This is a genomic window from Haloplanus sp. GDY1 (assembly GCF_023703775.1).
GTDB lineage: Archaea > Halobacteriota > Halobacteria > Halobacteriales > Haloferacaceae > Haloplanus > Haloplanus halophilus.
Genome location: NZ_CP098514.1, coordinates 1867227 through 2083367, shown reverse-complemented (window position 1 = coordinate 2083367; position 216141 = coordinate 1867227). Strand labels below are relative to the sequence as shown.

The 216141-nt window shown below is 70.9% G+C and carries 248 protein-coding genes, 2 tRNA genes, 1 other RNA gene, 4 pseudogenes and 1 CRISPR repeat array (2 of these 256 running past the window's edge); of the genes and pseudogenes, 145 read left to right on the top strand and 110 right to left on the bottom strand.

What is annotated here, in order from left to right; translation table 11 throughout:
* The 4 genes from NBT67_RS11240 to NBT67_RS11225 form a co-directional block, all read left to right on the top strand.
* Positions 1-1103 carry the 3' portion of a heme-binding protein gene (locus NBT67_RS11240; RefSeq protein ID WP_251341808.1) on the top strand. The gene continues 397 nt to the left of window position 1, outside the view, so 1103 of the gene's 1500 nt are visible here — the last part of the coding sequence; its start codon lies off the left edge, out of view; it ends in the stop codon at positions 1101-1103.
* A gap of 107 nt (positions 1104-1210) precedes the next feature.
* Entirely contained in the window at positions 1211-2110 is a 900-nt protein-coding gene (locus NBT67_RS11235) for an acyltransferase (protein WP_251341807.1), read from the top strand.
* Positions 2111-2138: 28 nt separating this feature from the next.
* On the top strand, positions 2139-3278 hold the full coding sequence (locus NBT67_RS11230) for a PQQ-dependent sugar dehydrogenase (RefSeq protein WP_251341806.1): 1140 nt from the start codon (positions 2139-2141) through the stop codon (positions 3276-3278).
* Positions 3279-3986 (top strand): Nmad3 family putative nucleotide modification protein, encoded by a 708-nt coding sequence (locus NBT67_RS11225; protein ID WP_251341805.1) that lies wholly within the window; start codon positions 3279-3281, stop codon positions 3984-3986.
* Here the strand turns inward: NBT67_RS11225 and NBT67_RS11220 are convergent, their stop codons facing one another.
* Positions 3987-5090 (bottom strand): M48 family metalloprotease, encoded by a 1104-nt coding sequence (locus NBT67_RS11220; RefSeq protein ID WP_251341804.1) that lies wholly within the window; start codon positions 5088-5090, stop codon positions 3987-3989.
* A 131-nt stretch (positions 5091-5221) separates the two neighbouring features.
* Positions 5222-5292: transfer RNA gene (locus NBT67_RS11215), tRNA-Gly, on the bottom strand.
* 143 nt (positions 5293-5435) lie between these two features.
* On the opposite strand from NBT67_RS11215, the gene NBT67_RS11210 reads away from it, so the two are divergent.
* From NBT67_RS11210 to NBT67_RS11175, 8 genes and pseudogenes are all read left to right on the top strand, one after another.
* Positions 5436-5717 (top strand): hypothetical protein, encoded by a 282-nt coding sequence (locus NBT67_RS11210; protein ID WP_251341803.1) that lies wholly within the window; start codon positions 5436-5438, stop codon positions 5715-5717.
* 99 nt (positions 5718-5816) lie between these two features.
* Positions 5817-6674, top strand: a complete 858-nt coding sequence (locus NBT67_RS11205) for an NAD+ synthase (RefSeq protein WP_251341802.1) — start codon at positions 5817-5819, stop codon at positions 6672-6674.
* A gap of 127 nt (positions 6675-6801) precedes the next feature.
* Positions 6802-7455 carry a DUF7114 family protein gene (locus NBT67_RS11200; RefSeq protein ID WP_251341801.1) on the top strand — a complete coding sequence of 218 codons (654 nt, stop codon included), beginning with the start codon at positions 6802-6804 and terminating at the stop codon, positions 7453-7455.
* A gap of 43 nt (positions 7456-7498) precedes the next feature.
* A tRNA-Thr gene (locus tag NBT67_RS11195) sits at positions 7499-7570 on the top strand.
* Between the two features lie 355 nt (positions 7571-7925).
* Positions 7926-8204 carry a ribbon-helix-helix domain-containing protein gene (locus tag NBT67_RS11190; protein ID WP_251341800.1) on the top strand — a complete coding sequence of 93 codons (279 nt, stop codon included), beginning with the start codon at positions 7926-7928 and terminating at the stop codon, positions 8202-8204.
* A pseudogene (locus NBT67_RS11185) lies at positions 8197-8480 on the top strand (type II toxin-antitoxin system RelE family toxin). The gene NBT67_RS11190 and the pseudogene NBT67_RS11185 overlap by 8 nt, the downstream one beginning before the upstream one ends.
* 82 nt (positions 8481-8562) lie before the next feature.
* Complete coding sequence (locus NBT67_RS11180) at positions 8563-8811, top strand: hypothetical protein (RefSeq protein WP_251341799.1); 249 nt, start codon at positions 8563-8565, stop codon at positions 8809-8811.
* 68 nt (positions 8812-8879) lie between these two features.
* Positions 8880-9809, top strand: coding sequence for an SWIM zinc finger family protein (locus NBT67_RS11175; RefSeq protein ID WP_251341798.1), 930 nt, complete (start codon positions 8880-8882; stop codon positions 9807-9809).
* A gap of 7 nt (positions 9810-9816) precedes the next feature.
* On the opposite strand, the gene NBT67_RS11170 is transcribed toward NBT67_RS11175, so the two are convergent.
* Positions 9817-10329, bottom strand: coding sequence for a PIN domain-containing protein (locus NBT67_RS11170; RefSeq protein WP_484494550.1), 513 nt, complete (start codon positions 10327-10329; stop codon positions 9817-9819).
* Positions 10330-10554: a UPF0175 family protein gene (locus NBT67_RS11165; RefSeq protein ID WP_251341796.1), complete on the bottom strand. Its 225-nt coding sequence runs from the start codon at positions 10552-10554 to the stop codon at positions 10330-10332. It lies immediately after the preceding gene.
* A gap of 495 nt (positions 10555-11049) precedes the next feature.
* On the opposite strand from NBT67_RS11165, the gene NBT67_RS18260 reads away from it, so the two are divergent.
* On the top strand, positions 11050-11346 hold the full coding sequence (locus NBT67_RS18260) for a DUF8011 family protein (protein WP_484494549.1): 297 nt from the start codon (positions 11050-11052) through the stop codon (positions 11344-11346).
* A 167-nt stretch (positions 11347-11513) separates the two neighbouring features.
* On the opposite strand, the pseudogene NBT67_RS11160 reads toward NBT67_RS18260, so the two are convergent.
* The 3 genes and pseudogenes from NBT67_RS11160 to NBT67_RS11150 form a co-directional block, all read right to left on the bottom strand.
* A pseudogene (locus NBT67_RS11160) lies at positions 11514-11618 on the bottom strand (IS5/IS1182 family transposase); the annotation flags it as partial.
* A 109-nt stretch (positions 11619-11727) separates the two neighbouring features.
* Entirely contained in the window at positions 11728-12903 is a 1176-nt protein-coding gene (locus NBT67_RS11155) for a hypothetical protein (protein ID WP_251341795.1), read from the bottom strand.
* Between the two features lie 44 nt (positions 12904-12947).
* Entirely contained in the window at positions 12948-14309 is a 1362-nt protein-coding gene (locus tag NBT67_RS11150) for an ABC transporter substrate-binding protein (RefSeq protein ID WP_251341794.1), read from the bottom strand.
* Positions 14310-14597: 288 nt separating this feature from the next.
* Between NBT67_RS11150 and NBT67_RS11145 the strand changes: the two genes are divergently transcribed.
* The 6 genes from NBT67_RS11145 (at position 14598) to NBT67_RS11120 (ending at position 23598) form a co-directional block, all read left to right on the top strand.
* The gene (locus tag NBT67_RS11145) at positions 14598-16040 is read left to right on the top strand and encodes a branched-chain amino acid ABC transporter permease (protein WP_425498840.1); all 1443 of its coding nucleotides are present in this window, start codon (positions 14598-14600) and stop codon (positions 16038-16040) included.
* Between the two features lies 1 nt (position 16041).
* Entirely contained in the window at positions 16042-17727 is a 1686-nt protein-coding gene (locus NBT67_RS11140) for a branched-chain amino acid ABC transporter permease (protein WP_251341793.1), read from the top strand.
* Positions 17724-18698, top strand: coding sequence for an ABC transporter ATP-binding protein (locus NBT67_RS11135; protein ID WP_251341792.1), 975 nt, complete (start codon positions 17724-17726; stop codon positions 18696-18698). Before NBT67_RS11140 ends, NBT67_RS11135 begins: the two co-directional genes overlap by 4 nt.
* Before the next feature lie 3 nt (positions 18699-18701).
* The gene (locus tag NBT67_RS11130) at positions 18702-19409 is read left to right on the top strand and encodes an ABC transporter ATP-binding protein (RefSeq protein ID WP_251341791.1); all 708 of its coding nucleotides are present in this window, start codon (positions 18702-18704) and stop codon (positions 19407-19409) included.
* 180 nt (positions 19410-19589) lie between these two features.
* Positions 19590-21263 carry a methyl-accepting chemotaxis protein gene (locus NBT67_RS11125; RefSeq protein ID WP_251341790.1) on the top strand — a complete coding sequence of 558 codons (1674 nt, stop codon included), beginning with the start codon at positions 19590-19592 and terminating at the stop codon, positions 21261-21263.
* Between the two features lie 106 nt (positions 21264-21369).
* Positions 21370-23598: a type II/IV secretion system ATPase subunit gene (locus NBT67_RS11120; RefSeq protein WP_251341789.1), complete on the top strand. Its 2229-nt coding sequence runs from the start codon at positions 21370-21372 to the stop codon at positions 23596-23598.
* 12 nt (positions 23599-23610) lie between these two features.
* Here NBT67_RS11120 and NBT67_RS11115 read toward each other — a convergent pair whose 3' ends face one another.
* Together NBT67_RS11115 and NBT67_RS11110 are read right to left on the bottom strand one after the other, a co-directional pair.
* The gene (locus NBT67_RS11115; RefSeq protein ID WP_251341788.1) at positions 23611-24117 is read right to left on the bottom strand and encodes a DUF4188 domain-containing protein; all 507 of its coding nucleotides are present in this window, start codon (positions 24115-24117) and stop codon (positions 23611-23613) included.
* A 53-nt stretch (positions 24118-24170) separates the two neighbouring features.
* The gene (locus NBT67_RS11110; protein WP_251341787.1) at positions 24171-25835 is read right to left on the bottom strand and encodes a DUF3604 domain-containing protein; all 1665 of its coding nucleotides are present in this window, start codon (positions 25833-25835) and stop codon (positions 24171-24173) included.
* Positions 25836-25935: 100 nt separating this feature from the next.
* Here NBT67_RS11110 and NBT67_RS11105 point away from each other — a divergent pair, with 100 nt between their 5' ends.
* The 3 genes from NBT67_RS11105 to NBT67_RS11095 all read left to right on the top strand — a co-directional run bounded on the left by NBT67_RS11105 (position 25936) and on the right by NBT67_RS11095 (position 27604).
* Positions 25936-27075, top strand: coding sequence for a site-2 protease family protein (locus NBT67_RS11105; protein WP_251341786.1), 1140 nt, complete (start codon positions 25936-25938; stop codon positions 27073-27075).
* A gap of 167 nt (positions 27076-27242) precedes the next feature.
* The gene (locus NBT67_RS11100) at positions 27243-27389 is read left to right on the top strand and encodes a hypothetical protein (protein WP_251341785.1); all 147 of its coding nucleotides are present in this window, start codon (positions 27243-27245) and stop codon (positions 27387-27389) included.
* Between the two features lie 2 nt (positions 27390-27391).
* Entirely contained in the window at positions 27392-27604 is a 213-nt protein-coding gene (locus tag NBT67_RS11095; protein WP_251341784.1) for a hypothetical protein, read from the top strand.
* Here NBT67_RS11095 and NBT67_RS11090 read toward each other — a convergent pair.
* On the bottom strand, positions 27601-28386 hold the full coding sequence (locus tag NBT67_RS11090; RefSeq protein ID WP_251341783.1) for an iron-sulfur cluster assembly protein: 786 nt from the start codon (positions 28384-28386) through the stop codon (positions 27601-27603). The genes NBT67_RS11095 and NBT67_RS11090 overlap by 4 nt on opposite strands.
* The gene (locus NBT67_RS11085) at positions 28386-29453 is read right to left on the bottom strand and encodes an amidohydrolase family protein (RefSeq protein WP_251341782.1); all 1068 of its coding nucleotides are present in this window, start codon (positions 29451-29453) and stop codon (positions 28386-28388) included. Before NBT67_RS11085 ends, NBT67_RS11090 begins: the two co-directional genes overlap by 1 nt.
* A 100-nt stretch (positions 29454-29553) precedes the next feature.
* Here NBT67_RS11085 and NBT67_RS11080 point away from each other — a divergent pair, with 100 nt between their 5' ends.
* Complete coding sequence (locus tag NBT67_RS11080) at positions 29554-30597, top strand: NAD(P)-dependent alcohol dehydrogenase (protein WP_251341781.1); 1044 nt, start codon at positions 29554-29556, stop codon at positions 30595-30597.
* 12 nt (positions 30598-30609) lie between these two features.
* Here NBT67_RS11080 and NBT67_RS11075 read toward each other — a convergent pair whose 3' ends face one another.
* Positions 30610-32397: a receiver/sensor box histidine kinase gene (locus NBT67_RS11075; RefSeq protein ID WP_251341780.1), complete on the bottom strand. Its 1788-nt coding sequence runs from the start codon at positions 32395-32397 to the stop codon at positions 30610-30612.
* A gap of 195 nt (positions 32398-32592) precedes the next feature.
* Here NBT67_RS11075 and NBT67_RS11070 point away from each other — a divergent pair, with 195 nt between their 5' ends.
* Entirely contained in the window at positions 32593-33312 is a 720-nt protein-coding gene (locus tag NBT67_RS11070) for a hypothetical protein (protein WP_251341779.1), read from the top strand.
* Positions 33313-33318: 6 nt separating this feature from the next.
* Here the strand turns inward: NBT67_RS11070 and NBT67_RS11065 are convergent, their stop codons facing one another.
* The 3 genes from NBT67_RS11065 to NBT67_RS11055 form a co-directional block, all read right to left on the bottom strand.
* A complete protein-coding gene (locus NBT67_RS11065; protein ID WP_251341778.1) occupies positions 33319-35262 on the bottom strand; it encodes a PAS domain S-box protein in 1944 nt (647 codons plus the stop codon).
* Positions 35263-35383: 121 nt separating this feature from the next.
* Entirely contained in the window at positions 35384-35707 is a 324-nt protein-coding gene (locus NBT67_RS11060) for a hypothetical protein (RefSeq protein ID WP_251341777.1), read from the bottom strand.
* Between the two features lie 66 nt (positions 35708-35773).
* Complete coding sequence (locus NBT67_RS11055; RefSeq protein ID WP_251341776.1) at positions 35774-36223, bottom strand: universal stress protein; 450 nt, start codon at positions 36221-36223, stop codon at positions 35774-35776.
* A gap of 146 nt (positions 36224-36369) precedes the next feature.
* Here NBT67_RS11055 and NBT67_RS11050 point away from each other — a divergent pair, with 146 nt between their 5' ends.
* Positions 36370-37095 carry a bacterio-opsin activator domain-containing protein gene (locus tag NBT67_RS11050; RefSeq protein ID WP_251341775.1) on the top strand — a complete coding sequence of 242 codons (726 nt, stop codon included), beginning with the start codon at positions 36370-36372 and terminating at the stop codon, positions 37093-37095.
* 90 nt (positions 37096-37185) lie between these two features.
* Here NBT67_RS11050 and NBT67_RS11045 read toward each other — a convergent pair whose 3' ends face one another.
* Positions 37186-37710 carry an OsmC family protein gene (locus NBT67_RS11045; RefSeq protein WP_251341774.1) on the bottom strand — a complete coding sequence of 175 codons (525 nt, stop codon included), beginning with the start codon at positions 37708-37710 and terminating at the stop codon, positions 37186-37188.
* Between the two features lie 259 nt (positions 37711-37969).
* Between NBT67_RS11045 and NBT67_RS11040 the strand changes: the two genes are divergently transcribed.
* Entirely contained in the window at positions 37970-38776 is an 807-nt protein-coding gene (locus NBT67_RS11040; protein ID WP_251341773.1) for a DUF7839 domain-containing protein, read from the top strand.
* Between the two features lie 57 nt (positions 38777-38833).
* Positions 38834-40111, top strand: coding sequence for an MBL fold metallo-hydrolase (locus tag NBT67_RS11035; RefSeq protein ID WP_251341772.1), 1278 nt, complete (start codon positions 38834-38836; stop codon positions 40109-40111).
* A 51-nt stretch (positions 40112-40162) separates the two neighbouring features.
* Here the strand turns inward: NBT67_RS11035 and NBT67_RS11030 are convergent, their stop codons facing one another.
* Entirely contained in the window at positions 40163-40783 is a 621-nt protein-coding gene (locus tag NBT67_RS11030; protein WP_251341771.1) for a hypothetical protein, read from the bottom strand.
* 80 nt (positions 40784-40863) lie between these two features.
* On the opposite strand from NBT67_RS11030, the gene NBT67_RS11025 reads away from it, so the two are divergent.
* On the top strand, positions 40864-41649 hold the full coding sequence (locus NBT67_RS11025; RefSeq protein WP_251341770.1) for a methionyl-tRNA formyltransferase: 786 nt from the start codon (positions 40864-40866) through the stop codon (positions 41647-41649).
* 6 nt (positions 41650-41655) lie between these two features.
* On the opposite strand, the gene NBT67_RS11020 is transcribed toward NBT67_RS11025, so the two are convergent.
* The 3 genes and pseudogenes from NBT67_RS11020 to NBT67_RS11010 all read right to left on the bottom strand — a co-directional run bounded on the left by NBT67_RS11020 (position 41656) and on the right by NBT67_RS11010 (position 43926).
* Positions 41656-42525 carry a class I SAM-dependent methyltransferase gene (locus tag NBT67_RS11020; RefSeq protein WP_251341769.1) on the bottom strand — a complete coding sequence of 290 codons (870 nt, stop codon included), beginning with the start codon at positions 42523-42525 and terminating at the stop codon, positions 41656-41658.
* Positions 42526-42882 (bottom strand): annotated as a pseudogene (locus tag NBT67_RS11015) (hypothetical protein); the annotation flags it as partial.
* 321 nt (positions 42883-43203) lie between these two features.
* Positions 43204-43926 (bottom strand): alanyl-tRNA editing protein, encoded by a 723-nt coding sequence (locus NBT67_RS11010; RefSeq protein WP_251341768.1) that lies wholly within the window; start codon positions 43924-43926, stop codon positions 43204-43206.
* 138 nt (positions 43927-44064) lie between these two features.
* Here NBT67_RS11010 and NBT67_RS11005 point away from each other — a divergent pair, with 138 nt between their 5' ends.
* Positions 44065-44913 (top strand): halocyanin domain-containing protein, encoded by an 849-nt coding sequence (locus NBT67_RS11005; RefSeq protein ID WP_251341767.1) that lies wholly within the window; start codon positions 44065-44067, stop codon positions 44911-44913.
* On the opposite strand, the gene NBT67_RS11000 is transcribed toward NBT67_RS11005, so the two are convergent.
* Together NBT67_RS11000 and NBT67_RS10995 are read right to left on the bottom strand one after the other, a co-directional pair.
* The gene (locus NBT67_RS11000; protein ID WP_251341766.1) at positions 44914-45087 is read right to left on the bottom strand and encodes a hypothetical protein; all 174 of its coding nucleotides are present in this window, start codon (positions 45085-45087) and stop codon (positions 44914-44916) included.
* A gap of 46 nt (positions 45088-45133) precedes the next feature.
* Positions 45134-45712, bottom strand: a complete 579-nt coding sequence (locus NBT67_RS10995; protein ID WP_251341765.1) for a cysteine hydrolase family protein — start codon at positions 45710-45712, stop codon at positions 45134-45136.
* Between the two features lie 90 nt (positions 45713-45802).
* Here NBT67_RS10995 and NBT67_RS10990 point away from each other — a divergent pair, with 90 nt between their 5' ends.
* On the top strand, positions 45803-46798 hold the full coding sequence (locus NBT67_RS10990; RefSeq protein ID WP_251341764.1) for a radical SAM protein: 996 nt from the start codon (positions 45803-45805) through the stop codon (positions 46796-46798).
* A 56-nt stretch (positions 46799-46854) separates the two neighbouring features.
* Here NBT67_RS10990 and NBT67_RS10985 read toward each other — a convergent pair whose 3' ends face one another.
* A complete protein-coding gene (locus NBT67_RS10985; protein ID WP_251341763.1) occupies positions 46855-47106 on the bottom strand; it encodes a DUF8151 family protein in 252 nt (83 codons plus the stop codon).
* An 85-nt stretch (positions 47107-47191) separates the two neighbouring features.
* On the opposite strand from NBT67_RS10985, the gene NBT67_RS10980 reads away from it, so the two are divergent.
* The 15 genes from NBT67_RS10980 (at position 47192) to NBT67_RS10910 (ending at position 61472) form a co-directional block, all read left to right on the top strand.
* Positions 47192-47422, top strand: a complete 231-nt coding sequence (locus NBT67_RS10980; protein ID WP_251341762.1) for a DUF7860 family protein — start codon at positions 47192-47194, stop codon at positions 47420-47422.
* 108 nt (positions 47423-47530) lie between these two features.
* Positions 47531-47863, top strand: a complete 333-nt coding sequence (gene ahaH / locus NBT67_RS10975) for an ATP synthase archaeal subunit H (protein WP_251341761.1) — start codon at positions 47531-47533, stop codon at positions 47861-47863.
* A complete protein-coding gene (locus tag NBT67_RS10970; protein WP_251341760.1) occupies positions 47850-50006 on the top strand; it encodes a V-type ATP synthase subunit I in 2157 nt (718 codons plus the stop codon). Before ahaH ends, NBT67_RS10970 begins: the two co-directional genes overlap by 14 nt.
* A gap of 216 nt (positions 50007-50222) precedes the next feature.
* Positions 50223-50546, top strand: coding sequence for a F0F1 ATP synthase subunit C (locus NBT67_RS10965; protein WP_425498839.1), 324 nt, complete (start codon positions 50223-50225; stop codon positions 50544-50546).
* Between the two features lie 21 nt (positions 50547-50567).
* A complete protein-coding gene (locus NBT67_RS10960; protein WP_251341759.1) occupies positions 50568-51149 on the top strand; it encodes a V-type ATP synthase subunit E in 582 nt (193 codons plus the stop codon).
* Positions 51146-52195 carry a V-type ATP synthase subunit C gene (locus tag NBT67_RS10955; RefSeq protein WP_251341758.1) on the top strand — a complete coding sequence of 350 codons (1050 nt, stop codon included), beginning with the start codon at positions 51146-51148 and terminating at the stop codon, positions 52193-52195. Before NBT67_RS10960 ends, NBT67_RS10955 begins: the two co-directional genes overlap by 4 nt.
* On the top strand, positions 52192-52515 hold the full coding sequence (locus NBT67_RS10950) for a V-type ATP synthase subunit F (RefSeq protein WP_157689771.1): 324 nt from the start codon (positions 52192-52194) through the stop codon (positions 52513-52515). Before NBT67_RS10955 ends, NBT67_RS10950 begins: the two co-directional genes overlap by 4 nt.
* A 1-nt stretch (position 52516) precedes the next feature.
* Complete coding sequence (locus NBT67_RS10945; protein WP_251341757.1) at positions 52517-54286, top strand: ATP synthase subunit A; 1770 nt, start codon at positions 52517-52519, stop codon at positions 54284-54286.
* A gap of 1 nt (position 54287) precedes the next feature.
* Entirely contained in the window at positions 54288-55703 is a 1416-nt protein-coding gene (locus NBT67_RS10940; RefSeq protein ID WP_251341756.1) for an ATP synthase subunit B, read from the top strand.
* Between the two features lie 109 nt (positions 55704-55812).
* Positions 55813-57468, top strand: a complete 1656-nt coding sequence (locus NBT67_RS10935) for a bacterio-opsin activator domain-containing protein (protein WP_251341755.1) — start codon at positions 55813-55815, stop codon at positions 57466-57468.
* A 46-nt stretch (positions 57469-57514) separates the two neighbouring features.
* Complete coding sequence (locus NBT67_RS10930) at positions 57515-58261, top strand: bacteriorhodopsin (RefSeq protein ID WP_251341754.1); 747 nt, start codon at positions 57515-57517, stop codon at positions 58259-58261.
* Between the two features lie 101 nt (positions 58262-58362).
* Positions 58363-59151, top strand: a complete 789-nt coding sequence (locus NBT67_RS10925; protein WP_251341753.1) for a lycopene cyclase domain-containing protein — start codon at positions 58363-58365, stop codon at positions 59149-59151.
* A 4-nt stretch (positions 59152-59155) separates the two neighbouring features.
* Complete coding sequence (locus NBT67_RS10920; protein WP_251341752.1) at positions 59156-60217, top strand: Brp/Blh family beta-carotene 15,15'-dioxygenase; 1062 nt, start codon at positions 59156-59158, stop codon at positions 60215-60217.
* Positions 60218-60251: 34 nt separating this feature from the next.
* The gene (locus NBT67_RS10915) at positions 60252-60941 is read left to right on the top strand and encodes a V-type ATP synthase subunit D (protein ID WP_251341751.1); all 690 of its coding nucleotides are present in this window, start codon (positions 60252-60254) and stop codon (positions 60939-60941) included.
* 105 nt (positions 60942-61046) lie between these two features.
* Positions 61047-61472: a DUF6276 family protein gene (locus NBT67_RS10910; RefSeq protein ID WP_251341750.1), complete on the top strand. Its 426-nt coding sequence runs from the start codon at positions 61047-61049 to the stop codon at positions 61470-61472.
* On the opposite strand, the gene NBT67_RS10905 is transcribed toward NBT67_RS10910, so the two are convergent.
* Together NBT67_RS10905 and prf1 are read right to left on the bottom strand one after the other, a co-directional pair.
* The gene (locus tag NBT67_RS10905; protein ID WP_251341749.1) at positions 61469-62695 is read right to left on the bottom strand and encodes a glycosyltransferase family 87 protein; all 1227 of its coding nucleotides are present in this window, start codon (positions 62693-62695) and stop codon (positions 61469-61471) included. The two genes, NBT67_RS10910 and NBT67_RS10905, sit on opposite strands and share 4 nt — an antisense overlap.
* Positions 62696-62736: 41 nt before the next feature.
* A complete protein-coding gene (gene prf1, locus NBT67_RS10900; protein WP_251341748.1) occupies positions 62737-63981 on the bottom strand; it encodes a peptide chain release factor aRF-1 in 1245 nt (414 codons plus the stop codon).
* Between the two features lie 128 nt (positions 63982-64109).
* On the opposite strand from prf1, the gene NBT67_RS10895 reads away from it, so the two are divergent.
* The 10 genes from NBT67_RS10895 (at position 64110) to NBT67_RS10855 (ending at position 70632) form a co-directional block, all read left to right on the top strand.
* Positions 64110-64352 (top strand): hypothetical protein, encoded by a 243-nt coding sequence (locus tag NBT67_RS10895; RefSeq protein ID WP_251341747.1) that lies wholly within the window; start codon positions 64110-64112, stop codon positions 64350-64352.
* Between the two features lie 56 nt (positions 64353-64408).
* Complete coding sequence (locus NBT67_RS10890; RefSeq protein WP_251341746.1) at positions 64409-65404, top strand: P-loop NTPase; 996 nt, start codon at positions 64409-64411, stop codon at positions 65402-65404.
* Between the two features lie 39 nt (positions 65405-65443).
* Positions 65444-65572 (top strand): hypothetical protein, encoded by a 129-nt coding sequence (locus tag NBT67_RS18000; protein ID WP_256474636.1) that lies wholly within the window; start codon positions 65444-65446, stop codon positions 65570-65572.
* 126 nt (positions 65573-65698) lie between these two features.
* Positions 65699-66409 (top strand): DUF120 domain-containing protein, encoded by a 711-nt coding sequence (locus tag NBT67_RS10885; RefSeq protein ID WP_251341745.1) that lies wholly within the window; start codon positions 65699-65701, stop codon positions 66407-66409.
* Positions 66410-66411: 2 nt separating this feature from the next.
* Positions 66412-67083, top strand: coding sequence for a 3,4-dihydroxy-2-butanone-4-phosphate synthase (ribB, locus tag NBT67_RS10880; protein WP_251341744.1), 672 nt, complete (start codon positions 66412-66414; stop codon positions 67081-67083).
* 328 nt (positions 67084-67411) lie between these two features.
* Complete coding sequence (locus NBT67_RS10875) at positions 67412-67651, top strand: antitoxin VapB family protein (RefSeq protein ID WP_425498838.1); 240 nt, start codon at positions 67412-67414, stop codon at positions 67649-67651.
* Positions 67648-68043, top strand: coding sequence for a PIN domain-containing protein (locus NBT67_RS10870; protein WP_251341742.1), 396 nt, complete (start codon positions 67648-67650; stop codon positions 68041-68043). The genes NBT67_RS10875 and NBT67_RS10870 overlap by 4 nt, the downstream gene beginning before the upstream one ends.
* 112 nt (positions 68044-68155) lie before the next feature.
* A complete protein-coding gene (locus NBT67_RS10865) occupies positions 68156-68371 on the top strand; it encodes an antitoxin VapB family protein (RefSeq protein ID WP_251341741.1) in 216 nt (71 codons plus the stop codon).
* Positions 68372-68773, top strand: a complete 402-nt coding sequence (locus NBT67_RS10860; RefSeq protein ID WP_251341740.1) for a type II toxin-antitoxin system VapC family toxin — start codon at positions 68372-68374, stop codon at positions 68771-68773.
* A 39-nt stretch (positions 68774-68812) separates the two neighbouring features.
* Positions 68813-69442: direct repeats of the CRISPR family, unit length 30 nt; unit sequence GCTTCAACCCCACAAGGGTCCATCTGAAAC.
* A 242-nt stretch (positions 69443-69684) separates the two neighbouring features.
* The gene (locus tag NBT67_RS10855; protein WP_251341739.1) at positions 69685-70632 is read left to right on the top strand and encodes a branched-chain amino acid transaminase; all 948 of its coding nucleotides are present in this window, start codon (positions 69685-69687) and stop codon (positions 70630-70632) included.
* On the opposite strand, the gene NBT67_RS10850 is transcribed toward NBT67_RS10855, so the two are convergent.
* A complete protein-coding gene (locus tag NBT67_RS10850; RefSeq protein ID WP_251341738.1) occupies positions 70629-71327 on the bottom strand; it encodes a DUF502 domain-containing protein in 699 nt (232 codons plus the stop codon). The two genes, NBT67_RS10855 and NBT67_RS10850, sit on opposite strands and share 4 nt — an antisense overlap.
* A 94-nt stretch (positions 71328-71421) precedes the next feature.
* On the opposite strand from NBT67_RS10850, the gene NBT67_RS10845 reads away from it, so the two are divergent.
* The 4 genes from NBT67_RS10845 to NBT67_RS10830 all read left to right on the top strand — a co-directional run bounded on the left by NBT67_RS10845 (position 71422) and on the right by NBT67_RS10830 (position 74428).
* Positions 71422-71964, top strand: a complete 543-nt coding sequence (locus NBT67_RS10845) for a CDP-2,3-bis-(O-geranylgeranyl)-sn-glycerol synthase (RefSeq protein WP_251341737.1) — start codon at positions 71422-71424, stop codon at positions 71962-71964.
* A 136-nt stretch (positions 71965-72100) separates the two neighbouring features.
* Positions 72101-72622, top strand: coding sequence for an orotate phosphoribosyltransferase (pyrE, locus tag NBT67_RS10840; protein ID WP_251341736.1), 522 nt, complete (start codon positions 72101-72103; stop codon positions 72620-72622).
* Positions 72623-72709: 87 nt separating this feature from the next.
* Positions 72710-74110, top strand: a complete 1401-nt coding sequence (locus NBT67_RS10835) for an NCS2 family permease (protein WP_251341735.1) — start codon at positions 72710-72712, stop codon at positions 74108-74110.
* A gap of 69 nt (positions 74111-74179) precedes the next feature.
* On the top strand, positions 74180-74428 hold the full coding sequence (locus NBT67_RS10830; RefSeq protein WP_251341734.1) for a glutathione S-transferase N-terminal domain-containing protein: 249 nt from the start codon (positions 74180-74182) through the stop codon (positions 74426-74428).
* Here NBT67_RS10830 and NBT67_RS10825 read toward each other — a convergent pair.
* The 3 genes from NBT67_RS10825 to NBT67_RS10815 all read right to left on the bottom strand — a co-directional run bounded on the left by NBT67_RS10825 (position 74425) and on the right by NBT67_RS10815 (position 76333).
* The gene (locus NBT67_RS10825) at positions 74425-74811 is read right to left on the bottom strand and encodes a cupin domain-containing protein (RefSeq protein WP_251341733.1); all 387 of its coding nucleotides are present in this window, start codon (positions 74809-74811) and stop codon (positions 74425-74427) included. The two genes, NBT67_RS10830 and NBT67_RS10825, sit on opposite strands and share 4 nt — an antisense overlap.
* Before the next feature lie 41 nt (positions 74812-74852).
* The gene (locus tag NBT67_RS10820) at positions 74853-75281 is read right to left on the bottom strand and encodes an ester cyclase (RefSeq protein WP_251341732.1); all 429 of its coding nucleotides are present in this window, start codon (positions 75279-75281) and stop codon (positions 74853-74855) included.
* A gap of 80 nt (positions 75282-75361) precedes the next feature.
* A complete protein-coding gene (locus tag NBT67_RS10815; RefSeq protein WP_251341731.1) occupies positions 75362-76333 on the bottom strand; it encodes a transcriptional regulator in 972 nt (323 codons plus the stop codon).
* Positions 76334-76481: 148 nt separating this feature from the next.
* On the opposite strand from NBT67_RS10815, the gene NBT67_RS10810 reads away from it, so the two are divergent.
* Positions 76482-77750 (top strand): tRNA(Ile)(2)-agmatinylcytidine synthase, encoded by a 1269-nt coding sequence (locus NBT67_RS10810; RefSeq protein ID WP_251341730.1) that lies wholly within the window; start codon positions 76482-76484, stop codon positions 77748-77750.
* 124 nt (positions 77751-77874) lie between these two features.
* Positions 77875-78090, top strand: coding sequence for a DUF7511 domain-containing protein (locus NBT67_RS10805; protein WP_251341729.1), 216 nt, complete (start codon positions 77875-77877; stop codon positions 78088-78090).
* Between the two features lies 1 nt (position 78091).
* Here NBT67_RS10805 and NBT67_RS10800 read toward each other — a convergent pair whose 3' ends face one another.
* Together NBT67_RS10800 and NBT67_RS10795 are read right to left on the bottom strand one after the other, a co-directional pair.
* A complete protein-coding gene (locus NBT67_RS10800; RefSeq protein ID WP_251341728.1) occupies positions 78092-79198 on the bottom strand; it encodes a threonine synthase in 1107 nt (368 codons plus the stop codon).
* Positions 79198-80154 (bottom strand): succinylglutamate desuccinylase/aspartoacylase family protein, encoded by a 957-nt coding sequence (locus tag NBT67_RS10795; RefSeq protein WP_251341727.1) that lies wholly within the window; start codon positions 80152-80154, stop codon positions 79198-79200. Before NBT67_RS10795 ends, NBT67_RS10800 begins: the two co-directional genes overlap by 1 nt.
* 137 nt (positions 80155-80291) lie before the next feature.
* Between NBT67_RS10795 and NBT67_RS10790 the strand changes: the two genes are divergently transcribed.
* Positions 80292-80582 (top strand): DUF7536 family protein, encoded by a 291-nt coding sequence (locus NBT67_RS10790; protein WP_251341726.1) that lies wholly within the window; start codon positions 80292-80294, stop codon positions 80580-80582.
* On the opposite strand, the gene NBT67_RS10785 is transcribed toward NBT67_RS10790, so the two are convergent.
* Positions 80579-81769 carry a potassium channel family protein gene (locus NBT67_RS10785; protein WP_251341725.1) on the bottom strand — a complete coding sequence of 397 codons (1191 nt, stop codon included), beginning with the start codon at positions 81767-81769 and terminating at the stop codon, positions 80579-80581. The genes NBT67_RS10790 and NBT67_RS10785 overlap by 4 nt on opposite strands.
* A 92-nt stretch (positions 81770-81861) precedes the next feature.
* Here NBT67_RS10785 and NBT67_RS10780 point away from each other — a divergent pair, with 92 nt between their 5' ends.
* Positions 81862-83034 carry an MFS transporter gene (locus NBT67_RS10780; protein ID WP_251341724.1) on the top strand — a complete coding sequence of 391 codons (1173 nt, stop codon included), beginning with the start codon at positions 81862-81864 and terminating at the stop codon, positions 83032-83034.
* A gap of 49 nt (positions 83035-83083) precedes the next feature.
* Here the strand turns inward: NBT67_RS10780 and NBT67_RS10775 are convergent, their stop codons facing one another.
* Entirely contained in the window at positions 83084-83812 is a 729-nt protein-coding gene (locus NBT67_RS10775) for a DUF3592 domain-containing protein (RefSeq protein WP_251341723.1), read from the bottom strand.
* 133 nt (positions 83813-83945) lie between these two features.
* On the opposite strand from NBT67_RS10775, the gene NBT67_RS10770 reads away from it, so the two are divergent.
* From NBT67_RS10770 to truD, 5 genes are all read left to right on the top strand, one after another.
* Entirely contained in the window at positions 83946-84464 is a 519-nt protein-coding gene (locus NBT67_RS10770; RefSeq protein ID WP_251341722.1) for a FlaD/FlaE family flagellar protein, read from the top strand.
* Between the two features lie 45 nt (positions 84465-84509).
* Entirely contained in the window at positions 84510-85586 is a 1077-nt protein-coding gene (locus tag NBT67_RS10765) for an actin-like salactin (protein ID WP_251341721.1), read from the top strand.
* 81 nt (positions 85587-85667) lie between these two features.
* Positions 85668-86006: a peptidyl-tRNA hydrolase Pth2 gene (pth2, locus tag NBT67_RS10760; RefSeq protein WP_251341720.1), complete on the top strand. Its 339-nt coding sequence runs from the start codon at positions 85668-85670 to the stop codon at positions 86004-86006.
* A 41-nt stretch (positions 86007-86047) separates the two neighbouring features.
* A complete protein-coding gene (locus NBT67_RS10755) occupies positions 86048-86725 on the top strand; it encodes a high-affinity nickel-transporter protein (protein WP_251341719.1) in 678 nt (225 codons plus the stop codon).
* 61 nt (positions 86726-86786) lie between these two features.
* Entirely contained in the window at positions 86787-88121 is a 1335-nt protein-coding gene (truD, locus tag NBT67_RS10750) for a tRNA pseudouridine(13) synthase TruD (RefSeq protein WP_251341718.1), read from the top strand.
* Here truD and NBT67_RS10745 read toward each other — a convergent pair.
* Positions 88118-89482, bottom strand: coding sequence for a hypothetical protein (locus NBT67_RS10745; protein ID WP_251341717.1), 1365 nt, complete (start codon positions 89480-89482; stop codon positions 88118-88120). The two genes, truD and NBT67_RS10745, sit on opposite strands and share 4 nt — an antisense overlap.
* A 91-nt stretch (positions 89483-89573) precedes the next feature.
* Between NBT67_RS10745 and NBT67_RS10740 the strand changes: the two genes are divergently transcribed.
* The 10 genes from NBT67_RS10740 (at position 89574) to NBT67_RS10695 (ending at position 97163) form a co-directional block, all read left to right on the top strand.
* Positions 89574-90293, top strand: a complete 720-nt coding sequence (locus NBT67_RS10740) for a DUF2103 domain-containing protein (protein ID WP_251341716.1) — start codon at positions 89574-89576, stop codon at positions 90291-90293.
* A 48-nt stretch (positions 90294-90341) separates the two neighbouring features.
* Positions 90342-90614 (top strand): eL43 family ribosomal protein, encoded by a 273-nt coding sequence (locus NBT67_RS10735; protein ID WP_251341715.1) that lies wholly within the window; start codon positions 90342-90344, stop codon positions 90612-90614.
* Positions 90611-90745 (top strand): DNA-directed RNA polymerase subunit P, encoded by a 135-nt coding sequence (locus tag NBT67_RS10730; RefSeq protein ID WP_114448489.1) that lies wholly within the window; start codon positions 90611-90613, stop codon positions 90743-90745. The genes NBT67_RS10735 and NBT67_RS10730 overlap by 4 nt, the downstream gene beginning before the upstream one ends.
* Positions 90746-90749: 4 nt before the next feature.
* The gene (locus tag NBT67_RS10725) at positions 90750-91037 is read left to right on the top strand and encodes a KEOPS complex subunit Pcc1 (protein ID WP_251341714.1); all 288 of its coding nucleotides are present in this window, start codon (positions 90750-90752) and stop codon (positions 91035-91037) included.
* 73 nt (positions 91038-91110) lie between these two features.
* Positions 91111-91506: a prefoldin subunit beta gene (locus NBT67_RS10720; RefSeq protein WP_251341713.1), complete on the top strand. Its 396-nt coding sequence runs from the start codon at positions 91111-91113 to the stop codon at positions 91504-91506.
* Positions 91507-91510: 4 nt separating this feature from the next.
* Complete coding sequence (locus tag NBT67_RS10715) at positions 91511-91789, top strand: DUF3194 domain-containing protein (RefSeq protein WP_251341712.1); 279 nt, start codon at positions 91511-91513, stop codon at positions 91787-91789.
* A 99-nt stretch (positions 91790-91888) separates the two neighbouring features.
* Positions 91889-92833 (top strand): WD40/YVTN/BNR-like repeat-containing protein, encoded by a 945-nt coding sequence (locus NBT67_RS10710; protein ID WP_251341711.1) that lies wholly within the window; start codon positions 91889-91891, stop codon positions 92831-92833.
* A 49-nt stretch (positions 92834-92882) separates the two neighbouring features.
* A complete protein-coding gene (locus NBT67_RS10705) occupies positions 92883-94490 on the top strand; it encodes an Hvo_1808 family surface protein (RefSeq protein ID WP_251341710.1) in 1608 nt (535 codons plus the stop codon).
* A 47-nt stretch (positions 94491-94537) separates the two neighbouring features.
* A complete protein-coding gene (locus tag NBT67_RS10700; protein ID WP_251341709.1) occupies positions 94538-95947 on the top strand; it encodes an Hvo_1808 family surface protein in 1410 nt (469 codons plus the stop codon).
* A gap of 70 nt (positions 95948-96017) precedes the next feature.
* Entirely contained in the window at positions 96018-97163 is a 1146-nt protein-coding gene (locus tag NBT67_RS10695) for a nicotinate phosphoribosyltransferase (RefSeq protein ID WP_251341708.1), read from the top strand.
* Here NBT67_RS10695 and NBT67_RS10690 read toward each other — a convergent pair.
* The gene (locus tag NBT67_RS10690; protein WP_251341707.1) at positions 97160-97762 is read right to left on the bottom strand and encodes a TIGR00296 family protein; all 603 of its coding nucleotides are present in this window, start codon (positions 97760-97762) and stop codon (positions 97160-97162) included. The two genes, NBT67_RS10695 and NBT67_RS10690, sit on opposite strands and share 4 nt — an antisense overlap.
* Positions 97763-97881: 119 nt before the next feature.
* On the opposite strand from NBT67_RS10690, the gene rnpB reads away from it, so the two are divergent.
* Positions 97882-98358: RNase P RNA component (rnpB, locus tag NBT67_RS10685), an RNA gene on the top strand.
* Here the strand turns inward: rnpB and NBT67_RS10680 are convergent.
* Together NBT67_RS10680 and NBT67_RS10675 are read right to left on the bottom strand one after the other, a co-directional pair.
* Entirely contained in the window at positions 98353-99123 is a 771-nt protein-coding gene (locus tag NBT67_RS10680; protein ID WP_251341706.1) for a glycerophosphodiester phosphodiesterase, read from the bottom strand. The two genes, rnpB and NBT67_RS10680, sit on opposite strands and share 6 nt — an antisense overlap.
* Positions 99120-100214, bottom strand: a complete 1095-nt coding sequence (locus NBT67_RS10675; protein ID WP_251341705.1) for an aminopeptidase — start codon at positions 100212-100214, stop codon at positions 99120-99122. The genes NBT67_RS10680 and NBT67_RS10675 overlap by 4 nt, the downstream gene beginning before the upstream one ends.
* Positions 100215-100301: 87 nt before the next feature.
* Between NBT67_RS10675 and gnd the strand changes: the two genes are divergently transcribed.
* Together gnd and NBT67_RS17995 are read left to right on the top strand one after the other, a co-directional pair.
* Positions 100302-101195 (top strand): phosphogluconate dehydrogenase (NAD(+)-dependent, decarboxylating), encoded by an 894-nt coding sequence (gene gnd, locus NBT67_RS10670; protein ID WP_251341704.1) that lies wholly within the window; start codon positions 100302-100304, stop codon positions 101193-101195.
* A 60-nt stretch (positions 101196-101255) separates the two neighbouring features.
* A complete protein-coding gene (locus NBT67_RS17995; protein ID WP_305881845.1) occupies positions 101256-101855 on the top strand; it encodes a 2Fe-2S iron-sulfur cluster-binding protein in 600 nt (199 codons plus the stop codon).
* On the opposite strand, the gene NBT67_RS10660 is transcribed toward NBT67_RS17995, so the two are convergent.
* The 4 genes from NBT67_RS10660 to NBT67_RS10645 all read right to left on the bottom strand — a co-directional run bounded on the left by NBT67_RS10660 (position 101852) and on the right by NBT67_RS10645 (position 107992).
* The gene (locus NBT67_RS10660) at positions 101852-103723 is read right to left on the bottom strand and encodes a receiver/sensor box histidine kinase (protein WP_251341703.1); all 1872 of its coding nucleotides are present in this window, start codon (positions 103721-103723) and stop codon (positions 101852-101854) included. The two genes, NBT67_RS17995 and NBT67_RS10660, sit on opposite strands and share 4 nt — an antisense overlap.
* Before the next feature lie 40 nt (positions 103724-103763).
* Positions 103764-104498, bottom strand: coding sequence for a bacteriorhodopsin (locus tag NBT67_RS10655; RefSeq protein WP_251341702.1), 735 nt, complete (start codon positions 104496-104498; stop codon positions 103764-103766).
* Positions 104495-106813 (bottom strand): methyl-accepting chemotaxis protein, encoded by a 2319-nt coding sequence (locus tag NBT67_RS10650; RefSeq protein WP_251341701.1) that lies wholly within the window; start codon positions 106811-106813, stop codon positions 104495-104497. Before NBT67_RS10650 ends, NBT67_RS10655 begins: the two co-directional genes overlap by 4 nt.
* Before the next feature lie 81 nt (positions 106814-106894).
* A complete protein-coding gene (locus NBT67_RS10645) occupies positions 106895-107992 on the bottom strand; it encodes a DoxX family protein (RefSeq protein ID WP_251341700.1) in 1098 nt (365 codons plus the stop codon).
* A 146-nt stretch (positions 107993-108138) separates the two neighbouring features.
* On the opposite strand from NBT67_RS10645, the gene coxB reads away from it, so the two are divergent.
* From coxB to NBT67_RS10615, 6 genes are read left to right on the top strand one after another with little or no spacing between them, the layout of a single operon-like run.
* Positions 108139-108972 (top strand): cytochrome c oxidase subunit II, encoded by an 834-nt coding sequence (gene coxB / locus NBT67_RS10640; protein WP_251341699.1) that lies wholly within the window; start codon positions 108139-108141, stop codon positions 108970-108972.
* Between the two features lie 4 nt (positions 108973-108976).
* Positions 108977-111511, top strand: a complete 2535-nt coding sequence (locus tag NBT67_RS10635) for a cbb3-type cytochrome c oxidase subunit I (protein WP_251341698.1) — start codon at positions 108977-108979, stop codon at positions 111509-111511.
* Positions 111508-111768, top strand: a complete 261-nt coding sequence (locus NBT67_RS10630; RefSeq protein ID WP_251341697.1) for a cytochrome C oxidase subunit IV family protein — start codon at positions 111508-111510, stop codon at positions 111766-111768. Before NBT67_RS10635 ends, NBT67_RS10630 begins: the two co-directional genes overlap by 4 nt.
* Positions 111765-112037 (top strand): zinc ribbon domain-containing protein, encoded by a 273-nt coding sequence (locus tag NBT67_RS10625; RefSeq protein ID WP_251341696.1) that lies wholly within the window; start codon positions 111765-111767, stop codon positions 112035-112037. The genes NBT67_RS10630 and NBT67_RS10625 overlap by 4 nt, the downstream gene beginning before the upstream one ends.
* On the top strand, positions 112034-112240 hold the full coding sequence (locus NBT67_RS10620) for a hypothetical protein (RefSeq protein ID WP_251341695.1): 207 nt from the start codon (positions 112034-112036) through the stop codon (positions 112238-112240). Before NBT67_RS10625 ends, NBT67_RS10620 begins: the two co-directional genes overlap by 4 nt.
* A gap of 46 nt (positions 112241-112286) precedes the next feature.
* A complete protein-coding gene (locus NBT67_RS10615) occupies positions 112287-112484 on the top strand; it encodes a hypothetical protein (protein ID WP_251341694.1) in 198 nt (65 codons plus the stop codon).
* 3 nt (positions 112485-112487) lie between these two features.
* On the opposite strand, the gene NBT67_RS10610 is transcribed toward NBT67_RS10615, so the two are convergent.
* From NBT67_RS10610 to NBT67_RS10590, 5 genes are all read right to left on the bottom strand, one after another.
* The gene (locus NBT67_RS10610) at positions 112488-112799 is read right to left on the bottom strand and encodes a DUF7410 domain-containing protein (RefSeq protein ID WP_251341693.1); all 312 of its coding nucleotides are present in this window, start codon (positions 112797-112799) and stop codon (positions 112488-112490) included.
* Between the two features lie 21 nt (positions 112800-112820).
* Entirely contained in the window at positions 112821-114215 is a 1395-nt protein-coding gene (locus tag NBT67_RS10605) for a hypothetical protein (protein ID WP_251341692.1), read from the bottom strand.
* A gap of 12 nt (positions 114216-114227) precedes the next feature.
* The gene (locus NBT67_RS10600) at positions 114228-114635 is read right to left on the bottom strand and encodes a hypothetical protein (RefSeq protein WP_251341691.1); all 408 of its coding nucleotides are present in this window, start codon (positions 114633-114635) and stop codon (positions 114228-114230) included.
* A gap of 47 nt (positions 114636-114682) precedes the next feature.
* Complete coding sequence (locus NBT67_RS10595) at positions 114683-115186, bottom strand: DUF6789 family protein (RefSeq protein ID WP_251341690.1); 504 nt, start codon at positions 115184-115186, stop codon at positions 114683-114685.
* 143 nt (positions 115187-115329) lie between these two features.
* Entirely contained in the window at positions 115330-115746 is a 417-nt protein-coding gene (locus NBT67_RS10590) for a DoxX family protein (RefSeq protein WP_251341689.1), read from the bottom strand.
* Positions 115747-115963: 217 nt separating this feature from the next.
* On the opposite strand from NBT67_RS10590, the gene NBT67_RS10585 reads away from it, so the two are divergent.
* Positions 115964-116320, top strand: coding sequence for a winged helix-turn-helix transcriptional regulator (locus NBT67_RS10585; RefSeq protein WP_251341688.1), 357 nt, complete (start codon positions 115964-115966; stop codon positions 116318-116320).
* Between the two features lie 53 nt (positions 116321-116373).
* On the opposite strand, the gene NBT67_RS10580 is transcribed toward NBT67_RS10585, so the two are convergent.
* On the bottom strand, positions 116374-116733 hold the full coding sequence (locus NBT67_RS10580; protein ID WP_251341687.1) for a hypothetical protein: 360 nt from the start codon (positions 116731-116733) through the stop codon (positions 116374-116376).
* 83 nt (positions 116734-116816) lie between these two features.
* On the opposite strand from NBT67_RS10580, the gene hemE reads away from it, so the two are divergent.
* Complete coding sequence (gene hemE, locus NBT67_RS10575; protein ID WP_251341686.1) at positions 116817-117836, top strand: uroporphyrinogen decarboxylase; 1020 nt, start codon at positions 116817-116819, stop codon at positions 117834-117836.
* Between the two features lie 54 nt (positions 117837-117890).
* On the opposite strand, the gene hemG is transcribed toward hemE, so the two are convergent.
* Positions 117891-119189, bottom strand: coding sequence for a protoporphyrinogen oxidase (gene hemG, locus NBT67_RS10570; protein ID WP_251341685.1), 1299 nt, complete (start codon positions 119187-119189; stop codon positions 117891-117893).
* Positions 119186-120232, bottom strand: coding sequence for a ferrochelatase (hemH, locus tag NBT67_RS10565; protein ID WP_251341684.1), 1047 nt, complete (start codon positions 120230-120232; stop codon positions 119186-119188). Before hemH ends, hemG begins: the two co-directional genes overlap by 4 nt.
* Before the next feature lie 109 nt (positions 120233-120341).
* On the opposite strand from hemH, the gene NBT67_RS10560 reads away from it, so the two are divergent.
* Positions 120342-120692 carry a hypothetical protein gene (locus NBT67_RS10560; RefSeq protein WP_251341683.1) on the top strand — a complete coding sequence of 117 codons (351 nt, stop codon included), beginning with the start codon at positions 120342-120344 and terminating at the stop codon, positions 120690-120692.
* On the opposite strand, the gene NBT67_RS10555 is transcribed toward NBT67_RS10560, so the two are convergent.
* The gene (locus NBT67_RS10555) at positions 120689-122026 is read right to left on the bottom strand and encodes a PQQ-dependent sugar dehydrogenase (protein WP_251341682.1); all 1338 of its coding nucleotides are present in this window, start codon (positions 122024-122026) and stop codon (positions 120689-120691) included. The genes NBT67_RS10560 and NBT67_RS10555 overlap by 4 nt on opposite strands.
* Positions 122027-122294: 268 nt before the next feature.
* Between NBT67_RS10555 and NBT67_RS10550 the strand changes: the two genes are divergently transcribed.
* Positions 122295-122474: a hypothetical protein gene (locus tag NBT67_RS10550; protein WP_251341681.1), complete on the top strand. Its 180-nt coding sequence runs from the start codon at positions 122295-122297 to the stop codon at positions 122472-122474.
* Between the two features lie 52 nt (positions 122475-122526).
* Positions 122527-123387 carry a hypothetical protein gene (locus tag NBT67_RS10545; protein WP_251341680.1) on the top strand — a complete coding sequence of 287 codons (861 nt, stop codon included), beginning with the start codon at positions 122527-122529 and terminating at the stop codon, positions 123385-123387.
* Here NBT67_RS10545 and NBT67_RS10540 read toward each other — a convergent pair.
* Positions 123366-123692 (bottom strand): hypothetical protein, encoded by a 327-nt coding sequence (locus NBT67_RS10540; RefSeq protein ID WP_251344403.1) that lies wholly within the window; start codon positions 123690-123692, stop codon positions 123366-123368. The two genes, NBT67_RS10545 and NBT67_RS10540, sit on opposite strands and share 22 nt — an antisense overlap.
* On the opposite strand from NBT67_RS10540, the pseudogene NBT67_RS10535 reads away from it, so the two are divergent.
* Both NBT67_RS10535 and NBT67_RS10530 read left to right on the top strand, forming a co-directional pair.
* Positions 123588-123926 (top strand): annotated as a pseudogene (locus tag NBT67_RS10535) (transposase); the annotation flags it as partial. The gene NBT67_RS10540 and the pseudogene NBT67_RS10535 sit on opposite strands and share 105 nt — an antisense overlap.
* A gap of 101 nt (positions 123927-124027) precedes the next feature.
* The gene (locus NBT67_RS10530) at positions 124028-124168 is read left to right on the top strand and encodes a hypothetical protein (protein WP_251344402.1); all 141 of its coding nucleotides are present in this window, start codon (positions 124028-124030) and stop codon (positions 124166-124168) included.
* On the opposite strand, the gene NBT67_RS10525 is transcribed toward NBT67_RS10530, so the two are convergent.
* Genes NBT67_RS10525 through NBT67_RS10510 form a run of 4 tightly spaced genes read right to left on the bottom strand, consistent with a single transcriptional unit; the run spans position 124169 to position 127914 of the window.
* Positions 124169-124798, bottom strand: coding sequence for a hypothetical protein (locus tag NBT67_RS10525; protein ID WP_251341679.1), 630 nt, complete (start codon positions 124796-124798; stop codon positions 124169-124171).
* Positions 124799-124820: 22 nt separating this feature from the next.
* The gene (locus tag NBT67_RS10520) at positions 124821-126500 is read right to left on the bottom strand and encodes a b(o/a)3-type cytochrome-c oxidase subunit 1 (protein WP_251341678.1); all 1680 of its coding nucleotides are present in this window, start codon (positions 126498-126500) and stop codon (positions 124821-124823) included.
* 1 nt (position 126501) lies between these two features.
* Positions 126502-127008, bottom strand: coding sequence for a cytochrome c oxidase subunit II (locus NBT67_RS10515; RefSeq protein ID WP_251341677.1), 507 nt, complete (start codon positions 127006-127008; stop codon positions 126502-126504).
* A gap of 15 nt (positions 127009-127023) precedes the next feature.
* Positions 127024-127914, bottom strand: coding sequence for a halocyanin domain-containing protein (locus NBT67_RS10510; RefSeq protein ID WP_251341676.1), 891 nt, complete (start codon positions 127912-127914; stop codon positions 127024-127026).
* Positions 127915-128207: 293 nt separating this feature from the next.
* Between NBT67_RS10510 and NBT67_RS10505 the strand changes: the two genes are divergently transcribed.
* From NBT67_RS10505 to NBT67_RS10480, 6 genes are all read left to right on the top strand, one after another.
* Positions 128208-128387, top strand: a complete 180-nt coding sequence (locus NBT67_RS10505; protein ID WP_251341675.1) for a DUF8131 family protein — start codon at positions 128208-128210, stop codon at positions 128385-128387.
* Positions 128388-128390: 3 nt separating this feature from the next.
* Positions 128391-129185: a sulfite exporter TauE/SafE family protein gene (locus tag NBT67_RS10500; RefSeq protein ID WP_251341674.1), complete on the top strand. Its 795-nt coding sequence runs from the start codon at positions 128391-128393 to the stop codon at positions 129183-129185.
* A complete protein-coding gene (locus NBT67_RS10495) occupies positions 129182-131623 on the top strand; it encodes a heavy metal translocating P-type ATPase (RefSeq protein ID WP_251341673.1) in 2442 nt (813 codons plus the stop codon). The genes NBT67_RS10500 and NBT67_RS10495 overlap by 4 nt, the downstream gene beginning before the upstream one ends.
* Positions 131624-131690: 67 nt before the next feature.
* Positions 131691-131906, top strand: a complete 216-nt coding sequence (locus NBT67_RS10490) for a DUF8028 family protein (protein WP_251341672.1) — start codon at positions 131691-131693, stop codon at positions 131904-131906.
* 39 nt (positions 131907-131945) lie between these two features.
* A complete protein-coding gene (locus NBT67_RS10485; RefSeq protein WP_251341671.1) occupies positions 131946-132770 on the top strand; it encodes an MBL fold metallo-hydrolase in 825 nt (274 codons plus the stop codon).
* Positions 132771-132795: 25 nt separating this feature from the next.
* On the top strand, positions 132796-132972 hold the full coding sequence (locus NBT67_RS10480; RefSeq protein ID WP_251341670.1) for a hypothetical protein: 177 nt from the start codon (positions 132796-132798) through the stop codon (positions 132970-132972).
* 25 nt (positions 132973-132997) lie between these two features.
* Here NBT67_RS10480 and NBT67_RS10475 read toward each other — a convergent pair whose 3' ends face one another.
* Positions 132998-133954 carry a DUF5787 family protein gene (locus NBT67_RS10475; RefSeq protein WP_251341669.1) on the bottom strand — a complete coding sequence of 319 codons (957 nt, stop codon included), beginning with the start codon at positions 133952-133954 and terminating at the stop codon, positions 132998-133000.
* Between the two features lie 3 nt (positions 133955-133957).
* Positions 133958-134233, bottom strand: a complete 276-nt coding sequence (locus NBT67_RS10470; RefSeq protein WP_251341668.1) for a DUF5808 domain-containing protein — start codon at positions 134231-134233, stop codon at positions 133958-133960.
* Positions 134234-134333: 100 nt separating this feature from the next.
* Here NBT67_RS10470 and NBT67_RS10465 point away from each other — a divergent pair, with 100 nt between their 5' ends.
* The 4 genes from NBT67_RS10465 to NBT67_RS10450 are packed head-to-tail and all read left to right on the top strand — an operon-like array spanning position 134334 to position 140531.
* Positions 134334-137063 (top strand): transglutaminase domain-containing protein, encoded by a 2730-nt coding sequence (locus NBT67_RS10465; RefSeq protein ID WP_251341667.1) that lies wholly within the window; start codon positions 134334-134336, stop codon positions 137061-137063.
* Positions 137060-137734, top strand: a complete 675-nt coding sequence (locus NBT67_RS10460) for a DUF7269 family protein (protein ID WP_251341666.1) — start codon at positions 137060-137062, stop codon at positions 137732-137734. Before NBT67_RS10465 ends, NBT67_RS10460 begins: the two co-directional genes overlap by 4 nt.
* Positions 137731-139026, top strand: a complete 1296-nt coding sequence (locus NBT67_RS10455) for a DUF58 domain-containing protein (RefSeq protein ID WP_251341665.1) — start codon at positions 137731-137733, stop codon at positions 139024-139026. Before NBT67_RS10460 ends, NBT67_RS10455 begins: the two co-directional genes overlap by 4 nt.
* On the top strand, positions 139026-140531 hold the full coding sequence (locus NBT67_RS10450; protein WP_251341664.1) for a hypothetical protein: 1506 nt from the start codon (positions 139026-139028) through the stop codon (positions 140529-140531). Before NBT67_RS10455 ends, NBT67_RS10450 begins: the two co-directional genes overlap by 1 nt.
* Here the strand turns inward: NBT67_RS10450 and NBT67_RS10445 are convergent.
* Entirely contained in the window at positions 140528-141484 is a 957-nt protein-coding gene (locus NBT67_RS10445; protein ID WP_251344371.1) for an AAA family ATPase, read from the bottom strand. The genes NBT67_RS10450 and NBT67_RS10445 overlap by 4 nt on opposite strands.
* A 135-nt stretch (positions 141485-141619) precedes the next feature.
* Here NBT67_RS10445 and NBT67_RS10440 point away from each other — a divergent pair, with 135 nt between their 5' ends.
* On the top strand, positions 141620-141913 hold the full coding sequence (locus NBT67_RS10440) for a DUF8106 domain-containing protein (RefSeq protein ID WP_251341663.1): 294 nt from the start codon (positions 141620-141622) through the stop codon (positions 141911-141913).
* Positions 141914-141920: 7 nt separating this feature from the next.
* Here NBT67_RS10440 and NBT67_RS10435 read toward each other — a convergent pair whose 3' ends face one another.
* From NBT67_RS10435 to NBT67_RS10405, 7 genes are read right to left on the bottom strand one after another with little or no spacing between them, the layout of a single operon-like run.
* Positions 141921-143516 (bottom strand): bifunctional N(6)-L-threonylcarbamoyladenine synthase/serine/threonine protein kinase, encoded by a 1596-nt coding sequence (locus tag NBT67_RS10435; RefSeq protein WP_251341662.1) that lies wholly within the window; start codon positions 143514-143516, stop codon positions 141921-141923.
* A gap of 9 nt (positions 143517-143525) precedes the next feature.
* A complete protein-coding gene (locus NBT67_RS10430; protein WP_251341661.1) occupies positions 143526-143846 on the bottom strand; it encodes a 30S ribosomal protein S24e in 321 nt (106 codons plus the stop codon).
* 41 nt (positions 143847-143887) lie between these two features.
* Positions 143888-144433, bottom strand: a complete 546-nt coding sequence (locus NBT67_RS10425; RefSeq protein WP_251341660.1) for a GTP-dependent dephospho-CoA kinase family protein — start codon at positions 144431-144433, stop codon at positions 143888-143890.
* A gap of 2 nt (positions 144434-144435) precedes the next feature.
* Positions 144436-144633 (bottom strand): transcription elongation factor subunit Spt4, encoded by a 198-nt coding sequence (spt4, locus tag NBT67_RS10420; RefSeq protein ID WP_251341659.1) that lies wholly within the window; start codon positions 144631-144633, stop codon positions 144436-144438.
* The gene (locus NBT67_RS10415) at positions 144633-145205 is read right to left on the bottom strand and encodes a DNA-directed RNA polymerase (RefSeq protein WP_251341658.1); all 573 of its coding nucleotides are present in this window, start codon (positions 145203-145205) and stop codon (positions 144633-144635) included. The genes spt4 and NBT67_RS10415 overlap by 1 nt, the downstream gene beginning before the upstream one ends.
* Before the next feature lies 1 nt (position 145206).
* Positions 145207-145572 carry a PIN domain-containing protein gene (locus NBT67_RS10410; RefSeq protein ID WP_251341657.1) on the bottom strand — a complete coding sequence of 122 codons (366 nt, stop codon included), beginning with the start codon at positions 145570-145572 and terminating at the stop codon, positions 145207-145209.
* Between the two features lie 17 nt (positions 145573-145589).
* Positions 145590-146822: a translation initiation factor IF-2 subunit gamma gene (locus NBT67_RS10405; protein ID WP_251341656.1), complete on the bottom strand. Its 1233-nt coding sequence runs from the start codon at positions 146820-146822 to the stop codon at positions 145590-145592.
* A gap of 186 nt (positions 146823-147008) precedes the next feature.
* Here NBT67_RS10405 and NBT67_RS10400 point away from each other — a divergent pair, with 186 nt between their 5' ends.
* Positions 147009-147635: a non-canonical purine NTP pyrophosphatase gene (locus NBT67_RS10400; protein WP_251341655.1), complete on the top strand. Its 627-nt coding sequence runs from the start codon at positions 147009-147011 to the stop codon at positions 147633-147635.
* A 26-nt stretch (positions 147636-147661) separates the two neighbouring features.
* Here NBT67_RS10400 and NBT67_RS10395 read toward each other — a convergent pair whose 3' ends face one another.
* Positions 147662-148132: a DUF7384 family protein gene (locus NBT67_RS10395; protein WP_251341654.1), complete on the bottom strand. Its 471-nt coding sequence runs from the start codon at positions 148130-148132 to the stop codon at positions 147662-147664.
* A gap of 410 nt (positions 148133-148542) precedes the next feature.
* Positions 148543-148914, bottom strand: coding sequence for an Hsp20/alpha crystallin family protein (locus NBT67_RS10390; protein WP_251341653.1), 372 nt, complete (start codon positions 148912-148914; stop codon positions 148543-148545).
* Between the two features lie 350 nt (positions 148915-149264).
* Between NBT67_RS10390 and NBT67_RS10385 the strand changes: the two genes are divergently transcribed.
* A complete protein-coding gene (locus NBT67_RS10385; protein ID WP_251341652.1) occupies positions 149265-149615 on the top strand; it encodes a rhodanese-like domain-containing protein in 351 nt (116 codons plus the stop codon).
* A gap of 103 nt (positions 149616-149718) precedes the next feature.
* Here NBT67_RS10385 and yciH read toward each other — a convergent pair whose 3' ends face one another.
* The 5 genes from yciH to NBT67_RS10360 all read right to left on the bottom strand — a co-directional run bounded on the left by yciH (position 149719) and on the right by NBT67_RS10360 (position 155646).
* Complete coding sequence (gene yciH, locus NBT67_RS10380) at positions 149719-150012, bottom strand: stress response translation initiation inhibitor YciH (RefSeq protein WP_049935096.1); 294 nt, start codon at positions 150010-150012, stop codon at positions 149719-149721.
* A gap of 73 nt (positions 150013-150085) precedes the next feature.
* A complete protein-coding gene (locus tag NBT67_RS10375) occupies positions 150086-152269 on the bottom strand; it encodes a transglutaminase TgpA family protein (protein WP_251341651.1) in 2184 nt (727 codons plus the stop codon).
* The gene (locus NBT67_RS10370) at positions 152266-153309 is read right to left on the bottom strand and encodes a DUF58 domain-containing protein (RefSeq protein ID WP_251341650.1); all 1044 of its coding nucleotides are present in this window, start codon (positions 153307-153309) and stop codon (positions 152266-152268) included. Before NBT67_RS10370 ends, NBT67_RS10375 begins: the two co-directional genes overlap by 4 nt.
* Before the next feature lies 1 nt (position 153310).
* Positions 153311-154273 (bottom strand): AAA family ATPase, encoded by a 963-nt coding sequence (locus tag NBT67_RS10365; protein WP_251341649.1) that lies wholly within the window; start codon positions 154271-154273, stop codon positions 153311-153313.
* Between the two features lie 167 nt (positions 154274-154440).
* The gene (locus tag NBT67_RS10360; RefSeq protein WP_251341648.1) at positions 154441-155646 is read right to left on the bottom strand and encodes a PGF-CTERM sorting domain-containing protein; all 1206 of its coding nucleotides are present in this window, start codon (positions 155644-155646) and stop codon (positions 154441-154443) included.
* 159 nt (positions 155647-155805) lie between these two features.
* On the opposite strand from NBT67_RS10360, the gene NBT67_RS10355 reads away from it, so the two are divergent.
* Genes NBT67_RS10355 through NBT67_RS10335 form a run of 5 tightly spaced genes read left to right on the top strand, consistent with a single transcriptional unit; the run spans position 155806 to position 159962 of the window.
* Entirely contained in the window at positions 155806-156306 is a 501-nt protein-coding gene (locus NBT67_RS10355) for a phosphate-starvation-inducible PsiE family protein (protein ID WP_251341647.1), read from the top strand.
* 36 nt (positions 156307-156342) lie between these two features.
* A complete protein-coding gene (locus NBT67_RS10350; protein WP_251341646.1) occupies positions 156343-157230 on the top strand; it encodes an alpha/beta fold hydrolase in 888 nt (295 codons plus the stop codon).
* Positions 157231-157269: 39 nt separating this feature from the next.
* Positions 157270-158493 carry an MFS transporter gene (locus NBT67_RS10345; protein ID WP_251341645.1) on the top strand — a complete coding sequence of 408 codons (1224 nt, stop codon included), beginning with the start codon at positions 157270-157272 and terminating at the stop codon, positions 158491-158493.
* A gap of 50 nt (positions 158494-158543) precedes the next feature.
* A complete protein-coding gene (locus NBT67_RS10340) occupies positions 158544-158912 on the top strand; it encodes a DUF7522 family protein (RefSeq protein WP_251341644.1) in 369 nt (122 codons plus the stop codon).
* Positions 158913-158948: 36 nt separating this feature from the next.
* Positions 158949-159962, top strand: coding sequence for an AIR synthase family protein (locus NBT67_RS10335; RefSeq protein WP_251341643.1), 1014 nt, complete (start codon positions 158949-158951; stop codon positions 159960-159962).
* On the opposite strand, the gene NBT67_RS10330 is transcribed toward NBT67_RS10335, so the two are convergent.
* Positions 159941-160375 carry a desampylase gene (locus NBT67_RS10330; protein ID WP_251341642.1) on the bottom strand — a complete coding sequence of 145 codons (435 nt, stop codon included), beginning with the start codon at positions 160373-160375 and terminating at the stop codon, positions 159941-159943. The genes NBT67_RS10335 and NBT67_RS10330 overlap by 22 nt on opposite strands.
* A complete protein-coding gene (locus NBT67_RS10325) occupies positions 160362-160937 on the bottom strand; it encodes an NUDIX hydrolase (protein WP_251341641.1) in 576 nt (191 codons plus the stop codon). The genes NBT67_RS10330 and NBT67_RS10325 overlap by 14 nt, the downstream gene beginning before the upstream one ends.
* A 108-nt stretch (positions 160938-161045) precedes the next feature.
* Between NBT67_RS10325 and NBT67_RS10320 the strand changes: the two genes are divergently transcribed.
* Positions 161046-162020: a hypothetical protein gene (locus NBT67_RS10320; protein ID WP_251341640.1), complete on the top strand. Its 975-nt coding sequence runs from the start codon at positions 161046-161048 to the stop codon at positions 162018-162020.
* On the opposite strand, the gene NBT67_RS10315 is transcribed toward NBT67_RS10320, so the two are convergent.
* Both NBT67_RS10315 and NBT67_RS10310 read right to left on the bottom strand, forming a co-directional pair.
* Positions 162017-162955 (bottom strand): CPBP family intramembrane glutamic endopeptidase, encoded by a 939-nt coding sequence (locus tag NBT67_RS10315; protein ID WP_251341639.1) that lies wholly within the window; start codon positions 162953-162955, stop codon positions 162017-162019. The two genes, NBT67_RS10320 and NBT67_RS10315, sit on opposite strands and share 4 nt — an antisense overlap.
* Before the next feature lie 29 nt (positions 162956-162984).
* The gene (locus NBT67_RS10310) at positions 162985-164271 is read right to left on the bottom strand and encodes a glucose-6-phosphate isomerase (protein WP_251341638.1); all 1287 of its coding nucleotides are present in this window, start codon (positions 164269-164271) and stop codon (positions 162985-162987) included.
* A gap of 108 nt (positions 164272-164379) precedes the next feature.
* Between NBT67_RS10310 and NBT67_RS10305 the strand changes: the two genes are divergently transcribed.
* Positions 164380-164844, top strand: coding sequence for a DUF3592 domain-containing protein (locus tag NBT67_RS10305; protein WP_251341637.1), 465 nt, complete (start codon positions 164380-164382; stop codon positions 164842-164844).
* On the opposite strand, the gene NBT67_RS10300 is transcribed toward NBT67_RS10305, so the two are convergent.
* Complete coding sequence (locus NBT67_RS10300; RefSeq protein WP_425498921.1) at positions 164841-165557, bottom strand: hypothetical protein; 717 nt, start codon at positions 165555-165557, stop codon at positions 164841-164843. The genes NBT67_RS10305 and NBT67_RS10300 overlap by 4 nt on opposite strands.
* Before the next feature lie 73 nt (positions 165558-165630).
* Positions 165631-166587, bottom strand: a complete 957-nt coding sequence (locus tag NBT67_RS10295; protein WP_251341635.1) for an AEC family transporter — start codon at positions 166585-166587, stop codon at positions 165631-165633.
* Between the two features lie 103 nt (positions 166588-166690).
* Here NBT67_RS10295 and hisS point away from each other — a divergent pair, with 103 nt between their 5' ends.
* The 7 genes from hisS (at position 166691) to mobA (ending at position 174501) form a co-directional block, all read left to right on the top strand.
* Complete coding sequence (gene hisS / locus NBT67_RS10290; RefSeq protein WP_251341634.1) at positions 166691-167989, top strand: histidine--tRNA ligase; 1299 nt, start codon at positions 166691-166693, stop codon at positions 167987-167989.
* A gap of 123 nt (positions 167990-168112) precedes the next feature.
* The gene (locus NBT67_RS10285) at positions 168113-168646 is read left to right on the top strand and encodes a type 1 glutamine amidotransferase domain-containing protein (RefSeq protein ID WP_251341633.1); all 534 of its coding nucleotides are present in this window, start codon (positions 168113-168115) and stop codon (positions 168644-168646) included.
* 161 nt (positions 168647-168807) lie between these two features.
* Positions 168808-169332 (top strand): transcriptional regulator NrdR, encoded by a 525-nt coding sequence (gene nrdR / locus NBT67_RS10280; protein WP_251341632.1) that lies wholly within the window; start codon positions 168808-168810, stop codon positions 169330-169332.
* Entirely contained in the window at positions 169301-171757 is a 2457-nt protein-coding gene (locus tag NBT67_RS10275; RefSeq protein WP_251341631.1) for a ribonucleoside-diphosphate reductase subunit alpha, read from the top strand. Before nrdR ends, NBT67_RS10275 begins: the two co-directional genes overlap by 32 nt.
* Before the next feature lie 31 nt (positions 171758-171788).
* Positions 171789-172781 (top strand): ribonucleotide-diphosphate reductase subunit beta, encoded by a 993-nt coding sequence (locus tag NBT67_RS10270; protein ID WP_251341630.1) that lies wholly within the window; start codon positions 171789-171791, stop codon positions 172779-172781.
* 90 nt (positions 172782-172871) lie between these two features.
* Positions 172872-173675 (top strand): tRNA pseudouridine(38-40) synthase TruA, encoded by an 804-nt coding sequence (gene truA / locus NBT67_RS10265; RefSeq protein ID WP_251341629.1) that lies wholly within the window; start codon positions 172872-172874, stop codon positions 173673-173675.
* A 208-nt stretch (positions 173676-173883) separates the two neighbouring features.
* Positions 173884-174501, top strand: a complete 618-nt coding sequence (gene mobA, locus NBT67_RS10260; RefSeq protein ID WP_251341628.1) for a molybdenum cofactor guanylyltransferase — start codon at positions 173884-173886, stop codon at positions 174499-174501.
* On the opposite strand, the gene yqeC is transcribed toward mobA, so the two are convergent.
* The 5 genes from yqeC to NBT67_RS10235 are packed head-to-tail and all read right to left on the bottom strand — an operon-like array spanning position 174498 to position 177823.
* Positions 174498-175223 carry a selenium cofactor biosynthesis protein YqeC gene (yqeC, locus tag NBT67_RS10255; protein ID WP_251341627.1) on the bottom strand — a complete coding sequence of 242 codons (726 nt, stop codon included), beginning with the start codon at positions 175221-175223 and terminating at the stop codon, positions 174498-174500. The two genes, mobA and yqeC, sit on opposite strands and share 4 nt — an antisense overlap.
* Positions 175224-175283: 60 nt before the next feature.
* Positions 175284-175874 (bottom strand): DUF7411 family protein, encoded by a 591-nt coding sequence (locus NBT67_RS10250; protein ID WP_251341626.1) that lies wholly within the window; start codon positions 175872-175874, stop codon positions 175284-175286.
* Positions 175874-176236: a DNA-binding protein gene (locus NBT67_RS10245; protein WP_251341625.1), complete on the bottom strand. Its 363-nt coding sequence runs from the start codon at positions 176234-176236 to the stop codon at positions 175874-175876. The genes NBT67_RS10250 and NBT67_RS10245 overlap by 1 nt, the downstream gene beginning before the upstream one ends.
* 47 nt (positions 176237-176283) lie before the next feature.
* Positions 176284-176739, bottom strand: a complete 456-nt coding sequence (locus NBT67_RS10240) for a 30S ribosomal protein S19e (protein ID WP_251341624.1) — start codon at positions 176737-176739, stop codon at positions 176284-176286.
* A 55-nt stretch (positions 176740-176794) separates the two neighbouring features.
* Positions 176795-177823, bottom strand: a complete 1029-nt coding sequence (locus NBT67_RS10235) for a lysylphosphatidylglycerol synthase transmembrane domain-containing protein (RefSeq protein ID WP_251341623.1) — start codon at positions 177821-177823, stop codon at positions 176795-176797.
* An 86-nt stretch (positions 177824-177909) separates the two neighbouring features.
* Between NBT67_RS10235 and thiL the strand changes: the two genes are divergently transcribed.
* Positions 177910-178779 (top strand): thiamine-phosphate kinase, encoded by an 870-nt coding sequence (thiL, locus tag NBT67_RS10230; RefSeq protein ID WP_251341622.1) that lies wholly within the window; start codon positions 177910-177912, stop codon positions 178777-178779.
* Here the strand turns inward: thiL and NBT67_RS10225 are convergent.
* The 3 genes from NBT67_RS10225 to NBT67_RS10215 all read right to left on the bottom strand — a co-directional run bounded on the left by NBT67_RS10225 (position 178776) and on the right by NBT67_RS10215 (position 181250).
* Positions 178776-179903: a site-2 protease family protein gene (locus NBT67_RS10225; protein WP_251341621.1), complete on the bottom strand. Its 1128-nt coding sequence runs from the start codon at positions 179901-179903 to the stop codon at positions 178776-178778. The two genes, thiL and NBT67_RS10225, sit on opposite strands and share 4 nt — an antisense overlap.
* A gap of 95 nt (positions 179904-179998) precedes the next feature.
* The gene (locus tag NBT67_RS10220; protein ID WP_157689642.1) at positions 179999-180253 is read right to left on the bottom strand and encodes a DUF7123 family protein; all 255 of its coding nucleotides are present in this window, start codon (positions 180251-180253) and stop codon (positions 179999-180001) included.
* A gap of 214 nt (positions 180254-180467) precedes the next feature.
* Positions 180468-181250: a molybdopterin synthase gene (locus tag NBT67_RS10215; protein ID WP_251341620.1), complete on the bottom strand. Its 783-nt coding sequence runs from the start codon at positions 181248-181250 to the stop codon at positions 180468-180470.
* A gap of 114 nt (positions 181251-181364) precedes the next feature.
* Here NBT67_RS10215 and pyrH point away from each other — a divergent pair, with 114 nt between their 5' ends.
* Both pyrH and lysS read left to right on the top strand, forming a co-directional pair.
* Positions 181365-182081 (top strand): UMP kinase, encoded by a 717-nt coding sequence (pyrH, locus tag NBT67_RS10210; protein WP_251341619.1) that lies wholly within the window; start codon positions 181365-181367, stop codon positions 182079-182081.
* Entirely contained in the window at positions 182078-183679 is a 1602-nt protein-coding gene (gene lysS / locus NBT67_RS10205) for a lysine--tRNA ligase (RefSeq protein WP_251341618.1), read from the top strand. The genes pyrH and lysS overlap by 4 nt, the downstream gene beginning before the upstream one ends.
* 40 nt (positions 183680-183719) lie before the next feature.
* Here lysS and NBT67_RS10200 read toward each other — a convergent pair whose 3' ends face one another.
* The 3 genes from NBT67_RS10200 to NBT67_RS10190 are packed head-to-tail and all read right to left on the bottom strand — an operon-like array spanning position 183720 to position 185177.
* Positions 183720-184058, bottom strand: coding sequence for a cupin domain-containing protein (locus NBT67_RS10200; protein WP_251341617.1), 339 nt, complete (start codon positions 184056-184058; stop codon positions 183720-183722).
* Between the two features lie 25 nt (positions 184059-184083).
* Positions 184084-184434: a DUF192 domain-containing protein gene (locus NBT67_RS10195; protein WP_251341616.1), complete on the bottom strand. Its 351-nt coding sequence runs from the start codon at positions 184432-184434 to the stop codon at positions 184084-184086.
* Complete coding sequence (locus tag NBT67_RS10190; protein ID WP_251341615.1) at positions 184434-185177, bottom strand: hypothetical protein; 744 nt, start codon at positions 185175-185177, stop codon at positions 184434-184436. Before NBT67_RS10190 ends, NBT67_RS10195 begins: the two co-directional genes overlap by 1 nt.
* 169 nt (positions 185178-185346) lie before the next feature.
* On the opposite strand from NBT67_RS10190, the gene NBT67_RS10185 reads away from it, so the two are divergent.
* The 6 genes from NBT67_RS10185 to NBT67_RS10160 all read left to right on the top strand — a co-directional run bounded on the left by NBT67_RS10185 (position 185347) and on the right by NBT67_RS10160 (position 190000).
* Complete coding sequence (locus tag NBT67_RS10185) at positions 185347-186303, top strand: hypothetical protein (protein ID WP_251341614.1); 957 nt, start codon at positions 185347-185349, stop codon at positions 186301-186303.
* Between the two features lie 111 nt (positions 186304-186414).
* Positions 186415-186624 carry a zinc ribbon domain-containing protein gene (locus NBT67_RS10180; RefSeq protein WP_251341613.1) on the top strand — a complete coding sequence of 70 codons (210 nt, stop codon included), beginning with the start codon at positions 186415-186417 and terminating at the stop codon, positions 186622-186624.
* On the top strand, positions 186625-186798 hold the full coding sequence (locus NBT67_RS10175; protein WP_251341612.1) for a DUF8143 family protein: 174 nt from the start codon (positions 186625-186627) through the stop codon (positions 186796-186798).
* A gap of 41 nt (positions 186799-186839) precedes the next feature.
* On the top strand, positions 186840-187355 hold the full coding sequence (locus NBT67_RS10170; protein ID WP_251341611.1) for a DUF7097 family protein: 516 nt from the start codon (positions 186840-186842) through the stop codon (positions 187353-187355).
* Between the two features lie 88 nt (positions 187356-187443).
* Complete coding sequence (locus tag NBT67_RS10165; protein ID WP_251341610.1) at positions 187444-187992, top strand: GMP synthase subunit A; 549 nt, start codon at positions 187444-187446, stop codon at positions 187990-187992.
* 97 nt (positions 187993-188089) lie between these two features.
* Entirely contained in the window at positions 188090-190000 is a 1911-nt protein-coding gene (locus tag NBT67_RS10160) for a DUF2070 family protein (RefSeq protein WP_251341609.1), read from the top strand.
* Here NBT67_RS10160 and NBT67_RS10155 read toward each other — a convergent pair.
* Entirely contained in the window at positions 189990-190190 is a 201-nt protein-coding gene (locus NBT67_RS10155; RefSeq protein WP_251341608.1) for an HVO_0649 family zinc finger protein, read from the bottom strand. The genes NBT67_RS10160 and NBT67_RS10155 overlap by 11 nt on opposite strands.
* 85 nt (positions 190191-190275) lie before the next feature.
* Here NBT67_RS10155 and NBT67_RS10150 point away from each other — a divergent pair, with 85 nt between their 5' ends.
* Positions 190276-191391, top strand: a complete 1116-nt coding sequence (locus NBT67_RS10150; protein ID WP_251341607.1) for a DUF373 family protein — start codon at positions 190276-190278, stop codon at positions 191389-191391.
* Here NBT67_RS10150 and NBT67_RS10145 read toward each other — a convergent pair.
* From NBT67_RS10145 to NBT67_RS10135, 3 genes are read right to left on the bottom strand one after another with little or no spacing between them, the layout of a single operon-like run.
* Entirely contained in the window at positions 191388-192230 is an 843-nt protein-coding gene (locus NBT67_RS10145) for a polyprenyl synthetase family protein (protein WP_251341606.1), read from the bottom strand. The two genes, NBT67_RS10150 and NBT67_RS10145, sit on opposite strands and share 4 nt — an antisense overlap.
* A gap of 38 nt (positions 192231-192268) precedes the next feature.
* Positions 192269-193222: an electron transfer flavoprotein subunit alpha/FixB family protein gene (locus NBT67_RS10140; protein WP_251341605.1), complete on the bottom strand. Its 954-nt coding sequence runs from the start codon at positions 193220-193222 to the stop codon at positions 192269-192271.
* Positions 193219-194010, bottom strand: a complete 792-nt coding sequence (locus tag NBT67_RS10135; protein WP_251341604.1) for an electron transfer flavoprotein subunit beta/FixA family protein — start codon at positions 194008-194010, stop codon at positions 193219-193221. The genes NBT67_RS10140 and NBT67_RS10135 overlap by 4 nt, the downstream gene beginning before the upstream one ends.
* A 114-nt stretch (positions 194011-194124) precedes the next feature.
* On the opposite strand from NBT67_RS10135, the gene NBT67_RS10130 reads away from it, so the two are divergent.
* Positions 194125-195471 (top strand): NAD(P)/FAD-dependent oxidoreductase, encoded by a 1347-nt coding sequence (locus NBT67_RS10130; RefSeq protein ID WP_251341603.1) that lies wholly within the window; start codon positions 194125-194127, stop codon positions 195469-195471.
* Positions 195472-195474: 3 nt separating this feature from the next.
* Here the strand turns inward: NBT67_RS10130 and NBT67_RS10125 are convergent, their stop codons facing one another.
* Positions 195475-196686 (bottom strand): helix-turn-helix transcriptional regulator, encoded by a 1212-nt coding sequence (locus NBT67_RS10125; protein ID WP_251341602.1) that lies wholly within the window; start codon positions 196684-196686, stop codon positions 195475-195477.
* Between the two features lie 129 nt (positions 196687-196815).
* Between NBT67_RS10125 and NBT67_RS10120 the strand changes: the two genes are divergently transcribed.
* Both NBT67_RS10120 and NBT67_RS10115 read left to right on the top strand, forming a co-directional pair.
* Entirely contained in the window at positions 196816-198177 is a 1362-nt protein-coding gene (locus tag NBT67_RS10120; RefSeq protein WP_251341601.1) for a DUF7096 domain-containing protein, read from the top strand.
* A 16-nt stretch (positions 198178-198193) separates the two neighbouring features.
* A complete protein-coding gene (locus tag NBT67_RS10115) occupies positions 198194-198625 on the top strand; it encodes a type IV pilin (protein ID WP_251341600.1) in 432 nt (143 codons plus the stop codon).
* Here the strand turns inward: NBT67_RS10115 and NBT67_RS10110 are convergent.
* From NBT67_RS10110 to NBT67_RS10095, 4 genes are all read right to left on the bottom strand, one after another.
* A complete protein-coding gene (locus NBT67_RS10110) occupies positions 198622-199239 on the bottom strand; it encodes a methyltransferase domain-containing protein (RefSeq protein ID WP_251341599.1) in 618 nt (205 codons plus the stop codon). The two genes, NBT67_RS10115 and NBT67_RS10110, sit on opposite strands and share 4 nt — an antisense overlap.
* A gap of 55 nt (positions 199240-199294) precedes the next feature.
* Positions 199295-199483: a hypothetical protein gene (locus NBT67_RS10105; RefSeq protein WP_251341598.1), complete on the bottom strand. Its 189-nt coding sequence runs from the start codon at positions 199481-199483 to the stop codon at positions 199295-199297.
* 1 nt (position 199484) lies between these two features.
* Positions 199485-199628 carry a hypothetical protein gene (locus tag NBT67_RS10100; RefSeq protein ID WP_251341597.1) on the bottom strand — a complete coding sequence of 48 codons (144 nt, stop codon included), beginning with the start codon at positions 199626-199628 and terminating at the stop codon, positions 199485-199487.
* Between the two features lie 167 nt (positions 199629-199795).
* Positions 199796-200062, bottom strand: a complete 267-nt coding sequence (locus NBT67_RS10095) for a thioredoxin family protein (protein WP_251341596.1) — start codon at positions 200060-200062, stop codon at positions 199796-199798.
* Positions 200063-200167: 105 nt separating this feature from the next.
* On the opposite strand from NBT67_RS10095, the gene NBT67_RS10090 reads away from it, so the two are divergent.
* The 3 genes from NBT67_RS10090 to hisE are packed head-to-tail and all read left to right on the top strand — an operon-like array spanning position 200168 to position 201280.
* Complete coding sequence (locus NBT67_RS10090) at positions 200168-200332, top strand: preprotein translocase subunit Sec61beta (protein WP_251341595.1); 165 nt, start codon at positions 200168-200170, stop codon at positions 200330-200332.
* The gene (gene pdxT, locus NBT67_RS10085) at positions 200329-200940 is read left to right on the top strand and encodes a pyridoxal 5'-phosphate synthase glutaminase subunit PdxT (RefSeq protein WP_251341594.1); all 612 of its coding nucleotides are present in this window, start codon (positions 200329-200331) and stop codon (positions 200938-200940) included. Before NBT67_RS10090 ends, pdxT begins: the two co-directional genes overlap by 4 nt.
* Before the next feature lie 37 nt (positions 200941-200977).
* Positions 200978-201280 (top strand): phosphoribosyl-ATP diphosphatase, encoded by a 303-nt coding sequence (gene hisE / locus NBT67_RS10080; protein ID WP_251341593.1) that lies wholly within the window; start codon positions 200978-200980, stop codon positions 201278-201280.
* Here hisE and npdG read toward each other — a convergent pair.
* Genes npdG through NBT67_RS10050 form a run of 6 tightly spaced genes read right to left on the bottom strand, consistent with a single transcriptional unit; the run spans position 201277 to position 204557 of the window.
* Positions 201277-201945 carry an NADPH-dependent F420 reductase gene (gene npdG, locus NBT67_RS10075; RefSeq protein WP_251341592.1) on the bottom strand — a complete coding sequence of 223 codons (669 nt, stop codon included), beginning with the start codon at positions 201943-201945 and terminating at the stop codon, positions 201277-201279. The two genes, hisE and npdG, sit on opposite strands and share 4 nt — an antisense overlap.
* A gap of 45 nt (positions 201946-201990) precedes the next feature.
* Positions 201991-202164 (bottom strand): hypothetical protein, encoded by a 174-nt coding sequence (locus NBT67_RS10070; RefSeq protein ID WP_251341591.1) that lies wholly within the window; start codon positions 202162-202164, stop codon positions 201991-201993.
* Positions 202161-203024 (bottom strand): TIGR01548 family HAD-type hydrolase, encoded by an 864-nt coding sequence (locus NBT67_RS10065; RefSeq protein ID WP_251341590.1) that lies wholly within the window; start codon positions 203022-203024, stop codon positions 202161-202163. The genes NBT67_RS10070 and NBT67_RS10065 overlap by 4 nt, the downstream gene beginning before the upstream one ends.
* Before the next feature lie 34 nt (positions 203025-203058).
* Positions 203059-203421: a VOC family protein gene (locus NBT67_RS10060; RefSeq protein ID WP_251341589.1), complete on the bottom strand. Its 363-nt coding sequence runs from the start codon at positions 203419-203421 to the stop codon at positions 203059-203061.
* Between the two features lie 41 nt (positions 203422-203462).
* Positions 203463-204077 carry a beta-class carbonic anhydrase gene (locus NBT67_RS10055; protein ID WP_251341588.1) on the bottom strand — a complete coding sequence of 205 codons (615 nt, stop codon included), beginning with the start codon at positions 204075-204077 and terminating at the stop codon, positions 203463-203465.
* 60 nt (positions 204078-204137) lie between these two features.
* Entirely contained in the window at positions 204138-204557 is a 420-nt protein-coding gene (locus tag NBT67_RS10050; protein ID WP_251341587.1) for a UPF0146 family protein, read from the bottom strand.
* 39 nt (positions 204558-204596) lie between these two features.
* Between NBT67_RS10050 and NBT67_RS10045 the strand changes: the two genes are divergently transcribed.
* Both NBT67_RS10045 and NBT67_RS10040 read left to right on the top strand, forming a co-directional pair.
* On the top strand, positions 204597-205118 hold the full coding sequence (locus tag NBT67_RS10045; RefSeq protein ID WP_251341586.1) for an archaemetzincin family Zn-dependent metalloprotease: 522 nt from the start codon (positions 204597-204599) through the stop codon (positions 205116-205118).
* A gap of 94 nt (positions 205119-205212) precedes the next feature.
* Positions 205213-205722, top strand: coding sequence for a hypothetical protein (locus NBT67_RS10040; RefSeq protein ID WP_251341585.1), 510 nt, complete (start codon positions 205213-205215; stop codon positions 205720-205722).
* A 4-nt stretch (positions 205723-205726) separates the two neighbouring features.
* On the opposite strand, the gene NBT67_RS10035 is transcribed toward NBT67_RS10040, so the two are convergent.
* On the bottom strand, positions 205727-206179 hold the full coding sequence (locus tag NBT67_RS10035; protein WP_251341584.1) for a YbhB/YbcL family Raf kinase inhibitor-like protein: 453 nt from the start codon (positions 206177-206179) through the stop codon (positions 205727-205729).
* 92 nt (positions 206180-206271) lie between these two features.
* Between NBT67_RS10035 and hmgA the strand changes: the two genes are divergently transcribed.
* Positions 206272-207498 carry a hydroxymethylglutaryl-CoA reductase (NADPH) gene (hmgA, locus tag NBT67_RS10030; RefSeq protein WP_251341583.1) on the top strand — a complete coding sequence of 409 codons (1227 nt, stop codon included), beginning with the start codon at positions 206272-206274 and terminating at the stop codon, positions 207496-207498.
* A 212-nt stretch (positions 207499-207710) separates the two neighbouring features.
* Here hmgA and NBT67_RS10025 read toward each other — a convergent pair whose 3' ends face one another.
* Both NBT67_RS10025 and NBT67_RS10020 read right to left on the bottom strand, forming a co-directional pair.
* A complete protein-coding gene (locus NBT67_RS10025; RefSeq protein ID WP_251341582.1) occupies positions 207711-208241 on the bottom strand; it encodes a DUF5817 family protein in 531 nt (176 codons plus the stop codon).
* Between the two features lie 42 nt (positions 208242-208283).
* Positions 208284-209057, bottom strand: a complete 774-nt coding sequence (locus tag NBT67_RS10020; RefSeq protein WP_251341581.1) for a helix-turn-helix transcriptional regulator — start codon at positions 209055-209057, stop codon at positions 208284-208286.
* 142 nt (positions 209058-209199) lie between these two features.
* On the opposite strand from NBT67_RS10020, the gene NBT67_RS10015 reads away from it, so the two are divergent.
* Complete coding sequence (locus tag NBT67_RS10015) at positions 209200-210093, top strand: winged helix-turn-helix domain-containing protein (RefSeq protein ID WP_251341580.1); 894 nt, start codon at positions 209200-209202, stop codon at positions 210091-210093.
* Between the two features lie 32 nt (positions 210094-210125).
* Complete coding sequence (locus NBT67_RS10010; protein ID WP_251341579.1) at positions 210126-210440, top strand: thiamine-binding protein; 315 nt, start codon at positions 210126-210128, stop codon at positions 210438-210440.
* On the opposite strand, the gene NBT67_RS10005 is transcribed toward NBT67_RS10010, so the two are convergent.
* Genes NBT67_RS10005 through nasA form a run of 3 tightly spaced genes read right to left on the bottom strand, consistent with a single transcriptional unit; the run spans position 210441 to position 214068 of the window.
* The gene (locus NBT67_RS10005; protein ID WP_251341578.1) at positions 210441-210581 is read right to left on the bottom strand and encodes a hypothetical protein; all 141 of its coding nucleotides are present in this window, start codon (positions 210579-210581) and stop codon (positions 210441-210443) included.
* A complete protein-coding gene (locus NBT67_RS10000) occupies positions 210581-211930 on the bottom strand; it encodes an MFS transporter (protein WP_251341577.1) in 1350 nt (449 codons plus the stop codon). The genes NBT67_RS10005 and NBT67_RS10000 overlap by 1 nt, the downstream gene beginning before the upstream one ends.
* Positions 211927-214068 (bottom strand): assimilatory nitrate reductase NasA, encoded by a 2142-nt coding sequence (nasA, locus tag NBT67_RS09995; RefSeq protein ID WP_251341576.1) that lies wholly within the window; start codon positions 214066-214068, stop codon positions 211927-211929. Before nasA ends, NBT67_RS10000 begins: the two co-directional genes overlap by 4 nt.
* Before the next feature lie 332 nt (positions 214069-214400).
* On the opposite strand from nasA, the gene mch reads away from it, so the two are divergent.
* The 3 genes in view from mch to NBT67_RS09980 are tightly spaced (at most 44 nt apart) and all read left to right on the top strand, a layout consistent with a single transcriptional unit that may run on beyond the window.
* On the top strand, positions 214401-215333 hold the full coding sequence (gene mch / locus NBT67_RS09990) for a methenyltetrahydromethanopterin cyclohydrolase (RefSeq protein ID WP_251341575.1): 933 nt from the start codon (positions 214401-214403) through the stop codon (positions 215331-215333).
* Positions 215330-215824: a double winged helix-containing putative transcriptional regulator gene (locus NBT67_RS09985; RefSeq protein WP_251341574.1), complete on the top strand. Its 495-nt coding sequence runs from the start codon at positions 215330-215332 to the stop codon at positions 215822-215824. The genes mch and NBT67_RS09985 overlap by 4 nt, the downstream gene beginning before the upstream one ends.
* Positions 215825-215868: 44 nt before the next feature.
* Positions 215869-216141, top strand: the 5' portion of a protein-coding gene (locus NBT67_RS09980) for a DUF8056 family protein (protein WP_251341573.1). The gene runs 234 nt beyond the window's last position; only the first 273 of its 507 coding nucleotides appear in the window; its start codon is at positions 215869-215871; the stop codon falls past the right edge of the window.

Below are 216141 nucleotides of genomic sequence, written 5' to 3'. Positions count from 1 at the left end.
ACATCGAGGGGAAACTCGAACCCGAGATTCCGGAGGGACAGTACCTCAGCTTCTACCCGATGAGCCGGAAGCGCGGCGAGCAGGACAACTGGTACGACCTGCCGTTCGAGCGCCGCCGCGAGATGATGGAGGAACACGGCGAACACGGCCGCGAGTTCGGCGGTCGGGTGAAACAGATCGTCGCGTCGTCGGTCGGCCTCGACGACTGGGAGTGGGGCGTGACGCTCTTCTCCGAGGATCCGACGGATCTGAAGGACATCGTCTACGAGATGCGATACGACGAGGCGAGCGCCCGCTACAGCGAGTTCGGCCCCTTCTACGTCGGCCGGCGGTTCCCGCCCGCGGACCTGCCCGCCTTCCTCGACGGCGAGACGGTGCCGACGGGCGACGCGGACGCCGGGAGCGAGGCCGACGCCCACCACGGCTCTGACGCCCACCACGGCGGCGAGGACGAGGCGGGTGGCCACCACGGCTCTGACGCCCACCACGACGAGAGCGGCGGCGGGACCGACGAGAGCGACGACGACATCCGCGGCGAACTCGCGGATCTGGACGTCTACGCCGGCAAGCCCCACGGCGAGGACGTCTACGCGACGGTGCTCTACTCCGAGGCCGACGCGGACGACCTGTTCGAGGAGGTGGACGGCCTCCGCTCGAACTTCGATCACTACGACACGCACGTGAAGACGGCGGTGTACGACGCCCTCGAACGCGACCGGCGGGCGGTCGTGAGCATCTGGGACACCGCGAGCGCCGCCGACACCGCCGCCGGCTTCCTGTCGGACCTCCCCGACATCGTCAGCCGGGCCGGCGAGGAGTCCGGCTTCGGCACCATGGGGATGTTCTACACCGTCGAGCCGGAGCACCGCGAGGACTTCGTCGAGAAGTTCGAGACGGTGGGCGGCCTCCTCGCCGACATGGAGGGCCACGGCGAGACGGATCTGATGGTCAACCTCGAGGACGAGAACGACATGTTCATCGCCAGCCAGTGGCGCTCGAAGGACGACGCCATGGGCTTTTTCCGCTCCGACGAGTTCGCGGACACCGTCTCGTGGGGGCGTGACGTGCTCGCCGACCGGCCGCGACACGTCTTCCTCGCGTAGCCGTCACCGGTTCGCACCGCTCCGTCTCCTCGCCTCCGCCCGCCCAGTTTCCCGCCCGGCACGCACACCCGAACCCCTTTGGGAACCCCCGTCTTATCACGCCTGCAATGACGAAGCGACACGTCTCGCTCCCCATCGAGGCCGACGCCGGCCTCGAGGAGTTCATCGACCACGTCGACGAGCGACTGGCCTCCGACGAGGACACGTGCAACGTCGTACAGGACGTGCTGATCGACCTGTTCGGGGACCGCGAGGCGTACGAGCGCTGGCAGGACGGCGGGGACGTCTCGCCCGCGGAACGCGTCCGCCTGCAGGGGTACGACCCCTGTAACGCCACGCTCGAAAGCGAGTACTACGCCGAGAAGGACGAGGAGCGATTCACCGAATCGAAGTACCTCCAGTGGCTCTGGCGGCAGTTCGACGCGACGCCGATGGCCGACAACGTGGAGTTCGCGCTCCGGTTCCGGGCGATGCTCGCCGATCACCTCTTCGCGGAGTGTGGCGACGGCTGCCGCTTTTTCAAGGGCATCTCCTTCACCTACGGCCACAACATCTCCGTCGGCGACAACGTGGTCGTCCACGACGACGTCCACCTCGACGACCGGGGGCGACTGACCGTCGGCGACCGCGTCTCCCTCTCCGACGGCGTCCACGTCTACAGCCACGACCACGACGTCGTCGACCAGACCGAGGTCCGCAACTACCACACGATCATCGAGGACGACGCCCGCATCACCTACGACGCGATGGTCAGCGCGGGGTGCCGTGTCGGCGAGAACGCCGTCGTCGGCGCCCGGGCGGTGGTGCAGGGCGACGTTCCCGACCACCACATCGCGGTCGGCATGCCAGCCAAGAGCGTCCGCGTCAAGCCGGGCTGGGGGGACCGCGCCGACCCGCTGGAGACGGGTGGCGAGAACCGACAGGAGGACCGCCGCATCGCCTACGACCTGCCCGACGACCTCGACGTCTTCGACGAGTTCGAGCGGGACCTGGATCCCTCGACGTAGTTTTACGGCTCGCGCCCTCAGGGCGGATATGGACCGACGACGCTATCTGGCGACCCTCGGCGCAGCGGCGGCGCTCGGCGGGTGTGGGAGCCGGCCGCGTGATTCGGACGGCGCGTCACCTACCGCTACCGCTACCGCCACCGCCACCGCTACCACCGACGGCGACGCTAGCGACGACGCCCCGTCCGGGGACGCGGACGTCGCCGTCGAGACGCTCGCGACCGACCTCGAAGTGCCGTGGGGGACCGCGTTCCGCGACGGCACCCTCTATCTCACCGAGCGGCCGGGACGGATCGTCCGCCTCGTTGACGGGGCGGTCGAACCCGTGGTCGAGGACGTCCCGGTGAAGGCCGCGGGCGAGGGCGGTCTGCTCGGCCTGGCCTTCCACCCCGACCAGCCGTACGCCTACACCCACCAGACCTACGAACCCGCGGACGGCGGGACGGCGAACCGACTGGTGCGTCACGACCTCGACGACGACTGGGCGGGGGAGCCCCTGATCGAGGGGATTCCGGGGTCGTTCATCCACGACGGCGGTCGATTGCTCGTCCACGACGACGCCCTCTACATGACCTGTGGCGACGCCGCCGACGGCGCCCTGGCGAAGGATCCCGACGTCCTCGCGGGATCGGTGCTGCGGATCACCCTCGACGGCGACCCGCACCCGGACAACCCCTTCGACTCCCCCGTCTTCAGTTACGGGCACCGCAACCCGCAGGGGCTCACCGTCCGGCGTGGGGAGATCTACAGCACCGAACACGGCCCCGACGTCGGGGACGAGATCAACGTCCTCCGCGCGGGGGCCCACTACGGGTGGCCCGAGGTGACGGGGCCGAGCGACGACGACCGCTTCACCGATCCCGTCACGAGTTACTCGCCGACCATCGCCCCCGCCAGCGCGACCGTTTACGACGGCCCGATCGAGGCGTGGCGCGGCGACTTCCTCTTCGGGACGCTCAAGGCCGAACACGTCCACCGGGTTCGACTCGACGGCGGTGACGACCCCGACGTCGTCGCCGAGGACCGCCTGTTCGGCGGCGAGTTCGGCCGGATCCGCACCGTGTTCACCGGCCCCGAGGGCCACCTCCACGCGACGACGAGCAACCGCGACGGCCGGGGATCGCCCGTCGCGAGCGACGACCGCGTCCTCCGGTTCGTCCCCGCCTGAATGGCCCGCGCCGTCGCCATCAACGTCGGCGCCAACACCACCCTCCCGGGCTTTCGCGGTCCCGTCCTCCCCGACCGCCGGTTCGCGTACGTCCCCATCCCCGAGCGGGAGCCGACCGCCGAGCCGGTGCCGACCTACGGCGACCTCGCCGTCCCGCTCGGCGTGGACGTCTCGGACGTCGCCGACCGGCGCGTCCACCTCGACCCGGAGTTCGCGGGGATCTACGGCTCGACGGCCTACACCTACGGCGACGAACACGGCGTGAAGGCCGGCCCGCTCTCCGCGCTCGCCCCCGGCGACTCGCTCTTTTTCTACGCGACGCTCTCGCTGCGTGGCGACCCCGAGGCGGCGCCCGACCTCCCGCCGGAGTGGGGCGCCTACCTGATCGGCGAGTTCCGCGTCGAGCGCGCGGTGACGGGCGAGACGTACCGTGACCTGCCGCCGGCCGAGCGCGAGCGCTTCGCCAGCAACGCCCACTGCAAGCGCGCCGACTTCGACGCGAAGGTGCTGGTGGCCGGCGGCGACGACTCCCGCCTGTTCGAGCGGGCGGTGCCCCTCAGCGACCCCGAGGCGGGCGCCACGGCCGGGCCGCTCGTCACCGACCTCTCGGCCGACTCCGGGAAGGGGCCGTGGTGGCGGCGGGTGCTCCGGTACGACGCCGACGCGACCGGGCGACTGCGGGCCGCCGTCGACGACGCGGGGCCGTAGCTACCGCTCGCGCAGGCGGTCGATCCGGTCGCCGAGCGCGACGTTGATCGAGAGCGGGTTCGGGACGCGCCGCCGGGTCGGCTCCATCCCGTGGACGTCGGCGTAGCGTTCGAGCGCGTCCGCGACGGCGTCGGCACCGACCCGCGCGGCGGCGTGGTCGTCGGCCGCACGCACCCCCCGCCGGCAGAGCCCGAAGCCGACGCCGAGTGCGACGAACGCCGCGCCGAGCAGCACCCAGCGCGGCCCCCGTCCGGCGACCGACGCGACGAGGGGGACGGCGGCGGCGACGACGCTCCCCGCCCGCGCGGGGAGGACGTGGGCCTCGATCCGGCCGGCTTCCACCGCCAGCAGCGCCGCGGCGGTGTCGTCGTCGAAGCGATCCAGGAACGTCGTCGTGACGAACAGCCGCCGATAGCCGGGCGGACCGCGGACGTGGACCGTCGCCGTCTCCTCGTCGTCGGTGTCGAGCACCCGCACGTCCCGCACGTCGAGTCCCGCCCGCTCGCGGAGGGCGTCGACGCGCTCGCGGGTCGCCCCCGTCGGCGTCGCCGTCGACCGAACCGCGGCGACGATCCACGGCGATCCGACGAGCGTCGCCGCGACGACGAGGACGAAGACGCCGGCCAGTCCGAGCGGCGACGCGGTGCCCGTGAGCCGGAGTGGGGCGATGACGACGGCGACGACGGCGCTCAGGCCGACGACGTAGCGCGCCATCCGGGCGAGCGCCCGCCCGGTCGACAGGTCGATGTCGCGGACGGCCCGCACGCCACGAACCGTCGGCGCGTAGGCGGCCAGTCCGACGAGCCCCGCCCCGAGGAGGCCGACGAAGTCCGCGAGGAGTGTGGCGGCCACCCCGTCGGTTCCGCCGAGCGCCGTCGCGGCGACGGCCCCGCCGAACCCCAGGAGAGCGAGGACGCCGTACGCGAGCAGCGCGAAGGGCAACAGGACGCCGGCGTAGAGGACGCGGTACTTGGCGACTGGGTTCGACAGGCGGCGGGCCACGGCGCTCCCGACGGCGCCGACGACGGCGCCCAGGAGGGCGAAGACGACGAGCATCGCCACGGGCGGTGCCAGCGAGGGTGCGGTGGACTGGAGGGCGAACACGTCGGGTGGTCGCAACGCTCGACACATAAACGGTGGCGTGTTCGGCGGCGGCGGTCGAGCGACGGCGTGACCGGGCGACGCAAGCGGGCGCCGCGTGCCGTCCGGCGATCCCCCTCACTCCGTTCGGAACATGCGCCGTCCGGGAATTGAACCCGGGCTAGTGGCTTGGGAAGCCACTGTCCTACCACTGGACCAACGGCGCTCCTCGGCTCGCCCCGCGGTCCCCCTCGCCGAACTCACGGGACCGACGGCGCTCGTGTCACCGGCTTCCACGCCGTCCCACTTCAACGTAGCGTTTCGCGGAACGAACGCTTATGCCGTCACGGGTCGTAGCCGGGACTTGACATGACCGACACACAGTCCTTCGAGGTGTTCCTGACCGACGAGGCGAGCGCCGACTTCGGCGAGGCGTCGATTCGGGCCGATTCGGTCGAGTTCTACGACTCGGGGGTCTGGGTCACCCACGCCGACGGCCGGGACTTCTTCCCGTATCGCCGCGTGCTGCGGATCCGCGAGGGCGCCGAGACGGCGGCCGGTGCCGGGGCCGAGGGCTCGGCGGGCGAGCGCCGGGACGCCGCGAGCGGGACGGCCGGCGCCGTCGACGACACCGAACTCGACGTGGAGTAATTGTCGGTCCCGTCGGTTTGGGGGCCGTCGCACGAACGCGCGTCCACCGCGTCCCCTCAACGGGAGAGTATTTCAAACCGGATGCCGTACGAGGTGGTGATGAGCGACGAATCCGTCATTCTGGAAGCGTCGGCCCCGCTCGACCTCCGCCTCTCCGAGGCGGAACTGGAAGCGGTCCGGGACCACGTCACGGACTTCATCCGGCGCACGGTCGACAGCGCCGGGGCCGAGGGCGCGGTGCTCGGCCTCTCCGGCGGCATCGACAGCACGCTGACCGCCCACCTCGCCGTCGAGGCGCTCGGTGCGGAGCGCGTCCACGGGCTCGTGATGCCGAGCGAGGTGAACGCCGCCGACAACATGAGCGACGCCGAACGCGTCGCCCGCGACCTCGGCGTCGAGTACGACGTGATCGACATCGGTCCCATCTACGACGCCTTCGTCGAGGCGTTCCCCGGCGAGGCGACCGCCGAGCGGGTCGATACCGACCCGCTCCGCACCGCCGCCGGCAACGTTCGGGTGCGTATCCGTGCGGTCCTCGATTACTTCGTCGCCAACGCCGAGAACCGGATCGTCCTCGGGACGGGCAACCGGAGCGAGGCGCTCACCGGCTACTTCACCAAGTACGGCGACGGTGCGGTCGACTGCCACCCCATCGGCAACCTCTACAAACAGCAGGTGCGGCAGCTCGCCGCCCACGTCGGCGTCGACGACGACCTCGTGACCAAGACGCCCTCGGCGGAGATGTGGACGGGACAGACCGACGAGGCGGAGATGGGCCTCGGGTACGACACGCTGGACGCCATCCTCGCGCTCCACGTCGACGGCCCGCTCTCCCGGGCCGCGACCGTCCGTCACCTCGACGTGACCCCCGAGCAGGTCGACCGCGTGGTCGACCTCTACGAGACGAGCGCGCACAAGCGGTCGATGCCGCCGTCGCCCGACCCGCTCTACCTGTAGGCGTCCGTCCCGTCCGGGGCACGCTCCCGACGACTCGTCCGCCGAGGCGGGGCTCACACCCCCGACTCCCCGCCCGCGGCCGGCCGTTTCCAAAGGTCTTTGGCCATCGCACCGCAACCGTACGGCAATGGACGACGCCGTACGGGCCCGGCGTGCCGCCCGCGACGCGCTCGCCGACATCGAGCCCGAACGGCTCGGCGAGGCGCTTCGGGACCGCCTCGCGGACGCGTCGATGACCCCCAGCGTCCTGACGATGGTGAGCGCCCACGCCCTCGATGCGACCGTGGACGCCGAACACGTCGCCGAACGCGGTGCCGGCGTCCAGCTCATCTACGAGGGGTTGCGGCTCACGCGCTCGCTCGCCCACACCGAACCCTGGCTCGACGACGACGAGGCCGGCCGGCGGGCCGACCTCGACATCCTCGCGGCGGACGTCCTCGTCTCCCGTGGCTTCTACCTGCTCGCACGGACCGAAACCGCCGAGCGCGCCGTCGAGGTGGTTCGCGCGTTCGGCCGGGATCAGACGCGTCGCCGCGCGGCGGGGGCCGACGGTCCCGCCCTCGACCGCAACCTCGAAGCCGACGTGTTCGCCCTCGCCGTCGCCGCCGGCACGACCGCCGCCGGCGTCTCGCCCGGGGACGACCTCCTCGAATACGCCGCGGACCTCGCCCGCGAGTTCGACGGCGACCTTCCCCCGCCCGACGCCGCGCTCCCCGACGCCACGGCCGACCGAGTGCTCGCCCTCGCCGGCGGCGACGCCGCCCCGCCCGCCGACCCGTAAATCGAAACGCCTAAAGACGGCTCCGGCCAACCGGTGTACGCGTGCCTGGGTAGCTTAGCGGTAAAGCGCGTCCTTGGTAAGGACGAGACCCCGGGTTCAAATCCCGGCCTAGGCTCTTTCCGCCATAGACTCCTTGTGAGGGCACTTTTCTGACTACACTCGTCTGGATAAAATCCGTTCAAGATTCGCTTCTCTCGCTAAACGGGGCATCCTTCGCCGTAACGCGATTCGCTGAACTGTCAGGACACAAACTAATTCACAGACAGCGCCGGGATAGACCAGAAATCGATCGGGGGGCGCGTCCCCTCGAGCGACACCCCGGATTTCGCTAATCCACGCTCACGGAGAGAGGGATGAAACGTAGTCAAGAATGTGATAGAACACCCCCTCGATGCGGCTATCCACGTCGGTTACGCGGTACGCGAGGTTCCGGCGAAACGCTATTGGTAAGACCAACGTATTACGACTGTATGTCCGAAGCGGCCACAAACGACGACGGCGGGGACGACATCGTCACGGTGAACTTCAAGGTCACCGAGTCGTTCCTCGAACGGATAGACGATACGTGGCAAGGGCGCGGGTTCAACAGCCGAAGCGAGTTCATCCGGTACACGCTTCGGGACGCCGTCGAGTTCCCGACGTTCGACCGCGACGAACTCGTCGCCCTGCTCGAAGCCGAGGAAGACATCCGCGAGGGACGAACGACGAGCGCCGAGGAAGCCCGCGAGCGGTTCGGCACGGATGAGTGATGGGGAGTGGACGTGGGAATTCTCCTCGACGGCCGAAGACGACCTCGACGGACTGTCTCCCGCCGACCAAGACCGGATACGCGACAAGCTCGATGAAATCGTCTCCTCGCCGTGGCGTGACCCGCCGGACTACGGCGAGCCGCTCCGGAACAGTCCGTACAAGAAGATACGCGTCGGGGAGTTCCGGCTCTCCGTGAGCTTCCGACGGGACGCCAGCGGCTCGTCGTCGCACGTATCAAGCGCCGTGGCGGCGCGTACACCGCCGACGATGACTAAGTGACGAGAGGCCCTCGATGTGGCGAGTTGCTTCGGTAAGTAGAGGAGAAGAATCAAGCAAAAGCGATTTGTCACATCCCACATGAACCAGAGGCGAATCGGCGATATCTTTCTCGGGGTGACGATGATCTTGATCGGTATTGCCCCGCTGGGACTCGCCCTAACTGGACGGGAACACCTGATAGCAGGCTACGGAGTCGATGTTATCTCGGGTACTCTCAATACAGTACTTGTAGTTGTTTTCATAGTCTGTGGATTAGTTTTAGCCGTAGCAGGAGCCAACGTCGTCAAAAATGGTCGTTCCGAGTCGGAAAGTTCTTCACTTTACTAAGCGGAGCGTATTTTTGTGACCCCGCTAATATCTATTGGTGTCTTTCTCATCGGGATTGGAGTTATGATGTGACGGTCGGCAACACTCGAATCCGAATACTCGGTCCACAGTCGTCTATTTCCGGTGTCCACAGACGACATACGGGGCCGAATACCCAATACCCACTGACCCGTACGTTTCAGCCGGTGCCAATGGATATCGGACGGAACCAGATCCGGGATCGCTGTACTGAGGCAGTGTTCGAACGGGGGCAAACCTATCGTTCCGAGGGGCGTATCCAGCGACGGAACAGATTCGGAAGCCTCGTCACGGCGATTGTGCAGGGCTCACGACTCTACGAGGTTATGGTCGACCGTACTGAGGAGGTCGTCAGTACGACCTGCACGTGCCCATACACCGGCCCCGGGGACTGCAAGCACGTCGTGGCGGTACTGCTGGATGTCGCGGAGGAGCCGCCAGCGGACCAGCGCGAACACATGGAGGCGGTGGTCGACGACGTGTCGTTCGACGACCTTCGCTCGTTCGTCGTCGAGGAACTCGCCCGGAATCCCGAGATGCGCGAGCGATTTCTCGCGCGGTTCGGCGACACGGTCGAAAAATCCGTCGACGAGTACCGGGTTGACGTCGAGCAACTGTTCGACGAATATGCGAGGGACGACGGGATCGTCCTCAACGTGATCGACTTCTCGCGGTTCCTAGATGCAGCCGACCGATATCGGGAGCGGGGTCGCCATCGCGCGGCTGCGACGATCTATCGGGCGCTTTTCGAGGGTATCGAGCGAAACATGGACCGCGTCGACGCCCCGCACGACCACTACATGGAGACGTTCCAGACCGCCCTGGACCGCTACGTCGAATGCGTCCAGGCTGTCGATCTGAGCGACGACGAGTACCGGGCGCGCGTCGACGTGATCTCGGACCGAACTACTGCGGCAGTAGATTATCTGGCAGAGAGATACGTGGCCGCGCTCGAAACGTTGCGGGCCGAGTCCGACTGACTAGTCACTACCCTTCGTCGCCGAGGACCTCTGTCACGCTTTCGACGGGCGCGTAGTACCCGCGCCGCTCTCGCCACGTATCGAGCCACTCGTCTGCGGTGTCGCGGTCGAGATGAGCTAATTCGACACCGTGCACGAGCAGTCCGACCGATCCCGTCACGGGAACCTCTCTGTGCTCGGCGACTCGGCGGGCGGCCAGGTCGTCGGTCGCCACCGTTCCACCGTGGGCGAGTACGCCCAGTATCGATTCCGCTTCGCCGGCGTCGAGGTGGTCGCGGATGTCCGAATCGTCGGCTTCGGACGGTACCTCTCGAACAGGTAGCGACTCGCCGAGCGCAGCGACTGCCGCATCGAGATACTCGTATCCGGCACGCTCGCCGCGTTCGATCTCCTCGCGAACGGCAGGCACGACGACCGGCGAGTCGAGCACCGTCGTGAACAATCCGATTCCGTCCGTGCTGGCGAAGTTGCTGACGACGGTCGTGTCGAGAAACACCGGTTGCGGGGGCCGTTTCGCCATCTACTCGCCGGGATTCCGGGCGGTGTCGAGTTCCGCATCCAGTTGGTCGTCCGTCCGCGGCCCGTACAGCGCTTCGAAGCCGGCGTCTCGAAGCACTTCCTCGAACTCCCAGCGGGACATCCCTGCCGCTTCGGCGGCCTTCCCGAGGGAGATCTCGCCGAGGACGTACCGACCGACGGCAGTCGCCAACTCGTCGGCCGGTTCGGAACTGGTAGACGACGCCATTACATCGCTATGTCGGGCCTCCCGACGTAAGAATGTACCCTCGAGAGCGTTGGAGCCGAGACTGGACCTCGAGCAGCCACTTCTCACCTGCTAAACAGCCGCGTGTAACGCCGGAACGGCGACGAGCGCCCCGGTGCTCCACATCCCGGCCTAGGCTCTTTCCGCCGTACACTCCTTGTTCGCACACTTTTCTGGCGTTCGTCTGAACGACCCCCCATTCGAGATTCGCGTCTCTCGCTAAACGGGGCATCCCTCGCCGTGTTGCGATTCGCTAAACTAGCAGGACATACAAACAAATACACGGATGGCGGTGGGAGAGCCCCGAAATCGACCGGGGGCGCGTCCCCTCGAGGGACACCCCGGATTTCGCTAATCCACGCTCACGGAGGTGTGACTGAACCACAGTCAGGGATATGATGGAATACCCTCGATGCGGTGAGTCGCGTCGGTAAGTACAGCCGAACGCTTTATTGAAGGACAAATTTGTCGTTACGTGTGGGAGTAGTTCAACGGATACTGTTTCGTGAGCCGGATGGACGCCGAAAGGGCCTCGTCTTCTCGTTCTTCTCGCTCGGCTGTCTCCTCGGGTGGGTGTATTTCGGTATTGTACTCGACGGCCCTCACAACATGCTCTTTTTAGGCATCGCGTTTGCGTTCTCTGGGGTGGCCGAATCTCTTCCTCCGACCCGACAACGTTCAGCAGGAGCACTGCGAATACTCAGCCTCAGTGTCCTCGTTATCTTCTGTGTTCTCCTCATATCGAGGCCAGAATTAATCTGGGACTGGGGCTGAGCAATCGGATTTGAGGCCTTGTTGAAACACTCGGTCGATGATATGTTCCAGCAGTCCCGCTGAATCCAGCGCGCGTACCTCGTCCACGCTCCCATCGATTTACTACCGCACTTTTCGATGCACAGGTGGCGGACCGTGGCTAAGCACTCACGCGAAGTCTTTCCGCTCCGCGTCCGCGAATAGCGTGTCGAAAACCGTACAACAGCACGGCGAGCCAGCACCATAGCCCGTTCGACGAAACGGAGAAGACGCGACTTTGGCAGGGCGTCCATCCTCCTTCGGACTACTCGTCCATCATGTCAGCGAGGGTTTTCAACGAGGCCACGTCTTCCTATTAGGGAGACGGCGGCGGGCAGCGGCAGTGACACACGGCGACGCCTCTCAGTCGGTGTGAAGCACCGCCGTCGGGAACCGCTCGCGGCGCTCGACCGGGTCGGCCGGCAGGTCCCGGCGTTCGTCGAGGTCCGCGTCGGGGGCCGTCCACAGGAGCGTCGCCCCGTCGGCGCGGTCGGCGTACGAGTCGGCCGAGAGGGTCGTCACCCGCCCGACGGTGAGCGTCCGGTCGTCGAGCGCGAGTCGGTCGAGGTGTTCGAACGGCCCGGACGCCGCGTCCGGCGGCCGGATCGCCAGCAGGTGCGCGCCGGCACCGACCGGATCGTCGGCCACGGCGAGCCCGGACACGCCCGCCTCGCGCGCCCGTTCGACGAGTTCCGGCAGCGTCGCCTCGACCCGCGTCAGCGCCCGGCTGAGGCGCTCGACGCCGGCGTCGGGCGTCACCCCGTCGCCGTACAGGGTGAGCAGCGATCCCGTTCCGGCGTCGGGCGGGCGGGTCTCGACCCCGAAGGGGTACGGCGTCCCGTCGACGCGGACCGCGTCGGCCTCGACGTCCACGTCCGTCGACGGCGGGGCGTGGACCGACAGCGGGAGCTCCCGGTCCCAGCCGGGCTGAACGGTCCGGACGCCGACGTACGCCGCGCCGGCGTCGCGGAACCGCTCGACGAGGTCCGCGAGCGGGACGGCGTCGAGCGTCTCGTCGAGCAGGCGTTCGAGGGCGTCGCTGAACCCCTCCTCGGGGCCGAGTCGGCGGGCGAGCCGTTCGGCCACCTCGCCCTCGACCCACAGCATCGTCGGCTCCGCGAAGAGGTCGTCGGGGTACGGCGGCGGCTGGGTCCGCTTGACCGTCGCCTCCGCGGCGTCGATTTTCGCCGTCGCTCGCTCGTGGTACCCCGTGACGATGGTCCGGGAGAGGGGGTCGCCGTCGGCCGACCGGCCGATGGCCCAGACGTACAGCCCGATCGCCTCGAAGGAGAGGCGGTCGGCGCCCTCGTGGACGAGGTTCCGCAACACCCACGTCTGGGCCTCGCGGCTCGAGAGCGTCGTCTCGGCGACCAGTTCGTCGACGTAGGAGCCGTACAGCTGTTCGAGCGCGTAGCAGTACTCCTCGATCTCGTCGCGCGTGACGGTCTCGGGGAGCGGGTCGACGCTCGTGAAATCCAGTGCCGCGCCGACGACGTTCAGCTTCGTCGAGGGGTGCCACTCCGTCTCGAGCGTTACCATACGCGTGGTAGGTGGGTGGGGCCGTTAAGTTCGCCGGGAGGCGATCAGATCTTGCCCTCGAAGTACGACAGCGGCACCTCCTCGACGACCTGGGCCTCACCGCTCTGGACCTGCAGGATGCGGTAGGGGACGACCGGTTCGAGGTTCTCGTTCAGGTCGACCGACCCGGAGGCGCCGTCGTAGTTGATCGGGTCGCCGGCGCCGATGGCCTCCTTGCCGGCGCCGAACTCGGCGACCGAGACGGTCGTGTCGCCGTCGTTGGGACGGGAGACGCTGCGGATGTTCCGGGCGATACCCGTGCCGCTCGCCTCGCCGGCCTTCTCCATCGCGAAGCCCATGAGGTACGTCGCGTCGTAGGCGTGGGGGGCGAACTGCGTGATGTTGCCCTGGCCGCCCATGTTCTCTTGGAACGTCTCGCTGTTCGCGGTCTGCGGGGAGGTGATGTACATGCCCTCGACGATCTCCGAGAGGTCCGACAGCAGTTGCGGAGAGAGGATCGCCTCCGCGCCGACCCACTGCCCGCCGTAGCCGCCCTGGTTCCACTGCTGGAGGATGGTCCGGCCGTTGCCGGGGTACATGACGGCGCCGACGGCGTCGGGGTCGCCCTCGAACACCGAGTCGAGCGTCGAGGTGTAGTCGCTGGTCGCCTGCGAGTAAGCCACCATGTTCAGCGTCTCGCCCTCGAAGTTCTGGCTCGCGGCCTCCGCCAACCCCTGTCCGTAGGGGTTGTCGACGTAGAGGAACGAGGCCGACTCCGCCTCGATGGACTGGTTGAGGACGCGCGCCATCACGAGCGCCTGCTGGACGTCGTTGGGCGAGGTCCGGCCGTAGTACTTGACGCCGTTGCTCTCGTTGACGCCGGCCGTCGCCAGCGCGGGCGAGGTGTTGCCGTTCGAGACCTCCATCACCCGGTTGTCGCGGGCGATGGGGGCGAGCGTCGTCCCGATCCCGCTGGAGTAGGGACCGACGAGACCCACGATCCCCTCTTGGTTGATCATCGTCCGGAACTTCTGGGCGGAGCGCGAGGGGCTCCCCTCGGTGTCCCGGTTGATGGGGGTGATCTCCCGCCCGCCGAGGACGCCCCCGCTGTCGTTGATCTCCTCGACGGCGAGGTTGAACGCCTGCTGGTGACCGCCCCCGTAGGCGCTGTTGGTTCCGGTGATCGGGAAGATGGAGCCGAGCGCGATGGGCTCACCGCCGCCCATGTCGCCTTCCGTCTCCGTCGCCGTGTCGCCGCCGTCGCCGCCGTCGCCGCCGTCGTCGCCACCGCCGTCCATCTCCGTCGCCGTGGGGGTGCTCCCGCCGCCGTCGCCTTCCTGTTGTGAACATCCAGCGAGCGACACGATGCCGGCCGTTCCGGTCGCGCCGAGCCCTCTGAGGACGTCGCGTCGACTGTGATCTGACATTGCGTGTGCCGTGTTCTTTCTTGTCATAAATTAATCTATTGCTCGCTCGTACCAAATGTGTGAATTAGTTGGCGAAAAATATGTACGTGCGTGACTCAATCGGCTCAATAGTGTCTGTTCATACCACTGGAGGGGCGATATGGTAGACGTATCGTCATGCCAGCGACGAAAGATTGTGCGAACTAGTAACAAGGTCCGGCGGACCGCGAACGCCGTGGGCCAGCGAGTCACGGCACCACGGCGTCGTCGCGACCGGTCGGGCGGCACCAAAACGATATTAACCGTGGTATGTCATCACCAGTCATGGCCGCCGAGACGGGATTACTGAACGCAATCGTCACGGGCGTCGTCACCGGAAGCATCGTCGCCCTCGGCGCGACCGGTCTCGCGCTGGTGTACGACATCGCCGAGGTGCCCAACTTCGCACACGGAGACCTGTTGACGCTCGGAGCGTACACCGCACTCCTGGTCAACAAACCCGACACCGTGCCGCTGTTCGACCTGCTCGCGACCGGCCCCCAGCAGGTCGGCGTCGCCGGCGCAGCCGTGCTGTTCGTCCTCTCGGCGGCCGGCGTCCTCGGAACGATCTATCACCTCGGGGGCATGCGCGCGCTGAAGGGGAGCTGGTGGGGGGTCGACGTCCCCGACGGCCTCGCGCTCGCCGTCCACGGCCTCGTGGCGGCCGCCGTCGGCGCGGCCGTGGTGCTCGGGGCGCCGGCCTTCGAGGCGGCGCTGCTCTTCTCGTTCGTCCTGCTCGGCGCCATCGTTCCCCTGCTGGAGTCGCTGATATTCCGGAAGTTCCGCGAGAAGGACGTCGAACTCGCCTTGATGCTCATCGTCTCGCTCGCCGTGGCCTTCGTCGTCCGGTTCGGCATCCAGACGATATTCGGCGGCGAGATTCGATTTTACTCCGTCGAGACGACGGTCCCCTTCGTCGGCGGGCCGCTCGACTTCACGCTCGCGAAGTTCTTCGACTTCTTCGTGGTGACCGAGGGGCTGTTCGTCAGCATTCAGGAGACCCGCGGTGGCACCTCCAGACAGCTCCTCGTGATGAGCTACTCCTGGCTCGAACTGGCCGTCGTCGTCGCCGCGACTGCCGCCGTCGCGTACGCGGCCCACCGTCGGCGACGGGACACCGCCGGGGTCGTCGGGCCGCGGCTCGCCGCCGCGCTCTCCGGCGTCGTCACCCTCGGCCTCGGGGCGGCGGTCTTCTGGGGCGGCGCCGGCGGTACCGTCCCCGACGCCGCCATCGCCGCCACCCGCATCCGCACCTCGCCGCTGCGGGTCGGCATCGTCGCCCTCGCGCTGTTGATGATGTCCGCCCTCCACTACCTCCTGCAGGCGACGACGCTCGGCAAGGCGATGCGAGCGACCAGCGACAACCGCCAGCTCGCGATGGTCCGCGGGATCAACACCCGGCAGGTGATGTCCTCGGTCTGGATCATCTCCGGGCTCTTCGCCGCCATCGGCGGCGTCATGCTCGGGTTCCTGTTCAGCTCCATCACGATCAACCTCGGGTTCAACCTCCTGCTCGCCATGTTCGCCGGCGTCATCCTCGGGGGCATCAGCGTCTACGGCGCCATCCTCGGGAGCTACGTCGTCGGCCTCGCGATGGAGGTGGGCATCTTCGCCATCCCGGGACTCAGCGCCACCTACCGCATCCCCGTCGCGTTCGTCGTCCTCCTGATCGTGTTGCTCGTCAAGCCCGAGGGCATCGTGGGGGGGAGCTGAGATGGCGGCCTCCGACGTCGTCATCTCCTTTATGCTCCTGGTGTCGATTTACGGCATCCTCTCGCTGGGGCTGAACGTCAAGTACGGCCACACGGGACTCCTCGATTTCGGCCACGTGGGCTTCTACCTCGTCGGTGCGTACACCGCGGCGCTGTTCGTCCTCGGCCCGGACGACCCCACCGACTTCACCGCCTACGTCATCGGCCTCGGGGACGTGCCCGTGATCGGGACGTGGGCCGTCGCCATCCTCGCCGCGACGCTGCTGGCCGGCCTCGTCGGCGGGCTCGTCGCCCTGCCGACGATCAGGTTGCGCGAGGACTACCTCGCCATCACCGTCCTCGGCGTGTCGGTCATCTTCCAGCGGATCATCCAGTCCGAGACGTGGCTGGCCAACGGCCCCGACGCGTTGCGGGGGTACAGCCCGCCGCTCCAGTCGCTGTTCCCGCTGGCGATGGACACGGTGATCGGCCCCGCCATCTTCGGCCTCGTCGTCGCCGTCGTCTGGGCCATCGCCACCGGCGTCCTCGGCCGCTTCCGCGCGTCCGACGGCCGCCTCCCGCTCGGATCGGTCTACGCCGTGACGACGTTCGGCCTGGCGCGTCTCCACGGCCGGGACGGCGGCCTCGGATCGCCCTCGGCCGTCAGCGCCCTCGCCGGCGTCGCCGCGGGGGTCGTCGCCTTCGTCCTGCTGGTGGCCGTCGACCCGCTCCTGACCGTCGGCGTCCTCGTCTCGCTGTACACGTGGTTCGTGGCGCTGGTGGCCGTCGCGGGCCACTACGGCCACCTCGGACGCCGCGAGTGGCTGGTCGGGGTCGCGCTCGGCACCGGCCTGCTGGTTTCGCTCCTCCCGCTCCCGGTCGTCGACTCCGTCGGGCTGAAAAGCGCCCTCACCCTCTCCCTGCTCGGCGCCCTGGTGGCCGCGTACTACCTGGGGGTCACGCGGGTCGAGTGGCTCGCCGACGTGAAACTCACGGTCGTCGGCGTCGGCGCGCTGTGGTTCCTCTCGCTGTGGTACTTCCTCCTGCCCACCCTCGGGCCGCTCGGGGACGGTGACCTCGCCGGCGCGCTCAACGTGCTCTTCCAGAACGTCGTCTGGACCCTCCAGTTCGGCGGCGACGTGGGCATCGACTACGGGGTGGTGTTCATCGGCGACCTGACGACCAAGGTCGACTACTCGCGGTTCCAGCTCGCCGGCTTCGTCCTCTTTCTCGCCGGCCTGTACTACGCCCTGGAACTCGCGGTCAAGTCGCCGTTCGGCCGCGTCCTGCGGGCCGTCCGCAACGACGAGACGGTCGTGAAGTCGCTCGGCAAGGACCCCTTCGTCTACAAGGTCCAGACGATGGTCCTCGGCTCCGCGCTCGGCGGCTTCGCCGGCGCGCTGTGGGCCATGTACGCCCAGGGGTTGACCTTCACCACCTTCGCGCCGCGGATCACCTTCATCACCCTGTTGATCATGTTCCTCGGCGGCGCGGGCAACAACAAGGGGATGATCCTCGGCGCGGGCATCTTCTGGGCGTTCCAGCAGGCGACGACCCAGCTCGCCGCCTACTTCCCGCCCGCCGTCCGCGTCAACATCCAGGCGTTCCGGCTGGTGGTCGTCGGCGTCCTCTTCCTGCTCGTGCTCTACTACGTGCCGGAGGGACTGCTCGGCCGCGAGGAGGGCACGGCCTCGGAGGTGGACCGATGAGCGGGGATCCCATCGTCGAGGTCGAGGACCTCCGGAAGACCTTCGGGGGCATCGTCGCCGTCGACGGCGCCACCTTCGACATCGAGGAGGGGGCGATCACGGGGCTGATCGGTCCCAACGGCGCCGGCAAGACGACGACGTTCAACCTCGTCAGCGGGTTCTACGAACCCGACGGCGGGACCGTCCGGTACGACGGCCGGGACCTGCAGACGATCATGCGCCCCGACCGGGACGAGACGGTCATCTGGGGCGGTGCCAGCGGCATCACGGCCGGCGTCCTCGGCGGCGTCGTCGGCCTCGGCCCGGCGGGGCTGGGCGCCCTCCCCGCCCTCGGAACCACCGTCGCCGGGGCGGCCCTCGGCGCCGGCGGCTACCTCGCCAAACAGCGGGCCACGCAGCGCCGTCCCGGCCACACCAACAGCAGACCCTACATGCTCGCCCGCGAAGGGCTGGTCCGCACCTTCCAGCTCACGCGCGAACTCGGCGAGATGACCGCACTCGAGAATCTGATGCTGGCGCCGCAGGGACAGGCCGGCGAGAACCTGGCCAACGCTTGGTTCCGGCGCGACGCCGTCGCCGCGGAGGAGGACGCGGTCCGGGAGCAGGCCGAGGAGATGCTCGAACTGCTCGAAATCGACCACTTGCGCGACGAGCCCGCGGGCAACCTCTCGGGCGGGCAGCGCAAACTGCTGGAACTCGGGCGGGTGTTGATGCTCGAACCGCGGGTGATCCTGCTCGACGAACCCGTCGCGGGCGTCAACCCCGCCCTGACCGAGAAGCTGATGAGTCGCATCGAGGCGCTGCGCGACGAAGGGTACACCTTCTGCATCGTCGAACACGACATGGAAGTGATCATGGAACTCTCCGATACGATCATCGTGATGAACGAAGGGAAGAAACTGGTCGAGGGTCGGCCCGAGGCGGTCCGCAACGACGAAGCCGTCATCGACGCCTACCTCGGGGTGGGGTGACCGATGGCGCTGCTCGAAGCCCGCGACGTGGTGTCGGGATACGGCGACGCGGAGATCCTCCACGGCGTCGACCTCGACGTCGAGGACCGGGAGATCGTCACCATCATCGGCCCCAACGGCGCGGGCAAGTCGACGATGATGAAGGCCATCTACGGCCTCATCGACTGCTGGGAGGGGACGGTCACCTTCGACGGCGAGGAGATCACCCACCTCCGCGCGGACCAGGTGACCGAGCGCGGCATGTGTTATGTCCCACAGCGGGAGAACATCTTCCCAACCCTCACCGTCCGCGAGAACCTGGAGATGGGGGCGTACATCGACGACCCCTCGCCCGAGGACTTTCAGGCGGTGTGGGATCGATTCCCGTTCCTCGAGGAGCGGGAGAACATGCGCGCGAGCGCCATGTCCGGCGGCCAACAGCAGATGCTCGCGCTCTCCTCGGCGCTGATGATCGATCCCGACCTCCTGCTGGTCGACGAACCCTCCGCCGGCCTCGCGCCCGACCTCGTCGACGACATGTTCGACCGACTGGTGGGGATCCGCGACGAAACCGAGACGGCCATCCTGATGGTCGAACAGAACGCCCGGAAAGCCCTCTCGGTCTCCGATCGGGGCTACGTCCTCGACATGGGCGAGAACCGGTTCGAGGGGACCGGCGACGAACTCCTGGAGAGCGACGACGTGGCCGAACTCTACCTCGGCGGGGCCTGACCGGTCGGGAACGCCGCGGATCCGGAGCGCGCCGGCGGCGTCGCTCGCGCCGCCGACCCCCGCGACGATTCGCAGCGACGAGAATCGCCGGTCCGAGTCACCGCCGGGGACGACACGCCGTTCCTACGCACTGATAATCGCACCCGTGTCTTCATGTGGGGTGACGCTCCAGTGTCGGCCATGTTCAGGGAGCAGTATCGACGGGCGCTGTGGGGGACGATGGACGCCCTCGGGATCGACGAGTCCATCGAGCGAAAGATCGTCACGGCGGTGACCATCCAGTTCGCCGTCGCGGCCGTGCTGGCCGTCCTCCCTTTCGTCCTGAGCGGGACCGTCCGGACGGCGGTGACCGTCACCCTCCTCGCCGGCGCCGCCGTCGCGTTCGCGAACACGCTGTGGATCGCCCGCCGGGACTTCGTCGCGCCGGTGCGGGCGCTGGAGGACGCGGCGACGACGGTCGCCGCCGGCGAGGTCGACGAGGCCCACGTCGAGGCCCACGACCAGGACGACGAACTCGGCAGCCTCGTCGACGCCTTCGACGACATGCGGGCGTCGCTGGCGACGGTCTCCGCGCAGGCGGACGCCCTCGCGGGCCAGGAGTTCGACGCGCCCGTCCTCGAGGAGTCGGTCCCCGGATCGTTCGGCGACTCCCTCGACCGGATGGCCGATAACCTCCGGCGGAACACCCGCGAACTGGAGGCGCTGACCGACCACCTCGAACGGACCGCCGACCGGTACGGCGAGGTCATGGCCGCGGCCGCCGACAAGGACCTCTCGGTGCGGATGGACCCCGACGAGGAGAGCGAGGCCATGGCCACCATCGCCCGCTCGTTCAACCGCATGCTCGACGACTTGGAGGGGACCGTCGCGGAGGTGTACGCCTTCGCCGACACCGTCTCCGAGCGCACCGTCGACGCGTCCGCCGACCTCGACGAGGTGGCGCGGGCGAGCGAGGGGATCAGCGACGCCACGGGCGACATCGCCGACGACGCCGAGGAGCAACGCGACCAGCTCCAGCGGATCGTGAGCGAGATGAGCGACCTCTCGGCGACGATCGAGGAGATCGCCGCCTCGGCCGACAGCGTCGCCGAGGTGGCCACCCGCACCGCCGAGGCGGGCGACGAGGGACAGGAGGCCGCCGCCGCCGCGGTCGAACGGATGGACGCCATCGAGACGCGGACCGGCGAGACGATGGCCCAGCTCCGCGAACTCGACGACCGGATGACCCGGATGGGCGACATCGTCGCGACCATCTCCGACATCGCCGAACGGACCAACCTGCTCGCGCTGAACGCCTCCATCGAGGCCGCCCACTCCGGCGAGGGCGCCGAGGGCTTCGCCGTCGTCGCCGACGAGGTGAAGTCGCTGGCCGAGGAGGCACAGGCGGAAGCGACCGACGTCCAGGAGATCATCGACGGCGTCCAGACCCAGACCGAGACGACCGTCGAGGAAATGCGCCGGACGACCGAGGAGGTGGCCGACGCCGTCGAGACGGTCGAGGCCGCCATCGACGCCCTGGACACCATCGCGGAACTCGCCCACGAGACCGACGAGGGGATGCGAGAGATCACCGACGCGACCGACCAGCAGGCCGCCTCGACCGAGGAGACCGTCTCGATGGTCGAGCAGATCGAGTCGACGAGCGAGGAGACGGCCGCCGGTGCGACGAGCGTCGCCGAGGCCGCCCGCGAACAGACCGACTCGCTGTCCGACGTGGCGGCGCGCGTCGACGACCTCGCGACCGAGGCCGACGCCCTCCTGACGCTGCTCGACGAGTTCGACCTCGGGGAGCGGCCGGAGGCGACGGCCCCGTCGAACCCGGCGTCGCCGGGCACCGAAGCGGGCGCGGACTGAACCGGAACGGGGCACGCGACCCCCGTCCCGGCCCCACCCCGAGTATTATAACTGATAGCGAGGCACCAACGGCTATGTCGCCCCCCGCGGAGGTGTGACCCGACGGATGAGTGACGGATCGACGCTCGCCGCCGGCGGCGCGGCCACGGGAACCGACGACGGCCCGGTCCCCGCCCCGCGACCGCCCGACGACTCCGGAGCGTGGTACGCGCCCGACGTGGTCGCACAGTACGAGGTGTCGCCCGGCGTGGTGGCGACGATCCGCGAGACCGACGACGAGTTCGAGTACGGCGTCCGCGAACCCGGTCTCGGGCCCGAGGACCGGGCGGCGATGGAGCGGATCCGCGATCACTTCACGGTCGTCAACCGGCGGCGGCCGCTGACCCGCGAGGGGACCGCCGAGCGCGCCGAGGCGGGCTTCGAACCCAAGTACCGGCGCGCGCTCGACCGGCTGATCGACGCCTCGCCGGCCACGTGGCGCCGCCTCACCTACCACGCGCTGTGCGAACTGCGACTGCTGGAGGGATCGACGCCGCTCGCCCTCGACGACCGGATCGAGGTGGTGGACGTGGGCCGGGCGGACGAGCGGGTGGTCGTCCACACCGAGAACTACGCCCCCGCCCGCACCGCCTTCGACGCCGACGCCCGCTTTATCGACCGGGTCGCCGGCGAGCGCCTCCGCCGGTACACCGTCGACTTCGCCGGCTTCGACGTGGACGTGGTGATCTACCGCGAACACCTGCTCGGGAGCGACCAGTTCTCGACGAAGTACGCCGTCCTCGAACCCGACCTGCTCCCCGGCGACGAGCAACTCATCGAGGAGTGCAAGGAGCGGATCTGGGAGGCGAACGTCGAGGACGTGGTCGAGGACCGTCACGCGTTCGTCCGCGAGCGCGCCCGCCAGTTCCTCTCCCGTCGGCTCACCGCCCGCAACACCCGGGCGTGGGTCGCGGCGACGAGGTACCGCCTGACGACGGCGCTGGCCGAATACGGCCTCGCCGTCCCGCCGGTCGACAGCCGCTACGCCACCGACCGCCTCGACGACCTGGTCTACTACGTCCTCCGTGACTACGTGGGCCACGGCGTCCTCACCGTCCCCATCCGCGACCCCCATCTGGAGGACGTGGAGGCCAACCGCGTCGACGAACGGGTGAAGGTGATCCCCCGTGCGGACGAACTCCCCGTCGGCCGGGTGCCCACGAACCTCGCCTTCGACGACGAGACGGCCTTCGTCAACGTCGTCACCCAGCTCGCGGCGAGCGACGGGACGGAACTCAGCGCGAGTCGCCCCAGCGCGAAGGTGAACCTCGAACCCCCTGGCGTCGAGGAGACCATCCGGTGTGCCGTCGCGCTGCCCGTCATCTCCGAGGACGGCCCCCACGTCTCCATCCGGAAGCAGGCCGGCGACGCCATGACGCCCGTCGATCTGATCGAGCGCGACGCCCTCCCGACGGAACTGGTCACCCTGTTGTGGATGCTCTACGAGAGCCACGGGATCGTCCTCTTCTCGGGGCCGACCGGGGTCGGGAAGACGACGCTCATGAACGCCCACATGCCATTCGTCCCCTACGACGACCGCCCGGTCTCCATCGACGAGGGGAGCCGCGAGGTGCGGCTCCCCCACGAGACGGGCATCTCGCTGACCACCCGCGACCACGAGAACGAGTACAAGCGCGTGACGATGGCCCGCCTGATGACCGAAACCAACTACCTGAACCCGGACGTCGAGGTGATCGCGGAGATCAACACGCCGGCCTCCTTCGAGACGTTCGGCGAGACGCTCAACACGGGCCACGGCGTCGTCGGCACCACCCACGCCGAGGACGTACAGACGCTCATCAACCGGGTGATCGAGCAGGGACTCGCCCCGTATCTCCTGCGCGAGATCGATCTCGTCGTCTTCCCCCACCACGTCGACGGCGACCGCTACGTCGCCGAGGCGGTCGAACTCCTGAGCGAACGGGAGTACGAGGACCTCGGCGGCGGACAGCTCCCCTCGGGCGCCGTCGAGAAGGGCGGACGCACCCTCTACTGGAACGTCGTCGCGCGCCGGGACACCGACGGCCGCTTCCGGTTCGACTACGCCCACCCGCACCTCGACGACGGCCACCGGGCGCTTGGCTTCCGCCTCTTCCATCGCCTCGCCGACGCGAGCGACCGCGACGTCGAGGCGGTGGAGGCGGAGTTCCACCGGAAACACCGGTACGTGCAGTACATGGTCCAGGAGGGAATCGACGACTTCGACGACCTGTTCGGCTTCGTCTCGGACCTCCGCACCGACGAGGCGGCGACGGTCGAGCGCGCGCGGAGCGACGCCGGCGACGTGGGGGACTGACGCCCCCGCGGGTCAGCCCTCGGGCGGCGACCGCCCGTCGTCCGCGGACCGACCGAGTCGCTCCCGCGCCGTTTCGAGCGACCCCGTGGCGGGCACCAGGTCGCCCACCTCGCCCAGCCCCGTCGGGGGCATGTTGTTGTAGACGGCCTCGTACTCGCCGTCGCGGACGAGGAACGTCTCGTGCCAGATACCCACGTCGCCGCCCTCGCCCACCCGCCGGTTGAACGCCTTCCACGCCGGCAGGTGTTCGCCGTCCGCGTCCCGGGCGTACTCGTGGAGGGCGTCGAACGACTCCCAGTACTGGGTCATGACCTGGTTCCGGAGCCCGAAACTCGACTGCGTCGCGAGCAGGCCGCTCTCCGGGTCGGCTTCGAGTTCCCGCAACATCCGCGGCATCGCGAGAAAGACCGGCAGCCACTCGTGGACCTTCCACAGCGAGTTGATGCGCATGCCGATCCGGAAGACGACGAACTCGTCGTCGACGCGTGCGGTCACGCGCTTCGGGACGATCCTCGCCATGGCCAGTCGCTCGCCCGTCGGTACGGCCGGCGAGCGGATAGCTTTGGGGGTGCTTACGCCGCCTCGACCCAGAGCGGGCCGACCCACGCCATGCCGGGATACCGGTCGGCGCTCGCCTGCCGCACCCGCACCGTGTACACGTCGCCGTCGGTGCCGCGCGCCTCGTCCCACCGCATCCCCGTGATCGGATCGTCGTCGGTCCACTCGCCGGCGACGGCGTAGGCGTCGAGGTCGGCGTCGGGGTCGTCGGTGCCGTCGACGGTTCGCCAGACCGCGTCGTTCTTGACGACTTCGACGGTCTCGACGGGCGCCGTCCCCGCCACCTCGACGCGCACCTCGCGCGGCGTGTCGGCGTCCGCGACGACGACCGCGTCGTCCTGCTCGGCCACGTCCGTCCCGTTCACCCGGAAGTCGACGAGGATGCGGTGGGGCTGGGTCGTCGCGTACACGGACCGCGAGCGAAGCGCCGACAGGATCGACTCCCGCGTGAGGTCGGGCGCGAGGAAGGCGGTGAGGCCGCCGGGATAGCTTCGCTCGTTCCACACCCGCCAGACGTTCCCCCACCCCAGCCCCGCCTCGCGCCACTCGTCGAGCGACGGGAGGTGGGGGCGCGTGTGGATGATCGAGTGCCCGGGATAGGGGCCGTGGAAGTCCGCGCTGCCCATCATCCCGACCCGGTACCCCAGTCGGTGCGCGTCCCGGACGTAGTAGCCGGCCTCGTCCATCTCGCCTTGCCCCATCGCCAGCGGGAACCGGTTGCCCTCGCTGCCGGGGCGCTCGCTCGACCCCCACTGGGAGTACACCTCCACGAGGGGCGCGAGTTCGTCGTCGTAGTCGACGGCCGCGAAATCGAAGGGGTACATCGCCTCCGCGGGGTGGTGGGGAACCGTCACCACCCGCGAGTCGTGGGTCCGCTCCCACTCCCGCAGGCGCTCCCAGAGGCGTTCGTAGGTGTTCGACTCGGCCGCGAGGGAGTCGATCAGCGTCGCGTCCGCGCCGTCCTCGAAGTAGACGTTGAGGTGGCCGCCCGCGTTCGGCTGTTTCGTCCACTCGTAGGCCGGGAGCGCGACGAACTCGCCGGGGTCGTCGAACGCGTCGGCCAGCGAGCAGAGTTCCTCGAAGTACTCGCGGTGCATCCGCCGGCGCTGCCACCCCGGCGGGATGAAAAAGCCCATCGTGTCGTGATCGGTGTAGGCGGCCACGTCGAGGTCCATCACGTCGCGCCCGAACCGGTAGCCGTCCGCGGCGTCGCCCGTGCCGTCGGACCGGATGGAGTGCAGGTGGATGTCACCCCAGTACACCCGGCGGTCGTCGTCGGTGACGCGGACGGGATTGGAGACGAACCGCTCGCCGGTGCGGTCCTCCGTCAGCGTGAGGTAGTGAACCCCCGGCGACTCGAAGGCGACGCCCGCGACCCGTTCGACGCCGTCCGATGCGGGGTCGAACGTGACGGTGCGCGGGTGGGTCGCCTCGGAATCCGTCGCCGTCACCGTCACCGTGGCCTCGAAGTCGCGGTGGAGGCGCTCGCACTGATCCCACGCCTGCACGGTGAGGGTGAGCGACTCGCCCGGCGCCGCGGTCGAGGGGAGGATCGCGTGCAGGCGGTCGAAGCGCTGGGTCCGGTTCGCGAGCAGTTCCCGCGGCGAGGGGGCGTTGCGGACGAACACCCCGACCGTCTCCTTGAGTTTGACGAGCGGCCCCAGCGAGGCGCGGGTCATCGTCCGTCCAGTCGCCGAGGCGGAGTGTATATCTGTCGCCGGGGAGTGCCGGTCCGCGGGCGGGACCACGAATTTAGGGCCCGACCCCGTCACCGGACGTATGCGAAGCTACACGATCACCGAGATCTGGGACATCCCGATCCGAGTCAACACGTCCCTGTTGCTCTTCCTCCCGATCCTCGCGTGGCTGATCGGCAGCGGCCAGCAGATCGAACTCTACGCCGGCCTCGTCGAGGGGCTCACCGGCGTCGGCTTCGACCTGGCCCGCCTCCGTGCCGGATCGACTCCGTGGCTCGTCGGCATCGTCGCGGCAGTCGGCCTGTTCGTGAGCGTCACGATCCACGAACTCGGTCACTCGTGGGTCGCGTTGCGGTACGGGCTCGAAATCGAGTCGATCACGCTCTGGATCCTCGGCGGCCTCGCGTCGCTGAAGACGTTCCCGAAGGAGTGGGACCGGGAGTTCTGGATCGCCATCGCCGGCCCGGTTTCGAGCGTCCTCGTCGCCGTCGTCTGTTACGCGGGCGTCCTCGTCGCGCCGGCCTCCCTGCAGGTCCCGCGGTTCGTCCTCGGCTGGCTCGCCATCACGAACGTCACGCTGGCCGTCTTCAACCTCCTCCCGGCGTTCCCGATGGACGGCGGGCGCATCCTGCGTGCGCTGCTCGCCCGGTCGCGGCCGTACGGGGTCGCGACCCGCATCGCCGCCCGGATCGGCGTCGGCTTCGCGTTCCTGTTTGTCATCGTCGGCGTCCTCGACTTCCAGATCATCCTGCTCCTCCTCGCGTTCTTCATCTACGGGGCAGCGACGACGGAGTCGAAGGCGGTCCTCCTCGACGAACTCTTCGAGGGGCTCACCGTCGGCGACATCGTGACCCGTGATCCCGCGACGGTCACCACGACGACGACCGTCGAGGAACTGGGCGAGCAGTTGCTCCGGGACCGCAAGCCGATCCACCTGGTCCTCGACGCGGACGGGTCGCCCGTCGGCGTCGTTGCCCTCTCCGACCTGCGGACGGCCGGCCGACGGGACCACGCGACCACGACGGTCGCGGAGATCATGCGCGACGTTCCGCGCGTCGATCCCTCGGCCGACGCCTTCGACACGCTCGTGGAGCTACAGGGCTCGGGAGGCCTCGACGCCATCGTCCAGCGGAACGGCGACCTCGTCGGCGTCCTCTCCGAGGCCGACTACGCCCACGCCATGACGATCCAGCGTGGCTTCCGGAGCGGCGTCCCCGGGTAGCGGCCCCCGTCCCGAGGTCCCGCCGACGCCGGCCGCTCGGCGTCGACCGCGTCGCGCTCGACCGGAGGCCGCCCCGTCGACGACGGTGGGCTCCGACGCGCGGATACGCGTCGAGACGGATCCGTGACGGCGACAGGCTTAGGGAGAGTCACGCGGTACCACGACTCATGGATCGAGGGACCGCGTGTCAGCGCTGCAGCGAGCCGTTCGACTACGGCGAGGCGACCTGTCCGCACTGCGGGTGGAGCCGCGAGGAGTGGACCGCCGGCGGTCGCTACGGACTGGGGCGTCCCGGCCTCGGGACGCGTGAGTGACGATGGGCGCCGAAAACGAGTGTCTCGGCTGTGGCGTCGACTTCGATTACGACCTGGAGGCCTGCCCCGAGTGTGGTTGGAGCCCCCGGGACTTCGCCGCGCGTGGCCGGTACGGGCTGGCGAAACCCGGCCACGGTGAACCGGAGGACGACGGGGACGGCGAACGCGACGGCGGCGGTCCACCGCCGGGGCCGGGCGGGCTGCTCGGCAGCTAATCCGACCGCATCGACAGCGGGGGCCGGTCCTCGGCGCGGCGCGACTCGTGGAGGGCGTCACACACCGACCCTTGGCCGCTCATGTTGACCCCCGCCAGCCGGGTGCGGTGGCGCACCGTCTCGAACGCGTCGGGGTCGATGGGGTCGCCCTCCGGGGTCCGGAACAGTTCGGGGCGGTCGTCGTCGAGCAGCCCCGTCGCCTCGGCCTTCTCCAGGTATCGCTCCAGGGGGTCGGCGTCGACGCGCACCGCGAGGCCGCCGTCGCGGCACCAGACCCGAGCGCGGTCCCCGTCGAAATCGAGGTCGTCACGAGTCAACTCGGCGATCTGTGTCTCCGAGAGGCCGGCGTCGAGGAGGGCGCCCGTGGCGTCGTGCTGACGGGCGATCCGCGCCTTCTCGTCGAGTTCGGCGCGGACGGGGTCGACGCTCCCGTCGGCGTCGGGGAACGCCTCGCCGAACGACAGGCGTTCGTTGACGCCGCGGTTGATCTCCCGTTCGTGCATGTGCTCGCGGAGTTCGATCCGCGCGCGGGCGACGCCCGGAAGCGACTCCACCTCGTCGCGGGCGTCGGTCGTCATCATCCACGCGAAGGCGGGCGAACACCACGCCGTCGGGAGCGTCATGGCGACGGACACCTCGTCGCCGTCGATCCGAATCTCGTCGACGTACTCCAGGTCGACGATGGAGGTGTCGAGTTCGGGGTCGGTGACGCGGTCGAGGCGCTCCCGGACGGCCGCCTCGCTCACCTCGCCGTCGTCGCCGTCGAGCGAGTCCGCCGCCATCAGTCGTCCGCCGGCGTCGCGGACGTCTCGCCGGCGTAGTGGTCGCCGAGGCCGAACTCCTCGGTCACGTCGTCCGAGCGGAACTGTTCTTTCTTCTCCTCGATGTCGATGTCGTAGAGGCGAGCGGCGTTCTCGCCCATGATCTTCCGTTTCGTCTCCAGGTCGAGTTCGACGCCGTACTCGTCGCGTTGCTCGTCGGTCAACTCGGCGTTCATCACCACGTCGACCAGCCAGTCGGGGTTCCAGAGCGCGTAGTCGGAGCCGAAGAGCAACCGATCTTCGCCCAGCCAGAAGAGGAGTTCGCCCATGATCTCGCCGAACTTCCGGGGGCGGTGGACGGCCATCGGCGCCGCGACGGCGAGGCCGCCGTAGACGTTGGGCTCCTGGGCGGCGATCCAGCAGAAGTCGTCCAGTCGCGGCAGGCCCACGTGCTCGACGACGAAGTTGAGTTCGGGGAAGGAGGTGGCGGCGTCGTCGACGTCGGCGACGTCGAAGGCGTCGCGGTTGAGCGGCCGGATGGTCGGCCCCTTGTGCGGGTGGATGTTCCGAATTCCGAGTTCGGCGCACTTCTCCAGGAACCTGAAGGACTCCTCGCTGTCGAGGCGCCACCCCTTCGAGTCGCCGCGCCACTCCGCCGTGTAGAGTTTCACGCCCTGCAGGTCGTACTTCTCGTTCAGTTCCTCCAGATACGCCAGCCCCTCCTCGCCGTCCCGGGGGTCGAAGGTGCCGTTGAGGACGAACCGCTCGGGGTACTCCTCGGCGAGTTCGGCGTTCTGCTCGGTCGTGTTGAACCCCTCGTCGTAGAAGTCGGTGAGGTAGGTGGGCTGGAAGATGCCCATGTCCACCGCGGCCGATCCGAACAGGTCCTCCATCATCCGGTCGGCGCCGTACTTCCGGTACTCCTCCAGCGACCACTGCTTTTCCTCCGGGGTGAACGCGGTGTGGTAGTCGTAGAAACACTGGATGAACTGCTCCCCGCCCTCGTGGACGATGTTCTCCTCGGTGGCGTCCCACAGGTGGAGGTGGGAGTCGATGACGAACACGTCCTCGCCCTCGTACTCGTACATGGTACGACCGTCCGTGAGGAATGTTGACAAATAACTGTTGTGGTCGTTCGTGATTGTCGTCGGAGCAACGCTTTTGCCGTCGGGAGCGAACCACCCGCACATGCTCGCCGCACGACTGCACGAGTACACGGAGGACATGAGCGACGCGCTGTCCATCGACGAGGTGGCGCGCCCGGCCGCCGCCGACCCAGACGCCGTCGTCGTGGAGGTGGAGGGGGCCGGATGGTGTCAGACAGACAATCACATCATCGAGGGGATGTGGACCGACTACGCGCCACAGGACCTGCCGCTGACCCTCGGCCACGAGAACGCGGGGACCGTCGCGGAGGTGGGCGAGAACGTCGACATCGTCGACCCCGGCGACCGGGTGATCTGTCACCCCCACATGACCTGTGGCACCTGCCGCCCCTGCCGCCTCGGCGAGGACATGTACTGCGAGAACGCGCAGTTTCCCGGCCTGACGACCGACGGCGGGTTCGCGGAGTATCTCCACACGAACGAGCGAGCGGTCATCCCGCTACCCGGCGGCGTCGATCCGGCCGACATCGCCCCCCACGCCGACGCCGGCATCACCGCCTACCACGCCGCCAAGCGGGCGGTTCGCGAACTCGCCCCCGGCGATCACGCCGTCGTCATCGGCGTGGGCGGCCTCGGCCACATCGGCCTGCAGTGTCTCGACGCCATGAGCGCCGCCGAGATCACGGCGCTGGACCTCAAGCCGGCGGCTCGCGACCTCGCGACCGACCTCGGCGCGAGCCACACCGTCGACCCGTCGAGCGCGGACGTAGCCGCCGAGATCGAGGCGATCACCGACGGCGTCGGCGCCAAGCAGGTGCTCGATTTCGTCGGTGCCGACGAGACGACGGCGTACGCCCCCGACATCGTCGCCGCGGGCGGCGACCACCACGTCATCGGCTACGGCGGCCACATCCACGAACCCGCACAGGCGCTGGTCGACGGCGAGTTCGACTACCGGGGGACGCTCGTGGGCCGGTACACCGAACTGCAGGAACTGGTCGCACTCGTCGACCAGGGTGAGGTGGAACTCCGCACCTCGCGGTACGGCCTCGACGAGATCAACACCGTCGCCGAGCGCCTCGAACACGGCGACATCGAGGGGCGGGCGGTCATCGTCCCGTCCTGATCCGCGCCGGCCTCAGTCGGCGTCGTCGGCCGCGCTCCCGTCGCCCGGCGGTCGCTCCACGCGCTCGTCTTCCGCCGCGGGGATGCCGTTGAACTCGAAGCGGGCGCCGCCGGCCGCGCTCTCGGTCACGGTCACCTCCCAGCCGTGGGCCTCCGCGATGCTCCGGACGATGTTGAGGCCGAACCCGGTGCCGTCGGTGGCGGTGGAGTAGCCCGTCTCGAACACCGTCTCCCGCTCGGATTCGGGAATGCCGGGGCCGTCGTCGGCGACGTAGAAGCCGCTCTCCGTGCGACCGACGGTGACGGTGAGCCCGCCGTCGGCGTCGTCGTCCGGTTCGTCGGAGGCTCGTTCGTCGCCGTCCCGTTCGTCGGCGCTCGTCCCCCGAGTGAAGGCCTCGGCGGTCGGGGGCTCGTCGCCGGCGTCGTGAGCCACGCTCCCCCCGCGAGTCCCCGCGGGGGAGCCGGTCGAGCCGTGTTCGATCGCGTTCCGAAACAGGTTCTCGAACACGCGGACGAGCCGTCCCTCGTCGCCCTGGACGGTCCCCGGGTCGTCCGCGAAGACGAGCGTCGCGTCCGCCGTCGTCGTCGTCGCCCAGGCCGCGTCGGCGACCGACCGGAGGTCGACGGGGCGGAACTCGCTCACCGTCCGCCCGTCGCGCGCGAGCGTGAGCACGTCGTCGATCAGGTCGTCCATGCGGTCGAGGGCGCCCGCGATCCGCTCCAGATACTCCCGATCCGGGGTCTCCCGCGCGAGTTCGAGGTTACCCCGGGCGACGTTCAGCGGGTTGCGGAGGTCGTGAGAGACGACGCTCGCGAACTCGTCGAGGCGCTCGTTCTGCCGGGCGAGTTCGCGCTCGCGCCGGGCGAGCTGGTCCCGGGCCGTCATCGAGTCCAGCGCGTGCCCGATGCTCTCGCCGAGTTCCGAGAGCGCCTCCCGCTCGGCGGCGTCGAACGCGTTGGTCCGGTCGGCGTAGACGCTGAGGAAGCCGTAGACGCGGTCCCCGCCGACGAGCGGGACGACCGCCATCGACTCGACGCCCCGACTCGCCAGGAGGTCCCACCACGGTTCCAGGGTCGGCTCCGCGAACACGTCCTGGACCGGCTGGATCTCCCCCGTCCGGATCGCCTCGCCGCCCGGTCCCTGTCCGACCGGATCCGTCGGATCGACGGTGACTTCGAGCGATTCGATGTACTCCTCGTCGTGGCCGGCCCACGCCACCGGTCGCACCTCGGTCGTCCCCGGTGTGTACCGGCCGATCCACGCGCTGTCGTAGAGGTCGGACCGGGTGAGGCGGTCACACACCTCGGCTTCGAGTTCCTCCCGGTCGGCCGCGTGGACCATCTCCTGGGTCGCGATGCGGAGCGTGTCGTTGATCCGGGTGAGCTGTGCCATCCGCGACCGCCGCCATCGCCCGCGGGCGTCGTAGACGCCGACCACGAGGCCGCCGAGGCCCCCGAGGGTGACGGCGCCGAGTAGCGTCCGCGACGCCGGCGGGAGCGCCCCGGCGCGGAGTGCGGCGTCGGCGGACAGCCACCCCACCGCCACGGCCAGCGCCGCGATGCCGACCACCGACCACGCCAGGGTCCGCCCGGCGAACCGCTCCGGGACGAGTTCCCCCCGCCACATCAGCGTCCCCAGTGTCGCTATCGACAGCGATAGCAACAGCGGAACGAACGACTCCATGACCGCCAGTATCGGCCGCCCCCACAGCAGCACGCCGGTCCGGACGTGAAGCGCCGAGAGAACGAGGCCGCCGCCGACGACGGCCGCTCCACTCGTTCGTGCCGACAGTCCCCCCATGACGTGGTTGGTTCTCGCTCCCCGTATATATGCGCTCGCCGACAGTATCACCGCTGAGAATCGACGCCGGCAGCCACCGGACGCTCCAGGGGCGGGCCGGGAGGACTCACTTCATAAAACCTTCGACGGACTGCGCCCCCGCACAGTCCGTCACGGGGAGTAAGGTCCTCACGGGCCGAAGCGGGACGCGTACCGATGGTCTCCGACACGACGCGGCGTGACCTCCTCCGGCGGGGGTCGGGCCTGATCGCGACCGGGTTCGCGACGGCGCTCTCCGGATGCACCTCCGGCCTCCCGCCCCTCGGCTCCGCACAGCAGTTCGGTCGCATCGACGTGCCGCCCGCCGACCCGCCGGCGTACCGTGAGTGGCTCCCGGCGCCCGGCGCGGTCGACGGCGTCGACGGCGGCTACGGGTATCTGTTCCGGCGCCCCGGCGAACTCGGCTACCCCGCGCCCGTCCGGTTCACGACGCCCCGCAAGCGCCTGCTCACCGACCTCGATCACTTCGGCGTCGGCTACGCGAACTACGACCGCCTGCTCGCGACGGATCTGGGGACGGTGATCGAGGCCGACGTCGACCCCGACGCCGTCGCCCGGACGCTGACGGAGAGCGGCTACGACGCCGCCGGGTCCCACGGCGACGTCGATCTGTTCGCCCGCGACGACGTGCCCCGGCGCGCGGCGGTCGGCGACGGCGCCGTCGTCTGGTCGAGCGAGCGTGTCCACCGGGCGCCCGCGGTCACGGCGCTTCTGGACGCCCGCGACGGCCGGATCGACCGCTACCACGAGGTCGACGCCGGCCTCGTCGAGACGGTTGACACCCGATACTCGCCGAAGGGCCGGGAGATGGACGTCTCCGCGGCGGTTCCGGTCACGGTGGTCTGTGGCCCGGTCGATCGGGGCGATCCGAACTGAGCCTCGTCACCGGAACAGGACCGTCGGCCCCCGCTCGACCGCCTCGACGGCCTCGTCGGCACCGATCCCGGGGAGTCGGATCGTGGCCACCGAGCCCTCGGCGTCGCCCCGCGCTTCGATCTGGAAGGACCCGCCGTAGCGCGTCACGATCCAGTTGACGAGCCACAGCCCCAGTCCGGAGCCGTGGACCAGTTCCGTCTCCTGGCCCTCGGCGATGACCGCCGTCTCCATGTCGTCGATCCCCGGGCCGTCGTCGGTGACGGTGACGGTCACCCACTCCCCGTCGTCCGTCGCCGCGAGTTCGAGCCACGGCTCGGCGGCCGGGTTGTGTCCGATCCCGTTCCCCGCGAGTTCCGCGAGCGCCCGCTCCAGTTCCGGCCCGGCACAGAGGTCGCGGTCGGTGTCGACCCGGGTCTCGACCGCGGCGTCCGCGGGGAGGTCCTCGACGGTCGTCTCGAACAGCGCCGCCGGATCGATCCGGGTGGGCTCCCGCTCCCGGCGTGCGTTCCGCTCCAGTTCGCGCGCTTGCTCGCTGAGGCCGACCAGCCCGTCCGCGGTCCGCTCGATCCGTTCCCCGAGCGCGGTGGGGTCGTCCGGCCGGCCGTTCTGGAGGAACCGCCCCGTCCCCCGGATGACGTTCATGTCGTTGCGGAGGTTGTGCCTGAGCACCCGATTGAGCAGCCGAACCAGCTGTTCGGTGCGCTTGCGCTCGGTCACGTCCGTCTGGAAGCCCAGGTAGTGGCTGACCGTCCCCGCGTCGTCCTCGACGGGGCTGAGACGCACCTGGTTCCAGAACGGCGTCCCGTCGGCGCGGTAGTTGATGAGTTCGACCGACGCCGGCTCCTCGGCCGCGATGCGCTCGCCGAGCAGATCGATCGTCTCGGGGTCGGTCGCCTCGCCCTGCAGGAACCGGCAGTTTCGCCCCAGCAGGTCGGCGGTGTCGTAGCCGGTGACGCGTTCGAACCCCTCGTTCGCGTACACCAGCGGCAGGTCGCCGTCGCGGGCGTCGGCGATGGAGATGCCGACCTGGGCCTCGTCCATCGCCCGGGTCTTCCGGTGCAGTTCGCGCTCCCGCTCCTTGCGGGCGGTTACGTCCCGGCCGACGCCCTGGACGCCGACCACCCGCCCGTCCTCCTCGATGGGCGTGGCGTTCACCGCGACGACCACCCGGTCCCCGTCGGCGTCCCGGAAGTCGAGTTCGAGGTTCTCGACCGTCTCGCCGTCCATCGTCCGGTCGAAGGCCCGGATCGCGTCGTCGACCGCCGCGCCGTCGAGCCACGAGGCGAACGGCGTGCCGACCAGGTCCTCGGGATCGTGGCCGAGCACCCGCTCCGCCGCCGCGGAGACGTAGGTGAAGGTGGCGTCCCGACCGACCCGGAACAGCACGTCGAAGCTCGTCTCGGCGATGCCCTCGAAGCGCGCCTTCTCGCGCTCCAGGCGCTCGTTTCGCCGTTTCAGCTCCCGCTCGTGGACCCGCCGTTCGAGCGCGCCCCCGATCAGTTTCGCCAGCAGTTCGAGAAACACCTCCTCGGCCTCGCCGAACGGCGTCTCGCGCGTCGCCTCGGCCGCGAAACAGACCGTCCCGAAGGGGTCGCCGTCGACGGTCACCGTGGCGCCGAGGTAGGTTCCGAGGCCGAACGTCCGGACGGCCCGGTCGGCCACGGCCGACGACTCGGCGACGTTCTGGACGGCCAGCGCCCCGTCGGCCTCCAGCGTCCGGCGACAGTACGCCTCGTCAAGCGGGCAGCGCTCGCCCGGCCGGATCAGGTCGTGGTCGCCGGTCGCCGCGACGATCTCCTGGGTGCCGTCCTCGATGCGCGTGAGAAAGCCGATGGGCAGATCCAGATACGCCGTCCCGACTTCGAGCGCCCGTTCGACCCGAGGCTCCACCTCCTCACCCGACCCCGAAAAGACGTCGTAGATCTCCTCTCGATAGGCGCTGGCGTCCATGTCGTCGACGTTGGGTCACGACCGACTTACGTTCGTTGGCGGAAATTTCAGCGCTGATTCTCGCCGCCGTGTGGCGGTCGTCGGCACGGGGCGGAGCCGCCAGGCTCCCGGCTCCGGGGGGTCAGCTCCGCCGGTCCCAGTCGGCGGCGGCGTCGAGGGCCGGCAGGGCGGCGTCGAGGTCCATCCGAGCGGCGCCGTAGAACCGTTCGCGGCCGGTCGGGGTCCGGACCCGTACGGCCGCCGTCTCGCTCGCCACGTCGAACACCGACACCTCCCACGGCGACCCGGCGTGGGCCCACTCGCCGCGGAGCGCCGACGCCTCGTCGTCGACCACGCGGGCGCCGAGCTCCCAGCTCAACCGCGTCAGGTTGGCGAGGTCGAACGGCACGACGCCGGGGAGTTGCGCGCCCCCGATCCCCGACTCCCGGGTACCACGTGTTGCCATACCACCCGGGTCACGATCCACAGATAAAAAGGTGATCGTTCGGTCGTGACCGCGGTCGGCGACGGCTCACTCCGCGTGGCGGACGATGTGGACGTCGTAGCGCGCGTCCGTCGAGAGCGGGTCGCCGACGCTCGTCATCGGCGACGAGACGCGCCCGGCGTTCTCGCTGCCAACGAAGATGATCGAGACGTCGAGTTCGGCGGCGACCGTCCGGATCGTCCGGGTCACGTCGTCCGTCGCCGTCGCCGTCGCGTCCTCGCTCTCGGTCGGTCGCTCGCACCGGAACGCCACTCCGTCGTCGACGGCCTTCACCCGCTGCTCGAACCGCGTACAGAGTTCGTCCGGGCGGTAGGCCTCGCCGGCGTCGATCCAGCCGCGCTCCTCCGCGAACGACCGGTCGTCCGGAACCACCGTGAGGGCGACGACGGCCTCGTCGCGACACGCCCCGAACTCGCAGGCCCGTTTCAGCGCCGTCTCCGCGAGTGCCGAGTCGTCGAATGGAACCAGTAGGGTCACGCACGCCGCTTCGCCCGCCTCGGTCTTATACTGTCCCCCCGTCCAGCCACCGAGTATTTGCCGACGGGGGACGAAGCCGGAACGGGTCGGTCCCCGCATCGAGCCGTGAGCCGAGCGTCGCGCGGCGGCCGACGGAGGCGCGTGCCATGAACTCGGACACCCCTCGATCCGACAGCATCACCGAAGTCGAGTTCGCGCTCCAGGACCCCGCGTACCCGATGGTCCACGCGGCGCGGGAACTCGACTGCCGGGTCGACGTCCTCGAGGCGATTCCGGCGACGAACGGGCGGGAACACACGCTCGAGTTCCTCGGCGTCGACGCCGAGGGGTCCGCCCGCGTCGTCGACGCCACGGCGGACTGTCCCCGGGCGCGACACGCCACCCTGCTGGAGCGACGCGACGGGGAGACGCTCCTCGAAGTCGCGGTGGCCGACGCCGTCGTGCAGTCGGTGGCCGACGCCGGCGCCGTCCTCTCGGAGGCCCACGCCGACGACGAGGAGTCCCGGCTGACCGTCTCCCTGCCGCCCACGCGGTCGGCGGAGGCCGTCGTCGAGGGCGTCCGTGCGTCCCACCCCTCGGTGCGGGTCGTCGCCGTCACCGAACGGCCGGTGGCGCCGCCGTTCCTGACCCCGCAGTGCTTTCGGACGGCCCTCCGCGCGCGACTCACCGACCGGCAGTGGCAGACCCTCCGCCTCGCGCACGAGGAGGGCTACTTCGAGCGGCCGCGCGACGTGTCCCAGTCGGCGCTGGCGGAGGGGATGGGCATCTGCCAGGAGACGGTCAGCCAGCACCTGCGGGCGGCCCAGCGACACCTGCTGTCGGTCGTCTTCGAGAACGACCTCGGGGACGGGACGCCACGGAGCGACGACTGAGACGGATCGTCGTACCTGTCCGCCGGTGGTTCGCCGAAGCCGGGAGCCGCCGGTACTGACGGACCATCCCCCGTGCGAGTGGGTCGACGCCTACAGCGGCGAGCCGTTCAGGACCGTCGTGCCGTCGAGGGGGAGCGCCGCCGAGAGCGTGCCGTGGACGTAACAGCGGGACTCGGCGGCGTCGACCAGGTCGCGGACCCGCTCCTCGGACGCGTCGGTCCGGAGGGTGGTCGTGTATCCGATCCGCTCGAAGTCCGCGGGCGCCTCGCGGAGGCCGAGCCCACCCCGGCGGTCGATCTCGCCGTCGACGTCGACCGCGAGTTCGTCGAGGTCGATCCCCATGCGGACGGCGTTGCGGACGTACTGCGCCTGGAGGCAGAAGGCGAAGCCGGCGAGGAAGTACCGGAGCGGACGGGGGGCTCGGCCGGTGCCGCCGACCTTGGAGACGGGTTCGTCGGCGTCGAAGACGAAGCCGTCGGCCCGGGCCCGGGCGTGGTAGTTCCGGAGCGTCTCCGTCTCGACCGAGGGACGGCCGGGTTTGAGTTCGCCGGCGTTCCGGAGGCCCTCGATGCGTCGGGTCAGCCGCTCCTGTAGGGTCGTGTCGACGACGGACATGGGTGGGAAACGGGGGTCGGTCAGTTAGGGGTTCCGACGGGGGTGGCGGGTCGTGGGGGCGGCGAGTCGCGGGCGGCGGCCCGACCGCCGACCGCCGACTGCCGACCGACGACCGCGGACTGCCGACCGGCAAGCCCCGTGGACTCCGAGACAAGCGTGGCTTCGCTAGTGAACGCCAGGTTGTGGCTCCGGGGCGAACACGACAAGTCAGCCCGGACTACGGCAAAGATACTTGTGGAGTGCGGTCGGAGGGAGGACGATGGCAGAACACGGCGACGGCGAGTCGGGCGTCCTGCGGAGCAAGCGCTCGGCGACGCGGTATCAGATCCTCGTGGGGATCGCGGAGCGACAGCCGGCCGTCAGTCAGCGGGAGATCGCCGACGACATCGGCATCACCGCGCAGGCGGTGAGCGACTACCTGCAGGGGTTGATCGAGGAGGGCTACGTCCGGAGCCCCGGCCGCGGCCGATACGAGGTGACCAAGGAGGGGGTCGACTGGCTCATCACGCGGACCGACGAACTCCGCGAGTTCGTCGCCCACGTCTCCGAGGACGTGATCGGCCAGGTGGAGATCGAAACCGCCCTCGCCACCGCCCCCATCTCGGAGGGCGAGACCGTCTCGCTGTCGATGCGGGACGGCGTCCTCCGGGCGACCCCCGGCGCGGCCGGGAGTACAACCGCGGTTGCAGTCACGGACGCCGATCCGGAACGGGACGTGGGCATCACCGACTTCGAGGGCGTCCTCGACTACGACCTCGGTCGGGTGACCGCCGTCTCGGTCCCTCGGGTGCAGGACGGCGGGAGCGCCGCCGTCGACGCCGCGTCGACGGCCGATCACGCCGCCGACGCGGACCTGGTGGCGACGGCCGGAACCGAGGCGCTCGCGGCCGCCCGGGCGGCGGGACTGGAGCCCGACGTCCGCTTCGGCACCCCGCAGGCGGTCGGGGAGGCCGCCGCCAGGGGGCTCGACGTCCTCCTGCTCGCCGTCGCCGACGAACTCTCGACGCATCTGGATCGCCTCCGCGACGGCAACATCAACTACGAGGTGGTCGACCCCGCGGAGTAGCGGGGGCTCGAACGAAAGCGACGAACCCAAACGGCGCGTGCGGCTACTGGACGCCACATGGACGTTCGTTTCCTCGGCGGGGCGGGCGAGGTCGGCCGGAGCGCGATCCTCGTCAACGACCGCCTCCTCATCGATTTCGGGATGCAGACCGGCAACCCACCCCAGTTCCCGGTCGAGACGCCGGATCCCGAGGCAGTCGTCGTCAGCCACGGCCACCTCGACCACGTCGGCGCCGTGCCGTCCCTGCTCTCGGGCGACCGTCGCCCGCCGATCCACTGGACGCCGCCGACGCGGGAGCTCGCGCTGACGCTCGCGCGCGACACGCTGAAGCTCCACGGCGGTACCTACGACTGCCCGTTCACCGAGGAGGAGGTCCGGCGCGTCACGGAGGTCTCGGAGACCCACGGCTACCGCGAGACGTTCGAGGCCGCGGGCCACGAGGTGACCTTCTACAACGCGGGCCACATCCCCGGGAGCGCGCACGTCCTCGTGGAGGACGGCGGGGCGCAGCGCGCCTCGGGCGCTCGGACGGGGTCCGACGACGGCGGCACGCGCCTGTTCTACACCGCGGACTTCCACACCGACGACCAGCGGCTGGTGTCGGCCTCCACCGCCCGGCCCGACGCCGACGTCGTCGTCTGTGAGAGCACCTACTCCGACGTGGAGCACGACCCCCGCGAGCGGATCGAATCGCGGTTCGTCGACAGCGTCCGCACGACCGTCTGGGAGGGTGGCACCGTCGTCGTCCCCGCGTTCGCCATCGGGCGGACACAGGAGCTGCTGTTGATCTGTGACGCCCACGACGTCGACTGTTACGTCGACGGGATGGGCAAGCGGGTAACCGAGATGCTCCGCCGCCACCCCGCGTTCGTTCGGGACGCGGACGCGCTTCGGCGGGCGAAATCGAACGCCAGGTTCGTCACCGGTCGCGACGGACAGCGGCGACGAATCGCGGCGCAAAACACGGTGATCGTGACGACCAGCGGGATGCTCTCCGGCGGCCCGGCGATGACGTACGTCCCCGAGATCAGGTCGCATCCGACGAACAAGATCACGCTGACGGGCTACCAGGTCGAGGGAACGCCCGGGCGCGACCTGCTGGAGACGGGGCGTGCCGAGATCGACGGCCGGGTGATGCCGGTCAGCGCACAGGTCGAGTGGTACGACTTCTCCGCGCACGCCGACCGCGAGGGGCTCCTGTCGCTGCTCGACGAGTATCGCGGGAGCCGCGTGCTCGTGAACCACGGGGATCGGTGCGGGGCGTTCGCCGAGGAACTCGCCGCCGACGGCTACGACGCGTCGGCGCCGGCGCTCGGCGAGGAGATCACGGTGTGAGCGTCCGGCGACCGGCGAGGGGACCGGCATCGATCACCTGGACGCGGCAGTTCACGTCGTGACGCGGGCGATGCGCCCGTCGCGGCGCCACGCCTCGTAGGCCTCGCGCAGGCCGCGGGGGTCGCGGAGCCGGAGGAGCGTGTGGGGGAACCGCCCGGGGAGCATCACGTCGGCGGTGTACAGCGGGGCGTCTTCGAGGCCGCCGTCGTCGCGTCGCGGCCGGACGAGCGTCGGGAACTCGCGGCCGAACGCCGGGGCGTGACCGGCCTGGTGCACCCGGAGGACCCGCGGCGCGTTCGGACAGACGTACACCTCGTTGCCGAGCGTGTAGCCGCGCAGACAGCGCGTCGCGAGCCACGTTCGCATCCCCCGGAGGAACGAGCCGGAGCGGATCGCGCGGTCCGGACTGCCGCCCGGGCCGTGGTGGGCGTCGAACGCCTTCAGGTAGCGGTACCAGTCGAGTTCGTACTCGACGAGTCGGGGGTCGGTTTCGGCCGGCGTCCGGGGGGCGTCCGTCCCGGTCGGACGAACCGCGGCGAGGAGCCGGTGCCACAGCGAGAGCGCGAGGACGACGCCACCGCCGGCGACGAGGACGGCGAGCGTCCGGGCACCGTCGGCGAGGAGCGCGCGGCCGAGCGGCTGGTCCGCGGAGGGTGGAGGCTGCGGGGCCATACGGGAGTCGTCCGCGGCGAGCGGAATAGGGTTTGTGCCGGGGCGGAACGTCTATGTCTCCGCGGGAGCGGGGTGGGGACGTGCGGGTCGTCGTCGTCACGAGCGAGGAACCCCTGTACATGCCGAGGTATCTCCGCCGAATCGTCGCGGCACACGCGGGGACGATAGACCGGATCGTCTGCCTGCCCTTCCCCGCGTCCTCGACGCGACAGCTCCGCGAGTACCGGGGCATGTACGGCCCCCGGGCCGGCGCCTGGATGGGGTGTCGCTACCTCCGGGGTCGGGGGCTGGCCGCGCTCCCCGGCCGTCTCGGCTGGCGGCTGACGGGGCGGCCCCACTCGGTCCGTGCGGTCGGGCGGCGACACGGCGTCCCCGTCGAGCGCGTGCCTGACGCGTCGGCACCGGGCGCAGTCGAGTATCTCCGGGGGCTCGATCCGGACCTCCTCCTGTCGGTCGTCGCCGGGCAACGGCTCCCGGGGCCCGTCCTCGACGCGGCGGCGGACGCCGTCAACCTCCACGGATCGCTCCTCCCGCGCTACCGGGGTCGGGCGACGGCGTTCTGGCCACTGTTCTACGGCGACGACCGAACGGGCGTCACCGCCCACCGGATGACCGAGCGGTTCGACGCCGGGCCGATCCTCGCCCGGCGCGAGTTCGCTATCGGGCCGACGGACACGGTGGACTCCGTCTACCGGAGGCTGGCGTCGACGGGGGCGGCGCTGGCGACCGAGTTGCTCGCCGACTACCCGGACCTTCCCGACGAGCGGCCGAACGAGCCGTCGGCGGACCCGGCCGAGTCGTACCACGGCCTCCCGACGGCCGCGGAGCGACGCGAGTTCCTCGCCCGCGGGAACGCGTTCCTGTGACGGGACCTACCGCTCGGCGACGACGACCACGTGACGGAGGTCCGGGAGCGCCTCGTGGGCGCGGCGCACCTGTTCGGTGACGGCCGACGGATCGAGGCCGAACCGGCGGAGGAGCGCGGCGAGCGGTCGGCCGTCGAACGCCCCCGCCAGCCCCAGATACAGCGTCGTCCACCGTCGGAACCGCCCGACGCTGTTGGCGGTGAGGTCCTCGACGGATCGGACGGTGAGCCCCGCCCCGTCGACGGCCGCCCGGTACGCGTCGACGGTCGGGAGCGGCGGCATGTCCCACGCGTCGGCGAAGGCGTCGACGGCCGCGCGGTCGGCGTCGTCGAGGTCGGACCGGGCGACCAGATCCGAGCAGACGGCGACCCCGTCGGGTTCGAGGACGCGCGCCAGTTCCGCGAAGACGGCGGCCTTCTCGGGGACGTAGACGAGCGCATCGACCGCCGTGCAGGCCGGGAGGGCGTCCGACCGGACGGGGAGGCGAGTGGCGTCGCCGACGACGAACGCCGCGTCGGGCCGTCCCGCGGCGGTGTCGGCGGCCCGGCGCACGTTGTACGACACGAGGTCGACGCCGACCACGTCGAAGCCGAAGCGGTCGGCGAGGTGGACGGCCGGCCCGCCACGCCCACAGCCGACGTCGAGGAGGCGGACCCCCGCCGTCTCGGGGAGCGCGGCCGCGAGGCGGCGCCCGACCACCCGGGCGAGGCGGGACTGACTCGATCCGACGACGTGGGGCAGGTACCACGGGGAGTAGCCGAGGTTGAGAAAGGCGTCGGTGTCGAGCACCAGATCGAACCCCCGCCAGACGTCCGCTCGCTCGCCGCGATAGGAGAACTGGTCGGCGATCCGTTCGCGGAGGTCGTCCCGTCCCATCTACCGGCGCTCGGACACCTCCGAGTAGCAGTACGCCGAGTCGTCGCAGTACGCGAGGTCGGCACAGCCCCGGGGTCGCTGGTAGTCGATGTCCTTGTGCCGGCGGAGATACGTCACGTAGCCGTCGTCGACGCGGTCGAGGACGTCGTGACAGACCCACTTCTCGCCGACCCACGTCGCGGCGAGGTTCCGGTAGGGACACAGGAAGACCGTTCGCTCCGTGTCGTCGACGCGCGGCGTCTCGACGATCCTCACGCCGACGAGCCGGTAGGCCACCCGGAGGCGGCGGACCACGGCCGTCGGCGTGGACGCGCCGAGAAAGAGGACGTGGGCGATGGCGTAGCCGAGCGCGTGCAGGGTCGCTCTGAGCATACCGACCGCTACGGCACACGTCCCGAAATACGTGACCCCGCCCCGTCCGAGGGCGGTGGACGGATCACGGCCGACGCCCCGCCGGCGGCCGCGTCACCGGACGACACGGTCGCTGCGGGGCCGGCCAACCGGGCGATTCCACACCACCTCGCCGTCGGACGTGGCTCCCAAACAGGGTGTTCGAGGCATGTCGCGGCCTGCTTGGAAGCCGTTCGAACATAACAGCCGAGGAGCATAAATCTGTCTTGGCTGGGGGCGAGCGCCCGGCTCGGGACGCACGACCCAGACGGGACGGCGGTCGGGCGATCACGGCGTCAGGTCGTACTCGATCCGCTCGACGTCCGTTCCCTTCGCGGCGCGGTCCGTGATCCGGACGGTTCCCACCTCGCCGAGGCGGTCGACGTGCGTCCCGCCACAGGGACACAGGTCGAAGTCGCCGATTTCGACGACTCGAAGCGGATCGACGTCCCCGGGGATCAGGTCGAGTTGCGCCCGACCCTCGGGCACCGCGTCCTCGACGGCCCCGCGGAGGCGCTCCGACTTCTCGACGGGGAGGTCCCGGTCCAGCACCGCGTTCGTCCGGCGCTCGATGGCGGCCAGGTCCGCGTCGTCGAAGGCCGCCGGTTCGACGTCGACGCGGGCGCCGTCGACCGAGATTCGATTCCCCACCGTCGCCGCCCCGTAGTCGTCGAGGACGACCCGCGAGACGACGTGCTGGGCGGTGTGCATCCGGCGGAGTCGGTCGCGGCGGTCGGCGTCGATCCGCCCGGTGACGGTCGCCCCCGGCGCCGGGGGATCACCCTCGACGTCCCCGAGGTAGTGGCGCACGTCGCCGTGGTTCTTCTCGGCGTCGACGACGGCCGCCCGGCCGCCGTCCCACGAGAGCGTGCCCCGGTCGGGGGGTTGCCCGCCGCCGCCGGGGTAGAAGTGCGTCCCGTCGAGGACGAGGTAGTCGTCGGTCGCGCCGGTCACGGTCGCCTCGAACTCGGTGACGCCGTCGGCGTCGGGGAGGTAGCGGAGTTCGGTCACGGGTGCGGGGAGGCGCCGGACGGACAAAAGGGTACAGACCGGGGGGAATCCGCCGGACCGCACGGTTCCCAAGGTCCGGGAACGCGACGCGGGGTACTTTACGCGCCGTCGGCCACTCCGAGGGGAGGTGTGTGAGCTATGCACGATCCGTCCGATTGGTCCCGGCGCGAGTTCGTGGTCGCCTCCCTCGCCGGCACCGGCGCGCTGGCCGGGTGTACGGCACGAGGGCAACCCGCAGACGACACGTCCGCGGCCGCCGACGAGTCGAGCGGCTGTCTCGACGACTGGCTGGCCGACGCGAACGGCTACGAGGGGGTGATCGAGCGGTACGCGCCCGACCAGGAGGTCACGGTGACCGTCGGCGAGAGCCTCGGCGCGGGTCACACCGACGACGCGTTCGGTCCCGCGGCCGTCCGGGTCGTCCCCGGGACGACGGTCACGTGGGAGTGGAGCGGGCACGGTGACCCCGCCAACGTCGTCGCCGTCGACGGCGCCTTCGACAGCGGGGAGCCCGTCGGCGTCCACGGCTACACGTTCAGCCACACGTTCGACGAGACGGGCACGTACCGCTACGTCTCCGAGCCGACCCGCGAGGCTGGCATGGTCGGCGCCGTCGTCGTCGCCGACCCGCCGTCGAGCGGCTACCCGGCGGTGGACGAGTGGCTCGCGGGCGTGAACGTCTACGACGGCACGGTCGTCGACTGGCGCGACCACTCCTCGCCGCTCGTCACCGTCGGCTCCGCCGAGGGCGAGAGCGAGTTCACGTTCTCGCCGCCGGCGGTCCGGGTGTCGACGGGGACGACCGTCCGCTGGGTGTGGACCGGCGGCCCCCACGCCGTCGCCTTCGAGGACGTCGACGTCGAGAGCGACGTCCACACGGAGCCCGGGGTCCGGTTCGAACACACGTTCGCGGAGGCCGGGGTCTACCGCTACGCCTGTGCCCCCCACCACGCCCTGGGGGCGAAGGGCGCGGTCGTCGTCGAGTAGCTACTCCGGGGGCGCCAGCGGCCCGAACTCGTCGACCGGCATCGCGGAGTCGTCGACGCCGAGGGCGTGGCGGCGGCGCGGACCACCCCGCTCCGGCCGGTCGCCGTGTTCGTCCGCGAAGGCGTCGCTCCGGTCCACCGGTGTCTCGGGCATCGAGACGCCGACGACCGTCACGTATCACCTCGGCGCCGCTCGAACGAGACGCGTCGCTGTCCGCCGGTCAGCAGGTCGGCAGGAACTCGACGGCGTCGACGGTGGTCGTCTCGCCGAACAGCCAGTCGGCGTGATCGATGGCGTACTCGTGGTCCGACTCCTCGATGTAGCCGATGGCGTCCTCGACGAGGACGGGTCGGTAGTCCCGCAGCCCCGCGCTGCCCGCGGTGTGGAGGACGCAGACGTTGGCGAGGGTGCCACAGACGAGCAGGTCGTCGACCCCCCGCGCGGAGAGCCAGCCGTCGAGTTCCGTCCCGTGGAACGCGTCGTAGGTGTGTTTCTCGACGACGTGATCCGCCAGCCCGGCGAGTTCGTCGACGACCCGTGCCTCCCAGGACCCCTCGACGACGTGTTCGCCCCAGCGCTCGAACTCGTCGTAGTAGTGGGCATCGTCGAACTGCTCGGGCGGGTGGACGTCCCGCGTGTAGACGACCCGGGCGCCGGCCTCGCGGGCCGCATCGACCAGCGACGACACCTCGTCGACGACCGCCTCGCTCGGCGGCGCGTAGAGGCTGCCGTCGGGGTGACAGAAGCCGTTCTGCATGTCGACGACGACCACCGCCGTGGTGTCTGGATCGTACGGCATGGCCGCGGCTAGGGCGGCGGGGGTGGTAAACCGTCGGGTCGTCGCGTACCGACGGGTTTTCCCGCCTCGGCGTTCTGTTCCCGGCAACGAATGATCTCGAAGGGCTGTGAACAGTGCGCCAAGGGCGGGAAGATGGTGCTGTTCGTCTACGGCTACTGCGACCAGCGCGACTGTTTCTACTGCCCGCTCGGGGAGAATCGCAAGAACGTCGATACGGTCTACGCCAACGAGCGCGAGGTCGAGTCCGACGAGGACGTGTTGACCGAAGCGCGCCGGATGGACGCGCTCGGCACCTCCATCACCGGCGGGGAACCGCAGGAGGCGCTGGACCGCACCTGTCACTACCTCTCCCTGCTGAAAGAGGAGTTCGGCGAGGACCACCACACCCACCTCTACACCGGCATCACGGGCGGCCGGGAGAACATGCGCCGCCTCTCGGCGGCGGGGCTGGACGAGATTCGCTTCCACCCGCCGCTCGATCTGTGGGGTGACCTCCACGGCACCGAGTGGGAGGACATCCTCCACGTCGCCCGCGAGGAGGGTCTCACCCCGGCGTTCGAGATTCCCGGGATCCGCGCCGAACCCGAGTTTCTGGAGTTCCTGGACGAGGGCGCAGCCGAGTTCTGTAACGTCAACGAGTTCGAGATGTCCGACGGCAACTACCGGCGGATGCAGGAGAAAGGCTACGACCTCCGCGAGGGACACATGAGCGCCGTCGAGTCGCCGAAAGAGGAGATCCTCGACGTGATGGGGGATCACGACCGGGTCTACTTCTGCACCTCGGTGTTCAAGGACGCCGCCCAGCACCGCCGTCGGCTGAAGCGGATGGCCCGGCAGATCCGGCGGGAGTTCGACGAGGTGACGGACGACGGCACGCTGGTCTACGGCAAGACGTGGGTGACCGAGGAGCGCCTGCGCGACCTGGGCGTCCCCGAGGAGTTCTACACGGTCAAGTCGGACCACGTCGAACTGGCGTGGTGGCTGCTGGAGGAGATGGTCGACGAGGGCGACGTGGGCGAGGGCGAAATCGTCGAGCAGTACCCCACCGTCGACGGGACGGTGGTGGAGCGCACGCCGCTGGCGTGAGGGTCGACTCCGCGTTCGAGTGCGAGAGCGACGCCGAGCGAAACGAGATCCGGTCTCTACTCCGCCAGCCGCCGCTGGACCGCCGCCAGTTTCGGCCGGAACTTGTCGGTGCCCATGAGGTAGGCGAAGTAGAACGCCATCGCGCCCATGAACGCTAGCCACGCGCCGAGTTTGACCTGCCCGCTCTCGACGGTCGTCAGCGCGAAGCGCTCGATGTACAGGCCGGCGACCGACAGGCCGACGCTGCCGAGGGCGAAAGCGAGGAGTTCGACCAGTTGGGGGAGCAGTTCGAGCAGTGTCGAGTTCATAGTGGGTCGGAGAAGGCTCCCCGTCGTGGCTCTTTCGGTCGCGCGAAACCGAAGCTTCTTGCTCGGCAGGGCACGACTGCCGCCCATGACTGGACGGTACGGTGACCTCGACTATTCGGCGTGGACGAAACGGGGCACACTGCTCGGCCTGTGTCTGTTCGCGGCCGGCGCCCTCGGGGAACTCGCGGTGCACGCGATGGGACTGCAACTGCCGGCGTGGGAGGCGACGCTGCTGTTCGACGCCGAGGTGGTCGGCCTGCTCCTCTTCCTGCTGTCGCCGCTCGTGTTCGGCGTGTTGCTCCCCCTGACGGAGTAGCGGGGGGCTCGATTCGCCGGCGTCGGGGAGTAGCCGCCGCGAACGCCGGCGACGACGTTCCGCAAACACCTTATATCCGATCCCCGCAACGTTCCAACGATCAGTAGTATGCCGAGACCAGAGGTTCTCGAACGGATCAAGGAGGCCGAGGCCGAGGCCGAACAGATCGTCGAGGAGGCCGAGGCGGACCGGGAGGAACGGATCGCCGAGGCGCGGGAGCGGGCCGACGAGATCCGCGCCGAGGCCGAATCGGAGGCCGAGGAGATGGCCGAGCAGCGTCTCGAGGAGGCCGAATCGGAGATCGAGGCCCGGGCGGCCGAGATCCGGGAGGAAGGGGAGGCGGCCCGGGAGGAACTCATCGCCCAGGCGGAAGAACGGATGGACGAGGCGGTCGAATTCGCCATCACACAGTTCGAGGAGGCGGTGCATGCTCAGACCTGAACGGATGAGCAAAGTGTCGGTGACGGGGTCGAAAGCGGTCATGGACGACGTCGTCGAGGCGGTCCACGACTGCAACCTGCTTCACGTCACCGAGTACGACGGGTCCTGGGAGGGGTTCGAACCGGGGAACCCGATCGACGGCGCCGAGGAGGCCTCCGACAAACTGGTGACCGTCCGCTCCATCGAGAGCATCCTCGACGTCGACGGGGAGGACGCGGGGCCGACCCGGATCGTCACCGAGGACGCCCTCGAGGACGAACTCGAGGAGATCCGCGAGCGCGTCAACGAACTCGAGGACCGACGCGACGAGATCCGGAGCGACCTGAACGAGGTCGAGGAGCGGCTCTCGGCCGTCGAGCCCTTCGCGACGCTCGGCATCGACCTCGACTTGCTCTCGGGATACGACACGCTCGACGTGGTCGTCGGCGAGGGAAAGGCCGACGCCGTCGAGCGCGCGATGGCCGACGCGGACGGCGTCGACGACGTCCAGGTGTTCGCCGAGGACGGCGTCGTCGCCATCTTCGCCCGCCCGGTCGAGGGCGCCGACGACGTGATCACCGACGCCCTGGTGGGCGTCGACTTCACGGCGCTGGAGGTGCCCGACGCCGAGGGCTCCCCCGAGGAGTACGTCGCCGACCTCGAACACCGAAAGCAGCAACTCGAATCGAAGCGCCGGACCGTCGAGGACGAACTCGAGGAGGTGAAACTCGACGCCGCGGGCTTCCTGCTCGCCGCCGAGGAGAAACTCTCCATCGACGTCCAGAAGCGGGAGGCGCCGCTCTCCTTCGCGACGACGGACAACGCCTTCGTCGCCGAGGGGTGGATCCCGACCGACGAGTACACCGGCTTCGCCGCGGCGATCACCGACGCGGTGGGCGACCACGCCGAAGTCGAGGAACTGGAGCGCGCGGAGTTCGACTCCCACGGCGGCGAGGCACACCGCGAGGACGTCTCCGGGAGCGTCGAGGGCGGGGCCGCCGCCTCCACGTCAGCCGACGGCGGTGACGAGGAGGTGCGCGCCGACGGCGGCGGCGTCGTGATGAACGACGACGACCCGCCGGTCATCCAGAACAACCCCGGACTGGTCAAGCCGTTCGAGGTGCTCACCGGCGCGGTGAGCCGCCCGAAGTACGACGAGTTCGACCCGACGGTCATCCTGTTTCTGACCTTCCCGGCCTTCTTCGGGTTCATGATCGGTGACGTCGGCTACGGGGTGATCTACACCCTGATCGGCTACTACCTCTACACCAACTTCGACAGTCAGGCGTTCAAGAGCATGGGCGGGGTGACGATCTTCTGTGGCGCCTTCACGATACTCTTCGGCATCCTCTACGGCGAGATCTTCGGCACCCACCAGGTCTCGTACCTCCTCTGGGGCGGACACGCACCCCTCCACAAGGGCCTCCAGCCGGCCTACCTCACCTGGGCGCAGGCGTGGCTGGTCATCAGCGTCCTGGCCGGCGTCATGCATCTCAACGTCGGCTGGCTGTTCGACTTCGTGGAGAACTACCAGCTTCACGACGTCAAGCACGCGGTCCTCGAGAGCGGGTCGTGGCTCCTGATGCTCAACGGGCTGTGGGTGTGGGTGTTCTCGGAACACGCCCGGAACTCCAAGCCCGGCCTGCTGTACTCGGTGTGGGAGGCCTTCGGGCTCGGGACCGGCGGCTTGCCCCCGACGGTGGGGGTCGTCGGCGCCGTGCTCTTCGGCCTCGGCCTCGTGTTGCTGATCGTCGGCGAACCCGTCGAGGCAATCGAGTTCCTCAACGTGTTCGTGAACGCGCTGTCGTACACACGGATCGCCGCCGTGCTGCTCGCGAAGGCGGGGATGGCCTTCACGGTCAACCTGCTGTTCTTCGGGGCGTACGTCGACAGCGAGGGCGCGTACCACTTCATCTACGGCAGCCACGAGGGCGGCGCGATGTTCCCCGGACTCCTGCACATGGATCCAGCGGCGGTGATGCTCCCGCTCGGAATCCTGGTCCTCGTGCTCGGTCACCTGCTCGTCCTCGCGCTCGGCGTCACGAGCGCCGGCCTGCAGGCCGTGCGTCTCGAGTACGTCGAGTTCTTCGGGAAGTTCTACGAGGGCGGCGGCCGCGAGTACGAACCGTTCGGCTACGAGCGGACGTACACGACCGAGGACTGATCCTCGGGCCGTCCCCTCCGTCCTCCCGTCGCCAACCCGTCACCAGCGGCGTCACCGCGGTGTCGGGCGGATGCCACGGGGGCGGATGCTGACAACGCTTCCCATGGATTCGCCCGAAATCACCGGTTGCAACGGTCAGAGTGGCCGTCTGTTTTGGGAAGTTTTATGGCTGGCCTATACGGACGTGTGCCTGTTCGGAAACCCGAAGTGACCCCAATGCTCGAAGCTACTTCACAACTCGCGACGGTCGTACTGCAGAACAACGCCACGTCCTTCCCCGCGATCCCGGCCAACGCCGCCGCGGCGCTCGCGGTCGGTCTGGCCGCGCTCGGTGCGGGGTATGCCGAGCGCGGGATCGGTGCGGCCGCCGTCGGCGCCGTCGCCGAGGACGAGGACATGTTCGTTCGGGGCCTGATTTTCACAGTCCTGCCGGAGACGCTGGTGATCCTGGCGCTGGTTACCCTGTTCCTCACGACGGGGATCCCGTGGGACACGGCCGATCCGTTCCTCGACTCCGTCTTCGCCGCGGCTGGTAACTAACTCCCCCCGGTTCTCTCCACTATGAGTTTGGAAACAGTCGCCGAGGACATCCGGGACGAGGCCCGCGCGCGTGCGGAGGAGATCCGCGAGGAGGGCGAGGAACGCGCCGCGGACATCGTCGCGGATGCCGAGGCCGACGCCGAGGAGATCCTCGAGGAGCGCGAGGCCGAGGTCGAGCGCGAGATCGAACAACAGCGCGAGCAGGCCGTCTCCAGCGCGAAACTCGAGGCCAAGCAGGCCCGACTGGAGGCCCGCCGCGACGCACTCGAGGACGTCCGCGAGGAGGTCGAGGCCGCCATCGCCGACATCGATGGCGAGCGCCGACGGTCGCTCACGGCGTCGCTGCTCGACGCGGCCGCCGCGGAGTTCGACGAGGGCGAGTCGGTGTCGGTCTACGGCCGCGCGGACGACGAGGAACTGCTCGAAGACCTGACCGAGGGTTACGACGGCTTCAGCGTCGCCGGGGAGTACGACTGCCTGGGCGGCGTCGTCGTCGAGAGCGAGGAGTCACGGGTCCGCGTGAACAACACCTTCGACTCGATCCTCGAGACGGTCTGGGAGGACAACTTGAAGGAACTGAGTGACCGACTGTTCGAGCGATGAGCGCGAGCCCCGGCGGTTCGAATCCGGAGTACGTCACCACCCGCGTTCGGTCGCGCCGAGCGTCGCTGTTCAGCGACGACGACTACCGGAAGCTGATTCGCATGGGGCCGGCGGAGATCGCCCGCTTCATGGAGGAGTCGGAGTACGAGCGCGAGATCAACGCGCTCGGCGCGCGCCACTCGGGGGTCGACCTCATCGAGTACGCGCTCAACCGGAACCTCGCGAAACACTTCAACGACCTGCTGGACTGGGCCGACGGTCGGCTCTACGACCTGATCGCCCGGTACCTGCGGAAGTTCGACGCGTGGAACGTCAAGACGGTGCTCCGGGGCATTTACTCCAACGCCGACCGCGAGGAGGTCGAGACCGACCTCATCCGGGCGGGCGAACTCGACGACCGGCTGCTCGACCGTCTGCTCGACGCGGGCTCCATCGAGGAGGTCATCGACCTCCTCGACCGGACGATGTTCGCGGACCCGCTCCGGGAGGCGCTGGAGGCCTACGAGGAGAGCGGCGTCCTCGTGCCGCTGGAGAACGCGGTCGACCGCGTCTTCTACGAGCAACTGCTTTCGGAACTGGTCGTCGACGAGGCGACCGAGACCTACCGGGAGTTCCTCGAGGCGGAGATCGACTTCCGGAACGCGCGGAACGCGCTCCGGCTGGCCCGGAGCGGGGCCGACGTCGACCCCTCGGAGTATTACATCGAGGGCGGTCGACTGTTCTCCGCGGGCGAGTTGAGCGCGCTGGCGTCGAACGTGGACGAACTCGTCGCGACGATCCGCGAGAGCACGTACGGTGACGACCTCGACGAGGCGCTCGCGGAGTTCGAGCAGGCCGACAGCCTGATCGCGTTCGAGCGGGCGCTCGACGCCGCGTTGCTCGAATACTCGGAGCAGCTCGGCTTCGTCCACCCGCTGTCGGTGGCGCCGATCATCTCCTACATCCTCGCCAAGGAGCGCGAGGTGGACAACATCCGCGCCATCGCCCGCGGCCGCGAGGCCGGGCTGTCCGAGGACGAGATCGAGGAGGAACTGGTGATCCTATGAGCCAGGAAATCGCCGTCATCGGGAGCCCCGATTTCACGACGGGCTTCCGACTCGCGGGCGTGCGGAAGTTCGAGAACGTACCGGACGAGGAGAAAGACGACGCACTCGACGAGGCCGTCATGCGGACGCTCGACGACGACGACGTCGGCATCGTCGTGATGCACGACGACGACATGGCGCATCTCTCCCGGGAGGCCCGGGAGGCCGTCGAGGGCAGCATCGAACCGGTGCTGGTCACCCTGGGTGGCGGCGCCGGCAGCGGCGGCCTGCGCGAGCAGATCAAGCGAGCCATCGGTATCGACCTGATGGAGGAAGACTAACATGAGTCAGGCAGACACGACCGTCCGAGAGGACGGGATCATCGAAAGCGTGAGTGGTCCGGTCGTGACCGCCGTCGATCTCGACGCCCGAATGAACGACGTCGTCTACGTGGGCGACGAAGGGCTGATGGGCGAAGTCATCGAGATCGAGGGCGAGATCACGACCATTCAGGTGTACGAAGAGACCTCGGGCGTCGGCCCCGGCGAACCCGTCGAGAACACGGGCGACCCGCTGACGGTCGACCTGGGGCCGGGGCTGCTGGACACCATCTACGACGGCGTCCAGCGCCCCCTCGACGTCCTCGAGAGCAAGATGAACAGCGCGTTCCTCGACCGCGGGGTCGACGCGCCCGGGATCGACCTCGAGAAGGAGTGGGAGTTCACTCCCGAGGTCGAGGAGGGCGACGAGGTCGGCCGCGGCGACATCATCGGCACCGTCCCCGAGACGGTGACCATCGAGCACAAGGTGCTCGTCCCGCCGGATGCCCTCGACGAGGACGAAACGGCCGAGATCGTCGCCATCGAGTCCGGCGAGTTCACCGTCGACGAGACGGTGGCCGAACTCGACACCGGCGAGGAGATCCGGATGCGCCAGGAGTGGCCGGTGCGCGAGGCGCGCCCCGCCGGCGAGAAGCAGACGCCGACCGAGCCGCTCCTGACGGGCCAGCGGGTGCAGGACGGCCTGTTCCCCATCGCGAAAGGCGGGACGGCGGCGATTCCGGGACCCTTCGGGTCCGGGAAGACCGTCACCCAGCAGCAACTCGCCAAGTGGTCCGACGCGGACATCGTCGTCTACATCGGCTGTGGCGAGCGTGGCAACGAGATGACCGAGGTCATCGAGGACTTCCCGGAACTGCCCGACCCGCAGACCGGGAACCCGCTGATGGCCCGGACGACGCTCATCGCCAACACGTCGAACATGCCCGTCGCGGCCCGGGAGTCCTGCGTCTACACGGGCATCACCATCGCGGAGTACTACCGCGACATGGGCTACGACGTCGCGCTCATGGCCGACTCCACCTCGCGGTGGGCGGAGGCCATGCGCGAGATCAGTTCGCGCCTGGAGGAGATGCCCGGCGAGGAGGGGTATCCGGCGTACCTCGCCGCGCGGCTCTCCCAGTTCTACGAGCGCGCGGGCTACTTCGACAACATCAACGACACCGAGGGGTCCATCTCCGTGGTCGGGGCCGTCTCGCCGCCCGGCGGCGACTTCTCCGAACCGGTGACCCAGAACACCCTGCGCATCGTGAAGTGCTTCTGGGCGCTGGACGCCGACCTGGCCGAGCGCCGACACTTCCCCTCGATCAACTGGAACGAGTCGTACTCCCTGTACCGCGAACAGCTCGACCCGTGGTTCAAGGAGAACGTCGCCGAGGACTGGCCGGACGTGCGCCAGTGGGCGGTGGACGTGCTCGACGAGGAGGGCGAACTCCAGGAGATCGTCCAGCTCGTCGGCAAGGACGCCCTGCCGGAGGACCAGCAGCTCACCCTCGAGGTCGCGCGGTACATCCGCGAGGCGTGGCTCCAGCAGAACGCGTTCCACGACGTGGACACGTACTGCGAGCCCGACAAGACCTACCTGATCCTCACGACGATCAAGACGTTCAACGACGAGGCCTTCGACGCGCTCGAGGCCGGAGTGCCGGTCGAGGAGATCACGGACATCGAGGCGCTGCCGCGCATCAACCGCATCGGCGTCCAGGAGGACTACGAGGAGTACATGGACGAACTGAAAGACGACATCACCGAACAGCTCCGGGAGCTGTACTAACATGAAAGAGTACAAGACGATCACCGAGATCAGCGGCCCGCTGGTGTTCGCCGAGGTCGACAAACCCATCGGCTACGACGAGATGGTCGAAATCGAGACCGCCGATGGCGAGATCCGCCGCGGACAGGTGCTCGAATCCGAGGACGGCCTCGTCGCCATCCAGGTGTTCGAGGGGACCTCGGGCATCGACAAGAACGCGTTCGTCCGGTTCCAGGGCGAGACGCTGAAGATGAAGCTGACCGAGGACCTCCTCGGTCGCGTGCTCTCGGGGTCGGGCGAACCGATCGACGGCGGCCCGGCCATCGAACCCGAGGAGCGCCGCGACATCGTCGGCGCGGCGATCAACCCCTACGCCCGGGAGTACCCCGAGGAGTTCATCCAGACCGGCGTCTCCGCCATCGACGGCATGAACACCCTCGTCCGCGGGCAGAAGCTCCCCATCTTCTCCGGTTCGGGGCTGCCGCACAACGAACTCGCGCTCCAGATCGCGCGACAGGCGAGCGTGCCCGAGGAGGAGGAGGGCGGCGAAGGCTCCGAGTTCGCCGTCATCTTCGGCGCCATGGGCATCACCGCCGAGGAGGCAAACGAGTTCATGGACGACTTCGAGCGCACCGGCGCGCTGGAGCGCTCGGTCGTCTTCATGAACCTCGCGGACGACCCCGCCGTCGAGCGGACGGTCACGCCGCGGATGGCCCTGACGACCGCCGAGTATCTCGCGTTCGACAAGGATTACCACGTGCTGGTGATCCTGACGGACATGACCAACTACTGTGAGGCGCTCCGAGAGATCGGTGCCGCCCGCGAGGAGGTGCCGGGCCGCCGTGGCTACCCCGGCTACATGTACACCGACCTGGCGCAGCTGTACGAACGCGCCGGCCGGATCGAAGGGCGCGAGGGGTCGGTCACGCAGATCCCGATCCTGACGATGCCCGGCGACGACGACACCCACCCGATCCCCGACCTGACGGGCTACATCACGGAGGGGCAGATCTACGTCGACCGCGACCTCAACAGTCAGGGCGTCCAGCCCCCGGTCAACGTGCTCCCCTCGCTCTCCCGCCTCATGGACGACGGGATCGGCGAGGGCCTCACCCGCGCCGACCACGCCGACGTCTCCGACCAGATGTACGCCGCGTACGCGGAGGGCGAGGACCTGCGCGACCTGGTGAACATCGTCGGCCGCGAGGCGCTGTCGGATCGTGACAACAAGTACCTCGACTTCGCCGACGACTTCGAGAGCGAGTTCGTCGACCAGGGCTTCGACACGAACCGCGACATCGACGAGACCCTGAACATCGGCTGGGACCTCCTCTCGAACCTCCCGAAGGAGGAACTCAACCGGATCGACGAAGACCTCATCGAGCAGTACTACGAGGACGCGGCCGAGGACGCGGAAGAAGAGGTCACGGCGGACTGACTCCCCTACCGGTTCCGGGGGCCGCCCGGACCGCCGGATTTTGTTGACGTATCGACACCGCGACGACGCCCGTCCAAACCCATTTGTGCGCTACGTCCTGTGGGAGCGCATGACCGGGGGAGTGCGCTCCGGAGGGGAAGGGACGGTGACGTCGGCGAGCACCGACGGGGTCGACGAGTCGTTGAAGACCCGGGCGATGGACGAGGCACCGGTCGGGATCACCGTCGCCGACGCGTCGCGGCCGGACATGCCGCTGGTGTACGCGAACGCGGCCTTCGAGCGCATCACGGGCTACCCGCCGGCGTACGCCGTCGGGCGGAACTGTCGGTTCCTGCAGGGCGAGGCGACGAGGGACGCCCCGGTCGCCCGCATGCGCGCGGCGATCGAGAGCGACGAGGCGACGACCGTGGAGCTTCGCAACTACCGACGCGACGGGGAGCTGTTCTGGAACGAGGTGACCATCGCGCCGCTCCGCGACGAGGCGGGCGAGGTGACCCACTACGTCGGGTTCCAGCAGGACGTGACCCGGCGCAAGCGCGCGGAGCGGGCCGCCGCCAGACGGGCCGCGCGGATCGAACGGGAGCGGGCCGCACAGGAACTCCTGCTCGAGCGTCTCGACGGCGTCGTCGCCGACGTGACCGGCGCGGTGGCCGAGGCGCGCTCCCGGGAGCAACTCGAACGGGCCGTCGTCGAGGGGCTGGCCACGACCTACGACGGGGCCTGGATCGGCCCCTACGATCCCGCGGACGAGGCGGTCGTCCCCGGGGACGTCGCGGGCGTGGCCGACGACGCCGTTCCCGACCGGGTCCCGGTCGACGGGGACCACGGCGCCCAGGGGGCCGCGGACCTCGGGGGCGTCGCCACCGACGCGGTGGCGGCCGCCGTCGCCGGCGGCGGCGTCCGGATCCGGGCGCTCGACACGGTCGGGGGACCGGCGGCCGCGGTCGGGGTCCCGCTCCAGTACGGCGACGCGACCTACGGCGCCTTCTGTGTCTACGCCCGGACCAACTCCGAGTTCGACGACCACGAGCGTGCCGTGCTGACCGCGCTCGGCCGGACCGTCGCCACGGGCATCAACACCTTGGAGAGCCGGCTGACGCTCCGGGGGACGGCGGTGATCGAACTCCGGTTCACGGTCGTGAACCACCCGCTGGTCGACCTGGCCGAGCGGCTGGACTGCCGGCTGGCGTACGCCGGGAGCGTCGCGGACCGCGACCGGCCGGCCAGCCTGTTCGAACTGTCGGACGCGACGGGGGCGGCGGTGCGCGAGGCGGCCGCGACGACGGAAGTCGAGGTACACGCGGTGCTCACCGAGGGGGAAACGGGCTGTCTGATCGAGCTGTCGGTCGCCGGGGCGGAGCTGTGGACGCTCCTCGCGGACCACGGGGCCGATCTCCGCGACCTGGTCGTCGCCGACGGCACCGCGCGGATCACCGTCGGGGTGGCCCGCGAGTCCCTCGCGCGGTCGCTGGCCGAGGCGCTCACCGAGCGGTTCGCGGACGCGGACCTGGTCGGGTACAGCCACCGCGAGGAGCGGGACGAACCGCGGCAGGCGTTCGTCGCGCGCCTGCGTGAGGATCTGACGGAGCGGCAGTACGCGGCGCTGGTGCGTGCGTACAGCGGCGGCTTCTTCGAGTGGCCCCACGAGACGACCGGCGACGAACTCGCGGCGGGCATGGGCGTCTGCCGGTCGACGTTCCACGAACACCTGCGGGCGGCCCAGCGGAAGGTGTTCGGCGCGCTCCTCGACGAGCGGCCAAACTAGTTGTGGACGACGCTTACACCGATCGCCCCCCGATTTCGGGTGCATCATGCCACAACCCGGTAGCGAAGGAATCTGGCTCTGGATCGGCACGCTCGGCATGTTCCTGGGGATGCTGTACTTCATCGCCAGGGGCTGGGGCGAAACGGACCGACGGCGACAGGAGTTCTACATCGTCACCGTCTTCATCACCGCCATCGCGTTCGTGAACTACCTCGCCATGGCGCTGGGCTTCGGGTTGACGACGATCCAGCTGGGTGGCGAGGAGGTGCCCATCTACTGGGCGCGGTACACGGACTGGTTCTTCACGACGCCGCTCCTGCTGATCGACCTCGGCTTGCTGGCCGGGGCGGACCGGAACCAGCTCTCGGCGCTGGTCGGCCTCGACATGCTGATGATCGGGACTGGCGCCGTCGCGACGCTGTCGGCGGGGCCGGGCGTTCTCACCGCGGGGGCGCGCCGGCTGATCTGGTGGGGCGTCTCGACGGGCTTCCTGCTCGTGCTCCTCTACATGCTGTACGGCTCGCTCGACGAGAGGGCCAGCCGCCTCTCGGGGCCGGCGGCGTCGACGTTCGGCACGCTCCGGACGCTGATCGTCGTCGTCTGGCTGATCTACCCCGTGTGGTGGATCGTCGGCACCGAGGGGTTACAGGTGGTCTCGCTGTACGTCGAGACGGCGGGATTCATGGTGCTCGACCTGGTCGCGAAGGTCGGATTCGGCCTCATCCTCCTGTCGAGTCGAGAGGTGCTCGACGCCGCGGGGTCGGGGACGGCGGCCGCGGAACCGGCCGACTGACCCGGCGGCGTTCCCGCTCGTGATAGCGTGACCCAAGAAGCTATACGGGGCTCCACCCAACCCTCGGCCCGACCCGCTTCGGGTGACGCCGGCAGGCCACGATGACCGGACCAACGTACCTTCAGTTCCACCTCGCCTTCCTGCTCCCGGCCATGATGCTCATGGTCGCGACGGCGTTCGTGAGCCGGACGCGCATCGCCGTCCGGCCGCTCGGGAGCGGCCGACGGTACTGGGTCGGCGTCGCCATCGTCACCGTCGTCGCCCTCGTGTACACGACGCCGTGGGACAACTACCTCATCGCGACGGGCGTGTGGTCCTACGGCGAGGGGAGCACGCTCGCGACGCTCGGCCACGCTCCGGTCGAGGAGTACCTGTTCATCCTGATCCAGCCGTGGCTGACGGCGCTGTGGCTCTCGCATCTGTCGCTGCCGGCCGCGTGGCCGACCGGCGTGGGATCGATCCGCGGCCGACTGGGCGCCGTGGCTGTCGCCGCCGGCATCGGCGTCGGCGGGTGGCACCTGCTCGGGACGCCGTCGACGTTCTACCTCGGGGCGATCCTGGCCTGGGCGGCGCCGGTGCTCGCCCTCCAGTGGGCCGTCGGCGCGCCGCAGCTGTGGGCACACCGCCGACTCGTCGCGCTCGGCGTCCTCGTCCCGACGACGTACCTGTGTGTCGCCGACCGGGTCGCCATCGAGTACGGCATCTGGATCCTCTCGGATCGGTACACCACCGGCCTCGCGGTCGCTGGCCTCCCCGTCGAGGAGGCGCTCTTTTTCCTCGTGACCAACTGCTTCGTGGTACAGGGACTGGTGCTCTACCGGTGGGTGATGGATCGGTACGGGGCGGCGGAGTCGGAGCCTCGGGGAGCGGACGCCGGCGCCGGATCGTGAGACGATGGGGGGGACACACCGGACTCGCGACCGGGCGCCCGCGACGCTCATGCTCGCGGTCGGCTGTCGCCCCGCCTGGGTCGTCGTCTCGGCGCTGCTTCTGGGCACCGCCGTCGCGACAGCGGCGGGGGCGACGGCGACGCTCCCGCGGTGGCTTCGCTATCTCCCGCTGGCCGCGAGCCTCCTCGTGTTCGGGTTGCCACACGGCGCCGTCGACCACCTGGCGCCGGCGCGGGCCGCCGGCCGGCGTCCGACGCCCCGGACGATGGCGCTCGTCGGCCTCGCGTACCTCCTGCTCGGCGGCGTCTACGCCGCGCTGTGGGCCGTCGCGCCGGTCGTCGCGGCGGCGCTGTTCGTCGGCCTGACGTGGCTCCACTGGGGACAGGGCGACCTTTATGCCCTCGACGCGCTGGGGAGTCCGCACCTGGACGGCGTGGGCGTGCGCGCGGGGACGGTACTCGTCCGGGGCGGTCTGCCGATGCTGGTGCCGATGCTCCGCTTCCCGGAGCGGTACCGGGCGGTGATCGACGCGTGGGTGGCGCTGTTCGGCCGGGAACTCGGCGCGGCGTGGATGGTCGCGCCCGACGCGCGGGCGGGCCTGGGGGTCGGGTTCGCGACCCTGACCCTCGGGACTCTCATCGCGGGCTACCGTCGCGACGGCGGGCGAGCCTGGCGTCGCGACGCCGGCGAGACGCTGTTGCTGTGGGCGTACTTCCTCGTCGTCCCGCCGCTGGTCGCCGTGGGGGTGTACTTCTGCGTGTGGCACTCGCTACGGCACGTGGTTCGACTGGTGGGCGTCGACGAGGGCGCGCGAGGGGCGCTGGCGGCCGCCGGCCCGGTCGCGGCGCTCCTGTGGACGGGGCGCGAGGCGGTCCCGTTGACCGCCGTGTCGGTCCTCCTGCTCGTCGGCGTCTGGGTCGTCGCCGGGGTGGGGACCGCGCCCGCGACGCTGGCGGCGCTGTATCTGGTGTTCGTCGCCGTCCTGACGCTCCCGCACGTCGTCGTGGTGACCTGGATGGATCGGGTAGAGCGGATGGCGCTGGGCCGGCGGGCCGCCGAACAGTAAAAGGATAAGGGGCTCGGTCCACAACTCCCCGGCAATGGCCGAGGACGTCAAACCCACTCGCAAGAACCTCATGGCGATAGAGGACCGGATCGAACTCTCCGAGCGGGGGCACGACACGCTGGAGCAAAAGCGGGACGGCCTCATCATGGAGTTCATGGACATCCTGGATCAGGCCCAGGACATCCGTGCGGACCTCGACGAGAACTACGAGACCGCACAGCGAAAGATCAACATGGCGCGGGCGATGGAGGGGGACGTCGCGGTCCGCGGCGCCGCCGCCGCGCTCAAGGAACACCCGGAGATCACGACCCAGTCGAAGAACATCATGGGTGTGGTCGTGCCACAGATCGAGTCCTCGCGCGTGAGAAAGAGCCTCGACCAGCGGGGCTACGGCCTGCTGGGCTCCTCGGCCCGCATCGACGAGGCGGCCGACGCCTACGAGGAACTCCTCGAATCCATCATCCTCGCGGCCGAGGTAGAGACGGCGATGAAGAAGATGCTCACCGAAATCGAGACCACCAAGCGCCGCGTCAACGCCCTCGAGTTCAAACTCCTGCCCGACCTCCGCGAGAACAAGGAGTACATCGAGCAGAAACTGGAGGAACAGGAGCGCGAGGAGATTTTCCGACTGAAGAAGATCAAAGCGAAGAAGGAAGAAGAGGAGAAGGCCGAGGCGGCCGCCGAATCCGAGAGCGGCCTCGAAGTCGTCGAGGCCGACGACTGACGCCACCGTCGAACGCGAGTCTCGGACTCCCCCGAGACGGACGACCGGCGACGGACGCCACCACGAGGGCGCCCTTTTTCAGTCCGCACCGCGGAGCGTCGAGTCATGAGCAACGACCACGGGACGAACGACGCGGGCGGGCCGACGACGTGTCCGGCCTGTGGCGGCGACGTCGTCCGGTTTCCTGTCCCGCCGGCCCTGCGGCGGTACGCGCCCGACGCGGGCGCGGCGGCGGTCTGTGTCGTCTGTCTTCGCACCCACGCGGCGAGCGAGGCGCCGTCGGAGCCGACCTTCGAGTCGATCCACCCCGCGTTCCCGACCGGCGAGGCGGGCGCGGCGTTCGCACTGACGCTCGGCCTGCTGGACTCCCTGGCCCTCCGGCGCGACGCCGTCGACGACTGCTGTGCCCACGCCGAGCGGGCGGGCGCCGACGTGCTGTTGACGCTCGACCGACTGGCGGACGCCGAGGGGATCGAGCCCCACGTCGACCTCGACCGTCGCCGCCGCCAGTTGGCGGAACTGCTCCGCTAGTCCCCGCGCCGCCGCGCGGCCGACGCGAGCGACCGGACGGCGACGGGGCCGCCGGCGCGGGCGACGCGGACGGCCGCGAGGCCGACGAGGAGGAGGTTCCCCCAGAGGCCGGGCTGGATGAGGATGCCGGGCACCCACTCGGGCGCCAGCCGGCCGGCCGTCCGGAGGCCGTAAGAGTGGCCGTGGAGGAGCAGAAGGCCGACGAGCGGGAGCGCCGGGTAGCCGTCCGGGCGGTCGAGTTCGGCGGCCACGAGCAGGAGGACGGCCGGAATCGCGGCGACGAAGTAGTAGGCGTAGGTCAGCGGTGCGAGCAGGGGAACGGCGGCGAAGCCGAGCGCGGTGGTCTCCCGGACGGCTTCGGCCGGCGCCCGGAGGACGCCGACGGCGATGGCGAGGCTCCCGAGGACGCGAACCAGGAGCGCGTGGGGGACGTCGTACAGCGGGCGGTAGTAAGGCGGGAGCCAGACGCGGGGCGAGCGGGCGGTGCTGCCCTCCCGAACTCCCCACGCGAGGACGTCGAGGAAGGTTCGATGGGCGTCGACGCCGAAGGCGACCAGGGAGAGCGCGAGGAGGGCGAGGCCGCCGAGGACGGCGCCGACGAACCGGTCACGGTCGCCGAGCAGGTGGGCGCCGGCGGGGGCGTAGGGGAGTTTGACGACGCCGACGGCGGCGGTGAGGGCGCCGCTGAGAGACGGGCGACCGCGGAGCGACGCGGACGCCGCGAAGGTGAGAAGCGCACCCAGCGCGGCCGCGGTCTGGCCGAGTTTCATCGAGAGCAACACGGGCTGGAAGCCGACGACCAGCGGGAGGACGGCCAGGCGCTCCCACGGCCGCAGGGAGACGCCGAGGGCGGTGGCGAGCCGCTGGACGGCGACCCAGAGGAGTGCGACGGTGCAGGCCGTCCACAGGAGGACGGCGGGCCGGAAGGGGAGGGCGAGGAGGAAGGGGGCGAACGCGAGGAGGGCGACGGGCGGGTAGAGGTAGCTCCCGTGGTAGCCGCCGTTCTCGTTTTGCAGGTAGAGCGGCTCGCCGGCGGTCCAACGGTCGACGGCGCTGGAGTAGGCGCCGAAGTCCCAGAAGCCGAAGCGAGGGGCGACGTCGATCGATCGGAGATACCAGTCGGCCACGGGGTAGGTGGCGAGGGCGGCGATGACGAGGAGGGCGAGGGCGACGAACAGGGGGCGGTCGTCGCGACGCGCGAGCAGACGGCGGAGGAGGGACATTCGGTCGGACCTGGACCCGCACTCAGCAAAAAGGTGGCCGATTAGATGCCCGTCGAGTAACGCAGGATGCCGGCGATGCCGCCGAAGGCGTCGTAGAGCTGTTCCCCCTTCTCGAAGTCCGTGCTGATGAACTTCGTCTCGGTGCCGCGCTGTTCGGCGATGGCCATCAGGTGTTCGATGACGTCCTCGCGCTCTTTCACCTCGGCCTCGCTCCCGTCGGAACACTCGTGGTCGGGCGTCGAGTGGCGGCGGTCGATCACCTCGAACTCCTCGGTGCCGTCGCAGTCGTACACCACCACGTCCTTCCGGAGGTCCTCGCTGATGAGCAGGCGGTCGACGGCGCCCATCACGAGGTTGCGGCGGGTCTGCTCGAAGCCGTAGGTGGCCAGGTCGCCGGTGTGGAGGTTCTCGAAGAACTCCTCCATCTGCGTTTTGTCCTTCATCACCTCCTGATCGGCGAGGACGTCCTGCGCGGCGTCGACGAGGTCGTGGAGTCCCGACTCGTCGGTGTAGGCGACGTCGAACTTGCCGACCACGAGGTCCCCCAGTTCGTGGTGGAGGTAGTCGCCGTCGAGGAACTCGTCTTTCGTCGGCGAGGGGCCGCCGACGAGGATGCCGTCCAGGTCGTGGCGCTCGGGGACGAACAGGTCGTTGGCCATCTCGGCGACCTCCTGGTAGAAGTTGTCGATGGCCTCCAGACGCAGGCGGGCGAACCGCTGGGCCGACTGGCCACCCTTCCGCTGCTTGCCGGGGACGAGCGAGGAGGCGGACTTGACCGGTTCGACGCGCTTGCCCTTCAGCCAGCCGACGTTCGCCTCGCGCCGGTCGAGGACGATCAGGCCGAACAGACCCTTGTCCGTGAGCATCCCCTCCAGGGGTTCGGTGAGGAAATCGGAGTCGCAGTGGTAGCGGAACGACTGGATGGGGTCCGGCGGGCTCTCCAGGACCTTCGTCACCATCTCGGTCTGGCCGCCGCCGGAGTCGACGGCGCCGCTGAAGATCACCATGCCGTTGTCGGGCGGGTAGGTGTCGTAGTAGCGGAGGCGGTCCTTGATGCTCGTCAACGCGTCCTGGACGTTCGTCCGGGTCTGCTTGGACTTGATGTTGCTCGCCTCGCTGTGTTCCTGCGTGACGTGGGCGACGACGTCCGAGATCTGCTTGTCCGGCGGGATGTAGATAGTGACGAGTTGGGTGCCGGAGCCCTCGTACTCCCGCAGGTCCTCGATGACCTTCTGGAACTCGTATTTCCGACGGTCGTCGTCGGCATCCTGCGTGTCGGTACTCATTGGCGAATCTAGCGCCGGCCGCGGTGAAGTAACCTTTGACTGGAGCGTGACCGGCATCACGACCCGCCGATCACCGCCCGGGGGCCGGAGACCGCAACCGTTATGTTGTTTTAGGCTGGCCTAAAAACATGGCCGACGACACCGTGCGACACGACGGATCGGAGGGGACGGAGACGGCAGGCCGGGAAGCACCGATGCGGGCTCGTGCGTGGATCGTGGCGTCGAAGTTCTGCGAACCGGCGGACTACGGCGTTCCCGAACTGCCGACGTGGGCGGTCTCGCGTCCCGACGGGGGCGGCGTGGCGTTCGCGGAGACGGAAGGTGACGTGCCGTTCATCCGAGCCGACAGCCCGGCCCGAGTGCGGCGGTGAGCGTGTGGAGCGGGGAGTAAAGTTATATGCCAGTCGGCGGAGGTTCCTGACGACCTATGAGCCGGGTGTACGCGGTCGCCAGTGGGAAAGGCGGCGTCGGCAAGACCACCACGGTTGCCAACCTCGGTGCCGTCCTCGCCGAGGCGGGCCACGAGACGGTCGCCGTGGACGTCGACCTCGGGATGGGGAACCTGGCGGGCGTCCTCGGGGTGGACGTCGACGCCGGCCCGACCGTCAACGACGTCCTCGCGGGGACGGCGACGATCACGGCGGCCGTCCGCGAGGGCCCAGTCGGCCTGTCGGTACTCCCGGCGTCGACGGACCTCGACGACTTCGGGCGGGGCGACCCAGACGGCCTCTCGACGCTCCTCGACGGCCTCGACGCGGACGTCGTCCTGCTCGACACCTCCGCGGGGCTGAGTCACGACAGCGTCGAACCCCTCCGGGTGGCCGACGAGGTGATTCTGGTGTCGACGGCCGAACCCGGCGCGCTGGGCGACACGGCGAAGACGCGCGAGGTGGCCGACCGGTTCGGAACGCCCGTGTGGGGCGCGGTGGTGACGCGAGCGACGACGGACGGCGACGGGGAACGCGCCGCCGACCGCTCGCGGACCGACGGCGTGGCGGCCGTCGCCGACCGCCTCGGCGTCACCGTCCGCGGATCGATCCCCGAGGACCCGGCGGTGGCGGCCGCAGCAGCGGCCGGCGACCCCCTGGTCGTCGCCGCCCCCGACGCACCCGCGACCGGTGCCTACCGCCGACTCGCGGCCGAGTTGCTCGACGACGACGCGCTCGCGCCGACGGCCGACGAGCCGACGGCCGACGAGCCGACACACGACGCGGACGGCGTCGTCGTCGCCGACGCCGAGGAGACGGCCCGCGAGTCGGCGGAAGCAACCGAAACCGAGGAGGGAACGCCGGACGACGGCTCCGTCACGCTCGACGATGCGGACGACGGAACCGACGACGACACGGACGACGACACGGAGGCGGACCGCGAGGACGAAGCGGGGAGCGAGCGCTCCGGGTTCCTCCGCTGGCTCCTGGGCTGAAGGGGTTGTTTTTTGGGGACGCCACGACGACGGGTAGGTATGCAAGAGTCGAACGCGATTCCACTCTGGTGGGTACTGCTGTTTCTGTTGCTCGCTCTCGGTATCGGCGCGTTCGCGGTGTCGGCCGTCGGCGGGTCGCTGATCGCCGGCGTCGCCCTGCCGGCGTGACCGAGAACGGACCGCGTCGCCCGGAAGGCGAGCGACCGCCGTGACCCGCCCGACGACACTCCATCACGATTTCGAGATGCATACCGTATTCGGTATGCTTATACGCGGCGAGTAACAAGCCCGGGTATGGCAGAGAGCGCAGCGGCGTCGTCGGTCGGGCACGACGAACTCGCCGCCCTGAAGCGGATCGGACTCGACGGGGGCCTCTCGGGGCGGACGAAGGTCTCGTGTTCCGGCCTGGCCGATCGCCTCGGCACGTCGGCCCAGACGGCCTCTCGACGACTCCAGCGGCTGGACGACGCCGGCCTCCTCGACCGGGAGGTGCTGGCGGACGGGCAGTTCGTCGCCCTCACCGACGACGGGGCGGCGGCGCTCAGGCGCGAGTACGCCGACTACCGGCGGCTGTTCGAGGACGAGGCGGCACTCTCCCTCGACGGCACCGTCACGAGCGGCATGGGCGAGGGGCGTCACTACATCTCGCTGTCCGGCTACATGACGCAGTTCCGCGAGCGCCTGGGCTACGAGCCGTTCCCCGGGACGCTCAACGTCGAACTGACTCCCGAAAGCGTCCGGGCCCGCGGGGAGATGGACGCCCTCGAAACCGGCGCGACGCCCATCGACGGGTGGGAGGACGACGAGCGCACCTTCGGACCGGCGACGTGTTACGCGGCTCGGGTCGAGGTCGACGGCGAGTCGTACGACGGCGCCCACGTCATCGTCCCGGACCGCACCCACCACGACGCCACCCAGCTCGAACTCATCGCTCCGGACAAACTCCGGGACGCACTCGACCTCTCGGACGGGGACCGCCTGACGGTTCACCTGGGGGACGCGTGACGATGCGGGGCCGGAGCGAGGCGGTCGGCGCGCTCGACCGGGTCGTCGCCGCCTTCCGCGACGGCGACCCGGTGCTCGTTCACGACGCCGACGACCGCGAGGGAGAGACCGACCTCCTCTATCCCGCGAGCGCGGTGACGCCGGCGGCCGTCGGACGCCTGCGCAACGACGGCGGCGGCCTCGTCTTCGTCGCCCTCACCGACGCCGTCGCCGAGCGGTTCGACCTGCCCTTCCTCCACGAGGAACTCGACCACCCAGCGAACGACCACACCGACCTGGGGTACGACGCCCATCCGTCGTTCTCGCTGACGGTCAACCATCGCGACGGCTTCACCGGCGTGACCGACGACGACCGGGCGCTGACCATCCGCCGTCTCGGCGAGGTGAGCGGGGACGACGACTACGGCGTCGACGACTTCGCGGCGGAGTTCCGGACGCCGGGCCACGTCCACCTCCTCCGGGCGGCACCGGGACTCCTGAGCGAGCGCCGCGGCCATACGGAACTGGGGCTGGCGCTGGCCCGCGAGGCCGGCGTCGCCCCTGCGGTCGCCGGCTGTGAGATGCTCGACGACGACACCGGCGGGGCGCTCTCGACGGCCGACGCGCGGACGTACGCCCGACGACACGACGTGCCGTTCGTGGAGGGGGCGGCGCTGGTCGAGGCGCTGGCGTGAGGGCGGGGCGCTCGCGCCGAATCGGGCACCGCCGCCAACGCCCGCCCGAAACGTCGTATCTGGATCACCCGATCGTCGTTGTCGGAGGGCAACCTCACGAGGGTGCCGTCTGAAACCGGAGACATCGTCGACGAGGAGCGTCCCTCAGGTGCGCCGGGGGTCGTGGTCCGTCGCTGGTCTGTGACGGGGGCAGGTGGAACGATCCGGAGACGTTTCCCGATCACCGTCGGGGGACGTTTTCTCCGGTGGCGCAGGATCGAGAGCGCCAGAAAGTCGACTGGCCCGAAGCCCAACGACTAAGCCGTGTCAACGCCAACGTCAACGTAAGATGTCAACCGCTGACGAACAGATTCGAGTGAGCGACACGGTGAAGCGAGAACTGGACCGTCGGCGGAGGGAGGGGGAGAGCTACAACGACGTGCTACGGCGTATGCTCGAAGACGACCGCGACCTGCTCGCCGGGTTTGGTCGGTGGTCAGACGAACACGCCGACCGCGTCCGAGACGCCCGCGAGAAATCCACGCAGAAGTCGAAAGAGCGGACTCGTCGGCTGGCGGATGACGGATGAAAGTACTCGACGCGACGTTTCTCATCGACTACCTGAACGGTGTTGACGCCACCGCCGAGTACCTGCTTTCCAACGAAAACGACCGGTTCATCCTTCCAGCACCGGCCTACGCTGAAGTCCTCGTCGGAGAAGGGAACGACCCGGACGGCGATGTGGCTGAGGCGAAAGCCGACCTCTCTTGGGGAGAAGTCTACGAGACGGGGACGGAGACGTCGGAGGTTGCCGGGGTGATCGCCGACGAAATCGGGCCACAGGGACCGTTTCTCGCGGGGGCGGATGGCCTTATCGCCGCCGTCGGCCGAGAACTGAACGCGCCTGTCGTCTCGTCGGACCGCGACCTCACACATCCCAAGACGAAGCGGGTCGTCGACATCGACGAGTACCGAAACTAACCGCTTCAATCCCACAAGGGTCCATCTGAAACGCGCAACAGCGCGGGATCGAGAAAGTCGACTGGCTCTGACCACCGAAACCCATACACTCCTTCGTACACACTGTATACACATGAGCACGATACGAGTCACCGACGACGTGAAAGAGCGGCTTCGAGACCTGAAGCGGGACGACGAGAGTTTCAACGACCTACTGGACCGACTCAGCCGGAGCGAGAAAGACGTCGAAGCGATAGCCGAGTCACTTCCGCCTGTCGACGAGGAAGATATCGAGCAGATGGACGAAGACCGCGAACGACTGAACGAATCGCTGGAGAACCGCCGGTAGATGATCGTTCTTGACAGAGACGTTCTGGTGAAACTCCGAAACTCCGAGAAATCGGTGGTTCAGCATCTCAAGCAGTACCGAACCGACGAATGGACCATTCCATCTCACGTCGCTTGGGAATCGTTTCAGCGCCACGGCAGCCGGAGCGACATGCTCAGGGAACACCAACACCTCCGGTCGAGTCTCGACCGGATACTTCCGTTCACCGCTGACACCGCGCTCGAAGCCGCCTATCTCGACGAAAAACTTCAGTCCCAAGGCGTGAAGCTCGATCCCGTGGACCTCCTGAATCTGGCCACGGCACACGAGGCCGGCGGCACGTTCGTCACCCACAACAAGAACGACTTCGACAAAGCACCCCTCCGCGAGATCGCCGACGTGGACGTCGTTCTCACTTCCTGACGCTCATACGCTGTCCATCCCACGCCGAGAACGGCGTTTGCTTCAACCCCACAAGGGTCCATCTGAAACGGTTGCGCACCTGAAGGGCCACACCGTCCTCCGGCTGGCTTCAACCCCACAAGGGTCCATCTGAAACGATCGACGCGCTGGGGGACCTGTACGACCTGCGACGCGCTTCAACCCCACAAGGGTCCATCTGAAACGCTCGACCAGTTCCGAGACGTCGTCGGTAGTCCGTGGCTTCAATCCCACAAGGGTCCATCTGAAACGCGGTGACTCCGGTGATCGTTACTCCCGCGACTGCTGCTTCAACCCCACAAGGGTCCATCTGAAACAGCGTGAGCGGTTGTCAGGTGCGGGGCCATCTCCTTGCTTCAACCCCACAAGGGTCCATCTGAAACCGGATGGCGGCAGTCCGGACGGAAACCAGCCGGTCCAAGCTTCAACCCCACAAGGGTCCATCTGAAACCCGACGGACTTCGTCGGTCGCGTTAGCGGCGACGTAGCTTCAACCCCACAAGGGTCCATCTGAAACGCGGCCACGGAGCCGGTTGCGCTGGTGCTGAGGACGTTGCTTCAACCCCACAAGGGTCCATCTGAAACACGATCCTTGTCGGCGTCTTGGTCGTCTTTGAGTCCGCTTCAACCCCACAAGGGTCCATCTGAAACCATGCCCGAACCGGCGGGCTCACGCCCACCTCACACCCGATTCCACTTCACTATTTCCGTGGACCCGCAATCCACCCCGAACCCCCAGGGGTCGACGGAGCGGTCGGCGTCGAGGAACGCGGCACGGAAACTGTTAAGACCGGATTGGGCCAAATTACACCAACTCATGTCGCTCGATACGACGACTTCTCGCGACGCGATCCGGCCGAGAAGCGCACGCCTACGCTCGGAGGGTGCGTGAGATGGGTTTCGAAGAGATGCGCGAGGCCGGCGACGTCGACACGGTCTGGATGGACGGCGAGTTCGTCGACTGGGACGACGCCGAGGTGCACGTCCTCACCCACGGACTCCACTACGGGACGGGGATCTTCGAGGGCGTCCGCTGTTACGACACCGAGGAGGGTCCCGCAATCTTCCGCTGGGAGGAGCATCTGGACCGCTTCTACCAGTCGGGCAAGCCCTACAACCTCGACATCCCCTTCGAGCGCGAGGAACTCACCGAGGCGACGACCGAGCTCATCCGCCGGCAGGAGCTTCCGTCCTGTTACATCCGCCCCGTCGCGTACTACGGCTACGACATGCTGGGGTTGAGTCCGGAGACCTGCCCCGAACGGGTCGCCATCGCCGTCTGGCCCTGGGGCGCCTACCTCGGTGAGGACGCTCTGGAGGAGGGCGTCGAGGTCACCGTCTCCTCGTGGCGCAAGTACGCCTCCTCGCAGATCCCGACCAACGCCAAGACGACGGGGCCGTACGTCAACAGCGTGCTGGCGAGTCTGGAGGCGAAACGCGAGGGGTACACCGAGGCGCTCCTGCTCAACGAGGAGGGGAACGTCGCCGAGGGGCCGGGCGAGAACCTGTTTCTCGTCCGGGACGGCGAGATTTACACCCCCGGACTGGCCGAGGGGATCCTCGACGGCATCACCCGAAACACGGTCATCACGCTCGCACGCGAGCAGGGGTACACCGTCCACGACGACGCGACGATCAGCCGTGGCGAACTCAACACCGCCGACGAACTCTTCTTCTCCGGCACCGCGGCGGAGGTCACGCCGATCCGCAAGGTGGACAACGTCGTCGTCGGCGAGGGGACTCGCGGCCCGGTGACGACCGACATCCAGCAGGCCTTCTTCGACCTAGTTGAGCGGCGCACCGACGACCACGAGGACTGGTTCACGTACGTCGACGTCTAGTCGTTCGCGCCGCCGTCAGTTCCCGAGGAGCGTGACTCCTCGCCGTCAGTTCCCGAGGAGCGTGACTCCTCGCCGTCAGTTCCCGAGGAGCGTGACTCCTCGCCGTCGTTCACCGCGTCCTCGACGGCGATTTCGATGCCCTTCGCGTGTTCGTCCTCCGCGAACCCGGCGCTGAGGATGCGCGTCAGGGCTTCCTCGACGCTCTCGCCGGTCTCCTCGATGCGCTCGGGGGCCACCTCGATGACGAAGCCGGTGGTGATGTTGGGCGCGGTGGGCATGAACAGCACCTCCTTGCCGTCGGCCGTCGTCTGCCCAGTCTTGAAGGCGGTCATGTTGATGCCGGGCCACGTCTCCAGGCGCACCGGTTTCTGGAGGTCCTCGGTGCCGGTGAGCGCCGTCTCGACGGCGAGTTTCGAGGCGTTGTACAGCACCCGAATGAGGGGGACGTGGTTCATCGCGCTGTCGAGGCCGCGCTCGAACAGCCGACCGACCGTCGTCCGCATCAGGTAGCCGACCGACAGCACCAGCATGGCGAACACCACGATGGCGACGGGCACGCCGTAGTACGGGGGGAGCGTGTCGACGACGGGGAGGTCCGCCACCTTCGAGTACAGCCAGTTGAGGACGAACAGGATCACGAGGATGGGCACGAGAACCACGAGTCCGCTGGCCACGTCGCGTCTCCACGAGGACATTACCGGGACGATGGGGGCCGGGGGCCTTCAGCGTGTCCACGGGACGCGATCGGAACCGCCGGGGCTTTTCACCCGTCGGGGGCCTACGGTGGGTATGGTCGTCTCGCTCGTCGCCGGCGCGCTCTGGGCGATGTTGCCGGCGTACGTCCCGAACAACGCCGCGGTCCTCGCCGGCGGCGGACGCCCCATCGACGGCGGACGGACGCTCGGCGGTCGCCGGCTGCTCGGCGACGGCAAGACGTGGCGCGGTACCGCCGCCGGCACGCTCGCTGGCGTCGCGCTGGCGATGGCGCTCAACGCCGTCCGGCCGGGCGTCGTCGCGACGCTCGGTGCCGGCCTCCCCGTCTTCTCGCTCCGGGCCGCCGTCGGCCTGGCGCTCGGGGCGATGTGTGGCGACATCGGCGCCTCGTTCCTGAAGCGCCGGCTCGGCCGGGAGCGGGGCGCCGCCGTCCCCGGACTCGACCAGCTCGACTTCGTGGTCGGCGCGCTCGTCCTCGCCGCCCTCCTCGCGCCGTCGTGGACGCTGTCGACGTTCTCGCCCGCGCGGCTGGCGGTGATCCTCGTCGCCACGCCGCTCCTGCACGTCACCACGAACGCCGGGGCGTACGTCCTCGGCCTGAAGGCCGAACCGTGGTAACCGGTCCGGTTTCGGCGGTTCTCTCGTCGAACCGCCCCGTCATTCCGGCGGTTCTCTCGTCGAACCGCCCCGTCATTCCGGCGGTTCTCTCGTCGAACCGCCCCGTTTATGTCCGTTCGCGGTCCCCTCCAATCAAATGACGACCCAGGACCTCGTCGACGCGCTCCGTGACGCCGACGCGGTGAAGTTCGGCGAGTTCGAACTCTCCCACGGCGGGACCAGCGACTACTACGTCGACAAGTACCTCTTCGAGACGGACCCGGAGTGTCTGCGCCTGATCGCCGCGGCGTTCGCCGAGCGGATCGACGAGCCGAAACTCGCCGGCGTCGCCCTCGGCGCGGTGCCGCTGGTGGCGGTGACGAGCGCCGAAACCGGCCGACCCTACGTCATCGCCCGCAAGCAGGAAAAGGAGTACGGCACGGGCAACCGCATCGAGGGACGACTCGACGAGGGCGACCGCGTGGTCGTCCTGGAGGACATCGCCACGACGGGCAAGAGCGCCCTCGACGCCGTCGATGCGCTGCGCGAGGCGGGCGCCGTCGTCGACCGGGTGCTGGTGGTCGTCGACCGAGAGGAGGGCGCCCGGGAACTGCTCGCCGAACACGGGATCGAACTCGACGCCCTGCTGACCGCGAGCGACCTGCTGGCCGGGGAGTAGGTGGCCCCGTCACGGGAGTTCGTCCGTGTTTCCGGGCCGTCGCATGCCAACCGTTAAGTTCCACATCCCGGATACGCTCATCCGTGCATGGCGCTGAGTGACTCGCTGGCGAACTACTTCGGCTTCGAAGAGCACGGGACGGACCTCCGGACGGAGGTGCTCGCGGGGACCACCACCTTCCTGACGATGTCCTACATCGTCGTGGTGAACCCGAGCATCCTCGCCGGCATCCCCGGGGAGAAACCCGGGGTCACGATCCCGGGGTACAGTCTGCCGGAAGTACAGTCGATGCTCGCGGTGGTCACCATCATCGCGGCGGCGACGGCGACGCTGATCATGGCGCTGTACGCGAACCGGCCGTTCGGACAGGCGCCGGGACTCGGGCTGAACGCCTTCTTCGCGTTCACCGTCGTTGGCGCGCTCGGCATCCCCTGGCAGACCGCACTCGCGGCGGTCGTCGTCGAGGGCATCGTCTTCATCGCCCTCACCGCAGTCGGTGCCCGGGAGTACGTCATCCGGGCGTTCCCCGAACCGGTGAAGTTCGCGGTCGGCACCGGGATCGGCCTGTTCCTGGCTATCATCAGATTACAGGCGATGGGAATCGTCGTCGACGACCCCGCGACGCTGGTCCAGTTGGGGGCGGTCGCCTCCGATCCGGTCGCCATCGTCTCCGTCGTCGGCCTCTTTCTGACGTTCGCGCTCTACGCCCGCGGCATCAGGGGCTCGATCGTCATCGGCATCGCCGCCACCGCGCTGCTGGGGTGGGGCGTCGCCAACGCGGGGATCGTCGGGAGCGACGCCGCGGATGCCCTCGTCGCGAGCGGTCCGAGCGCCACCTACGACATCACCCCCCTCGCCGGCGCCTTCGTCTCCGGACTGGCGGACATCGAGGCGTTCACCTTCGCCTTGGTCGTCTTCACCTTCTTCTTCGTCGACTTCTTCGACACCGCGGGGACACTCACCGGCGTCGCCCAGATCGCCGGCTTCCTCGACGAGAACGGCAACCTGCCCGACATCGACAAGCCGCTGATGGCCGACGCCGTCGGGACCACCGTCGGCGGGATGCTCGGCACCTCGACGGTGACGACGTACATCGAGTCCGCATCGGGCGTCGAGGAGGGCGGCCGGACGGGCATGACCGCCCTCGTGGTCGCCCTGCTCTTTCTCGCGTCGCTGGCGGTCGTGCCGCTCGCCGCGGCCATCCCGCTGTACGCCTCCCACATCGCCCTCGTCGTCATCGGCGTCGTGATGCTCGGCAACGTCGTCGACATCGCGTGGGACGACCTCTCCTACGCGATTCCCGCGGGCATGACCATCCTCGTCATGCCGCTGACCTACTCCATCGCGACGGGCATCGCGGCCGGCATCGTCACCTACCCCGTGGTGAAGGCCGCCCGCGGCGAGTGGAGTGACGTCCGCCCCGGTCACTGGGCGCTCGCGGGCGCGTTCGTCGTGTACTACGTGGTGCGGACGAACACGCTGGCGTAGGCCCCGGCCGCGCACCCGCGGCGCACGCGTCCGTCGGCCTCAAGTTCGCGGAGCCTGTACGGTCACTCGATGCCGAACTTGGAACTCTACGAACTCCCCGGCTGTCCCTACTGCGCGAAGGTAAAGACCAAACTCGACGAACTCGGGCTGGAGTACGTCTCCCACGAGGTGCCGCGCTCGCACTCCGAGCGAACCGAGGTGGAGGAGGTGAGCGGGCAGACGGGCGTGCCCGTCCTCGTCGACCCCGACCACGGCGTGGAGGGGATGTCCGAGAGCGACGACATCGTCGCGTATCTGGAGAAGACGTACGGCGCCTAGGACTCCCGCTCCTCGACGACGTACGACCCGAAGTCCTCGACGGTGCCGACCGGCGGCGCGCCGAACGCCAGCCAGACGTGGGTCTCGTCGGTGTGGTTGACGAGATTGCGGACCGTCTCCGGGGCGACGCGGACGACGCCGCCGGCGGGCACGTCGTGGACCTCGCCGGCGAGCGAGATCTGGCCGCCGTCCATGGAGACGAACACCTCCTCCTGTCCCTCGTGGGTGTGTGGCGTCGTCACCTCGCCCGGCTCCACGACGACCTGATTCACCCGGAGTTCGGTCGCTCCGAGCGGCTCCGTCAGTTTCCGGACCGCCGTCTCACACGTGTTGAACTGGTCGGCCGGTACGTCGGCGGGGTGGACGATGCTGTAGCCGTCCATGGTCGATCCGTGACCGTCCGGCAAAATACGTCTTCGGTCCCCTACGCCTCGGATTCGAGCTGTTGCATCAGCGTCTCGCCGTCGCTGTAGGCCCACATCTCGGCCAGTCGGTCGCTCTCCATGCGCAGAAGCGCCGCGCTCGTCGTCTCGACGCGCTTTCCGGTCGGCGGAATCCCCGCGAACTCTCCCTCGTGCGTGCCGCTCCAGCGGTACCGGACCGCCGCGCGGTCGTCCTCGACGACGAGGAACACCTCCTCCTTCCGGAAGTCGGGGAACGCCGCACGCACGGCGTCGATGCGCTCCTTGTAGCCCGCCGGCCCGTGGACTTCGCCACCCCCGGTCAGGTGGCAGACGAAGTCGTCGGTGAACACGTCGTCGATCCGGTCCGGCTCGCCCCGGTTGTACGCCCGGACGATGGCGTCGCTGATCCGTTCGGCTCGCTCGTGCTGTCGCTGCTGGCTGGTCGTCATGCTGAACACCACGAACATATACGACACATAACACGATAACCGTATGTGTCGTCGTCGCGCGGCCGACGAAATCGGGGCGTTCAGCTCTCGGCCGGCGCCCGCGCGCGTTCGAGGATCAGGTCCCGCAAGTCGTCGGCGTCCCGAAGCGCCGCGAGTTCCTCCTGGCTCACCAGCGCCGTCCCCTCGACGGCGTCGCGCTTCTCGCGCTCCTCGGTGACGTACACCGACCGCGTCCGGGTCACCTCGCCGAGCGAGGACATGATCCGGGCGCGCTTCTCCGCGCTCCGGGTGAACGCCGAGTGGCCGGTGAGCAGGTTCTCGATCTCGCGGTCGCCGTCCTCGCTGACGGCGGTGAAGGGGGCGCGGTTCGTCGGGTGGACGGTGAAGCCGACGCGGGCGAGGACCGCGAGGACGTGATCCTCGTCGGGGTCGAGGGCCGGGTCCTCGGGCGTCGGGTCGGCCTCGCGGACGTCCTCGGCGCCGTCCATCACGTCCACGGGGTCGCTGAACGGCTGGTCGAACAGCTCCTCCAACTGGACCGCCACCTCGATGCTGGCGTTCATGCCGTCCTCGTACTTCGAGACGGTGCGCCGCGAGACGCCGAGTTCGGTCGCCAGCCGACCCAGACTCCAGCCGCGCTCCTCCCGCTCGTCGGAGAGCAGGTCGCCGTCGATGTTGACGTAGAGACCGCCGGGCGCCGCGTAGATGAGCGGCGAGACGTTCTCGACGAACAGGTCGAAGGCCGTGTCGGGGTTGATCGCCGGGATGCCGTGCCGGAAGTACACCACCTCCGGTTTCAGCTCCTCGTCGCGGGTTCGCAGGCCGATGACGAGCGGCGTCGCCGAGAGGTACGAGCCGAGCCGCCGCATCTCGGTGCCCGTCTCGGCGTCGAGGCCGTCCACGTTGGCGAGGATCTTCACCAGGAGCAGGTCGTCGCCGCGCCGCGCCGCCAGGTCGAAGCTCTTGGGACGAATCGAACACCGGTCGCTCACCACGAATCCCGCGTCCTGGAGCATCGCAGTGATGTTTCCGACCAGTGCTGACCGTGACATACCGGCAGGTAAGCGCTCCGTGACATATATAAGTTGTGTCGGCGATTCCGTCGGCGTCCGGCGATTGGCCGCCGAGCGGTCGGGCGGCGGGTCCGCGCGCCAGTCGACGCGAAACGGCTTTCAACGCCCCCCGGCGTAGCCCCCCCCAGTGACGCTCGTCGGCCTCGACGACACCGACTCCCGGGAACGGGGGATGTGCACGACGTACGTGGCGACCCGCGTCGCCGCGGCCATCGCGGCCGCCGGGGGCGACCTCAGGGAGCGACGGCTGGTCCGCCTCAACCCCGCCGTCGAGTGGAAGACCCGCGGCAACGCCGCGCTGTGTGTCGAGACCGACCTCGACCCCGACCGCGCGTTCGACGTCGCGGCCGCCGAAATCGAGGCGCTGGCTGCCGTCGAGGACCCGCGGACGAGTCCGGGGCTGGTCGTCGCCGCGGGGTCGGCGGCGTCGGTCCCCGACTCGGTCGCCGCGTTCGCCCGCCGCGCGCTCCGGGAGCGGATCGACCCCGGCGAGGCCGAACGCCTGCTCGACGACCTGAACTACCGCAACCGCGGCTGGGACGGCGGCCGGGGGCGGGTTGGCGCCCTCGCGGCCGTCGGCGCCGGGCGCGCCTTCGACGACTGGACCTACGAACACGTCGCGTACCGGGAACTGGAGCGGTGTGGCACGCCCCGGGAGGTCGACCGCGACTCGGTTCTGGCGGCGGCCCGGGACGCCTACCCCGACGCCTGGGACACCGTCGACCGGACGGAGGGGGAACTCGTCTGCGTCCCCGCGGCGCCGGGGCCGATCCTCTACGGCATCCGCGGGGACGACCCCGGGACGGTGCGGTCGGTCGCGCGAGCCATCGAGGGCGAACCGGTCGACCGCGAGGCGACGTTCGTGACGAATCAGGGGACCGACGCCCACCTGCGCCCGGGCCGTGTGGGGGGCGTCGAGGACGGACGGAGCTACCGCGTCGACGGCGTCGTCGACGACGCGCCCGAGACGCGCGCGGGCGGGCACGTCCACCTGACGCTCCGCGAGGACGGCGCGACGCTGCCCTGCGTCGCGTTCGAACCGACAAAGCGGTTCCGCGACCGGGTGCGGGCGCTCCGTCCCGGCGACCGCGTGACCGTCTGTGGCGAGGTGGGAGAGGGCACGCTCAAACTCGAGAAGTTCGCCCTCCGCGACCCCGTGACGACCGAACGCGTCGTGCCGACGTGCCCGGACTGCGGGCGGTCGATGGAGAGCGCCGGGCGGGATCAGGGCTACCGGTGCCGGGACTGCGGGACGGCGGCCCCCGGCAGGGTCGAGCGCGAACTCGACCGTCGCCTCGACCCGGGGTGGTACGAAGTGCCGCCGTGTGCCCGCCGACACGTCGCCAAGCCGCTGATCCGGGGCGGGTTCGACGCGCCGACCCACCCCGAGCGGTGACGGTAGGCCGGCGTTTCCGGGGTTCAATGAGTCGTTAACCCGCAGTAAGGGGTGAATAGGGAAGGGGCCGGGGCGCGACGGTCGACGTGATGTGTCAGCGAATCGCACGTCCGGGAGGCCGCCCGTGAGTTCGACCGGGGAGGGCGACCGACCGGTGGCCGTCGACAGTCCCGCGCTCGACCGGTGGCCCACGTTCGCGCTCGATCACGCCATCGAGGCCGTCGGCTGCGACGGCAGTCAGTGTACGATCTACCCGTCGGACGTGCCCGAAGACCGGCGGCTCACGGCCTGGATCACGGCGACCGACGACTCCTTCATCGCCGTCGACGAGATCCGGTGAGTCACTTCGCGCGGCCGGTGAGGGGGACGACCACGTCCGCGTCCGCCCCGACGACCCCTCGGTCGCGGTAGGCGCGGAGGCCCGCCGGGGCGACGGCGGCGGTGGGTTCGACGGCGAACCCCGACTCCCGCAGGTCGGCCAGCGCGTCCCGAACCGCCGCCTCCGGGACCGCGACGGCGTCGCCGTCGGTCGCGTCGAGGGCGTCCTCGATCCGGGCGCGTCGCACCGGCTCCCGGATCCTGATGCCGTCGGCGAGGTCGTTGGCGTCCGCGTCCGGATCGGCGCCGCCCCGCCCGTCAGCCACGGGGGCGTAGCCCGTCGCCTGCACGGCCAGGAGGCGGGGCAGTCCGTCGATCCACCCCGCATCGGCGAGGGCGCGGAAGCCGCGGTAGGCGCCGAGCAGGAGCGTCCCGTGGCCGAGGGGGACGACGACGGCGTCGGGGACCGACCAGTCCCGCTGGGCGGCGAGTTCGACCCCGAACGTGGCGGTGCCGGCGAAGAAGGCCGGGTTCCAGGCGTGGCTGGCGTACCACCCGCCACCGACGGCGTCGCCGTCTCCCCGGGGCGACGCTTCGCCCACCGCCTCCCGACACGCCTCGGCGACCGCCTCGCGGTCCCCCTCGATTTCGACGACGCGCGCGCCCGTCGCCTCGATGGCCCGCCGCTTCGCCGCCGCGACCGACGCGGGGACGTAGACGTCCGCGTCGAGGCCCGCGCGGGCGGCGTAGGCGGCGATGGCCGCACCGGCGTTGCCCGAGGAGTCCTCGATCACCCGGTCGGCGCCGACCTCGACCGCCCGGGAGACGACCGTCGCGGCGCCGCGGTCCTTGAAGCTCCCGGTCGGCGAGACGTACTCCAGTTTGACGGTCGCGTCCAGGGAGGGGGCGTCGACCAGCGGCGTGAACCCCTCGCCCAGCGTGACCGACGGCTCGACGGGGATGAAGTCGTCGAACGCCCACAGGCCGCGACGCGGGTCGAACGCCGAGCGGTCGGGGGCGGGACCCTCCGGACGCGGGCACGAGGCGAACTCGAGGGGGGCGCCGCAGGTACATCGCCAGCGGTCGGCGAACGTCTCCCCGCACGCCGGACAGACGAGGTCGACGGCCATCAGTAGGAGTCGACGTTCTTCCCGACGGAGCAGACGTACTCGCCGGTCGCCACCTGGGGGAGGCGCCGACTCCGCCAGAAGATGCCGTCGTTGTCGGCGGTGATCCGGGCCTTCAGGCCGCCGAAGGGGTCGGTCACTTCGAACAGCGTCTCGTCTTCGGTCACGCGGTCGCCGAGGTCGTGGCGGTAGCGGACGAGGCCGCCGACCGGCGAGCCGTACTGGTCGAACCCCTTGGCGCGGGTCTGGGCCTCCACGGACGCGTCGCCGTCGAGGAAGTCGTAGCCGCGGAGGACGTTGAAGACGCCCTCGACGCCCGTGGCGATGCTGTCCTCGTCCCAGCCGACGGCGCCGCCGAGTTCCGGGTCGACCGCGGGCACGCCGTCCGAGGGCGCGACGCGGGCCAGTTGCCCGTCGGGGCCCTTCTGGTCGAGGACGTAGCCACAGCCGAACGTCTTCGCGAGGTCGAGACACTCCGAGTGGAGGCGGTGGCGGCGCCCGCACCGGACCCGGACCTCGTCGATCATCCGACTCGTCGAGCCCTGGTGGAGGTCGAGGACGAGGTCGGCCTCCTTGGCGACCCCGTAGGTGACGGCGGCGATGCGCTCGCTCGACGTGCCGTTCTCGTCGCCGGGGTAGGCCCGGTTCATCTTCGTGTCGTCGATGGGGTTGCGGTGTTCGGCCACCTGGAAGGCGTGGTAGTTGACGATGCCGACGGCGATCACCGTCCCCGCGAGTTCGTCGGGGTCGAGTTGCGGAACGAGGCGCTGCACCACGCCCACGCCGTTGAGTTCGTCGCCGTCGCTGGCCGCCTGGATGTAGAGGGTCGGCCCGTCGCGGGCGCCCTCGACGACGGCCACGGGGAGGCCGAACGTGCTGCCGTCGCGCGTCTCGCCGGCTTCGAGGCGGCCGGTGTCGACCGTTCCCGGCGACGCGTCCGCGCTTCCCACCGAAGTCATTGTTCGACACAGGAACTCGTCCCCTTTGAGCGATTCGATCCCTGCGCGCGGCGGCCGGGGGACGGCGTCGGGGCGTGACGGGGCGACCGCCGCCGACACAACGACGGGGCTTTGATCGTGGAGGCCCGACGACGACCGTGAGCGACGACCGACCGGATCGGCCACGGACGACGGGACTGCTCGACGCCTTGGAGGTGCGGCGGAACGCCGCCGTCGGCGTCGCCGCCGGCGCCGTCCTCGCGGTGCTCGTCTACCTCGTTCGCGTCTTCGAGTTGCTCGGCCCGAACGCCGGCACCCAACGGTACCCGTTCGTCGGCCCCGAGGGGTGGTTTCTCCTCCTCGGGGTCGTCCTCGCCTCGGCGACGGCGCTCCTCGTGACGACGGCGCTGACGGCGGCGACCGCCGTCCGCCTCGCACGTCGCCTCTAGGCGTCGCCGGCCAGTTCCGACAGCCGCGCCGCGCCGTCGCGGGTCCCCTTCGCGATCAGCACGTCGTCGGCGTGGACGGTCGTCCCGGGCCCGGGCGAGATGACCCAGTCGCCGTCGCCGCGGCGGACGGCGATGACGCGCATCCCCGTCTCGGTTTTCACCTCCAGATCGCCGAGCGAGGCGTCGGCGAGCCGGCTCCCGGCGGCCACGCCCACCCTGACGATCACCTCGTCGGACTCCTCGACGGCGGCGGCGACGACGGGGTGGGTGTCGAGGCCCCGGAGGACCCCTTCGCTGATCTCCAGGGCGGCGTCGCTGATGACCTCCGTCGCGCTCGCGAGGTGGACGAGCCCCCGGAGGGTGATGGGGTCCTCGACCCGGCCGGCGGCGCGCAACACCCACGCCTCGAACCGCGATTTGAGGGCGTCGACCTCGGCTTCGAGTTCGACGACCTCCTCGGCGACGCCCTCGCTGTCGAAGAGGACGGCGCCGTAGGCCAGATCCACCGCGAGTTCGCTCATGTTCTTCATCAGGACGATGGAGTCGACCGCGCGGTCCAGGTCGTCGATGGTGGAGTCGACCGCCGACGGCGGCTCGTAGGCGTCGCCGGTGGCGGTTTCGTACACCGCCGACAGCGCCGTCTCGGTGCCCCGGAGGAGGGCGGCGTCGCCGGCCTCGAACGTCGTCTCGCGGTCCGGGTTGACGATCCACTCGCCGGCGCGCCGGAGGGCGATCACCCGGACGCCCGTCTCCGTCTCGAGGTTGAGGCCGCCGAGCGAGGCGCCGACGTAGTCGGAGTCGGGGGCGACCTGGGCGCGGACGACCGACTCGACGGCCTCCGGAATCGCGGCCCGCATCGCCTCGGGGACGCCGATGTCCTCCAGCACCACCTTGGCGATGTCGCCCGCGGCGTCGCTGATCTTCTCGGCGGCGCCGACGACGCCGAGGACGGGCGCCAGCTTCTCGGCGTCCTCCGGGCTCCGGGCGGCCATCAGGAGGCTCATCCGCGCCTGCATCTGCAACACGTCCATCCGCTCTTCGAGTTCCAGCACCTCGGCGGCCACCTCGTCGCTCCCGTGGAGGACCGCCGAGTACGACAGGTCGATGAGGAGTTCGGCCGTGTCCTTCATCTCGACGAGCACGGCCTTCACGCTGACCGGTTCGTACTCGACGTCCCCCGGGTCCATACCCCAACCCAGTCGCCGGGGCAGTAAAAAGCCTCGCGGCGGGATGCACCGCGAACCCAAGAACGAAGCGGGTCGGGGGTGACCGCCCGACGATGGACCGAACCAGCGGCTGGGATCTGCTCGGCGTGACGACCGCGGCGTTTTTCGTGACGATGGTCGCGCGGCTGGCACCCAGCCCGCTCGTCCCCGGCATCATCGACGCGTTCGGCGTCACGACCGGGACGGTCGGGATCGCCCTCTCGGGGATGTGGGCCGCCTACGCCCTCTTTCAGTTCCCGGGCGGGATCGTCGCCGACCGGATCGGGGAGCGGCGCGTGATCCTGCTCGCGATGGGCGGCATCGCCGCGACGAGCCTCGCGCTCGCGAACGCCCGGAGCTTCGCCGTCTTCGCCGTCGCGGCCGTCGCGCTCGGGGCGTCCGCGGGGCTGTATTTCACCGCCGGCACCTCGTTTCTCACGACGCAGTTCGACGACACGGGGCGCGCGCTCGGCATCCACGAGATCGGAGCGTCGACGGCGGGGTTGATCGCGCCCGTCGCGAGCGCCGCCGTCGCCGCCCGGTTCGACTGGCGGGCGGGGCTGCTCGTCCCCGCGGCCGTCGCGCCGGTGGTGCTCGTCCTGTTCGCGTGGCGGGTCCCCGAGACGCCGCCGCGCGGCGGCGACGCGTCGGCCGTCGGGGTCTCCCCCCGCCGGCTGATCGCGCTTCTGACCCGACCGAGCATCGGGTTCACGACCCTGCTGGCCACGGTGGCCTTCTTCACCTGGCAGTCGTTCGCCTCCTTCTTCCCGACGTTCCTCACGGCTCACGTGGGGCTCACGACCGGGCGCGCGAGCCTCGTGTTCGGCGCGGTGTTCGCGCTTACGATCGTCACCGCCCCCGGACTGGGGTGGGTGTCGGACACGACGGGCCGGGACCCGGCGCTCGTCGGCTCCTTCCTCGCGGGCGTCGGCGGCTACGCCTGCTTCCTGTTCGGCGGCGGCGGGACCGTCGCGGTGGTCGCGGGCGCGGGGCTCGTCGGCCTCGGCCTCTCGTGGCCGGGCGTGCTCAACTCCCGGTTCATGGACCACCTCGGGGCGGACGAGCGCGGGACGGGGTTCGGCCTCGTGCGGACGATCCTGCTGCTCGGCAGTTCGCTCGGCAGCGGCGTGACGGGGACGGTCGCGGGGTCCGTCGGCTGGTTCGCGGCCTACGGCCTCGTCGCCGGGCTCCTGGCCCTCCTCGTCGCCGCGTTGCTCCTGAACCGGGCGCTCGGCGTCGGCGTGTGAGGCCGCCCGGTCGCGTCCGCCCGGATCCGTGGCCGTCCGACCCCTGGGCTCACCCGCCCCAGCGCCGACCGAACAGGACCATCGGCGCGGTGCGCCGGAGGAGGAGGGCGACGGCCACCAGCCCCCCCGCGACGATCAGGCCGTCAGCCCACCACGGCTCCGCGACGGCGAGGCCGACGCCGACCCCGGTGCCCACGGGGAGCAGCGGGAGGAGCGTCGCGAGGACGCCGACCAGTCGCCGCCACCACGCGGTCGTCGACGGGTCGAGGACGCCCGCGCCGGTGGCGAGGGCGACGGCGCCGAGCGAGAGCGGGAAGAGCGCGAGGCCGAGGGGGAGCAGGAGGGACAGCGGCCCCGGTCGCCGCGGACGCAGAAACGCCACCGATGGATCGCCGGCGACGACGTGGGCGGTCACGACGTCGCCCGCGTCGTAGGCGGCGGTGACGTTCTCGGCTTCCGCCCGCGTGTCCGCGACGACGGCGCCGGCACCACCCGCGCCCGGCGGAACGACGTTCCGACTCGTGTACGTCTCCCCGTCGACGGCGTAGCGGTAGGTGACCCGCACCGTGTAGCGGACCTCCCGGACGCGCAGGTCGTCGTCGACCCGCCGCGAGATCGAGGTGTCGACCACCGTCGCGTTCACCGGTCGGGCCGTCTCGACCTGCTGGTACTTCTGGTACTCGTTGAACAGCGGTATCCCGCCGAAGACGGCGCCGACCGAGAGCAAGGCGACGCCGAGCACGACACCGAGCACGCGGAGCGCGACGCGGGACGGCATCGAGCGTATCCCACGAGAGCGGCAGGATAAGGATTTCGCCCGGTCGAGGGGCGGTCGGCCCGCGCGGCGTCGGACGCGCGGCTGACTGTCGGGAAGGTTTAATTCGCCGGCAGCCGTACCCCCCGCCGTTCGAATGGCCATCGATCCGCGGAACTACGACCTCGACGAACTCCGGGCGGCCAGCGGCGCGTCGCCCCGTAGCGCGTCGCCCCGTAGCGAGGCGAGGTGGCCGGGCGACGACGCGGCCCCGGAGGCCGACGACGCCGCGGAAGGGGAGCGGTCGACGGACCGCCCGCCGGCGGACGCCGCCTTCGAGGCGTCGGTGGCTCGCGACCTGGTCACGATGGAGGGGCGGGAGGGACCGCGCGAGCGCCCGTACCTCCCTGCGCTCCCGGCGTCGCTGACGGCCGAGGCGCTGATCTTCGAGTGGCTGGAGTTCCTCGTGTTGCAGGCGGGTCGCGAGTCGGTGGCCGACGCCCTGGACTTCTACGCGTCCGTCGGGTGGCTCGGCGGCGACGCGGCCGAGGCGCTCCACGCCTACCTCCCGGGCATCGACGACGCGCGGGCGAACGCGGCCAACGACCTCGACGCGGACGACCACCGGGTGAGCCTGCACTACGTCGCCCGCCTGGCCACGCTGGCCGGCCGATGACCCCGGGAGTGCTTATTTACCACACCCGCGTGTAGCCGCGGCCGCATGAGCGACTCCGACGAAAACGCGGGCGACGAGACGACCGCAGGCGACGACGAGCCGACGGCAATCGGCGTGAAACTCGGGAGCACCCGGACGGTCATCGCCATCCCCGACGGCGACGGGTTGCGAACGGTCAAGACGCTCACCTGCCTCGCCACCTACGAGGACGTCATCACGGGCGAGGAGCGCGTCCTCTACGGCGAGGAGGCGGCGACGGAGTACCCCGACCGCGTGCAGTACACCCTCCGCTCCGGGCTCCCGGAGGACGAGGACCGCGCGGCGTTGACCGCGACGTTCTTCGAGGAGGTCATCGAGGCGAACGACGTCCCGACGGACAGCGCGGTGGTGTACGCCATCCCGACCATCGACAACGAGCGAGGGCTGGAGAACCTGCAGGCGGTCATCGAGGGGAGCGCGGTCGGCGAGGCGCTGATCCGCAGTTACCCCGAATCGCTCTGCGGGTCGGTCCCGGCCCTCGGCGACGGCCTGGAGGCCGTCGAGGACATCTTCGTCACCGTGAACCTGGGGTCGACGAACCTCGAAGCCTCGGCGTACCGCCGCGGCGAGCAGCTCGTCCCCTTCACCACGGGCGCGGTGACGGGCAACGAGGTCGACCGCCGCATCGCCAACTACGTCGAGGAGGAGACCCAGGGGCGGGTCAACGTCGACACCACGACCGCCCGGGAGTACAAGGAGGAACACGCCGACTTCGTCGACTTCGAGCCGTTCACGGACGTGATCCAGCAGCCCGGCGGCGGCTCCCACGAGTTCACCATCGAGCGCAGCGTCATGGACGCGGTCGACGAGTACGTCGACGAGGCCGTCGACGAGGTGGCGAACGCCTTCCTGCCGGAACTCGCCAACGACCACATCAAGGTCTACCAGCTGGCGCTGGACCGCCCCATCGTCCTCACGGGCGGGATGGCCTGCATCCCGGGCATCGTCGAGGAGTTCGAGGAGCGCCTGAGCGACGAACTCCAGCGCGAGGTGGAGGCGGTGGCGCCGGAGCGGCCGGAGCTCTCCGCGGCGGTCGGCGCCCAGCGCATCGCGGCGCGACTGGTCGACGCCGACGCGTACTGAGGCCGAACGCGACGTTTCGGGTCGAGCGAGGAGCGAGGGCCGACCGACGACGCTTTGGCCCGCCCGCGTGGACGGTGAGCCATGAAACAGGCCATCGTCGCGCGAACCGACATCGGGATGGGTCAGGGGAAGCTCGCCGCACAGGTCGCCCACGCCGCGCTCTCGGCGTACGAGGACGCAGACGAGCGGACGAGGCGGGCGTGGAAGGGCGAGGGACAGAAGAAGGTCGTCCTGAAGGCGAGCGGCGAGTCGCAGCTGTTCGAACTGGCCGACGCAGCCGAGCGGGCGGGCCTCCCGAACGCCATCGTTCGCGACGCCGGCCACACGCAACTGGACCCGGGGACGGTGACGGCGCTCGCGGTGGGGCCGGGCGACGACGAGGACGTGGACCGGGTGACGGGCGACCTCTCGCTGTACTGACGGACGGCAACCCCTAAGTGACGGGTCGACGAGTGTGCGGTATGTCACTCGCCACCGCCCTCGTCGCCGGCGGTGCCCTGGGCGCCCGCCACGCACTGGAGACGGATCACCTCGCCGCGGTGGCGACGCTGGTCGACGGGGACGGTGAGGGGGAGTCCCGGACGGGGACCGGTCGCGCGCATCCGGGTCTCGTCGGCGCCTCGTGGGGCGTCGGCCACACCCTCCCCATCGCGATCCTGGGGCTCGCGGCCGTCCGCCTGGGCGTGAGTCTCCCCGAGTCGGTCGTCCGCCCGGTCGAGGCGGTCGTCGGCGTCGTCCTCGTCTACCTCGGCGTGCGGATGCTCGCCGGGGTTGTCGACCGCCGGAAACACGCCCACGGGACCCATCCACTCCACCGCCACCTCGACGTGGGGAGCCTGTCCCTGGGGCGTCACGTCCACCTGCACGGCGATTCGCTGTTCGTCGGCGCGCTCCACGGCGTCGCCGGGAGCGGGGCGCTCGTGGTCGCGCTGGTGTCGACGGCGCCCGACCTCCCGACCGCCACCTCGTTCCTCGCAGCCTTCGCCGTCGGGTCGGTGCTGACGATGGCGGCGGTGTCCGCCCTGTGGGGCCGGGCGCTCGGGACGGGCGTCGAGCGGGCGCTCCGGGCGTTCGCGGGCGTCCTCGGCGTCGGCGTCGGCCTCCTCCTGATCGCCGAGGTGGCGGGGGTCGTCGGCTGACGGGGCGGGGGAACCGACACCCTCACCCGTCGGCGACGCGAACGGCCGGGGCGACGACGAGATGCGCGAGGCACACCCGCTGGAACGGCAGGTCGGCATCGACTACTACGTGAGCGACGGCGACGGCGTCGGCGGCCGCCTCCGGGGGACGCCCGCGGACTTCCGGGTGCGGGAACTCGAAGCCGTCGACCCGGAACCGCTCGACGCCGACCCGTCGGCGTACCCCCACCTGCTCGTCCGGGCGACGCTCACCGACTGGGACACCAACGACTTCGCGGGCGCGCTCTCGGACGCCCTCGGCGTGAGCCGCGAGCGGGTGTCGTGGGCCGGCACCAAGGACAAGCGCGCGGTCACGACGCAACTGTTCTCGATCCGTGGCATCGAGGCCCCCGACCTGCCCGCCCTCGACGGGGCCGACCTGGAGGCGCTCGGGCGGACGGGACGCAACCTCGAATTCGGGGACCTGGCGGGCAACGCCTTCGAGATCCGGGTGAGCGAGCCGGAGCGACCCGACGCCGTCGGCGACGTCCGCGACGCGCTCCGGGCGTTCGGCGGCGGTCGGCCCGCGGTGCCGAACTGGTTCGGCCACCAGCGGTTCGGCAGTCGGCGACCCGTCACCCACGAGGTGGGCCTGCACGTCGTCCGCGAGGAGTGGCGCGAGGCCGTCCTGGCGTACGTCGGCAATCCCGCCGAGACGGAGCCGGAACGGACGCGGGAGGCCAGGGCGACGGTCGAGGCGGTGGCGGCGAGCGACGACCCCGACTGGCGGGCCGCGCTGGAGGCGACGCCAGGCCACCTCGGCTACGAGCGGTCGATGCTCCACCGGCTGGTCGAGAACGGCGGCCGGGACCCGGCGGACTTCCGTGCCGCGCTGGAGGCGGTGCCCTGGAACCTGCAGCGACTGTTCGTCAACGCGGCGCAGTCCGTCGCCTTCAACCGCATCTGCTCGGAGCGCCTGCGTCGCGGCCTCCCCTTCGACCGGCCCGTCGCCGGGGACGTGGTCTGTTTCGCCGACGCGGACGCCCCGGCGGACCTGCGCCTCCCCGACACCGACCGCGTCCAGCGGGTGACCGAAGACCGGGTGGACGTGGTGGCCCGCCACTGCGAGCGGGGGCGGGCGTTCGTCACCGCGCCGCTCGTGGGTACCGAGACGACCCTCGGCGAGGGAGACCCCGGCGACGTCGAGCGCTCGGTGCTCGACGACTTGGGGCTCTCGCCGGCCGACTTCGACCTCCCCGGCAACTTCGACTCGTCGGGCACCCGGCGGGCGATACTCGTGGACACGGAGTTGACCGTCGAGCGCGACCCCCTCACCCTCTCCTTCTCGCTCCCGCGGGGGTCGTACGCCACCGCCGTCCTCCGTGAGTTCCTGAAGGCCGACCCGCGGGACCTCTAGGCCGTCGCGCCGGCGTTCCGTCGGTCCCCGCGGCCGTCCGGACCGGGCAGCCCGTAGCCGAGCAGGAAGAAGGGGACGCCGAGGACGACGCCCGCGACGGCGCCGAGGACGGCGAGGACGACGCCGAGGAAGTAGAGCGTCCCGCCCTGCGACGCGATGGAGAACGTCGTCGCCAGGACGAGCGCGAGGGCGGCGACGGCGGCGGCCAGCGCGCGGCGCAGCGACGTGTGGGCGGCCGCGTAGCCGACGAGCGTGACGGCGTAGAGGGGGAGCGCCGGCAGGACGAGCGTCAGGACGTTCGCGTCGTCGCGGATCGAGAGGTCGCCGAGGGGGAGCGCCCGGAGGAGGAGCGCGGCGACGACGGCGAGGGCGAACGCGCCGACGACGACGGCTGCGAGACGGGACGGCGAGAGGCGGTCGCGGACGGTCGGCAGCGCGAGGGCGCCGCCGAGGGCGACGGCGCCGACGCCGACGGCGAGCAGCGGGGGCGTCGACCCGGCGACGACGGCGCCGGCGTAGAGGGGGTGGGCGAGCGCGAGGGCGCCGAGGCCGAGGACGGCGAGCGCGCGGCGGTCGGGGGTGGTCGTCGACCCGAGGTCGGTGCGGCCGACGGTCCACGCGACGAGCGCGAGGCCGCCCGCGAACACCGCGGACGGGAGGGCGACCAGCAAGAGGAGGTTGCGGCCGACGACGCCGGCGAGGGCGGCGGCGACGGCGACGAGACTCCACAGCGGCGCGAGGAGCGATCCCTCGGGAGCGAGCGTCACGAACGGCCCGTCGCCCGACCCCTCGAAGGACGTGACCGTCATCCGGCGGTCGGAGACGTCGGCGCCGGGGAGGCCGCGCTCGACGACCATCCCCTCGGGGGCGACGAGCGTCAGGCGGTCGGCGCCGAGGCCGGCACGGACCATCGCGCCGGGGTCGTCGCGGAAGTAGCCGACGCGGAGGACGCCGCCGGGCGCGTCCGTGGCGACGGTCGGCGTCCGGTAGCGCAGCCGGACGGTGTCGCCGTCGACGCCCGTCGAGAGGAGGCGGGCGTCGTGGATCGAGACGGCGTCCTCGGCGACCGACCGGCGGAGCGTGGCGTTCTCGCGGAACGCCGCGGCGGCGGAGTCGTTCAGCCGGTTCTCGACGGTCCACGTCGCGGAGCCGTTCCGGTGGACCCGCATCGTGGCGGTGCTGCGTTCGATCCGAACGGGGTGGTCGTGGGTCTGTGCCGCGGAGACGAACCCGCGTTCGCAGGGCGAACAGACCGGAACGGGGCGGGGACTGGCGGTCGCCGCCCCCGTGGCGAGGGGGGCGAAGACGGCCCCGACGACGAGGGCGGCGAGGAGGACTCGCTGGCGGGACGAGGGGACCATGCGCGGGCGTGTGTCGCCGACACGGATGGGTTTTGTGCCCTCCGTCGGCGGCGAAGGACGGACTTATCCGGCGCGCGCGCCTGCGGCCGGCATGGAGTGTCGGCGGTGCGGGTCCCCGCTGGATCGCCCGGGTGATTACTGTCTGGTCTGTCACACGGGCAACTGCGACGCCGTCGTGCTCGACGTGGCCGAGGACCGCGCCCGGCTGACCATGCTCGACGGGGAGGAGGTGCTGGGGGAGACGGCCATCACCACCCGCCCGGAGGAGGAAGGTCGGAGTCGGGTGGTCGAGCGCCGCAACTTCGCGGGACGGATCGCCGACGAGATCCGTCGCAAGCGCCCGGAGACGGTGTTCGCGGCGGGCGATCGCGAGGTCATCCGTGCGGTGCGGGCCGAGACCCACTACGAGTTCTACCGCGTCGCGGGCGAGGACCCCGTGGCCGCGGTGCTGGATCGGCGGGGCGAGCGCGCGCTGGAGGTGGTCGAGACGCCGCCGAGGGAGAAACTCGGCGGGCGACACACGACGCTGATCGGCGGCCGGAGCGGCCGGCAGGCGATCTCGACGGTCGCGGAACACCCACACGTGAAGAAGATCGTCCCCGGCCCCATCGACGCCGGCGGGACGGGGTCGCAGTCGGGGCTGCGGGCGAAGGTGACGCGGGCCGACGACAACGGCAACGTCCGCCTCCTCCTGCGGGACGGGTCGAGCGTGCAGGAAAACCGGATCGTCACGACGGCGATGGACCGCGAGACGGGCGAGCGGGTCCGGGACGACCTGAACGAGGAACTCGCGGCGGTGGGCCTGCAGTAGGCCGGACTCGCAGGGTTTATCCGTTCGCTGCCGGTATCGATCAGTACTATGGCCGAGAACAAGGCACGCAGTACCGGGAGCGCGGGCCGGTTCGGCGCGCGATACGGGCGCGTCGCCCGCCGACGGGTCAAGGAGATCGAGAGCGACATGCAGAACGCGACGCTGGACGGCGACAGCGTGACCCGTATCGGGACGGGCGTCTGGAAGAACGAGGAGACGGGCGAGGTCTTCACCGGCGGCGCGTACCGGCCGGAGACGCCCGGCGGCCGCACCGTCCGACGGTCGATCCGCGCCGCGCTCTCGACCGACGACGAGGAATGAGCTACAAGTGTTCCCGGTGTAAGCGCGACGTCGAACTCGACGAGTACGGCGGGGTCCGGTGTCCGTACTGCGGGCACCGCGTGCTCCTGAAGGAGCGCGCCCCGACGATCAAGGAAGTCGACGTCGAGTAGCGTCGTGGCCGACGCCGCCCGAGACGACGCGCCACACCACCTCTGCCTCAGTTTCGAGTACGACACGGAGCGACGCGCGACGGTCGTCGAGCGGAGCGTCCGCGTCGAGGTCGGCGAAATCGACGACGCGCGGTCGGCGGCGCGGGTCGACCGTGACGGGCGGACGGTCCGAGTGCGGATCGGTGCGGCCGACCTCGTCGCACTCCGGGCGGGGACGAACACCTGGATTCGGCTGCTCGACGTGGCGGAGCGCGTGGCCGAAACCGCCGGCCGACGAGACGGGGCGCCCTGACGCGGGGGTCTCGGCGGTCGACGACGAGTCGGGAATACGGGGCTTTTTCACTCCGGGACTCGACGGTTCGCCCATGCAAGGAAATCTGCCGCCGGAGGCCCAGGAGAAACTCGAAGAACTGCAGGATCTCCAGGAGACGGCCCAGCAGGTCGCGGCCCAGAAACAGCAGGCCGAGACCCAACTCAACGAGTCCGAGACGGCGCTGGAGGCCCTCGACGACATCGAGGAGGACACCGTCATGTACCGAGAGGTCGGCGAACTCCTCGTCGAGACGGAGTACGACGAGGCCTACGACGACCTGGAGGAGAAGGTCGACAGCCTGGAGGTCCGCGTCGAACAGCTGAGCAAGCAGGAGGAGCGCGTCCGCGAGCAGTTCGAGTCGCTCCAGCAGGAACTCCAGCAGATGCTGCAGGGCGGCGCGGGCGGCGGCGGTGGCCCGATGGGCCCGGGCGGCGCCGGCGGCGCGTAAGGCAGTGGCCGACGACGACCCGGACGACGAGACGGTCGTCCGGACGGCGGCCGAGGCCGCCGAGGGAGTGGTGTTCGCGAACTACCGACAGTCCGCGGTCCGCGACCTGGACGTGACGGTGACGTTCGAGGAGGGGGTCCTCGACGTCGACGTCTACCTGAACGCGCCGGACGACGAGGCGGACCCGGAGGCGGTCGCGGACGAGGCCGCGCGGGCGGCGCGGGCCGCGGTCGACGACCTGTTCGGGGTCGGGGGCGACGGCACGGCCGACGCCCCGGAGTAAATTCGGTTAAATTCTCGTTAAACGCCGGTAAAATGGCGTTAACCGCCACCCGGCATTAACATGCGACGGTCCCCAGAGCCGGGTGGAGTGTTCGACACGATGCACGAGACGACCCGCAGAACGTTCCTTCGGAGTAGCGCAGCGGCCGCCGCGCTGGCGGTCGTGCCGACCATCGGCGCCGCGGACCGGGTGTGGCTGGACGTGGAGACGCCCGTCGGGTCGACCCTGTACGACGTGGAGACGACGGTCGGCGGCGAGTTCGCCGTCGGCGGCAGTGGCTACGTCCTCAAGCGCGCGGACGACGGGTGGCGGATCGCCGCGAGCGGCGGCCCCACCGGCAACGGCAACAACCTCTACGGCTCGGACGTGACCGACGACGGCGAGCGGCTCTGGTTCGTCGGCTCCAGCGGTGCCATCGGCGAGTACGACGTGCGGACCCGGGGGCTGAACGACCACTCGGCGCCGAACGACGTGACCAACAACTTCAACGACGTGGCCGTGACCGGCGAGGCGGGCGACGCGAACGTCTACGTCGCCGGCGACTCCGGGAAGATCTACTACAGCTTCGAGAACGGCGAAACCGGGACGTGGAACTCGGTGACGCCGGGAAGCGGGTCGAACATCAACGGGGTAGACTTCCACGGCCCCCGGTCGGGGCACGCCGTCGACGGCAACAAGACGGTGTTCGTCACCGACGACGGCTCGACGTGGGAGAAGGTCGGCATCGCCGACGCCAACAACAACTTCTACGGCGTCGACTCCGACGCCCCGGACGACCTGACGGTCGTCGGCGGCGGCGGCACCGTCTACCACTGGGACGGGGCCGAGTGGGTCCGCGAGGACACCGGCGACGCCTCGCTCCGCGACGTGGAGATGGACGGCGAGACGGGACTGGCCGTCGGCGGCGGCGGGGTCGTCTTCCGGCGCGACGCCGAGGGCTGGACTCAAGAGGCGACGCCCAGCGGGTCGAACCTGAAGGCGGTCGTCGACACCGACGGCCTCGAAGTCGCCGTCGGCGCGAGCGCGACGGTGCTCGAACGGTAGCCGATCCCCGGCGGGCAAGGTACTTCCGTACCGGTTCCCAACGGGGGGTATGCGAAAGCGGGTCTCCGTCGGTCTCGCGGTACTGATCGTGTTGGCGTCGGTCGCGCCCGCGGTGGGGGCGGCCGAACGGCCGGCCGCCGTCGACGCCGAGGCGGCCGGGGACGACGTGACACCCCAGCGGGCCGACCCCGAGAGCGACACCGTCGGCTGGGAGGACGGTTACTGGCACGACGAGCGGATCAGCGTCGACCAGTCCGACGGGCTCTCGGACGCGGAGATGGACGCGATGGTGAGTCGGGCGATGGCGCGCGTCGAGTACCTCCGCGACACCGAGTTCAGTTCCGACGTGCCGGTCGAGGTCATCTCCCGGGAGGAGTTCCAGCGACGGTCCAGCGAGAACCGGACGAGCAACGCCTCCTACGACGCCTGGAACGACCAGGTGTGGGAGGCGCTGTTCATCGTGGGCGAGGACCGGAGCGCGAACGAGGCGCTCCGGAGCGCGTCGGGGCAGTCGACCGCCGGCTTCTACGCCCCCGGCGACGACCGCATCCGGATCATCACCGACTCGACGGGCGCCCCGACCATCGACAACGCGACGCTGGTCCACGAACTCGTCCACGCGATGCAGGACCAGAACGGCAATCTGGGCGAGCGGATCGGTAGCTCGGAGACCCAGGACGGCAGCCTCGCGGTCGACGGCGTCGTCGAGGGTGAGGCCAACTACATCGAGACGCAGTACACCCAGCGCTGTGGCGTCGAGTGGCGCTGCGTCGAGACGCCGAGCGACGGCGGCAGCGGCACGGGGTCGCCCCCGAACCTCGGCATCCTCCTGACGCTGCTCCAGCCGTACTCCGACGGCCCGGTGTACATCGACTGGCTCCTCGAACGCGGCGGCTGGGACGCCGTCGACGCGGCCTTCGCCGACCCGCCGAACTCCACCGAGCAGGTGATCCACCGGACCGACGAGGCGCCGACGCCCGTCGAGTACGAGGACCGCGCCCGAAACGGCTGGGAGACGTTCCCGAACCAGGGTGAGAACGGCTCCGACACCGTCGGCGAGGCGTCGATGTACGTGATGTTCTGGTACCAGGCGCGGACCGCCCGGGCCGACACGATTCCGGTCCAGTCGGTGGCCCGGACCTCCGGCCCGCTGGACACGTACAACTACGACGCGCCGCCGTCGGCGGGATGGGGGAACGACCGGGTGTTCCCGTACTACAAGGGGAGCGTCTCCGACGGGGAGTACGGCTACGTCTGGGTGACCGAGTGGGACAGCGAGGAGGACGCCTCGGAGTTCGCCCGGGCCTACGGGGCCATCCTCGAAGCCCAGGGCGCACCCGGTGTCGGTGACGAGGTCGAGGGTGAGTACGTGATCCCCGAGGGTCGGTTCGCGGACGCCTTCCGCATCGACCGTGACGGCACGCGCGTCACCGTCGTCAACGGGCCGACGCCCGACGCGGTGGCGAACATCCGACCGCCCGAGTCGGACGGTGCGGCCGGGAGCGGGAGCGAGAGCGGCGCGGCGAGCGGGACGACGGCGAGCGCCGACGAGGCGGGCGGCTCGACGGGGCTGGAGGCGCCCGGCTTCGGACCCCTGACGGCCGTCCTCGCGGTGCTGGCGGCCGTCGCGCTCGCGGTGGCTCGGCGGCGCGACTGACGGCCCGACGGCACCCTTTTCACGCGGCGACGCCGAGAGCCCCCGAGATGCGCGCGCGTCCAGCCCTCGCGGTCGCGTTGCTCGTCGTCCTCGCGGGGTGTGGGGGGACGGTGGGTGGTCCCGAACCGGCGGGAGCGACGCCGACCGGGACGCCGACCGGGACGCCGATCGGGACGCCGACCGCGACGCCGACGGCGGAGCCACGCGAGCCCTTCGCCGACCCCGCCACGGATCGGCTGGGGTGGGAGGCGGGGCGCTGGCACGACGAACCGCTGGCCGTGAACGCCTCGGACGGCCTGAACCGGAGCGAGCGGTCGGCGGTCGTCGCGCGGACGATGGCTCGCGTCGAGCGCCTGCGGGGCCTCGAGTTCGAGTCGACGGTACCGGTCGAGGTGGTCGACCGGGAGACGTACCTCGCGCGGGAGACGGTGACCGCGACGGCGTTCGACGAGACGGTGTGGGAGGCGCTGCTCCTGATCGGCGAGGACCGGTCGGTCGCGTCGGTCTTCGAGTCGTTCTACGGCGCGTCGGTGCAGGGGTCGTACGTGCCGAGCGAGGACCGTATCGTGCTCGTGAGCGACGGCGAGGGAGCGAGGATCGACCGCCGGACGCTCGCGCACGAACTCGTCCACGCCCTGCAGGACCAGCACTTCGGCGTCGACCGCGGGACCCTGACGCGGGACGAGCGACTGGCGCGTCAGGGGTTGATCGAGGGCGACGCCGGCTACGTCGAGGACCTGTACGAGCGGCGGTGCCGGGGCGGGAACTGGACCTGCGTGCCGCGGCCGGACGCCGGGCCGGGGGCGAGCCTCGGCGGGGACATGGGCGTCTACGTCGCCGCCTACCAGCCGTACAGCGACGGCCCGGCGTTCGTCCACCGCCTGCGCCAGCGCGGCGGGTGGGCGGCGGTGAACGCCGCGTACGCGAACCCGCCGACGAGTTCGGCGCAGGTGATCCACCCCGAGCGGTATCCGAACTGGTCGGCCGAGCGGGTGCGGATCCCGGACCGCTCGGCGTCGAACTGGTCGCGGCTGAACCACACGCCGACGGGGACGACGGTGGGCGAGGCGTCGCTGTTCGCGACGATGTGGGCGAACGGCGGCGTCGAGACGTTCCACCTGCAGCGGCCGAGTCGCCCCCACCGGGCGTACAACTACACCCACCCCACGACGGCGGGGTGGGTCGGTGATCGGCTCGTCCCCTACCGGAACGCCGAGGGAGAGCGGGGCTACGTCCTCCGGATCCGGTGGGCGACGGACGGCGACGCCGCCGCGTTCGCCGTCGCCTACCGCCGTCTGCTCCGGGAGCGCCGGGGGGCCGAGCGCCGCGCCGGCGACGTGCTGGTCGTGCCGGCGGGGCCGTACGCCGACGCGTTCCGCGTTCGGCGCGAGGGGCGGACGGTCACGGTGGTGAACGCGCCGACGGTCGGGGCGCTGGCGTCGGTCCACGCGGGCTGAAGAGGAATCCTCTTCGACCGCGGCGACCGAACGAACGGATTTTTCACTGGGGGGGTCGAAGCCGCGGGGTATGGAACCGTTCGACATCGTCGGCCCGGAGGCCATCCGCGACGGGACGGCGACCGACGCCTACTTCCTGCGGACGGAGACGACGCTGCGACACGGCGACCGGAACCCGACGGTCGTCGCGGAGGTGACGGCCGATCAGTTCCCCGACGGCGAGTTCGAACTGCTCGCGGGAGTGAAGGACGCGGCCGCGCTGCTGGAGGGGTTGCGCGTCGACGTCGACGCGATGCGGGAGGGCCGCCTGTTCGACGGCGGGCCGGTCCTCCGGATCGAGGGGCCGTATCTGGAGTTCGCGCGGTTCGAGACGTCGCTGCTGGGCTTTCTCTCTCACGCCAGCGGCATCGCGACGGCGGCGCTGGAGGCGCGGCGGGCGGCGCCGGAGTCGACGGTCCTCTCCTTCGGCGCGCGGCACGTCCACCCGTCGCTCGCGGCCGTCGTCGAGCGGAGCGCGTTGCTCGCCGGCCTCGACGGCTTCTCCCACGTCGCCGCGGGCGAGGTGCTGGGTCGGGACGCCGGCGGGACGATGCCCCACGCCCTCCTGATCTGTTTCGGCCGCGGGAACCAGGAGGCCGGGTGGCGCGCGTTCGACGAGGCGGTCGGGCCCGAGGTGCCGCGGGTGGCGCTCTGTGACACTTACGGCGACGAGGTGGACGAGGTGCTCCGGGCGGCGGAGACGCTCGGCGAGGATCTGGACAGCGTCCGCATCGACACCACGGGGTCGCGGCGCGGCGACTTCCGGCACATCCTCCGGGAGATACGGTGGGAACTCGACGCCCGCGGCGTCGACGACGTGGGACTGTTCGCGAGCGGCGGCCTCGACCCCGCCCGACTCCGCGAGTTGCGGGACGTGGTCGACGGCTTCGGCGTCGGCGGTTACGTCTCCAACGCCGACCCCGTGGACTTCGCGCTTGACATCGTGGAAGTCGACGGGGAGCCGGCGGCAAAGCGTGGGAAGCTCTCGGGGGCGAAACAGGTCTACCGGACGTCCGGGGGTGGCCACCACGTCGGCCTGGCCGAGCGGTCGGGGCCGGCTGACGGCGAGGCGCTGCTCGAACCGCTGATCCGCGACGGCGACGTCGTCAGGGAGTTCGATCTGGACGCGGCTGCTGAGCGGGCGCTCGCGGACGCGGAGACGGTCGGGTTCGACTAGAGCTGTTCGACGCTACCGCCCTCGGGGCGCTCGCGGAAGACCTGGCCCTCGAAGAGCGTGATCATGGTGTCGTCGTCCTGCCAGGCGAGCGGCGAGATGCCGGCCTTCCGACAGGCGTGGGTGAGGAACTGCTCCTCGTTCCAGTCGTTCTCGACGGGGAGTGTGGGGTACATCCAGGCGTGCTGACCGTCGGCGTCGATGGCGATGCCGTGGGTGCCGAGTTCGAGGTCCGAGAGCGGGTCGTTGGTGAGGACGTGATTGCAGACGACACAGATGGAGATGTTGAGGCTCTCCAGTTCCGGGGGTTCGATTTCGGAGCCACAGGAGTCGTCCGAGGCGGCGGTGATGGCCGCGTCGACGATGGCGTGACCGAGCTGGTCGTTCCCGCGATAGGCGCCGGCACAGCCCCGGAGTCGGCCCCTGCCGCGGGTGGAGGTGATGCGGACGAACGCGCCGGTGCGTGCGTAGAACGCGTCGCGCATGCTGCCCGGCTGTTCGCGTTGCCCCTGGAGTACGTACGCTTCGACGGCCTCGCGAGCCAGTTCGACCGCCCGGGCGCCGTCTTCGTAAGAAAGGCTGACCGTCTGCGCCTCTGACATAGGGGATACGTTGCCCCGAATCGACTTGAACCCTTCCTTTCCACCGGGGAAGACCGTGATGAATTTCGGCCGACGGGTCGACCGAACGGCTTATTCGGCCGCCCCAGTTATCGGAAGGTGGCAGAGAGAGCCCGGCCCCCGTGCCCGTCGGGACCGACGGTCCCCCGGGCATGAGGAAAGTCCCCCCACCGTCCGGACGGGTGACCGGGCGCAAGCCCGGAGTCGGAGACGGCTGGCTCTGGAACAGAAACGAGACCACTCGGCCCGACCGATGAGGTGTGCGAACCCGAGCGCGAGCGAGGGGAGTTGACCCACCGAGGGCAGGAGATGCTACGCATCTCCGAACGGTGAACGGCGCGAGCCGTGAACTGCGGGATGCCACGCATCTCCGAACGGTGAACGGCGCGAGCCGTGAACTGCGGGATGCCACGCATCTCCGGGAACGCGAGCGGCGTTCGCCGCTCGCCGACGGTCGAGAACGGATGGAACGGCGAATCCTCACCGGTGCAAGTCCGCCTCGTCAAGGTAGTCCGGACGCGGAGGTGGACGCTCAGCCGAATGCCGGGAGAACAGAAGGGGGCTTACTCCTCTCAGCCGCTCACCCCGCCGAGCCACCGCGTTAGCTCGGGGTAGTCGGCGATCAGGCCGTCGGCGCCCGCCCGGACCGCCGCCCGCGCCTCGCCCCACGTTCGGATCGTCCAGACGTTCACCGCTCGTCCGGCGTCGTGGACGGCGGCGACCGTCCCGGCGTCGGCGTCCCGGATCGCCGCGAGCGACGGGTGGACGGCGTTGGCGTCGTACCGGGCCGCGAGTTCGCGGCCGGTCGCGAGGTCACGGCAGAGCGGCGCGAGCGAGGCGTCCGGGTCGCGCGCCCGCAGCGCGGCGAGGGCCCCCTCACGGAACGAGGAGTAGCGGATCTCGCGGCCGTCGAGGGCGTCGAGCACCCGGTCGACGAGGGGTTGCCAGCGCTCCCGCGACGCCTCGCGGTCGGCGGGCGGGAGCGCCCCCCGTCGGACGGTCGCCGCGCCGTGGCGCTTCAGTTCGACGTTCAGCGGGGCGTCGGTCCCGTCGACCAGTCGGGCGAGCGTCGGGACCGTCTCGCCGCTGTCCAGCACCTCGGCGGCCGTCACCGTCTCCGGGGACAGGTCGCGAACCGCGCCGGCGGCGTCGGTGACGCCCCGGGACCCCGCCGCCGCGTCGAGGCGAGCGTCGTGGAAGACGACGGGCGTGCCGTCCGCGCAGGCGACGACGTCGACTTCGACGGCGTCGGCCCGGTGGGCGGCCGCGCGGACGGCGCCGACGGTGTTCTCGGGGTTGACGCCCGCGAACCCCCGGTGGGCGAACACGGTCGGCTCGGTCATCCCTCGAATCCCGCCTCCCAGCGGAAGTGCCCGTCGCGCTGGATCACCTCGCCGTCGACGAGCAGTTTCGACCCCTCGTCCATGCGGGTGATGAGGTCGACGTGGACGGCGCTGGAGTTGCCCGCCTCGCCCGCGGGCAGGCAGGCGTCGTACGCGCGACCGAGCGCGAGGTGGACGGTGCCGGCCATCTTCTCGTCGAACAGCACGTTGTCGGTGGGGCGGGTGATGCCGCGGTTCATGCCGACGCCGAGTTCGCCGAGGCGCCTCGCGCCGTCGTCGGTGTCGAGGACGTCCGCGAGGGCGGCCTCGCCGACCGCCGCCGAGAAGTCGACCACCTCGCCGTCCTCGAAGACGAGGCGGGCGTCGCGGAGGTCGGTCCCCCGGACCGTGATGGGCACGTCGAAGGTCACCTCGCCGTCGGCGCCGGCCGGCGCGGTGAACACCTCGCCGCTGGGGAGGTTGTGGGAGTCGTAGGCGACGGAGGCGGCGCTGTTCACGGCGGTCCGGCCCGCGATGGGGAGGGTCACGTCGGTGCCGTCCGCGACGATCCGGACCTCGCTCCCGGCGTCGAGCAGGTCCGTGAGCCGGGCCATCTCCGCGGCCAGCGACTCCCAGTCCCGGAGGACGGCGTCGTAGACGAAGTCGCGGTACGCCTCGTAGGACATGCCGGCGGCCTGCGCGAGCGAGCGGGTGGGGTGAACCGTCGACACCCAGTCCGTCGCCATGCGGGCCTCGCGGACGCCCTCTCGGGCGCGGGCGTGAGCGCCGCGGACGTCGCCGGGCACGTCGGCCGTCGCCGCGGTGTTCCGACCGCCGCGGAGCGAGAGGAAGACGTCGGCGCGGTCGTAGAGGGCGCGTTCGGCGTCGGGGGGTGCGAAGTCGCCGTCGTGGGCGCGGAGGTACGCGCGGGTCACCTCGTCGGAGCCGTAGGTGGCGAGCAGGTTCGCCCCCCGGTCGCCGAGCGCCGCGGCGACGGCGACGGCGAGGTCGTGGGCGCCCTCGGCGACGCGCACCACCACGTCGTCGCCGGGATCGACCCGGGCGCTCCAGTCGACGAGCGTCTCGGCGTGGGCGCGGATGCGGTCGTCCATGCGGGAGGATGACCCCGGGGGCGCAAAAGGACGGGGGGCCCGACCGCAACCGCAACCACTACCTCCCGGCGCGCGGGAGTCGGAGACATGCAACTGGGCGTCGTCGGCCTGGGGCGGATGGGACGGATCGTGGTCGAGCGAACGCTCGCGGCCGGACACGACGTCGTGGCGTTCGACGTCGACGAGGAGGCGACCGCGGCGGCGGCGGACGCCGGCGCGGCGCCGGCGGACTCGCTGTCCGACCTCGCGGACCGCCTCGGCGACGGGAAGCGGATCTGGCTGATGGTGCCGGCGGGCGAGGCGGTGGACGCCGCGCTGGCGGACCTCGAACCGCACCTCGACGGCGGGGACGTGGTCGTCGACGGGGGCAACTCCCACTTCGAGGACTCGGTCCGGCGGGCCGACGGGACCGAAGCCGCCTACCTCGACTGCGGGACCAGCGGCGGCCCCGCGGGGGCGGAACTCGGCTTCTCGCTGATGGTCGGCGGGCCGGCGTGGGCCTACGAGGAACTCGTGCCCGTCTTCGACGCGGTGGCGACGGGGCCCGAGGGCCACGACCGGATGGGGCCGTCCGGGGCGGGCCACTACGTGAAGATGATCCACAACGGCGTCGAGTACGCGCTGATGCAGGCCTACGGCGAGGGGTTCGAACTGCTCCACGAGGGGCGGTACGACCTGGATCTGGAGGCCGTCGCGCGGACCTGGAACAACGGCGCGGTGATCCGCTCGTGGCTGCTCGAACTCTGCGAGGAGGCGTTCCGCGAGGAGGGGAGCGACCTGGGCGACGTGGCCGATCACGTCGCCGGCGGGTCGACGGGGACGTGGACGGTCCAGGAGGCGCTGGAACGGGAGGTGCCGGTGCCGCTGATCCATCAGGCGCTCGCGGAGCGGTTCGCCTCGCGCCGGGATCGGTTCTCGCGACGCCTCGCCAACCGCCTGCGCTACGGATTCGGACGGCACGAGGTCGCACGACGGGAGTAGAAACCCCGATCCGGCGCGGCAATCACAATTCCCTTAACCCCCGCATCCATACCGCCAGTCATGGTCGAGGTAAATCTGGTGGGGCTGAGTATCGGCGCAGCCCTCACGCTCACGGCCGTCGTCCTCCACCTCTCGAAGGGCACGGGGTGGACGGCCACCACCGACATCAGTCAGGAGGTACTCGAACGCCGGGCGGAGACGGTTCCCGAGACGGACTTCCCGGAACCGATGAACCGGGCCATCGGCGCCGGCGGCGGCGGGGCCGTCGCCGCGGGCGCCGTGGCCGGCGACGAGGAGGGAGCCGAACTCGAAGGCGGTGCCGAGGCGAGCGAGGAGTCCGGCCCCTGGGACGTGCCGGACGACGAGGCCGAGAGCTTCGAGATCGAGTTCGTCAAGGAGGGCGACACCATCGAGGTGGCCGAGAACGAGACGGTCCTGGAGGCCGGCGAGGACGAGGGCTGGGACCTGCCCTACGCCTGCCGGCAGGGCCAGTGTGTCTCGTGTGCCGGGCAGATCACCTCCGGCGGGAACTCCGAGGAGTACGTCGTCCACGACGACCAGCAGATGCTCGACGACAACGAACTCGACGACGGCTACACCCTGACCTGCGTGGCCTACCCGAAGGCCGACTTCACCATCGAAACCGGCGAGGCGCCCTAGCCGACGCCCCGAACTTCGAACCGCGCTCCGTTCTCCCCGTCGACGGCGTCGACGGTCCACCCGTGTGCGTCCGCGATGCGTTCGACGATGGCGAGCCCCAGCCCCGTCCCCCCGTCGTCGGTGTACCCCACGTCGAACACCGCCTCGTGGGCGTCGGCGGGGACGCCGGGACCGTCGTCGGCGACGTAGAAGCCCGCCCCGTCGTCGAGGGGACCGACGGTGACGGTCACGCCGTCCCCGTCGGGCGTGGCGCCGTGCTCCACGCAGTTGCCGAGCAGGTTCTCGAACAGTCGGCGGAGCGCGGCCTCGTCGGCCCTGATCGTCTCGTCGCCGTCGACGACGAGCGTCGCGTCGTCGGTGGCGACGGTCCGCCAGCACGCCTCGACCGTCGACCGCAGGGAGAGGGGTTCGGGTGAGAGCGAGTCCACGCCACGAGCGAGCGCCAGCAGTTCCTCGATCAGGCCGAACGCCCGGTCGAGCGACCGCGCGGCGCGGTCGAGGTCCTCGTCGTCGTACCGCTCCCTGGCGAGTTCGAGCGAGCCCTCGACGACCGACAGCGGGGTCCGGAGGTCGTGGGAGACGACGCTCGCGAAGTCGGAGAGCCGGTCGTTCTGCCGTTCGAGCGTCCGGGTCCGGTCCAGAAGCGTCAGCGCCGTGGCCGCGTTGGCCGCGAACACCTCCGCGAGGTGGACGTCGGCGTCGTCGAACGCGCCAGCCTCGGCGGCGCCGACGCTCAACACGCCGTGGTCGCCGACGGGGACGAACATCGACGCCCGGACCCCGGACCGGTCGTAGCCGTCGTCGACGGTGCGGACGTCGTCGTACACCAGCGTCTCGCCGGCGTCGTAGGCGCGGCCCGCCGTCCCCTCGCCGACCCGGTAGACGGGGCGCTCGCCGAGCGCCGCCTCGGCCTCGTCGGTGACGGCGACGGGGCGGAGTTCGGTCCCGTCGTCGTCGACGAGGCGGACGAGGTTCCGAGGGTAGCCGAGGACGTCGCTCACGGCGTCGGTGATCAGCCCGGCCACCGCCTCCCGGTCCTCCGCGCGGATCAGGGCGCGGGTCACGTCGTGCAGGCGTTCGAGGGTCCGTTCCCGTCGCTTCGCCTCCGTGATGTCGACGTAGAGCCCGAGCGTTCCGATCACCTCGCCGCGGTCGTTCAGCCGGGGGCTAGCGCGGAACAGGGTCTCGACGTGGGTGCCGTCCGCCGCGATCAGCGTGCGCTCCTGGTGGCCGAAGGTGCCCTCGCGTCCGCGGTCGAACCCCTCGATGGCCTCGGGCATCGACTCCTCGGCGTACAGCTCCCAGACCGAGCGGCCGAACACCTCGTCGGGGTCGTAGCCGAGGCGGTCGAGAAACCGCTCGTTGCAGTCCTCGACGATCGGTTCGTCGCCGACGTCGCGGAAGACGACGTACATCACCGGGGCGTCCTCGAAGAGCTGTCGGTACTGGGAGCGCCGGCGGCGTCGAGTCCGGTAGCCGTCGACGGCGTCGAGAACCCGCTCGGCGAGGCGGTCGGGGGGGACCGTCTTCGGGACGTAGTCGGTGACGCCGGCGGCGACGGCGTCGCTGGCGACGGATTCGCTCCCTCCGTCGGTGTAGATGACGACGGGCAGATCGGGATGCGCATCCCGGATGGCTTCGAGCAGGCCGAGGCCGTCCGTGCCGGGCGGGTCGTACTCGCTCACCACGCCGTCGACCGGCGGGGGGGACGCGGCCTCGAGGGCGTCGAGCGCCGCGTCGGCGTCGGGGACCGTGCGAACCGACAGTCGGTCGTCGGCGCGTTCCAGACCGGCGGCTACCGTCTCCGCAGCCGTCCCGTCGTCGACGTAGAGGAGCGGAATCGGCGGCTCGGCGGTCACGTCGGTCATGCTGTGGGGTGGGGGAGTGTAACGCTGCCGGTCGAGGGGATCAGTCGGCGGTCCCCGGCTCCGCGTCGGAGCCACGATCGGCCGTGGCGGCGCCCGCGTCCCGCCGGTCGGCGTCGGCCAGCGCGTCCATGCCGTCGACCGCGATGGCGACGAACGCCGCCTTGCTGATCAGGTCGAGGTAGGCGATCACCAGCATCGTCATGTCGCGGGTGAGCAGGCCGAGTCCGGAGGGGGCCAGCACCCAGACGACGGGGTAGAGCGTCCAGAGCGCGATCGTCAGGTTCCGGAGCGTGATAAAGAGGATGCGCGCCCGCTCGGTCTCGAAGGAGGCCAGCCGGGGGATGCGGCCGTACAGGTCGTACACCAGCACGCCGAAGGCGGCGAGGCCGCCGGCGAAGGCCAGCCAGCGGACGGTGCCGGGGACGGCGACGGCCACGCCGCCGAGGACGAGCAGCGTCACGTCGGCGACGACGAGGCGGACGAGCGAGCCGCGGCCGGTGTTCCCGAGCAGGGAGAGAAAGAGGAGGATGAGCGGCGTCGTGATCAACCAGTCCACGTAGCGCGGGACGGCGACGACCCGCCCGGAGACGGAGACCGTCCCGACGTCGAGGGCCATCAGCGCGTAGGCGACGGCTGCGACGCCCGTGACGCCCGCGAGCACGAGGTAGTGGGTGCGCCGCTCGGGGTCCCGCCGCAACCCCCAGAGCGGCGGCAGCGTGCCGAGCGTCATCCCGACGGCGCCGATGGCCGCCCACGTCGTCGACGTGCCGATCATCGTCCGCCCTCCTCGTAGCCGCCGTCACCGAGCGCACCGGCCGGGGTGGCGCCGGACGTCGTGCCCGGCCCCGACGCGTCCACGTCGAAGTCGGCGAGTTGCTCGCGCAGGCGAGCGGCCCGGCGGGTCAGTTCGTCCGCCGCGTCGTCCACCTCGGCGAGGGTCCGCTCCTGGCGGCTGGCGGTGTCGGTCACGCCGGTGGCCTCCTCGGCGGTCTGCTCGCTGATCGCGGCCACCTCGTCGAGGCTCTCGACCACCCGCTCGGTGGAGTCGGCCTGGCCGTCGGTGGCGTCGGCGATGTCCTGGATGCTGGTGTCGATCTCCTCGACGTAGTCGGCGATCCGCTCCAGCGCCTCGATGGCGCCCTCGACGGTCTCGACCCCCTCCGCGACGCGCTGGCCCGTCTCCTGGGTGCCCTCGACGACCTGCTCGGTCCGCTCGCGCACCGACTCGATGCGGGATTCGATCTCGCCCGCGGACTCCTTGGTCTCCTCGGCGAGGTCCTTCACCTCGTCGGCGACGACGGCGAAGCCGTCGGCGTCGCCGGCGTCGCCGCTGGCGTGGGCGGCCTCGATGGAGGCGTTCAGGGCGAGCAGGTTCGTCTGCTCCGCGATGTCGGAGATGACGTCGACGATCTCGCCGATCTCCGCCATCTCCTCTCTGAGCGCCTCGACCTCCGTCTGGGTGTGCTCGGTCGTCTGCTGGATCCCGTCGAGTTCCTCGACGGCCGCCTCGGCGGCGGCGCGGCCGTCAGCCCCCGCCTCCGCGGCGCGTTCCGAGGTGTCCGCGACCGTGTCGACGGTGGCGGCGATCTCCTCGGCACTGGCCGAGAGGTCGTTCACCTCGCCGGTCATCTCCTGGAGGTTCTCGGTCTGGGTGCGCGCCCCGTCGGCGATCTCCGCGACCGACTCGTTGACCGCCTCGCTCGCGGCCGTGGCCTCCGCCGCGTTCCGGTCGACCGCCTCCGCGGCGTTGGCCACCTCGGTGCCGAAGGTCTTGACCTCGCGGATCGTCGACTCGATGGCGGAGACCATGTCGTTGAACGCGGTCCCGATGGTGGCCATCGCCTCGTTCTCGTCGTTCACGTCGATCCGGCGGGTGAGGTCGCCGTCCGCGACGTCCCGCATCACCTCGCCGTAGGCCTCGGCGGTGCGTTCGAGGCGCTCGTTGGTCCGGGTCGCCTCGGCGCGGGCCGCCTCCGCTTCGGCGCGGGCCGCCTCCGCCTCGTCGAGGGCCTCCTCGACCTCGGCGATCCGTTCACGGAGCGAGGCGCGCATCCGGTCGAACGACCAGTAGAGCTGTCCGATCTCGTCGGTGCGACCGGTCGTCAGGTCGACGTCGAGGTCGCCGGTCGCCATCGCCTCGGCTTTCCCGGAGAGACGGCGCAGGGAGAGGGAGGTCCGGCTGCCGACGGTGACGCCGATCAACGAGAGGGAGATGACGGCCACGAGGATGAGACCGAGGATGCCGGAGATGATCTGTCGCTGGAGCGCGAAGGCCTCGGCCGCGGGCTGGGAGACGACGACCGCCCAGTCGGTCGTCTCCATCGGCGCGGCCGCGAGGGCATCGCTCCCCTCGCGTGTGAACGTCGCCCCCTCGAACGCCGCGGCGGGGACGGGCGTCGAGAGCGTCGTCGCCGCGGAGCCGATCAGGTCCGCGTTCGGGTGAGCGATGATCGTCCCGTCCTCGCTCACGACGACCGTCTCGCCGTGTTCGGTTCGGGGGGCGAACTCGCTCACCTGCCGCTCGAAGTTGACCATGTAGACCAGCAGCCGGTCCGACCGACCCTCGACCGGCGTCGCGACGGCGACGGTCGTGAAGTCCACCACGTCGGGGCGGAAGGGGTCGGTGACGAGGACGTCCTCCGAACCGGAGAAGGAGACGTCCTCCCGGGCGAACGGCGCCCCCTGAGCGCGCGCATCCACGCCGACGAGTTCGTCGTTCGAACTCGTCACGAGTTCGCCGCTGGTGGCGTCCACGTAGTGGACGGCGACGACGCCGGCGGGCGACCGCTCCTCGCTCGCGAGTTCGTCGAGATACGACCGGACCGTCGCCCGGTCGTCGCTCCGGAGGGCCGGGTGGTCGGAGGCGACCCGGGCCTGCGTCCGGATCCCGGCGAGCCAGGCGTCGAGCCGGTCCGCCCGCTGTTCGGACGTGTCGATCATGGTCCGTTCGACGTCCGCCCGCAACTGCGCGGACGCGTCGGCGCTCACCACACCGCCGACCGCGACCGTCAACAGCAACGCGGCCACGAGCGCGGCCGCCAACTTCAACCCGTAGCGCTCTCGCACGCGATCCAGAAGCGGAATGGCCATGCCTGTCGCGTCGTAACGGATCGCTTATAATAACCGCACCCCTCAAAGTACAACATCTGATAATCGGTCGCCGGTTGCGGATCAGCCCGCCGTCGTCCCGTCGTCCCGTGACCGGGGGCGTCCGAAGCGCGCACGGAGCGCGGGGACGACCGAGCGATCCAGCGCGACCGGTCCGCTCCCGGTTATCAGGAGCGCCGAGGTGAGGCCGAAGAGGGTGACGTGGGCGAGCACCGGGTCGTCGGGGAGGCCGAAGAGCGTGGTCGTGAGGATGAGAAAGCCCGCGCCGGCGGCGCTCCGGGTGAAGGTGCCGGTCAGGATGCAGAGCCCGACGACGAGTTCGCCGAGGCCCGCACCGAACACCCACATCTCGGGCGCGACGGGGACGACCCGGGTGAGCCCGTACTTCTCGACGACCTGGAGCGCCCGGCCCGGGTTCAGCCACTTCTCGGTCACGCCGAGATACGCGAAGTTGAACCCGAGAAAGAGGCGGATCAGCAGGGGCGCGACGGGCTTCTCGACGCCGACACCGGCGAGGAGGTCGCTCGGCGTCGTCACGTCGCGAAACCGGCTGGCCATCGTCCCGTCGGTGAGGACGAGTCGCCGGAAGAGCAGGTCCGCGCTGGGCTGCCCGGGGCCGACGACGAGGATGCCGAGGAAGCCGGCGACGTACTCGGAACTCAGGAGGAGCGTGGGGAACTGCGTCGCCAGGCTGACGGCGTAGACCACGAGTCCCGCGGCCGCCGCCAGTCGGGTCGCCAGGCCGAACAGGAGGAGGAAGGCGAGCGTGACCTGGACGAGCCGCGCCTCGACGGGAACGGCGGGGGAGAAGAGGTAGCCGCCGAAGCCGGCGCCCATGAGCGGGAGCCCCGTCGCGAGGCGCAACAGCCAGCCGAGATACGGGCTGTACGACCGCAGCGTCTGCCGCGTCACGGTCACGTCCCGCAGGTGGTCGCCGTACCGGAGCCATCCCGCCGTCGCGACGGCCACGGCCACCCCGCCGGCGCCGAGGAGCGCGAGGTTGAGCGGAGTCGTGAACACGGCGGTCAGGAACTCGACGACGCCCGGTCCGCCGTCGCCACCCTCGGTGACGTAGTCGACGTGTGCCGCGACGGGTCGCGCGGCGACGAACGCCGCCGCGATCCCCGCCGTCGCGACGCGGCGTAACCGGTGTCGCTTCATTGCGTCGACTGACGGAACCGTCGAGGATAAAAACTCGGCTCGGTGCGAAATCGGCGACGGGAGCACGAAATGTTTACGTATCTATAATTATAATAGAGCAACATTACAGCGCATGCTCCCCCCCCACCCATCTCCTGCAGGGGCCCTTGCAGTCGTCGCTGATCCCGAGAGGAGCGCGCTCGGAGATCTTCCGGGAGATCTACGTCGTCTTCCTCGTGCTCGGGACGGCCGTCGGGGTCGTCGTCATCGCGTACATGCTGTTCAAGGCGTACAAGTACCGGGCGTCGGCGGGTCACGGCGCGGACGATCTGGACCGGCCGCAGGTCGGTGAGCTACCGACGGGCGGCGGCGGCGGCCGGAAGCTGTTCGTGTCGTTCGCCCTCAGCGCCGTCATCGTCGTCTCGCTGATCACGTGGACGTACTTCACGCTGCTCTACGTCGAGGAGCCGACGACGGTCGAGGGCGAGGAGCCACTGGAGATCAGGGTCGTCGGCCACCAGTTCTACTGGGAGTTCGTCTACCCCGACGGTCGATCGGTGACGAACACGCTCCGCGTCCCCGAGGACCGGCGGGTGCGGTTGACGGTCACCTCCGGGGACGTGTTCCACAACTTCGGGATCCCGGAACTTCGCGCGAAGGCGGACGCCATCCCCGGCCAGCGGACCAGCACGTGGTTCGTAGCGGAGGAGACGGGCACGTATCAGGCCCACTGCTACGAACTCTGTGGCGCCGCACACTCCTACATGGACGCCAGAGTCGAGGTGATGGAGCCGGCGGCCTACCGGGCGTGGTACGCGAACGGGAGCACCGGCGGGAACGCGAGCGCGACGGCGGCCGTGAACGGGAGCACCGGCGGGAACGCGAGCGCGACGGCGGCCGTGAACGGGAGCACCGGCGGGAACGCGAGCGCGACGGCGGCCGTGAACGGGAGCACCGGCGGGAACACGAGCGCGACGGCGCCGGTCGGGGGCGAGGGATGAACCGATGACGGGAGCCGACTCGCCCACCGACGATCCGACCGGCGCGCGAGCGGACGGCGGCGTCGCCCACGAGGACACGAGCGAGGGCCACGCCTTCCCGCCGACGTCGTCGCTCAAGCGCTGGTTCGTCACGACCAACCACAAGGACATCGGGATCCTCTATCTCGTCACCTCGCTGCTCTTTCTGGTGATGGGCGGGGTGCTCGCCCTCCTGATGCGGGCACAGCTCTGGGTGCCGCGTGCGCCCGGCACCGGTCCACTCTCGGCGCTCGCGTACAACCAGGCCGTCTCCGTCCACGGGCTGGTGATGGTGTTCTGGTTCCTCTCGCCCTTTGCCTTCGGGTTCGCGAACTACGTCGTGCCGCTCCAGATCGGCGCGAAGGACCTCGCCTTCCCCCGGCTGAACGCGCTGAGTTACTGGCTCTACCTGGCCTCCGGGCTCCTCCTCGGCGTCTCGTTCTTCCAGGGCGCGTCGTTCGCCGGCGGGTGGACGATGTACGCGCCGCTGAACCTGCCGACCTACACCCCGAGCGTCGGGGGGAGTTCGGCCATCCTCGCGCTCGCGCTGTTCGTCGTCTCCGTGACCGTCGGCTCCGTGAACTTCCTGACCACCATCCATCGCATGCGCGCGGAGGGGCTGACGCTCCGGCGCCTCCCGCTTTTCACGTGGACCATCCTGCTGACGGTCTGGATGATGCTCTTTGCCTTCGCCGCGTTGCTCGCGGCCCTCATGATCCTCTCGGCCGACCGCCTGCTCGGGACGACCTACTTCGCGACGGAGGCCGCGAACGGCTCCCTGCTGTGGACGCACCTGTTCTGGTTTTTCGGCCATCCGGAGGTCTACATCGTCTTCTTCCCGGCGGTGGGAGTGATGGCCGAGACGTTCCAGACGTTCACCGGGCGGCGGATCGTCGGCCGCAAGTGGTTCATCGCCGCGATGGTGCTGGTCGCGCTCCAGAGCTTCATCGTCTGGATGCATCACATGTTCCTGACGAGCATCAACCTCCAGATCAAGACGCTGTTCATGGCGACCACCATCGGCATCTCGCTGCCCTTCGACCTCATGGTGTTCGCGCTCATCTACACGATGGTCAAGGGCCGGATCCGGTTCAAGACGCCCTTCCTCTTCTCCTTTGGCGGCCTGCTCCTGTTCATCGTCGGGGGCATCACCGGCGTCTTCCTCGGCGCCGTCGTCCTCGATTACGAGTTCCGGGGCACCTACTGGGTGGTCGCACATTTCCACTACGTGATGGTCGGCGGCGTGACGGCGCTCGTCGGCGGGCTCTACTACTGGTATCCGAAGATCACCGGGCGGATGTACGACGAGTTCCTCGGCAAGCTCCACTTCGCGACGTACTTCGTGGGGTTCAACCTGCTGTACTTCCCGATGTTCGTCGCCTGGGAGACGCCCCGGCGGGTCTTCGAGTACGAGGCCGCGATGACGCCGTGGCACCAGCTCGCGACGGTCGGTGCCGTCGTCTTCGGCGCCTCCTTCCTGATCATGTTCTACAACATGATCGTCTCGGCGTACGCCGGCGAGCGGGCGGGGGACAACCCCTGGGAGTACTCCTCGACGGCGGAGTGGGCGGTGGCGTCGCCGCCGCCGCTGGAGAACTTCCCCGGGATCCCGAGCTACGGCGACGGCTCCCTGCGGTTCCGGGGCGCGTCGGCGACGAGCGCCGACGGCGGGACGGGGGAGGTGACCGACGGCGGCGTCGCAGCCGACGCCCACGCGGCCGACGCCCACGCGGCCGACGACCATCCGAGCCACGCGAGCGTCTGGCCCCTCGGCGTGGGCGTCGCCGCCTTCCTCCTCTTCTTCGGGCTCTCGGGGCTCCAGGGTGGGGCGTTCGCGGCCGGCACCGTGGGCACCGTCTACGCCGTCGCGACGGGACTCGGTCTCGTCGGGACGCTCGCCGCGCTGGTCGGGATGGCCCGCGAGCGGTTCCGCGGGCCGAGCGGCCCGTTCGGGGAGAGCTGGCCGTTCGCGGGCGTCGACAACCTCAAGACGGGCGTGTGGATCTTCCTCGCGTCGGACGTGGTGCTGTTCGGCGCGTTCGTCGGCGCGTACGTCTTCCTCCGGTACTCCATGGGCTGGACGGGGTGGGAACCGATCCCGGACAACGTCACGCCGGGGCTGATCAACACGTACCTCCTCCTGACGAGCAGTTTCGCGGTGGTGCTCGCCCTGGAGGCCGCGGAGCGGCGGAGTCGTCTCGGAGTCGTCGCCAGCCTGGTGACGACGCTGATCCTCGGGGTCGGCTTCCTCGGCAACAAGGCCATCGAGTGGAGTCACCTCTTCGGGGAAGGGATCGGCCTCTCCACGAACCTCCGGGCGTCGACGTTCTTCCTGACCACGGGGTTGCACGCCGCCCACGTCATCACCGGACTGGTGATCGTGGCGTACATGGTCCCGCGGGCGTGGCGGGGGGCGTACCTCGACGACGACGGCGGGGAGTCGATAGAGCTGTTCGGGCTGTACTGGCACTTCGTGGACATCGTGTGGCTGTTCCTGTTCCCCCTGTTTTACATCCTATGACCAGGCTCAAACTCTACACCGCGATATACGGCGTCCTGTTCGTCTCGGCGACGGTCCAGGTGCTCGTCGAGGGGGCGGGGCTGGCCTACGGGCGGGCGCTGGCGATCATCCTGGCGCTGTCGTTCCTGAAGGCCGCCATCGTCGCCGCCTACTACCAGCATCTCCGGTGGGAGCCGCGGTCGATCACGTATCTCGTCGGGATGGGCCTGCTCGCGGCGCTCGCGTTGACCGTCGCGGCGACGTACTCGATCACATGACCGCTCCGCTCGCCGTCGCCGCGCTCGTCGGCATCCCGCTCGTCCAGTTGCCGCTGGTGGTGTTTCTCTCGCGGTACGTCGAACTCGACGGCGACGAGCCCCGGCCGCCGCCGGGCCGGGGGTACGTGACCTACGGCACCGAGTCCGCGCGCCCCGGGAGCCGGGAGCCCGCACTGTCCTGTCCGCACTGCGGGACCCTCGTGGCCGACGGGTACGACTACTGCGGCGCCTGCGTCGGCCGACTCCCGCCGCGGCGCGCCCGCCGATGACGGCCACGCGAGCGCGGGTCGGGTGGGCGCTGCTGTTCGGCCTGCCGATGGGGGCTGGCATCGCGCTGGCGACCGCACGGACCGCGGGAACCGGCGTGGCCGATCCGCTCGTCGTCGCGGCCGGCGGGACGGCCGCGGCCCTCGTGACCGCCTTCGTGTTCGGGGCGACCCGGGAGGGGGAACGGTCCCGGCCGAGGGGGTAACGCCGCGCACGCACCTTTATTCCGTCCGACCGCGTATCGTGATATCATGGCACGATCGGGGCTCGTGTACGGGGGCGTGCTCCTCGCGTTGACCGCCGGCGTCGCGGCGTTGCTCGCTGGCGAGTTCTTCCACGGCGTCGCGTATCTGGTGCCCGTCGGTGGCGTCCTCGCGCTCCTCGCGGTGGGGGGCCTCACGGCCGCCATCGCGCGGGCGGACCCGCCGGCGACGGCGGAGGAAGGGTGAGCGTCACAGGAACCCGCCGCCCAGCGCGACCATGTAGAGCAGCACGGTGACCGCATAGAGGACGCCGAGCGCAGCAACCACGCGCAGGTGGTAGTAGAAGAGGGCGTCGCGCTCGGCCTCGCGAGCGGCGTCGTAGGCGTCGCGCTCGGCGGCCGAACACGCGTCGGCGTGGCGTTCCCCGAGGTGCAGGTCGTGGGCCTCGCGCTCGGCGAAGGGGCGCCGACAGTATGGACAGACGGCGGCCACCGTCTCGTCGTCGCGGACCGCCGTCTCGGGGGCCGCGTGGGCGTCCCGTCGGTCGGCGTCCGGAAACACGGGGGGACGTAGGGGCGGCCGTCACAAGAATGCGGGGGTGACGGTCGGCTGGCCGACGACCCACGCCGCCACCATCGTGTAGGCGACCATCACGACGACGAAGGGGTACTGGCTCCGGATGGGACGGAGGACGCCCGGAAACAGGTCCAGCGCGAGCGCGTGGGCCACCCAGACCGCGAGCAGGTGACCGAGGACGACGAAGCCGAGCTGGAGCGGGCCGAACCACCCGGGCAACACGACGACCCGAGCCGTCCCGCCGCCGAACGGGTCGACGACGACCGCGAGCAGCGCGGGCGACAGCGTGAGGAGGTAGCCGAGGGAGTGCGCGAGGTGATAGCCGGCGGCGATGGGGAGCAGCGAGGGCGCGAACCGGCGTTCGACGGCCGCGGGCGCCAGCAGACTCCCGACGACCGACCGGGAGCGGGCGGCGGCGAGGCGGTAGGTCCCGAGGAAGACGCCGAAACCGACGACGAGGGCCAGCAGGTAGAACAGCCACGCGAGAACCCGACCCGCGGGGCCCGCGGGCACGACGGGGGCGAGCGCGCCCCGGGCGAACGCGTTCCACGCGGGCGTCGCCACGAGGCCGTCGAAGGTCGTGGCCCAGAGGAGGGCGACGACGAAGGCCGCCGACCCGGGCTCCGGCGCGGTGCGGTCGGTGAGGGCGGCGCCGGGGAGCCGAAGCCGGGGACCGTCGTCCGGGGATCCGGCTCGCTCGGGCGTGCGGCGGCGGGCGCGCTGGACGGGGGCGACCCGGCCGTAGAGTCGGAACGCGCGCGACACCGGATCGACGCGTCGGAACCACGTGTCGGCGCCGTATCGGCGCGCGCCCGCCAGCGTGACGGCGGTGTAGGCGACCAGGAGGGCGACGAGCGCCCGCGGGGCCGCCGCCAGCGGGCTGACGACCTCGATCCACACCAGGGCGAGCAGGCCGGCCACGCTCGGCCACGCCCCGTACCGCCGCGGCAGGCGACGACCCCCAGTCGCGGGGAGGACGTGGGCGAGCGTCCGCCACGGGTTCACCGCCGGCCACGTGTTCCCGAGCAGGTACGTCGACATCGCGTAGCCCGCCCACCAGCCGACCCAGACCAGGAGGACGGCGAGGTTCGCCGTCGGCGTCGCGGGGCCGACGGTTCCGGCCACGAGGACGGCGGTGAGGGCGACGACGCCGGCCGCCGAGAGCGAGGCGGCGGCGCCGCGACGGAGCGGGAGCGGGACGGGGAGCCGCACGCTCCACCCGTTGACGGCGCGGATGGCCGCGTGATCGGTCAGCAGGCTCGTGAACAGGAAGGAGGCGGCGACGAGCGCCCCGCCCGTCAGGACTGTGAGCCACGACGGAACGGGGGTCGCGACGACGGCGTCGCTCAGCCCGCCGATGTGACGGAGCGTCCCGGCCGGAACGGGGGTCGCGGTCGGCATGTGACCGACGCCTCACCCGAACAGGAGTTTCACCGCGAGGACGCCGATCAGAACGAGAGCGAACAGCCACGCGCTCAATCCGACGGCGTGGGCCCGCGGGAGGCCGCGGGCGCGCGCCAGGCTGTACATCCCCCACGCGAAGTAGCCGACGACGGTCGCCGACAGGGCGACGATCACCGCCAGGACGGCGTCGACGACGGCCGCGACGCCGAGGAAGGCGGCGAGGGCCGCGACGGCGCCGAGGGCGGCGGCGTCCGAGCGCCGCCCAGCCGACCCCGCGGCGAGCGCCGGCGCGCGGCGACCCGGGAGCGACGGACGGGCCGGCGTCTCGCGCCGCCGGGAGCGGGCGACGACGACGGCGGCGCCGACCGAGAGCAGCCCCATCACGACGGAGACGACCAGGAATCCTCGGGACGCCATAGTGGCCGCAAAATTTGTTAGCTATTGACAAGAAGGTTCGGGTCGGGTCAGACGCTGTGCTCCGGGATTCCGGTGAGTCGCTGCATCACGAGGCCGAGGACGGCGCCGTAGATCCAGTGCGAGACGAGGGTGACGAGGAGGAACGTCGCGTTGACGAAGGCGGTCGATCCGGGCCAGAAGATGTAGACGAACCCGATCCAGAAGAAAGAGCTGATGGTGGCGCCGCGCAGGTACCGGGGCTCGTGGGGCGGCAGGAAGGTCGCCGTGACGACGAAAAAGAGCGGCAGCACCACGACGCCGCCGGCGACGAAGAAGACGAGCCCGAGGACGGCGTCCGCCTGCGAGATGACGAGGTCGGCGAAGCGGGCGAGCGACTCCAGCCGAAAGACCCCGAGCAGGATCGGCACCCCGGCGATCAGGGGCGACATCACGACGAGGCCGGCGAGCCCGCCGGCGAAGGCGCTCGCGATGCTCCGGGCGGTGAGTGGTTCCTCGCTCTCCCCGAGTGCCGGTTCCTCGATGGCCGTCTCCACCCGTGGTTCGTCCCCCATGCATTCATCATGGTTTTTCACGGGTATAATTGTTACTACAATAACACTATCGTGCCTGGAGACGCCCGAAGACGGTCGCTACGGCGACCAGGCGCGGCCTCACCCGATCACAGTCGGGTCGCGTCCGTTCGCGGGGTCGCCGATCAGAGGCCGACGTTGACCGCGAGCGGCCACGTGGCGCCGGCGAGCGCGAGGAAGGCGAGCGACGCGCCCAGGAGGCCGACGTTCTTCAGGAAGTCGTTGAACTCGTTCTGGTACTCCTCCTCGGGGGCGTTCCAGAAGTCGTGCATCGTCGGCGTCGCGACGAGGAAGAAGACGGCGAGGGCGCCGGCCGCGAGCGTCGGGAAGACGCCGAGGACGATGCCCAGACCGCCGGCCAGGAGGAGGCCGCCCGAGGCGGGCACGGCGAGGGAGGCCATCGGAATGCCCTTCGCCTGCGCGTAGCCGACCATCCCCTCCGCGTTCAGGAAGTGGTTCAGACCGGTGAACGCGAGGACGGCGCCGAAGAGAACGCGCGCGAGCAGGAAGGCGACGCCCGCACCGGCGGTGTCGAAGGCCATCAGGCCGACACCTCCGGAGCGGTCGTCGGAAGCGATACGTCGGTGGTGGATGCGTCGATCATCGTGTTCACCACCAGGGCCTCCGCGAATATATACGTTATCTGACATTGGTGTCACCGGGTGACGCCGGTGTCACCGGGGCGGGGGCTACCACGATAACATTCCGACACCTGATTCGGATCGGAACCCCTAACCGTCCGAGCGGCGATGGGGAGGTATGGCGATACAAGCGGGCGAGGGCAACGACGAGGAGACCTGTTACGTCATCGACTCGCTCGAACAGATCGGGTCGCAGTGGCGACTCGCGGTCCTGCACGACCTGCAGGGCGGCGAGAAGCGGTTCAACGAACTCAAGCGCTCGACCGGCGCGAGTTCCCGGACGCTCTCGCGGGTCGTCGACGACCTGCAGGAGATGGGGTTCGTCGACCGGCGGCTGGAGGAGGACGCGCCGGTGGCGACGTACTACTCGCTGACCGAGAAAGGGGAGTCGCTCTGTCCGGTGTTCGACGCCATCGGCGACTGGGCGAAGGAGTGGGTCGCGGAGGAGGGGCCGGAGGGTAATCGCAGCGATTGAAACGGGTCACACGTCCGATCGGACGCCGTCCTGCGATCGGAGGTGCATGGCCTTCAATCGCTACGACCGTCGCCGCGGTTCTTCCAGGCGATGGCCGGGCCGGCGACCAGGAGTAGCAAGCCGACGGCGGCGACGAGCGTCCAGAGGCCGTAGAGCGAGCCGCCGCCGGCGGTCGCCTGCCGTGTCGCCTCGCCGGCCGCGGGGTCGTTCAACAGGAGCAGCGCCTTGTCCTGTGGCATCACCCCTGGGTACGTCCGATCCGGCGACACCGAAAAGAATCGAATGAGGTGGGGTGACGTGTCGGGCGGGACCGAGATGTTGCGACCGTATCCACCGACGATGGTGGCGATGAGGCCGAGCAGGGTGACGTCGAGCCCGGAGGAACGTTCACGATTAATTGCGGTAGATGTCATGGGCGCGGTACGGGGCGCAGACACATATACTGTCGGCCGGGCCGATGCGACATCCTTAGCCCACTCCGGTCCAACCGTCGGACATGAGCCACCTCCTCGTCCGCGCGGCACGCGGCGAACGGACCGAGCGGCCGCCGGTCTGGCTGATGCGGCAGGCCGGGCGGCACATCCCCGAATATCGCGAGATCCGCGCGGACTACGGGTTTCGCGAGGCCATCGAGACCCCAGAGGTCGCCACGCGCATCACCCTCCTGCCGTGGGACCTCTACGAGCCCGACGGGGTGGTGATGTTCTCGGACATTTTGACGGTGCTCGAACCGCTGGGGTTCGACTACCACCTCGAGAGCGGCGTCGGGCCGGTCGTCGAGAACCCGGTCGAGGGGCCCGCCGACGCCGAGCGACCCCGCGGGTCGGTGGCCGAGGACCTCGATTTCGTCGGGTCGCTCCTCGACAACCTGGTCGAGCGGGTCGGCGACGAAACCGCGATCATCGGCTTCGCCGGCGGCCCCTTCACGCTCGCCTCCTACGCCGTCGCCGGCGGCACCTCGCGCAACCACGGCCCCGTGCGCCGGTTCCGCGCCCGCCACCCCGAGGCCTTCCGAACCCTCCTCTCGGCCTTCGCGGACGTGGTGCGGGAGTATCTGGAGTATCAGGCCGCCCACGGCGCCGACGTGGTGCAACTGTTCGACACCTACGCCGGCGTGCTCTCCCCCGCCGATTACCGGGAGTTCGTCCTGCCGCTCCACCGCGAGATCCTCTCGGACCTCTCGGTGCCCTCCATCGTCTTCGTCCGCAACATGGCCGGCCGCCTCGACAGCCTCGACGCGACGGGGGCCGACGTGGTCGGCCTCGACTGGACCGTCGACATGGCCGAAGCCCGGGCGGCACTCGGTGACCGGCCGGTGCAGGGCAACCTCGACCCGCAGCATCTCTTCGGCTCGCCCGAGTTCGTCCGCGAGCGAACCGAGGCGGTCATCGACGCCGCGGGGCCGCGGGGGCACATCCTCAACCTCGGCCACGGCGTCGACCGCGACACCCCCGTCGAGTCCGTGCGGGCGTTCGTCGAGACGGCGAAGTCGGTGGAGCGCGATAGTAGCGATTGAAACGGATTACACATCCAATCGCAGTACAGCGTCCGATTTGCTGTGCAATGACTTTCAATCGCTACGATGGGCGACGGGTTCGGCGGCGTCGCGGTCGGCCGCGAACGACTCCGCCAGTCGCTTCGCCTCCCGGATCCGCGCCGGGACGCCCATCCGCCCCGTGTAGTTCGTCGCCAGCGTGATGCCCTCGGGCGTGTCGACGTCTTCCATCGCCGTCCACGATCCGTCGTAGGCGGGGATGCCGCGCGGGTGGCGCGTGACGTTCACCACCTCGGCGGACGCGCCAAGCACCGCCTCGAACTCCTCGCGAGCGATCCGCCCGAGTTCGTCCGCCGGGCGGTCGACCAGCCCGGGGTTCTCCATGCCGCCGAGGAAGCAGGTGTAGACGCCGTCGCGGTCGAAGAGGCTCGCGTTCCAGGTCACCCCCAGCGTGTGGAGCGGTTCGTCGTGGCGCACCTGGTAGCCGTAGCCGTCGGGCTCGGCGTCGGAGACGAGGTGGACGTACGCGAGCGGGTTGTAGTAGAGGCGGCGGAGCGCCCGGGCGCTCCCCGGGTCGACGTCCGCCAGGAGTCCCGCGGCGACGTCGGACCGCGTCGTGAGGACCACGCGCTCGACGCGCCGACTCCCGTCCGCGGTGTCGAGGCGGTAGCCCGATCCGTCGGCCGACACCCGCTCGACCGGCGTCTCCAGTTCCACCCGATCCGCGTTGCGTTCGTAGAGCGCGCGCGGCAACTGGGCCATGCCCTCGACGAAGGAGACGGGGGGTTGGCGCTCCTTGCCCTCCAGCCGTCGGTTGACGGCGGCCCGGACGAGGCTGCCCGAGCGCTCCATCTTGCGGATCGTCCGCAGGGCGTACTTCCCGGGCATCTCGGCGGGGTCGGAGCCGTAGATGCCGCCGAACAGGGGTTCGACGAGGTTGTGGTACGCCTCGCGGCCGAACTTCCGGACGAAGTAGTCGGCGGCCGTCTCGTCGTCGCGGGCGCCGTCGGTCAACGGCTCCGCGAGCATCCGGAGTTTCCCCCGCGCCGAGAGCAGGTCGGTCGACAGGAACGCCCGCGGCGAGAACGGCACCCGCCGGAGGCGGCCGTCGGCGTAGACGTACAGCGGGAGGTCGGTGTCGGCGGTCAGGAGGGCGTCGTCGAGGTCACAGTCCGCGACCAGTCCCTCGATCTCGGGCGTCAGGCGGGTGCGCTGGGGACCGTGTTCGAGGACGCGCCCGTCGACCCGCGTCGACCGGATCACGCCGCCCGGTTCCGCCGACGCCTCGAAGGCCACCGCGTCGACGCCGCGCTCGCGACAGTAGTGTGCGAGGGCGAGCCCCGTGATGCCGGCGCCGACGATGCCGACGGTCATGCCTCGTGGGGGGCGTTGAGACACATCGTCCCCGGTTCGTCACGGCACTCACACGGGTGGAGGCCGGCGTACTCCGGATCGTAGCCGGCGACGAACGGCTCGACCAGGTCCGCGAGCGCGCCGACGAACCGCTCGTCGTCGTAGGGGATGGGGACGCGGTGGAACTCCAGGCCGCGCTCCTCGGCCTCCTCGCGGAGTTCGATGTCGAGTTCCGACAGCGTCTCGCTCTGTTCGTGCATGAAGCTCACCGGTTCGACGACGATCCGGTCGGCGTCCACCGTCTCGACGACTTCCTCCACGTCGGGGGCGGTCCACTCGACGTCGCGGTTCTCGTGGTTCTGGTAGCCGAGTTCGTAGTCGGGCGCGTCGAGCGCGGTCGCCACCACCGAACAGAACTCCTCGACGTACTCCTCGTACCGGCTCCCCTCGTCGAGGTAGTACTGGGGCGTGCCGTGTGCGGAGAAGACGAGGCGGGTGCCGTCCCCGAGCGAGAGGTCGTTGCCGTCGAGGTAGCGACGGAGGTTGTCGACGCGGGCCCGGGTGTAGCCGGGGTGTCTGTGCCAGCCGGTCAGGGCGTCGACGGGGACGTCCCACCCCACCTCGGCGAGCGCCTCGTCGAGTTCGTCGAGCGACTGGACGGTCGTCGAGGGGCCACAGAGCGGGTAGATCGGGAGCCCGATCAGGTGATCAACGCCGTCCTCGCGGGCCGCCTCCACCGCGTCGGTGATGAAGGGAGCCGTGTACTGCATCCCGTGATAGGTCTCGACGTCGTACCCCCGGCGGGCCAGTTCCTCGTCGAGCAGCGTCGCCTGCGTGGTGGCGTGATCGATCAGCGGGGAGCCGCCGATGTCGTCGTACTCGGCCATGAGGCCGGGCGCGCGCCGCTCGGCGAGTTCCCGGGCGCGCTCCCGGGCCGCCGCCTCGGTCGTCTCCCCCTCGATGGACATGTTCGCCAGGAAGATGCGCTCCAGATAGTCGAGCACCTCGTCCCTACGCCCCTCTGACGGCTCACCGAAGTTGAGTAACACGATCCCGGAGGTCATACGACCGGTCTAGGGATAGGTCGATACAAAACCTGTCGGTCGTCACGAGGTGGCGAGGGGCGGCCCGACGATTTAAGTGACGGTCCGGTCTCGGTTCGGACGCTGGCCCATGAGATGCGTCGAGTGTGGAGCGGAGTCGAAGTACCACCGGGCCGTGGTCGAACTCGTCACCGGAACCGTCCTCGGGAGTTACTGCGTGACCTGCGAGCGGCGGCGCTTCGACGACGGCCTCGACGCGCCCGCCGTCGACGACAGCTGTGTCTCCTGTGACCGCCCGGGCCACTACCTGCTCCCCGTCCACGAAGTCGACATCGACCTCACGGCCGACGAGGAGTCGGTCGAGATGGGGTGGCGAAACGGCGGCGCGCCACGCCTCTGTTTCGACCACCTGCTGGAACTGGCCACCCCCTCGGACCTCGCCCGGCGCCGCCGACGCGGGGTGGCGTGGCCCCGCCGCTAGTCGACCAGCCGATAGCACGCCCCGGTCGACCCCGAGACGCCGGCGCGCTCGCTCGTCAGGACGTAGAGGTCCCCCGCCGGCCCCCGGCCGAAGGCGCGGACGAACGGGGCCGAGGCGTCCCGGAGGGCGACCGTCGAGAGCGGCCAGCGATCCGCCCCGCGCGGGTCGGCGAGGAACAGGCGGCCCTCGGCCCGCCAGTCGGCGAAGACGTACCGGCCGTCGAGGGCGTCGACGCCGCCGCGGTACCGATACCCGCCGACGACGGCGACGCCGGTCGGTCCGTCGCCGTCCCCGACGCCGGGGTGGGGGTACTCGACGACCGGGTCGTGGAGTTGCGCCCCCGAGAGCGTGTGGCCCGGGCAGCCGGCGGGGGGCTCGCTCGGCGCCGACGGATCGAAACAGCCAGTCCCCTCGCGGACGTTCCAGCCGTAGTTGCCGCCGCGTTCGACGCGGTTCACCTCCTCGTAGCGACCCTCGCCGACGTCCGCCACGAGGAGGGCGTCCCCGTCGACGGAGAACCGCCACGGGTTGCGAAAGCCCCACGCCCACTGCTCGTCGAGGCCGTCGCGGCCGACGAGCGGGTTGCCCTCGGGGACGGCGTAGGGCGCGTCGCCGTCGACGTCGATGCGGAGGACGCTCCCGAGCAGGTTCGACGTGACGTCCTGCCCGTTGCCGCCGCGGGTCCGCTCGTACCAGTCCGCCGCGTGGCCGCGCCCCACGTCGCCGCCCCCACCCCCGTCGCCGACGCCGACGTAGAGGTAGCCGTCGGGACCGAAGCCGACGGCGCCGGCGTTGTGGTTCGGCTGGGGCTGGTCGATCTCGAGGACGACCCGTTCGCTCCCGACCGACCCGCGGTCGAGGTCCACCGGAAACGCCGAGAGGACGAACGTGTGGGAGTAGCCCGGCGGCGCCGACTCGCGAGGCGGGGCGCTGTAGCGGACGAACAGCCGACGGTCGGCCGGGAAGTCGGGGTGAAGCGCCAGGCCGAGCAGTCCCCGCTCGTCCGGACCGCTCCGGAGGGCGACCAGCCGATCCGAGAGGTCCAGCAGGGGGGTGGTCGCGTCGCCCGGATACACCTGCCCGGGTTGGTCGGCGACGAGGAGGCGATCGGTGCCGGCCGGAGCGACGACGTCCGTCGGCGCGGTGAAGCCCTCGGCCACGAGTTCGGTGCCGACGCCCGGTCGGTCCGGGTCGGCGGTCGGTGCCCGCCCGGTCGTCACGGCCGTCGACGAGGGGGACGCCCCGTCCGACGCCCCACGGCCGCCACACCCGGCGAGGCCGCCGAGGAGGGCGAGGCCGGCGCGGCGCAGGAACCGACGGCGGTCGGCGGCCATACTCACCCGTGCGCCGACGGGTAGGGGTCGTCGGAACGTGACTGACCGGGCGCGGACAACAGGTTCATGACCGCCGGTACGGCCGGGCGCAAGGTGAGCGTTTCCCCGAGCGGGGTCCCGAACCCGGATAACGAGGGGTTTTGCCGGTTTGAACCGGGTGAACCACGATTCGTTCGGAGTTTCGGAGGAGCCTGCGACCCGGGTCATCGAATCTTAGAACACCGGTATGGTACGGATACCTATGGCGGATGGGAGCGAATGGCAGCCTATGAGTTCCGGATCAACGACCGAGCGGGGGGGAGAGGGAACGACCGAAACCATGCAGTCGACGGACGAGGCGCTCGAGCGTCAGTTGCGGGCGGCCCTCGACGCCGCGGAGGGGGAGGAGACGCGGTTCCACCTCCGGCAGGCGCTGCAACTGGTCGAGGCGCTCGGCGAACTCCGGTAGCGGGCGTCGTCAGTTAGTAATCGTTATACGCGGGGTGGACTAGCCCCCACGTATGCAACGACGCGCTGCCGCCATCTACGTCGCGTTCTTTATCGTCCTCGGCGCGGCGTCGTACTCGGTGATCGCAACGGCCACTGCGCCGACGGTGGAGTTCGACAACCCCGATCACAGGCTCTCGCAAGGCGACCAGTTCTCGGTCGAGAACCGACAGTACGCCGTCACGACCATCTCGGCCGAGACGTCGGGTGGTGGCGGACACGGCGGCGCGGCGAGCGTCACGCGCTCCGGACAGCTCTCCTGGACCAACGACTCCGCGCGCTACACGCAGACGTGGGAACACAACTCCACGGTCACGTACCAGGGCGAGCAGTACCGCGTCCTCGTCGTGCAGGGGGAAAGCCCCACCACGTTCAACCTGGAGGAGGAGCTCAACCGGACCGCAATCCTGCAGAACGACTCGTCGGTCCGCAACGAACTCGTCACGGTGAACGGCACCGAGTACGTGGTTCGCGAGCAGGGCGACAACCGCACGCTGGTCCCGGCCAGCGAGTACTTCCCGACGCCCGCCTCGACCCAGTACAGCGAGGGCGACTCCCTCGCGTACCAGGGCAACACGACGACGGTCGCCAGCGTCTCGAACGACAGCGCGACGCTGGCGTGGACGGCCCCCCGGACCAACACCGTCGACGTGGGCAACGAGGGTAACGTCACGCTGAACGGCCAGCAGTACTTCGCGTACTTCCCCGACAACAGCACGCTCGTCCTGGAGAGCGACTACGGCGTGTACGAGCGACAGACCGCCGAAATCGACCGCTATCACGACCACGTCAGCGGTCTCTGGGGCGTCTCCATCGTGAGTTTCGCCACGGCGATCATGCTGCTCGGCATGGCCTACATGCCCTCGCGGTACTGACGGCGGACCGCCGGAATCGTTTTCTCTCGCGCCCCTGTACCGTCGACGATGAAGGTCTGGGTCGACCCGAAGGAGACGGCGGCCGGCGCGTGGGGCGGCGCGGCCGCGGACGGACCGCCGGACGCCGCGCCGGCGCCGGTCAGATCCGTCCCGGAGCGGGCGGTGCGGACCCGGTATCCGATCCAGTACGCCGACGGCGCCTTCCTGACGCCGACGACGGTTACCAACAGCAGTACCTCGACGCCGACGAATGGACCGTCACGGAAAGCACCCTCACCGCCCGTGACGGCGACTACTTCTTGCATATTGGATTCCGCCGCCACAAGACCGACACCGAGCGGAACACCGCCGAGGACGGAACGGTCCTGGGGGTTGACCTCGGTATCGAAAACCTCGCTGTCACCAGCACCGCCTACCTCTTCAGCGGGCGAGAGTTAACACACGACCTCCATGAGTTCGAGAAGGTGCGTGCCGGACTCCAACGGACCGGGACGCGAAGCGCCCACCGAACGCTCGAACAGTCGAGTGGCCGTGAACTTTCGAGGAGGGCAACGAGTACATCGACTTCGAGCCCACCGACGGGGGCATCGATGAGGGCCGGTGCCGGTGTGAGTGGGCGGAGCTCCGGTGGGCGATCCGGTTGCGACTGGCCGAACTCGAACTCGTCAGGAACCGGGCGTTCGCCCGCTACCGCCTGCAGGAGCGCGACGAGTGGGAGGCGATCAGGGGAACGCTCCGCTGGAAGCCGACGGCCTTCGGGGACGCCGAGTCCGAGGCGTGATCAGCCGCCCCGAACCGGCACCTTCGCCAGTTCGACGCGCCGTTCGACCGTCTCGACGGACCCCCCGCCGTAGACGAGGGCGACGGCCTCGACGGCCCGAGGGGTCGACCCCGCCGGAATCGACCACTCGGCGGTGACGGTCCGGTGCTCGCCGGGCGCCAGGCGGTCGGTGCTCGCCCGCCCGGCGACGGTCCGCCCGTCGTCGAGGTGGACCGCGAGCAACTGGAACTCGTAGTCGGTCTCGCCGGTGTTGCGCACGTCGACGGTGAGCGAGAGCGGCCAGCGGTCGCCGTCGACCTCCCGGAGGACCGCCGACGCGAGCCGTTCCGTCCGGTCGGTCTCGGGGAGTACGTCGTCGCCGACGCCCACCGGATCGACCGCCCCGGGGGTGTCCGTCGCGGTGCCGCCGTCGGTCGAGCCGCCGTCACCGTCCGCGCCCCCGAACTGGTTCCGGAGGAGGCCGAGAAAGGTGAGCCCCTCGACGAGTATCGGGATGCCGATGCCGAACCCGACGAGCAGGCGGATCAGCGTCCGCTTCGAGATGCCGCCGGGCGTTCCGTCGTCCGAACCGGTCGGCCGACTGTTCGTCCCGTCGGTCTCGTCGCCTGGTGTGGTGGAGTCGTCGGTCACGGGTGGAGAGGGGCAGCGGAGATTAGACCGGAATCGGCGGGCTGCCCGGCGCGAACAGGCCGTCGCCGACCAGCGCCCACAGCGGCAGGCCGTAGGCCAGCGCGATCAGCACGATGGCGACCGCCGTCCAGAGCTTCAGGTTGTCGAGGATCCGCGGGCTGTGTTCCGGCCCCGAGAGCGGCGTCGGGATCGAACTGTTGACCCGGAGGGTGTCGGTGCCGTCGCCACCGAGCCAGGTCGCGAAGACGACGAGCAGGAACAGGACGAGCGCGACGAACAGGAGGGTGCCGCCGATGGCGATCTGGAGGCGCATCTCGCTCACGCCGCCGACGACGCCCTCGAAGGCGACGCTTCCGTACTGCGGTTCGGCGGTGCGCCGCGGGATCCCCGCGAGGCCGGCGCGGTGCATCGCGTTCGACATCAGGGTCATGCCGACGAACCAGAGGTACGGCTGGACCGTCGCCAGCGTGCGGAACCGCAGGCGGTTGCCGGTGATCTGCGGGAACAGCCAGTAGCCCGCCGCCATGAACGTGAGCGCGGAGGCGGTGCCGACGGTGAGGTGGAAGTGGCCCGGCACCCACAGCGTGTTGTGGATGAGGTAGTTGATGTTCATGCCCGCGTTGATCATGCCGGAGAAGCCGCCGGCGGCGAACATGAGGCCGGCGAGCGCACAGCCGGCGAAGGCGGGTTCGTCCCAGGGGAGTTTCCGCAGCCAGGACAGCCGCCCCTCACCGCCACGCTGTCTCGCACCGTGTTCCATGCTGGCGACGACGGTGAAGGCGGTGAGCAGGCTCGGCAGCAGGAGGAACATGGTGTTCGTCATCGCGATGAACTTGAACCCCTCCGGAATCCCGGGGTCGACGTACTGGTGGTGGAAGCCGACCGGCGTCGACAGCAGGAGAAAGAGGACGAACACCACCCGCGCGAGCGGGTCGCTGAACAGGCGTCCCCCCGACAGTTTCGGCAACACGGTGTACCAGATGAAGTAGGCCGGCATGAGCCAGAAGTAGACGACCGGGTGGCCGAAGTACCAGAACAGCGTCCGGGTGAGGAGCGGGTCGACCTCCTGGATCAGGCCGAGCGACCACGGCAGGAGGAAAAAGAGGACCTCGACGGCGACGCCGGCCGACGAGATGTACCACATCAGCATGGTCGTCAACACCATGAACGTCTGCAGGGGAATGCGCGCGTCGGGGTTGTCGCCCCGCCAGCGCCAGTAGGTGCGGAACCAGTCGACGCCCGCCAGCCACGAGCCGACGATGAAGAGCGTCAGCCCGAGGTAGAAGAGCGGGTGTGCCTCCATCGGCGCGTAGAACGTGTAGAGCACGTCCGCGCTCAGGGGCATCGAGGGGACGAGGCCACCGAGGATGGTGACCGCCGCCATGAGGGAGCCAACGAGCATCAGCCCGAACCAGGTCATCGCGAACCGCGCGCTCGGCAGCGAGCGGTCGAGACTGCGGGTGACGCCCCACGTGAACAGCCCACAGAGGGCGAAGGTGGTGAACACCAGCGCGAGGAGGACGCCGTGGCCCGTGAGCACCGTGTAGTAGTCGGCGGAACTCACGAAGCCGCGGAAGTAGCCCGTCCGGTGGAGCGCCTGCACCATGCCGAACAGGCCGCCGACGCCGAGCGCCAGGAAGGCCACGGCCATGTTCCAGCGAACGATGCGCGCGTCGGTCGGGAAGTCGTCGACGTATGCCATGTTAGCTCTCCTCCGATCGGTACTCGTCCTCCGGAACGACGACGAGTTGTCCGGCCATCGTGTGGTGGCCGGCACCGCAGTACTCGTGACAGACGATGCCGTACTCCGCCGGTTCGTCGAACCGGACGGTGACCTCCGAGACCTGTCCGGGGATCACCATGAGGTTGACGTTGGTGCCCGCGAGTTCGAAGCCGTGGGTCACGTCCGGAGTGGTGATGTAGAAGGTCACCGTGGAGTCGGCCGGCACCCGGATCGGCTCGGTGGTGCCCGGCTGGAAGAGGAACTGCCGGGCCACCACGTGAACCTCGTACTCGTCCTCGGCGACCCGGGTCACGCCGGGGTCGCCGAACTCGGTGTCGCCGAGCGACCCGGGATCGACCGTCCCGCCCGAGTCGTCGATCATCTTCACGCCCGGGCCGACCGCACCGTAGGTCACCGTCGCGATGAGCCCGACGATCAACAGCAGCGCGCCAGCGGTCCAGATCTTCTCGTATCGATGAATTTCCATGCGTGTGCCCTCCAGTTACCCGATCACCGTCGGTCCGCCGCCGAGGAACTCGACGAAGTACATGAACACCCACAGCAGGCTGATGATGCCGAGGTAGACGACGATCAGCGTCGCCGTCCCGTACGGGTCGAACTCGTCGTGGCCGAGTTCGCGGACGACCCCCGACTCGAAGACCGACTCCGCGGGCGTCCGCTCGGCCGCCGTGGGCGCGGCGTCCGTCCCGCCGGTCGTCGTGACCTCGTCGTAGTTGAGGAACACCCAGGCGGTGACCCCGAGGACGAGCGCGAGCGTCGCCGCGACGGCGCCGCCGATCAGTCGGAAGGCGAAGATGAGCGTGGGCGAGGTTGCGGTGCCGCCGGCCCCGCCGGTCTCGCCGGCCTCGCCGGCCTCACCGCCCTCGCCGCCCTCGCCGCCACCGCCACCGCCACCCGTGCCCCCGCCCCCGCCGACGACGACGGCCCCCTTCATCCCGAGCGCGAGGTGTGGCTGGCAGTAGTACGTGTAGATCCCCTCGGTCTCGAAGGTGTGTTCGTGGGAGTAGCCGGTGTTCTCGATGGCGCTGACGCCCTCCCAGCCGGCGCCGGAGGGCTGGTCCTCGATCAGGATGTTGTGCGTGTCCGACACCCACTCGAAGGTGACCGTCGTGCCGGGGTCGACCCGGACGGCGGCCGGGCCGAAGGCGTAGGGGCCGCCGTTGCCCTCGGACCCCACCTCGACCGTCACGGAGTCCTGCCCGGTGCGGTCGACGGTGCCGTCGAAGTTCTGGGTCTCGGCACCGCGGCCGGAGCCGAACCAGCCGCCGTAGTCGACGCCGTTCTGCGCGGCGACGGTGCGGGCGCCGAGGCCCGCCGCGGCCGCCCCGACGGCCGTCCGGAGCGCCGTCCGCCGGGTCATGCGCTCCGTCATGCCCGTCGCCCCCCGTGGTCGTCGGTACCCGTCTCGTCGGTGAACGTCTCACTCGTCGGCCGCGAGCGACCGGTCGGAGGCCGTCCCCGTGTCTCCGTCCCGCGACGACGGGGACCGTACCCCCGCCGTCGTCCGGTCTCACCCCCGTGCCGCCCGTCGGTGAGCCGTTCGCTACCGTCGGATGCCACCATACGTGCGACCACGGCACCTGTATCACATAATACGGATTCCCGATTTTCGCCTCGTTGGAATCGCGGCGGCAGTTATTAGGCGGACACGCCGAGATATCCGGTATGGTTTCCATTCGCCGAATACCGTTCGTGGCGCTGCTCGCGCTGCTTCCGGTCGCGCTGTACGCGCTGTCGGTCGACGCCGTCGTGGTCGTGGCGCTCGTCAACGTCGTCCTCATCGCCGCGAGCGTGTACGCGATGTTCCTGCCGAGCGAGTCGACGCTCAAGACCGCCTCGGCGTAGGCGATGATCGAACTCGCCGGCGCCGTCGGGGGCGACGTCTCCCTCCTCGTCTTCCTCGCCATCGGCGTCCTCGGCGGCGCCCACTGCCTCGGGATGTGTGGCCCCCTCGTCACGCTGTACGCCGACCGGCTCGGTGCCGCGGAGTCGTCGCGTGGGGACGGCGGTACCACCCGGGTCCGCCCGGTCGACGTCCGACAGCACCTCCTGTTCAACGCCGGCCGCACGCTCAGTTACGCGACCATCGGCGCCCTGATGGGGGCGCTCGGGGCGCTCCTCTTCGACGTCGCGGCCGTCGCCGCGCTCGCGACCGACGTCCGCGCGGTCACGGGCGTCCTCGCCGGCGGCGTCATCGTCGCCACCGGCGCCGGCTACCTCCTCCGTGGCACGGCCCGCGGGCACTCCCTCCCGCTCGTCGGCGGCGCCTTCTCGCGCGTGTACGGCGCCGTCACCGCCCGCGTCGACGAGTGGGTCCGCGGCCCCCGGATCGTCGCGCTCGGCGCGATCCACGGACTCCTGCCCTGTCCCCTGCTCTACCCCGCCTTCCTCTATGCCTTCGCCGTCGGCTCGCCGACCCGCGGGGCGCTCTCGCTCGCGGTCCTCGGTGCGGGCACCGTGCCGACGCTGCTGGCCTACGGCACCGTCTTCCAGTCGCTCGGGACGGACACCCGGGTGGGACTCCACCGCGCCCTCGGCGTCGCCTTCGTCGCCCTCGGCTACCTGCCGCTGGCACACGGGCTGGGCCTCCTCGGGGTCCACCTCCCCCACCCGTCGATCCCCGTCTACCAACCCCTCGGATGACCTGCACGCTCTGTGACCTGCCGACGCCCGACCCGCCCGTCACCGAGGAGGGCGTCGAGGGGACGTTCTGCTGTCGGGGCTGTCTCGAAGTGGCGCGGTCGCTCGACGAGGCCGAGGGCGCGTCGGCCGCGGACGTGGACGGGGCGGACGGCGTCCGCGAGACGCTCGGGGACGACGACGGGAGCGGCGACCCGGCCGCCGAAGCCGACGCGGACGTCGCCTTCGTCGCCGTCGACGGCATGCACTGTGCGACCTGCGAGGCGTTCCTGGAGTCGCGGGCGACCGACCACGAGGGCGTCGTCGCCGCGGAGGCGTCCTACCCCTCGGATCTGGTGCGGCTCGTCTACGACGGGGAGCGACTCGCCGAGGACGACCTGCCCGCCCTCTTGGACGGTGCGGGCTACCGCGCCCGCGGGGTCGACGAGGACGGCGAGGACGACACCACCGAGACGGTCGGTCGCCTCGTCATCGGCGGCTTCTTCGGCATGATGACGATGGCGTGGTACGTCCTCTTTCTCTACCCCACGTACCTCGGCCTCGGCGCCGACCTCCTGTTGCTCGACGTGACGGGCACGGCCGGCGACTACCTGCTCTGGAACGTCTGGGTGATGACGAGCGTCGTCCTCGGTTACACCGGCTACCCCATCCTTCGGGGCGCCTACGTCAGCCTCCGGGCCGGCCGGCCGAACATGGACCTGCTGGTGGCGCTCGCGGCCGGCACCGCCTACGTCTACAGCACCGCGACGCTCCTCCGGGGTGGCACGGAGGTGTACTTCGACATCACGACCGTGGTCGTCCTCGTGGTCACCCTGGGGGGCTACTACGAGACGCGGCTGAAGGAGCGGGCGGCCGGCCAGCTGACGGAACTCACGGAGAGCCGGGTCGACGAGGCGCGCCGGCGCACGGACGGGGGCGCGGAGACGGTCTCCGTCGACGACCTGCGCCCGGGCGACGAGGTGATCGTCGGGACGGGCGACCGCGTCCCGGTCGACGGCGAGGTGATCGAGGGGACCGCCGCCGTCGACGAGTCGCTCGTCACCGGCGAGTCCGTGCCCGTCCGCCGGACGGTGGGCGAGGAAGTGATCGGCGGCGGCCTCGTGACCGAGGGCGGCGTCGTGATCGAGGCGGCCGACGGGGCGACGAGCACGCTCGACCGCCTGGTGACCCACCTCTGGCGCGTCCGGAGTTCGCGCTCGGGCGTCCAGCGTCTCGCCGACCGGATCGCCGCGGTGTTCGTCCCCGTGGTCGTCCTGCTGGCGGCCGCGGCGTTCGTGGGCCACATCGCCCTCGGCGCGGCGCCGACCGACGCCTTCCTGACCGGGCTGACGGTGCTGGTGGTGTCGTGTCCCTGCGCGCTGGGGCTGGCGACGCCGCTGGCCGTCGCCACGGGCGTCCGCGAGGCGCTCGACCGGGGCGTCGTCATCGTGGAGGGCGACACCTTCGAGCGGGCGAGCGAGGCGGAGATCGTCGCCGTCGACAAGACGGGGACGCTGACGACGGGCGAGATGCGCCTGCACGACGCCGTCGGGAGCGAGGCGGCCGTCGCCCGCGCGGCCGCCGTCGAGACGTTCGCGGAGCACCCCATGGGACGGGCGATCGGCGAGGCGGTCGACCCGGTCGACGCGGCCGTCGAGGGGTTCGAGCGCCACCCTGGCCGGGGGGTGAGCGGCGTCGTCGACGGCACGCGGGTGACCGTCGGCCGCGCCGACCTGTTCGCTGACGCGACGGTGCCCGACCCCTACCGCGAGCGCTACGACCGGGCCGTCGAGGCCGGGCGAATCCCCGCGTACGTGGGCTGGGACGGCGAGGTGCGGGCGGTGCTGGTCGCCGGCGACGAACCGCGACCGGAGTGGGCGGCGGTCGTCGCCGACCTCGCCGAGACGGTCGACCGGGTGGTCGTCCTCACGGGCGACGGCGAGGCGGCGGCCGCGCGCTTCCGCGACCACCCCGCCGTCGACGACGTCCTCGCGGACGTGCCGCCGGAGGGGAAGGCGGCGGTGATCGAGCGCCTGCGGGCGGAGGGCACGACGGTGATGGTCGGCGACGGCAGCAACGACGCGCCGGCGCTGGCGGCGGCGGACCTCGGCGTCTCGCTCGAGAGCGGCACGCGCCTGGCGGCCGACGCCGCCGACGCCGTCGTCACCACCGACGACCTGACGACGGTGCCCGCGGTGTTCGACCTGACCGCGGCGACGAAGCGGCGCATCCGGGGGAACCTGGCCTGGGCCTTTCTCTACAACGCCGTCGCGGTGCCCGCGGCCGCCCTCGGCGCGTTGAACCCGCTCGTCGCCGCCGTGGCGATGGGGGCGAGCAGCCTGCTCGTCGTCGCCAACTCCGCGCGGGGATTCGACGTCGACGCGGCCGACCCGAGCGGACGCCACGACGCCGGCGGCGACCACCCCGCGGCGACGCCGGCGGCGACCGACGGCGGTGCGTGACCGGATCGCTCAAACGCGCGCTTGTGCTTTACACAGCCTTTTGGCTCCCGGGGACGAGGGACCGACCATGCCCTCCGTCCGTTCCGTCCGCGCCCGGGGTGCCGCCGAACGCGCCGGGGTCGCCGTCCGCGCCGCCGCGTTCTGGGCCGCCGTCGCGCTCCCCTTCTCCGCCATCGCCCTCCTCGCACTCGGGTGGGACCTGTCGCTCGTCGCCGTCGTCCTCGCGGTCAACGCCGCGGCGCTGTACCTCGGCCACGGCTACCGGGACCGGTCGGATCGCTAACCGGCAGCATAAGGCCGTCCCCCGGCAACCGTCGAGCGAATGCGGGTGACGCTACTCGGAACCGGCGACACGACCGGCACCCCGACCGTCGGCTGTGACTGTGCCACCTGCGAGCGGGCGCGGGAACTGGGCGTCGAGCGCTCGCGCTTCTCGGTCCACGTCGAGAACGAGCGAACCGGCGAGTCGCTGCTGATCGACTGCAGCCCCGACTTCCGCCACCAGTTCCTCACGCAGGACGTCCCCCTGCCGGACGCCGCGCTGGTGACGCACATCCACTTCGACCACCTCGACGGCCTCGGCAACGCCTACCGCCTGTTCGACGACCTGCCCGTCCACGCGACGGACGTCGTCGATCCGGCCACCGACGAGAGCGTCGCGGAGACGATCCGCCGGAAGTACGACTACCTCGACCGGGTGACCGTCCACGGCCACGACCCCCACGAGCGGGTCCGGGTCTGTGGGCTCGACGTCCGGTTCGTCCCCGTCGATCACCCCCCGCTGCTCTGTTACGGCGTCGTCGTCGAGGACCCCGAAACGGGCGCCAAGTGCTCGCTCACCGGGGACACGAGCTTCGGGATTCCCGTGGACTCCCGGGCGGCGCTGGCGGATCCCGACCTCCTGCTCGCGGACGCCATCGTCCCCGCGTCGGCCGCCGAAGCCCACCCGCTCGGCGGGAAACACCGGACCGACGAGGGCGTTCCCCGGACCTTCGGGACGAAACACATGACCCGCGAGGGGGCGCTGGATCTGGCGGTGGAACTCGACGCCGACCGGACGCGACTGGTCCACCTCGCGCACTTCTACCCCGCCGACGAGGCGTTCGCGGATCCGCTGGCGGTCGACGGGGAGACCTACGATCTTTAAGGGACGAGCCAACGCAGTCGCGCCCATGACCGTCGTCTCGACGCTCGGCCGCGGCGCCGCGAGCGGCCTCGCGGGCGCGCTCGTCTGGATCGGCGTCTCGCTGCTCTTTCTCGGCACCCCGGACCCGCGGCGCGCGGCGGCGGCCGGCCTCGCCCTCGGCGTCGCCGTCGCCCTCGCCACCGGGATCGCGAGGCGGCTCTGAGGCCTCGCCCTCGGGCGCGCCCGCCTCAGCCGAACCGGTCGAGGCCCGCCTGCCGCCGGGCGACGCCCTCCGGGTCCGCGACCCACGGCGTCCGGGCGTCTCGCAGGCGCTCGCGGTCCACCGCGGGCGGGTCGGCCGCCTCGAAGGCCGGACACGACTCGCCGCAGTCGTGCCCGGGGTCGACGACGCGGTCGAAGGCGGTGCAGTGGGGGCGGCCGTCGTCGGTCGGCCGCATCGACGCACACCCCGGATACTCGCGGGGTCGCCACCCCTTGCCGTAGGCGCGTTCGGCGACGGCGCGGCGCTTGCGGGCCTTCGCCGCTGCGGGGACGATTGCCACGTCCGTCCGGAGCGGGTGGTCCGCGAGGGGTTCGACGCCCGGCGAGTCGGGATCGAGCGGCGTCGGCTCGCGTATCACGGTCAGGTCGCCGCCGGAGAACCGCCAGACCCCGACCGCCTCTGGCACCCGGTTCAGGTGCGCGCCGGTGACGTAGCTCTCGGTGGCGAGGACGACGGCATCGAAGAGGCCCAGGGCGACGTCCCGGCGCAACTGCCGTTCCAGGTCGCCGGGGCGCCCGAGGTCGGGTTTGTTCTCGACGCCGACCAACCGGCCGACCCAGTCGGGGTAGCGGGTCGTCGCCCGGACGTGCCGGCGGCTTCCACGCCGCTCCGCCTCGAAGTACCCCACCTCGACCGCGCGGTCGGCCGCCCGGCGGGCGACGTCGGGCGCGCAGTCGAAGGCCGCGGCGGGGTCGACCGCCCGACCGGGACCCACGTCGCTCTCGACGGCGCGGGGCGGGATGGTCTCGCTCGTGACCGCCGCCCGGCGGTCGAACTCGGGACCGGGGACGAGGGCACAAATATCGACGACGCGGGCGCCGGGGTCGGCGACCGAGGCGCCGAGCTGGCGGCCGAGTACCCACTCACGGGTATCTTCGAGATGCGCGCACAGCGCCAGTTCGAACGCGTACTCCGAGTCCACGCCCTAGTCGTCGACGACGACTTCCACGGGGTCGTCGTCGCCGTCGTCGTCGGCCGCCAGGTCGCTGTCGTTCTCCTGCCAGAGGAGGACGGCGGCGACGAGGACGACGATCCAGGACCGCCAGTTCGCCAGGTTCAGGGTGTAGCCGATGCCGAAGGGCTTCTCGACGACCATCCCCTCGCCGGGCTTCCAGTGAGCGGAGAGCAGGCGCCCGAGGCTCGGGCGCTCGAAGTTGTACGGAATGCCGAGGATCGAGCCGGACTGCGGTTTGTCGACCATGGGAGAGTCGTACGGCTCCCCGGGATAAATCGTTTCGGCTCCGGATGCGACCGGGAACAGGGTTATTGCCCGTCGCCGCGCATCGTCTACCGACTCTGTCATGAGCGATTCCGGGGGGGATCCGGCGGACGGGGCGTCGGGGGGGACCGACGCCGGGGGCGTCGAGTACGGCGAGGTGGCGGTCACGCTCGCGGCCGTCCTCGCGCTGGTCGTCGCCGCCGCGCTCCTCCCCGCGGCCGGCCTCGGGAGCGGCGGTGGCGGCGGGGACGGAGCGGCCGGAACGGCCGGAACGGCGACCACGACGCCCGGCGGGACGCCGGGAGACGCGGCGACGGGGACGCCGGAGGGCGGATCGAGCGGTGACTCCACGACCGCCGCCCCCCTCGGTGGCGGGTCGCCGAGCGGCGTCTCCCTCTCGAACCCGCCGGAGCGGACGGCGATCGGATCACCCCGGCCCTCGGGCGCCCCGCTGGCACAGACGCCGCAGTTCGTCGTCGAGGCGCCCCGGAACGCCTACTGGCGACAGACCGCCTACAGCCGGTACACGGGGTCGGCGTGGGAGCGGTCGCCCCGGTGGCAGCCGATGAGCGAGGGGGTGCCCGACGACGGGCGAACCGCCACGGGTGGACGGATGGATTACGAGGTCACGCTGCTCGTCCCCTCGTCGTCGCTGCCGACGGCGTGGCGACCGGAGCGGGTGACGGTGCCGAACCGGAGCGTCGGCGTCGAGGCGTCGACGCTCGGCGGCGTCCGCACCGACGGATCGCTGCCGGCGGGGACCACCTACCGGGCGCGGAGCGCGACCCCACCACGGTCGCCGGCGGCGTTGCGGGCGGCGGGCACCGACTACCCGCCCGAACTCGAACGGCGCTACACGCAGGTGCCCGCGGCGACGCCCCGGCGGGTCGGGGCGTTCACGGCCGACCTGACCGCCGGCGCCGAGACGCCGTACGACACGGCGGTGATCGTCAGGGACTGGCTCCGGACGAAGCCGTACTCGCTGAACGCCAGCCACGAACCGGGCGAACCCATCGCCGACCAGTTCGTCTTCGAGATGGAGCGCGGCTACTGCCAGTACTACGCCACCTCGATGGTCGTCATGCTGCGGACGCAGGGCGTCCCGGCGCGGTACGTCGTCGGCTACGCACCCGGCGAGCGGGTGGGCGAGAACCGCTACCTCGTCACCGCCGACCGGGGCCACGCGTGGGTGGAGGTGTACTTCCCGGAGGTGGGGTGGGTGCGCTTCGATCCGACCGGCACCGGCCGACTCCCGGTACGGAACCCCCAGCCTCCCTACGACATCTCGCTGAACCGCTCGGCCGTCGCCGGCGCCCGCGTCGCCGTGAGCGTCGAGAAGAACGGCACCCCGGTGGTCGGCGCGCCGGTGTTCGTCGACGACGAACGGGTCGGCTGGACCGACGCGCGGGGGCGGGTGACGACGACCCTGCCGTACGACGCGACGGTCACCGTCACGGCGCGACCGCCCGACGGCGTGACGAAGTACGACGACGGGACGACGGCCGCGTCGCGGACGACGGGGGGGACCGCGCCCGTCGACGCGGCGCGACGCCCCGGATCGACCGGACGCCTCGCCGCCGCGCGACCGCCGGCCGGCCTCGGACAGCGGGAGACGCCCGCGAACGCCTCCTCGCGGACCTACCGGAGCGACACGAACGTGACGCTGTCGGTGCGGGGCCGCCCCGTCGCGGGCGGCGGCGTCACCGTCGTCGCGGCGATCCGGGACGTGCCCTTCAGGGGCGCGACGGTGACGGTGGACGGCGAGCGCGTCGGGGAGACGGGGGCGAACGGCACGGCGGGCGTCTCGCTGTCGGGCGTGGCGCCGGGGACCCACACCCTCCGCGTGCGCCGCGACGCGGTGAGCGCGAGGACGACGCTTCGGGTCCTGGAACCGGGCGAGGGGGATTCGGCGGAGCGGGCGGGTCCCGACCCGATCGCCGTCGCGGTGGACGCGCCGCTCGGCCTGCCGCTCCCGGGTGGGCCGGCGACGGTGACGACGACGCGGAACGGGTCACCGGTGCGGTCGACGGTGCGCGTCGACGGGCGCACGGCGGGGCGGACCGACGCGAACGGAAGCCTGAGCGTGACCCTGCCGGTCGCGGGATCGGCGGCCGTCGTCGCGCGGGGGCCGGCGGGGACGACGGACCGGGCGACCGTGGCGGGGCTCTACCGCAACGCGGCGCTCCTCGGCGGCGTCCTCGCCGCCCTCGGCGCGGTCGGGTGGTGGCTCCGGCGGCGGGGCGTCACCCCACGGGGGGGCGCCCGGACGCTCGCGACGGCGCTGTCGACGCTCTCGGCGCGGGCGGTGGCGGCGTGCATCCGCGCCGCCGAACTCCTCGGGGCGGCCGGTCGGGCGCTCCGCCGCGGCCTGCGGTGGCTCGCGGGGCTGCCGGCGCGGGTGGCGACCCGGGGGCTCGCCGCCCTCGCGGCGCTCGACCCGCGGCGACTGTGGCGGTGGCTCGCCGGCCTGCTGGCGCGCCGCGGCTCCGGCGCGACCGGCGGGAGCGACGGGGCGAGGGGTGGCGGGGAGCCGTCGGCGACCGCGGCCGGCGACGGCGCCCCGTCGACGCTCCGGTCGTCCTGGCGGGAGTTCGTCGCGCTCGTCGCGCCGCCGGGGGCGCGCACCCGGACGCCCGGCGAGATCGCGCGCTACGCGGTCGATCGGGGGTTGCCCGAGAGGCCGGTTCGGATCTTGACCGAGGCGTACCGCGACGCCGAGTACGGTCGCCTCGCCCCCGACGAGGAGCGACTGGCTCGCGTCCGCGAGGCGGTCGCGGCGCTCCGCGCCGCGGCGCGGGGTGAGGAGCCGTGACCCGCCGGACGCGCCGGCGGGTCGCCGTCGGCCTCGCCCTCGCGGGGGTCGGCTTCGCCGCGAGTTACGGCTACGCGCCCGGCCTCGTCCCCGCGTCGATCCGGCGGGGCGCGGCGACGCTCGGCGGGCGACTCGACCCCGGGCTGGCGCTCCTGATCGTCGGCGCGACGACGGGCGTACTCGGCCTGCTCTACGCGTGGATCGGCCAGCGCGACGACGCGGGGTCGCTGTCGACGCCCGCGGACGCCGCCCCGAAGCGTCGGACGGCCGTCGCGGGAGGGGACCTGACGGCCCACTACGACCGGATGGCGACGGGCGACGGCGCCGCCGACGCCGACCCGCTCCGCGAACGACTGCGCGACGCCGTCGTCGAGGCGTACCGACGCGAGCGAGGGGTCGAGGGCGCGTCGGCGGTCGTCGACGAGGGGGCGTGGACCGACGACCGGTACGCGGCGGCCTTCCTCTCGACGACCGCCGCGGTCGACTACCCCTGGTATCACCGCCTCTACGCCTGGCTCTACCCGGCGCGGGCGTACGAGCGTCGGGTGAACCGCACGCTCCGCGCCGTCGAGCGGACGTGCGAGCGGCGGGTGACGGGCTACGACGCGCCGACGCGGGCGGCGGGCGGGTGGCGGCGTCGACTCCGGGCGGCGCTGGAGGGGTCGTCGTGACCCGACGCGTCCACCGATACCGGGGGCTCGTGGCGGCGACGGTGGGGCTCGTGGCGGCTGGCGTCGCCACGGGGACGGGGACGCTCCTGCTCGCGGGACTGATCCCCCTCGCGTTCGTCGCCCAGGGTGCGCTCTCGACGCTGTCCCCCCTCGACGGTCGAGTGCGGGTGGAGCGCGAGGTACGCCCGGAGACGCCGCTGCCGGGACAGCCGGTCGAGGTTCGGCTCCGGGTGACGAACGTCGGCGAGTCGGCGATGCCCGACCTCCGGGTGGCGGACGGCGTGCCCGAGGAACTCGCGGTGAGCGAGGGCGACGCCCGGGCGGGGGGTGCCCTCCGGAGCGGCGAGACGCTGACCGCCGCGTACACGCTGACCGCGAACCGGGGGAGCTACGCGTTCGACCCCGTGACGCTCCGCGCGGCCTCCGTGAGCGGGACGGCCGTGACCGAGACGACCGTCGAGGCCGAGGGGGTCGAGGCGTTCGACTGCCGGGTGGCGGTCGAGGACGTGCCGCTCCGGCGGCGGACGTCGGCGTTCGCGGGGGCGCGGTCGTCCGACACCGGCGGTGTGGGCGTCGAGTTCTACGCGACCCGCGACTACCGCGCCGGCGACCCGGCCAGCCGAATCGACTGGCGACGCTACGCGAAGACGGGGGAGCTCTCGACGGTGGAGTACCGCGAACAGCGCGCCGCACGGGTGGCGGTGCTGATCGACGGCCGCGAGCCCGCACACGTCGCCGCCGGCGACGCTCGCCCTACGGGCGCGACGCTGTCGGCCTACGCGGCCACGCTCGCGGTGAGCGTCCTCCGCGACGCCGGCCACCACGTCGGCGTCGGTGCGCTCGGCACCGCGCATCCGATCACCGGGGATCGGCCGGCGTGGGTGCCGGCGGACGCCGACGGCTTCCCGACCCACGCCGCCGCCGTCTGCAACGCGGCCGCGACGGGGACGGACGACGCGGTGCCGGCGACGGCGGCGCTGGCCGACGGCGGTGGCGGGGGTCTGGAGCGACTCCTCGGTCGCCTCCCCGCGACGGCGCAGGTGCTCCTCTGTACCCCGGCCGTCGACGACGGCGTCGCGGCGGCGGTGGAGTCGATCCGGGTTCGCGGCCACGAGACGACGGTCCTCTCGCCGGACGTGACGGGGGAGTCGGTCGGGGGGCGGGTCGTCGCGCTCGAACGGGGCCTGCGGCTGGACCGACTTCGCCGCCTGGGCGCGACGGTCGTCGACTGGGACCGCGACGAGCGGTTGCCGGCCGCGCTGGCCCGGACGCTCCGGGCGGAGGTGCGGTGATGGCGGCCGCCGACGGGGCGACCCTCGGGGCGGGCGCCTCCCGGCCCGCGAGCCTCGTGGTCGGCGGTGCCGTCGCGGGAGGGCTGACGCTGGTGGCGGCCACCGGCGGCGGCGCCGCCGTGGGACTGACCGCGGCGTCGGGGGGGTTGCTGGGCGTCGCCGTCCTGTGTCGCGCCCGCGAGGGGCCGGCGGCGGCGGCCGCGGCGTCGGCGCTCGTCCCCGTCGTCGCCCTCGCCGGCCTCGGGGGAACCGGCCTCCTCGTGGCCGCCAGGGTCGACCCCGCGGCGCTCGGGCGGCCGCTCGCGCTCCTCCCCGCCCTCGCCCTCGCCCTCGGGACGGGGCTGGCGGCCTTCGGCGCCGCGGGGACGCTCGGCGACGGCATCGGCGACGGTGCCGTCGCGCGGACCTGGCGCTCGGCGACGGCGTCGGCGTCGGTCGTCGGCGTGGCCCTCCTCGCCCGCCTCGCGTCCGGCCCCGGCGCGCTCCCGGCCCCGGCCGTCGACGTCGGGGGGCTCCTCGCCCCCCTGCTGGCGCCGGTGGGGCCGACGCTCGGGCTGGCGACGTTCGCGACGCTGGTCGGCGCCGCCGCCCTCGCCGGGCGGGCGGCGGTGTCGGCGCTCCCCGTCGTGGAACTGACGCCCCGGCGGCGCCGCGATGACGTGCGCGCGGCTGTCGAACGGGTCGCCGCCGCACTCCTGACGGCCGCGAAGTACGGCGCTCTGGCGGCGCTCGCGAGCGTCCTGACGGTCCTCCCGCCCGTCCGGGCGGCGATCCCGGTGGCGGCCCTCGCCGCACTCGTCGCGTCGTCCGCGCTCCGGAGTGGGCTCCTCGCGCTGGCCGTCGCCGCCGGCGGCGTCGCCCTCGCCAGCCGCCTCCTGCGGGCCGCCGCGGGCGAGACGGCGGCGACGCTCGGCCGCCTCCTGCCCGCGACGGCCGGTGGCGTCGGCGTCGTCCTCCTCGCCGCGGCCGGCGGCGGCGTCGTCCGCCCGCTGGTCGGTGGCCTGCCGGCCGGCGTCCGGCCGGTCGCCGCGTCCCTGCTGGCGGCGCTGTCGCCGGCGGGGCTGGTGCTCGGCGTCGCGCTGGTCGCGCTCGTCGCGCTGACGGCGCTCCTGACGGCGCTCGTCGCCGCCGGCGGCGCCGGACTGCTGCCGACGCGGGGGAGCGGCGGGGCGCTCGCGGGGGTGGGCCTCGGCGCCGTCGCGACGGTCCTGGGCGTCGGCGGCGCCGACCCGCTCGTCACCTTCGCGCTCGTCGGCCTCGCCGTCGTCGCGTGGGACGCGAGCGACCGGGGCGTGAGCGCGCGGGCGGATCTGGGTCCCCGGTCGGCCGCCCGGATCGAGGCGGTCCACGCCGTCGCGAGCGTCGGCGTCGCCACCGTCGGCGTCGCCGCCGCGTGGGCGGTGACGGGGCTCGTCGGCGCGGTGCCGCCCCCCGACGGCGCGCTCGTCGGCGCCGTGGTCGCCGTGGCGGGAGCGGTGGTCCTGATCGGCCTCCTCCGGGGTTAGTCGGCCGTCGCCGCCGGCACCTCGACGGCGTCGAGGACGCTCTCGACGACCGCCCGGGGGTCGGTCCCGCGGACGGTCGCCTCCGAGGTCAACACCAGCCGGTGGGTCAACACCGCGGGCGCGATCGCCTTCACGTCGTCCGGGGCGACGTACGACCGGCCGGCGACCACCGCCCGGGCGCGGGCGGCCTCGAAGAACCGCTGGATGCCGCGCGGCGAGACGCCCACCTCGACCCGGGAGTCCTCGCGCGTCGCCCGAGCCACGTCGACGAGGTACCCCCTGACCGCGGCGCTCACCGTCACGCGCTCGGGGACCTCCCGGAGGGCGGTCACCCGATCGGCGTCGACGGCGGCCGAGACGCTCGGCTTCGTCGTCGTGCGGTTGCTCCGGCGGTCGAGGAGTTCGAGTTCGCCCGCGCGGTCGGGATACCCCATCGACGCCTTGACGACGAAGCGGTCGCGCTGTGCCTCCGGCAGGGAGAAGGTCCCCTCCTGTTCGACGGGGTTCTGGGTGGCGACGACGAAGAAGGGGTCGGGGAGCGAGTGGGTGTCCCCGTCGACGGACACCTGTCCCTCGTCCATCGCCTCCAGGAGCGCCGACTGGGTCTTCGGCGGGGCGCGGTTGATCTCGTCAGCGAGGACGACGTTCGCGAACACGGGGCCGCGCTGGAACCGAAACGCGCCCTCGTGTTCGTCGTAGACGTTCGTGCCCGTGATGTCGCCGGGCAGGAGGTCGGGCGTGAACTGGATGCGCTTGAATCCGAGCCCCAGGGCGTCGGCCAGAGCGATGGCCGTGAGCGTCTTGCCCGTCCCCGGGACGTCCTCGACGAGGACGTGCCCGCGGGCGAGCATCCCGGTCAGTACCGTCTCCAGGAACCCGCGGTCGGCGACGACGGCCTCGCCGACCCGGTCGACGATGTCCTCACAGACCGCGGCCGCCGCGCCGACGTCCATCCCGGTCACAGGTGTCGAGGACGGGATCGTTCCACAAAGCTCTGACGCCGTTCCGATCGACCGAATCGTTCACTATCGTCCGTTCTGGACGCTGAGGCGCCAGAATTATGCCTCTCGGACGCCAAGGTTGAACCGATGGAACACACCCCCGCGCGGTCGCCCTCCACCGGCGAGGACCGCAAGGCGACGCTCTTCTGTCCCGAGTGCGGACACGCGAGTCCGCTCGACGGCGACTGGGACGTCCGGACGGTCGGCGGCCACCGGCGCGTCCGCTGCCCCGAGTGTCGAACCGTCGTCGACGAGCGCCGTGGCACGGATCGGCGGCCGGTCCGGGCGGGCGCCCTCGACCGCTGTGTCGACGCCTGGGAGCGCTACTGGTCGGCGTGGACGGCGCTGTTCACCGGCGGGGCGGCCGAATCCGACTGCTGATCGCCGGTCACTGGTACCGGCCGCGCCCCTCGACGTCCCGAAGGCGCGAGATGACGGCCGCCTCGCCCGTCTCCGCGTACCCCGCCTCGAACGCCGACAGCGCCGCCTCCGCGGCGTCCGCCGTCGCCGTCCCCCGGACGCTCCCCTCGAAGACGTGACAGTCCATCGCGTGATCCTCGACGTGGCCGCTGTGGTAGCCGAGACCGAAGTCGATCAGGTAGCACCGTTCCCCGTCGACGCGGACGTTCCGGACCGTCGGGTCGCCGTGGACGACGCCGGCGCCGTGGAGCGTCGCGAGATGCTCGCCGACGACGCGGGCGCGGGCTGGCGTGAGGGCGGCCGCGAGGTCGGACTCGCCGACCCGGTCGAACGTCAGCGTCGCCTCGGCCACGTCCACGTCGCGGACGACGGGCGTCGGGACGCCCCGCCGCCGGGCCTCGCTCGTCAGGCGCGCCTCCGCGACCGTCCGCTCCCGGCGGAGGCGCTCGTCGAGGGTCGGATGGCGGTACGACTTCGACAGGCGGCGCTTGGTGACGCGGTCCGCCGCCACCGTGACGACGGCCTCGGCACCCTGCCGCTCGGCGGACTCCTCGGGAGCGACGGCGACCGACTCGTCGCGCCGCCAGGTGACCGGCACCTCGTCGGGCCGGAAGTTCGGATCGACCGCCGACTCCTCGACGGCCAGCGTCTCGTCGGCGGCGTACATCTTCGCGCCGAGAACGGCGATCATGCCGGCGTTGTCCCGTAGGTAGCGGGGGTCGGGCGCGTAGAACTCGGCGCCGCGGTCGGCACACATCGTCGACAGCATCTCCCGTAAGCGGTCGTTCTGCCCGACGCCGCCGCCGAGGACGAGTTCGTCCGATCCCGTCAGCGACAGGGCGCGTTCGGCCACCTCGGTCAGCATGGCGAAGATCGTCTCCTGCAACGAGAAGCAGACGTCCTCGACGGGCGTCCCCTCGTCGTAGGCGTCCTTGGCGGCGCTCATCAGCCCCGAGAACGAGAAGTCCATCCCCTTGACGACGTAGGGCAGGTCGACGTACTCGCCGTCCCTGGCCGCGTCCTCAACCTTCGGGCCGCCGGGGTGTGACCAGCCGACGTGTCGCGTGAACTTATCGAGGGCGTTCCCGACGCCGGTGTCCATGGTTTCGCCGAGGACGCGATACCGACCGTCGTGGTAGCCCAGCAGGTGGGCGTTGGCGCCGCTGGCGTTCAGGCAGACGGGCGAGTCGAAGCCGGAGCCGTGGCGCCCGATTTCGAGGTGGGCGACCATGTGGTTGACGCCGACGAGGGGCACGTCGAGGGTGCCGGCGAGGGCGCGGGCGGCGGTGCCGACGACGCGGAGACAGGGACCCAGACCCGGCCCCCGTGAGAAGGCCACGGCGTCGATCGGACCGTCGGCGGCGTCGAGGGCCGCCTCGACGACGGCGGGGATGGCCTCGCCCATGTGTTCGGCGGCCTCGCGCGGGTGAATGCCGCCGCTGTCGGGCTGGTAGGCGTCGGTTTCGATGAACGGCGGGTCGGCGTCGAGGGGAGCGTCCGGGTCGAACCGGTAGACGGCGGCGCTGGCCGCCCACGCCGTCCCCTCGATGCCGAGGATCCGCATCGGTGTCCGCTATGCCTCTTCGGCGTCGGCGTCCTCGGCGTCCTCGGCGTCGGCGCTGATCTTGTTCCGGTCGAGCATGTGGTCCTGCTCGACGTCGCGGGCGTGGTCCGGGCTCTCGTACACCTTGGCGTAGCCGATGGTCTTGCGCATCCCGAACTTCGTGTCGAGTTCGTGGACGACGACCTCGTCGGAGTCCTTGTTGAGTTTGGCCGCGAGACTGTCTCGAACGGAGAGTCGCGAGGGGGTGGCGTCCTCGTGAGTGATCCGGAAACGCACGTCGGTGCGGTGCAACATGGGGTTCTCGTCTTCCTCGATGATATCGATATCCATCGTTCAGTTACCCATACGTGGTCTCGAACCGGACAAAAGGATTACGAAGCGCCCGAATCGGCCGAATCGCCGAGTATCGCGAGCGCGGCGTCCACCTCGCCGGCCATCCGGGAGAGCAGGTCGCGGGCGGTCGCCCGCGACTCCTCGGTGACGGGTACGAGCACCATCCCCTCCCCCGGTTGGCCGTAGACGACCGCGCCCCCGAGCGGCGCCGCGAGGAGGGCCGGGAGCGTCGCCAGGTCCTCCTCGCCGTCGACGCCGACGACGGTGGGGCCGTCGTCGAGGGCAGCCACGAGCGCCTCCAGCAGTTCTTCGGAGAGCGTCGCTGGCGGGTTCGTCACCTCGACGTCCGGGGCCGGCAGGGAGCGAGCCACCTCGTCGGCGACGGCGTGGCGTTCGGTCTTGCCGTCGATCACCGCGACGTCGGGCGGGCGGCCGGCCTCCACGAGGTGGGCGGTGACCACGTCGCCGACGGCGATCAGCGGCCGGCCGGCGCCGTCGGCAGCGAGGAGGGCCGCGGGATCGGTGAAGACCGGGCCCAGTGGCTCCTTGAAGGCTCCCCGGAGGTCGTCGGGGAGTTCGAGCACGGTCAGCGGACCTTCAGCGCGTAGCCGCCGGGTTCGGAGACGTTCATCTCCTCGGCCACTTCGGAACGCTCGGGGTGGGTGATGATGACGTAGCCCGCCCAGTCCTCCGTGAGGCTCGACGACCCGCAGTTCGCGCAGGTCTGCGTGTCGGGGTCGTTGATGAAGTGACACTCACGGCAGGCGAGGCGGTCCTCGGCCATCAGTTACCCTCCATCTGCGCCTCGCGTTTCTGTCGTTCCTCTTCGAGCCAGCCGTGCTTGCCCAGTCCCGGCTGTTTCGCCGTCAGTCCGATCTTGCTGTCCCGGGGATTGCGCTCGTCGACGCTCTTGGTGACGATCCGCACCCGGACCTCGTCGTCGACGCCGAGCGTTCGGTTCGTCTCCGTCGAGGCGAGTTGCTGGTTCTCGCCGTCGTAGGCGAGGTATTCGTCGGAGATCTGTGAGACGTGGAGCAGGCCGTCGACGGGGCCGATCCCGACGAAGGCGCCGAACTCCACCACCTCGACGACGGTGCCGTCGACGACCTCCTGCATCTGTGGATCGAAGGTGATGGCGTCGAAGTCGGCCTCGTAGTAGACGCCGGGGCGGTTGGGCAACACCGCACCGTCGCCGATGTCGTGAACCTCGACGACGCTCACGACGCTCCCCACCTCCTCGTCCATCCGGCCTTCGAGTTTGTCTTGGAGCAGGCGCTTGACCCGCTCGGGCGTCACGTCGGCGAGGTGCCGCGGCGGCACCTCGACCGTGTCCTTGAGTCGTACCCGTTTGTACATGCTAAGGTTGTGTTATGTTCAGTGTGTTCCGACCCCTTAAACCGATCACCCGAACGCCGCGTTCGAGCAGGCGGTCTTTCAGTGGGCCGTCGTTCGTCACGACGTACTCGCACTCGCCGCGTTCGGCGAGTTCGACGAGGGCGTCGTCTGCGTACGATGCGTCCGTCTCCACCACGCGACAGCGGTCGGCCAGGTCCCGGCCGACACTGGCGGCGGTGGCCTCCTCGCCCGCACCCGTGGCCAGGGTCTCCAGTTCCGCGATCACCGCGGCCGGCGTCACGAACTCGACGTCGCCCAGCAGGCGGTCGAGTTCGTCGAAGACACGCACGTCGCATTCGACCGGCATCATGAGCGCGCTGGTGTCCATGGCGACGGGTGGCCCTGTCACTTGAGCGTGCCGATGCCGATGAGCCGCCAGCGGGCCCCGACCCGGCGGTTGATGGCGATTTTCGACCCCGACTCCGCACAGACGGGGCGTTTCAGCGATACCTCACACTCGCCGGACCGCGCGCTGGTCACCGCACCGACGGTCGTCGCGGTGCCGACGGTGAGCATCAGCGGTTCGCCCGTGGAGATCTCCTCGATCTCGTCGCCCTCCTCGCCGACGACGCGATCCAGCAGTTCCACGTCCATCTCGAAGGCCTCGTGGGTCGGCGGGAGCGTCCCGGGGTCGCCCGCGACCTGCCCCGCCAGCGCGTCGCCTTTCGTCAGCGACGGGTCGAGGCCGGTTCCGACGCCGAGGAGGCCGCCGGGGCGAGCCACCTCGACCGACTGGCTCCCCGCCTGGAGCGAGCGCACCTCGGTCGTGATGGGGCGCCACTCGGTCTGTCCCCCCTCGTCGACCTCGCGACCCGGACGGAGTTCGATCTCCTCGCCCGCCTCCAGGGTGCCGTCGACGAGGCTGCCGCCGACGACGCCGCCCTTGAGGTCCGCCCAGGTCGTCCCCGGCCGGTTGATGTCGAAGCTCCGGGCGACGAACATGCGGGCGGCGTCGCTCTCGTCGCGCTCCGGCGTGGGGATCTCCCGCTCGATCGCGTCGATGAGGAGGTCCATGTTGACCTCCTGCTGGGCGCTGATCGGGACGATGGGGGCGTCCTCGGCGACGGTCCCCTCGACGAACTCCTCGATCTCCTGGTGGTTCCGGACCGCCTGCTCGCGGTCGACCAGGTCGATCTTGTTCTGTGCGATGACGATGTTCTCGACGCCGATGATGTCCAGCGCCATCAGGTGCTCCTCGGTCTGGGCCTGCGGGACGGGATCGGTCGCGCTCACGACCAGCACCGCGCCGTCCATGAGCGCGGCCCCCGAGAGCATGGTCGCCATCAGCGTCTCGTGCCCCGGCGCGTCGACGAACGACACCGTCCGCAGCACCTCGCTCTCCGAGCCGTCCGGACAGGTCTCGTCGACGGTGTAACACTCCGGTTCGTCGACGCCCGGACAGCGGCGGAACGTCGCGTCCGCGTACCCGAGCCGGATGGAGATACCGCGTTTCATCTCCTCGGAGTGCTGGTCCGTCCACGAGCCGCTGAGGGCCTGGACCAACGTCGTCTTGCCGTGATCGACGTGGCCCACGAGACCGATGTTCACCTCCGGTTGCTGGTGTGTTTCCGTCGCCATTGAGAGTAATCTTGGAGGAATTTCGCTCCCTGCCGGTGATAAAGTTGCTGTTCTCCGACGGGTAGCGGCCGAGCGGGCGAGACGGCCGAGCGGCACCGCCTCGGTGGCACCGCCGCCCCGCAACACGGGGCCGGACGGCCGATTCGGGACCGACGCCTCTTTCCCCCGACCGGTCCCACGGCCGGTATGCTTCGGTACGTCACGACCAACCCCGGGAAGGTCCGGGAGGTCCGCGAGTATCTCGACGACGGCTCGGTCTCCCAGCTCGACTTCGACTACCCCGAGATTCAGGCGCCGACGCTGGAGCCCATCGCGGCCCGCGGCGCCCGCGAGGCCTACCGACACGCCGGTGATCCCGTCCTCGTCGACGACGCCGGCCTGTTCGTCGACGCCCTCGACGGCTTCCCCGGCCCCTACACCGCGTACGTCGAGGAGAAACTCGGCATCGAGCGGGTGAGCGCCCTCGCGCGCGACGCCGCGGACCCGGCCCGCGCCGCCTTCCGTTGCGTCCTCGCGTACTGCGACGGCGAACCCTTCGACGCGAGCCCCGACCCCATCGACCGCGGGGACCGCGCCGCGGCCGCCGCGGCCGACGGCGAGGACGACGCCGACGCCGGCCCTCCGGTCAAACTCTTCGAGGGCGCCGTCCGCGGCCGCCTCGTCGAACCCCGGGGCGACGAGGGCTTCGGCTACGACCCCGTGTTCGAACACGAGGGGACGACCTTCGCGGAGATGGGGCCGGCGAAGAAAAACGCCGTCTCGCACCGCGGCCGCGCCCTGTCGAAGTTCGCGGAGTGGTACGCGACGCGGTGACGACCACGGGGGGCCGTCGGCGGCGGTCACTCACGCGGATCCCGATCAGGCCCCGGATAGTCGCCGCCGACGGCCGCCCGATAGAGGCTCTCGGCGTCGAACAGCGTCGCGAAGGCCCGAGGGTGTCTGACGCTCGTCTCGATCCGCCCGCCGATGGCCGCCCCCGCCGACGCCGACAGCAGCGACTCGTCGAGGGTCAGCAGGTGCATGGCGCCGCCGCGGTAGGCGCTCGCGAGCGCCGGGTGGTCACCGGCCGGGTGGTCGACGCGCTCGCTCGCCCCCTCGATCCGGTCGCGCCAGTCCTGCGCCAGCGACGCGTCGCCGAGGTCGGTGAGCACGGCCTCGGCGTCGTCGAGGAGCGGGTCGCTGGCGACGAGGGTCAGCCACGAGTGTTCGCGGACGCGATCCAGTGCCGCCCGCGAGTGGCCGCCGACGAGGACGTCCGCCGCGAGCACGTCCGCGTCGGCGACGATCCGCGTCGGCGCGGGCTCAGTCATCGCCGTCGCGGCGGCGACGGAGCGCGTCGATCACGTCCGCCTCGGTCCGGTCGTAGCGCTCGGCGCGCGCGAAGATGTCCGCCCAGGTCACGGTCACGCCGAACCCTCCGCCGCGGCGAGCAAAAGCCTTCCTCCCGACCGCTCATCGCACGACGGGGCGACGGATGTCTGACGTATATTTAAGTCGGGGGACGGTAACTGTTGGACCGGGCGCGCACTACCGGCTTCAGTTCCCATCCTCCCCACCCCGCGCGCCCGGCACACCCCACTGGCACCTCGGTGCTCGGCGCCGTTCCCCCACGGCGCCGTCTTCGCGACGCTCCGGAGCGGCAGCCCGTACACGCTCACGGGGCCGGGCATCGGGTGCCGGGGTGGCGAGTAGACGGACCGTCGCGACCGTTCGGGGGCCGTCAGTGCTCGATTTCGATCCGCGTCCCCCGAGTCGTGGCGCCCTCGAGTACCGGGAGCCGAATCTCGAGGATGCCGTTCCGGTACTGCGCCGAGATGTCCTCGTCGGCGACGGTCTTCGGGAACCGGAACCGGCGGTGGTACGTCCGGCGTCGGTTCCGCGACTCGTCGGTCCGCTCCGCGGCGACGTTGAGGACGCCGTCGTTCCACGTCACGTCGATGTCCTCGGGGTCGAACCCTGGCATCTCGACGCTCAGGACGAACTCGTCGTCTTCCTCGTACAGTTCGTAGTCGTCACGACCGGTTTCGAAGAACTGACTGGGGAAGTCCATACCGCTCGTCCAGGAACTGGGTGGACTCGGTCGCAGCGCCATGGCTGGTCACCTCGAATCCACCAAGATGGTTGTTCGCGGTTCTATAAAAATATTTCTTCATTTTTCTGTCATCGTTCGGGGTGCGGAACTCGCCGTGATGGACGGCCGGGTTCGAGAGGGGGGCAGGGGAACCGAATCGGGGACGCAGAGCGTCGCTGGGTGGGTTCCGGGTGTCGTCCGGGTCACCGGCACGGGCCTCCGGATCAGAGCCCGGCGGGTCGCGGCCGTCTCGAGGACTCGCTTCACCGAGGAGGCCTTCGGGCCTGAAAGCGGCTACCGTCGTCGGTCGACCACGTCGTGTGCTTCTATCGACCCGGAGGCTTATTCGGCTCCACGCCCCTTGGCCGGGTATGGACGCGGAGATCACGCCCGAAGACGTCGAGACGTTGCTGGAGAGCGACGACCGGCCGCGGATCGTCGACATCCGCTCGCCGGGCGAGTTCGACCGGGGGCACATCCCGGGCAGCGAGAACGTCCCCTTCGGGGAACTGCCGGACCGTGTCGAGGATTTCGCCGGCGCCGACCACATCGTCACCGTCTGTCCGCACGGCAAGGCCAGCGTGCAGGCCGCACGGCTCATCGGTTCCTACGAGGGGACGACGGACGCCCGCGTCGAGAGCATGGCCGGCGGGCTGGAGGCGTGGGACGGACCGCTCGAAACGGGCGACGGCGAGACCGAGACCCCCGACTCGCCGTTCTAGCACGCGGGTCCCGGAGAAACTGGCTCGACGGGCGGGCAACGCGCTCCCCTCCCTGCACGCCCGCGGGGCGGCAGCGCCGTTCGAACGGATACCTAGGTGACGATCACGCGACGTTGAACCCTTTGTCGCGGAGGAAGTCCTCCACGCGGCCGAGATGGTTCCCCTGGAGTTCGATGGAGCCGTCCTCGACGGTCCCGCCGCAGGCGAACTTCGACTTCAGGTCCGACGACAGGCTGTCCATGTCGACGTCTTTCGGATCGAACCCCTCGATGATCGTTACCTCCTTTCCGTAGCGGCGCTCGTCGATGCGGATGTTGATCTCCTGAGACTCCTTGGCCACGTCCTCGCAGACGCAGAGTTCCTCAGGGAGCCCGCACGTCGAGCAGACTTCCGACATTACAGGGTAAAGCTACTGGATGGGGCTATTAAACAGTGTCGGGACGAGCGGCGACGGCGCTCCCGACGGTCGATCAGCGGACGAACGGTCGGGTCGGGAGCGTCCGCTCCCGGACCAGTTCACCGACGGCGTCGACCGCCGCGTCCGCCTCCCGGCGATCCACCCCGTTCCCGTATCGCGCGCGTTCGTACGCCCGCAGGACCCGACGGGCGCGGTCGTCGGTCGTCACGCGCTCGACGTACGCCCGCGGCGTCTCGCCCGGGCGCCGGGGTCCCTCCTGGCGTTCGAGCAGGTAGACCAGTCGCTCGAACGCCCGGGTCGCGTCGGCGTCGGGGTCGCGACGCGGGCCGCGCCGCCGGAGCCACACCGCCCGAACCGCCCGGGCGCCCGCGCCGGTCCGCCTGACCGCCGCCCCGACGCCGACGAGGATCACCCCCCACAGCGCGAGCGTCTCGGTCGACGGGAGTTCCGGCCCGCCGTCGGTGGTCGTCCCCGCGTCCGTGCCCGTGTCGTCGACGGGGCCGGACTGCGTCCCCACGGCGTCCTGGCCGCCGGTGGGCGTCGGCGTCGGCGTGGCGTCCGTGCCGCCGTCGGGGGCGGTAGCGGGCGCCACGGGCGTCGATTCGAGCGTCTCGTTGGTGTCCACCCCCGTCTCGCCGCTCTCGCGGGCGTCCATCAGGCGCTCGAACTCCGCCGACTCCCGGGGCGCGACCGGCGTCGGATCGAACCGGACCCACCCCGCGTCGGGGACGTACACCTGCACCCACGCGTGGGAGTCGAGGCCGCGCACCACCCACTCCCCCCGCCCGACGCGCTCGCCCGTCGTGTACCCGGTGACGAACCGCGCGGGCACGCCCTCCGCCCGCAGCATCGCCACCATCGCCGTCGCGTAGTAGGTGCAGTAGCCGGCGTCCATCTCGAACAGGAAGGCGTCGGCGATGCTGCCCTCGGGGCGGTCGACGGTCAGCGAGTAGCGCTTGGTCGACTCCAGATGCGACTCGATGGCGACCGCCTTCTCGTAGGGCGAGTCGGCGCCGGCGGCCACCGCCCGGGCGCGCTCGCGGACGCGGTCCGGCGTCGAGGCCGGGAGCTGCGTGTAGCGCTCGACCACCTCGTCGGGGTAGTCGTCGACGGTGGCCCGAACGTCGGAGGGGTCCGGCCTGACCAGCCGGCTGGTGACCGTGTACGTCTCGTCGGGCTCGATCGTCGTCGCCGGCCGGAGGGATCCCTGTGGCGTCACCCGGACGCGGTCCGAAGGGATGCCCTCGACTTCCGTCGGCCGCCACGCCGCCGGCATCGCCCCCAGTTCCGTCTTGGCGGTCACCGTCTGTCGGATCTCGGTCCCGTCGTCGGGCGGCCCCCGAAGCCGGCCCGTGTACGGTTCGGTGTCGCCGGACCGCACCCACCCCGAGCCGGTGTACCGGTCGTACGTGCCCGTCGTCCAGTAGGCGTCGGCGCGGCTCTCGACGCGGAACTGGATCTGTGGCGAGAGTCGGATGGAGCCGACCACCTCCACCCGGTCCTGGGCGTCGACGAGGCTGGTCACGCCCGAGGGCGAGTCGCGGTCGGGGAGGACGGGACTCGCCTCCGTCGCCGGCACCGCGGACAGCGTCGCCGCCGCGACCACCGCGACGGCGAGCAGGATCACCAGCGTGTCGACCTGCGTGGCCGTGCCGCCGTAGCGATCCAGCGTCCCGAAGCCGACGACGGCCGCCGCGCCGACCACCCCGGCGAGCGTCGTGAGCGCCCCCGCGTCGCCGGTCAGGACGACCAGGGCGAGCGCCGCCCCGCCGACGACGACGCTCGAGACGTACTGGCGCCGGGCGGCGAGATACCACGAGAGGAAGACCGGCGTCGGCGCGACGGACAGCGCCCAGACGTTCGCCTGCGTCAGCCGCAGGACCGACAGCCCGGTGAGCAGGGCGACGGTGTCCGAGACCAACCGGTCGACCGAGATGAGCGCCCGCTGGCTCTCCGGCACGGAGAGGAAGTACACCGCGAACCCGCCGACGAGAAAGAGCGCCGTCAACAGGAGCGCGGTCCGCACCCGGAGGACCCGCCCCGTGGCGACGGCCAGCGTGGCCGTCCCCACGAGCGTCGCGAGCATGAGCCGCGAGCCCCCGACCACGTCCGTCACGTGATAGAGGACGCTCCCGTACGAGGCGGTCAGGACGGCGAGCGAGCAGAGGGCGGCGACCCGGAAGTTCGGGTCGAGGCTGCCCGGCAGGAGGCCGGGCGAACGGGCGTCGGTACTCACGCCCGCACCTCCCGGCGGTCGGCCGGCGGCGCGTCGTCCGTGCCGGCGCCCTCGTCGCCCCCGCTCGCTCCCTCGACGCCGATTCGGCGCCGGTCACCGGGGTCGAACGGCCGCGACGCGCCGTCGACGCGGACCGTCACCCCGTCGGCGTCCGCGCGGACGACCACGTCGGCGCTCTCGCCCACGTCGCCGTCGCCGACGCGGGCGAGGTGGTCGAGCAGCCGCCCGGCGTCGCCCGGCGTCAGGAGGAGCCCCCCGTCCGGGGTGGTGAGCGACACGGCCATCCCCTCGTCGAGGAGGGCGTAGCCGACGGTGGCGGCCGCCTCGGCCATCGCGTCGGCGCGCCCGGGCGCCGCGCTCGCCGCCATCGTCACCCGCTGGCGGTCGCCGTCGTCGGCGAACTCCTGGACGACGAGTTCCTCGCGCTTGGCGCTCGACTTCCAGTGGACGTCCCGGAGCGAGTCGCCGCGGGCGTACTCCCGGAGGTGGTCGAACGCGCCGCGCTCGGCGCCTTGATCCGGCGCGGCCAGCCCCCGCAGTCGCTCGCCCACGGCCGGCGAGGGATGGAACACCCGGGGATACACGAGCACCGCGTCCCGCCCCTCGGTGACGACGGTGCGCCGCGCGAGACCGAGGACGTCCCGGGCGCTGACGGTCGCCGGCCCGAGCGCGTGCTCGCCCCGCTCCCGGTAGGTCACCTCGTAGGCGAACGGCTCCCCCCCGATCAGGGTCGTCGCCTCGGCGTCGCCGTCGACGCCGTCGGGGAGGCGGTCGCGGACGACGCCGGTGACCGGGGTGTCGGTGTCGAAGGCGAGGCGGACGGTGGCCGTCGTTCCCGGATCGCCGGGCGGGGGCGTCGTCCGGTCGACGCGTGGCGGATCGAGGAGGTAGAGCTGGACGCCCGCGGCCGCGAGGACGACGGCGGCCGGCAGGACGACGGCGTCGAGCGCCCGCGGGCCGAACTCGACGCCCATGGCGACGGCGGCGGCGGCGACGGCGGCGACGGCGAGGCCGCGCCGGGTCGGGAGGACGCGCGGCATCTCACTCGACCGCGACGGCCGTCAGCGCGGCGTCGACGACGTCGCGCCCCGGTCCGTCGGCGTCGATGCGGTGGCTCCAGACGCTCGGTGCCTCGGTCTGCACGTCGTCCGGGACGACGTAGTCGCGGCCGTTCAGCACTGCCCGGGCCTGGGCGGCGCGGACGAGCGCGATGGCCCCCCGCGGACTCACGCCGAGGGTGGCGTTCTCGCGGGTGTGGGTCGCCAGCCGCGAGACGTAGCGCCGGACGGGCTCGCTCAGCGTGACGTTCGCGACGGTCCGCCGGGCGCCACGGAGGTCGTCCAGGCTCGCGACGGGGTCGAGCGACTCGATGGGGTGGTCGCCCGCGACCCGTTCCAACAGCGCGGTCTCCTCGTCCTCGCTCGGATACCCCAGGCGGAGTTTCTTCATGAAGCGGTCGATTTCGGCCATCGGCAGGTCGTAGGTCCGCCCCGGTTCGACGTCGTTCTGCGTCGCGATGACGATGAAGGGATCGGGCAGCGAGCGGGTCTCCCCGTCGACGGTCACCTGCTCTTCGGCCATCGCCTCCAGCAGGGCGGCCTGCGTCTTCGGCGGCGCGCGGTTGATCTCGTCGCCGAGGACGACGTTCGCGAACACCGGCCCGGGTCGGAACTCGAACTCCCGGGTCTTCTGGTTGAACACGTTGACGCCGGTGACGTCGGAGGGCAGGAGGTCGGGCGTGAACTGGACGCGCTTGAACGAGCAGTCGACGGAGGTGGCGACCGCGCGCCCGAGGACCGTCTTGCCGACGCCCGGCACGTCCTCCAGGAGGAGGTGGCCGCGTGCGAGCGCCGCGACGAGGATGTGCTCGATGGCGTCGTGCTGGCCGACGATCACCTCCTCGACGTTGTCGATGATTCGGTCGGTGAGCGTCGCGGCGGCGGACACCGACAGCGGCGGTACGTGATCCGCGTGCTCCGATTCCGGGATGCCTGCGTCCGTCATGGATGTGAAGCGAGCCGACGACCTCGCCCGGGCGTCCGGGCCACCGACCGACGGCGAGTGGGCGTGTGTAACGCCCCGACACACCTATACCTTCGGCTGGTGTCCGCGGTTGGCGCGCGCCCGCTGTCGAGGCACCACCCCGTCGGAGAGAGCGCGAGCGAAGCGTCTCAGACGCGTCGCGACGCGATCAGCGCCGCGCCGAGGAGGGCCGCGAGCGCGGCGCCCGCGCCGAAGCCGGGCCCGTTCCCGCCGGTCGACTCCGCGTCCCCGGCGTCGCCGTCGCCACTGCTATCGTCGCTACTGCTTCCGTCGTCGCTCCCGCCGGCGGCGTCACCGCCGTCGCCGCCGTCCGACTGCATCGCGATCCGTCGCTCGGAGAAGTGGTTCACGGCGACGAGCACGTCCGCGTTGGCCTGCGCGCTCGCCCGCTCCTCGACGAGGAACGCCGAGGAGTCACCGCCGTCGACGGTGCTCCGGAGTTCGCTGTACGACGAGGCGCGGGCCGCCGCCTCGCCGTCGACGGTCACCTGCAGGTCCTCGACGGAGCCCATCGCCCGCTCGGAGACGGTGGTGATGACGACCGTCCCCTGGTTCGACGACCGCTCGGCGGTCATCTCGACGGTGCCCTCGGTCCGCTGGGTCACCTCGACGGTCGTCTCCTCGCCGTACTGCACGACGTCGACGGCGAGGTCACCGCCCGACTCGGTCTTCGGGACCAGGTACACCTCCGCGGCGGCCTGGCCCTCGGTGATGAGTCGCTCCTGGTTCCGGTCCGCGTCGTCGCGACCCTGGGGGTACGACCGGAAGACGAGTTTGCCGTCGCTCCCCAGGTTCGCGGCGACGTCCCCGCGCTCGTTCACGGTCACCGACCCGTCGCCGACGACGAGGAACGTCCCCGTCGTCCCGTCCTCGGACGTGACGACCACGCGACTGTCGCTTTTCGCGTCGGCCTGCGAGGCGGCCGAGACGTTCGCGGTGACGTACTGCGACGAGCCCCCGGATCGGACGACGAGGACGCCCTTCGAGTTGTCGTGGGCCCGCATCGTCGCCCCGCTCTCGACGGACACCGTCGCCCCGACCTGGGTGTTCGATTCGAGCGCCACCGCGGCGGCCGTGAGTTCGGTCACCGCCGAGAGCCCGGCGTCGACGCCGACGGTACCCTGACTCTCGGCCGCACTCTCCGACTGCACTTTCACCGACTCGATGACGGTGTCGCCGTTCACCGAGTAGTCGACGATCGCGTCGCTGGTCGTCTCGAACTCGACGTGCGTTCCGGCGTAGGCGTCACCCTGCTGTGCCGCGGCGCCCCCGACAGGGACGACCACGCTCGCCACGAGCAGGACGGCTACGAAGACGGTTCGGACATCGAACATTCCGTCGGGAGCCTTGCCGAGTCCCGGGGATATGCTTTCTGGCCTTCGGAAGACGACTAAATTCGCCGCGCGCCGCAGACCCCCGGTCACCCGGCCATCACTTTTTGTCGTGTGTCCACGAGGGGTTCCCATGGACCGGGACTCGGCGGGGGGAGGGACGTGACCGACGACGCGGACGCCGACGGGCCGCTCGAACCGAGGGGGCGGGACACGCCGCTCGCGTCGAGTCGGGTGGCCGCCGCGACCAACCGGTTCATCCACGCGGTCGAACTCGTCGCCGCCGCCGTCTTCGCCCTGCTCTTTGCCATCGGCGTCGTCGACCTCATGATCCAGATCGGGCAGGCGACCGTCCGCGGCCGGATCACCGATCCGCTCGTCGTCATCGGCTTCATCGACACCGGTCTGCTCCTCCTCATCATCGTCGAGGTGTACGAGACGGTCATCGCCTACACCCAGGAGAGCGAGACGCGCCGGATCGTCCGCCTGGTCATCTACACCGGCGTCATCGCGATGGTGCGCAAGGCCATCATCTTCCGCACCGGCGAGTACGCGACGTCCCAGGACGCGCTCTTCGCCGCCGTCGCCTACGCCCTCCTCATTCTCGGACTGGTCGCCTTGCTCCTCGTCGAACGGGGGCAGGGACAGCGGGTCCTCGGGTAGGGGCGCGCTTTTGTGACTGCGGCCGTACTCCCGGACGTGACCGACCCCGCCCGTCCCCGGCCGTCCGAAGGCGAGTCGACCGCCGTCGAGGCCAACGGCGTCCGCCTCCACGTCGTCCGCGCGGGTCCGGACGACGGGCCGCCGGTCCTCCTGTTGCACGGCTTCCCCGAGTGCTGGTACGGCTGGCAGCCGGTCGCCGGGCGGCTGGCCGACGCGGGCTATCGCGTCCTCGTCCCCGACCAGCGGGGGTACAACGGGAGCGAGAAACCCGCGGGCGTGGGCGCCTACCGCCTCCCGACGCTCGCCGCCGACGCCGCGGGGCTGCTCGACGCCGTCGGCGCCGAGTCGGCCCACGTCGTCGGCCACGACTGGGGGGCCGCGGTGGCCTGGTGGTTGGCGCTCGACCGCCCCGACCGCGTCCGGACGCTCGCGGCGCTGAACGTCCCCCACCCGACGGTGATGCGTCGGACCCTGCGGCGGTCGTGGGACCAGCGCCGCCGGAGTTGGTACTTCGGTGCCGTCCAGGTGCCGCGCCTGCCCGAACTGGTCGCTGCGGCCGGGAACTACCGCCTCTTCGAGCGGACGATGCGCGAGTCGAGTCGGCCCGGCACCTTCGACGACGCCGACTTCGAGCGCTACCGGGCGGCGTGGCGGACGCCCGGCGCGCTGCGGGCGATGCTGAACTGGTACCGGGCGGTCGTGCGCCGTCCGCCCCCGGAGCGAACCGACCCGGTCGACCCCCCGACGCTCGTCCTCTGGGGCGCCCGCGACCGCTTCCTCCGCGCCTCGATGGCGAGGGAGAGCGCCGCCTACTGCCGGGACGGCCGGACCGTCCTGCTTCCCGACGCGACCCACTGGCTCCACCGCGAGTTCCCCGGACGGGTGACCGACCACCTGCGGGAGGGGTTCGCGGCGGCCGACTGAAACGGGAAGGCTCAACACCGCCCGCCGACAGCGACCACCGTGGAACTCGCGACGCGGCTCGTCGGCGAGGACGCCGACGTGGTGGCCGACCCGCGGTTCAGGGTGCTCCTCCTCGGCAGCGTCGTCTCGCCGATGGGCGCCTCGCTGGTCTCCCCGATCCTCGACTCCCTGCTCCCCGTCTACGGCGTCTCCGCGGCGCGGATCGGCCTCCTGATGGCTGCCTTCACCGCGCCGGCCGTCGTCGCCATCCCCCTCGTCGGCATGGCCTCGGACCGCGTGGGGCGAAAGCCCGTGCTGACGGCGGGGCTCGCCCTGTTCGGCGCCGCCGGCCTCGGGCTGGCGTTCACCGACGACTTCCGGGTCGCCGTCGGCCTGCGACTCGTGCAGGGCGTCGGCTTCACCGGCATCGCGCCCGTCCTCATCGCCGCCACGGGCGACCTCTTCTCGGGCGAGCGGGAGGCGACCGCGCAGGGCCTTCGCTTCACCGCGGTCGGCCTCTCGCTCGCCACCGTCCCCCTGCTCGCCGGCCTCCTGGTCACCGTGGCGTGGCAGTATCCCTTCTCCCTGTTCGCGCTCGGCCTGCCGGCGGCGCTCGTCGTCCACCTGTACTTCGAGGACCCCGCGGCCGACCGGGACGGGAGCGCCCTCGACGCGCGCCGCCTGGCCGCCCTCGTCCGCCGGCCGCGGATCGCCCTCGTCCTCGTCGGCCGGACCGTCCCCTCCGTCGTCTGGTTCGGCTTCCTGACCTACAACTCCATCGTGGTGGTGCAGTTACTCGACGGCACGCCCGGCGTCGCGGGGGCGCTGGTCGCCCTCGCCAGCGTCGCGAGCTCCGTCGGCGGGACGCAGGTCGGGCGGCTGACCGCCGCCTTCGACACTCGGCGGGCGCCCCTGCTCGTCGGGACGGCGGCCGCGGGGGCGGGGCTGGCGGGCGTCGCGCTCGCCCCCTCGCTCCCCGTCGCCGGCGTCGGGGCCGTCGTCGTCGGCGCGGGCTTCGGCGTCGTGTTGACGCTCTACCGGAGCACCATCTCGACGCTCGCCCCCGGCGACCTCCGCGGGTCGCTCGTCAGCCTCGGCGAGTCCGCCGGCCGGATCGGCAGCACCGTCGCACCGATCCTCACGAGCGGCGCCGTCGCCCTGACCACGCCCCGGTACGGCTTCGCCGCCGCCGTCCGCGGGACGCTGGTGTCCCTCGCCGCCGGGAGCCTCGTCCTCGGGACGGCGTGTGTCCTGTTCGCGGATCGGGCGCTCGGCGACGAATAGTTCGGACGTCGACAGGTCTTTGGTGGCTCGCTTCTCGGCTTCGAACGGGCATGTTGATCGAGAACCGGGACGAACTCGTCGCCGACCTGCGGGCGACGGCGGACGGTGGCCTCAGGGTCGTCGCCGAGTACGACAGCGAGGGGTACGACGCGTTCTACGTCCGCGACGACGTGGCGCCCCGGCTCGCGGACCGGGCCGACGAGATCCACGACGACCTGGTGCTCCAGGGCATCGGCCGGGAGCATCTGGAACGGCTCTTCGACGCCGGGTCGCTCCACTGCTCGATGCACCGCTTCGACGAGGTGACGGCCTTCCACTTCGTCGCCGCGGCGCACACCGGGCTGTTCGTGAGCGTCGACTCCGACGCCGACGTTCCCCTCTCGTCGTTCGCCGGGCTGTGCAAGGCACGACTGCCGTAGCGGCACGCCTTTACTCCCCGCGCGGCGAGGCCCGGTATGCCCGACCCCGGAAAGATCGACCGCGAGTTCTTCGAGACCCACGTCCGCCCGCGACTGGGCGCCGACCGCGACGACGTGCGCCTCGGGCCGACGCCGGGCGTCGACTTCGGCCTGCTGGACGTCGGCGACCGGGTCCTCGCCCTCGCCACCGACCCCGTCTCGATCCTCCCGGACCTCGGGTTCGAACGCGCCGGGCGCTTCGCGCTCGACGTCGTCCTCGCGGACGTGGCGGTCAGCGGCCTGCCGCCCACCCACCTCGCCGTCTCCTTCTCGCTCCCGCCGACGATGAGCGACGACGACTTCGCGGCGGTCTGGGAGGGGATCCACGCGGAGGCGTCGGCCCTCGGCGTGAGCGTCGTGACCGGTCACACCGCCCGCTACGAGGGGTGTTCGTTCCCCTGGGTCGGCGGCGCGACGGCGCTGGCCGTCGGCGACGCCGCCGACGTGGTGCGCCCGGACGGCGCCCGCCCCGGCGACGACCTGCTGGTCACGAGGGGGCCGGCCGTCGAGACGACCGGGCTGTTGACGACGCTGTTCCCCGACCGCATCGACCTCCCGCCGGAGACGCTGGCGACGGCACGGGCGCGACTCGACGAGGCCAGTTGCGTCCGCGACGCCCTGACCGCCGCGGCCGCGGGGCCGGTGACCGCGATGCACGACGCCACCGAGGGCGGCCTCCACGGCGCGTTCGTCGAGATGGCCGAGAGCGCCGGCGTCCGGTTCGAAATCGAGCGGGATCGCGTCCCGGTCCGTCCCGGCGTGGTCGAGACGTGTGCCGCCCTCGACGTCGACCCCTGGACCGCGACGTCGTCGGGGTCGCTCGTGTTGACCGTCGATCCCGCCGGCACCGACGACGTGCTGGCGGCGCTGGCCGAGCGGGGCACGCCGGCCGCGCGGGTCGGCCGGGTCGCCGAGAGCGAGGAGGGCGGGAGCGCCCACGTCGACGGCGAGCGGATCGCGGCGCCGGCGGTCGACTCCTCGTGGGCCGCCTACTCCCGGCTCTCGACCTGAACCGGGAGTTCGTCGAACCCCTCGCCGGTGAAGCGGTAGGCGCGGATCGTCTCGGGCGGCGAGACGATGGCGTAGACGTAGCCGGTCCAGGTCGCCCGCGCCCGGTCGGTCGCGCTCGGCCTCGCGGGGCTCTCGGGGTGGGAGTGATAGAAGCCGACGGCCTCCTCGCCCGCGGCTTCGAGGCGGTCCATCGTCGCCACCGTCGCCTCGGGGTCGAGTTCGTACTCGCTGCGGGGGTGGGCGGCGACGTTGTCGACGCGGTGGGCGTCGGTCACCCGGTCGGGCGGCCCGCGCGTCCCCGAGAGGACGCCACAGACCTCCGCGGGCGGGTCGCGGGCGGCGCCCTCCCCGGCGTGGTCGAGGAGGGCGTCCCGGACGGCCGCGGTGAGGGCGAGCGGCTCAGTCGAAGTCACGGCGCATCGCGATCTCGAACCACGGACAGAGGCGGAGCTGTCGGTACCAGGCGGGGTTGTCGTGGAGGTGGTCGTACTCCACCCACAGTCGGCCGGCGACCTCCGACTCGTCGGGGTCGAGGGTCGTGTCGTCGAGGGTACACTGCAGCACGGAGCAGACCTCCCACTCCAGGCCGGCGTTCTCGTAGTAGCGTTTGTACTCGAACTTGTCCGTCACCCGGAGGTCGCTGTACTGGTCGGAGGTGACGCCGAGTTCGTCGACGAGGCGCTTCCGGGTGGCCTCCTTCTGGCTCTCCCCCGGTCGGGGGTGGGAGGCGACGGTGCCGTCCCAGTGGGTGTCCCAGAGGCGCTTGCCCGGCGCGCGCTGGGCCAGCAGGATCCGCCCCTCGCCGTCGAAGACGAGGGCGGTGAAGGCGCGGTGGCGGACGCCGTCGCCGGTGTGGGCGTCGAGGCGGTTGACCGTCCCCTGCTCCTGATCGTCGGCGTCGACGGCGATGACCTCCTGTTCGGCGTTGGGGTGTCGCCCCGCCGTCCCGGCGTCGCCGCCCTCGTTCGCACTCATGCCCGACGTTGCGGGAGCGAGGGTAATGGCGTCTTCGGTGCCGGGTCGCCACGGGCCGTGTCGGCGCGCCTCGAATCACCTAACTGTGGGGCTCACGAAACCCGACCGATGAGTGACGAGCGAGATGGTGGCGTCGCCGTCTCGGCCGTCCGCGAACGGGTCGCGGCGGACGACGGCGACGACGTCACCGAGGGCGTGCTGGCGGGTATCGAGGAGCGCGCGGCTGACGGCCGGGACGCGACCGACGCGATCACGGTCTGGCACGAGGAGTGCCGCCGGAAGTGTCGCGCCGTCGCCGAGGACGTCGACGACGTCGAGGAACGGCTCCGCGAGGTGCTGGCGCCACTCGATCCGGCGGTTCGCGACACCACCCAGGTCCAGGGCCGGATCGACGAGTACGAGGACGAGTTCGAGACGTTCCGGTCGGACCTCGACGCCGTCCTCGACCGGCTGGCGGAGACGGAGCGGGCGCCGTCGACGGCCGCAGCCTGCTGTGAGGCCGCGGATTGGGTGTGGCGGTGCGAGCGGACCGTGGGGATGGTCGCGCACAACTGCCACCACCTCGAGGAGGAGATCGAGGAGTTCGAGACGTGGCTCCACGACCCGGAGACCCGACTCGACTCCTTCGCGGAGGAACTCGACGGCTTCGAGGAGTACCTCGACAACACGGAGGGGCTCCTCGACCTGCTCGAAGCGGGCGGCGGGCGTGGGGTCGACCCGTTCGACGCGTGGCTGGCGGCCTACCACCTCCAGCGGGTCATGGGGGTCGTCTTCGAGGAACTCCGGACGGAACTCGCGGAACTCGACTCGTGGCTGGCCGAGCAGGACGGCGCGTACGGCGACGAACTGGCGACGTTGCGGAGCCGGCTGGACTCGCTGGCGGAGCGCCACGAGGCGTGTTCGACCCGCCTCGACGCCGCCGAGTCGGCGGTCGACGACTTCGCGGAGCGACGCGCGGACGTCGCGGCGTCGCTCGATCGGTTCGAGGCGGCCATCGCCGACCTCGAACCGCCGGTCGACTGGGGCGAGGTCGAGCGGTTGGTGTCCGAGCAGTTCGAGGACCTGGGGATCGAGCTGAGTTAAACCGCCCCCGTCGCGACGAGGTACTGGGCGCCGAACAGGACGGTGTTGTAGAGGCCGTGGACGACCGCGGGGACGACGAGGTTCCGCGTCCGCTCGTAGAGGTAGCCGAGGACGAGCCCGAGGGTGGCCGCGACGGTGACGTAGGGGACCCGGGAGCCACCGCCGCCCGTGAGCGCGATCCAGTGGACGAGGCCGAACAGGACGCTGGAGAGGGCGATGGCGACCGAGGGACCCCAGGTGCGCCGGAGGATGCCCTGCACGCCGCCGCGGAAGACGAGTTCCTCGAACGGCCCGACCAGCAGGATGGCGACGGGGATCATATAGAGGAAGTAGCGGGGGTCCTGCTGCCCGGTGACGACGACCTGGTTCTGTGCCACCTCGACGCTGAGCGCCGCCAGCAGGCGCGCGATGAGGAGCTGGGCGCCCACGAGGACGACGACGCCGACGACGATCAGCCCCAGGTGCCGGAGCGTGGGGGATCGGATCTGCAGGAGGTCCCGCTCTCCGGTGATCGCGAGGTAGCCGCCGACGGCGACGCCGAAGCCCACGAACTGGAGGACGGCCCCGACGACCCGGTATTCGAGCGTCCCCTGGGCGACGAGGCCGGCCGCGACCAGCGCGTTCGCCCCGAGGCCGACCACCGCCGTCGCCGTGAGGAAGGCCGCGACGATCAGGAGGAGGCTCCGGAGCAGGCCCCACGCCCGTTCGACCGCGGACGCGCGCCGGGCCGCGGCGTCGGACGGCAGGTCGCCCACGCGCTCGCGACGGAGGTAGTACCCCACGGCGAAAACCAGGCCGAAGACGAGCGCCGCGAGGCCGAAGGCCGTCGCACGGTCGCTCCCCCGGAGCGACGCGTCCTGGTGGACGAGCGTCGCGAGCACCAGCCCGCCGAGCAGGTGGAGCATCGCCCCGGTCACGAGGAGTTCGTTGACCATACGGGGGGCAGTCGGCCCGGGAGTAAGTATCAGTCGATGACGAGACGGCGCTTCTCGCCCACCGCGTCGGCCTCGTCGACGTCGCCGCCGCCGAGCAGGCCCCGCGCGGCGCGTTTCCCCCACTCCACCGCCGGCTGGGTGAACGTCTCGACGCCGGCGAGTTCGCCGTACAACACGCAGGCCGCCTCCAGCCCGTAGACGAGTTCGCCCACGCCGCGCTCGTCGAGTCGGTCCACCTCGATCCGGACGTTCGGGCAGTTCGCGGCCGCGAGGCTCGCCTCCGTCGCCCGGAACTCCGCGTCGAGCAGGTCGCCGAGGCTCCCGCCGCCGAGGTAGGCGAGGCCGTCGAGTTCCGTCTCGGGGATGGGCACGTCGGGGCGCTCCCGCGGCCGGACGAGCGTGACGAGCTTGTCGCGGGGGCCGGCGCGGTAGAGCTGCAACTGGGAGTGCTGGTCGGTGGCGCCGAGCGCCCGGGCGGGCGTCTGGCCGACGGCGTCCTTGCCCAGGCTCTCGGCCCACAGCTGGGCGAACCACTCGGCGAAGCACTCCAGGGACTCGGCGTAGGGCATCACGCAGTTGATCCCCGCGCCCCGGCGCTCCAGCGCGTAGCAGGCGGCGCCGTAGGCGTAGGCGGGCGACTCGAACAGCGACCCCGCGAGCCGGTCGGCCTCGGCGCGGGCACCGGCGAGCAGGGCCTCCAGGTCGGCGCCCGCGATGGCCGCGACCGGGAGCGCGACCGTCGAGAGCGCCGAGAAGCGGCCGGGGACGCCCGCGGGCACGTCGAGGGCGGGCAGGTCGTGCCGGTCGGCCAGGTCGCGGAGGTTGCCCTCGGCGCCCGTCGTGACGAGCGTCCGCTCGGTCCAGTCGACGCCCGCGCGGTCCATCGCCTCGCGGACGACCAGGAAGTTCGCCAGCGTCTCCGCAGTGGTGCCGGACCGCGAGACGACGTGGACCACCGTGTCCGCGAGCGGCAGGGTATCGAGGAGCGCGCGGACGGCGGCGGGGTCGACGTTGTCGAGGACGTGGTGATCGAGGCCCGCCCCGAGCGCCTCGGCGAGCGTCGCGGCGCCGAGGGCGCTCCCGCCGATGCCGACGGTCAGGACCGCCGCGGGGTCGTCGAAGCGGGAGACGGCCTCCCGGACGGCGTCCGGGTCGGCGGTGTCGGGCAGGTTCAGGGCCGCGTAGCCGTGTTCGGCGTCGGTGCGGCCGCGTTCGATCCGGCCGTGGGCGTCGGCGACGCGCTCGTCCAGGCGGTCCAGCGCCGGCCGCGTCAGCCGGGGTTCGGCGTCGAGCGCGTTGCCGATGTCGACGTACATGGGGAGCACGGGGACGCGATGGGGCAAAACGGTTTCCCGTTCGTCGCGAGCCTCCGAGCGGGAAGCACCGGACCGGGATTTAAGCGGCGCGCCGCCGCGCCCTCGACCATGCAGATCAACGGTCCGACGAGCCGGATCGGAATCGCCCTGACCCTGCTGATCGGACTCGCCTCGATGGGGTACGGCGCGTACAGCTACACCACGCAGTCGGCGGCGCTCGACTCCACCGTCGAGGTGACGGCGACGGTCACCGACACGTCCGTCGAGCGAAACAGCGGCAGGCGGAGCGTCTCGTACGTCCCGCAGGTGACCTTCCAGTACCGCTACGAGGGGGAGCAGTACGCCTCCTCGAACGTGTATCCGGGGACGCTCGGCAAGGACTTCGACACCGAGGCGGCCGCGAGGGACGTCCTGGAGCCGTACGAGCCGGGGGAGACGACGACGGCGTACGTGCCGACCGACGACCCCGGTGACGCCTTCCTCGAACACGAGCGGAGCAACAAGCCCTTCCTGCTGATCGGCGTGGGGGTCCTGTTCGTCCTGAGTGCGGCCTACTCGGCGATCAGGAACTAGAACCCGCCCCAGCGAAGGTAGACCATCACGACGACGATGGCGAGCTGGAAGAGCCCCTGCAGGCCGCTGAGTCGCGCGTTTCGCATCCCGATCCGGCTGACCACCTCGGGGTCGGGGTCGCCCGACGCCAGCTGGCGGTAGATGCGCACCTCGCCGGGGAGGAGGACGCCGAAGCCGAGGACGGTGAGGACGGTGACGATGGCGAGCGCGAGGAGGATGGTGGGCGAGGTCATGCCGAACGCGGAGGCGGTGACGGCGAGGTAGGCGCCGCCGCCGAGGAGGGCCACGGCGAAGGCGGCGAGCCACCGCGGGTCGTCGAGGGCGTCGAACTGCCAGCCGATCAGGAGGAGCGCGGGGACGGTCGACGCCAGCGTCAACAGGGCGATCCACGGGTCGGCGTGGGGGAACACCCCCATGCGCTCGGCGAGCGTGACGCCGCCGCCGATGGTGACGAGCGCGAGCGACGGCATCAGGAACGCCATCTTGGGCGTGAACCGCTGGAAGACGCTGGCGCGTTCCTCGACGGGGAGGCCGCCGAGGACCGGGCCGAGGACGATGGCCATGAAGAGGTCGATACCGGTCCACAACACCCCCGCCATGACGTGGACGTAGATGTGCTGGACGACGGGCGCGAACACGAGCGCGTAGGCGAGGGCGGCGACGGGGACGGCGACGGCGCCGACGGCGAAGGCCGGATTCGCTCGCCGTCCCATGCCCCGAATCGTTCCCCGAACGGTCGCTGCCATGTGGGGACCGAGCGAGCGAGCGGGCAAAAGCGTTGGCCGATCAGAGCAGGACGCCGTCCCGGAGCAGCGTGATCAAGAGCGTCAGGACCGGGACGCTGGCGATGGTCGTCACGAAGATGGTCATGGTGAGGTACTCGGAGGCCGAGAGCCCCTCGCGCTCCGCCACGTCGCTGTACGAGAGGGTGAGCGCGAGGGGGATGAGCGCGACGGGCGTCGCACACAGCAGGACGAACACCCGGGCGACGGCGACGTCGCCGAACTCCCCGAGCGCGAGGGCGACGCCGAGGCCGGCCACCGGGGCGACGACGAGTTTGATGATCGACGGTCGGATCACCCGGCGGACGTTGCCGTACTCGAGGCCGTAGAGCTGGACGCCGACGATGACGAGCATCAGCGGGATGGAGGCGTCGCCGACGAGCTGGGTGGTGGACATGAACGTGCCGTCGGCGGGGGGTGCGATCCCCAGGAACCGGACGACGCCCGCGGCGGCGATGGCGTAGACGAGCGGGAGGCGGAAGATCTCCTTGATCGCGCCGATGCCCGCCTCGCCGCCGCCGCGGGAGGCGACGTAGACGCCGAGGGTGTACATCAGGAACGACTGCGCGGTGATGTAGAGGACGGCGGTCGTCCGGCCGATGTCGCCGAAGGCGAACTCGGCGAGCGGGATGCCGTAGAAGCCGGCGTTGGGGAGCGCTCCCGCCAGCACGTCCGCGCTCCGGTAGGGTTCGGGGACGCCCAGCAGCCGGTCGGCGAGTTCCGCGAGCGCCATCATGGCGGCGACGAAGAGGCCGACGCCGACGAAGATGCGGACGACGGTGCCGCCCGAGAGCGTCGTCGTGACGATGCTGTAGAAGATGAGCGCGGGGAGGAAGAGATAGAGCGCCACGTCGTTCAGGGGGTCGACGTCGACGTCGAGCGCGGCGGCGAGCACGTAGCCGAGACCCATGACCGACACGATGGGGAGGATGGCCGACGTGAACGCGGAGACGAGGGACATGGAGGGCCGGTCGCCGTCGGGGCGTCTCAACCTCCGTGTGGGAGCAAGGGCTTCCGCTTCCGAAAGGGCAGGTTTCAAGCGCGGCCGGCGCCGACGACGCGACATGTACGACCGACTCAAGGGGTTCCGCGACTTCTACCCCGAGGAGATGGCCGCCAGGCGGGCGGTGGCCGACGTGCTGGAGGGGACGGCCCGGCGGTACGGGTTCCGCGAGATCGGAACGCCGGCGCTGGAGGCCGTCGACCTCTACACCGACAAGAGCGGCGACGAGATCGTCGAGGAACTGTACGCCTTCGAGGACAGGGGCGGCCGCCACGTCGCCCTGACGCCGGAACTGACGCCGACGGTGGCGCGGATGGTCGTCGCGAAGGGGCAGGAACTCCAGAAGCCGATCAAGTGGATGTCGACCCGGCCGTTCTGGCGGTACGAGCAGGTCCAGCAGGGCCGCTTCCGCGAGTTCTACCAGACCAACGTCGACGTCTTCGGGTCGGCGGAGCCGACCGCCGACGCCGAGATCCTGGCGTACGCGGCCGACGCCCTCACGGCGCTCGGACTCGAGGCCGCGGACTTCGAGTTCCGGGTCTCCCATCGCGACATCCTCGGCGGCCTCCTCCGGGCGTTCGACGCCGACGTGGACGTCCGCGAGGCGATCCGCGCGGTCGACAAGTCGGCGAAGATCGACCCCGCGGAGTACTACGACCTGCTGCACGAGGCGGGGCTCTCCTACGGGCAGGCCGAGCAGTTCGACGAGTTGCTGGCGAGCGAGGACCTCGACGAACTCACGGACTTCGCGGGCACGGACGACGTGGCCGACGCGGTGGGGAACTTACGGGAGGTGCTGGACGCCGCCGCCGACTTCGGCGTCCGCGAGTACTGTTCCGTCTCGCTGGAGACGGCCCGCGGCCTCGATTACTACACCGGGACCGTCTTCGAGTGCTTCGACACGCAGGGCGAGGTGTCCCGGGCCGTCTTCGGCGGCGGCCGGTACGACGACCTGATCGAGAGCTACGGCGGCCAGCCCACGCCCGCGGTGGGCGTCGCGCCCGGCCACGCCACCCTCTCCTTGCTCCTCCAGCGCGCGGGCGAGTGGCCCGAGGAGGCGCTCTCGACGGACTACTACGTCCTCTCGGTTGGCGACACGCGGGGGACGGCCGCGCGGGTGGCCCGCGACCTCAGGGATCGGGGCCACGTCGTCGAGACGGACCTCGCGGGTCGGAGCTTCGGCGCGCAGATGTCCTACGCCGACGGCGTCAACGCCGAGACGGTCGTCATCGTCGGCGAGCGTGACCTGGAGAACGGCGAGGTGACGATCAAGGAGATGGAGAGCGGCGACCAGACGACCGCACCCGTCGACGACTTCCCCGGCGACCGCGACCGGCCGACCTACGACGACTTCGAGTAATAAAGGGACTCGCTCTCTCTTTCCATCCGTCCGTTTCCGATGCGCTAACGGCCGTTCGGTTGCCACAGTTCCCCACTATTCCCAATATTTTTGTAGAATCGCAACCAATCGATCGGTGGAGCCATGAAGGGGCTCGTCATCGCCACGGACGGCTTCGAGGACAGCGAGTTCAACTATCCGTACCGCCGCCTCCAGGAGGAGGCGTGGGACGTCGACGTCGCGACGCCAGACGGCGACGCCATCGACGGCAAACACGGGTACACCTTCGAAGCGGACTGGGCCATCGACGAGCACGACGCCGACTGGTGGGCCGACGAGTACGACCTCCTCGTGATTCCCGGCGGCGGTTCGCCGGAGAGCCTGCGAACCGAGGCGCCGGAGGCGGCCGACGTCGTGGCGGCGTTCGACGAGCGGAACAAGCCCATCGCCGCCATCTGTCACGGCGCTCAGTTGCTCATCAGCGCCGACGTCCTCGAGGGCCGCGAGGCGACGGGGTACTGGCCGCTCGAAGTCGACATCGAGAACGCGGGGGCGACGTACGTCGACGAGTCCGTCGTCGTCGACGGCAACCTCGTCACCTCGCGCGTCCCCGACGACCTGCCGGACTTCATGAGCGAGACGCTCTCGGCCGTCGAGTCGGCCGCCGTCCCGGCCTGATTCCCGTCGCCGATCCTCGCGCCGAACTCAATCTGATTTGTTCTATCTAAAGTCCGTTGGTAAGATTTAAGTAGCGACCGTCGGTCACCAGATGTTGCGGTTGGACACCGACGACCCCAACATATGGGGTTAACCGTCCGGAGGCACGAACAGTGACGACTATGGACTGTCCCGACTGCGGCCACGGCCGAACCAACGTCGTCGACACGGGCGCGACCGATTCGATGACCGTGCGGCGGCGACGGGAGTGTCAGCGCTGTTCGTTCCGGTTCACGACGTACGAGCGCCCCGAGTGGGAGACGTTGCAGGTGAAAAAGCGGGACGGGAGCATCGAGCCCTACGACCGGGACAAACTGCGTGCGGGGATCGAGCGGGCGGTCGAGAAGCGCCCGGTCGACGACGACACCGTGACGGCCCTCGTCGACCGCGTCGAGGACGCGCTCCGCGAGCGCGACACGCGCATCGTCTCGACGACGCTCGTCGGGGACGTCGTCTCCGAGGAACTGCGCGCGGTCGACAAGGTGGCCTACATCCGCTTCGTCTCGGTCTACGAGGCCTTCTCCGATCCCGAGGAGTTCCTCCGCGAACTCGACGCCGTCCTCGACGGCGACGACGCCTCCGACGCCAGCGGGTCCGCCGCGACCACACCGAATCATGAGTCATCCCGAACCGACGACGATCAGTGACGCCGTTCGAACCGTACTGAACCGCGCACGCACCGCCGACGCCGAGGTCGTCGACGACGAGACGGTCGACGAACTCGTCGCCGAGGCCGAGCGCAACCTCTACGAGGGCGCCGACGAGGCGGAACTCTTCGAGGGCATCCTCCAGGTCCTGACCGCGCGCATCGAGCGCGAACCGGCGTACAAGCACATTGCCGCCGACGTCTTCCGCCAGCGGTACTACCGGGAGGTCATCGGCGAGGATCTGACGGGCTTCGAACTCGACCGCGCCTACCGGGAGACGTTCGTCGAGAACGTCGAGCGCGGCGTCGAACGCGACATCCTCGACGACCGGCTGACCGAACTGTTCGACCTCGACGCCCTGGCCGCGTATCTCGTCCCCGAGCGGGACGAGCGCTTCGAGTACATGGCGCTGGACACGCTCTACCAGCGCTACTTCCTCAAGACGACCGACGGCGAGCGGCTCGAACTCCCGCAGGCGTTCTGGATGCGGGTCGCGATGGGGCTGGCCCTCGACGAGGACGACCCGCAGGCGCGCGCCGAGGAGTTCTACGACGTCCTCTCGACGCTCGAGTTCACCCCCTCCTCGCCGACCCTGTTCCACAGCGGGACGCGGCACCCACAGCTCTCCTCGTGTTACCTGACGACGATCCCCGACGATCTGGAGGGGATCTTCGAGGCCTACAAGTCCCACGCGAAGCTCTCGAAGTGGAGCGGCGGCCTCGGCAACGACTGGACGAACGTCCGCGCTGCGGGGTCGCTCATCTCCTCGACGGGCGTCGAGTCGACGGGGACGGTCCCCTTCCTCCGCATCTCCAACGACGTGACGGCCGCGATCAACCGCTCGGGGAAGCGACGCGGGGCGGCCTGTGCGTATCTGGAGTGCTGGCACCTCGATTTCCCCGAGTTCCTCGATCTGAAGCGCAACACCGGCGACGAGCGCCGGCGCACGCCCGACATGAACACGGCGGCGTGGATCCCCGACCTCTTCATGAAGCGCGTCCGCGAGGGCGGCGAGTGGACGCTCTTCTCGCCCGACGAGGTGCCGGACCTCCACGAGACCTACGGCGAGGAGTTCGAGGCGACCTACCGCGAGTACGAACGGCGGGCCGAGGCGGGCGACCTCCGCCAGTACGAGACGGTCGACGCCGAGGAACTCTGGCGGAAGACCCTCACCCGCCTGTTCGAGACCGGACACCCCTGGATCACGTTCAAGGATCCCTGTAACGTCCGGTCGCCGCAGGACCACGAGGGGGTCGTTCACTCCTCGAACCTCTGTACGGAGATCACGCTCAACACGAGCGAGGACGAACACGCGGTCTGTAACCTCGGCAGCGTGAACCTCGCGACCCACGTCGCCGACGGCGAACTCGACCGCGAACACCTGGCCGACACCATCGGGACGGCGATGCGGATGCTCGACAACGTCGTCGACCTCTGTTTCTACCCCACCGAGGAGGCCGAACGCTCGAACCTGCGTCACCGGCCGATCGGCCTCGGGACGATGGGCTTTCACGAGGCGCTCATGGAGGCGGGGATCCCGATGGCGAGCGACCGCGCCGTCGAGGCGGCCAACCGCTGGCAGGAGTTCGTCTCGTATCACGCGATCCTGCACTCCTCGAAACTCGCGAAGGAGCGTGGCGCCTACCCCTCCTACGAGGGGTCGAAGTGGGACCGGGGACTGCTCCCGCAGGACACCGTCGACCTGCTGGAAGCGGAACGCGGCGTCGAGGTCCCGACCGACCGGGCGGAGACCCTGGATTGGTTCGCCGTCCGGGAACACGTCGCGGACCACGGGATGCGCAACTCCAACACGATGGCAATCGCGCCGACGGCGACCATCTCCACCATCAACGGGACGACCCCATCCATCGAGCCGCTGTACTCGAACCTCTACGTCAAGTCGAACATGAGCGGCGACTTCACGGTCGTCAACGACCACCTCGTCGACGCCCTCCGCGAGCGCGACCTCTGGGACGAGGAGATGGTCGACCGCATCAAGTACCACGACGGCTCGATTCAGGACGTCGAGGCGATCCCCGAGGACGTCCGGGAACTGTACCGGAGCGCCTTCGAGATCGATCCGCGCCACCAACTGCGGCTGACCGCCGCGCGCGGGACGTGGATCGACCAGTCCGTCTCGCACAACGTGTTCTTCCCGAGTACGGACGGCTCGCTCCTTGACGACGTCTACCGGACGGCGTGGGAACTCGGGCTCAAGACCACCTACTACCTGCGCACCCTCGGCGCCTCACAGATCGAGAAGTCGACCCTCGACATGGCGGAGTACGGCAAGACTCAGCACCGGGACGGCGGCACCGGGACTGGGCCGGCGACCGACGCCGAGACGACCGACGCCGAGACGACCGACGCCGAGTCCGACGACCTCTGTCGGGTCGAGGATCCGACCTGCGACGCCTGCCAGTGACCGCTCGCCGACCGACCCACACCACACACCCATGCCAGTAATCGCCAACGACGATCAGCACGACCCGAACAAGATCCTGCCCATCGACTACGACTGGGCGCGCGAGTACTACGAATCCGGCGTCGCGAACAACTGGGTTCCCCAAGAGATCCCGATGCAGGACGACGTCCGGCAGTGGAACGGCGACGCGCTCACCGAGGGGGAGCGACGGCTCGTCGAGTGGAACCTCGGCTTCTTCTCCACCGCGGAGTCGCTGACCGCGAACAACGTCGTCCTCGCGCTCTACGAGTACGTGACCGCGCCGGAGTGCCGACAGTACCTCCTCCGGCAGGCCTACGAGGAGGCCATCCACACGGACACGTTCATCTACTGCTGTGACTCCCTCGGGTTCGACCCCGAGTACATGTACGGGATGTACGACCGCATCCCGTCGATCAGCGAGAAAGACGAGTTCGTGGTCGACCTGACGCGGGCCATCGACCGCGACGAGTTCACCATCGAGACGGACGCTGACCTCCGCGAGTTCCTCCGCGATCTGGTCGGGTTCTACGTCATCATGGAGGGCGTGTTCTTCTATGCGGGCTTCGCCATGATGCTCGGCCTGAAGCGGCGGAACAAGATGGTCGGCATCGGCCAGCAGTTCGAGTACATCATGCGCGACGAGTCGCTCCACGTCGGGTTCGGCGTCGACCTGATCAACCAGATCCGCTCCGAGAACCCCGGCGTCTGGACGGAGGAGTTCGGTCGGGAAGTGACCGACCTCGTCACCGAGGCGGTCGAACTCGAACGGATCTACGCCCACGAGGCGTGTCCCGACGACGTGCTGGGGATGAGCGGCGAGGGGTTCGCGGACTACGTCGAACACGTCGCGGATCGACGGCTCGAACAGTTGGATCTCCCCGCTCAGTACGGCACCGACAACCCGTTCCCGTGGATGTCCGAACAGGTCGACCTGAACAAGGAGAAGAACTTCTTCGAGACGCAGGTGACGGAGTACCGGAGCGGCGGGTCGCTGGACTGGTGAGGGCGGCCGACTGCCGTCGTCCCCCGGCCGTCGTCTCGGCCCCGCCGTCGATCCGCGACCTATAACTTCGCGGCGCCCGGACCCCCGCCGATGCCGACCCGTGCCTTCCGCATCGCCTACGACGGTCGGCCGTACGCGGGCTTCCAGCGCCAGCCCGACCGGCCGACCGTCGAGGACGCCCTCCTCGACGCGCTCCGTGCCCTCGGCGTCCTCGACGGCGACGTGCCGCGGGGGTACGCCGCCGCGGGGCGCACGGACGCCGGCGTCTCGGCGCTGGCCCAGACCGTCGCCTTCGAGGCGCCCGAGTGGCTCTCGCCCGCCGCGCTGAACGGGGAGCTCCCGGGGACGGTCCGGGCGTGGGCGAGCGCCGACGTTCCCGCGGACTTCCACGCCACCCACGACGCGACCCGGCGCACCTACCGCTATCACCTGTACGCGCCCGACGTCGACGACGACCGCGCCCGCGCGGCGCTCGACCGACTCTCGGGCGAGGCGGACTTCCACAACCTCACGACCGACGACGAGGGGACCGTCCGGCGCCTCGACGCGGCCGGCGAACGGGACGGGGCGTTCCTCGTCCTGACGCTCTCGGCGGGCGGGTTCGCCCGGCACATGGTCCGTCGGATCGCGTCGCTGGTCCGGGCGGTCGGTACCGGCGAGAGCGACCCCGAGCGCGTGGATCGGGTCCTCGGTCCCGAGTCCCTCGACGGGCCGGCGGGCGTGCCCACCGCGCCGGCGACGCCGCTCGTCCTCGCGGACGTGACCTATCCGGGCGTCGCGTTCGCCGTCGACCCCGACGCGGCCGAGAGCGCGCGCGACGTCTTCGGGGAGCGTCGGGTGGCGGCGCTGACCGCCGAACGGGTCGTCGGCGACCTGTGTGACGGAATCGAGTGAGTGGCGTTGCGGGGCGGTGCGGGACGGAGCGGTGCGGGGCGGTACGGTGCGGAGGAGTGCTGTGCGGTGCGGAGCGGTCCAGCACGACCGACCGCGACTCGCTCCCGAGGGAGCGAGTCGCGGCCGTTTTTGGTCCAGCTTTTTGCGAGGAGCGGTCGCGCGAAGCACGACCCGACGAAGTAAAAAGGTGGGTGTTGTAGCTGGGGTCATGCCCGAGCGCACAGCCGTCGTGCTCGCCGGCGGTCGGTCGACGCGGTTCGGCGACGAGGACAAGGCGGTCGCGCCCCTCGCGGGGACGCCCATGATCCGGCGGGTGGTCGACCGGGTCGCCCCGGCCGTCGACGCCGTCGTCGTCAACTGCCGGGCCGAACAGGTGCCGGCGATCAGCGACGCCCTCGACGGCGCGGCCGTGCCGGTTCGGTTCGCGGAGGACGAGTACCCCGACGAGGGACCGATGGCGGGGATGGCGACGGGGCTTCGCGCCGTCGACACCGAGTACGCCTTCGTCGTCGCCTGTGACATGCCCTTCGTCGACGCCGACTTCGTCGCGTACCTGTTCGAGCGGGCGGCGGGCCACGACGCCGCCGTCCCCCGGCCGGAGCAGTGGTTCGAGACCACCCACGCGGTCTACCGGGCGGCGGCGATGGCCGACGCCTGCGAGGCGGCGCTGGCGGCCGGCGAGGAGCGGATCGTCGCCCCGCTGTTCGACCTGGATTTCGTCGTCGTCGACGCCGCGGAGGTGCGCGACCACGGCCACCCCCACACGTTCGAGAACTGCAACACCCGGGAGGACTTCGTCGACGCGGAGCGACGGCTGGAGGGCTAGTCGATCACGTCGACCACTTCGGGCTCGGCCATCCGCGCGAGCACCACGCGGGACACGTCGGCTCGCTCGTGGACGGCGGCGGCGACGTCCCGACCCGTCGCCGCCAGTTCCTCGTCGTCGACCATGTTGATCAGCGGCACGACCGTCGCCGTCGGGGGGACGCGCTTGCGGCCGCCGGCGCGACTCGCGAGGACGGTCCCCACGTCCTCGGCGCGGATCGGATCGCCGAGCGACCGGCCGGTGAGGGCCGCCACCCGTTCGGGCCGGTGGACGTGGTCCTCGGTGAGGGGCTTGCCGACCACGCGAGCGCTCGCGACGGGGATCACGGTGTCGGCGGTGGCGGGCACCTGCGGTTCGCTTTCGTTCGGCGCCTTCAGCAGGCGGGTGCGGGCCCCGTCGGCTTTCACCAGCACCGTCTCTGGCCCCGGCGTCGCGCGGATGGCGGTGACCGTCTCGCGGTCGTAGCCGAGGTAGCGATCCGACCGCTCGCGCTCGGGCACGAGGCCGAGCGGCCAGTCCGTCGCGTCGCGGAGCGCGCCGACGGGGTCGCGCGTGACGCGCACCGCCGCGACGTGGTCGTCGAAGATGGGGATGCGAACGGTGGCGGTGACGACGGCGCGGTCGATGCGGTCGGCGAGGGCGTACAGCGTGGTCTTCTTCCCGCCGGCGCCGACGACGCAGACGAGTTTGGCGTCGGCCCCGAGGGCTTCGACGAGGTTCATGGACCCGCTTTCGCGTCCAGTCACTTCGGCGTACCGACGGCGGCCGCGGGGACGGGGCGATCAGGCCCGGCCGCGGACGACCGTCTGTTCGTGGTCGGGGAAGACGGCCTCCACGGCGTCGTCGCCCTCGCGGTCCGCGAGGAGGGCGCGGAGTTCGGCCTCGTAGTCGGCCCGGGGGATCGCCTCGCTCGGACCGACGCGAACGTCGAGGTGGGTGTCGACGAGGCGGTCGACGGCGCCCCGCCCGAAGCCGGTGAGGGGTGCGAGGTAGTCGACGCCGTGGCGATCCTCGAGGCTCTGGGCCGTCGCCCGGGAGACGGTGGGGACGCGGTCGTCGCGCCGGGTGCCGTCGGCGACGGCGGCCACGTCGAGGGCGGCCACGCGTTCGAGGGCGTGTTCGTGAACCGCTTGGATGCCGTTTCGGGGGTAGCCGTCGTCGACCATCCGGTCGACGGCGTCGGCGGCCACGTCGGGGTCCAGGTCGAGCGTCCGGAAGGGGGAGTCGAGGCGCTCGGCCGCCCGCCGGGCGTGTCGCCAGTCGTCGGTGATCCCGAAGGTGGCGGTGACGAGGGTCACGTCGTAGAACCGGTCGAGCGCGAGCGCCGCGAGCGCCGAGTCCTTCCCGCCGCTGAACAGGAGTGCGGCGTCCACTATCGACGGCGGATGTCGAAGCTCTTGTCGGGCGTGAGCTCCTTCAGCAGCTTGCGCATCTGGTCCTCGTCGATGCGGTCCTGGATGCGGCCGCTCTGAGCGAGGGCGACGATCTGCTGTTCGACCTTGTCGGCGACCTCGGGTTTCGACATCTGGACGGCGTTGAGTCGCTGGCGCGCGCCGTCGGTGAGGTGCTGTTTCAGGAGCGCCTGCTTCTGGGCCTCGGCCTGCTCTTGGGCGGCCTGCTGGGCCTCCGCCCGGTCGCCGGCGCCGCCGCCGCCCTCCTGGGCCTGCTCTTTGAGTTCCTGCATCTTCTGCTGGCGAAGCTCCTCGATCCGTTCGTCGTCGGGGTTTCCACTCATAGGTACGGATTCCGTCGAAGCGGTGAAAACGATTTCGGACGTTCGGACTACGCGTACTTCTCGAGTTCCGGTCGGTCGAGGTCGTCGAGGACGTCCGCGGCCACCTCGTCGAGGAGGCTCTGGCCCTCGGGCGTGGCGACGCGCCCCTCGCCCTGTGCGGTCGAGACGAGGTCCTCGTCCTCGAGCTGCTGGAGGATGGTTCGGATGATCTTCTTGCTGCCGGCCTCGGTGTGGTTGGCGGCGACGCGGTAGCGGGTCGAGCCCTGCTTGCGGTCGCCGTAGGCGGTCGAGAGCCGGTCGACCCCGACGGGGCCGTCGACGGCGACCTTTCGCAGGAGGCTCGCGGCGCGCGTGGCCCAGAAGTCCTCCTGCTGGGGCGGGAGTTCCTTGCTGGTACCGGTCTTGGCGTAGTTCACCCAGCCGGGCTCCTCGATGCGGTCGGCGAGCCGGTCGGCGAGCTCGTCGATGAGCGCGTCCGCCGGCACGTCGTAGAGGGTTACCATTGGCGCAGGGTTCCCGCGGACGGCGTTTAAACCCATCGTATTAGCCGCGCGCCGGCTACGACCGGACGCCGACGACGCCGGTGGCGAGGCCGCCGAGCACCGTCGGCGTCCAGTAGACCATCCCCCGGAAGACGACGACGGCGGCGAGCGCGATCGGTTCGGTGACCGTCGGGAGCGGCGCCGCCACCAGCAGGACGACGAGGACGCTCTCGATGCCGCCGGCGCCGCCGGGGAGTGGCGTCACGCCCGCGATGGCGCCGATGGGGACGACGAAGAGCGCGACGGAGAGGGGAATGGGGGTGCCGATGGCCCTGAAGGCGAGCCACAGACCGAGCATCTGGAAGAACCAGCCGACCGAGGAGAGCGCGAGCGCGACGGCGAGCCCTCGGGGGTTCGCCGCCACGCGCTCGATGGCGCGAAAGAAGCCGTTGATCCGGCCCTCGATCCCGCCGACGGTCGGCACCGGCATCCGGGGAACGTGACGCGCCACCCGGCGGACGGCCGGCGTCACGAGGCCGACCACCCGCCGCTCCAGCCGGTAGCGGCGCTGCCAGCCGAGGTAGACGAGCGCGGGCACGCCGACGGCGAGCCCGATCACCGCGACGAGGGCGAGTTCGAGCCGTCGACTCGTGCCGAAGGCCGTCTCGGTGACGAAGTAGCCGACGCCGATGAGCGCGATGGTGATCGAGGGGACGAAGTTGAGCGTGTCGACGCTCGCGATGGCGGCCAGTCCGGTCTCGTACTCGGTGTCGGCCACCCGCGAGATGAGCAGGGCGGTGATCGGCTCGCCGCCCGCCTGGCCGAAGGGGGTGACGTTGTTGGCGAACATCGCGCCGGTGAAGACGAACAGCGCCTCGGGGACCGACAGCGACACCCCGAGGACGTCGAGCACGGTCCGGAGGGCGAACCCCCAGGCCGCCAGCCAGCCGAGCGTCACGAGAAAGACCAGGCCGACGAGCCGCAGGTCGGCGTTCGCCAGCTGGGCGAGGAGGTCGTCGACGCCGGCGAGCGAGAAGAGGACGGCGAAGACGACGAGCGCACCGGCGAACCCGAGGACGGTCGCCCGGAGTCGTCCGCCAGCCATGTCTCGGCCGAGGGGGAGCCCACGCATTAACCCTCCGAATCGGGACCGCGTCGGGGGTTTTTGTTTCGCGGCCGCGAACCCCGGCCATGGACGAACGGAGCGCGCTGGCATCCCTCGCCGAACTCGTCGACGGGGCGGGCGACGACGCGGCGGTGATCGACGGGCTGGTTCTGACGACGGACATGCTCCACGAGCGCACGGACTTCCCGTCGGGGGTGAGTCGGTACACGGCGGGCTGGCGGACCGTCGGCGCGTCGCTGTCGGACGTGGCGGCGATGGGCGGGGCGGCGACGGCGGCCGTCGCCGCCTACGGGGCGCCGGCGTTCGACCCCGACGAGATCGAGGCGTTCGTCGCGGGCGCGACCGACGTCTGCGAGGCGGTCGACGCCCGGTACGTCGGCGGTGACCTCGACGATCACGACGAGTTCACCGTCGCCGGCGCCGTCGTCGGCCGGGCCGAGGAGCCCGTCTACCGCCACGGCGCCGCCCCCGGCGACGCCGTCTACGTGACCGGGACGCTCGGTCGGACCGGCGCCGCCATCCGCGAGTTCGAGGCCGGCAACCGGGAGCGGGGGAACGACCTCTTCCGGTTCGAGCCGCGGGTGGGGGCCGGGCGGGCGTTGGCCCCCGTCGCCACGGCGATGATGGACTCCTCGGACGGCCTCGCTCGCTCGCTCCACCAGCTCGCGGCGGCGAGCGACTGCGGGTTCGAGGTGTCGTGGGACCGGTTCCCGGTCGACCCGGGCGTCGACGCCGTGGCCGCCGACGAGGCCGAGCGGCGGGAGCTTTCGGCCTTCTTCGGCGAGGATTTCGAACTCGTGTTCACGGCGCAGTCGGCCGATCTGGAGGCGATTCGGCCGTCGCTTCCGGTGCCGGTGACCCGACTCGGTCGGGTGACCGAGTCGGGGGTCGTCGCCGACGGCGAGCCGCTACCGGACCGGGGATACGACCACTAGCCGAGCAGCTGGATGGGCACCAGCAGGAAACAGAGCGCGCCGAGGGCGAAGGTGAGGACTCCGAGGACCTGCCGTTTCCAGCCGAGCGGCGTCTCGTCGGCGGGGTTCGCCGGGCCGTTGTAGGCGATGATCGTCGCGAACAGGCCCCAGACGGCCCACAGCCCGACCGACTCGTTGAACCCGAGGTTCCGGACGTAGTAGAGATACCCCGCGAGCGAGAAGAGGGCGAGCGGCACGAGGGAGGCGACCGTCTCCTGCCGGCGCCCGAGCATCGCTCGCACCATGTGACCGCCGTCGAGTTGGCCGACCGGAAGCAGGTTGAGGACGGTGAAGAACATCCCCACCCAGCCCCCGATGATGACCGGATGGACCGTCTTGGTCGGGTCGGCGTAGCTAGTGGGCTGGCCGAGCGCCCGGGCGATCAGGTCGAGCAAGGGCGGGTTGTTGAAGACGATGATCCGGCCGGACGCGTCGACGACGTTCGGGGGAATGGTCATCGGGTCGAGCGAGAGCCCGATGGCCGTCACGACGACGGTGGCGGCGAGGCCGGCGAGCGGGCCGGCGACGCCGATGTCGAACAGCGTCTTCCGGTCGGGCATCCGCCCCCGCATCCGGATGATGGCTCCGAGCGTCCCGAACGGGACGACGAAGGGGATGAGGTAGGGGAGGGACACGTCGACGCCGTGATACCGGCCGACGAGGTAGTGGCCGAGTTCGTGGGTCGTCAACACGCCGAGTACGGCGGCGGTGAAGGGCCACGCCCGCAGGACGAGCAGGGGGTTGGCCGCGAGTTCGGCCGGTGGAATGTAGTACCAGGCCACGGCGCCGACGAACAGCGTCGAGAGCACCGTCGCGACGAAGAGCGCGAGGTTCGTCCACGGAACCCCGTCGATGCGGCCGTCCGCGGGGGTGGCGACGACCACCGTCTCCCACGGCTCGCGCCCGGCCTCCAGATCCAGTCGGTAGCCGGCGCGCCGGAAGGGCTCCCGGAGTTCGTCGACCAGGGACCGCTTCGGCACCAGCGGCTCGCCGTAGTAGCGAAGGCGGTCGCCCTCGCGGTCGGTTTCACGGACGTAAAACACCGTTTCGAGGGCCTCTGACGGCGGTCCGTCGGCTCCGTCCATCGGTATCGGGTAGGTCGCTCAGCGGTATAAAACCCGTGACAGCGGGGGCGGGGCGCGGGGGAACGGGGCGGCGTGGCGCAGCGGGGACGGGGGAATCAGGCGGCCTCGATTCGCCACGTGGTCGCGCTCGTGTACGACCACTTCTCGACGGTGAGGTCCGAGGCCGAGTCCCGGAGCTTGACCATCAGGGCGCCGATCTCCTTGGGCGAGAGGTCGACCTCGTCCGCGATGAACTTGCTCTTGAAGTAGTGTTCACCGTCCTGGGCCTTCGAGAGGAGGTACTGCTTGAGCCGCTCCTCTTTGGACGCACTGTCGTCGGAGTCGGTGGAGGGGTCTGCGGTTGCGCTCATTGGGTTTCGCCTCGACTCTCCGTATACCCCGGAGGATGTTATAAAGGCAGGAACGTTCGGAGCAGTTCGGGCAGTTTTACCGATTTTCCCGATTTCGCGAAACATTCAGAACCTTTTACGAGCCCTCGAAACGTTTTACAGGCCGCTCAAAGCGTTTGTTTCTGAGAAATTTTGTAGAATATATCTGCGCGGGGTCGGGCGCCGATCCGGCGTCTCAGGCCTTCTCGTGGATCCAGAACTCCTCGTCGGCCGTGGACTCCTTCTTGAAGATGGGCACCTCGTCCTTGAGGCGGTTGATGCCGTCCTCGACGGTGTCGAAGGCCTCCTCGCGGTGGCCCGCGAGGACGACGACGAAGACGATGTCCTCGCCCTCGCCGATGACGCCGGTCCTGTGGTGCATCAGCACCTCGAAGACGCCGTCGCGCGCCTCGAGTTCGCTCCGGATGGTCCGCATGCGGTCGGCGGCGACGCCCTCGTACTTCTCGAACTCCAGGTGCGTGGTCGGAGCGTCGTCCTCGCCGTCCTTCACCCGGACGCGGCCGGTGAAGGTGGCGATGGCGCCGGACCGCTCCGCCATGGGCGACGCCTTGGCCCGCTGGACGAGCGATTCGAGCGTGACGCGGGGGTCGAGGTCGTCGACGACGTCGAGGATCGGATCGAGGTCGGCCTCGGCCGCCTCGGGGACGGTCGCGACGATCTCGCCCGCGGCCTCGGCGTCGCCGATGGCGACCGTCGGGAGGCGTGCGTCCGCGAAGCCGACGGTGAGGGCGTACTCGTAGTCGGGCGTCAGCGAGTCAAGCAGGTCGTCGAGCGTCTCGCCGTCGCCGGCACCGATCCACGAGCCGTCGGCCGAGAGGCCGTAGGCCGCGCCGGCGTCGGTGTCGCGGGCGGCGGTTTCGGGGAGGGTCTCCACGGTCGCGACCCGGCCGTCGAGTCGCGGGACGAGACGGTCGGCCAGGTCGACGGCGTCCGGACCGACGAGGTTGAGCGTCTTCATACGTCGAGAAGCGGGCGCGGACCCTTAACTGTGACTCGACGGCCCACGCGGACGACTCACGCACGGTGGACGCTTGACAACCCTTAAGCCGGCCTCGTGGCTACCGGACGCGTAATGCGAGTCGTGATCTCCATCGGCGGGAGCGTCCTCGCGCCGGACCTCGACGCCGACCGCGTCGCGGGCCACGCGGCGGCGGTCGAGGGCCTCGTCGACGAGGGCTGCGAGGTCGGCGCGGTCGTCGGGGGCGGCGGCGTCGCCCGCGAGTACATCGGGACGGCGCGTCAGCTCGGCGCCAACGAGGTACAGCTGGATCAGTTCGGCATCGACGTGACGCGGCTCAACGCCCGCCTGCTGATCGGGGCGCTCGACGACCTCTCGGCACCCTCTCCGGCCCACGATTACGAGGAAGCCGGCGAGGCGTTGCGCCGGGGCGACGTGCCGGTCATGGGCGGGGTCATGCCCGGCCAGACCACCGACGCCGTGGCGGCGGCGCTCGCGGAGTACGTCGACGCCGACCTGCTGGTCTACGCCACGAGCGTCGACGGCGTGTTCAGCGCCGACCCCGCCACCGACGCCGACGCGGAGCAGTACGACCGGCTCACGGGCTCGCAACTCGTCGACCTGATCGCACCAATGAGCCGCGGGGCCGGCGCGTCGGCACCCGTCGACCTGCTGGCGGCGAAGCTCATCGAGCGCTCGAAGATGCGCACGATAGTCCTCGACGGCACCGACCCGGAACGGATCGAGGCGGCGGTCCTCCGGGGCGAACACACCGGCACCGACGTGGTGCCCGAGGGCTGTGACGAGGATCCGGACGGCTGGAGCCGATGAGCCACAACGCCTTCTGGGCCGACGACGTCGCCGACGAAATCGAGGCCCGCGACCCGGAGGACCCCATCGTGATCAAGGGCGGCGTCTCCCCCTCCGGGGTCCCCCACCTCGGCCACTTCAACGAGATCATGCGCGGCTACTTCGTCGCCGCGGTCCTCCGGGAGCGCGGCCACGAGGTCCGACAGGTGTTCACCAGCGACGACCGCGACGCCCTGCGGGCGGTGCCGCGCCGACTCGCCGATTCGGACTGGACCCTCGTCGGCCTCGGCGAGGTGGACGCCGGCGCCCTGGGACGCAACCTCGGCAAGCCCTACACGGACATCCCCGACCCCTTCGGCGAGAGCGACTCCTACGGCGCCCACTTCACCGACCTCTTGGCCCGGAGCGCCGAGGCCGTCGGCGTCCCCGTCGAGATGGTGTCGAACACCGCCCTCTACGAGTCCGGCGAGTTCGAGGCGGTCACCCGCGAGGTGCTGGCGAAGCGTGACCTCGCCCGCGAGGTCCTCGCCGAGTACCAGGACGGCGTCGACGAGGACTACGTCCCCTTCATGCCGCAGTGTTCGGCGTGCGGGAAGCTGACACAGGACGTCAGGGACGTCGACCTCGACGCCGGCGAGGTCGCCTACGCCTGTTCCGGCCTCGACGCCGGCGGCGACCACATCGACGGCTGTGGGCACGAGGGGACCGCGACGCTGCGGGAGGGCAAACTCCCGTGGCGCTTCGAGTGGCCCGCCCAGTGGAAGGTCCTCGGCGTCGACTTCGAACCGTTCGGGAAGGACCACGCCGAGGGGTCGTGGCCGAGCGGCGAGGAGATCGCCCGCCGCGTCCTCGACGTCGACCCGCCGGTGCCGATGACCTACGAGTGGTTCACGCTGGACGGCGAACCCCTCTCCTCCTCGTCGGGCAACGTGGTCACCGTCGACGAGGTGCTCGCCCTCCTCGAACCCGAGGTGTTGCGCTACTTCTTCGTGCGCAACCCGAAGCGAGCCAAGGACTTCGACCGGGAGCGCATCGACCTGCTGGTCGACGAGTTCGACCGCTTCGAGCGGGTCTACTTCGGCGAGGCGGACGACGAGGACCTGCGACCCCTCGCCGAGCGCGCCTACCCCTTCCTCGTCGACGAGGTTCGCGAGGAGCGGGTGCGCCTGCCCTACACCTTCGCCGCGGTCCTCGGCATGACCGACGACCGGGACCTCCGGATCCGGATGGCGCGCAACCAGGGCTTTTTCGACGACGACACCCCCGCGTGGGCGATCGAGGAGGCGCTCGAACGCGTCGAGCGGGCGCGGACGTGGGCCGAGCGGATGGACAACGCGTACAACTACCGCCTGCAGGCCGACCTGCCCGAGACGGACTTCGACCCGGACGTGGTCGCCGCGCTGGAGGACCTCGCGGACTTCGTGGCCGAGGGCCACGACGGCGAGGCGATCCAGGGCGAGATGTACGAGACGGCCCGGGACCACGGCGTCGAGGTGGGCGACTTCTTCGCGGCGGGCTACCGGCTCTTCTTCGACGACACCGAGGGGCCGCGACTCGGGGAGTTCCTCGGCGAACTCGACGAGTCGTTCGTGGTGAAACGGCTCCGACGGGAGGGGTAGCGGATGTGTGCAACGCGGATTCGACGGCCCGGTCCGCCGGTCAGTCCTGCCAGTCGGGGTCGGTCCGGGGCGGGCTGAAGAGGTCGACGCCCTCGAACGGTTCGTCGCCGCGGTTCTCGACGGCGTGGGGTTCGTCCCCGGGGATGACGTAGGAGTCGCCGGCGCCGACGACGCGCTCCTCGCCGTCGACCACGAAGACGGCCTCGCCGCGGGTGGCGAAGCCGGCTTGCTCGTGGGGGTGGCTGTGTTCCGGCACCGTCGCCCCGGGGTCGATGGTGTACCCCTGGACGCTGATCTTCTCCCCCGCGGCCAACTGCGAGAGGTGGACGTCGGGGACCGCTTCGGTCGTCTCGGCGTCGTCGCTGGATCGGATCTCCATACACCACCCCGGGTTCCCGGCGGGCTTAAAGCTCCGCACCCTCGACCCGCACCGCGTCGCCAGCCTCGACGCCGTCGGCGGCGCCCGCGGGGAGTTCGATCACCGTGTCGGCGGGCGCACGCCCGAGCCCCGTCCACGCGGACAGGCGGGAGACCCGCTCGACCCGCCCGTCCCGGAGCCAGAGGGCGTCGATGTCGAACGGGACGGCGACCATGTGGAGCGTCCGGGTCGCGACGCCGCCGAAGGGGAAGACGAGGGCCGAGCCGTCGGGGAACGAGCGGCGGAACATGAGGCCGCGGGCCTTCGCGAGAACGGAGTCGGCGACGGTCACGTCCGTGGCGAGAACGCGGCCGTCGCGGTGGATCACCCGGGCCACTACAGCCGACCCGAGGCGGTCGGGTTCACCCGGTCGGTCCGGGACGACCCGGCGGACTGCCCGTCGATGGAGTCGGCGATGGCGGTGAAGGCGGCGACGCCCGCCGCGGCGGCGACGCCGGTGACGACGACGCCGACGGCGAGTTCGACGAGGGGAGGGAGCAGGGCCGTGAGGGTGGCGACCACGGTGACCGCGAGGGGGACGGCGACGACGGCGAGGCCGACGGCGGCGACGCGGGCGCGGTTGCCGCGGGCCCGCGTCCAGGTCCGTTCGACCGCCCGCCCGATGGGTTCGCCGTCGCCGGCGACGGCGACGAACACCAGCGGCAGGTGGACGAGGACGACGAGGCCGGGGACGACGAGGGCGGCGAGGCCGACGCCGGCGGCGACGAGGCCGACGAGCGCGACGACGACGGCCCGCGCGTAGGTCAGCAGCGTCTCGGCGGGCGACTGCCCGCCCCCGAGCGCGTCGGTGTCGGGCGCGAACACCCGCACCAGCGCCGCGAGGACGGCGACGCCGGCGACGGTGGAGACGGCGAGGCCGCCGACCGCGCCGAGGACCGTGAGCGGGAGCACCACGTCGAACGTGACGCCGATCGTCTCCGCCATCCCGGACCGGTCGAGCAGCGTGTTGAGCGAGAGGTTCCACGCGGCGTCGACGACGAGCAGGGCGACGACGAGTCCGACGGCCCTGATGCCCACACCGTCGACCCCGCGACCCGCGGACGAATCTTGGAGGGTCATCGTCCGTTTCTGTGCGGCGACGACGACCTATATGTTTTTATCTAAATCTGATATGTGTCTGACGCACGTCTCACAGAGCGTCTCGGCCCTTCGAAATCGGTTCGTTCGTGTCTCACGTGCGTCTGACAGCATCGATACGTTTTACTGATCTGAAACCCGTTGGTCGCCCATGGATCGACGCGCCTTCCTCGTCGCCCTGACCCCCCTCGTGGCCGGTTGCTTCGGCGGAGAGCCGAGCGGATCGGACGCCACGGCAACCCCCACCGGGACGCCCGAACCGACCGCCACCGAGACGCCCGAACCGACCGCGACGCCGACGGCGACGGCAACCCCCGAACCCGAGGCGTCGCCGGAGGCAGCCCAGCAGATCGACGCCGCCCAGGACCGATTCACCGAGGCCGTCTACGTCTACACCGGCGGCGTCACCGACGACCTCCTGTCGGTGACCGCCGAGACGGAGGAGTTCCGGGCGCGGGACGTCCTCCTGCGGCTGGATCGCGTGCAGCGAGCGCTCGCCGAGGCGGAAGTCGAGGCGACGACCGACGAGCAACGGGAGACGGTCGACGCCCTCGATACGATGCAGCGGTTCCTCACGCTGGCGACCGACGCCCAGTCCTGGCTCGTCGACGGCCACGACGCCCTGCGCGAGGCGTACTCCCACATGGACGACAACGACCTGCAGGACGCCGAGGACGACATCGAACGCGTCGAGACGGCGTCCGAGGAGCTGTCGGACCCGACGAACACCCTCCAGGAGGAGATGGACGCCTCGGCCGCGTCGGTGACCGACGCCGTCAGCGAGGACGAGTACGAGTCGAAGGTGACCCAGTTGCTCGACGAGACGGAGACCCTCGACGCCCTCGGCGACGACGCGGCGGACATCCGGAACGGCCTCACGCTGATCGCCGACGCGCGCGACGACATCGACGACGACCGGACCGACGAGGCCGCCGACACGGCCGACCGGGCCTACGAGGTCCTGAGCGACGCGGAGGACCGGCTGGACGAACGGAGCAACGACCTCCCGGCGCGGGCCGACGCCTTCGCCGACGTCGTCGACGACCTGCTCGACCTGGCGTCGAGTCGCGCCTCGGAGGCGGAGAACATCCACGATCAGTACTCCTGACGGCCGCTCACGGGTCGGGTCCGCCCGCGTCCACGGCCGTGTGGGGTTCTCTCACAAGCGAGGATTTGACCCTCCGGGAGGGTTTTGCCCCGACGCCGAGAACGACCGGGTATGGACGCCGACGACCGCGGCTGCCCGAAGTGTGGCTCCACCGAGACCGACGTGGGGACGATCTCCACCACCGGGGGCGGCCTCAGCAAGATGTTCGACATCCAGACCAACTCCTTCCGGGTGGTGTCGTGTGTCGACTGTGGCTACTCGGAACTCTACCGCGACGCCGGGTCGCGGGGCAGCGACATCGTCGACGTGTTCCTCGGGTGAATGGCCGAGGGTGCCGCCGTCCTCGTCTCCGTCCTGCTCTTCGGAGTGGGGGCGCCGCTGGTGCTGTACTGGCTGGTCCGGGCCGAACGCGCGGACCGCGAGGTGATGGACCGCGAGGCGGCCGAGCGGACCGCGCGCCGGGACCTGCCGGACGACGAGCGTGACCGCCGCTGATCGCCGGGGGATTCTTGCCCGTTCCCCCGCTCGGCTACCCCATGGAGCGGACGCCGACGGGCACCCCGGTCGGGGTGGACGACCCGTACGCCCACGCCGGGCGGTGTGACCACCTGACCTCGGACGGGCGCTGCCGGTACGCGCTGGAACGCGCCGGCGACGACCCCGCGTTCGCCGCCGCCCGCCGCGAGGCCGGCTACGCCTGCGTCGCCGCCGACGAGGACGCCACGTGGCGGGACTGCCCCCACTACCGCTCGACGACCGACGGCCGGGAGTGCCGGCGGTGCGGGCTGGAGGACGTGCGGATCGCCCACGACGACAGCCGGCCGCTGCTGGAGGAACACCACCTGTCGTACGGCGGGAGCGACGACCCCACCCACGAGATCACGGTCGCGCTGTGTCGCTGGTGTCACGCCAAGGTCCACGCGGGGTGGGCGCGCGTCGACGACGACGCCGGCCCGGACGCCGAGGCCCTCGCCGCCCGCGAGGCGCGCCGGAGCGAGGAGCGACGGGAGTTCGGGTTCTCGACGGCCGCGGAGCGGGCGGATCGGGAGTGATCGGCCGTCGGCCTCCTCGGCGGCCGTCGCGACGTCCGGCCGACCGGTTCCGGACCGCTTTTACGCGCTACCCCACTAGGCGGCGGTAATGACCCGGATCGTCGTCGTCGACAACCACGGCCAGTTCACGCACCTGGAGCGGCGGGCGCTCCGCGACGCGGGCGTGGACACCGAAATCGTCGACAACACCACGCCCCCGGCCGACCTCGACGCGGACGGCCTCGTCCTCTCGGGCGGCCCCGACATGGATCGCATCGGACGCTGTGCGGAGTACCTGGAACTGGACGTGCCGGTCCTCGGCATCTGTCTCGGCATGCAGATCATCGCCGCGGAACTCGACGGCGCGGTCGGCCCCGGCGACTACGGCGGCTACGCCGACGTCGACGTCCGCATCGTCGACGACGACGACCCACTCGTCGGGTCGCTCGCCCCCGAGACGCGCGTGTGGGCGAGCCACGCCGACGAGGTGACGGCCCTCCCCGCCGGCTTCACGCACACTGCGGAGAGCGACGTCTGTGACATCGAGGCGATGAGCGATCCGGCGCGGGAACTCTACGGCGTCCAGTGGCACCCCGAAGTCGCCCACACCGCGGAGGGCGAGGAAGTGTTCGAGAACTTCATCGCCCGCTGTCGGTGAGAGCGGCGGCGTCCGTGACGCTCCCCCGGCCCGCCGCCCCACGGTTCGGTCCGGCGAAGGGAGGGATTTACGACGCCCCGTCTCGTCGAGCCCACAAATGACGGCCACCCAGTCCGACCTCGCGGGGCTGTCGCGGTACATCTTCACCGCCCCGAGCTGGTACGCCAGCCTCGGGTTCGCGCTCGTCATCGCCGCGATGGCGGGGGTCGCCGCCTTCGACTCCGGCGGCACGTCGCCGACGTGGCGAAACCTGCTCATCCTGGGTCGTGACGCCTGGCAGGGCATCTTCTTCATCGGTCTGCCGACGATCATCGCGTCGCTCGGGACGACCGGCGTCGACCGGTTCGTCGGCGGCAAACTCACGCCGAATCGCTCCTCGCTGCTGGCGTTGCTCTGTGAACTCATCCTCGTCGCCATCGTCACCGCGGCGGGCATCGTCTCGCTGGTGACGCCGCTGGGGCAGACCTTCGTCTACGACGCGTTGATCATCGCGCTGGCCTCCATCTTCGCCTTCCGACTGCTGGTGGTCATGGCCGTCTCCCAGTCCTCGCTCCTGATCGCCGCGGTGCCCGCGAGCCTCCAGACGGTCGTCTCCGCGCTCTTCCTGTTCGTCTACAGCGGCACCGTCCGGTATCTGGAACTCGGCGGCCCGCTGGTCGACGCCTACCTGATGCCGTACCTCTCGCGGGCCTCGGAGGCGCCGCCGGAACTGTGGGTCATCGACGCCAACCACTTCCTGCTGCTCGGGGTCACCTGCGTGATCTACGCCGGCGCCGTCTACACGTTCATCCGGGTGATCGACCGGCCGTGGCAGCGCAGCCTCGGCGTGTCCGTCCTCGATTTCATCAGGGGCTTCGTCGGCCACGTCGCCGAGGGCTCCCGGGAACTCGAGGACTTCTTCGAGAAACTCGGGGAGGAGGCCGTCGTCCCCGTGACGGTGCTGTCCTTCCGCGACGACGACGGGGCCGAGAAGGCGCGGTTCGTCCTCCCGATGATCCACCCGGGACCGATGGGGGAGATCGGGGGCGGGAACTTCCCCGTCCGCGTCGCCGAACACACCGAGGGGCTCGTCTTCCCGCCCCACGCCACCGCCGGTCACGACTTCAACCTCGTGACCGAACGCGAAGTCGACGCCATCCTCGACGCCATCGACGCCGCGGGGGAGCGACTCACGTACGACCCGGAGGCGACCCGGAGCGTCCGCACGGAGTCGGGGGAGGCGTCGATGCTCGGCCAGGCCTTCGGCGACGACGCCCTCCTGGTCGCCACCTACGCTCCGGGCTTCGCCGACGACGTGGAGTACGGCGTCGGCCTCTCGGCCGCGGCGGAGGCCCGCACCGTCGGCCTCGACGACGTGCTCCTCGTCGACGCCCACAACTCCAACAACGGCCTCCAGGGCGAGGACCTGGGCCACGTCACGCCGGGCAGCGAGCGCGCGTTCGACATGATCTCGGCGGCGAAGCGGGCGGGCCAGCGGTTGAGCGAGGCGCCGCGCGGTCGTGTCGACCTCGGCGTCGCCTGGGACCGGACGGACTGGGACGCGCTCGACGGCATCGGCCCCCTCGGCGTCCGCGTCGCCGTCGTCGAGGTGGCGGGCCAGCACACGGCGTACGTCCTCGTCGACGGCAACAACATGGTGCCCGGCCTCCGGGGTCGCGTCGTCGACGCGGTGACCACCGGCGGGTCCATCGACGCCGCCGAGGTGATGACGACGGACACCCACATCGTCAACAGCGTCGAGGCGGACAACCAGGTCGGCGCCGCCATCGACCACGGCGAGTTCGTCGCGCTGATCGAGCGCCTGGTCGACGAGGCCGTCGCGGATCTGGAACCGGTGTCGGCGGCTCTGGCGACGGAACGCGCCGAGGTGACGGTCTTCGGCAACGACCGCACGGAGACGCTCGCCAGTCACGCGAACGCGCTCGTCTCGATGGGCGGGGCGCTCGCGGCGGTCATCATCCTCGTCGCGATGGCGGTCAGCGTCCTGATCTTCTTCCTCACAGGCTGAATTCGAGCGTGTCCACCGCGTCACAGCTCGGACAGCGGTGGCGGTACTCGACGCGCCGCCCCGCCGCGGTCACGCGCCACTCCCCCTCGGTGTCCTCGTGACCGCAGGCCGGACACGCCGCCCGCGACTCCTCGTAGTGGGCGCGGAGCCGACCGAACGGCGTCGAGCCGGATCGGTTCGTGGTTGACATGCGTTACCAATTATCTTTGTGACGTGTTAACTCTTTCCGTGGTGCCCCCCGAAAACAGAAATATCCGGGTGGCCTACGGACTGGCGTGCTCCTGGTGCTCTGTGTGGACCTCGACGACGACCTCGGCCGCAAGACCGGCATCGAGACGCCGGTCGTCGGTCGGGACGCCGTCAGGGACGCCGCCGTCGCCCTCGCCACCACCGACCCCGAGGACTCCGACGTGAACGTCATGTTCCAGGGGTTGCACGTCCTCGACGACCTCCGCGCGGAGGAGAGCGAGGAGGTGGAGGTGGCCGCGGTCACGGGCGTCCAGGGCAGCGAGGTCCGGGCTACCCGCGCCGTCGGGGAGGAGGTCGACCGGGTGCTGGCCGAACTCGCGACCGGCGAGTCCGTCCGGGCCATCGTCATCACCGACGGGGCACAGGACGAGTCGGTGCTCCCCGTCATCCGCTCGCGGGTCCCCATCGACAGCGTCCGCCGGGTGGTCGTCCGACAGGCCCAGAACCTGGAGTCGATGTACTACACGATGAAGCAGGTGCTCGCGGATCCCGAAACCCGCGGGACGCTGCTGGTGCCGCTCGGCATCCTCCTGTTGATCTACCCCTTCGTCACCATCGCCACCTTCTTCGACGTGCCCGGCGCGGCCGTCCTCGGCCTCATCTCCGCGCTGCTCGGCCTCTACACGCTGTTCCGCGGGCTCGGCCTCGAATCGACGGTCGACGAGGCCGCCGACCGGGTGCGGAACGTCCTCTACGCCGGCCGGGTGACGATCATCACGTACGTCGTCGCGGCGGCGCTGTTGATCGTCGGCGGGGCCGAGGGCGTCTCGACGCTGCGGACCGTCGAGGCCGGCATCGCGGGCGACCCGACGGCGGTGACGGTGCTCGCGGCCCTCGTCAACGGCGCGATCCGGTGGTTCGCCGCGGCGGGGATCACCAGCAGTCTCGGCCAGGTGACCGACGAGTACCTCGCCGATCGGTTCAAGTGGCGCTACCTCAACGCCCCGTTCTACGTCGCCGCCATCGCCGTCGTCCTCTACGCCGTCTCGGGGTTCCTGCTCCCGCCGGTCGCGGGCGTGACCACGCTCACGCTGACCGACCTCGCGGTGGCGCTCACGGTCGGGACGCTGCTCGGCGTCCTCAGCACCCTCACCTTCGCCATCGCGGAGTCGCGGTTCCCGACGGGCGTCGATCCGGCCTAACGCTCCCGGACGACGACGAACTCCGCGAGGTCCTGCAGGTAGTCGACGGCGTCGACGTCCTGGGTGTCGGCCGCCGAGAGCGCCGAGAGCGCCCGATCCGACTCCCGACGCGCCCGCTCGTTGGCCGCCTCCGGGGAGAGGTCAGTCACTTGCACCAGCGACGGCCGGTCCATCTCCGCGTCCTGTCCCGTCGGCTTCCCGAGGTCGTCCGCGTCGGCGGTGGCGTCGAGCACGTCGTCCCGGATCTGGAAGGCGACGCCGACCCGTTCGGCGTAATCCCCGAGTGACTCGACGGTGAAGGCGTCGGCGCCGCCGGCCACCGCGCCCAGTTCCGCCGCCGCGCGAAAGAGGACGCCCGTCTTCCGGCGCGCGAGTTCCATGTACTCCGCCTCGTCCGTCGGGCGGGCGACCAGTTCCGTCGCCTCCCCCTCGCCGAGTTCGACCATCGCCTCGGCGACGATCCGCATCGCCCGCTCGTTCTCCGAGAAGAGCGCGAAGGCCTCGCCCAGCAGGCCGTCGCTGGCGACGATGGCCGGCCCGTAGCCGAACGCCTCCCACGCGCTCGGGGTGCCCCGGCGCACCGCCGAGCGGTCGATGATGTCGTCGATCACCAGCGACGCGTTGTGGACGAGTTCGACCCCCACCGCGAAGTCGACGGCGTCGGCCGGGGACCCGCCGACGGCCTCGCAGGTCAGCACCGTCACCGCCGGCCGGACCCGCTTCCCGCCGGCCAGGGCGACGTGATCGAGTTGCGCCGCGAGTTCCGGCGGCTCGACCGCCTCGACGAGCGACTCCAGGCGGTCGTTCACCAGCCCGACGCGGCGATCCAGGTACTCCATTGCCCGGGCGAAGGGGCGGGCGCGGCAAGTACGTGACGCTATTCGAAGCGCTCGATCAGTTCCGGGACGACCTCGAACAGGTCGTCGACGACGCCGTAGTCGGCGATGTCGAAGATGGGGGCGTCGGGGTCCGTGTTGACCGCGATGATCGTGTCCGCGCCCTTCATGCCCGCGACGTGCTGGACCGCCCCGGAGATACCCAGCGCGAGGTACACCTTCGGCGTCACCACCTTGCCCGACTGTCCGACCTGCCGGTTTTTCGGCAGCCAGCCGTTGTCGACGATGGGCCGCGAGGCCGCGAGCGTCGCGTCGAGGGCGTCGGCTAGCTCCTCGACGAGTTCCAGGTTCTCCTCCTCCTCGATGCCGCGGCCGACCGAGACGATGAACTCCGCCTCGCTGATGTCCACGTCGCCGGCGCCGACCTCCTCGAACCCCCGTACCGTCGAGCGGAGGTCGCCGACGTCGACCTCGAAGGGGGTGATCTCGGCGTCGCCGGGCTCCTCGGCCGCCGGCCACTCGCCGCCCCGGATCGTCAGGGCGACGGGGTCGGCCGCCACCTCGACGGTCGTCTCCACCTTCGAGCCGTACATCTCGCGGGTGACGACGAGGTCGTCCTCGACCGTCAGCCCGACCGCGTCGCTGACCAGCGGGGTCGAGAGCCGCGTCGCGACCGCCGGCGCGTAGTCGAGGCCGTTGACGCTGTTGGGCAGGAGGAGGACGCTCGGCTCCAGCGACTCGAACAGCGCCGTCGTCGCCGCCGCGTACACGTCGTGGTTGAACTCCTCGCCCTCGGGCACGGTGTGTATCGCCTCGACGCCCGCGCGGTTCAGGCGCTCGGCGAGGCCGTCCACGTCGCCGCCGATCACCGCGACGTGCAGGTCGCCGCCGAGGTCCTCCGCCAGGTCGCGCCCGGCCGCGATCAGTTCGAAGCTCACCGGCCGGAGGTCGCCGCGGCGGTGTTCCGCGACCGCGAGGACGTCGCCGTCGCTCATTCGGCGCCCACCCCCGCGTCCCGCAGGACGGTCTCCAGATCCGCGGCCGTCTCCTCGGGGCTCCCCTCGAACAGCGTGGCGTCGGACTCGCTCTCGGGTTTCTTCATCCCCGCGAGCGTCAGGTCGCCGTCCAGCACCGCCGGATCGAGCCCCAGGTCGCCGAGGGTCCGGACGTCGAGTTCCTTGCGCTGTGCCTGGCGGATCCCCCGCAGACTCGCGTACCGCGGCTCGTTGATCCCCGTCTGGATCGTGAGGACGGCGGGGAGGGGGACGGTCGTGAGTTCCTCGACGCCGCCCTCGAGTTCCCGGCGGACGGCGGCCTCGTCGCCGTCGAGTTCGAGGTCGTTCACGACCGCGGCCCACCCGTAATCGAGGTGTTCGGCGAGGGCGACGCCGGTGGCGCCGAACCCGTCGTCCGCCGCCTGCACCCCCGAGAGGACGAGGTCGGGGTCCTCGGCCTCCGCGACGGCCGCGATGACGCGGGCGGTCGCCGTCGGATCGACCAGTTCCGCCGCCGCCAGCGCGTCGTCCCAGACCCGCACCGCGCGGTCGACGCCCTTGGCGAGGGCCATGCGGATCGTCTCCTCGCTCCGCTCCGGGCCGACCGTGACGGCGACGACCTCCACGTCCTCCTCGCGCTCCTCCGCGATCCGGACGGCCGCCTCGACGGCGTAGTCGTCCCACTCGTTGAGGTCGTACTCGAGGAACGTCTCCGGGACGGACAGCCCCTCGATCTCGAAGTCGTCGGCGACTTCGGCGACCTCCTTGACGGTCACGAGAACCTTCATGCGGGGGACCTTCCCGGGCGGGCGTAAAGGCTCTGTTGGAACCTGCCGTGTCCATCGGTGTCACGTGACATGACAACACTTAACACACAGTCCCGCGAAGACCACGGGGTCACTATGACGCTCGCGACCGCCCCGGGGTACGACGCGGACCGGGTGACGGCGCGTGGCGACCACGCGGTGGTGGTGGGTGCGGGCGTGGCCGGGCTCCTCGCCGCGCGCGTCCTCGCCGACGCGTTCGACGCCGTCACCGTCCTCGAACGCGACCCGCCGCCGGCGGGGCCGGTCGCCCGCCGTGGCGTGCCCCAGGCCCGCCACATCCACGTCATGCTGGAGGCCGGACGAGCCACGCTAGAGGCGTTGTTTCCGGGCTACTGTCGGGACCTGCTCGACGCCGGCGGCCTGGAACTCGACGGCGCGCGCGACGTCCGTTTCTACGCCGAGGGCGGCTTCCTCGCCGACGGCCCGCGATGCCGCCCCCAGTACGCCGCGACGCGGCCGCTCTACGAGTGGCTGCTCCGCCGACGGGTCGTCGCGCTGGACGGCGTCCGGATCCGGTCCGGCTGTCACGTGACCGACTACCGCACGGACGGACGGGCGGTAACCGGCGTCGTCCTCCGGACCGAAACGGGGACGGAGCGCCTCGACGCCGACCTGACCGTCGACGCCAGCGGGCGGGCGAGTCGGACGCCGGCGTGGTTGGCCGACAGCGGCTACGCGCCCCCCGCCGTCGACGAGGTTCGGATCGACCTGGCCTACAGCACGGCGCTCGTGCGCCGGCCGTCGGCCGACCGCCGCGCGTTCGTCGTGACGCCGGACCCCTCGTGTCCGCGCGCGGCCAGCGTCCTGCCCGTGGAGGGGAATCGCTGGATCGTGACCGTCGGCGGCGTCCACGGCGACCGCCCGCCGACCGACCCGGCGGGCGTCGTGGCGTTCGCCGCGGGCCTGCCGATCCCGCACGTCCGCCGGGTGCTGGAGACGCGGGAGTGGGTCGACGAGGACGTCGCCCACTACCCCTTCCCGACGAACCGCCGGCACCGCTACGAGTGCCTCGATCGGTTGCCGGCTGGCCTGCTCGTCGTCGGCGACGCCGTCGCGAGTTTCAACCCGCTCTACGCACAGGGGATGTCCGTGGCCGCACTCGAGGCGCGTCACCTCCACGACGCGCTCGCGACGACGGACCGACCCCTCGCGCCGGCGGTCGCCCGCCGGGTCGGCGGCGTCGTCGACACGGCGTGGCTGCTCGCGGTCGGCGCCGACTGCCGGTTCCCGGAGACGACCGGCCCGCGACCCCGCGGGGCCGCCCTCGTGAACCGGTACCTGTCGCGTTTGACCCGCCGCGCCCACGCCGACGGCGTCCTGCGGGAGGCGCTGTTTCGCGTCCTCTCGATGGAGCGTCCGCCGACGACGCTGGTTCACCCGCGGCTCGCGTGGCGCGTGCTCGCACCGGCCGGGCGCCCGTAGCCCCTACGTCTCGGCGTCCTCGTCGGGCAGCGAGATGAGGTTCTCGCGCCCGAGCCGGAGCTTCTCGATCCGTCCCTCGTCGGCCATCGTCGAGAGCAACTGGGACACCTTGGCGTCGGACCACCCCGTCTCCCGGACGATCCGTGCCTGCTTCATCCGCCCGCCGTTCTCGTCGAGGAGGCGCTCGACTCGCTCCTCGTCCGAGAGCAGGGAGGGGTCGACGCCGTCGTCGGCCGCCGAGTCGTCGGCCGCCGAGTCGTCGGTCACCGAGTCGTCGGTCGCCGAGTCGTCGGTCACCGAGTCGTCGGTCGTCGAGTCGGCGGCGTCGGCCTCGCGCGGCTCCGCATCGGCCGTCGACGACTCCTCGGGCGGCGCGTCGGCCCCCTCGTCGGGCGTCGTCGCCGGTGCCGCCGCCCCGTCGCCGCGGCGGCGGGCGTAGACGGCGGCGGCGACGAGTCCCAGCCCCACCAGCAGGGCGCCGCCGATCAGCGACCAGGGCGGCCCCTCCGGCTCCGGCTCCTCGGTCGCGGTCCGCTGGTAGGAGATGGTGAGCGGTTCGCGGAAGGTGTGGGGGCCCTGGATGACGACCGACCCGTTGTCGAGACCGAATCGCGTGTCAGTCACCTGGTAGTCGGCGGGCGTCTCGACGACCAGTCGCTGCGACGGGCCGATGGAGGCGAGCCACGTCCGGTTGTCGGGCATCAACACCGCGTCCTCGACGATGAAGCCGCTCTCGGTGGCGGTGACGAAGTTCGTCCAGGTGAAGGTGATGCTGAGGACGCCGGTGCCGTTGTGGACGGTGGCGTTCCGGCTGAGGTTCCTGATCGCCATCTCCCGGCCGGTCGCCCGACTCGCCTCGCCGGCGAGCGTCCGGAAGAAGGGGCCGCCGATCCCTACGCCGGCGTCGCCGGCCTCGAACGCCCGTCCGTACCGGTCGAAGGCGGCCCGGTCGGCCTCGGTAGAGAGGTTGTATCGAACCGAGACGTTCCACCGGGCGCTCCCGTCGGGGTCGGGGGCGATGTAGAACTCGGTGACGACCGGTTCGTCGATGCGAGCGAGGGGTGGCCCCGCGAGTGCCGGGCGCTCGGCGGCGGACGACGGGGCGACGTCTCCCGCGTCCGCGGTGGCGGACCCGCCGGTCTCGGCGAGTGCCACCGCGGGGAGGGCCCCGGCCAGAAGGACCAGGAGGGCGAGGAGGGGCGCGGCGATCCGCATTACTTCGTGCGTCTCGATGAGACGGGAAAACGCTTTCCATCGGCACAGAGCCCCTGTCGGCGAGATAGCGGCCGTCAGACGTGAGACGGAAGGCGGGGTTTTAGTAGCAGGCGACTGTACCGTCGCGCGATGAGAGCCCTCCCCGTTCTCGTGGCTGCCCTCCTCCTCTCCTCGGCGGTCGGGGCTGCAGGTGGCCTCGCCGGCGGTGCCACCGAGCGCTCCGCGTCCCGGCCCGCCGCCATCGACGCCCCGGTCGTCGCCCAGACCGACGGCAACGGGACGACGCTCCAGCAGATCAACGTCCTCGACGTCCCCCCCGAATCGGTCGAGCGGTCCACCGTGGCCGAACACTACGTCGACCTCGGTCCCGCGGTCGGGCTGTCGACGAACGCGACGACCGCCCGGCTCCGAACGCTGGCGATGGTCGAGCGCGTCGAGCGGGCCGACACCACCGAACTCCGCCGCGAACGCCTCCGCACGGCGATCGAAGAACTGGAGGCGGCGGTGGACGACCTCGACCGCCGACAGACGGCGGCGGTCGGGGCCTACAGCCGGGACGAGATCACCGGCCAGGAACTGCTCGTCGCGCTCGTCGACATCAGCATCACCGCACAGGAACTCAACGACCGGCGGTCGCGGCTGGAGGAACTCGCCGCCGACACGAGCGGGTTCGACATCGACCGCGGTCGGCTGGCCTCCATCGGGAACCGCCTCTCGGCGTTCGAAGGTCCCGTCCGGGCGCACGCCCGCTCGGTGCTCGGCGGCGAGGCCGAGCCCCACCGGTTCTACGTCGCTACCAGCGCCGAGAGCGTCACCGTGTCGACCATCATCGGCGACACGTACTACCGGGAGGCCTACCGGGGCGACCTTCGGAACGGCGCCGGCGACGCCATCGAACTCGAGGTCGCCCTCGACATCGTCGCCACGAGCTACCCGGTCATCTGGAACACGACGCGCGAACAGACGCAGGTGTTCGGCGGCGGCGAGACCTATCCGGTCAGGATCGGTCACAGTCGTGGCGACCTGACCGCCTTCGTCGACAGCAACGCCCGCGTCGTCTACGCCGAACACCAGCGTCGCCCGCTCGACACCGTCGTCAGGGACCAGCGGATCGAGCGAACCGCCGGGAGCCTCCGCCTCGTCGTGAACCACACCTACCCCGGCGGCCCCGTCCAGATACGGGTCGTCGACGAGGCGACCGGCGACCCCGTCGACGCGGCCGTCGCGGTCAAGGCGGGACCGACCCCGCCGGAGTCCATCGGATCGACCGGCGACGACGGCACGGTCTGGACGCTCTCACCCAACCGTCAGTACACAGTCACCGCCGAGGCCCGGGGCGAGAACGTCAGCGCCGTCGTCCCACCGGGCGTTCCGCCGCGCGTGGCGGTGACCCCGGCGTCCGGCAACGCGTCGGAGAACGACGGAAACGCGACGCCCACGGCGACGGCGACGCCGATGGACGGGGCCGTGGCCGACCTTTATCACCCGTGACGCGGCCAGCCGACCCATGGCCGGTCGGACTGCGATCGGACTCCTGATCGCCCTCGTCGTCGGCGTCGCCGTCGGCGGCCTCTCGATCGGGGCGTTGCCCGCGGCGTCGACGACGGTCGCGCCGACGCTCTCGGTCGACGGCGACCGCGTCGCCCTCACCCACCGCGCGGGGACGGCGGTCGACGTGCGCCGACTCGACGTGGTCGTCCGCGTCGACGGCGACCCCCTCGCCCACCAGCCGCCGGTGCCGTTCTTCTCGGCCGAGGGGTTCCATCCGGGCCCAACCGGGCCGTTCAACGCCGCCGCCGATCCGACGTGGACTCCGGGCGAGCGGGCGTCCTTCCGGGTCGCGTCGACGAACCGGCCGTCGATCGCGGCCGGCGCCCGCGTGACCGTCGAACTGCGCCGCGGCGGGCGACGGCTGGCCGTCCTGTCCGCGACCGCCTAGGGGACGCGAGCCAGCGTCGTGATCGCGATGTCGGGGTTGTACGTCGGCCCCATCGTCACGTGTTCGACGTCCTCGAAGCCGGCCTCGGCGAACATCCGGTCGGCCTCCGCCTCGTCGTAGAAGAGCATGATGGCGTCGGCGAGGCGCTGGAACACCGAACTGCTAGGGTAGTTAGGACCGACGACGAGCACCGGTCCGCCGGGCTTCACGATCCGGCGGAACTCCGCGAGAGCGTCGACCGGATTGGGCCAGTACTCGATGGATCCCGACGACCAGACGGCGTCGAAACTGTCGTCGGCGAAGGGGAGTCGCTCGGCGTCGCCGCGGTAGAAGTTCACCTCGTCCGTGCGGCCGAACTTCTCGAAGGCCTTCTCCATCTGGTGGATGCTCTGGTCCAGTCCGTGGACGTCGTCGGTGTACTGGAGCAGCCCCTCGGTGCCGAAGCCGGTCCCACAGCCCACGTCGAGCACCCGGTCGCCGGCGTCCAGATCGAGAAGCGAGAGCGCCTCCGCGCGCATCTCCTCGTTCCAGATGAACGGGTTGACCCGGTCGTACACCGTCGAGAGGTACTTGTAGAACAGCCGCGCCCGGGACTTGTCTTCGAGGATGCCCATTTAAACCCGGGTTGGGGTTCGACCGCCATAACGGTGGGGATTCGCCGACGGGACGCTACCGGAGGCGGTCCAGCGAGCGGGCCGTCGTCCGGTCGGCGGAGATCCACTCCGTCGCGAGTTTCCCGTCCTCCGGGGTGAAGATGGTCAGTTCCGAGGGATCCGACGGGTCGTCGAAGAGACACTCCAGTTCGAACTCCGGGGTCGACCGCAGGTCGGCCGTCGAGGGGGCGTCCGTGGCCGCCATCTCAGCCACTGCACCGTACGCACAGTTTCCGGGCGGCGCCCTCGCCCTCGGCGGGGGCGACCTGGCCACAGCCGACACACTGGATCCGGGTGCGGGCGTACTCGGTGTGCGAGGCGATGCGGGCGGTGTTGCGTTTTCGGCTCATATGGAACTCATACGTCCAGTAGGATATATAATTTTTGGATTTTGCAATGCTTATCCCGAGAGTAGTGGCTAGTATCGAAACTTGCTGCGGCGGGGATTGGACGGCCGATAGTCGTGGCTGCGGGGTCGTGGCTCGCGGGGAGAACGGACGGGAGGCGGAGCGACGTGTCAGGCGCCGGCCTGTTCGAGGGCGGCCTCGATGTCGGGCCGCTGGGTGACGCCCACGAAGCGGTCGACGATGCCGTCGTCGTTCTCGACGACCACGGTGGGGAGGGACTGCACTTGGTACTCGTTGGCGGTGTCCTGGTCCTGGTCGACGTCGATCTTCTCGAACTCGACGTCCCCGTAGTCGGCGGCCAGTTCCTCCAGGATCGGGTCCTGGGCGTCACACGGCCCACACCAGTCGGCGTAGAAGTCGAGCAGTCGAACGGTCATTGGTCCGTCGACCGGTACCGGAGCGGCCCGGATAAGCGTTCCCCATCCGGCGACGATCCTCGGCGGAGCGAAACGTTTAGGCCGCCGACGTGCCGATGGAGGCGTATGAGTGGAAGTCAGGGCGGCGGCGGACTGATGTCGAGTGCGGGCCTCGTCCGCTACTTCGACGCGGAGGACCGCAACGCCATTCGGATCGATCCGAAGACCGTCGTCGCGTTCGGCGTCCTCTTCGGCGTCCTCGTGCAGGTGCTGAACGTCGTCTCGCTGTGACGGGCGGCCACCGGATCGGCGTCGTCGCCGTCCAGGGCAACGTGAGCGAACACGTCGCGGGGATCGAACGCGCAGCGGCCGCCACGGATCGCGACGTCGAGGTCGTCGAGATCCGCGAATCGGGGGTGGTCCCCGACTGTGACGCCCTCGCGCTCCCCGGCGGCGAGTCGACGACCATCTCCCGACTGCTCCACGCGGAGGGCATCGCCGAGGAGATCGTCGCGAGCGTCGCGGCCGGCACCCCCGTCCTCGCGACGTGTGCCGGTCTCATCGTCGCCTCGCGGGACGCCCGCGACGACCGCGTCGACACGCTCGGCGTCGTCGACGCCGCCGTCGACCGCAACGCCTTCGGCCGACAGGTCGACAGCTTCGAGGCCGACCTCGACGTCGAGGGACTGGACGACCCCTTCCACGCGGTGTTCATCCGCGCGCCCGTCGTCGACGAGGTGGGTCCCGGCGTGGACGTGATCGCGACGGTGGAGGGCCGTCCCGTGGCGATCCGCGACGGCCCGGTCGTCGCCACCTCCTTCCACCCGGAACTCACGGCCGACGACCGCCTCCACCGCCTCGCGCTGTTCGACCCGCTGCGGACCGGCGCCGAGGCGTAGCGACAGGCCCTTGCCCCCGCCGGCCGTCCGGGCGCACATGACCGACGACTCGGACCCCGAGGCCGTCCTCGACGCGCTCTTTGCCACCATCGAGGACCGCCGCGACGAACTCCCCGAGGGCTCCTACACCGCGTCGCTGTTCACCCACGAGAAAGGCGAGGACGCGACGCTGGAGAAGATCGGCGAGGAGGCGACCGAGGTGATCCTCGCGGCGAAGGCGGACGACCGGGAGGAACTGGTCGCCGAGTCCGCGGACCTGGTCTATCACCTGCTCGTCCTGCTGGCGATGAAGGATCGGACCGTCGACGACCTGCGGGACGAACTCGAAACGCGGTTCTAGACGAAGCGAACCCCGAGGTCGTGGAGCCCCTCGTTGTTCGTGGCGACGTTGATGAGCAGCGGCGTCAGCGCCTCGATCTCCGGGGCGTTGGCGAGGCCACCGGCGTCGAGGGGGCGAAGTCCGTCGATGCCGTCAGCGAGCAGACGAACCGTCTCCTTGGCGTCGGGGTCGTCGGCGACGAGGAGGGTGTCGACGCCGAGGTCGGCGTCCAGATCCGCGAGGCGGCCGGCCGCGAGGTTGTGGAAGGCGCCGACGACCGACACGCCCTCGGGGGCGGCGTCGACGGCCAGTCGCGTCACGCTCCCGGCGCTCGGCCGGTGGTAGTGGAAGCCGTCCTCGTCGCGTTGCATCCCCGTCGCGGGCGTGACGAGGACGTCCCCCTCGTCGAGGGAGTCGGCCACCGCCTCGACGGTGTCGCTGACGTGGTAGGCGGGGACCGCGAGGACGACGACGCGCGCCCGGTCGGCCGCCATCGCGTTCTCGAAGCCGTTCACCTTCCGGTCGACGCCGCGACTCGACAGTTCGGTCTCGTACTCCGCGGCCTTCGCGCGGGCCTTCTCGGGGTCCCGCGACCCGATCACGACCTCGTGATCGGTGTGGAAGGCCCACCGGAGGGCGAGCCCTTCGCCGATGTCGCCGGTCCCGCCGAGTAGTGCGATTCGCATGGAGGGACTGTGGCCGCGCCGGAAGTAAGCGTGTCGGGACTGGTCCTATTCGCCGCCGACGGCGACGAGGAGCGCGACGAGGAGGGCGACGACGGCGCCCGGAACGATCCCCCGGAGCTGCGTGTACGGGTCCGGCGGGGCGACGGCGGCGGTGGCGACGACCACGACGACGAGGAGCGCGAGGAAGACGCCGGCGAACAGCGAGCGGTCGACGCTCACGGCTCCAGCAGGCCCGGCAGGTCGTTGACCGTCTCGATCACGGCGTCGGCGCCGGCCGACTCGAAGGCCCGCCGGCCGGCATCGCCGCTCAGGCCGCCGGTCAGGACCCCGACCCCGTGGTAGGTCCGGTCGGGGTCGGCCTCGGCGGCGTTCACTGCGGTCCCCACGTCGTCGAGGGTGTCGCCCGCGAAGGCCACCCGCGTCGCGTCCAGGCGCGCCGCGAGCGTCGTCAGCGCCCGGGGGTGGGGTTTGCCCTCCTCCCAGTCGTCCATCGTGAACCGGTGGTCGTCGGGGACCGAGAGGCCGACGCGGTCGAGCGCGATGGTCGCCTCCGCGGCCGGCCGCCCCGTCAGTACGCCGACGGCGAACCGCTCGGTCAGCGCGTCGAGCGTCGACTCCGCGGCCAGTACGGGTTCGTCGTGGATGTAGCCCCGCGTCTCGAAGGGGGGCTCGCCGCCCTCCAGGTCGCGGTACAGGTCCGCGCCGAGGTAGAGCGCCTGGAACGTCTCGCGCAGGCGGTCGGGGTCCCAGCGGTCGAAGACGGCGTCGTGGTCGACGTCGGCGTCCCGGACGACCGCCTCGGCGGCCGCCAGCCCGCCGCCGCGGGCGGCGACGGCGTCGGTGAACGCCGACAGCTCCGCCTCGTAGCCCGCCTCGCGGGCGAGGACGAACAGCGCCACGGCGTCGGTGAGTTCCCAGTCGTTGTTGAAGCCGCCGGCGTTCTTGAACCGCTGGACGCCGGCGTCGTCGACCGTCCGCCCGTACACCCGCTCGACGGACTCGACGATGGCCCGGCGGTAGGAGTCCGCCACGTCGACGAGCACCCCGTCGATGTCGAGTACGACCGCGTCCACGTCCATGTGCGGTGGCCGGGTCGTCGGGGCAAGTGCCTTTCTATAGCTCCTCGATGACGTGGACGCTGTAGCCGTCGGGGTCGGTCAGGACGGCCAGCCGCCGGTTCACGCGCTCCAGGGTCGCGGGCTCCCGCTCGACGACGTCGCCCCACTCCGCGGCCGCCTCCTCGACGGTGGCGTCCACGTCCGTGGCCGCGACGGCGACGTGTTCGATGCCCGCCGGCGACGGCACCTCGTCGACGACGCGAAACTGGAGTTCCGCCGGCCCCGACCCCGTGACGTAGTAGTTCCTGACGCCGTCTTTCTCGTACTCGCGGGAGCGTTCGAGGCCGAGGAGGTCCTCGTAGAACCGCCGCGTCTCGTCGAGGTCGGTCACTTCGAGCGCCGTGTGCAGGACGTCCATGCGTGTCGGTGCGTGGGCCTGGTTCTTAACCGTTCACCGCGTCACTCGGCGCGCGTACTGATCTCCTCGGCGATCCGACCCCCGGGGTGGCGCAGGTGGCCGCTCTCAACCTCGTAGACGTAGCCGTGGACCGTCGCGTCGACGAGGGGGTGCTCGTCGAGATAGCGCACCTGCGCCGCGCAGGCCTCGTCGATATCGTCCGTCATGCGCACCCAGTCGGCGACGCTCGCGTCGCCGATGGACAGTTCGGGGAGCGAGGGATCGAGGGCCACGTCGTCGAGGCTCCCGGCGGCGGCGGCCGCCAAGCCCTCGACGACGGCGTCGTCGGACGCACTCATCATCCCGCAGTCGGTGTGGTTGACGACGATGATCTCCTCGGTGTCGAAAAACTGCGTCGTCAGCGCCGCCGACCGGATCACGTCGTCGGTCACCTTCCCGCCGGCGTTGCGGTAGATCTGGGCGTCGCCGAGGTCGATGCCCAGGGCCGCCTCGACGGGAATGCGCTCGTCCATGCAGGCGACGACGAGCAACCGCTCGTCCGTCGGAATCCCCTTGCGTCGGCGCCGCGCCCAGTCGTCGTGGGCTTCGACGGCGGCGTCGACGCGTTCGTGGTGGTGGCCCGGTTCGTCCCCGGATTCGTGTTCTTCTACGGACATGTGCGTGGCCGAGTACGGTCGCCACCTGCATCCCGATTGACACGCCGGCAACGGTCCCCGCTATCTGTGACGTGCCGGCCGGGCGACGTACAGCGTCTCGCGGCCCGCCGACTCGCGGTCGACGGGTATCGTCGGCTCCTCGAAGCCGAGGGTGGTAAAGAGGCAGTCGGCGCCCGCGGCGCGGGCGACGTCGCGGGCGGCCGACTGGAGTTCGGCGGGGAGGTTCAGGCCGTAGACGGCGTCGACGCGGTAGGGGTCGCCGGGGTCGTCGCCCGCGAGGCCCTCGGCCCGGGCGACCACGTCGTCGCGGACGAACCGGACGCCCTCGGGAACGGGGGGGTCGAACACGTCCGTCGCGACGACGTCACAGCCGGCGTCGACGAGGGCGGCGGCTACCTCCGGACGGCGACCGATCCCCACCTCGACGAGGCTGTCGTAGCCGGCGAGCCTGGCGGCGAGTTCGGAGCGCGGAGCCGTCACGTCGGGATATTTATAGCGGGGCCGCGCTTAACTCCTCCCATGCTCGTCGACATCGTGCCGATCGGGGACGTCCCGGCACAGGTGAAACGCGAGGCTTCTGCCGGGCTGCGAGCGGTCTACGACTGCGACGTGACGGTCCACGACGCCCAGCCGATCCCCGACGGCGCGTTCGATCGGAGCCGAAACCAGTACCGTGCCGAGGAGTTCATCGAACTCGCCAGCCGCGAGGGGTCCGGCGAGAAGAACATCGGCATCACCTCCGAGGACCTCTACTACCGCCGCCGGAACTACGTCTTCGGCCTCGCCTACCTGAACGGCAACGGCTCCGTGGTCTCGACGTACCGCCTGCAGACCTCCTCCGACGGCGGCATCACCTCCAAGCCCCAGTCGGAGGTGTTCGCCGACCGCGTGCGCAAGGAGATCGTCCACGAGATCGGTCACACCGTCGGCCTCGAACACTGCGACAACGAGCGCTGCGTGATGAGCTTCTCGCCGACCGTCCGCGAGGTCGACAAGAAAGAGCAGAACCTCTGTGGCTCCTGCGACCGGACGCTGTTCTGACAGTCACCGCTCGTTCCCGCCGCCACGGTCGATCCCGCGCGGATGATGACAGACTACCAACGGAAATATTGCGTCGGGAGCCGATGGTTCTGGCATGAGCGACAACGACCGGTCCGAAGCGGGGACGCCACGCGAGGTGGTGGGTGCCTGTGAGCAACGCCGGCGGGTGCTGGAGGACTGGCTCGTGGAGCTGACACGGATCCGGGACGAACTCGACGAGCGGGTCGAGGCGGAGGGCGTCCACGGCGAACTGTTCGAGAACCTCGACCGATGTATCGCGATCACCGTCGTGCTGTCGTTGCGAGAGCGGCGGGAGAGCGCGTCGGTCACGGCGGAGGCGGACGACCGGGGGGCTCCCCCGACCGCCGAGGGGGACGACTGGGTCGATCCGGAGGCGGAACGCGACCGGGTGTTCCGGAAGCTGCTCGAACTCAACCGGCAGATCTACGCGCTGAGCACCGCCGTCGTCCGTTTCGAGGACGCGGTGGCCGACGCCACGGCCGCCGAACGGCCCGTCGAGCGACCCGTCGAACGGATCGTCGAGAACGTGGAGATCTCCGTCGAGGACTTCGTCGCCAACCGCTCGGAGTTCGACTTCTCGTAGGCGATCAGGGGGCGTACGTCCCCTCGTAGGTCGCCTCCTCGATCACGTGTCCCTCCATCGCCCGCTCCAGGTCGTCGAGGGTCGCGCCCGCGGGAACGTCGAGGTCGGTGTCCAGCGCGAACAGTCGGAACCGGTAGGTGTGTTCGCCGTCCGGGGGGTTCGGGCCGCCGTAGCCCACCTCGCCGTAGTCGTTCTCGCCCTCGACGGCCGTGGCGGTGTCGGTCGACCAGTCCTCGGGGATGCGCTTGCGCGTCGGGTTGACGTTCCACACCAGCCAGTGACGCCAGACCTTCCCCGCGGGTTCGAGGGCGTCGGGGTCGTCGACGACGAGGACGAGCGACTCCGCCCCGCTAGGGGCGTCGGAGATCTCCAGCGGCGGGTTGACGTTCGCCGCCGTGTAGCCGTACTGCCGGGGGATGGGGTCGCCGTCTCGGAAGGCGGGGCTCGATAGCTCCATGGCCCCACTTTCGCGCCGCGGGGAGTAATCCTTGTGGACGTGGGCCGACCGGACCGGTAACGCTTAGGCGCGCGCGGCGTCACGGGTCGGGCATGACCGACGACTCGGACGCGGACGCCGAGGCCCTCGTCGAACGGGTCCGCGACGGCGACCTGCGGATCCACGAACTCGAAGCACACGCCGACGCCGACACGGCGGCGACCGCGAGACGGCGCCTCGTCGAGGCCGAGGCCGGCGTCTCCCTCGACGCCGTCGGCGCCTACGGCTTCCCGGCCGAGCGCGCCGACGCCAACGTCGAGAACATGATCGGCGCGGCCCGGATCCCGATGGGCGTGGCCGGTCCGGTGACCGTCCACGGCGGGTCGCTGACCGGCGAGCGGTACCTCCCGATGGCGACGACGGAGGGCGCCCTGATCGCGAGCGTCAACCGCGGCTGTTCGGTGATCGACGCGGCCGACGGCGCCACCGCCCGGGTCACCAAGTCGGGGATGACCCGCGCGCCCGTCTTCCGGGTGACCGACGTGGCCGAAGCCGCGGCGCTCGTCGAGTGGGTTCGGGACAACGAGGGGACGCTCCGGGAGGCCGCCGAGGCGACGACGAGTCACGGCGAACTCCGGGACGTCACCCCCTACGTCGTCGGCGACTCCGTCTTCCTGCGGTTCCGCTACGACACCAAGGACGCCATGGGGATGAACATGGCCACCATCGCCACCCGGGCGGCCGCCGAGGCCATCGAGGAGCGGACGGGCGCCTCCCTGGTCGCGCTCTCGGGCAACCTCTGTACGGACAAAAAGCCCGCGGCGATCAACGCCGTCGAGGGGCGGGGCCGGAGCGTCACCGCCGACGTGACCCTCCCCCGGGACGTCGTCGAGGAGCGCCTCCACACCACCCCCGAGGCCGTCGCCGAGGTGAACACGCGAAAGAACCACGTCGGGAGCGCGAAGGCCGGCAGCCTGGGGTTCAACGCCCACGTCGCCAACGTCGTCGCCGCGATGTTCCTCGCGACGGGGCAGGACGCCGCGCAGGTGGTCGAGGGATCCAACGCCATCACGACCGCCGAGGTCCGGGAGGGGGGGCTGTACGTCAGCGTCTCGCTGGCGAGCCTGGAGGTGGGCACCGTCGGCGGCGGCACGAAACTCCCGACGCAGGCCGAGGGCCTCGAGGTCCTGGGCGTCGCCGGCGGCGGCGACCCGCCCGGATCGAACGCGGACGCCCTCGCCGAGGCGGTGGCCGTCGGCGCGCTGGCTGGCGAACTCTCCCTGCTCGCGGCGCTCGGCTCCCGGCACCTCTCCTCGGCGCACGAGTCGCTCGGGCGCTGACGGCGTTCACTTTCGCCGCGCGGCCGTGGCTCGCCTTTACCGGCACCGCGCGCCTCGGTCGACGCGCCGGCCACCCGCGCCGGCGGCACGCCATGTCGGACGCGAACCCGGCCCCACCCGACCACCTCACCCGCTGGCTCCGGTTCCTGAAGCTCCTGCTGGGCGTGGTCGTGTCGGTGCTGACGATCGCGCGGCTGCTCGGCTGGCTGTAGCTACAGCAACCGGTACGTCCCGCCCGACTCGCTGGCCTCGCCCCGGCGCACCAGTCGGTCGAGCAGGTCGGCCGCGGCGTCCGCGGGGACGCCGCGCTCGCTCGCGTACTCGATCACGTCGGCCGCCGCGGGCGAGTCGAGCGTCCGGAGGGCGTCGCGGACGATTTCGGGGCGGCTTTGACTCCCGCCGTCGCCGCCGGTCGCTCGCTCCCCGGCCGCCGCGGCGGCGTCGGCGTCGACGCCCGCGGCGTCGAGATACTCCCGGTCGTCGACGACGGCGTCGTCGGCCGCGGCGTCGAGGTCGGCCACCGAGGGCGTCGCCTCGAACGCGTCGGTCGCGTCGGCCCGGTCCGCGAGCATCGCCGCCCGGGCCTCGCGGGCGGCCTCGCGGTCCGCGGCGGTGTAGAAGCGCTTCAGGTCCGCCGTCCGGTGGCGCCGCCGGCAGCGCGGGCAGGTCGCCGTCTCCGCGTCCCCGGGGTCCGCGAGCAACCACAGCGCGCGACACGCCGAACAGCCGACCACCGCGTACATGCTCCGGGGTTGCGCGCTGTGGCTAATGAACCCGTCGGCGGGCTACGACACCGGGTCGGCGCGGTCGAGATACCGCTCCATCGACCGCTCGACCCAGTCGACGATGGCGGGGTCGTCGCCCTCGAGGAGCGCGCCCGGCATGCCGTCGCGCCCCGTCGACCCGACGAAGGCGTGGCCGTCGGCGGCGCCGAACGCGAACGGCACGTCGTCGGGCGTGACGTAGACGTCGACGCTCGACGCCGCGAGCAGGTCGTCGAACCGCTCGCAGTACGCGCGCGAGAACTCGGCGGGCGTCGGCTCGGCGTCCTCGAGGACGAGCGTCACGTCGGGCGGGGCGTCGTCGTCCACCCGGTCGGCGAGTTGATCGACGGTGTCGCGGATGACGAAGGGCGCCACCTCCCGGAGTTCGGCCGCCCCGTCTCGGATGTCGAGGAGGCGGTCCACGGGCGCGGTGGTGTCCTCGTCGGGGCGGATCACCGTCGCCTCGGCGAGCGCGTCGACGTCGAGGTCCAACGCCGAGGCGGGGATCCGTTCGAGGAACGGCCGGGCGTCACGGGCGACCCGCGCGCGCTCCCGAAATCGGTCGTGGGCCGAGAGTAGCTCCGCGCCGAGGGCCGTGAGTCCGTACGCCCCGTCGGTGGGGTACACCCAGCCGCGGGACTCCATCTCCCGGAGCGTGCGCTTCAGCGTGCGCCGGGACGCGGACACCCGCTCTTCGAGTCGGCGAACCGGGAGCGGTCCCGCCTCCCGGAGGGCGGTCAGCGTCTGGGGGCGCGTCTGCGAGCCGAGCAGGTATTCGAGCGGAGTGTCCGACATCCGTCGACACCCAGTGGCGGGTCCGGCGTCTAAAATCCCCGGCGTGACTCACCATGCAGACGGCGACGACCGGGCGACGGCGGCGCGTTTCGGCGTGGCGGCGGCCAAGCGTATATGTGGGCGTACCCCCGACGTACTGACAGTGACGGACGACTCCGACGGCCTACGCCCCGACGACGCGTTCACGCTGCTGGCCGACCGGACGCGGATCAAGATCATCAGGGCGCTCGGCGACGCCTCCACCCCCGGCGTGCCGGAGACGCTCACCTTCTCGGAGCTGCGACGCCGGGCCGACATCGCGGGCAGCGGTCGGTTCAACTACCACCTGAAACAGCTGCTGGGGCAGTTCGTCGAGGAGACGGACGACGGCTACCGCCTCAGTTACCCCGGCGTGCGGGTGTATCAGGCCATGAAGGCGGGCACCTTCACCGAGCGGGTGCGGATCGAGCCGTTCGAACTCGACGCCGACTGTCACGTCTGCGGCGCGCCACAGGTGGCCGGCTACCGCGACAGCATGTTCCGGGTGCGGTGTGGTGCCGACGACTGCGACGCGGTGTTCTACAAGTACTTCTGCCCGCCGAGCAGCCTCGCCGAGCGGGAACGGGAGGGCGTCCTCCGGGCGGCCAACGAGCACATCCAGCGCGAGATCGCGTCGATGGCGACGGGGGTCTGTCCCTGGTGTTGCGGTCGGATGCGCGCCCGCGTCCTGCCGCCGGACGCGGAGATGCCCCAGCGCGACAACCCCGCCATCCGGAACCGCGTCCTCCACACCTGCGAGACGTGTGACGGCTCGCTGTACACCCGCCTCGGCGGCCTCCTCGTCAGGCACCCCGCCGTCGTCTCCTTCTTCCACGACCACGCCGTCGACGTGACGCGCCGACACGTCTGGACGCTGCCGTTCGCCGCCTCGGACGAGCGCACGAGGGTCACGGGAACCGACCCCTGGCGGGCCACGGTCCGGGTCGACTGCGGGGACGACACCCTCCGGATCCGGCTGGACGACGAGCCTTCGGTGGTCGAGGCGACCCGGGAGTAACGCCCATCCCCCCGGGCGCCCTCTCCCCGCCCATGACCGTCGTCGCACTGCTGAGCGTCGCACCGGTACGGGAAGGGAGCATGGCCGACGACGTGGCCGACGCGGTGGCCGCGTTGGAGGACTTCGACGTGAGCTACGAGACGAACCCGATGGGGACGGTGATCGAGAGCGACGACGTGGGCACGCTCTTTGCCGCCTGTGAGGCCGCGCACCGGGCCGTCGAGGCCGACCGGGTGAGTACGGTCCTGAAGATCGACGACAAGCGGGCGAGCGACGCCCCTGCGGCGGCGAAAGTCGCGGGCGTCGAGGACGCGCTGGGGCGGCCGGCCCGTGGCGACCGGGAGTGATCAGGCGATGCCCGCCGCCTGCCCGTTGAAGGCGAGATAGAGCGAAAAGACCGTCACGAGGACGGCGATCACCATCTCCAGATAGAGGACGGCCTTCCCCCACCGGTACCAGTCGTCGTACTCGGCGTCGGCCTCGCTCATCAGTCGTCACCTCCCGTGGCCGTCGGGCTCTTGCTGCCAAGCCAGCGCCTGGCGGAGCCGATGCCGTGTTCCCGGGGGTCCTCCTCGTAGCGCATCGCCCAGACGTAAAACAGCATGAACGGGACGAAGAAGACGAGCGCGACGACGGCGTAGCCCACGTGGATGTTCGGGACGTAGCCGTAGACGAGGGGGTAGACGATGCCGCCGGAGGTGGAGATGCCGCCGATGAAGCCCGAGGCCGTTCCGGGACGGTCCTCGAACAGGACGGGCACGATGGCGAAGACGCCGCCGGTGCCGAAGCTGACGGTGATCCCGAAGATCGCGAGGACGACGACGGAGGCCGGGAGCAGCCCCGCCAGACCGACGAGCGTCAGCGCGACCATCGCGAGCGTGATGAGGATGAGTGCGGTCATCAGCCAGTGGACGCGCGGCGAGTACTCCTGCGTCGTCGAGAGCATCGGGTAGGGCGTCCACCCCTTGCGCTGCCAGAGGTCGGACATGTACCCCGAGAAGGGACGGAACAGCGAGGCGTTGAACGACTGGACGGCCGCGAAGGTGCCGGCGGCGGTCTGGATGGCCGCGGTGCCGGTAAAGCCCAGGTCGGCGATGGCGCCGTCGAAGCCCTCGGCGTAGTAGCTCGGCAGCCAGGAGTTCATCGCGATTTCGAGGCCGAAGGACATGGCGTAGCCGAGCATCAGGGCGATGGCGGCGAAGCGCGTCCACACGAACAGCGTGTCGCCCAGCGAGGTGTTGGCCTTCGCCGCCTCGGCGGTCGCCCGGTCCTTCGCGGGCTGGCCCCGCCACTTGTAGACGACGGCGATGGCCAGCGCGACGATCCCCAGGTGCAGGAACGCGTCCGAGAAGTTGGTGCCGTACAGCCGGGGCAGGAGGAGCGCCCCGACGCCGGCGCCGACGTTGCCGGTGCCGGCGTACAGCCCCTCGGCGGTCCCGATCTCGTGTTCGTCGAACCACTGGGCGACGTGCTGGATGCCGACGACGAAGCTGATGCCCGCGGAGGCGACGACCATGCGCTCGACGAACAGGACCTCGAAGTCGGAGAGAAAGCCGATCCCCGAGGCGGACGCGGAGAGGATGCTGACGACGCCGGAGTACGCGAGGATGATCGTGAAGACGTTGTGGGCGCCGAGGCGGTCGGCGGCCCACCCCGCGAGCACGCGCCCGGGCGGTGCGAGCCAGATGGCCGAACTCGCGAGCAGGGCGAGCTGGCCGGTGGTGAGGCCGTAGAACTCGCCGATGCTGGGGCTGAAGGCGGCGGTCGAGAACCACATCAGGAACGCCCAGAAGAAGGCGACCGTCGCCAGGATCAGTTGCTCGATCTTGTTCGTCATGGGCGCTGGGGCGGCCGCTCACGCTCGAAGGCGGGCGTCGTCGACTCCGTCTCGGGGCGCGTGAGTCGCACCGCGCACTGCTTGAGGTTCGGTTCGTCGGAGCGCGGATCGGTCGCCGGATGCGTGAGGCCGTTCGTCGCCGGGTGGTGGATCGGCAGCCACACCACCCCCGGCGGGATGGCGTCGTCGGGGGCGATCCGCGCGATCGCGCTCCCCCGTCGCGACTCGATCCGGGCGTGGAGTTCGTCCGCCTCGTTGGGTTCGACCGCGCCGCGTCGCTCGGCGACGGTGTCCGGGTGTAGCCGCGCGACGAGGGTGCCGGGGTCCTCCGGCGAGGGACGCGAGCGAACCCCCGTGTTGTAGCCGTCGGCCTCGCGGGCGGTCGTCAGGGTGAGCGGGTAGTCGTCGTCGGGCGCCTCGGGGAGGGGGCGACCGGTGCCGGCGTCGAACCGCGCCCTCCCGGAGGGGGTCGGGAAGGACCAGTCGTCGTCCGTCCCGACGCTTCCCGACCCCTCGCCGTCGTAATATCGATACCCCGCGCTCGTCTCGGCGTCCGGCGCCGGCCAGCGAACCGCGAGTTCCTCGTCGAGGCGGTCGTAGTCGATCCCCGAGCAGTCGGCGTCGGTGCCGGCGGTCATGGCCGCGAACTCCGCGAACACCGACTCGGGGTCGGCCGGCCGGTCGAACAGGCCGTCGACGAGGACGTTCCCGAGCGTCGCGACGATGTCGAGGTCGGTCCGCACCCCGCGGGGCAGGTCGCTCGCGGGGCGGACCCGCGAGACGGTGCGCTCCATGTTGATCGCGGTGCCGTTCGACTCCCCCCACGTCGCCGCGGGCAACACCACGTCCGCGTGCTCGACCGTCTCGGTCCGGAAGGCGTCCTGCACGACGAGGAAGGCGTCGTCGAGGCGGTCGGCCACGTCCGTGGCGTCGGGCATCCCCGCGACGGGGTTGGTGGCGACGGCGTACACCGCCTCGACCGGCCCGGTCTCGATGGCGTCGATCGTGCCGACGGGTCCGGGACCGGTGTCGTCGGGGAGGCGGTCGACCGGGACGTCCCACGTCTCGGCGACGAAGGCGCGTTCGTCGGGGTCGTCGAAGTCGCGGTGGCCGGGCCAGGTCCCCTTCGAGGAGCAGACCCGGGTCCCCATCGAGTTGGCCTGTCCCGTGAGGGAGAAGGGACCGCTCCCGGGTCCCAGGTTCCCCGTGGCGAGACAGAGGTCGATCAGCGCGCCCGCGGTGTCGGTCCCTCGGACGCTCTGGTTGACGCCCATCCCCCAGTAGATCAGGGTGTCGTCCGCCAGCGTCTCGACCAGGCGGTCGACGGCCTCCATCGGGACGCCGGCGCGATCCGCCGCGACGGCCGGTTCGGGGAGGGCGGCGACCAGGTCGTCGAAACCGGCCGTCGCCGCCGCGACGAACGCCTCGTCGACGCCGCCCGTCTCGACGACCCGCGCGAGGACCGCGCGGGCGAGTTCGAGGTCACGCCCCGGGTCGACCTGCACGTGGCGGTCGGCCGCCCCGGCGGTCTTCGTCCGCACGGGGTCGACGACGGTCAGTTCGCCGCCGCCCTCGTCGGCACTGCCCGTGATCCAGCGACACATGACTGGGTGGGCGACCGCGGGGTTCGCCCCCCAGACCACGTGGTTGGTCGCCTCGGGGATGTCCTCGTAGGTCGGCGGCGGCGCGTCGCTGCCGAAGGCGTCGTAGTAGGCGGTCACCGCACTCGCCATGCAGAGCGTGGTGTTGGCGTCGTAGTAGCGCGTGCCGATGCCGCCGCGGGCGAGTTTGCCGAGGGCGTAGGCCGCCTCGTTGGTCTGCTGGCCGCTCCCGAGGACCGCGACGGCGTCGGGGGAGACGTCCATCGCCTCCCCGAGTCCACGCTGGGCCTCGAACAGCGCCGTGTCCCACGTGGTCTTCCGCAGGTCGCCGTCACGGCGGACCATCGGCCGCGTGAGCCACTCCCCCTCCGGGTCGGCCGTCTCCTCGATGCCACGCGAACACGCCATCCCGCGGTTCACGGGGTGGTTCGCGTTCCCGCGCACGGCGTCGACGCCGTAGCCGATGTCGACGCCCCGCTGGATCAGTCCACACCCGACCGCACAGCGCATACACGTCGTGGGTACCGGATCGGTCATCCCGCCCTCCGACGCGTCCAGCCGCCACTACGGTGCCAACAACTCCTAGCTCTCCCGCGTATCTCTCCCCGAATAGTCAGAATCATGGCCATATAACTCCCGTATGAGTTGCAGTTCCGGAGAACCGTGGACATTCGCGAGACAAAAGTGTTGTGTGATCATACGTCTATACTCTTGGACAATATCGAAACAATACTAGGAAATATCCCGCCCTAATACGAGCATGTCGCTATCGATCACGATATCGTGGTCGTTCGTCGCTCCGAGGATCCCCGAGCGGAACCGGCGCGGCACCGACAACCCATTTAACCGATAGCGCCCAAGCCGACCGCATGGAGAGTCTCAATCGGATGGCCGTCGAGCTGGTCGACGAAGCCATCGACTTCGCCGGCGAACTCAACGTCGACGTGACGGAACTCGACTCGGGGGCGACGGTGCTCGACTTCGGCGTCGCGGCCGCGGGGGGTCTGGAGGCCGGACTGCTGCTCGCCGAGATTCAGACCGCGGGGCTGGCGACGGTCCAGACCCGGATGGACGAGGTGGCGGGCACGCCGTTCCCCCACGTGGAACTGACGACCGACAAGCCGGCGCTCGCGCTGCTCTGCTCGCAGAAGGCGGGGTGGGAACTCGTCGCCGAGGGAGTCGAGGGCCTCGGGTCGGGACCGGCGCGGGCGCTCGTGGGCGAGGAGGGTGAGTTCGAGGCGGTCGGCTACTACGACGAGTTCGACCTCACCGTCCTGACCGTCGAGGCGGCGACGCTGCCGGGCGACGCGGCGGCCGAGCAGGTGGCCGACCGCGCGGGCGTCGGGGTCAGCGGCGTGTTCCTGCCCACCTACCCCACGGGGTCGATGGCCGGGAGCGTCAGCGCCGCGGCACGCGCGCCCGAACTCGCGCTCTTTCGCCTGTTCGAACTCGGCTACGACCCGACGGACGTGGTGTCGGCGGCCGGGAGCGCCCCCGTCGCCCCCGTCAGCCGCGACGAGGACGTGGCGATGGGCCGGACCAACGACGCGCTGGCCTACGGCGGGCAGGTGTACCTGCAGGTCCGCGAGGACTTCGACCGGTTCGACGAGGTGCCCTCGACGGCCGCCGACGAGTACGACACGCCCTTCGAGCAGGTGTTCGAGGACGCCGACTGGGACTTCTACGAGGTGCCCGAGTCCGTGTTCGCGCCCGCGCAGGTGACCGTCGACGTGATCGACGGCCCGACCCACGCGCTCGGGGCGACGAACCACGACCTGCTGGCCGAGTCGTTCGGGCTGTGAAGTTCAAACCCGTCCCCCCCGCGCCCGAGACGTTCGCGTTCGTCTCCCGCGCCCAGGCGGCGGTCCCGCTGGTCCCCGGCGCCGAGGACGACTGCTGTGCCCGCCTGCTCGACCGCCTCGACCTTCCGGACCGCGACGCGGCGCGGACGTGGCTCACCTTCCTCCGCGCCCTCGAACTCGCCGAGGAGACGTCCTCGGGGTTCCGGCGGACGGACACGGAGGCGACGGTCGCGGGCTGTCGCGCCGCCCTCCTCGACCGGGTGTTCGCCGCCGAGGCCGTCCACGACGCGCTGGGGGGCGACCCGCTGACGGCCGCGGAGGCCTTCGCGACCGTCCGCGAGTCGGTGCCCGCGTGGGAGCGCCACGCGAACCCGTCGCGCTGGGAGTCGGTCTGGCGGGAGCGCGTCGCGGACCTGCTCTCGTGGCTGGTCCTGCTTGACGCCGCCGAACGGGTCGACGGCGGCGACGACCCCGCGTACGTGCGCCGCTGAGCGATACCGCGCCCGTTAACTCGCCGCGAGCACTACGGCCGGCGATGGCAGACGACTACGGCGGCGTCGTCGGCGCGTTCCCCTACGCCTTCCGGGCGAGCGACTCGCGGCTGTTCCGGTCTTACGTCGTCCTCGGCGGGTTGCTGACCCTCGCCGTCGGCCTGCTCTTCGTCACCGCGCTCGTGGCCGTCATCGCGAACACGACCGGCGGGGGCGGGACGCTGACGCTCTCGCGGTCCTTCTTCGCGGTCGTCGGCCTGTTCGTGGTCGTCCCGCTCGTCGCCCCCGTCCTGTTCGTGGCGCGTCGCCACCGGCGT

Coding starts and splice junctions, on each gene's coding strand:
- NBT67_RS11235 (WP_251341807.1), top strand. CDS start 1,211: ATGACGAAGCGACACGTCTCGCTCCCCATCGAGGCCGACGCCGGCCTC.
- NBT67_RS11230 (WP_251341806.1), top strand. CDS start 2,139: ATGGACCGACGACGCTATCTGGCGACCCTCGGCGCAGCGGCGGCGCTC.
- NBT67_RS11225 (WP_251341805.1), top strand. CDS start 3,279: ATGGCCCGCGCCGTCGCCATCAACGTCGGCGCCAACACCACCCTCCCG.
- NBT67_RS11210 (WP_251341803.1), top strand. CDS start 5,436: ATGACCGACACACAGTCCTTCGAGGTGTTCCTGACCGACGAGGCGAGC.
- NBT67_RS11205 (WP_251341802.1), top strand. CDS start 5,817: ATGAGCGACGAATCCGTCATTCTGGAAGCGTCGGCCCCGCTCGACCTC.
- NBT67_RS11200 (WP_251341801.1), top strand. CDS start 6,802: ATGGACGACGCCGTACGGGCCCGGCGTGCCGCCCGCGACGCGCTCGCC.
- NBT67_RS11190 (WP_251341800.1), top strand. CDS start 7,926: ATGTCCGAAGCGGCCACAAACGACGACGGCGGGGACGACATCGTCACG.
- NBT67_RS11180 (WP_251341799.1), top strand. CDS start 8,563: ATGAACCAGAGGCGAATCGGCGATATCTTTCTCGGGGTGACGATGATC.
- NBT67_RS11170 (WP_484494550.1), bottom strand. CDS start 10,329: ATGGCGAAACGGCCCCCGCAACCGGTGTTTCTCGACACGACCGTCGTC.
- NBT67_RS11165 (WP_251341796.1), bottom strand. CDS start 10,554: ATGGCGTCGTCTACCAGTTCCGAACCGGCCGACGAGTTGGCGACTGCC.
- NBT67_RS11155 (WP_251341795.1), bottom strand. CDS start 12,903: ATGGTAACGCTCGAGACGGAGTGGCACCCCTCGACGAAGCTGAACGTC.
- NBT67_RS11150 (WP_251341794.1), bottom strand. CDS start 14,309: ATGTCAGATCACAGTCGACGCGACGTCCTCAGAGGGCTCGGCGCGACC.
- NBT67_RS11145 (WP_425498840.1), top strand. CDS start 14,598: ATGTCATCACCAGTCATGGCCGCCGAGACGGGATTACTGAACGCAATC.
- NBT67_RS11140 (WP_251341793.1), top strand. CDS start 16,042: ATGGCGGCCTCCGACGTCGTCATCTCCTTTATGCTCCTGGTGTCGATT.
- NBT67_RS11135 (WP_251341792.1), top strand. CDS start 17,724: ATGAGCGGGGATCCCATCGTCGAGGTCGAGGACCTCCGGAAGACCTTC.
- NBT67_RS11130 (WP_251341791.1), top strand. CDS start 18,702: ATGGCGCTGCTCGAAGCCCGCGACGTGGTGTCGGGATACGGCGACGCG.
- NBT67_RS11125 (WP_251341790.1), top strand. CDS start 19,590: ATGTTCAGGGAGCAGTATCGACGGGCGCTGTGGGGGACGATGGACGCC.
- NBT67_RS11120 (WP_251341789.1), top strand. CDS start 21,370: ATGAGTGACGGATCGACGCTCGCCGCCGGCGGCGCGGCCACGGGAACC.
- NBT67_RS11115 (WP_251341788.1), bottom strand. CDS start 24,117: ATGGCGAGGATCGTCCCGAAGCGCGTGACCGCACGCGTCGACGACGAG.
- NBT67_RS11110 (WP_251341787.1), bottom strand. CDS start 25,835: ATGACCCGCGCCTCGCTGGGGCCGCTCGTCAAACTCAAGGAGACGGTC.
- NBT67_RS11105 (WP_251341786.1), top strand. CDS start 25,936: ATGCGAAGCTACACGATCACCGAGATCTGGGACATCCCGATCCGAGTC.
- NBT67_RS11100 (WP_251341785.1), top strand. CDS start 27,243: ATGGATCGAGGGACCGCGTGTCAGCGCTGCAGCGAGCCGTTCGACTAC.
- NBT67_RS11095 (WP_251341784.1), top strand. CDS start 27,392: ATGGGCGCCGAAAACGAGTGTCTCGGCTGTGGCGTCGACTTCGATTAC.
- NBT67_RS11090 (WP_251341783.1), bottom strand. CDS start 28,386: ATGGCGGCGGACTCGCTCGACGGCGACGACGGCGAGGTGAGCGAGGCG.
- NBT67_RS11085 (WP_251341782.1), bottom strand. CDS start 29,453: ATGTACGAGTACGAGGGCGAGGACGTGTTCGTCATCGACTCCCACCTC.
- NBT67_RS11080 (WP_251341781.1), top strand. CDS start 29,554: ATGCTCGCCGCACGACTGCACGAGTACACGGAGGACATGAGCGACGCG.
- NBT67_RS11075 (WP_251341780.1), bottom strand. CDS start 32,397: ATGGGGGGACTGTCGGCACGAACGAGTGGAGCGGCCGTCGTCGGCGGC.
- NBT67_RS11070 (WP_251341779.1), top strand. CDS start 32,593: ATGGTCTCCGACACGACGCGGCGTGACCTCCTCCGGCGGGGGTCGGGC.
- NBT67_RS11065 (WP_251341778.1), bottom strand. CDS start 35,262: ATGGACGCCAGCGCCTATCGAGAGGAGATCTACGACGTCTTTTCGGGG.
- NBT67_RS11060 (WP_251341777.1), bottom strand. CDS start 35,707: ATGGCAACACGTGGTACCCGGGAGTCGGGGATCGGGGGCGCGCAACTC.
- NBT67_RS11050 (WP_251341775.1), top strand. CDS start 36,370: ATGAACTCGGACACCCCTCGATCCGACAGCATCACCGAAGTCGAGTTC.
- NBT67_RS11045 (WP_251341774.1), bottom strand. CDS start 37,710: ATGTCCGTCGTCGACACGACCCTACAGGAGCGGCTGACCCGACGCATC.
- NBT67_RS11040 (WP_251341773.1), top strand. CDS start 37,970: ATGGCAGAACACGGCGACGGCGAGTCGGGCGTCCTGCGGAGCAAGCGC.
- NBT67_RS11035 (WP_251341772.1), top strand. CDS start 38,834: ATGGACGTTCGTTTCCTCGGCGGGGCGGGCGAGGTCGGCCGGAGCGCG.
- NBT67_RS11030 (WP_251341771.1), bottom strand. CDS start 40,783: ATGGCCCCGCAGCCTCCACCCTCCGCGGACCAGCCGCTCGGCCGCGCG.
- NBT67_RS11020 (WP_251341769.1), bottom strand. CDS start 42,525: ATGGGACGGGACGACCTCCGCGAACGGATCGCCGACCAGTTCTCCTAT.
- NBT67_RS11005 (WP_251341767.1), top strand. CDS start 44,065: ATGCACGATCCGTCCGATTGGTCCCGGCGCGAGTTCGTGGTCGCCTCC.
- NBT67_RS10995 (WP_251341765.1), bottom strand. CDS start 45,712: ATGCCGTACGATCCAGACACCACGGCGGTGGTCGTCGTCGACATGCAG.
- NBT67_RS10990 (WP_251341764.1), top strand. CDS start 45,803: ATGATCTCGAAGGGCTGTGAACAGTGCGCCAAGGGCGGGAAGATGGTG.
- NBT67_RS10985 (WP_251341763.1), bottom strand. CDS start 47,106: ATGAACTCGACACTGCTCGAACTGCTCCCCCAACTGGTCGAACTCCTC.
- NBT67_RS10980 (WP_251341762.1), top strand. CDS start 47,192: ATGACTGGACGGTACGGTGACCTCGACTATTCGGCGTGGACGAAACGG.
- ahaH (WP_251341761.1), top strand. CDS start 47,531: ATGCCGAGACCAGAGGTTCTCGAACGGATCAAGGAGGCCGAGGCCGAG.
- NBT67_RS10970 (WP_251341760.1), top strand. CDS start 47,850: ATGCTCAGACCTGAACGGATGAGCAAAGTGTCGGTGACGGGGTCGAAA.
- NBT67_RS10965 (WP_425498839.1), top strand. CDS start 50,223: ATGCTCGAAGCTACTTCACAACTCGCGACGGTCGTACTGCAGAACAAC.
- NBT67_RS10960 (WP_251341759.1), top strand. CDS start 50,568: ATGAGTTTGGAAACAGTCGCCGAGGACATCCGGGACGAGGCCCGCGCG.
- NBT67_RS10955 (WP_251341758.1), top strand. CDS start 51,146: ATGAGCGCGAGCCCCGGCGGTTCGAATCCGGAGTACGTCACCACCCGC.
- NBT67_RS10950 (WP_157689771.1), top strand. CDS start 52,192: ATGAGCCAGGAAATCGCCGTCATCGGGAGCCCCGATTTCACGACGGGC.
- NBT67_RS10945 (WP_251341757.1), top strand. CDS start 52,517: ATGAGTCAGGCAGACACGACCGTCCGAGAGGACGGGATCATCGAAAGC.
- NBT67_RS10940 (WP_251341756.1), top strand. CDS start 54,288: ATGAAAGAGTACAAGACGATCACCGAGATCAGCGGCCCGCTGGTGTTC.
- NBT67_RS10935 (WP_251341755.1), top strand. CDS start 55,813: ATGACCGGGGGAGTGCGCTCCGGAGGGGAAGGGACGGTGACGTCGGCG.
- NBT67_RS10930 (WP_251341754.1), top strand. CDS start 57,515: ATGCCACAACCCGGTAGCGAAGGAATCTGGCTCTGGATCGGCACGCTC.
- NBT67_RS10925 (WP_251341753.1), top strand. CDS start 58,363: ATGACCGGACCAACGTACCTTCAGTTCCACCTCGCCTTCCTGCTCCCG.
- NBT67_RS10920 (WP_251341752.1), top strand. CDS start 59,156: ATGGGGGGGACACACCGGACTCGCGACCGGGCGCCCGCGACGCTCATG.
- NBT67_RS10915 (WP_251341751.1), top strand. CDS start 60,252: ATGGCCGAGGACGTCAAACCCACTCGCAAGAACCTCATGGCGATAGAG.
- NBT67_RS10910 (WP_251341750.1), top strand. CDS start 61,047: ATGAGCAACGACCACGGGACGAACGACGCGGGCGGGCCGACGACGTGT.
- NBT67_RS10905 (WP_251341749.1), bottom strand. CDS start 62,695: ATGTCCCTCCTCCGCCGTCTGCTCGCGCGTCGCGACGACCGCCCCCTG.
- prf1 (WP_251341748.1), bottom strand. CDS start 63,981: ATGAGTACCGACACGCAGGATGCCGACGACGACCGTCGGAAATACGAG.
- NBT67_RS10895 (WP_251341747.1), top strand. CDS start 64,110: ATGGCCGACGACACCGTGCGACACGACGGATCGGAGGGGACGGAGACG.
- NBT67_RS10890 (WP_251341746.1), top strand. CDS start 64,409: ATGAGCCGGGTGTACGCGGTCGCCAGTGGGAAAGGCGGCGTCGGCAAG.
- NBT67_RS18000 (WP_256474636.1), top strand. CDS start 65,444: ATGCAAGAGTCGAACGCGATTCCACTCTGGTGGGTACTGCTGTTTCTG.
- NBT67_RS10885 (WP_251341745.1), top strand. CDS start 65,699: ATGGCAGAGAGCGCAGCGGCGTCGTCGGTCGGGCACGACGAACTCGCC.
- ribB (WP_251341744.1), top strand. CDS start 66,412: ATGCGGGGCCGGAGCGAGGCGGTCGGCGCGCTCGACCGGGTCGTCGCC.
- NBT67_RS10875 (WP_425498838.1), top strand. CDS start 67,412: ATGTCAACCGCTGACGAACAGATTCGAGTGAGCGACACGGTGAAGCGA.
- NBT67_RS10870 (WP_251341742.1), top strand. CDS start 67,648: ATGAAAGTACTCGACGCGACGTTTCTCATCGACTACCTGAACGGTGTT.
- NBT67_RS10865 (WP_251341741.1), top strand. CDS start 68,156: ATGAGCACGATACGAGTCACCGACGACGTGAAAGAGCGGCTTCGAGAC.
- NBT67_RS10860 (WP_251341740.1), top strand. CDS start 68,372: ATGATCGTTCTTGACAGAGACGTTCTGGTGAAACTCCGAAACTCCGAG.
- NBT67_RS10855 (WP_251341739.1), top strand. CDS start 69,685: ATGGGTTTCGAAGAGATGCGCGAGGCCGGCGACGTCGACACGGTCTGG.
- NBT67_RS10850 (WP_251341738.1), bottom strand. CDS start 71,327: ATGTCCTCGTGGAGACGCGACGTGGCCAGCGGACTCGTGGTTCTCGTG.
- NBT67_RS10845 (WP_251341737.1), top strand. CDS start 71,422: ATGGTCGTCTCGCTCGTCGCCGGCGCGCTCTGGGCGATGTTGCCGGCG.
- pyrE (WP_251341736.1), top strand. CDS start 72,101: ATGACGACCCAGGACCTCGTCGACGCGCTCCGTGACGCCGACGCGGTG.
- NBT67_RS10835 (WP_251341735.1), top strand. CDS start 72,710: ATGGCGCTGAGTGACTCGCTGGCGAACTACTTCGGCTTCGAAGAGCAC.
- NBT67_RS10830 (WP_251341734.1), top strand. CDS start 74,180: ATGCCGAACTTGGAACTCTACGAACTCCCCGGCTGTCCCTACTGCGCG.
- NBT67_RS10825 (WP_251341733.1), bottom strand. CDS start 74,811: ATGGACGGCTACAGCATCGTCCACCCCGCCGACGTACCGGCCGACCAG.
- NBT67_RS10820 (WP_251341732.1), bottom strand. CDS start 75,281: ATGACGACCAGCCAGCAGCGACAGCACGAGCGAGCCGAACGGATCAGC.
- NBT67_RS10815 (WP_251341731.1), bottom strand. CDS start 76,333: ATGTCACGGTCAGCACTGGTCGGAAACATCACTGCGATGCTCCAGGAC.
- NBT67_RS10800 (WP_251341728.1), bottom strand. CDS start 79,198: ATGGCCGTCGACCTCGTCTGTCCGGCGTGCGGGGAGACGTTCGCCGAC.
- NBT67_RS10795 (WP_251341727.1), bottom strand. CDS start 80,154: ATGACTTCGGTGGGAAGCGCGGACGCGTCGCCGGGAACGGTCGACACC.
- NBT67_RS10785 (WP_251341725.1), bottom strand. CDS start 81,769: ATGGACCCGGGGGACGTCGAGTACGAACCGGTCAGCGTGAAGGCCGTG.
- NBT67_RS10780 (WP_251341724.1), top strand. CDS start 81,862: ATGGACCGAACCAGCGGCTGGGATCTGCTCGGCGTGACGACCGCGGCG.
- NBT67_RS10775 (WP_251341723.1), bottom strand. CDS start 83,812: ATGCCGTCCCGCGTCGCGCTCCGCGTGCTCGGTGTCGTGCTCGGCGTC.
- NBT67_RS10770 (WP_251341722.1), top strand. CDS start 83,946: ATGGCCATCGATCCGCGGAACTACGACCTCGACGAACTCCGGGCGGCC.
- NBT67_RS10765 (WP_251341721.1), top strand. CDS start 84,510: ATGAGCGACTCCGACGAAAACGCGGGCGACGAGACGACCGCAGGCGAC.
- pth2 (WP_251341720.1), top strand. CDS start 85,668: ATGAAACAGGCCATCGTCGCGCGAACCGACATCGGGATGGGTCAGGGG.
- NBT67_RS10755 (WP_251341719.1), top strand. CDS start 86,048: ATGTCACTCGCCACCGCCCTCGTCGCCGGCGGTGCCCTGGGCGCCCGC.
- truD (WP_251341718.1), top strand. CDS start 86,787: ATGCGCGAGGCACACCCGCTGGAACGGCAGGTCGGCATCGACTACTAC.
- NBT67_RS10745 (WP_251341717.1), bottom strand. CDS start 89,482: ATGGTCCCCTCGTCCCGCCAGCGAGTCCTCCTCGCCGCCCTCGTCGTC.
- NBT67_RS10740 (WP_251341716.1), top strand. CDS start 89,574: ATGGAGTGTCGGCGGTGCGGGTCCCCGCTGGATCGCCCGGGTGATTAC.
- NBT67_RS10735 (WP_251341715.1), top strand. CDS start 90,342: ATGGCCGAGAACAAGGCACGCAGTACCGGGAGCGCGGGCCGGTTCGGC.
- NBT67_RS10730 (WP_114448489.1), top strand. CDS start 90,611: ATGAGCTACAAGTGTTCCCGGTGTAAGCGCGACGTCGAACTCGACGAG.
- NBT67_RS10720 (WP_251341713.1), top strand. CDS start 91,111: ATGCAAGGAAATCTGCCGCCGGAGGCCCAGGAGAAACTCGAAGAACTG.
- NBT67_RS10710 (WP_251341711.1), top strand. CDS start 91,889: ATGCACGAGACGACCCGCAGAACGTTCCTTCGGAGTAGCGCAGCGGCC.
- NBT67_RS10705 (WP_251341710.1), top strand. CDS start 92,883: ATGCGAAAGCGGGTCTCCGTCGGTCTCGCGGTACTGATCGTGTTGGCG.
- NBT67_RS10700 (WP_251341709.1), top strand. CDS start 94,538: ATGCGCGCGCGTCCAGCCCTCGCGGTCGCGTTGCTCGTCGTCCTCGCG.
- NBT67_RS10695 (WP_251341708.1), top strand. CDS start 96,018: ATGGAACCGTTCGACATCGTCGGCCCGGAGGCCATCCGCGACGGGACG.
- NBT67_RS10690 (WP_251341707.1), bottom strand. CDS start 97,762: ATGTCAGAGGCGCAGACGGTCAGCCTTTCTTACGAAGACGGCGCCCGG.
- NBT67_RS10680 (WP_251341706.1), bottom strand. CDS start 99,123: ATGACCGAGCCGACCGTGTTCGCCCACCGGGGGTTCGCGGGCGTCAAC.
- NBT67_RS10675 (WP_251341705.1), bottom strand. CDS start 100,214: ATGGACGACCGCATCCGCGCCCACGCCGAGACGCTCGTCGACTGGAGC.
- gnd (WP_251341704.1), top strand. CDS start 100,302: ATGCAACTGGGCGTCGTCGGCCTGGGGCGGATGGGACGGATCGTGGTC.
- NBT67_RS17995 (WP_305881845.1), top strand. CDS start 101,256: ATGGTCGAGGTAAATCTGGTGGGGCTGAGTATCGGCGCAGCCCTCACG.
- NBT67_RS10660 (WP_251341703.1), bottom strand. CDS start 103,723: ATGACCGACGTGACCGCCGAGCCGCCGATTCCGCTCCTCTACGTCGAC.
- NBT67_RS10655 (WP_251341702.1), bottom strand. CDS start 104,498: ATGATCGGCACGTCGACGACGTGGGCGGCCATCGGCGCCGTCGGGATG.
- NBT67_RS10650 (WP_251341701.1), bottom strand. CDS start 106,813: ATGGCCATTCCGCTTCTGGATCGCGTGCGAGAGCGCTACGGGTTGAAG.
- NBT67_RS10645 (WP_251341700.1), bottom strand. CDS start 107,992: ATGAAGCGACACCGGTTACGCCGCGTCGCGACGGCGGGGATCGCGGCG.
- NBT67_RS10635 (WP_251341698.1), top strand. CDS start 108,977: ATGACGGGAGCCGACTCGCCCACCGACGATCCGACCGGCGCGCGAGCG.
- NBT67_RS10630 (WP_251341697.1), top strand. CDS start 111,508: ATGACCAGGCTCAAACTCTACACCGCGATATACGGCGTCCTGTTCGTC.
- NBT67_RS10625 (WP_251341696.1), top strand. CDS start 111,765: ATGACCGCTCCGCTCGCCGTCGCCGCGCTCGTCGGCATCCCGCTCGTC.
- NBT67_RS10620 (WP_251341695.1), top strand. CDS start 112,034: ATGACGGCCACGCGAGCGCGGGTCGGGTGGGCGCTGCTGTTCGGCCTG.
- NBT67_RS10615 (WP_251341694.1), top strand. CDS start 112,287: ATGGCACGATCGGGGCTCGTGTACGGGGGCGTGCTCCTCGCGTTGACC.
- NBT67_RS10605 (WP_251341692.1), bottom strand. CDS start 114,215: ATGCCGACCGCGACCCCCGTTCCGGCCGGGACGCTCCGTCACATCGGC.
- NBT67_RS10600 (WP_251341691.1), bottom strand. CDS start 114,635: ATGGCGTCCCGAGGATTCCTGGTCGTCTCCGTCGTGATGGGGCTGCTC.
- NBT67_RS10595 (WP_251341690.1), bottom strand. CDS start 115,186: ATGGGGGACGAACCACGGGTGGAGACGGCCATCGAGGAACCGGCACTC.
- NBT67_RS10590 (WP_251341689.1), bottom strand. CDS start 115,746: ATGGCCTTCGACACCGCCGGTGCGGGCGTCGCCTTCCTGCTCGCGCGC.
- NBT67_RS10585 (WP_251341688.1), top strand. CDS start 115,964: ATGGCGATACAAGCGGGCGAGGGCAACGACGAGGAGACCTGTTACGTC.
- NBT67_RS10580 (WP_251341687.1), bottom strand. CDS start 116,733: ATGACATCTACCGCAATTAATCGTGAACGTTCCTCCGGGCTCGACGTC.
- hemE (WP_251341686.1), top strand. CDS start 116,817: ATGAGCCACCTCCTCGTCCGCGCGGCACGCGGCGAACGGACCGAGCGG.
- hemG (WP_251341685.1), bottom strand. CDS start 119,189: ATGACCGTCGGCATCGTCGGCGCCGGCATCACGGGGCTCGCCCTCGCA.
- hemH (WP_251341684.1), bottom strand. CDS start 120,232: ATGACCTCCGGGATCGTGTTACTCAACTTCGGTGAGCCGTCAGAGGGG.
- NBT67_RS10560 (WP_251341683.1), top strand. CDS start 120,342: ATGAGATGCGTCGAGTGTGGAGCGGAGTCGAAGTACCACCGGGCCGTG.
- NBT67_RS10555 (WP_251341682.1), bottom strand. CDS start 122,026: ATGGCCGCCGACCGCCGTCGGTTCCTGCGCCGCGCCGGCCTCGCCCTC.
- NBT67_RS10550 (WP_251341681.1), top strand. CDS start 122,295: ATGAGTTCCGGATCAACGACCGAGCGGGGGGGAGAGGGAACGACCGAA.
- NBT67_RS10545 (WP_251341680.1), top strand. CDS start 122,527: ATGCAACGACGCGCTGCCGCCATCTACGTCGCGTTCTTTATCGTCCTC.
- NBT67_RS10540 (WP_251344403.1), bottom strand. CDS start 123,692: ATGCAAGAAGTAGTCGCCGTCACGGGCGGTGAGGGTGCTTTCCGTGAC.
- NBT67_RS10520 (WP_251341678.1), bottom strand. CDS start 126,500: ATGGCATACGTCGACGACTTCCCGACCGACGCGCGCATCGTTCGCTGG.
- NBT67_RS10515 (WP_251341677.1), bottom strand. CDS start 127,008: ATGGAAATTCATCGATACGAGAAGATCTGGACCGCTGGCGCGCTGCTG.
- NBT67_RS10510 (WP_251341676.1), bottom strand. CDS start 127,914: ATGACGGAGCGCATGACCCGGCGGACGGCGCTCCGGACGGCCGTCGGG.
- NBT67_RS10505 (WP_251341675.1), top strand. CDS start 128,208: ATGGTTTCCATTCGCCGAATACCGTTCGTGGCGCTGCTCGCGCTGCTT.
- NBT67_RS10500 (WP_251341674.1), top strand. CDS start 128,391: ATGATCGAACTCGCCGGCGCCGTCGGGGGCGACGTCTCCCTCCTCGTC.
- NBT67_RS10495 (WP_251341673.1), top strand. CDS start 129,182: ATGACCTGCACGCTCTGTGACCTGCCGACGCCCGACCCGCCCGTCACC.
- NBT67_RS10490 (WP_251341672.1), top strand. CDS start 131,691: ATGCCCTCCGTCCGTTCCGTCCGCGCCCGGGGTGCCGCCGAACGCGCC.
- NBT67_RS10485 (WP_251341671.1), top strand. CDS start 131,946: ATGCGGGTGACGCTACTCGGAACCGGCGACACGACCGGCACCCCGACC.
- NBT67_RS10480 (WP_251341670.1), top strand. CDS start 132,796: ATGACCGTCGTCTCGACGCTCGGCCGCGGCGCCGCGAGCGGCCTCGCG.
- NBT67_RS10470 (WP_251341668.1), bottom strand. CDS start 134,233: ATGGTCGACAAACCGCAGTCCGGCTCGATCCTCGGCATTCCGTACAAC.
- NBT67_RS10465 (WP_251341667.1), top strand. CDS start 134,334: ATGAGCGATTCCGGGGGGGATCCGGCGGACGGGGCGTCGGGGGGGACC.
- NBT67_RS10450 (WP_251341664.1), top strand. CDS start 139,026: ATGGCGGCCGCCGACGGGGCGACCCTCGGGGCGGGCGCCTCCCGGCCC.
- NBT67_RS10445 (WP_251344371.1), bottom strand. CDS start 141,484: ATGGACGTCGGCGCGGCGGCCGCGGTCTGTGAGGACATCGTCGACCGG.
- NBT67_RS10440 (WP_251341663.1), top strand. CDS start 141,620: ATGGAACACACCCCCGCGCGGTCGCCCTCCACCGGCGAGGACCGCAAG.
- NBT67_RS10435 (WP_251341662.1), bottom strand. CDS start 143,516: ATGCGGATCCTCGGCATCGAGGGGACGGCGTGGGCGGCCAGCGCCGCC.
- NBT67_RS10430 (WP_251341661.1), bottom strand. CDS start 143,846: ATGGATATCGATATCATCGAGGAAGACGAGAACCCCATGTTGCACCGC.
- spt4 (WP_251341659.1), bottom strand. CDS start 144,633: ATGGCCGAGGACCGCCTCGCCTGCCGTGAGTGTCACTTCATCAACGAC.
- NBT67_RS10415 (WP_251341658.1), bottom strand. CDS start 145,205: ATGTACAAACGGGTACGACTCAAGGACACGGTCGAGGTGCCGCCGCGG.
- NBT67_RS10410 (WP_251341657.1), bottom strand. CDS start 145,572: ATGGACACCAGCGCGCTCATGATGCCGGTCGAATGCGACGTGCGTGTC.
- NBT67_RS10405 (WP_251341656.1), bottom strand. CDS start 146,822: ATGGCGACGGAAACACACCAGCAACCGGAGGTGAACATCGGTCTCGTG.
- NBT67_RS10400 (WP_251341655.1), top strand. CDS start 147,009: ATGCTTCGGTACGTCACGACCAACCCCGGGAAGGTCCGGGAGGTCCGC.
- NBT67_RS10395 (WP_251341654.1), bottom strand. CDS start 148,132: ATGACTGAGCCCGCGCCGACGCGGATCGTCGCCGACGCGGACGTGCTC.
- NBT67_RS10390 (WP_251341653.1), bottom strand. CDS start 148,914: ATGGCGCTGCGACCGAGTCCACCCAGTTCCTGGACGAGCGGTATGGAC.
- NBT67_RS10385 (WP_251341652.1), top strand. CDS start 149,265: ATGGACGCGGAGATCACGCCCGAAGACGTCGAGACGTTGCTGGAGAGC.
- yciH (WP_049935096.1), bottom strand. CDS start 150,012: ATGTCGGAAGTCTGCTCGACGTGCGGGCTCCCTGAGGAACTCTGCGTC.
- NBT67_RS10370 (WP_251341650.1), bottom strand. CDS start 153,309: ATGCCGCGCGTCCTCCCGACCCGGCGCGGCCTCGCCGTCGCCGCCGTC.
- NBT67_RS10365 (WP_251341649.1), bottom strand. CDS start 154,273: ATGACGGACGCAGGCATCCCGGAATCGGAGCACGCGGATCACGTACCG.
- NBT67_RS10360 (WP_251341648.1), bottom strand. CDS start 155,646: ATGTTCGATGTCCGAACCGTCTTCGTAGCCGTCCTGCTCGTGGCGAGC.
- NBT67_RS10340 (WP_251341644.1), top strand. CDS start 158,544: ATGTTGATCGAGAACCGGGACGAACTCGTCGCCGACCTGCGGGCGACG.
- NBT67_RS10335 (WP_251341643.1), top strand. CDS start 158,949: ATGCCCGACCCCGGAAAGATCGACCGCGAGTTCTTCGAGACCCACGTC.
- NBT67_RS10325 (WP_251341641.1), bottom strand. CDS start 160,937: ATGAGTGCGAACGAGGGCGGCGACGCCGGGACGGCGGGGCGACACCCC.
- NBT67_RS10320 (WP_251341640.1), top strand. CDS start 161,046: ATGAGTGACGAGCGAGATGGTGGCGTCGCCGTCTCGGCCGTCCGCGAA.
- NBT67_RS10315 (WP_251341639.1), bottom strand. CDS start 162,955: ATGGTCAACGAACTCCTCGTGACCGGGGCGATGCTCCACCTGCTCGGC.
- NBT67_RS10310 (WP_251341638.1), bottom strand. CDS start 164,271: ATGTACGTCGACATCGGCAACGCGCTCGACGCCGAACCCCGGCTGACG.
- NBT67_RS10305 (WP_251341637.1), top strand. CDS start 164,380: ATGCAGATCAACGGTCCGACGAGCCGGATCGGAATCGCCCTGACCCTG.
- NBT67_RS10300 (WP_425498921.1), bottom strand. CDS start 165,557: ATGGGACGGCGAGCGAATCCGGCCTTCGCCGTCGGCGCCGTCGCCGTC.
- NBT67_RS10295 (WP_251341635.1), bottom strand. CDS start 166,587: ATGTCCCTCGTCTCCGCGTTCACGTCGGCCATCCTCCCCATCGTGTCG.
- hisS (WP_251341634.1), top strand. CDS start 166,691: ATGTACGACCGACTCAAGGGGTTCCGCGACTTCTACCCCGAGGAGATG.
- NBT67_RS10285 (WP_251341633.1), top strand. CDS start 168,113: ATGAAGGGGCTCGTCATCGCCACGGACGGCTTCGAGGACAGCGAGTTC.
- nrdR (WP_251341632.1), top strand. CDS start 168,808: ATGGACTGTCCCGACTGCGGCCACGGCCGAACCAACGTCGTCGACACG.
- NBT67_RS10275 (WP_251341631.1), top strand. CDS start 169,301: ATGAGTCATCCCGAACCGACGACGATCAGTGACGCCGTTCGAACCGTA.
- NBT67_RS10270 (WP_251341630.1), top strand. CDS start 171,789: ATGCCAGTAATCGCCAACGACGATCAGCACGACCCGAACAAGATCCTG.
- truA (WP_251341629.1), top strand. CDS start 172,872: ATGCCGACCCGTGCCTTCCGCATCGCCTACGACGGTCGGCCGTACGCG.
- mobA (WP_251341628.1), top strand. CDS start 173,884: ATGCCCGAGCGCACAGCCGTCGTGCTCGCCGGCGGTCGGTCGACGCGG.
- yqeC (WP_251341627.1), bottom strand. CDS start 175,223: ATGAACCTCGTCGAAGCCCTCGGGGCCGACGCCAAACTCGTCTGCGTC.
- NBT67_RS10245 (WP_251341625.1), bottom strand. CDS start 176,236: ATGAGTGGAAACCCCGACGACGAACGGATCGAGGAGCTTCGCCAGCAG.
- NBT67_RS10240 (WP_251341624.1), bottom strand. CDS start 176,739: ATGGTAACCCTCTACGACGTGCCGGCGGACGCGCTCATCGACGAGCTC.
- NBT67_RS10235 (WP_251341623.1), bottom strand. CDS start 177,823: ATGGCTGGCGGACGACTCCGGGCGACCGTCCTCGGGTTCGCCGGTGCG.
- thiL (WP_251341622.1), top strand. CDS start 177,910: ATGGACGAACGGAGCGCGCTGGCATCCCTCGCCGAACTCGTCGACGGG.
- NBT67_RS10225 (WP_251341621.1), bottom strand. CDS start 179,903: ATGGACGGAGCCGACGGACCGCCGTCAGAGGCCCTCGAAACGGTGTTT.
- NBT67_RS10220 (WP_157689642.1), bottom strand. CDS start 180,253: ATGAGCGCAACCGCAGACCCCTCCACCGACTCCGACGACAGTGCGTCC.
- NBT67_RS10215 (WP_251341620.1), bottom strand. CDS start 181,250: ATGAAGACGCTCAACCTCGTCGGTCCGGACGCCGTCGACCTGGCCGAC.
- pyrH (WP_251341619.1), top strand. CDS start 181,365: ATGCGAGTCGTGATCTCCATCGGCGGGAGCGTCCTCGCGCCGGACCTC.
- lysS (WP_251341618.1), top strand. CDS start 182,078: ATGAGCCACAACGCCTTCTGGGCCGACGACGTCGCCGACGAAATCGAG.
- NBT67_RS10200 (WP_251341617.1), bottom strand. CDS start 184,058: ATGGAGATCCGATCCAGCGACGACGCCGAGACGACCGAAGCGGTCCCC.
- NBT67_RS10190 (WP_251341615.1), bottom strand. CDS start 185,177: ATGACCCTCCAAGATTCGTCCGCGGGTCGCGGGGTCGACGGTGTGGGC.
- NBT67_RS10185 (WP_251341614.1), top strand. CDS start 185,347: ATGGATCGACGCGCCTTCCTCGTCGCCCTGACCCCCCTCGTGGCCGGT.
- NBT67_RS10180 (WP_251341613.1), top strand. CDS start 186,415: ATGGACGCCGACGACCGCGGCTGCCCGAAGTGTGGCTCCACCGAGACC.
- NBT67_RS10175 (WP_251341612.1), top strand. CDS start 186,625: ATGGCCGAGGGTGCCGCCGTCCTCGTCTCCGTCCTGCTCTTCGGAGTG.
- NBT67_RS10170 (WP_251341611.1), top strand. CDS start 186,840: ATGGAGCGGACGCCGACGGGCACCCCGGTCGGGGTGGACGACCCGTAC.
- NBT67_RS10165 (WP_251341610.1), top strand. CDS start 187,444: ATGACCCGGATCGTCGTCGTCGACAACCACGGCCAGTTCACGCACCTG.
- NBT67_RS10160 (WP_251341609.1), top strand. CDS start 188,090: ATGACGGCCACCCAGTCCGACCTCGCGGGGCTGTCGCGGTACATCTTC.
- NBT67_RS10155 (WP_251341608.1), bottom strand. CDS start 190,190: ATGTCAACCACGAACCGATCCGGCTCGACGCCGTTCGGTCGGCTCCGC.
- NBT67_RS10145 (WP_251341606.1), bottom strand. CDS start 192,230: ATGGAGTACCTGGATCGCCGCGTCGGGCTGGTGAACGACCGCCTGGAG.
- NBT67_RS10140 (WP_251341605.1), bottom strand. CDS start 193,222: ATGAGCGACGGCGACGTCCTCGCGGTCGCGGAACACCGCCGCGGCGAC.
- NBT67_RS10135 (WP_251341604.1), bottom strand. CDS start 194,010: ATGAAGGTTCTCGTGACCGTCAAGGAGGTCGCCGAAGTCGCCGACGAC.
- NBT67_RS10130 (WP_251341603.1), top strand. CDS start 194,125: ATGACGCTCGCGACCGCCCCGGGGTACGACGCGGACCGGGTGACGGCG.
- NBT67_RS10125 (WP_251341602.1), bottom strand. CDS start 196,686: ATGCGGATCGCCGCGCCCCTCCTCGCCCTCCTGGTCCTTCTGGCCGGG.
- NBT67_RS10120 (WP_251341601.1), top strand. CDS start 196,816: ATGAGAGCCCTCCCCGTTCTCGTGGCTGCCCTCCTCCTCTCCTCGGCG.
- NBT67_RS10115 (WP_251341600.1), top strand. CDS start 198,194: ATGGCCGGTCGGACTGCGATCGGACTCCTGATCGCCCTCGTCGTCGGC.
- NBT67_RS10110 (WP_251341599.1), bottom strand. CDS start 199,239: ATGGGCATCCTCGAAGACAAGTCCCGGGCGCGGCTGTTCTACAAGTAC.
- NBT67_RS10105 (WP_251341598.1), bottom strand. CDS start 199,483: ATGGCGGCCACGGACGCCCCCTCGACGGCCGACCTGCGGTCGACCCCG.
- NBT67_RS10100 (WP_251341597.1), bottom strand. CDS start 199,628: ATGAGCCGAAAACGCAACACCGCCCGCATCGCCTCGCACACCGAGTAC.
- NBT67_RS10095 (WP_251341596.1), bottom strand. CDS start 200,062: ATGACCGTTCGACTGCTCGACTTCTACGCCGACTGGTGTGGGCCGTGT.
- NBT67_RS10090 (WP_251341595.1), top strand. CDS start 200,168: ATGAGTGGAAGTCAGGGCGGCGGCGGACTGATGTCGAGTGCGGGCCTC.
- hisE (WP_251341593.1), top strand. CDS start 200,978: ATGACCGACGACTCGGACCCCGAGGCCGTCCTCGACGCGCTCTTTGCC.
- npdG (WP_251341592.1), bottom strand. CDS start 201,945: ATGCGAATCGCACTACTCGGCGGGACCGGCGACATCGGCGAAGGGCTC.
- NBT67_RS10065 (WP_251341590.1), bottom strand. CDS start 203,024: ATGGACGTGGACGCGGTCGTACTCGACATCGACGGGGTGCTCGTCGAC.
- NBT67_RS10060 (WP_251341589.1), bottom strand. CDS start 203,421: ATGGACGTCCTGCACACGGCGCTCGAAGTGACCGACCTCGACGAGACG.
- NBT67_RS10055 (WP_251341588.1), bottom strand. CDS start 204,077: ATGTCCGTAGAAGAACACGAATCCGGGGACGAACCGGGCCACCACCAC.
- NBT67_RS10045 (WP_251341586.1), top strand. CDS start 204,597: ATGCTCGTCGACATCGTGCCGATCGGGGACGTCCCGGCACAGGTGAAA.
- NBT67_RS10040 (WP_251341585.1), top strand. CDS start 205,213: ATGAGCGACAACGACCGGTCCGAAGCGGGGACGCCACGCGAGGTGGTG.
- NBT67_RS10035 (WP_251341584.1), bottom strand. CDS start 206,179: ATGGAGCTATCGAGCCCCGCCTTCCGAGACGGCGACCCCATCCCCCGG.
- hmgA (WP_251341583.1), top strand. CDS start 206,272: ATGACCGACGACTCGGACGCGGACGCCGAGGCCCTCGTCGAACGGGTC.
- NBT67_RS10025 (WP_251341582.1), bottom strand. CDS start 208,241: ATGTACGCGGTGGTCGGCTGTTCGGCGTGTCGCGCGCTGTGGTTGCTC.
- NBT67_RS10020 (WP_251341581.1), bottom strand. CDS start 209,057: ATGTCGGACACTCCGCTCGAATACCTGCTCGGCTCGCAGACGCGCCCC.
- NBT67_RS10010 (WP_251341579.1), top strand. CDS start 210,126: ATGACCGTCGTCGCACTGCTGAGCGTCGCACCGGTACGGGAAGGGAGC.
- NBT67_RS10005 (WP_251341578.1), bottom strand. CDS start 210,581: ATGAGCGAGGCCGACGCCGAGTACGACGACTGGTACCGGTGGGGGAAG.
- NBT67_RS10000 (WP_251341577.1), bottom strand. CDS start 211,930: ATGACGAACAAGATCGAGCAACTGATCCTGGCGACGGTCGCCTTCTTC.
- nasA (WP_251341576.1), bottom strand. CDS start 214,068: ATGACCGATCCGGTACCCACGACGTGTATGCGCTGTGCGGTCGGGTGT.
- mch (WP_251341575.1), top strand. CDS start 214,401: ATGGAGAGTCTCAATCGGATGGCCGTCGAGCTGGTCGACGAAGCCATC.